Source organism: Streptomyces sp. B3I8 (genome assembly GCF_030816915.1).
GTDB lineage: Bacteria > Actinomycetota > Actinomycetes > Streptomycetales > Streptomycetaceae > Streptomyces.
The window spans coordinates 2,691,175-2,921,860 of sequence record NZ_JAUSYN010000002.1 but is presented as its reverse complement, the minus strand read 5'-3'; the positions used below and the strand labels follow the sequence as shown (position 1 = coordinate 2,921,860).

Annotated in this window: 181 protein-coding genes, 2 tRNA genes, 3 rRNA genes, 2 pseudogenes and 1 riboswitch (2 of these 189 running past the window's edge); of the genes and pseudogenes, 102 read left to right on the top strand and 86 right to left on the bottom strand. The window is 72.1% G+C overall.

The genetic code is table 11. The annotated features are described in order from the left end of the window. A protein-coding gene (locus tag QFZ64_RS14955; RefSeq protein WP_307065920.1) for a Uma2 family endonuclease crosses the window boundary here: on the bottom strand, positions 1 to 505 show its 5' portion. 89 nt of this gene lie to the left of the window's left edge; only the first 505 of its 594 coding nucleotides appear in the window; it begins with the start codon at positions 503 to 505; the stop codon falls past the left edge of the window. 182 nt (positions 506 to 687) lie between these two features. Here QFZ64_RS14955 and QFZ64_RS14950 point away from each other — a divergent pair, with 182 nt between their 5' ends. The 4 genes from QFZ64_RS14950 to QFZ64_RS14935 all read left to right on the top strand — a co-directional run bounded on the left by QFZ64_RS14950 (position 688) and on the right by QFZ64_RS14935 (position 7,848). Beyond that, a complete protein-coding gene (locus QFZ64_RS14950) occupies positions 688 to 2,514 on the top strand; it encodes an ABC-F family ATP-binding cassette domain-containing protein (RefSeq protein WP_307065918.1) in 1,827 nt (608 codons plus the stop codon). 306 nt (positions 2,515 to 2,820) lie between these two features. Further along, the gene (locus QFZ64_RS14945; protein ID WP_307065916.1) at positions 2,821 to 4,695 is read left to right on the top strand and encodes a PQQ-binding-like beta-propeller repeat protein; all 1,875 of its coding nucleotides are present in this window, start codon (positions 2,821 to 2,823) and stop codon (positions 4,693 to 4,695) included. Between the two features lie 124 nt (positions 4,696 to 4,819). Next, a complete protein-coding gene (locus QFZ64_RS14940) occupies positions 4,820 to 6,895 on the top strand; it encodes a PQQ-binding-like beta-propeller repeat protein (protein ID WP_307065914.1) in 2,076 nt (691 codons plus the stop codon). Between the two features lie 278 nt (positions 6,896 to 7,173). Next, on the top strand, positions 7,174 to 7,848 hold the full coding sequence (locus QFZ64_RS14935; RefSeq protein ID WP_307065912.1) for a LuxR C-terminal-related transcriptional regulator: 675 nt from the start codon (positions 7,174 to 7,176) through the stop codon (positions 7,846 to 7,848). A 407-nt stretch (positions 7,849 to 8,255) separates the two neighbouring features. Here the strand turns inward: QFZ64_RS14935 and QFZ64_RS14930 are convergent, their stop codons facing one another. The 7 genes from QFZ64_RS14930 to QFZ64_RS14900 all read right to left on the bottom strand — a co-directional run bounded on the left by QFZ64_RS14930 (position 8,256) and on the right by QFZ64_RS14900 (position 14,786). Further along, positions 8,256 to 9,065 (bottom strand): enoyl-CoA hydratase/isomerase family protein, encoded by an 810-nt coding sequence (locus tag QFZ64_RS14930; protein WP_307065910.1) that lies wholly within the window; start codon positions 9,063 to 9,065, stop codon positions 8,256 to 8,258. A gap of 26 nt (positions 9,066 to 9,091) precedes the next feature. Continuing rightward, positions 9,092 to 10,387: a cytochrome P450 gene (locus tag QFZ64_RS14925; protein WP_307065908.1), complete on the bottom strand. Its 1,296-nt coding sequence runs from the start codon at positions 10,385 to 10,387 to the stop codon at positions 9,092 to 9,094. Between the two features lie 328 nt (positions 10,388 to 10,715). Continuing rightward, a complete protein-coding gene (locus QFZ64_RS14920) occupies positions 10,716 to 12,104 on the bottom strand; it encodes a cytochrome P450 (protein WP_307065906.1) in 1,389 nt (462 codons plus the stop codon). A 40-nt stretch (positions 12,105 to 12,144) separates the two neighbouring features. Further along, positions 12,145 to 12,756, bottom strand: coding sequence for an ATP/GTP-binding protein (locus QFZ64_RS14915; protein ID WP_307065905.1), 612 nt, complete (start codon positions 12,754 to 12,756; stop codon positions 12,145 to 12,147). After that, positions 12,749 to 13,123, bottom strand: a complete 375-nt coding sequence (locus QFZ64_RS14910) for a DUF742 domain-containing protein (protein ID WP_307065903.1) — start codon at positions 13,121 to 13,123, stop codon at positions 12,749 to 12,751. The genes QFZ64_RS14915 and QFZ64_RS14910 overlap by 8 nt, the downstream gene beginning before the upstream one ends. Then, positions 13,120 to 13,521 (bottom strand): roadblock/LC7 domain-containing protein, encoded by a 402-nt coding sequence (locus QFZ64_RS14905; protein ID WP_307065901.1) that lies wholly within the window; start codon positions 13,519 to 13,521, stop codon positions 13,120 to 13,122. The genes QFZ64_RS14910 and QFZ64_RS14905 overlap by 4 nt, the downstream gene beginning before the upstream one ends. Next, positions 13,518 to 14,786, bottom strand: a complete 1,269-nt coding sequence (locus tag QFZ64_RS14900) for an ATP-binding protein (RefSeq protein ID WP_307065899.1) — start codon at positions 14,784 to 14,786, stop codon at positions 13,518 to 13,520. The genes QFZ64_RS14905 and QFZ64_RS14900 overlap by 4 nt, the downstream gene beginning before the upstream one ends. A gap of 371 nt (positions 14,787 to 15,157) precedes the next feature. Here QFZ64_RS14900 and QFZ64_RS14895 point away from each other — a divergent pair, with 371 nt between their 5' ends. Both QFZ64_RS14895 and QFZ64_RS14890 read left to right on the top strand, forming a co-directional pair. Next, positions 15,158 to 15,940, top strand: coding sequence for a hypothetical protein (locus tag QFZ64_RS14895; RefSeq protein WP_307065897.1), 783 nt, complete (start codon positions 15,158 to 15,160; stop codon positions 15,938 to 15,940). A gap of 132 nt (positions 15,941 to 16,072) precedes the next feature. Further along, complete coding sequence (locus tag QFZ64_RS14890) at positions 16,073 to 16,579, top strand: hypothetical protein (RefSeq protein ID WP_307065896.1); 507 nt, start codon at positions 16,073 to 16,075, stop codon at positions 16,577 to 16,579. Here QFZ64_RS14890 and QFZ64_RS14885 read toward each other — a convergent pair. Together QFZ64_RS14885 and QFZ64_RS14880 are read right to left on the bottom strand one after the other, a co-directional pair. Further along, a complete protein-coding gene (locus QFZ64_RS14885; protein ID WP_307065894.1) occupies positions 16,557 to 16,763 on the bottom strand; it encodes a DUF397 domain-containing protein in 207 nt (68 codons plus the stop codon). The two genes, QFZ64_RS14890 and QFZ64_RS14885, sit on opposite strands and share 23 nt — an antisense overlap. Positions 16,764 to 16,770: 7 nt before the next feature. Then, positions 16,771 to 17,622 (bottom strand): helix-turn-helix transcriptional regulator, encoded by an 852-nt coding sequence (locus tag QFZ64_RS14880; RefSeq protein WP_307065892.1) that lies wholly within the window; start codon positions 17,620 to 17,622, stop codon positions 16,771 to 16,773. Positions 17,623 to 17,856: 234 nt separating this feature from the next. Here QFZ64_RS14880 and QFZ64_RS14875 point away from each other — a divergent pair, with 234 nt between their 5' ends. Genes QFZ64_RS14875 through QFZ64_RS14865 form a run of 3 tightly spaced genes read left to right on the top strand, consistent with a single transcriptional unit; the run spans position 17,857 to position 19,527 of the window. Continuing rightward, positions 17,857 to 18,291 carry an ATP-binding protein gene (locus QFZ64_RS14875; RefSeq protein ID WP_307065890.1) on the top strand — a complete coding sequence of 145 codons (435 nt, stop codon included), beginning with the start codon at positions 17,857 to 17,859 and terminating at the stop codon, positions 18,289 to 18,291. Positions 18,292 to 18,323: 32 nt separating this feature from the next. Further along, complete coding sequence (locus QFZ64_RS14870; protein ID WP_307065889.1) at positions 18,324 to 19,220, top strand: hypothetical protein; 897 nt, start codon at positions 18,324 to 18,326, stop codon at positions 19,218 to 19,220. A gap of 40 nt (positions 19,221 to 19,260) precedes the next feature. Then, positions 19,261 to 19,527, top strand: coding sequence for a hypothetical protein (locus tag QFZ64_RS14865; protein WP_307065886.1), 267 nt, complete (start codon positions 19,261 to 19,263; stop codon positions 19,525 to 19,527). A 61-nt stretch (positions 19,528 to 19,588) separates the two neighbouring features. Here QFZ64_RS14865 and QFZ64_RS14860 read toward each other — a convergent pair whose 3' ends face one another. Together QFZ64_RS14860 and QFZ64_RS14855 are read right to left on the bottom strand one after the other, a co-directional pair. After that, a complete protein-coding gene (locus QFZ64_RS14860) occupies positions 19,589 to 19,933 on the bottom strand; it encodes a hypothetical protein (RefSeq protein ID WP_307065885.1) in 345 nt (114 codons plus the stop codon). Positions 19,934 to 19,954: 21 nt separating this feature from the next. After that, the gene (locus QFZ64_RS14855; RefSeq protein ID WP_307065882.1) at positions 19,955 to 21,634 is read right to left on the bottom strand and encodes a sodium:solute symporter family protein; all 1,680 of its coding nucleotides are present in this window, start codon (positions 21,632 to 21,634) and stop codon (positions 19,955 to 19,957) included. 164 nt (positions 21,635 to 21,798) lie between these two features. On the opposite strand from QFZ64_RS14855, the gene galT reads away from it, so the two are divergent. The 3 genes from galT to galK all read left to right on the top strand — a co-directional run bounded on the left by galT (position 21,799) and on the right by galK (position 25,057). After that, a complete protein-coding gene (galT, locus tag QFZ64_RS14850) occupies positions 21,799 to 22,860 on the top strand; it encodes a galactose-1-phosphate uridylyltransferase (RefSeq protein WP_307065880.1) in 1,062 nt (353 codons plus the stop codon). Beyond that, positions 22,857 to 23,822: a UDP-glucose 4-epimerase GalE gene (galE, locus tag QFZ64_RS14845; protein ID WP_307065878.1), complete on the top strand. Its 966-nt coding sequence runs from the start codon at positions 22,857 to 22,859 to the stop codon at positions 23,820 to 23,822. Before galT ends, galE begins: the two co-directional genes overlap by 4 nt. A gap of 62 nt (positions 23,823 to 23,884) precedes the next feature. Further along, on the top strand, positions 23,885 to 25,057 hold the full coding sequence (galK, locus tag QFZ64_RS14840) for a galactokinase (protein ID WP_307065876.1): 1,173 nt from the start codon (positions 23,885 to 23,887) through the stop codon (positions 25,055 to 25,057). Positions 25,058 to 25,221: 164 nt separating this feature from the next. Here galK and QFZ64_RS14835 read toward each other — a convergent pair whose 3' ends face one another. From QFZ64_RS14835 to QFZ64_RS14820, 4 genes and pseudogenes are all read right to left on the bottom strand, one after another. Beyond that, a complete protein-coding gene (locus tag QFZ64_RS14835; RefSeq protein WP_307065874.1) occupies positions 25,222 to 25,830 on the bottom strand; it encodes an ALF repeat-containing protein in 609 nt (202 codons plus the stop codon). 191 nt (positions 25,831 to 26,021) lie between these two features. Beyond that, positions 26,022 to 28,097 (bottom strand): glycosyltransferase family 4 protein, encoded by a 2,076-nt coding sequence (locus tag QFZ64_RS14830; protein ID WP_307065872.1) that lies wholly within the window; start codon positions 28,095 to 28,097, stop codon positions 26,022 to 26,024. 364 nt (positions 28,098 to 28,461) lie between these two features. Continuing rightward, positions 28,462 to 28,815 (bottom strand): annotated as a pseudogene (locus QFZ64_RS14825) (VOC family protein); the annotation flags it as partial. A gap of 32 nt (positions 28,816 to 28,847) precedes the next feature. Beyond that, on the bottom strand, positions 28,848 to 29,681 hold the full coding sequence (locus tag QFZ64_RS14820; RefSeq protein WP_307065870.1) for a trans-aconitate 2-methyltransferase: 834 nt from the start codon (positions 29,679 to 29,681) through the stop codon (positions 28,848 to 28,850). 173 nt (positions 29,682 to 29,854) lie between these two features. Here QFZ64_RS14820 and QFZ64_RS14815 point away from each other — a divergent pair, with 173 nt between their 5' ends. Next, entirely contained in the window at positions 29,855 to 30,352 is a 498-nt protein-coding gene (locus QFZ64_RS14815) for a MarR family winged helix-turn-helix transcriptional regulator (protein WP_307065868.1), read from the top strand. Here the strand turns inward: QFZ64_RS14815 and QFZ64_RS14810 are convergent. Beyond that, positions 30,311 to 31,087 (bottom strand): response regulator transcription factor, encoded by a 777-nt coding sequence (locus QFZ64_RS14810; RefSeq protein ID WP_307065866.1) that lies wholly within the window; start codon positions 31,085 to 31,087, stop codon positions 30,311 to 30,313. The genes QFZ64_RS14815 and QFZ64_RS14810 overlap by 42 nt on opposite strands. A gap of 264 nt (positions 31,088 to 31,351) precedes the next feature. On the opposite strand from QFZ64_RS14810, the gene QFZ64_RS14805 reads away from it, so the two are divergent. Further along, positions 31,352 to 31,795 carry an N-acetyltransferase gene (locus QFZ64_RS14805; protein WP_307065863.1) on the top strand — a complete coding sequence of 148 codons (444 nt, stop codon included), beginning with the start codon at positions 31,352 to 31,354 and terminating at the stop codon, positions 31,793 to 31,795. A gap of 9 nt (positions 31,796 to 31,804) precedes the next feature. Here the strand turns inward: QFZ64_RS14805 and QFZ64_RS14800 are convergent, their stop codons facing one another. Continuing rightward, positions 31,805 to 32,311 carry a MarR family winged helix-turn-helix transcriptional regulator gene (locus QFZ64_RS14800; RefSeq protein ID WP_307065861.1) on the bottom strand — a complete coding sequence of 169 codons (507 nt, stop codon included), beginning with the start codon at positions 32,309 to 32,311 and terminating at the stop codon, positions 31,805 to 31,807. A 71-nt stretch (positions 32,312 to 32,382) separates the two neighbouring features. Between QFZ64_RS14800 and QFZ64_RS14795 the strand changes: the two genes are divergently transcribed. Then, positions 32,383 to 32,751 carry a VOC family protein gene (locus QFZ64_RS14795; RefSeq protein ID WP_307065859.1) on the top strand — a complete coding sequence of 123 codons (369 nt, stop codon included), beginning with the start codon at positions 32,383 to 32,385 and terminating at the stop codon, positions 32,749 to 32,751. A gap of 14 nt (positions 32,752 to 32,765) precedes the next feature. Here the strand turns inward: QFZ64_RS14795 and QFZ64_RS14790 are convergent, their stop codons facing one another. Next, positions 32,766 to 33,518, bottom strand: a complete 753-nt coding sequence (locus QFZ64_RS14790) for an ATP-binding protein (protein WP_307065858.1) — start codon at positions 33,516 to 33,518, stop codon at positions 32,766 to 32,768. Positions 33,519 to 33,840: 322 nt separating this feature from the next. Next, the gene (locus QFZ64_RS14785; RefSeq protein ID WP_307065857.1) at positions 33,841 to 34,110 is read right to left on the bottom strand and encodes a hypothetical protein; all 270 of its coding nucleotides are present in this window, start codon (positions 34,108 to 34,110) and stop codon (positions 33,841 to 33,843) included. 144 nt (positions 34,111 to 34,254) lie between these two features. Here QFZ64_RS14785 and QFZ64_RS14780 point away from each other — a divergent pair, with 144 nt between their 5' ends. Further along, positions 34,255 to 35,013 carry a GntR family transcriptional regulator gene (locus QFZ64_RS14780; protein WP_307065855.1) on the top strand — a complete coding sequence of 253 codons (759 nt, stop codon included), beginning with the start codon at positions 34,255 to 34,257 and terminating at the stop codon, positions 35,011 to 35,013. Positions 35,014 to 35,061: 48 nt separating this feature from the next. Here the strand turns inward: QFZ64_RS14780 and QFZ64_RS14775 are convergent, their stop codons facing one another. Together QFZ64_RS14775 and QFZ64_RS14770 are read right to left on the bottom strand one after the other, a co-directional pair. Then, positions 35,062 to 35,739, bottom strand: a complete 678-nt coding sequence (locus QFZ64_RS14775; protein ID WP_307065853.1) for a TetR/AcrR family transcriptional regulator — start codon at positions 35,737 to 35,739, stop codon at positions 35,062 to 35,064. Next, positions 35,736 to 36,746, bottom strand: a complete 1,011-nt coding sequence (locus QFZ64_RS14770; RefSeq protein WP_307065851.1) for a fatty acid desaturase — start codon at positions 36,744 to 36,746, stop codon at positions 35,736 to 35,738. Before QFZ64_RS14770 ends, QFZ64_RS14775 begins: the two co-directional genes overlap by 4 nt. Positions 36,747 to 37,035: 289 nt before the next feature. Between QFZ64_RS14770 and ppc the strand changes: the two genes are divergently transcribed. Beyond that, positions 37,036 to 39,771, top strand: a complete 2,736-nt coding sequence (gene ppc / locus QFZ64_RS14765; RefSeq protein WP_307065849.1) for a phosphoenolpyruvate carboxylase — start codon at positions 37,036 to 37,038, stop codon at positions 39,769 to 39,771. A 109-nt stretch (positions 39,772 to 39,880) separates the two neighbouring features. Here the strand turns inward: ppc and QFZ64_RS14760 are convergent, their stop codons facing one another. From QFZ64_RS14760 to QFZ64_RS14730, 7 genes are all read right to left on the bottom strand, one after another. After that, on the bottom strand, positions 39,881 to 40,366 hold the full coding sequence (locus tag QFZ64_RS14760) for a hypothetical protein (protein WP_307065847.1): 486 nt from the start codon (positions 40,364 to 40,366) through the stop codon (positions 39,881 to 39,883). A gap of 54 nt (positions 40,367 to 40,420) precedes the next feature. Beyond that, positions 40,421 to 41,020: an aminoacyl-tRNA hydrolase gene (pth, locus tag QFZ64_RS14755; protein WP_307065845.1), complete on the bottom strand. Its 600-nt coding sequence runs from the start codon at positions 41,018 to 41,020 to the stop codon at positions 40,421 to 40,423. Between the two features lie 120 nt (positions 41,021 to 41,140). After that, positions 41,141 to 41,734 (bottom strand): 50S ribosomal protein L25/general stress protein Ctc, encoded by a 594-nt coding sequence (locus tag QFZ64_RS14750; RefSeq protein WP_307065843.1) that lies wholly within the window; start codon positions 41,732 to 41,734, stop codon positions 41,141 to 41,143. Between the two features lie 256 nt (positions 41,735 to 41,990). Beyond that, a complete protein-coding gene (locus QFZ64_RS14745) occupies positions 41,991 to 42,971 on the bottom strand; it encodes a ribose-phosphate diphosphokinase (RefSeq protein WP_307065841.1) in 981 nt (326 codons plus the stop codon). Between the two features lie 111 nt (positions 42,972 to 43,082). Next, positions 43,083 to 44,570, bottom strand: a complete 1,488-nt coding sequence (glmU, locus tag QFZ64_RS14740) for a bifunctional UDP-N-acetylglucosamine diphosphorylase/glucosamine-1-phosphate N-acetyltransferase GlmU (protein WP_307065839.1) — start codon at positions 44,568 to 44,570, stop codon at positions 43,083 to 43,085. Between the two features lie 110 nt (positions 44,571 to 44,680). Next, a tRNA-Gln gene (locus QFZ64_RS14735) sits at positions 44,681 to 44,757 on the bottom strand. A gap of 26 nt (positions 44,758 to 44,783) precedes the next feature. Continuing rightward, a complete protein-coding gene (locus tag QFZ64_RS14730; protein ID WP_307065837.1) occupies positions 44,784 to 45,644 on the bottom strand; it encodes a hypothetical protein in 861 nt (286 codons plus the stop codon). A 166-nt stretch (positions 45,645 to 45,810) separates the two neighbouring features. Between QFZ64_RS14730 and QFZ64_RS14725 the strand changes: the two genes are divergently transcribed. Further along, positions 45,811 to 47,190 (top strand): sensor histidine kinase, encoded by a 1,380-nt coding sequence (locus QFZ64_RS14725; RefSeq protein ID WP_307065835.1) that lies wholly within the window; start codon positions 45,811 to 45,813, stop codon positions 47,188 to 47,190. Positions 47,191 to 47,338: 148 nt separating this feature from the next. On the opposite strand, the gene QFZ64_RS14720 is transcribed toward QFZ64_RS14725, so the two are convergent. After that, a complete protein-coding gene (locus QFZ64_RS14720; RefSeq protein WP_307065834.1) occupies positions 47,339 to 47,833 on the bottom strand; it encodes an SUKH-3 domain-containing protein in 495 nt (164 codons plus the stop codon). An 83-nt stretch (positions 47,834 to 47,916) separates the two neighbouring features. Further along, positions 47,917 to 48,429 (bottom strand): YwqJ-related putative deaminase, encoded by a 513-nt coding sequence (locus QFZ64_RS14715; RefSeq protein ID WP_307065832.1) that lies wholly within the window; start codon positions 48,427 to 48,429, stop codon positions 47,917 to 47,919. Between the two features lie 372 nt (positions 48,430 to 48,801). On the opposite strand from QFZ64_RS14715, the gene QFZ64_RS14710 reads away from it, so the two are divergent. The 6 genes from QFZ64_RS14710 (at position 48,802) to mfd (ending at position 61,603) form a co-directional block, all read left to right on the top strand. Continuing rightward, entirely contained in the window at positions 48,802 to 49,818 is a 1,017-nt protein-coding gene (locus QFZ64_RS14710) for an SMI1/KNR4 family protein (protein ID WP_307065829.1), read from the top strand. A gap of 9 nt (positions 49,819 to 49,827) precedes the next feature. Further along, positions 49,828 to 52,551 (top strand): SUKH-4 family immunity protein, encoded by a 2,724-nt coding sequence (locus tag QFZ64_RS14705; protein ID WP_307065827.1) that lies wholly within the window; start codon positions 49,828 to 49,830, stop codon positions 52,549 to 52,551. A 260-nt stretch (positions 52,552 to 52,811) separates the two neighbouring features. Continuing rightward, complete coding sequence (locus QFZ64_RS14700; RefSeq protein ID WP_373430743.1) at positions 52,812 to 53,684, top strand: cellulose-binding protein; 873 nt, start codon at positions 52,812 to 52,814, stop codon at positions 53,682 to 53,684. A gap of 407 nt (positions 53,685 to 54,091) precedes the next feature. After that, on the top strand, positions 54,092 to 54,880 hold the full coding sequence (locus QFZ64_RS14695; protein WP_307065823.1) for an ABC transporter ATP-binding protein: 789 nt from the start codon (positions 54,092 to 54,094) through the stop codon (positions 54,878 to 54,880). Then, entirely contained in the window at positions 54,877 to 57,456 is a 2,580-nt protein-coding gene (locus tag QFZ64_RS14690; RefSeq protein ID WP_307065821.1) for an ABC transporter permease, read from the top strand. Before QFZ64_RS14695 ends, QFZ64_RS14690 begins: the two co-directional genes overlap by 4 nt. 616 nt (positions 57,457 to 58,072) lie before the next feature. Beyond that, positions 58,073 to 61,603 (top strand): transcription-repair coupling factor, encoded by a 3,531-nt coding sequence (mfd, locus tag QFZ64_RS14685; protein ID WP_307065819.1) that lies wholly within the window; start codon positions 58,073 to 58,075, stop codon positions 61,601 to 61,603. Positions 61,604 to 61,745: 142 nt separating this feature from the next. On the opposite strand, the gene QFZ64_RS14680 is transcribed toward mfd, so the two are convergent. Further along, complete coding sequence (locus QFZ64_RS14680) at positions 61,746 to 61,931, bottom strand: antitoxin (RefSeq protein ID WP_307065816.1); 186 nt, start codon at positions 61,929 to 61,931, stop codon at positions 61,746 to 61,748. A 166-nt stretch (positions 61,932 to 62,097) separates the two neighbouring features. On the opposite strand from QFZ64_RS14680, the gene QFZ64_RS14675 reads away from it, so the two are divergent. Further along, positions 62,098 to 62,868, top strand: a complete 771-nt coding sequence (locus tag QFZ64_RS14675; RefSeq protein ID WP_307065814.1) for an HNH endonuclease family protein — start codon at positions 62,098 to 62,100, stop codon at positions 62,866 to 62,868. Positions 62,869 to 63,085: 217 nt separating this feature from the next. Here the strand turns inward: QFZ64_RS14675 and QFZ64_RS14670 are convergent, their stop codons facing one another. Further along, the gene (locus QFZ64_RS14670; RefSeq protein WP_307065812.1) at positions 63,086 to 63,784 is read right to left on the bottom strand and encodes a hypothetical protein; all 699 of its coding nucleotides are present in this window, start codon (positions 63,782 to 63,784) and stop codon (positions 63,086 to 63,088) included. Positions 63,785 to 63,995: 211 nt separating this feature from the next. Between QFZ64_RS14670 and QFZ64_RS14665 the strand changes: the two genes are divergently transcribed. From QFZ64_RS14665 to QFZ64_RS14595, 15 genes are all read left to right on the top strand, one after another. Beyond that, positions 63,996 to 66,038: an N-6 DNA methylase gene (locus QFZ64_RS14665; RefSeq protein ID WP_307065810.1), complete on the top strand. Its 2,043-nt coding sequence runs from the start codon at positions 63,996 to 63,998 to the stop codon at positions 66,036 to 66,038. A gap of 149 nt (positions 66,039 to 66,187) precedes the next feature. Beyond that, positions 66,188 to 66,874, top strand: coding sequence for a hypothetical protein (locus QFZ64_RS14660; RefSeq protein WP_307065809.1), 687 nt, complete (start codon positions 66,188 to 66,190; stop codon positions 66,872 to 66,874). Between the two features lie 53 nt (positions 66,875 to 66,927). After that, positions 66,928 to 68,421, top strand: a complete 1,494-nt coding sequence (locus QFZ64_RS14655; RefSeq protein WP_307071709.1) for a serine/threonine-protein kinase — start codon at positions 66,928 to 66,930, stop codon at positions 68,419 to 68,421. A 153-nt stretch (positions 68,422 to 68,574) separates the two neighbouring features. Then, complete coding sequence (locus QFZ64_RS14650; protein ID WP_373430609.1) at positions 68,575 to 69,387, top strand: glycoside hydrolase domain-containing protein; 813 nt, start codon at positions 68,575 to 68,577, stop codon at positions 69,385 to 69,387. 205 nt (positions 69,388 to 69,592) lie between these two features. Further along, positions 69,593 to 70,234, top strand: coding sequence for a SurA N-terminal domain-containing protein (locus QFZ64_RS14645; protein WP_307065805.1), 642 nt, complete (start codon positions 69,593 to 69,595; stop codon positions 70,232 to 70,234). A gap of 17 nt (positions 70,235 to 70,251) precedes the next feature. Beyond that, entirely contained in the window at positions 70,252 to 71,241 is a 990-nt protein-coding gene (locus QFZ64_RS14640; protein WP_307065803.1) for a nucleoside triphosphate pyrophosphohydrolase, read from the top strand. A gap of 211 nt (positions 71,242 to 71,452) precedes the next feature. Continuing rightward, on the top strand, positions 71,453 to 72,739 hold the full coding sequence (locus QFZ64_RS14635) for a cytochrome P450 (RefSeq protein WP_307065801.1): 1,287 nt from the start codon (positions 71,453 to 71,455) through the stop codon (positions 72,737 to 72,739). Between the two features lie 189 nt (positions 72,740 to 72,928). Continuing rightward, positions 72,929 to 73,963, top strand: coding sequence for a transglycosylase family protein (locus tag QFZ64_RS14630; protein ID WP_307065799.1), 1,035 nt, complete (start codon positions 72,929 to 72,931; stop codon positions 73,961 to 73,963). 257 nt (positions 73,964 to 74,220) lie between these two features. Continuing rightward, a riboswitch (cyclic di-AMP (ydaO/yuaA leader) is annotated at positions 74,221 to 74,410 on the top strand. Positions 74,411 to 74,414: 4 nt separating this feature from the next. Continuing rightward, the gene (locus QFZ64_RS14625) at positions 74,415 to 75,155 is read left to right on the top strand and encodes a transglycosylase family protein (RefSeq protein WP_307065797.1); all 741 of its coding nucleotides are present in this window, start codon (positions 74,415 to 74,417) and stop codon (positions 75,153 to 75,155) included. Between the two features lie 378 nt (positions 75,156 to 75,533). Then, positions 75,534 to 76,823: a phosphopyruvate hydratase gene (gene eno, locus QFZ64_RS14620; RefSeq protein ID WP_307065795.1), complete on the top strand. Its 1,290-nt coding sequence runs from the start codon at positions 75,534 to 75,536 to the stop codon at positions 76,821 to 76,823. Between the two features lie 251 nt (positions 76,824 to 77,074). Then, entirely contained in the window at positions 77,075 to 77,554 is a 480-nt protein-coding gene (locus QFZ64_RS14615; protein ID WP_307065793.1) for a septum formation initiator family protein, read from the top strand. An 85-nt stretch (positions 77,555 to 77,639) separates the two neighbouring features. Then, a complete protein-coding gene (locus tag QFZ64_RS14610) occupies positions 77,640 to 78,212 on the top strand; it encodes a DUF501 domain-containing protein (protein WP_307065791.1) in 573 nt (190 codons plus the stop codon). Next, positions 78,209 to 79,162 carry a Ppx/GppA phosphatase family protein gene (locus tag QFZ64_RS14605; protein WP_307065790.1) on the top strand — a complete coding sequence of 318 codons (954 nt, stop codon included), beginning with the start codon at positions 78,209 to 78,211 and terminating at the stop codon, positions 79,160 to 79,162. Before QFZ64_RS14610 ends, QFZ64_RS14605 begins: the two co-directional genes overlap by 4 nt. Positions 79,163 to 79,364: 202 nt before the next feature. Continuing rightward, positions 79,365 to 80,381 carry a PRC and DUF2382 domain-containing protein gene (locus QFZ64_RS14600; protein ID WP_307065788.1) on the top strand — a complete coding sequence of 339 codons (1,017 nt, stop codon included), beginning with the start codon at positions 79,365 to 79,367 and terminating at the stop codon, positions 80,379 to 80,381. A gap of 467 nt (positions 80,382 to 80,848) precedes the next feature. Continuing rightward, positions 80,849 to 82,234, top strand: a complete 1,386-nt coding sequence (locus tag QFZ64_RS14595; RefSeq protein WP_307065786.1) for an NAD(P)/FAD-dependent oxidoreductase — start codon at positions 80,849 to 80,851, stop codon at positions 82,232 to 82,234. Between the two features lie 242 nt (positions 82,235 to 82,476). On the opposite strand, the gene QFZ64_RS14590 is transcribed toward QFZ64_RS14595, so the two are convergent. Further along, positions 82,477 to 82,563, bottom strand: a tRNA-Leu gene (locus QFZ64_RS14590). A gap of 412 nt (positions 82,564 to 82,975) precedes the next feature. On the opposite strand from QFZ64_RS14590, the gene QFZ64_RS14585 reads away from it, so the two are divergent. Continuing rightward, positions 82,976 to 83,746 (top strand): ABC transporter ATP-binding protein, encoded by a 771-nt coding sequence (locus QFZ64_RS14585; RefSeq protein WP_307065784.1) that lies wholly within the window; start codon positions 82,976 to 82,978, stop codon positions 83,744 to 83,746. A 163-nt stretch (positions 83,747 to 83,909) separates the two neighbouring features. Continuing rightward, positions 83,910 to 86,438, top strand: coding sequence for an ABC transporter permease (locus QFZ64_RS14580; protein WP_307065783.1), 2,529 nt, complete (start codon positions 83,910 to 83,912; stop codon positions 86,436 to 86,438). A gap of 80 nt (positions 86,439 to 86,518) precedes the next feature. On the opposite strand, the gene QFZ64_RS14575 is transcribed toward QFZ64_RS14580, so the two are convergent. From QFZ64_RS14575 to QFZ64_RS14565, 3 genes are all read right to left on the bottom strand, one after another. Further along, the gene (locus tag QFZ64_RS14575) at positions 86,519 to 87,811 is read right to left on the bottom strand and encodes a class I SAM-dependent methyltransferase (RefSeq protein WP_307065781.1); all 1,293 of its coding nucleotides are present in this window, start codon (positions 87,809 to 87,811) and stop codon (positions 86,519 to 86,521) included. A 334-nt stretch (positions 87,812 to 88,145) separates the two neighbouring features. Further along, complete coding sequence (locus tag QFZ64_RS14570) at positions 88,146 to 89,492, bottom strand: hypothetical protein (protein WP_307065779.1); 1,347 nt, start codon at positions 89,490 to 89,492, stop codon at positions 88,146 to 88,148. A gap of 375 nt (positions 89,493 to 89,867) precedes the next feature. Beyond that, positions 89,868 to 90,332 carry a hypothetical protein gene (locus QFZ64_RS14565; RefSeq protein WP_307065777.1) on the bottom strand — a complete coding sequence of 155 codons (465 nt, stop codon included), beginning with the start codon at positions 90,330 to 90,332 and terminating at the stop codon, positions 89,868 to 89,870. Between the two features lie 394 nt (positions 90,333 to 90,726). Between QFZ64_RS14565 and QFZ64_RS14560 the strand changes: the two genes are divergently transcribed. Beyond that, positions 90,727 to 91,599: a Bax inhibitor-1/YccA family protein gene (locus QFZ64_RS14560; RefSeq protein ID WP_307065775.1), complete on the top strand. Its 873-nt coding sequence runs from the start codon at positions 90,727 to 90,729 to the stop codon at positions 91,597 to 91,599. A gap of 119 nt (positions 91,600 to 91,718) precedes the next feature. Here the strand turns inward: QFZ64_RS14560 and QFZ64_RS14555 are convergent, their stop codons facing one another. Next, positions 91,719 to 91,949 carry a DUF4287 domain-containing protein gene (locus tag QFZ64_RS14555; protein ID WP_307065773.1) on the bottom strand — a complete coding sequence of 77 codons (231 nt, stop codon included), beginning with the start codon at positions 91,947 to 91,949 and terminating at the stop codon, positions 91,719 to 91,721. A 101-nt stretch (positions 91,950 to 92,050) separates the two neighbouring features. On the opposite strand from QFZ64_RS14555, the gene QFZ64_RS14550 reads away from it, so the two are divergent. Beyond that, positions 92,051 to 92,362, top strand: coding sequence for a hypothetical protein (locus QFZ64_RS14550; RefSeq protein WP_307065771.1), 312 nt, complete (start codon positions 92,051 to 92,053; stop codon positions 92,360 to 92,362). Positions 92,363 to 92,384: 22 nt separating this feature from the next. Here the strand turns inward: QFZ64_RS14550 and QFZ64_RS14545 are convergent, their stop codons facing one another. From QFZ64_RS14545 to QFZ64_RS14535, 3 genes are all read right to left on the bottom strand, one after another. Next, positions 92,385 to 93,200: a hypothetical protein gene (locus tag QFZ64_RS14545; RefSeq protein WP_307071708.1), complete on the bottom strand. Its 816-nt coding sequence runs from the start codon at positions 93,198 to 93,200 to the stop codon at positions 92,385 to 92,387. A gap of 349 nt (positions 93,201 to 93,549) precedes the next feature. Continuing rightward, on the bottom strand, positions 93,550 to 94,770 hold the full coding sequence (locus tag QFZ64_RS14540) for an acetyl-CoA C-acetyltransferase (RefSeq protein ID WP_307065769.1): 1,221 nt from the start codon (positions 94,768 to 94,770) through the stop codon (positions 93,550 to 93,552). A gap of 340 nt (positions 94,771 to 95,110) precedes the next feature. Continuing rightward, on the bottom strand, positions 95,111 to 96,139 hold the full coding sequence (locus tag QFZ64_RS14535) for an SGNH/GDSL hydrolase family protein (protein WP_307065767.1): 1,029 nt from the start codon (positions 96,137 to 96,139) through the stop codon (positions 95,111 to 95,113). Positions 96,140 to 96,385: 246 nt separating this feature from the next. On the opposite strand from QFZ64_RS14535, the gene QFZ64_RS14530 reads away from it, so the two are divergent. Beyond that, positions 96,386 to 97,777 carry a cystathionine beta-synthase gene (locus tag QFZ64_RS14530; RefSeq protein ID WP_307065765.1) on the top strand — a complete coding sequence of 464 codons (1,392 nt, stop codon included), beginning with the start codon at positions 96,386 to 96,388 and terminating at the stop codon, positions 97,775 to 97,777. Positions 97,778 to 98,242: 465 nt separating this feature from the next. On the opposite strand, the gene QFZ64_RS14525 is transcribed toward QFZ64_RS14530, so the two are convergent. Further along, positions 98,243 to 98,662, bottom strand: a complete 420-nt coding sequence (locus QFZ64_RS14525) for a hypothetical protein (RefSeq protein WP_307065764.1) — start codon at positions 98,660 to 98,662, stop codon at positions 98,243 to 98,245. Positions 98,663 to 98,879: 217 nt separating this feature from the next. On the opposite strand from QFZ64_RS14525, the gene QFZ64_RS14520 reads away from it, so the two are divergent. Next, complete coding sequence (locus QFZ64_RS14520) at positions 98,880 to 99,722, top strand: MurR/RpiR family transcriptional regulator (protein WP_307065762.1); 843 nt, start codon at positions 98,880 to 98,882, stop codon at positions 99,720 to 99,722. Positions 99,723 to 99,993: 271 nt separating this feature from the next. Next, positions 99,994 to 100,515 carry a hypothetical protein gene (locus QFZ64_RS14515; protein ID WP_373430742.1) on the top strand — a complete coding sequence of 174 codons (522 nt, stop codon included), beginning with the start codon at positions 99,994 to 99,996 and terminating at the stop codon, positions 100,513 to 100,515. Positions 100,516 to 100,600: 85 nt separating this feature from the next. Here the strand turns inward: QFZ64_RS14515 and QFZ64_RS14510 are convergent, their stop codons facing one another. The 5 genes from QFZ64_RS14510 to QFZ64_RS14490 all read right to left on the bottom strand — a co-directional run bounded on the left by QFZ64_RS14510 (position 100,601) and on the right by QFZ64_RS14490 (position 104,961). Next, positions 100,601 to 100,975 carry a hypothetical protein gene (locus QFZ64_RS14510; RefSeq protein ID WP_307065757.1) on the bottom strand — a complete coding sequence of 125 codons (375 nt, stop codon included), beginning with the start codon at positions 100,973 to 100,975 and terminating at the stop codon, positions 100,601 to 100,603. Positions 100,976 to 101,163: 188 nt separating this feature from the next. Then, entirely contained in the window at positions 101,164 to 101,703 is a 540-nt protein-coding gene (locus QFZ64_RS14505) for a roadblock/LC7 domain-containing protein (protein WP_307071707.1), read from the bottom strand. Positions 101,704 to 101,741: 38 nt separating this feature from the next. Then, positions 101,742 to 102,761 carry a hypothetical protein gene (locus QFZ64_RS14500; RefSeq protein ID WP_307065755.1) on the bottom strand — a complete coding sequence of 340 codons (1,020 nt, stop codon included), beginning with the start codon at positions 102,759 to 102,761 and terminating at the stop codon, positions 101,742 to 101,744. Next, entirely contained in the window at positions 102,758 to 103,156 is a 399-nt protein-coding gene (locus tag QFZ64_RS14495) for a hypothetical protein (RefSeq protein WP_307065753.1), read from the bottom strand. Before QFZ64_RS14495 ends, QFZ64_RS14500 begins: the two co-directional genes overlap by 4 nt. Before the next feature lie 305 nt (positions 103,157 to 103,461). Continuing rightward, positions 103,462 to 104,961, bottom strand: coding sequence for a diaminopimelate decarboxylase (locus tag QFZ64_RS14490; protein WP_307065751.1), 1,500 nt, complete (start codon positions 104,959 to 104,961; stop codon positions 103,462 to 103,464). Positions 104,962 to 105,246: 285 nt separating this feature from the next. On the opposite strand from QFZ64_RS14490, the gene hutU reads away from it, so the two are divergent. The 4 genes from hutU to hutI all read left to right on the top strand — a co-directional run bounded on the left by hutU (position 105,247) and on the right by hutI (position 110,919). Beyond that, positions 105,247 to 106,965, top strand: coding sequence for a urocanate hydratase (gene hutU / locus QFZ64_RS14485; protein WP_307065748.1), 1,719 nt, complete (start codon positions 105,247 to 105,249; stop codon positions 106,963 to 106,965). Beyond that, positions 106,962 to 108,185, top strand: a complete 1,224-nt coding sequence (locus tag QFZ64_RS14480) for an allantoate amidohydrolase (RefSeq protein WP_307065746.1) — start codon at positions 106,962 to 106,964, stop codon at positions 108,183 to 108,185. Before hutU ends, QFZ64_RS14480 begins: the two co-directional genes overlap by 4 nt. 110 nt (positions 108,186 to 108,295) lie before the next feature. Then, positions 108,296 to 109,612 (top strand): formimidoylglutamate deiminase, encoded by a 1,317-nt coding sequence (locus QFZ64_RS14475; RefSeq protein WP_307071706.1) that lies wholly within the window; start codon positions 108,296 to 108,298, stop codon positions 109,610 to 109,612. A gap of 131 nt (positions 109,613 to 109,743) precedes the next feature. Beyond that, positions 109,744 to 110,919, top strand: coding sequence for an imidazolonepropionase (gene hutI, locus QFZ64_RS14470; protein ID WP_307065744.1), 1,176 nt, complete (start codon positions 109,744 to 109,746; stop codon positions 110,917 to 110,919). A 67-nt stretch (positions 110,920 to 110,986) separates the two neighbouring features. Here the strand turns inward: hutI and QFZ64_RS14465 are convergent, their stop codons facing one another. After that, positions 110,987 to 111,946 (bottom strand): RNA polymerase sigma factor SigF, encoded by a 960-nt coding sequence (locus QFZ64_RS14465; protein ID WP_307071705.1) that lies wholly within the window; start codon positions 111,944 to 111,946, stop codon positions 110,987 to 110,989. A gap of 238 nt (positions 111,947 to 112,184) precedes the next feature. Between QFZ64_RS14465 and QFZ64_RS14460 the strand changes: the two genes are divergently transcribed. Continuing rightward, positions 112,185 to 112,556 carry an STAS domain-containing protein gene (locus QFZ64_RS14460; RefSeq protein WP_307065742.1) on the top strand — a complete coding sequence of 124 codons (372 nt, stop codon included), beginning with the start codon at positions 112,185 to 112,187 and terminating at the stop codon, positions 112,554 to 112,556. A 363-nt stretch (positions 112,557 to 112,919) separates the two neighbouring features. Further along, positions 112,920 to 113,537, top strand: a complete 618-nt coding sequence (locus tag QFZ64_RS14455) for an ATP-binding protein (protein ID WP_307065740.1) — start codon at positions 112,920 to 112,922, stop codon at positions 113,535 to 113,537. Between the two features lie 143 nt (positions 113,538 to 113,680). Here QFZ64_RS14455 and QFZ64_RS14450 read toward each other — a convergent pair whose 3' ends face one another. Next, positions 113,681 to 115,183 carry an oligopeptide:H+ symporter gene (locus QFZ64_RS14450; RefSeq protein WP_307065737.1) on the bottom strand — a complete coding sequence of 501 codons (1,503 nt, stop codon included), beginning with the start codon at positions 115,181 to 115,183 and terminating at the stop codon, positions 113,681 to 113,683. Positions 115,184 to 115,869: 686 nt separating this feature from the next. On the opposite strand from QFZ64_RS14450, the gene QFZ64_RS14445 reads away from it, so the two are divergent. Together QFZ64_RS14445 and QFZ64_RS14440 are read left to right on the top strand one after the other, a co-directional pair. Next, positions 115,870 to 116,547, top strand: a complete 678-nt coding sequence (locus tag QFZ64_RS14445) for a response regulator transcription factor (RefSeq protein WP_307065735.1) — start codon at positions 115,870 to 115,872, stop codon at positions 116,545 to 116,547. 16 nt (positions 116,548 to 116,563) lie between these two features. Continuing rightward, the gene (locus QFZ64_RS14440) at positions 116,564 to 117,853 is read left to right on the top strand and encodes an ATP-binding protein (protein WP_307065733.1); all 1,290 of its coding nucleotides are present in this window, start codon (positions 116,564 to 116,566) and stop codon (positions 117,851 to 117,853) included. A gap of 33 nt (positions 117,854 to 117,886) precedes the next feature. Here QFZ64_RS14440 and QFZ64_RS14435 read toward each other — a convergent pair whose 3' ends face one another. Continuing rightward, positions 117,887 to 118,423, bottom strand: coding sequence for a GtrA family protein (locus QFZ64_RS14435; RefSeq protein ID WP_307065730.1), 537 nt, complete (start codon positions 118,421 to 118,423; stop codon positions 117,887 to 117,889). Between the two features lie 183 nt (positions 118,424 to 118,606). On the opposite strand from QFZ64_RS14435, the gene QFZ64_RS14430 reads away from it, so the two are divergent. Genes QFZ64_RS14430 through QFZ64_RS14420 form a run of 3 tightly spaced genes read left to right on the top strand, consistent with a single transcriptional unit; the run spans position 118,607 to position 121,511 of the window. Further along, complete coding sequence (locus tag QFZ64_RS14430) at positions 118,607 to 119,767, top strand: 5-(carboxyamino)imidazole ribonucleotide synthase (RefSeq protein ID WP_307065728.1); 1,161 nt, start codon at positions 118,607 to 118,609, stop codon at positions 119,765 to 119,767. Further along, positions 119,764 to 120,312 carry a 5-(carboxyamino)imidazole ribonucleotide mutase gene (gene purE / locus QFZ64_RS14425; RefSeq protein WP_307065726.1) on the top strand — a complete coding sequence of 183 codons (549 nt, stop codon included), beginning with the start codon at positions 119,764 to 119,766 and terminating at the stop codon, positions 120,310 to 120,312. The genes QFZ64_RS14430 and purE overlap by 4 nt, the downstream gene beginning before the upstream one ends. A 5-nt stretch (positions 120,313 to 120,317) precedes the next feature. After that, entirely contained in the window at positions 120,318 to 121,511 is a 1,194-nt protein-coding gene (locus QFZ64_RS14420; protein WP_307065725.1) for a dipeptidase, read from the top strand. Positions 121,512 to 121,531: 20 nt separating this feature from the next. On the opposite strand, the gene QFZ64_RS14415 is transcribed toward QFZ64_RS14420, so the two are convergent. After that, positions 121,532 to 122,083 (bottom strand): acyl-CoA thioesterase, encoded by a 552-nt coding sequence (locus QFZ64_RS14415; protein ID WP_307065723.1) that lies wholly within the window; start codon positions 122,081 to 122,083, stop codon positions 121,532 to 121,534. 118 nt (positions 122,084 to 122,201) lie between these two features. On the opposite strand from QFZ64_RS14415, the pseudogene QFZ64_RS14410 reads away from it, so the two are divergent. After that, positions 122,202 to 123,492: pseudogene (locus tag QFZ64_RS14410) on the top strand (LCP family protein). Between the two features lie 114 nt (positions 123,493 to 123,606). Further along, positions 123,607 to 124,866, top strand: a complete 1,260-nt coding sequence (locus QFZ64_RS14405; RefSeq protein ID WP_307065722.1) for a dipeptidase — start codon at positions 123,607 to 123,609, stop codon at positions 124,864 to 124,866. A gap of 72 nt (positions 124,867 to 124,938) precedes the next feature. On the opposite strand, the gene QFZ64_RS14400 is transcribed toward QFZ64_RS14405, so the two are convergent. Both QFZ64_RS14400 and QFZ64_RS14395 read right to left on the bottom strand, forming a co-directional pair. Further along, positions 124,939 to 125,337 (bottom strand): VOC family protein, encoded by a 399-nt coding sequence (locus QFZ64_RS14400; RefSeq protein WP_307065720.1) that lies wholly within the window; start codon positions 125,335 to 125,337, stop codon positions 124,939 to 124,941. Positions 125,338 to 125,363: 26 nt separating this feature from the next. Continuing rightward, positions 125,364 to 125,726 carry a VOC family protein gene (locus tag QFZ64_RS14395; RefSeq protein WP_307065718.1) on the bottom strand — a complete coding sequence of 121 codons (363 nt, stop codon included), beginning with the start codon at positions 125,724 to 125,726 and terminating at the stop codon, positions 125,364 to 125,366. Positions 125,727 to 125,855: 129 nt separating this feature from the next. On the opposite strand from QFZ64_RS14395, the gene QFZ64_RS14390 reads away from it, so the two are divergent. Next, positions 125,856 to 126,356, top strand: a complete 501-nt coding sequence (locus QFZ64_RS14390) for a CGNR zinc finger domain-containing protein (RefSeq protein WP_307065716.1) — start codon at positions 125,856 to 125,858, stop codon at positions 126,354 to 126,356. A 112-nt stretch (positions 126,357 to 126,468) separates the two neighbouring features. On the opposite strand, the gene QFZ64_RS14385 is transcribed toward QFZ64_RS14390, so the two are convergent. After that, positions 126,469 to 127,626 (bottom strand): acyl-CoA dehydrogenase family protein, encoded by a 1,158-nt coding sequence (locus QFZ64_RS14385; RefSeq protein WP_307065714.1) that lies wholly within the window; start codon positions 127,624 to 127,626, stop codon positions 126,469 to 126,471. A 226-nt stretch (positions 127,627 to 127,852) separates the two neighbouring features. Between QFZ64_RS14385 and QFZ64_RS14380 the strand changes: the two genes are divergently transcribed. Then, on the top strand, positions 127,853 to 129,196 hold the full coding sequence (locus tag QFZ64_RS14380) for a UDP-glucose/GDP-mannose dehydrogenase family protein (protein ID WP_307065713.1): 1,344 nt from the start codon (positions 127,853 to 127,855) through the stop codon (positions 129,194 to 129,196). A gap of 33 nt (positions 129,197 to 129,229) precedes the next feature. On the opposite strand, the gene QFZ64_RS14375 is transcribed toward QFZ64_RS14380, so the two are convergent. The 3 genes from QFZ64_RS14375 to QFZ64_RS14365 form a co-directional block, all read right to left on the bottom strand. Further along, positions 129,230 to 129,493, bottom strand: coding sequence for a Txe/YoeB family addiction module toxin (locus QFZ64_RS14375; RefSeq protein ID WP_307065711.1), 264 nt, complete (start codon positions 129,491 to 129,493; stop codon positions 129,230 to 129,232). Next, entirely contained in the window at positions 129,490 to 129,762 is a 273-nt protein-coding gene (locus tag QFZ64_RS14370; protein WP_307065708.1) for a type II toxin-antitoxin system Phd/YefM family antitoxin, read from the bottom strand. Before QFZ64_RS14370 ends, QFZ64_RS14375 begins: the two co-directional genes overlap by 4 nt. Before the next feature lie 99 nt (positions 129,763 to 129,861). Further along, positions 129,862 to 131,229: an LCP family protein gene (locus tag QFZ64_RS14365; protein WP_307065707.1), complete on the bottom strand. Its 1,368-nt coding sequence runs from the start codon at positions 131,227 to 131,229 to the stop codon at positions 129,862 to 129,864. A 528-nt stretch (positions 131,230 to 131,757) separates the two neighbouring features. On the opposite strand from QFZ64_RS14365, the gene QFZ64_RS14360 reads away from it, so the two are divergent. Further along, positions 131,758 to 132,846 carry a glycosyltransferase family 2 protein gene (locus QFZ64_RS14360; RefSeq protein ID WP_307065705.1) on the top strand — a complete coding sequence of 363 codons (1,089 nt, stop codon included), beginning with the start codon at positions 131,758 to 131,760 and terminating at the stop codon, positions 132,844 to 132,846. Positions 132,847 to 132,960: 114 nt separating this feature from the next. On the opposite strand, the gene QFZ64_RS14355 is transcribed toward QFZ64_RS14360, so the two are convergent. The 3 genes from QFZ64_RS14355 to QFZ64_RS14345 form a co-directional block, all read right to left on the bottom strand. Beyond that, a complete protein-coding gene (locus QFZ64_RS14355) occupies positions 132,961 to 134,754 on the bottom strand; it encodes an LCP family protein (protein WP_307065703.1) in 1,794 nt (597 codons plus the stop codon). 293 nt (positions 134,755 to 135,047) lie between these two features. After that, positions 135,048 to 136,775 (bottom strand): LCP family protein, encoded by a 1,728-nt coding sequence (locus tag QFZ64_RS14350; protein ID WP_307065701.1) that lies wholly within the window; start codon positions 136,773 to 136,775, stop codon positions 135,048 to 135,050. Positions 136,776 to 137,063: 288 nt separating this feature from the next. Next, positions 137,064 to 137,819 (bottom strand): TIGR03089 family protein, encoded by a 756-nt coding sequence (locus QFZ64_RS14345; RefSeq protein WP_307065699.1) that lies wholly within the window; start codon positions 137,817 to 137,819, stop codon positions 137,064 to 137,066. A 139-nt stretch (positions 137,820 to 137,958) separates the two neighbouring features. Here QFZ64_RS14345 and QFZ64_RS14340 point away from each other — a divergent pair, with 139 nt between their 5' ends. Both QFZ64_RS14340 and QFZ64_RS14335 read left to right on the top strand, forming a co-directional pair. Then, positions 137,959 to 139,455, top strand: coding sequence for a peptidoglycan recognition protein (locus tag QFZ64_RS14340; RefSeq protein WP_307065697.1), 1,497 nt, complete (start codon positions 137,959 to 137,961; stop codon positions 139,453 to 139,455). Positions 139,456 to 139,719: 264 nt separating this feature from the next. Next, positions 139,720 to 140,802 (top strand): NDP-sugar synthase, encoded by a 1,083-nt coding sequence (locus tag QFZ64_RS14335; protein ID WP_307065695.1) that lies wholly within the window; start codon positions 139,720 to 139,722, stop codon positions 140,800 to 140,802. Between the two features lie 191 nt (positions 140,803 to 140,993). Here the strand turns inward: QFZ64_RS14335 and QFZ64_RS14330 are convergent, their stop codons facing one another. The 4 genes from QFZ64_RS14330 to QFZ64_RS14315 form a co-directional block, all read right to left on the bottom strand. After that, the gene (locus QFZ64_RS14330; protein ID WP_307065693.1) at positions 140,994 to 142,007 is read right to left on the bottom strand and encodes a DNA-3-methyladenine glycosylase; all 1,014 of its coding nucleotides are present in this window, start codon (positions 142,005 to 142,007) and stop codon (positions 140,994 to 140,996) included. A 150-nt stretch (positions 142,008 to 142,157) separates the two neighbouring features. Further along, on the bottom strand, positions 142,158 to 143,474 hold the full coding sequence (locus tag QFZ64_RS14325) for a coenzyme F420-0:L-glutamate ligase (RefSeq protein WP_307065691.1): 1,317 nt from the start codon (positions 143,472 to 143,474) through the stop codon (positions 142,158 to 142,160). Then, positions 143,471 to 144,430: a 2-phospho-L-lactate transferase gene (gene cofD, locus QFZ64_RS14320; RefSeq protein ID WP_307065689.1), complete on the bottom strand. Its 960-nt coding sequence runs from the start codon at positions 144,428 to 144,430 to the stop codon at positions 143,471 to 143,473. Before cofD ends, QFZ64_RS14325 begins: the two co-directional genes overlap by 4 nt. 12 nt (positions 144,431 to 144,442) lie before the next feature. Continuing rightward, on the bottom strand, positions 144,443 to 144,982 hold the full coding sequence (locus QFZ64_RS14315) for a cysteine dioxygenase family protein (protein ID WP_307065687.1): 540 nt from the start codon (positions 144,980 to 144,982) through the stop codon (positions 144,443 to 144,445). Between the two features lie 801 nt (positions 144,983 to 145,783). Here QFZ64_RS14315 and QFZ64_RS14310 point away from each other — a divergent pair. The 3 genes from QFZ64_RS14310 to QFZ64_RS14300 all read left to right on the top strand — a co-directional run bounded on the left by QFZ64_RS14310 (position 145,784) and on the right by QFZ64_RS14300 (position 151,947). Continuing rightward, positions 145,784 to 146,047: a WhiB family transcriptional regulator gene (locus QFZ64_RS14310; protein ID WP_003975777.1), complete on the top strand. Its 264-nt coding sequence runs from the start codon at positions 145,784 to 145,786 to the stop codon at positions 146,045 to 146,047. A gap of 450 nt (positions 146,048 to 146,497) precedes the next feature. Next, positions 146,498 to 150,421 (top strand): glycosyltransferase family 2 protein, encoded by a 3,924-nt coding sequence (locus QFZ64_RS14305; RefSeq protein ID WP_307065685.1) that lies wholly within the window; start codon positions 146,498 to 146,500, stop codon positions 150,419 to 150,421. Next, positions 150,418 to 151,947: a DUF5719 family protein gene (locus QFZ64_RS14300; protein WP_307065683.1), complete on the top strand. Its 1,530-nt coding sequence runs from the start codon at positions 150,418 to 150,420 to the stop codon at positions 151,945 to 151,947. Before QFZ64_RS14305 ends, QFZ64_RS14300 begins: the two co-directional genes overlap by 4 nt. Positions 151,948 to 152,043: 96 nt before the next feature. Here the strand turns inward: QFZ64_RS14300 and QFZ64_RS14295 are convergent, their stop codons facing one another. Next, the gene (locus tag QFZ64_RS14295) at positions 152,044 to 152,496 is read right to left on the bottom strand and encodes a metallopeptidase family protein (RefSeq protein ID WP_307071704.1); all 453 of its coding nucleotides are present in this window, start codon (positions 152,494 to 152,496) and stop codon (positions 152,044 to 152,046) included. A 394-nt stretch (positions 152,497 to 152,890) separates the two neighbouring features. Between QFZ64_RS14295 and QFZ64_RS14290 the strand changes: the two genes are divergently transcribed. From QFZ64_RS14290 to QFZ64_RS14255, 8 genes are all read left to right on the top strand, one after another. Then, positions 152,891 to 153,262 carry a DUF3499 domain-containing protein gene (locus QFZ64_RS14290; RefSeq protein ID WP_006143699.1) on the top strand — a complete coding sequence of 124 codons (372 nt, stop codon included), beginning with the start codon at positions 152,891 to 152,893 and terminating at the stop codon, positions 153,260 to 153,262. 172 nt (positions 153,263 to 153,434) lie between these two features. Further along, positions 153,435 to 154,799 carry a phosphomannomutase/phosphoglucomutase gene (locus tag QFZ64_RS14285; protein WP_307065680.1) on the top strand — a complete coding sequence of 455 codons (1,365 nt, stop codon included), beginning with the start codon at positions 153,435 to 153,437 and terminating at the stop codon, positions 154,797 to 154,799. Positions 154,800 to 155,325: 526 nt separating this feature from the next. Then, entirely contained in the window at positions 155,326 to 155,502 is a 177-nt protein-coding gene (locus tag QFZ64_RS14280; RefSeq protein WP_307065678.1) for a Trm112 family protein, read from the top strand. 84 nt (positions 155,503 to 155,586) lie between these two features. After that, positions 155,587 to 156,777: an SIS domain-containing protein gene (locus QFZ64_RS14275; protein ID WP_307065676.1), complete on the top strand. Its 1,191-nt coding sequence runs from the start codon at positions 155,587 to 155,589 to the stop codon at positions 156,775 to 156,777. Positions 156,778 to 156,892: 115 nt separating this feature from the next. Beyond that, a complete protein-coding gene (gene manA / locus QFZ64_RS14270) occupies positions 156,893 to 158,044 on the top strand; it encodes a mannose-6-phosphate isomerase, class I (RefSeq protein ID WP_307065674.1) in 1,152 nt (383 codons plus the stop codon). A 171-nt stretch (positions 158,045 to 158,215) separates the two neighbouring features. Further along, the gene (locus tag QFZ64_RS14265; RefSeq protein ID WP_307065671.1) at positions 158,216 to 159,199 is read left to right on the top strand and encodes a cation diffusion facilitator family transporter; all 984 of its coding nucleotides are present in this window, start codon (positions 158,216 to 158,218) and stop codon (positions 159,197 to 159,199) included. A 300-nt stretch (positions 159,200 to 159,499) separates the two neighbouring features. Next, positions 159,500 to 160,957 (top strand): adenosylhomocysteinase, encoded by a 1,458-nt coding sequence (ahcY, locus tag QFZ64_RS14260; protein WP_307065670.1) that lies wholly within the window; start codon positions 159,500 to 159,502, stop codon positions 160,955 to 160,957. 147 nt (positions 160,958 to 161,104) lie between these two features. Then, positions 161,105 to 161,719, top strand: coding sequence for a hypothetical protein (locus QFZ64_RS14255; protein ID WP_307065667.1), 615 nt, complete (start codon positions 161,105 to 161,107; stop codon positions 161,717 to 161,719). Positions 161,720 to 161,765: 46 nt separating this feature from the next. On the opposite strand, the gene QFZ64_RS14250 is transcribed toward QFZ64_RS14255, so the two are convergent. Next, positions 161,766 to 162,704 (bottom strand): RDD family protein, encoded by a 939-nt coding sequence (locus QFZ64_RS14250; protein WP_307065665.1) that lies wholly within the window; start codon positions 162,702 to 162,704, stop codon positions 161,766 to 161,768. 139 nt (positions 162,705 to 162,843) lie between these two features. Between QFZ64_RS14250 and QFZ64_RS14245 the strand changes: the two genes are divergently transcribed. The 4 genes from QFZ64_RS14245 to rrf all read left to right on the top strand — a co-directional run bounded on the left by QFZ64_RS14245 (position 162,844) and on the right by rrf (position 169,614). Next, entirely contained in the window at positions 162,844 to 163,851 is a 1,008-nt protein-coding gene (locus QFZ64_RS14245) for a stage II sporulation protein M (protein ID WP_307065663.1), read from the top strand. 590 nt (positions 163,852 to 164,441) lie between these two features. Next, positions 164,442 to 165,966, top strand: a 16S ribosomal RNA gene (locus QFZ64_RS14240). 315 nt (positions 165,967 to 166,281) lie between these two features. After that, a 23S ribosomal RNA gene (locus QFZ64_RS14235) occupies positions 166,282 to 169,408 on the top strand. Between the two features lie 89 nt (positions 169,409 to 169,497). Further along, positions 169,498 to 169,614: ribosomal RNA gene (rrf, locus tag QFZ64_RS14230) — 5S ribosomal RNA — on the top strand. The 16S, 23S and 5S rRNA genes sit together here, the layout of an rRNA operon. A gap of 94 nt (positions 169,615 to 169,708) precedes the next feature. Here the strand turns inward: rrf and QFZ64_RS14225 are convergent. The 5 genes from QFZ64_RS14225 to QFZ64_RS14205 are packed head-to-tail and all read right to left on the bottom strand — an operon-like array spanning position 169,709 to position 175,388. Beyond that, positions 169,709 to 171,019 (bottom strand): DUF58 domain-containing protein, encoded by a 1,311-nt coding sequence (locus QFZ64_RS14225; RefSeq protein WP_307071703.1) that lies wholly within the window; start codon positions 171,017 to 171,019, stop codon positions 169,709 to 169,711. After that, on the bottom strand, positions 171,019 to 172,017 hold the full coding sequence (locus QFZ64_RS14220; RefSeq protein WP_307065662.1) for a MoxR family ATPase: 999 nt from the start codon (positions 172,015 to 172,017) through the stop codon (positions 171,019 to 171,021). The genes QFZ64_RS14225 and QFZ64_RS14220 overlap by 1 nt, the downstream gene beginning before the upstream one ends. Beyond that, a complete protein-coding gene (locus QFZ64_RS14215; RefSeq protein ID WP_307065660.1) occupies positions 172,017 to 173,252 on the bottom strand; it encodes a DUF4350 domain-containing protein in 1,236 nt (411 codons plus the stop codon). The genes QFZ64_RS14220 and QFZ64_RS14215 overlap by 1 nt, the downstream gene beginning before the upstream one ends. Beyond that, positions 173,249 to 173,941: a DUF4129 domain-containing protein gene (locus QFZ64_RS14210; RefSeq protein ID WP_307071702.1), complete on the bottom strand. Its 693-nt coding sequence runs from the start codon at positions 173,939 to 173,941 to the stop codon at positions 173,249 to 173,251. The genes QFZ64_RS14215 and QFZ64_RS14210 overlap by 4 nt, the downstream gene beginning before the upstream one ends. 43 nt (positions 173,942 to 173,984) lie before the next feature. Further along, on the bottom strand, positions 173,985 to 175,388 hold the full coding sequence (locus tag QFZ64_RS14205; RefSeq protein WP_307065659.1) for a hypothetical protein: 1,404 nt from the start codon (positions 175,386 to 175,388) through the stop codon (positions 173,985 to 173,987). 140 nt (positions 175,389 to 175,528) lie between these two features. On the opposite strand from QFZ64_RS14205, the gene mtnA reads away from it, so the two are divergent. From mtnA to QFZ64_RS14170, 7 genes are all read left to right on the top strand, one after another. After that, a complete protein-coding gene (gene mtnA, locus QFZ64_RS14200) occupies positions 175,529 to 176,704 on the top strand; it encodes an S-methyl-5-thioribose-1-phosphate isomerase (RefSeq protein WP_307065658.1) in 1,176 nt (391 codons plus the stop codon). 4 nt (positions 176,705 to 176,708) lie between these two features. Continuing rightward, a complete protein-coding gene (gene mtrA / locus QFZ64_RS14195; RefSeq protein ID WP_307065656.1) occupies positions 176,709 to 177,398 on the top strand; it encodes a two-component system response regulator MtrA in 690 nt (229 codons plus the stop codon). Position 177,399: 1 nt separating this feature from the next. Then, the gene (gene mtrB / locus QFZ64_RS14190) at positions 177,400 to 179,622 is read left to right on the top strand and encodes an MtrAB system histidine kinase MtrB (protein ID WP_307065654.1); all 2,223 of its coding nucleotides are present in this window, start codon (positions 177,400 to 177,402) and stop codon (positions 179,620 to 179,622) included. Positions 179,623 to 179,722: 100 nt separating this feature from the next. Next, a complete protein-coding gene (locus QFZ64_RS14185; RefSeq protein ID WP_307071701.1) occupies positions 179,723 to 181,573 on the top strand; it encodes an LpqB family beta-propeller domain-containing protein in 1,851 nt (616 codons plus the stop codon). Between the two features lie 101 nt (positions 181,574 to 181,674). Next, positions 181,675 to 182,448 (top strand): ComF family protein, encoded by a 774-nt coding sequence (locus tag QFZ64_RS14180; RefSeq protein ID WP_307065652.1) that lies wholly within the window; start codon positions 181,675 to 181,677, stop codon positions 182,446 to 182,448. Positions 182,449 to 182,760: 312 nt separating this feature from the next. Next, on the top strand, positions 182,761 to 183,453 hold the full coding sequence (gene hpf / locus QFZ64_RS14175; RefSeq protein WP_373430608.1) for a ribosome hibernation-promoting factor, HPF/YfiA family: 693 nt from the start codon (positions 182,761 to 182,763) through the stop codon (positions 183,451 to 183,453). A gap of 255 nt (positions 183,454 to 183,708) precedes the next feature. Continuing rightward, positions 183,709 to 184,491, top strand: coding sequence for a response regulator transcription factor (locus tag QFZ64_RS14170; protein WP_307065649.1), 783 nt, complete (start codon positions 183,709 to 183,711; stop codon positions 184,489 to 184,491). 12 nt (positions 184,492 to 184,503) lie between these two features. Here QFZ64_RS14170 and QFZ64_RS14165 read toward each other — a convergent pair whose 3' ends face one another. Together QFZ64_RS14165 and QFZ64_RS14160 are read right to left on the bottom strand one after the other, a co-directional pair. Then, positions 184,504 to 185,706 carry a winged helix-turn-helix domain-containing protein gene (locus tag QFZ64_RS14165; RefSeq protein ID WP_307065646.1) on the bottom strand — a complete coding sequence of 401 codons (1,203 nt, stop codon included), beginning with the start codon at positions 185,704 to 185,706 and terminating at the stop codon, positions 184,504 to 184,506. Positions 185,707 to 185,804: 98 nt separating this feature from the next. After that, the gene (locus tag QFZ64_RS14160) at positions 185,805 to 186,404 is read right to left on the bottom strand and encodes a GNAT family N-acetyltransferase (protein ID WP_307065643.1); all 600 of its coding nucleotides are present in this window, start codon (positions 186,402 to 186,404) and stop codon (positions 185,805 to 185,807) included. Positions 186,405 to 186,794: 390 nt separating this feature from the next. Between QFZ64_RS14160 and secA the strand changes: the two genes are divergently transcribed. Further along, a complete protein-coding gene (gene secA, locus QFZ64_RS14155; RefSeq protein WP_307065642.1) occupies positions 186,795 to 189,674 on the top strand; it encodes a preprotein translocase subunit SecA in 2,880 nt (959 codons plus the stop codon). A gap of 522 nt (positions 189,675 to 190,196) precedes the next feature. Here the strand turns inward: secA and QFZ64_RS14150 are convergent. Next, positions 190,197 to 190,625 carry an Rv3235 family protein gene (locus QFZ64_RS14150; RefSeq protein ID WP_307065640.1) on the bottom strand — a complete coding sequence of 143 codons (429 nt, stop codon included), beginning with the start codon at positions 190,623 to 190,625 and terminating at the stop codon, positions 190,197 to 190,199. 325 nt (positions 190,626 to 190,950) lie between these two features. Here QFZ64_RS14150 and QFZ64_RS14145 point away from each other — a divergent pair, with 325 nt between their 5' ends. The 4 genes from QFZ64_RS14145 to QFZ64_RS14130 all read left to right on the top strand — a co-directional run bounded on the left by QFZ64_RS14145 (position 190,951) and on the right by QFZ64_RS14130 (position 199,901). Continuing rightward, entirely contained in the window at positions 190,951 to 191,466 is a 516-nt protein-coding gene (locus QFZ64_RS14145) for a hypothetical protein (protein ID WP_307065638.1), read from the top strand. An 87-nt stretch (positions 191,467 to 191,553) separates the two neighbouring features. Continuing rightward, positions 191,554 to 192,222, top strand: a complete 669-nt coding sequence (locus QFZ64_RS14140) for an HAD family hydrolase (protein ID WP_307071700.1) — start codon at positions 191,554 to 191,556, stop codon at positions 192,220 to 192,222. A gap of 689 nt (positions 192,223 to 192,911) precedes the next feature. Then, a complete protein-coding gene (locus QFZ64_RS14135; RefSeq protein WP_307065635.1) occupies positions 192,912 to 198,029 on the top strand; it encodes an NAD-glutamate dehydrogenase in 5,118 nt (1,705 codons plus the stop codon). 219 nt (positions 198,030 to 198,248) lie between these two features. Next, on the top strand, positions 198,249 to 199,901 hold the full coding sequence (locus tag QFZ64_RS14130) for a hypothetical protein (protein WP_373430741.1): 1,653 nt from the start codon (positions 198,249 to 198,251) through the stop codon (positions 199,899 to 199,901). Here QFZ64_RS14130 and QFZ64_RS14125 read toward each other — a convergent pair. Beyond that, positions 199,858 to 200,697 carry an alpha/beta fold hydrolase gene (locus QFZ64_RS14125; protein ID WP_307065633.1) on the bottom strand — a complete coding sequence of 280 codons (840 nt, stop codon included), beginning with the start codon at positions 200,695 to 200,697 and terminating at the stop codon, positions 199,858 to 199,860. The two genes, QFZ64_RS14130 and QFZ64_RS14125, sit on opposite strands and share 44 nt — an antisense overlap. A gap of 97 nt (positions 200,698 to 200,794) precedes the next feature. Here QFZ64_RS14125 and QFZ64_RS14120 point away from each other — a divergent pair, with 97 nt between their 5' ends. Continuing rightward, positions 200,795 to 201,667 carry an AraC family transcriptional regulator gene (locus QFZ64_RS14120; RefSeq protein WP_307065632.1) on the top strand — a complete coding sequence of 291 codons (873 nt, stop codon included), beginning with the start codon at positions 200,795 to 200,797 and terminating at the stop codon, positions 201,665 to 201,667. A gap of 46 nt (positions 201,668 to 201,713) precedes the next feature. Here the strand turns inward: QFZ64_RS14120 and QFZ64_RS14115 are convergent, their stop codons facing one another. Next, a complete protein-coding gene (locus QFZ64_RS14115; RefSeq protein WP_307065630.1) occupies positions 201,714 to 202,424 on the bottom strand; it encodes a TetR/AcrR family transcriptional regulator in 711 nt (236 codons plus the stop codon). A gap of 170 nt (positions 202,425 to 202,594) precedes the next feature. On the opposite strand from QFZ64_RS14115, the gene QFZ64_RS14110 reads away from it, so the two are divergent. From QFZ64_RS14110 to QFZ64_RS14095, 4 genes are all read left to right on the top strand, one after another. Next, on the top strand, positions 202,595 to 203,533 hold the full coding sequence (locus tag QFZ64_RS14110) for an ABC transporter permease (protein ID WP_307065629.1): 939 nt from the start codon (positions 202,595 to 202,597) through the stop codon (positions 203,531 to 203,533). Further along, entirely contained in the window at positions 203,526 to 204,452 is a 927-nt protein-coding gene (locus QFZ64_RS14105; RefSeq protein WP_307065628.1) for an ABC transporter ATP-binding protein, read from the top strand. Before QFZ64_RS14110 ends, QFZ64_RS14105 begins: the two co-directional genes overlap by 8 nt. 238 nt (positions 204,453 to 204,690) lie before the next feature. After that, positions 204,691 to 206,964: a CDP-glycerol glycerophosphotransferase family protein gene (locus tag QFZ64_RS14100; RefSeq protein ID WP_307065626.1), complete on the top strand. Its 2,274-nt coding sequence runs from the start codon at positions 204,691 to 204,693 to the stop codon at positions 206,962 to 206,964. Then, positions 206,961 to 208,652 (top strand): glycosyltransferase family 2 protein, encoded by a 1,692-nt coding sequence (locus QFZ64_RS14095; RefSeq protein ID WP_307065624.1) that lies wholly within the window; start codon positions 206,961 to 206,963, stop codon positions 208,650 to 208,652. The genes QFZ64_RS14100 and QFZ64_RS14095 overlap by 4 nt, the downstream gene beginning before the upstream one ends. Before the next feature lie 99 nt (positions 208,653 to 208,751). Here the strand turns inward: QFZ64_RS14095 and QFZ64_RS14090 are convergent, their stop codons facing one another. The 5 genes from QFZ64_RS14090 to QFZ64_RS14070 all read right to left on the bottom strand — a co-directional run bounded on the left by QFZ64_RS14090 (position 208,752) and on the right by QFZ64_RS14070 (position 213,978). Beyond that, complete coding sequence (locus tag QFZ64_RS14090; protein ID WP_307065622.1) at positions 208,752 to 209,552, bottom strand: MBL fold metallo-hydrolase; 801 nt, start codon at positions 209,550 to 209,552, stop codon at positions 208,752 to 208,754. 13 nt (positions 209,553 to 209,565) lie between these two features. Then, complete coding sequence (locus QFZ64_RS14085) at positions 209,566 to 210,150, bottom strand: ester cyclase (protein ID WP_307065619.1); 585 nt, start codon at positions 210,148 to 210,150, stop codon at positions 209,566 to 209,568. A 135-nt stretch (positions 210,151 to 210,285) separates the two neighbouring features. Then, on the bottom strand, positions 210,286 to 211,926 hold the full coding sequence (locus QFZ64_RS14080) for a glycosyltransferase family 2 protein (protein ID WP_307071698.1): 1,641 nt from the start codon (positions 211,924 to 211,926) through the stop codon (positions 210,286 to 210,288). Positions 211,927 to 212,000: 74 nt separating this feature from the next. Next, on the bottom strand, positions 212,001 to 213,287 hold the full coding sequence (locus QFZ64_RS14075; protein ID WP_307065618.1) for a glycosyltransferase family 87 protein: 1,287 nt from the start codon (positions 213,285 to 213,287) through the stop codon (positions 212,001 to 212,003). A gap of 187 nt (positions 213,288 to 213,474) precedes the next feature. Next, the gene (locus QFZ64_RS14070; RefSeq protein WP_307065615.1) at positions 213,475 to 213,978 is read right to left on the bottom strand and encodes a MarR family winged helix-turn-helix transcriptional regulator; all 504 of its coding nucleotides are present in this window, start codon (positions 213,976 to 213,978) and stop codon (positions 213,475 to 213,477) included. 135 nt (positions 213,979 to 214,113) lie between these two features. On the opposite strand from QFZ64_RS14070, the gene QFZ64_RS14065 reads away from it, so the two are divergent. Next, a complete protein-coding gene (locus QFZ64_RS14065) occupies positions 214,114 to 214,527 on the top strand; it encodes an organic hydroperoxide resistance protein (protein WP_307065613.1) in 414 nt (137 codons plus the stop codon). A gap of 46 nt (positions 214,528 to 214,573) precedes the next feature. On the opposite strand, the gene QFZ64_RS14060 is transcribed toward QFZ64_RS14065, so the two are convergent. The 4 genes from QFZ64_RS14060 to QFZ64_RS14045 all read right to left on the bottom strand — a co-directional run bounded on the left by QFZ64_RS14060 (position 214,574) and on the right by QFZ64_RS14045 (position 221,211). After that, positions 214,574 to 216,943, bottom strand: a complete 2,370-nt coding sequence (locus QFZ64_RS14060) for a bifunctional glycosyltransferase family 2 protein/CDP-glycerol:glycerophosphate glycerophosphotransferase (RefSeq protein WP_307065612.1) — start codon at positions 216,941 to 216,943, stop codon at positions 214,574 to 214,576. A gap of 185 nt (positions 216,944 to 217,128) precedes the next feature. Beyond that, the gene (locus tag QFZ64_RS14055; protein WP_307065610.1) at positions 217,129 to 218,055 is read right to left on the bottom strand and encodes a carbohydrate ABC transporter permease; all 927 of its coding nucleotides are present in this window, start codon (positions 218,053 to 218,055) and stop codon (positions 217,129 to 217,131) included. A 272-nt stretch (positions 218,056 to 218,327) separates the two neighbouring features. Beyond that, positions 218,328 to 219,683: a carbohydrate ABC transporter permease gene (locus tag QFZ64_RS14050; protein WP_307065608.1), complete on the bottom strand. Its 1,356-nt coding sequence runs from the start codon at positions 219,681 to 219,683 to the stop codon at positions 218,328 to 218,330. Positions 219,684 to 219,717: 34 nt separating this feature from the next. Beyond that, positions 219,718 to 221,211 (bottom strand): ABC transporter substrate-binding protein, encoded by a 1,494-nt coding sequence (locus QFZ64_RS14045; protein ID WP_373430607.1) that lies wholly within the window; start codon positions 221,209 to 221,211, stop codon positions 219,718 to 219,720. On the opposite strand from QFZ64_RS14045, the gene QFZ64_RS14040 reads away from it, so the two are divergent. Next, the gene (locus QFZ64_RS14040) at positions 221,165 to 221,350 is read left to right on the top strand and encodes a hypothetical protein (protein WP_307065604.1); all 186 of its coding nucleotides are present in this window, start codon (positions 221,165 to 221,167) and stop codon (positions 221,348 to 221,350) included. The two genes, QFZ64_RS14045 and QFZ64_RS14040, sit on opposite strands and share 47 nt — an antisense overlap. Positions 221,351 to 221,468: 118 nt before the next feature. On the opposite strand, the gene QFZ64_RS14035 is transcribed toward QFZ64_RS14040, so the two are convergent. Beyond that, entirely contained in the window at positions 221,469 to 225,422 is a 3,954-nt protein-coding gene (locus QFZ64_RS14035) for an FHA domain-containing protein (RefSeq protein ID WP_307065601.1), read from the bottom strand. Positions 225,423 to 226,112: 690 nt separating this feature from the next. Here QFZ64_RS14035 and QFZ64_RS14030 point away from each other — a divergent pair. The 3 genes from QFZ64_RS14030 to prfB form a co-directional block, all read left to right on the top strand. After that, complete coding sequence (locus QFZ64_RS14030) at positions 226,113 to 227,882, top strand: serine/threonine-protein kinase (RefSeq protein WP_307065599.1); 1,770 nt, start codon at positions 226,113 to 226,115, stop codon at positions 227,880 to 227,882. A 192-nt stretch (positions 227,883 to 228,074) separates the two neighbouring features. Continuing rightward, positions 228,075 to 229,343 carry a serine/threonine-protein kinase gene (locus tag QFZ64_RS14025; protein ID WP_307065596.1) on the top strand — a complete coding sequence of 423 codons (1,269 nt, stop codon included), beginning with the start codon at positions 228,075 to 228,077 and terminating at the stop codon, positions 229,341 to 229,343. 336 nt (positions 229,344 to 229,679) lie between these two features. Next, positions 229,680 to 230,686: the 5' portion of a peptide chain release factor 2 gene (prfB, locus tag QFZ64_RS14020; protein ID WP_307065594.1), read on the top strand. Its footprint extends 100 nt past the window's final position; the window shows 1,007 of its 1,107 coding nt (coding positions 1–1,007); the start codon lies at positions 229,680 to 229,682; the stop codon falls past the right edge of the window.

Sequence of the window (230,686 nt, the reverse complement as noted above, 5' to 3'; positions counted from 1 at the left end):
AGGTTCCGGTCGCCCCACCGCGTTCGTAGACCTGGACGACGGGGTGGTCCGTCTCACCCGCCATCTCCACCAGCCAGAAGTGCGGAATGCCCGCGGCGGCGTACTTGAACGGCTTGGTGTCCCGGTCGCGGGCCTCGGAGTCCGGCGAGACGACCTCGACGGCGAGCAGCACGTCGGCGGCCTCGAAACGGGTCTGGCTCCTGCCCTTCACGGCGTCGGCCCGCAGCACACAGATGTCCGGCTCGAAACCGTTGCGGCTGTCGAGTACGACGGTCATCTCGCGGCGGACCTTCAGGTCCGGCGGCAACGTGCGGCGCAACCCGTTCACCAGCAGATCGATGGCGATGGTGTGGAAATCTCGCTGCGGACTCACGAAGACCAGGCTCCCGTCGATCAACTCGGTGTGCGGCGGGAGATCAGGCAGCGTGAACAGGTCGTCCACGGTGTAGCCGTCCATCGGGGGCATCGGCCAGTGGCAACGCTGCTCTACGGGCTCGGCGGTCATGGTTCCTCCCATGGACGGGATCCTGCTGCCTGACTTCCACGGTAGCGGTCCTTTCGCGCCCGTGTCCTCACAAAGAGTGACGTGGACCGCACGCCCCGCCACCAGCACCGCAGGGCCTACGCTTGAAGGCTGATCGAGTTCACCTGTCGATCACGTCCCCCGGGTCCCCGATCAGGAGTGAAATGGCCGTCAACCTCGTCAATGTCGAGTCCGTCAGCAAGGTGTACGGCACCCGTGCCCTGCTCGACGGGGTCTCCCTGGGGGTGTCAGAGGGGGACAGGATCGGGGTCGTCGGACGCAACGGCGACGGCAAGACCACCCTGATCCGGATGCTCGCCAAGCTGGAGGAGGCCGACACCGGGCGGGTCACGCACTCCGGCGGGCTGCGGCTCGGCGTACTGACCCAGCACGACTCGCTCGACCCCGCCGCCACCGTCCGGCACGAGGTCATCGGCGACATGGCCGACCACGAGTGGGCGGGCGACGCCAAGGTCCGCGACGTGCTGACCGGGCTGTTCGGCGGGCTCGACCTGCCCGGCTTCCCGCAGGGCCTGGACACCGTCATCGGCCCGCTCTCCGGCGGGGAGCGCCGCCGCATCGCGCTCGCCAAGCTGCTCATCGAGGAGCAGGACCTCGTCGTCCTCGACGAGCCCACCAACCACCTCGACGTCGAGGGCATCGCCTGGCTCGCCCGCCACCTGGCGGCCCGCCGCTCCGCGCTCGTCTGCGTCACCCACGACCGCTGGTTCCTCGACCAGGTCTGCACCCGCATGTGGGACGTGCAGAAGGGGACGGTCTACGAGTACGAGGGCGGCTACTCCGACTACGTCTTCGCCCGCGCCGAACGCGAGCGCATCGCCGCCACCGAGGAGACCAAGCGGCAGAACCTGGTCCGCAAGGAGCTGGCCTGGCTGCGGCGCGGCGCCCCCGCCCGTACGTCGAAGCCGCGGTTCCGCGTCGAGGCGGCCAACGAGCTGATCGCGGACGTGCCGCCGCCGCGCGACACCTCCGAGCTGATGCGGTTCGCCTCCTCCCGGCTCGGCAAGACCGTCGTCGACCTCGAGGACGTCACCGTGCAGGCGGGTCCCAAGGTGCTGCTCCGGCACGTCACCTGGCAGCTCGGCCCCGGCGACCGGATCGGCCTGGTCGGCGTCAACGGCGCGGGCAAGACCTCCCTGCTGCGCGCCATGGCCGACGCTGCCGTGACCGAGGGGGAGACGCAGCCGGTGGGCGGGAAGATCCGCGTCGGCAGGACGGTGAAACTGGCCTACCTCTCCCAGGAGGTCGCCGAACTCGACCCCGAACTGCGCGTCCTGGAGGCCGTACAGCAGGTGCGCGAGCGGGTCGAGCTGGGCAAGGGGCGCGAGATGACCGCCGGTCAGCTCTGCGAGACGTTCGGCTTCGGCAAGGAGAAGCAGTGGACGCCCGTCGGCGACCTGTCCGGCGGTGAGCGGCGCCGGCTGCAGGTGCTGCGGCTGCTGATGGACGAGCCCAACGTGCTGTTCCTCGACGAGCCCACCAACGACCTCGACATCGAGACCCTCACGCAGCTCGAGGACGTGCTCGACGGGTGGCCCGGCTCGATGGTCGTCATCTCCCACGACCGGTTCTTCGTGGAGCGCACCACCGACCGGGTGTTCGCCCTCCTCGGCGACGGGGCGCTGCGGATGCTGCCGCGCGGGATCGACGAGTACCTTGAGCGGCGCGAACGGATGGAGAAGGCGGCGGAGGCGGCCGCCCCGGCGCCCGCGTCCGCACCCGCCGCCCCGGCGGGCGGCGCGACCAGGACCGTCTCCTCGGCCGACGCCCGCGCCGCGAAGAAGGAGCTGCAGAAGGTCGAACGGCAGCTCGACCGCGTCTCCGACAAGGAGAAGGCCCTGCACGCGGCGATCGCCGAGAACGCGACGGACTTCGCCAAGGTCGCCGAACTCGACGCGGAACTGCGCGCTCTCGGCGCTCAGCGCGAGGAGTTGGAGATGCGGTGGCTGGAACTGGCGGAGGACGCCTGACCCCGACGGCCCTCCACCGGCCCTCCACCGGCCGGGCCCTTCAACGGCCCTTCCACGGCGCTTCGGCGGTCCCGTCGCCGTCTGCAGGGTGCGCGGTGCACGCTCTGTGCCCGAGCGGTGAAGGCGAGTAACGACCCCATCACGGACCGGTCCTCCCTTGGGAACAGGGGGTGACCGGCCGGTCGGGTTGCCTCGGGGCGGTGATAGAAAGGGCCGGAGTGAGAATCGTCTGAGAAGCACTGCTGTGGCGGGAAACGATCGCTGTCGAGTACGGCGCCACGCGGTGAAAAAGGGGGGAAGGCGCTGATGACTCAGCCGAGCGAGCCGTCGCCGCAGGGCGGCGACGGAACACCGCGGGGACAGCAACCGCAGCCACCGCAGGGCGGCTTCGGCGCCCCGCAGGATCCACGGCAGCCCTCCGCGCCCCAGCCCCCGCAGGTACCCCAGCCCCCGCAGGCACCGCCCGCCCCGCCGCAGCCCGGGTACGGCTACCCGCAGCAGCCGGCCGGACCCTACGCGCCCCAGGCCCAACCGCAGCCGCAGCCGGGCCCGTACGGTGCCACCCCGCCCCAGCAGCCGGGACCGTACGCCCAGCCCGGTCCGTACGCCCAGCCGGGCCCGTACCAGCAGACCCCGGCCCAGCCGGGGCCGTACGGCGCCCCGCCGCAGCCCGGTTACGGCTATCCGCAGCAGCCGCCGCACTTCCCCGGCGCGCCCACACCCCCGCCGGCCGGCGGGGGTGGCCGGAACCCGTTCAAGGGGAAGCCCGCGCTGCTCGTCGGCGCCGCCGTGGCGCTGCTGCTGGTCGTCGGCGGCACGGTGTGGGCCGTGAGTGGCGGTGGCGGCGGCGATGACGACGACAAGAAGCCCGTCGCGCACAGGAGCGGCACGGCGACCGCCTCCGCGAGCGAGTCCCCGGTCGACAAGGGCGACGGCGGCGGAGGCGGCGGCGCGGATCCGGAGAACCTCAACGAGGGCCGCAAGGACGGCGAGGCGAAGGTCCTCTGGTACAAGCAGGCCCCCAAGGCCCCCGGCGACGGCGCGGACGCGCCCGGCATGTGGATCACGGGGAAGACGGCCGTGAAGGCGGTCTACAAGGAGGTCGAGGCCTACGACGTCGCCACCGGCGAGGCCGCCTGGGACCCGGTCACCTTCCCGCAGAAGATCTGCGCGGTGACCCACCAGAAGACCGACGACAACAAGGTCGTCGTCGCCTACATGAACGGCGTCAGTGACAACGCCACGTGCAACCAGCTCCAGCAGATCGACCTCGTCACCGGCAAGAAGGGCTGGAGCACGAAGGTCTCCGAGGGCGAGCTGTTCGACAGCACGCGCTCCCTGGAGGTGTCCCTCACCGGGGACACGCTGATGGTCGGCCGCTCCCAGTCCGGTACGGCGTACGACGTGCGGTCCGGCAAGAAGCTGTGGGACAAGAAGAAGTACGGCGCCGCCTGCTTCCCCTCGGCGTTCGCCGGCGGTGCGAAGCTGATCGCCGTCTCCTCCTGCGCCGCGTCCACCTCCAAGGAGCACGACGAGGTGCAGGAGCTGGACCCGAAGACCGGCAAGGCCCGGTGGACGAGGAAGATCCCCAAGGGCTGGTCGGTCGCGCGGACGTACTCCGTCGCCCCGTTGGTCCTGTACCTCACCGACGAGGACAACAAGAAGTGGAACATCTCCACGCTGAAGAACGACGGCTCGGTCCGCTCCCAGGTGGACGTGAACGAGTCCTTCGCCCCCGAGTGCGGCTGGGCCATCCTGGAGCGCGACCTCCAGGGCTGCACCGGCGTCACGGCCGACGCCGGCACCCTCTACCTGCCGACCGAGGCCAAGACCGGCGCCAACGAGATCGTCGCGATCAGCCTGGACACCGGCAAGGAGAAGTGGCGGACGAAGTCCCCGGCCGACTCCTCGATGCTGCCGATGCGGACCGAGGGCGCCGCGCTGTACGCCTACGTCGAGCCGACGTACGAGGCCGGCGGCCGGGTGGTGTCCGTGCCGACGGGCGGCGGCAGCCACCGGCCGAGCACCCTGCTGCGGAACCCGCAGGGCACCGCCGAGATCGAGAACGGCTTCTACTCCCGTGACATCGCGTACGTGGACGGCCGTTTCTACCTCTCCACGGGCCGGCTGAACGGCAACTCCGAGACCAAGCAGAAGCTGATGCTCGCCTACGGCAAGTGACCGGCGGCCGCGGGCCCTCGGGTCCCCGCGGCTGCCGTCGCCGTCCTCTGTTGCCCTTGTCGTAGCCGTCGTTCCCGTCGCCTTCGTCGTCCCCGTCGTCCGTACCCACGAGGAAACCCACGCCATGAGCCAGCCGCCGCCCCCGCCTCCGCACCAGCCGCCTTCGGGGGACTCCGGTGCCCCGCAGGACCCGCTGAAGAAGAAGGCCCCCGACGCCCCGGAGACCCCGGGTACTCCGGAGACCCCGCAGGCGCCGGGAACCCCGGCCGCCGCCCCGGCCCCGCAGGACCCGCCGCCCGCACCGCCGGGCTTCGGCGCGCCCCCGGCACCCCAAGGACCGCCGCAGGGACCGCCCCAGGGCACTCCGCAGCCCCCGCCCCCGCAGGGCTTCGGTGCCCCGCAGCCCCCGCCCGCGGGTGGCTTCGGCGCGCCCCCGGCCCCGCCGGCCGCTCCGCCCGGCGCGCCCCCGGTCACCCCGCCGGGCCAGACACCGCCGCCCCCGCCCACGCCCCCGCAGGGCCCCGGTTACGGCTACCCGCAGCCGGCACCCGGGTACGGCTACCCGCAGCCCGCCCCGCCGCAGCAGCCCGGCTACGGCTACCCGGTTCAGCAGCCCCCGCCGTACGGACAGCAGCAGGGCTACGGGCAGCAGGGTTACGGCCAGCCGCAGCCCGGGTACGGCTTCCCCGGTCCGCAGCCGGGGTACGGCGGTTACCAGCCGCCCACCGTGCCGATGCAGCCGCAGGCCGGCGGCGGACGGAACCGGAAGGTGCTGTGGATCGTCGTCGCGGCGGTCGCCGCGATCGCGCTGATCGTCGGCGGCGGCGTCATCTACGCCACCTCCGGCGGGAGCGACGACCACGAGAAGACCGCCTCCGACTCCGGCGGCAAGGGTGGCGACAAGGGCGGCAAGGGCGACAACGGCTCCACCGGCGGGAGCAACGGCGGCGAGAAGGCGCCCGCGAACCCGTCCGCCAAGGTCCTCTTCCAGCTTCCGGCGCCGAAGATCACGGACAAGAACGAGATCGACAGCGTCGCCGGCTCCTGGCTGAGCGGTTCCGTCTACGCCAAGGCCGCCGTCAACAGAATCGTCGGCTACGACGCGGACTCCGGTACCACCAAGTGGACGCTGGACCTGCCCGGCCAGACCTGTGCCGGCACCCGTACGACCGGCTCGGACGGCGTCGCCGCGGTGATCAGCGAGTCGGCGAGGCGGAAGAACGCCAAGGACTACCACCCGTGCACCGAGATCACGGCGTTCGAGGTGGCCACCGGCAAGAAGCTGTGGAGCAAGAGCGTCGCCGTGAGCGGCGCGAAGGTGCAGTTCAAGGAGGCCACGATCTCCGGCACCACCCTCGCCGTCGGCGGCGGGTACAACGGCGGCGCGGCCTTCGACCTGAGCTCCGGCAAGGTGCTGTGGCAGCCCAAGGTGGCCGACTGCCAGGACGAGGGCTACGCCGGCGGCGAGCAGCTCGTGGCCGTGCGCAAGTGCGGCGACTTCGGCAACGAGCGCTACTCGGTGCAGCTCCTGGACTCCACGTCGGGCGCCGTGAAGTGGGAGTACAAGCTGCCCGCCGGCATCGACAACGCCAAGGTCATCTCCACCAGGCCGGTCGTCTTCGGCGTGGACTCCGGTGAGATCACCGCGAGCGGTGTCACGGACGTCTTCTCGCTGGACGACAAGGGCGGACTGCGTACGAAGATCACGCTCGAGGACGGCAAGTACGAGCACGACTGCGGCGTGAACCTGGTCGAGGACTGCCACGCCATCACGGTCGGCAACGACAAGCTGTATGTGCCGACCAAGGAGCACGACGGCTCGGGAGACTTCAGCCGGACCAACGAGATCATCGCGTTCTCGCTGGCCACGGGGAAGACCACCGGCGACAAGATCGACGCCGGTGACGGCTACGACATCTTCCCGATCCGCATGGACGGCGACAGCATCCTCGCCTACAAGGACGGCCCGTACGACAAGGGCGCCCAGGTGGTGTCGGTCGACGGCACGTCCCTGAAGTCGACCAAGCTGCTGGAGACCCCGGACTCGCAGTCGGTGATCCGCGCCGTCAGCAGCATGGTCCCGAAGACCTCGGAGCTGCTCTACGGCGACGGCCGGCTGTTCTTCGGCAAGGACCTGATCAGCAAGCCGTACTCGGCCGGCGAGAAGGAGTACACCGCGCTCGGCTTCGGCGCGAAGTAGTCCGCGAGGCGCGCGCGGGAGTGCGCGCGCCCGGCCCCGCCCCAGTTGGGGGCGGGGCCTTTTCGCGTGATCGCTTACCGTGCCGCGCCCGCCCGGGGAGGGCTTTTCGGCAATCCGGGCAGTTCTGGGCGCCAGGGGGAGCGCAACGTCGAACAAGCGTGTAGCTTCCGGGAGCAGACAGAACGGGGTTGCCGAGCGGGGTCTTTCCGACCGCGGGGATCGATGGGCATCCACAGTGGGCATCCGTTGGGGGACTGGGGTGACTGGGGGGTTGCTCAATGGGAGTGCGGCTGATGGTGGTCGATGACCACCGGCTGCTGGCCGAGGCGCTGGCCTCGGCGCTGAAGCTGCGCGGGCACCGGGTGCTCGCCGCGGCGGCGCCCGCCGCGGGGGCGGCGGAACTGGTGATCACGCGCGCACCGGAGGTGTGCCTGCTGGGCACGGCCGCGCCGGCCGCGCCGGGCGCGTTCGACCCGGTGGCGCGGATCAAGCGGGAACGTCCGCAGGTGGCGGTGGTGGTGCTCGGCCCGGTACCCAACCCCCGCGGCATCGCGGCGGCGTTCGCGGCGGGCGCGTCAGGCTACGTACGGCACGACGAGCGGATCGAGGGCGTCGAGCGGGCGATCATGAAGGCGCGGGCGGGCGAGGCGGCGGTGGCACCGCTGCTGCTGCAGGGGGCGTTCGCCGAACTCCTCAACCCCGCCGCCCAGCCGGACGACGAGGGCCAGCGGCTCCTCGCGATGCTGACGCCCCGCGAGGTGGAGGTACTGGTCCGGGTCGCCGACGGCGAGGACACCCGGCTGATCGCGGCGGGCATGGGCATAGCCCCGAGCACGGCGCGCACGCACGTGCAGCGGGTGCTGATGAAACTCGGCGTCGGCAGCCGGCTGGAGGCGGCGGCCCTGGCCGCCCGCACGGGCCTGCTGGACAGGGCGAGCCCTGTCGACGGGTGAGGGCGCGTCACAGCTCGGGGGTGCGGGTCCGTCGGCGGGTGCGGGTGCGTCACAGCTCGGGGGTGCGGGTCCGTCGGCGGGTGCGGGCGTGTCACAGCTCGGGGGTGCGGGTCCGTCGGCGGGTGCGGGTGCGTCACAGCTCGGGGGTGCGGGTCCGTCGGCGGGTGCGGGCGTGTCGTGGCTTGTCGCGCAGTTCCCCGCGCCCCTCGAAAGCCAGGGGGCGCCCCCCGGCTTTTGCTTCACGGGCGCGGGGTACCGCGCGAGCAACCACCCACGAACCGCACCCGCCGACGAACCCGCACCCCCCACCCCACCAGGCGCCCGGGGGAGAAGGGGCGAAGCCGCTCGAGGGGACGGGAAGGGCAGGGGCGGCGGCGGGGGCGAAAAAACCCCGTGCGCACCCCCCGTCACAGAAGATGCCCCGTACGGCGGCCCGAGCCGTGCTGGTCGTTGGCGAGCACCGCCGCCAGCAACTCCGCATCCAACCCGGTGGCATCCGCCAACCGCGCCCCCACCCCGTACGCGTTGAGCAACGCCTTGGTCACCCGCAACGCACCCTCCGGCCTCCGCACCACCGGCCGCGTCCACGCGGCCACCGCCGCGTCCAGCTCCGCCCACGGCACGACCCGTTGCAGCAGCGACAGCTCCAGCGCCTCCGCCGCTCCGAACTCCCGCCCCGTCAGCACCAGTTCCCGCGCCCGCGCGGGCCCCACCTCGCTGAGCAGCCGCGGCAGCAGCCCGCCCCACGCGGCCGGCACCCCGAGCGCGAGCTCCGGGAGCCGGAAGGTCGCGGTGTCCGCCCCGGCCCGCAGATCGCAGGCGAGGGCGAGCGCGAACCCCGCTCCGATCACCCGGCCGTGCACCGCCGCGACGGTGACCGCCGGGTTCTGGGTCAGCGCCTCGCAGACCCGCCGCGCCCGGTTGCCGTAGGCACGCACCCCGGCGCCGCCCGGGTCCTCGGCCAGGTGCCCGGCGAGCTCGGCGCGGTCCCCGCCGAGGCAGAAGTCCTCGCCCGCACCGGACAGGACGACCACCCGCACGCCGGGCTCCTGGCCGTCGAGCACGGTCAGCAGGTCGTCGAGCATCTGGTCGGTGACGAGGTTGCCGTCCTCGGGCGTGTTCAGCTCGATCGAGAGCACCGCACCGCTCCGCTGGACCCGCAGGGTCTTCAACAGCACGGTCTCGGGCGTGGGATGCGCGGGAGGTACCGAGGGCATCGGGGGCACGGGCGGCGTCGGGGAGGTCATGCGGTCGCCCCCAGGGCGTTCACGGCGTTCACGGCGGTCACTTTCAGGGAGGTCACGCGCCGGAACACCATCCGGGGCGCGTAGGCGGGGGCGGAGACCGGCCGCAGGGTGGGGAACCGTTCCAGCAGCCTGGTCAGCAGGGTGCGGATCTCCAGCCGGGCGAGCGCCGCCCCCAGGCAGTAGTGCGCGCCCCCGCCGAAGCTGAGGTGCGCCCCGGCCCGGGTCGGGTCGAAGGCCCCGGGGTCGGGGTTGCGGCGCGGGTCGTGCGCGGCGGCGCCGTAGAGGACGTGGACCATCGTGTCGCGGGGCATGGGCACCCCGGCCAGTTCGGTGTCCTCGGCGGCGTAGCGAGAGGTGATGTGCACCGGCGGGTCGTAGCGCAGGGTCTCCTCCATCGCCCCGTCGACGAACTCCGGGTGCTTCCGCAACCAGGCCCACCGTCCGGGGTCCCGGCCCAGCAGCCACACCGCGTTGGACATCGTCGTCGCGGTGGTCTCCATGGAGGCGATGGTGATGAACATGGTCAGGTGGTAGAGGACGTGGTCGGCGGCGGCCGGGTCGTCCGGGTGGGCGGCGTCCCAGTGGCGGATCCAGCCGGAGAGCGCGTCGTCGCCCGGTGCGGCGCGACGGCGGGCGATCAGCTCGGTGAAGTACTCCCGCATCTCGGCGGTGGCCTCGGCCGAGATTTCCAACTGGCTCTTGGTGGGGGTGAGTTCCTGGGCGAAGACCTGGCGGTGCGCGAAGTCCACGATGCGCGCGTGGTCCTCGGGGGGCAGGCCGAGCCAGTGGCCGACGGTCCGGATGGGCAGCGGCTCGGCGACGGTGGCGAGGAAGTCGGCCTCGCCGTCGGCCTTCAGCCGGGCGGCCAGGTCGTCGAGGAGGGTGTCGACGTGCCCGGTCACGACCGGGGCCAGGCCCTGCAGGGTGGTCCGGTCGAAGGGGTTTCCCAGGGCCCGCCGCTGACAGGTGTGCTCGGGGGCGTTGAGGCGGGAGAGGGTGCCGCCCATCTCGCGGGTGGCGGCGGCCCCCCAGCGCCCCGGTTCGGGCTGCCGGTCCTGCCAGGCGAAGTCGGGGACGTGCCAGGTGCGGTCGCGCAGTACCTGGTTGCAGACGTCGTACCCGGTGACGAAGTAGCCGCCCCAGGGAGCGGGGACGACGTCGCCCAGTGCGCGGAACTCCTCCCAGAGCGGGAGGGGGTTGCCCTGGCCCTCGGGCGAGCGGAGCCGCCGGAGGACGGAGAGGACGGTACGGCGGTCGACGGTGGTGCGGGGTATGTCACCGACGGCGGACACGGGGAGCTCCTTCGGGTGGGCAGCGCGTTACCCGTACCGGCGGAACCTACCCCTCCCCCTACCGTGTGCATGCGCCACTGCGTGTTGCTCCTGTCACATTCCGTGGCACATTGTGGATTTTTGGCGGTCGCCATCGCTCGCAAATGATCAAAAATTGTTCACAGGAGCACACGTACGCTCACGCGGCGGGGGGTGCGGGCCTGTCCCGGCCCGCACCCCCCGCCACCTGCGTCACACCCGTCACTCCGTCAGGCCTGCCGGACCCGTCTCACCCGGCACACCCGGCACACCGTCACGCCGGACACACCGGTCGCGACGGCCGCACCCGTCACACCCGGAACAGGTCCAGGAACGTGCTCCAGAAGCCGCCCTTGCGGCCCGACCGCTGCGGCTCCGCCGAGCGCGGGGCCGCCGGCGCGGCGGACCGCATCGGCTGCTCGGCGGGGGCCGGCCGGGACGCCGGCATGGCACCGTGGCCGAGGGCCGCGGCCACCCGGGTCGCGGGCGTCGGGCTGAACCGGACCGGCAGCGCCACCAGCGCCCGGTGGAAGAGGCCCGGACGCCACTGCAACTGCGCGGCGGGCACGGCGAGCTGGAGATCGGGCAGGGCGTTGAGGATCGCCTCGACCGCCGCCACCGCGATCACCTGCGCCGGCGACTTCGCGGGGCAGGCGTGCGGCCCGGCACCCCAGGCCAGGTGGGCGCCCGCGCTGCGCGCCTGCCGGGCCTCCTTCAGCGCCGGGTCCGTGTTGGCACCCGCGAAGCTGATCATGACCGGTGAGCCCGCCTCCACGACCGTGCCGCCGAGATCCACGTCCTGCACGGGGAAGTGGGTGGCGTAGTTGGCGATCGGCGGGTCGTTCCACAGGACCTGGTCGAGCGCCTCCTCGATCAGCATGCCGGTGCCGCGGCCGGAGGAGTCCTCGGTCAGCAGCGTCAGCAGGGTGTTGGAGATGAGGTTGCGCTCCGGCTCGATGCCGGCGCCCATCAGCATCACCAACTGGTCCTTGAGCTCCTCGTCCGTCAGACCCGCCCCGTGCTGGATCAGCCACGAGGTCATGTCGTCGCCGGGCTCGCGCCGCTTGAGCGCGATCAGCTCCATCAAGGAGGCGTTGAGCTCCTCGTTGGCGCGCAGCGCCTCGCTCGCCTCCTGCGCCTCGAACAGCGCGGCCATGGCGCCGGTCAGCCGGTCGCCGATGTCGGCCGGGCAGCCGAACAGCTTGTTGAACAGCAGCAGCGGCAGCAGTTTGGCGTAGTCGTGCAGCAGGTCGGCCCGGCCGCGCTCGCTGAACTGGTCGATGAGGTACGCGGCGATCGGCTCGACGTCCCGGCGGATCCGGGTGATGTTCAGCCGGTCCAGGCTCTCGGTGACCGCCTTGCGCAGCCGCAGGTGCACGGCTCCGTCGGTGAACAGGCAGTTGGGCCGGTACGCCATCATCGGCAGGACGGGGCTGTCCAGGGAGATGCGGCCCTCGTTCAGGTCCCTCCAGCGCCGCGAGTCCCGCACGAAGAGCTGCGGGCTCTGCAGGACGCGCAGGGCGGTCTCGTATCCGGTGACCAGGGTGGCGTTCACACCGGGCGCGATCTCGACGGGCGCCGCCGGGCCCTGGGCGCGCAGCTGGTCGTAGACCAGGTGCGGGTCGGCCGCGAAGTCGGCGCCGTGCATCGGGCATCTCGAGGCGGCGCCGGGGCTGCCGGCCGGTTGCTGGTGGTCCATGAGGGAGTTCCTTCGGGGGCGGAAGTGGTACGGGGGGTGTTCAGGACACCCGGGTGAGCAGGTGCCGCACGAGGGCGATCAGCGCGTGGCCGGAGGAGCGCTGGTCCCGTGCGTCGCAGTACTCGACGGGGGTGTCCGGCAGCAGGTCCAGCGCCTCGCGGATCTCCTCCTTGCCGAACCGCGCGGACGGGTCGAAGGAGTTGACGGCGATGGCGTACTCCAGGCCGTACTTCTCCACCAGGTCGATCACCGGGAAGGAGTCGGCGAGCCGCGAGGGGTCCACCAGGATCAGCGCGCCCAGCGCGCCGCGCGCCATGTCCTCCCAGAGCTGCATGAACCGCTGCTGCCCGGGGGTGCCGAACAGGTACAGCACCAGCTCGTCGCTGAGGGTGAGCCGGCCGAAGTCCAGCGCCACGGTGGTGGTCACCTTGTCCGGCACCCCGCGCAGGTCGTCCACCTGGCTGGACGCCTCCGTCATCTTCTCCTCGGTGCGCAGCGGGGTGATCTCCGACAGCGATCCGATGAGCGTGGTCTTGCCCACGGCGAAGTGGCCCACGACGAGGATCTTCGCGGTGGTGGTCACCGCGTCGGAGACATACATCCCCGGGTTGCGGCCGGCAGGGGTGCTGCGGGTGTCCACGCGCTCATCCATAACGGGTTTGGAGTCCATGCAGCACCTTCTCGATGGTTTCTCGGTCGACGAGCTGCGCGCGCGGCGGTGCGGCGCGGCGCAGCAGATGGCCCTGTTCGTATAAATCGGTCAGCAGCAGCCGGGCCACCCCCACGGGCAGCCCGAGGTGGGCGGAGACCTCCGCTACGGCCAGGTAGCCGCCCGCGCACAGCTCCCAGATCTCGCGCACCTCCGGGGACGCCCCGAGCGGCAGCTCGGCGTCGGGGGCGAGCGTCACCAGGGTGTGCAGGGACAGCTCGTCCGCCTCCGGCAGACGCCGGCCGCCGGTGATGACGTAGGAGCGTACGAAGTGACCGGTGACCGCGGCTTCCTCGTCCGGCCTGGTCATACGTCCGCACCCGCGCTCTGGCGGGGCGGTGTGGTCATCGCCTTGCCCAGCGCGCTCACCTGCTGCTGCATCCGGAACGACATCGACTCCATGTCGACGTCGAGGGCCGCCGACACCGCCAGGTAGGCGCCCTGGCCCGCGGCGATCAGGAAGATCCAGCCGCCGTCGTACTCGATCAGCGTCTGCTTCCAGACGCCGTTCCCGCCGGACACGAACGGGGCCACGGCCCGGCTCAGCGACTGCATGGAGCTCATGGCGGCGGCGTTGGTCTCCGCCTCGTCGCGGCCGATGTCGCTGGAGCGCTCCAGCAGCAGGCCGTCGGCCGATACGAGGATCGCGTGCCGGGCGCCGCGCACCTGGAGCACGTCGTTCAGCACCCACGACAGGTCGGGATTCACTGGTCTTCGGGTCCTTCCGTGGAGGGGGTGTTCCGACCGAGCTGCGTGCCGCGGGCGAACGCCGAGATGCGCGCCGCGGTGACCTGGCCGCCGTGGTCCGGCTCCGGTTCCCGCTCCGTCTCCTCGACGGGGAACGGGACCACGGAGACCGAACTGATGCGACGCCGTTTGGGCAGACCGCCGACCGTGGTGCCCAGCGGCCGGGCGGGTGCCGCGTGGTGGGCCGGGGTCGCCATCGACGTCAGCCGCTGCGGCGGCGCCATCGGCTCCGGGTCCGGTACGGGCGTCGGCCCCGGCGTCGTGGACTGCCCGTCCGGGTAACCGTGACCCGCCGCACCGGACTCCTCCGGCTCGGGCACATTGGTGGTCAGCAGGTTCTCGGGCAGAAGAATCACCGCACGTACGCCGCCGTAGGGGGACACGGAGTCGACAGACACCTTGAAGCCGTAGCGGGCGGCGAGCATCCCCGAGACGGCGAAACCGAACTTGGGGGGGTTGCCGAGGCCGGTGATGGCGACAGGCCCCTTGGGGTCGAGCAGCTCGGCGGCCCGGTCCTTCTCCTCCTGGCTCATGCCGAGGCCCGCGTCGTCGACAATCACGCAGACGCCGGTCGACACGGACTGGATGTTGATCTCGACGGGCGTGCCGGGCGCGCTGTAGTTGGTGGCGTTGGCCAGCAGCTCGGCCAGGACCACCGCCACGGGCTCCACGGCCCTGGGCGCGACCGAGACGTTCACCTGCGAGTTGATGCGGACCCGGTCGAAGTGCTTGATCCGCCCCTGCGCGCTGCGGGCCACGTCGTAGACCGAGGCGATGGTCTCGCGCCGGCCGAGCCAACCGCCGCACAGCACCGCGATGCCCTGGGCGCGGCGGCTGAACTGGCTGTTGGTGTGGTCCACGAGCATCAGGTCGGCGAGGATCTCGGAGTCGTCGCCGTACTTGCGCTGTGCCTTGTCGATGACGTGCTGCTGCTCGTCCGCGAGCACCTGAAGGGTGCGCATCGCGGACTTCAGCACGTCCTTGGTCTCCGCCTCGGCGTCCTGGCGCACCTCCGCGAGGGCGTCGGAGTGCTGGGTACGCAGGGCGGCGTAGTCGGTGTAGAGCTGGTTGCGTTCTCCCTGGAGGCCGTCCCGGGCGCCGCGCAGGTTCTCGTTCTGTCTGCGGAGTGCCATGTTGGTGCGGCGGGCCTTCAACACCGCGAAGACCGCAGCGAGAAGTACCGCCAGCAAGACCCACAGGAGTGGGTCCTGGATCAAAGACGTCATGAGACTCTCTTCAAGTCGCCTCGCGACAGGGGCGACCGTGAGCCCGGGCCTGGGCCGGCAGGCCACGGTCGCTGCCCCTCGCGATGGGGCCCTAGAGACTGTCCCCCGTGCGCGGTCAACACGTGACGCGCCGTCAGCCTACTGAACGTGCGATGATCTTAGCAGTCTGTGAGCTGTCAACCCCTTGGTTCGGCCCACTGTTTGAGACCTTCACAGGGCCTTCGCGTGAGGATTCCCCGGAGTGCCCCCCAGGGCCCCGACGAGGGACGACGGGACACCCGGGTGTGTTTTCTGTGAAGCCGCAAGTAAAGTCCTGACCATCACTTGTTGAACTTCGCTCAAAAGCGCTGCCCGAAAGGTGAGGCATCCCCTTGCCCAGACACATCCTGCCCGCCACCGTCCCCTTCGTCGCCCTCGCGGCCGTCCTGCTCACCGCCTGCGGCGGTACGGACTCCGACTCCTCCGACTCCTCCACGTCCGACGGGGCCAAGGCCCCCGCCTCCGCCGCGGCGGCCGCGCCGCTGAGCGCCGCCGGGCTGACGTCGAAGGCGCTGACGAAGACCGACGTCAAGGGCTTCCTGGTCAGCGAGCCGACCAAGGAGGAGACGGTCACCGCGGACAAGGTCGCCTCCAAGCGCGAGGACTGCGCACCGCTCAGCCTCTCCCTGTCCGGCGTCGCCCTCGACGACCCGAAGGCGACCGTGCAGCGCCGGGCCACCGGCAAGAAGAAGGCACCGGCCGGCGCCGAGAAGGACGTCGACGCCGCCGTGGACGCGGCGTTCGACACGACGACGTCCGTCATCACCCTCGCCTCCTACGCCGACGAGGCCGCCGCGAAGAAGGCGCTGGCGTCGATCGGCAAGAGCGTCACCGCCTGCGCGGGCGGCTACACCTTCACCGCGATGGGCGCCGAGCAGAAGCTCACCAAGGTCGCCGCCGACACCGCCCCCGAGGCGGGCGACGAGGCCGTCGCCTTCACCGCGGCGGTCCAGCAGGACGGCATGCCCAAGCCCGGCCCGATGAAGGTGACCGCCTTCCGCACGGGCACGACGGTCGCGTACGTGAGCAGCGTCAACCCCGCGGCCCTGCTGAAGGGCGGGGACTTCGAGTTCCCGACGGTCCTGGTGGAGACCCAAGCGAAGAAGCTGGGCTGAGCGGCCGGACGGCCGGGCGGGGGCGGGACCGGGGGCACGCCGGTCCCGCCCCCGCCTGTGTACAATTCCGCCACTTCTGGCCGGACTTGGGGCCGGTCGGCTCGGTGGTGCGTGGGGCGGGGGGCTGGTGCCGTGAGCAGCGACAGCGGTAAGTGGGAGTGGAAGCATCACCTGGTGCTCGCGGCGTGGATCACCGGCGGCTGCGGCGTGGTGGCGGCGGTCCTGTACAACCCCGACTCCATACCCGACCTGGTGGACCGCGTACGCGGGAACGTCCCGTCCAAGGTGACCTACACCCTCGACTACCACGACGTCGGGGCGGTCAAGCAGCCCACGACGACGGTCAAGGCCGTACTGACGGACGACGTCGAGTACATCAAGGGGAGCACGTACTACTACGACGTGGGCGGCAAGACCTGGCGACTGGTCGAGGGCGACAGCATCGTCACCAAAGGGCTCGATCTGCACGGTGACACCAAGGTGCGGTTCTCCGCGCACGTCTCCCACACGAAGCACTACGTCTGTGGACCCGACGGGGTGTCCATCAGCCTGAACGCCAAGACGGCCAAGGGCGCCATGGTGAAGAAGGACGAGCAGGCCTGGTCGTCACTGCACATCACGACGGAGTGCCAGTCATGACGACGCCGTGACGTATGCGGTGCAGGAGGTGGGCCAGGGCGACGGGCGTGGTGGTGAGGCGCACGTCCGGGTCGTCGCTCTCGCGGAGGTGGAGGGTGGCGGGACCGGCGGCTAGCTCGACGCAGGCGTTGCCGTCGCCGCCACCGGAGTAGGACGACTTCTGCCAGTTCCACTGGGTGCCCATGTGCGCTTCACAGCTCCTTCGCCAGCTTGTGGATGAGGTCCCGCGAGGGGCCTTGTGCGAGAGACCGTGCTTCTACCCTATGGAAGTGAGCGCGAAAGGTCCCCAGTTGCGCCTCGGCATCGATGAAGACCGTGCCGTGGGGTGCGTCGCGCACGACGGTGTCCAGCTTGGAGACGGCTCCGCCCGCATACACCATGGTGGCCCCGGCGCTGGCGAAGCTGTCCAGGTCCAGGGGAACGACTCGGACGGTGATGTGGTCCGCTTCCGACAGGTCGAGCACGTGGGCGAGTTGTCTGCGTGAGGCGACTCGATCACATGCTCTGATGCGGAGTGCCGCCTCGTGGATGATGGCGACATAGGGAATCGGGGTCGGGCCTTCGATGACCGCTCTGCGTTGCACTCGGTGGCGTACGCGCAGGTCGAGATCTCTCTCGGGCAGGGCGGGAACTCTGTCCGCGAAGAGAGCGCGGGAGTAGTCCTCGATCTGCAGCAGACCGGGGATGAACAAGAAGTCCATGTCCCACCGGTACGTGGCATGGTGCTCCAACTCGGACAGGTCGAGAAACGAATCCGGCAGCGCACCCCGGTACTCCTCCCACCAGCCGCGCGTCCGGTCCGTCGCCATCGCGACCAAGGCGTTGACCAATTCCACGTCCACACAGCCGTAATGTGCGGCGAGACGTCGTACGCGCTCCTCACTCACGCCTGCGATGCCCGCCTCGATCTGGCTCATCTGTACGGAGTCGGCGCCGAGCAGCGCCGCGGCCTCGCGCGCTTTCAGCCCCGCCGCCTCGCGGAGTTTCCGCAGCTCGATGCCCAATCGCACCTGGCGCGCGGTCGGCTGACGTCGACGCGGCATGACGCTCCCCCTTGCCCTCAAGCTCCTGCGGCGGTTACTCGTTCAGGGGGAGATTACGGCAGCGACTTGCGGAGTCCTAAATTTAGGTCATACCGTCAGTGACGCGACGCACACGCTGCGGAACCGCCGGAACATCCGGAAGCGCACCGATCCGTCCTGCCACGACGGCTGAGGCATGCCACCGTCCGGGAGCCGCGCGCATCTCACCCCCGCTCCACCGAACGGAGTTCACGCATGCCCGAGAACGGGACCGGAACAGGATTCACCGCACCCTGGGAGTACTCCCTGTACATCCCCAACGACCCGCGCGCCGTCACCGTCAGCCGTCGCACCCTGCGGCTCATCCTCACCCTGCACGGACTGATCCGCGTCGTCGACGTCGCCGAACTGCTCGCGGCGGAACTGGTCGCCAACGCCGTACGGCACACCGAGGGGCCGGCGGCGTTGCGGGTGCGGTGGTCGGCGGGGGTGCTGCGGATCGGGACATGGGACACGGACCCCAGGTCGCCCGAGCCGGTGGACCCGACGGCGGCGGACTGTGCGGCCGACCTGGAGGAGGGCCGAGGCCTCACCCTCGTCCGCGCCTGCGCGGACCTGTGGGGCTGGCACCCCCTGTCCACGGAGGGCAACCGGGGCAAGTACGTGTGGTGTGACCTGGCGACGGTGTGATCGTTGAGCAAGTCGGAAAGAAAGGAGGTTCGATGGTCAGCTCTTCGCACGAAGGACTGCATCGGGTCTTCCAGAAGGACCCCGCACTGCTCACGCGGGCCTGCCAGAACCTGCTGCACGTCCCGTTCCCCAAGCCGCGCGAGTTCGCGGTGCTCAACGCGGACCTCACGGAGATCGAACCGATCGAGAGACGCGTGGACACCCTGCTGAGGGTGGACACCGACGAGGGTAACTTCCTGCTGGTCGTCGAGGCGCAGGGGCGCAAGGACGAGAGTAAGCGCAGCAGTTGGCCGTATTACCTCTCCTATCTGCACGCGAAGTTCGGTCTGCAGCCCGTGCTGATCGTCGTGACTCAGAGCCGCTCCACGGCGAGGTGGGCGGCGCAGCACATCCGGTACGGGCTTCCGGGGTGGCCTTCGGTCATCATCAGGCCGATGGTCCTCAGCCCGGAGAACGTGCCGCTGATCACCGACGAGAAGGAGATCGCGAAGGACATCACCCTCGCGGCCTTCTCGGCCATGACACACGGGCGCGGCCCGGACGCCGCCGCCATACTGGAACCCCTGGCCGAGGCGCTGGAGACTTTCGACTCCGAGAACGCCACGGTGTTCGCACACCTTGTCGAGTCGTGCCTGGTGGACGACCAGGCGAGGAAGATCTGGAGTGGTCTGATGGCACCAGTGAAGTACTTCTTCAACAGCCCGGTCGCCCAGGAGGTCCGAGAGGAGGGCCGAGTGGAGGGCCGAGTGGAGGGCCGAGTGGAGACGCAGGCTCGTATGACGCTCAATGCCCTGGAGTGCCGTGACATCGAGGTGCCCGAGTCCGTTCGCGCGCGGGTCATGTCCTGCACCAACACGGACCAGCTCGATCTCTGGTTCCGGCGCGCCATGCACGCGACCACGGCGGAGGACCTGTTCGTCGGCGAGTGATCGTGCGAGCGGCAAGGCAACCGTAGAACAGGGGGACGCCGTGGCTCGGCGGCAGATCAACTACTTCTTCAACAGTCCCGTGGCCCAGCAGGTGCGGGAGGAAGGCAGGGTGGAGGGCCGCGAGGAGGAAAGGGCGCGGATGCTCGTGGCCATCCTCGAATGGCGCGGCATCGAGGTGCCCGCCGTCGTCCGGGAAATGGTGGACATGGCCGACATGGACATCCTCGACTGCTGGGCCGAGCGTGCGGTGAGCGCCACCTGTCTTGACGACGTGATGCACAGCGTGCCCCGGCGCGCCCAGCCGTAATGGGGCCGGTGTCCGTCTCTGTGGACACCGGCCCCGTACCGCCGAGCTGGAGCCGTCCCGCCTACTTCTGCTCGAGTACGTCCTCCTCCGTCACTTCCGGCGGCTCCGTGGGGCGGAGCCAGAGCCAGGCGAGGAAGAAGAGGCCCAGGAGCAGCATGCCGATGCCGGTCCACAGGTTGATGTTGACGCCGACCGCCTTGTCGATGTCCGCGTCGGAGGCCGTGATGCCGGCGATCGTCACGATGATCCCGTAGAGCACGAACAGGCCGCCGATGATGCGGCGGATGTCGAACAGGCGGGCGGCCGTCGCGGACTTCGTCTGGAGTTCGGCGACCTCGCGCTGGAGGTCCTTCTCGGACGACGCCCGACGGTGCTGGTCGTCGTCCCGGGGGAATTGCTCAGCCATGGTGTGTCAGCCCCTCGGCCGTCAGATCGAGAACGGGATGTAGCACGCGGCGGCCAGGACGACCGCGCCCCAGCCGAGCAGCGCCGGACGCCGGTACCACGCGTCGTCACCCTTGGCGGGCGGCTCCTCCATGCCGGGCGAGCGCGTGCCGTAGACCAGGCCCTGGAGCTCGTCCGCCGGCTTCGGCGCGGTGAACAGGGTGACCACGACCATCACCACCGCACCGGCGACGAAGCCGGCGATCGCGGAGACGAAGTTGGCGCCCTGGTCGGTGGGGATGTCGACGATGCCCTGCTTGTAGAAGACGAAGTAGTTGACCATCGCCGCCGTCGTACCGGCCAGCAGCCCCCAGAACCCGGACTTCATGGACGCCCGCTTCCAGAACATGCCGACGATGAAGACGACGAACATCGGCACGTTGAAGAAGGAGAACAGCGTCTGCAGGTAGCTCATGATGTTCGAGAACGACGAGGCCAGGAACGCCGTGCCGACGGACACCGCGACACCGATGACGGTGATCAGCCGGCCGAACCGCACGTAGTAGCCGTCCTCGCGGTCGCGCACCACGTAGCGCGCCCAGATGTCGGTGGTGAACACCGTGTTGAACGACGACACGTTGGCCGCCATGCCCGCCATGAACGCGGCCAGCAGACCGGTGACCGCGATGCCGAGCATGCCGTTGGGGAGCAGCTCCTGCATCAGGTAGGGGATCGCGTCGTTGTACTGCAGCTTCGAGTGGGGTGTGCCGATGTTGGGCACGAGGACGGCGGCGACCAGGCCCGGGATCATGACCAGGAAGACGATGAAGATCTTCGGGAACGCCGCGATCAGCGGGGTGCGCTGCCCGGCCGAGAGGTTCCTCGCGGACAGCGCGCGCTGCACCTCGGCGAAGTTGGTCGTCCAGTAGCCGAACGACAGTACGAAGCCGAGGCCCAGTACGATGGTCAGCCAGTTCGCGCCGAGCGGGTTGGCGCTGCCGATCCCGGTGCCGCCCCACGCGGTGACGAAGTTGTCCCCGTGGGACTTGGTGAGCGAGTCGGTCAGACCGTCCCAGCCGCCGACCCGCTTCAGGCCGAGCGCGGCGAGCGGGATGAGGGCCGCGAGGATCACGAAGAACTGCAGCACCTCGTTGTAGATCGCGGAGGACAGACCGCCCAGGGTGATGTACCCCAGGACGAAGGCGCCGGCGACCAGGATCGCCACCCACTTCGGCCAGCCCAGCAGCGCCTCGACGACGATCGACAGGGCGTAGAGGTTGACGCCCGCGATCAGCAGTGCGGCGAAGGCGAACAGGGCCGAACTGAGCAGGTGGGCCCACTTGTCGAAGCGGAGCAGCAGGAACTCGGGGACCGAGCGGACCTTGGAGCCGTAGTAGAAGGGCATCATCACCAGGCCGAGGAAGACCATGGCGGGGATGGCGCCGATCCAGTACCAGTGCACGGTGTAGACGCCGTACTGGGCGCTGTTGGCGGCCATGCCGAGGATCTCGGTGGCGGCCAGGTTGGCCGAGATGAACGCCAGGCCGGTGATCCAGGCGGGCAGCGAACGCCCGGAGAGGAAGAAGTCGAGGCTGGTCTTCACCGAGCGGCGGGCCGCGAAGCCGATGCCCAGGACGACCACGAAGTAGATGCCGAGGATCGTGTAATCGAGCCAGTTGGTGGGGAGCCGTAGCTCGGCTGCCAGATATGTGGGGGTCTGCATGCGTACTCGCTTCGTCGCGTGAACGGATCAGGGCGGAATTTACGCCTCCGTGTTCAGAAAATGAACACCCCTGTTGGTTGTTTTTGTGGGATTGTGATGTTGACCTTCGAGAGGTGGCATGGTTTGTTATGTTGGGTTCTGTTGGAAGATTGGGGTAAGGCGCCGTGAAGAAGACCTCGACCCGGTTGGCCGACGGGCGTGAGCTGATCTATTACGACCTGCGTGACGACACCGTGCGCGACGCCGTGGACCGGCGTCCGCTGGAGCGCACCGTCACCACGTCCGAGATCCGCCGCGACGTGCTGCTCGGCGACGCGGTCGCCGTCGCCTCCCACCGGCAGGGCCGCACCTACCACCCGCCGGCCGACGAGTGCCCGCTGTGCCCCTCCCGGGGCGAGCGGCTCAGCGAGATCCCCGACTCCTCCTACGACGTCGTCGTCTTCGAGAACCGCTTCCCCTCGCTGGCCGGCGACTCCGGCCGCTGCGAGGTCGTCTGCTTCACCTCCGACCACGACGCGGCCTTCGCCGACCTCACCGAGGAACAGGCGCGACTGGTCCTGGACGCGTGGACCGACCGCACGGCCGAGCTGTCCCATCTGCCCTCCGTCCAGCAGGTCTTCTGCTTCGAGAACCGCGGCGCCGAGATCGGCGTGACACTGGGTCACCCGCACGGGCAGATCTACGCCTACCCCTTCACCACCCCCCGCACCGCACTGATGCTCCGTTCACTCGCGGAACACCGGCGGACGAGCGGCGGGGAGAACCTCTTCGACGCCGTCGTGGAGCGGGAGAGCACGGGTGATCGGCTGGTCCTGGAGACCGCCCACTGGGTGGCCTTCGTGCCCTACGCCGCCCACTGGCCCTACGAGGTCCACCTCTACCCGCGTCGCCGGGTGCCCGACCTGCTCGCGCTCGACGAGGCGGCGCGCACAGAGTTCCCCCAGGTCTATCTGGAACTCTTGAGGCGCTTCGACCGGATCTTCGGCGACGACGAGCCCGCGACGCCCTACATCTCGGCCTGGCACCAGGCCCCGTTCGGCGCGCTGGAGGAGTTCGACGGCGTGAGCCGGGACGACTTCGCGCTCCACCTCGAACTCTTCACCATCCGCCGCACCGCCGGAAAGCTGAAGTTCCTCGCGGGTTCCGAATCCGGCATGAATGTGTTCATCAATGACGTGCCGCCGGAGACCGCGGCCCGGCGACTGCGAGAGGTAGCGAGTTCATGAGTGGCAAGTACCTGGTCACCGGCGGCGCCGGTTACGTCGGAAGTGTCGTGGCCCAGCACCTGCTGGAGGCCGGCCACGAGGTGGTCGTCCTGGACAACCTCTCCACCGGCTTCCGCGAGGGCGTCCCGGCGGGTGCGGCCTTCGTCGAGGGCGACATCCGCGACGCCGCCAAATGGCTGGACCCCTCCTTCGACGCCGTCCTGCACTTCGCCGCGTTCTCACAGGTCGGCGAGTCGGTGGTGAAGCCGGAGAAGTACTGGGAGAACAACGTCGGCGGCACGATGGCGCTGCTCGCCGCGATGCGCGAGACGGGCGTGCGCACGCTCGTCTTCTCCTCGACGGCCGCCACGTACGGCGAGCCCGAGCAGGTCCCCATCCTGGAGACCGCGCCGACGAAGCCCACCAACCCCTACGGCGCCTCCAAGCTCGCGGTCGACCACATGATCAGCGGCGAGGCGGCCGCCCACGGCCTGGGCGCGGTGTCGCTGCGCTACTTCAACGTGGCCGGTGCGTACGGGGAGTTCGGCGAACGGCACGACCCCGAGTCGCACCTCATCCCGCTCGTCCTCCAGGTCGCCCAGGGCCGCCGCGAGGCGATCTCCGTCTTCGGCGACGACTACCCGACACCGGACGGCACCTGCGTGCGCGACTACATCCACGTCGCCGACCTGGCCGAGGCCCACCTCCTCGCCCTCACCGCGGCCGTGCCCGGCGAGCACCTGATCTGCAACCTGGGCAACGGCAACGGCTTCTCCGTCCGCGAGGTCGTCGAGACCGTCCGCCGGGTCACCGGCCACCCGATCCCCGAGGCCGTGGCCCCGCGCCGCGGCGGCGACCCGGCCGTCCTGGTCGCCGCGGCGGACACGGCCCGCGAGAAGCTCGGCTGGAACCCGTCCCGCGCGGACCTCGCGGGGATCGTCGCCGACGCCTGGCGGTTCGCCCAGGCGCGCGAAGCCGAATGACACGCACGTACAGTCAGCGCGTACGCTCGCAACGAGTGGTAGCGAAGGGTCAGGAACAGGGCATGAGTGAGGCTGTCGCCAGAGCCGCCGACGAGGTGGCCGACCGGTTCCAGGAGCTGTACGGGACCGGACCCGAGGGGGTGTGGGCCGCGCCGGGACGGGTGAACCTCATCGGCGAGCACACCGACTACAACGACGGCTTCGTCATGCCGTTCGCCCTGCCGCACACCACCGTCGCGGCGGTCGCCCGGCGCGAGGACGGCCGCCTAAGGCTGCACTCCGCCGACATCGACGCCGGCCCCGTCGAACTCTCCCTCGACGACCTCGCCCCCGAGACCGACAAGAGCTGGACCGCCTACCCGGCCGGCGTGGTCTGGGCACTGCGCGAGGCCGGCCACGAGATCGACGGCGCCGACATCCACCTGGCCTCCACCGTCCCCTCCGGCGCCGGCCTGTCCTCCTCGGCGGCCCTTGAGGTCGTGGTCGCCCTCGCCCTGAACGACCTGTACCGACTGGGCCTGCGCGGCTGGCAGTTGGCCCGTCTGTGCCAGCGTGCCGAGAACGTCTACGTCGGCGCCCCCACCGGCATCATGGACCAGACCGCCTCCGCCTGCTGCGAGGACGGCCACGCCCTCTTCCTCGACACCCGGGACCTCTCCCAGAAGCAGATCCCCTTCGACCTGGCGGCCGAGGGCATGCGGCTCCTTGTCGTCGACACCCAGGTCAAGCACGCCCACAGCGACGGCGAGTACGGCAAGCGCCGCGCCGGCTGCGAGAAGGGCGCGGCACTGCTGGGCGTCGACGCCCTGCGTGACGTCGCCTACGACGACCTCGACGCGGCACTGGACCGGCTCGGCGACGAGGACGAGGTCCGCCGCCTGGTCCGCCACGTGGTCACGGAGGACCAGCGCGTGGAACGCGTGGTGTCGTTGCTGGAATCGGGCGACACCCGCGGCATCGGCCCCGTCCTCACCGAGGGCCACGCCTCCCTGCGCGACGACTTCCGCATCTCCTGCCCCGAACTCGACCTCGCCGTCGACACGGCCCTCGCCACCGGCGCCCTGGGCGCCCGCATGACAGGCGGCGGCTTCGGCGGCTCCGCCATCGTCCTGACGGAGGAAGCGGCCGTCGACCCGATCACGAAGGCGGTGGAAGCGGCCTTCGCCAAGGCCGGCTTCACCACCCCCCGCACCTTCACCGCGGTTCCGGCGGCAGGGGCACACCGGGTGCGGTAGCGGAGCATGGCAGTGGGGGCGCCCGATGGTCTTTGGGCGCCCCCACTCGCACGCTGTCTCCAGGGTCTTCCGTTCGGATCAGGCCGGCTGGGAGGCGCGGTGCGTCTTCGACCGACCCGTGCCGGACCCCGCGACGCCGGAATGATCCGAACGAGAGGCCCTAGCTAGCCGTCGACCTCGTACTGGCCGACCTCCAGGAAGTGACGGAGGGCCTCGGGGGTGCCGTCGTCCAGGACCGCGTTGATCGCGGCGCGCATGGCGGGGGTGATCTCGGGGTCGGCGAGCATCTGGAAGAGGGTGAAGCGGTCGTCCTCGGCCTGGGCGAGGCGGTAGCCGGTCTCCAGGAACGCGCGGGCGGCCTCGGGGGTGCCCGCGTCGAGGGCCTCGGCAGCCTCGCGGTAGACGGCCCTGCCGGACGCCGGCTTGCCGATGATGGTGAAGATCGCGACCTGGTCGTCCTCGAACTGCGCGAGGCGGTAGCCGGTCTTCAGCCAGGCGCGCATCTCCTCCACCGTGCCGTCGTCGAGGAGGGCGTTCGCCTCCTTGGTGACCCGCTTGCCGCTGTCCGGGTTCGCCAGGATGCGCAGGACGGCGATGCGGAGGTCGTTGATGTCCATGTCGTCGTAAGGGGACCCGGCGCCCGGGTCCGTGTCCGACACGGCGGCGGCCGGGACGGCGGTCGTCGCGCCGGCGGCGAAGGACGGGGTGGAGAACAGCAGCGCCGGGGCGAGGGCACCGGCGGCCACGGCGAGCGTCACACGGGTCAGTCTCACGAAGTCGAACCACCTTGAGGTCGAGGGGCGTCGGGGCCGCGAGTCCGGGGCCCGGGGCCGTGCCGCCCGGTCGGACGGGGCGGGAACAGCATGGCAACCGGGCGTGGTCCGGGGCACTGCCCGGACCACGCAGTCTTCACCGGTTGTTCGTTGCCGACGGCTGCCGGGTCCGCGTGACGTCCTACGTCGTCCTACGCGGTCTCCGGGCGCACGCTCAGCGCCAGTGCGTTGCTCGCCGTGAAGTACGGCTTCACCCGGTGGCCGGCCACCGCGGTGTCCGGCAGGACGTCCGTCTTCTTCCGGTCGGCCAGGTCCCCGCCGATCCGTCCCAGCGGCACCGGCGGCTCCAGTCCGGGACCCGTCAGCCGCAGGTCCCACGGCTCGTCCTCGCCGGTGCTCCGGCGGACCAGCTCCTCGTAGGGGAGGTCGAAGGCGAACCCGTCGCCGGCCGTCGGCCGCACGGGCACCACGACCTCCGGCGCCTCCTTCGACCGCGTGGACGCGGTGACCCGCGCGCCCTCCGGCAGCGCGGTCCCGTACAGCGTCGCGGTCACCGTCAGCGCTCCCTCGCCGTCGTTGTCGACGCGGATCTGCCCGACCTCGGCGTGCGTGGGGCGCAGCCAGGCGCGCAGGGCGAGGAAGCCGTCGGTGGTGGTGTACGGGATCACGGAGCTCACGCCGTGCGGGCCGACGGCGGGCTCCAGCCCGACCAGCGCGGCCTGTTCGACGATCCGGGCGGTGATCCGCCGCCGCTTCGTCGCCGTGCCGCCCGCCGGCACCAGGTAGCAGTCCCAGCGGCCGTCCGGCAGCACGTGCTCGGCACGGGACAGCAGGACGCCCCGCTTCCTGCCGTCCTCCGGCACCGGCACCCGGACCTCCCGGCCCTCCGGGTCGCGGCGCAGCCGCAGCAGCAGTTCGCGGGGCCCGCCCGGCAGCCGCCCGCCCCGGCCGGGCCGCACGAGGATCCCGCCGTCGGCGGTCGACGTGGCGCACAGGGCGAGGGGCGGCGGGGACGGGACGGCGGTGGTGGCCACGGGCGTGGGCGCGGGGGCCGGGGTGTCGCGCTCCCGGCTCAGCCGCCCCCGTACCCGCGCGGCGGTCCCGGCGAGCGTCCGCCGGCGGGCCTGCGCCAGTTCCTCGAAGAGCGTCTCGTACCGCGCGGCGATGGCGTCCGGCGCGTACGCGCGGGCCTTGTCCCGGGCCGCCTCGCCGAGCCGACGGCGCAGCGGCTCGTCCGCGATGAGCCGCTTCAGCGCGTCGGCGAGCGCGTCCGCGTCACCGGACAGCGGGGTGAGCAGGCCGTCCCGCTCGTGGCCGATGATCTCGGCGGGCCCGTGCGGGCAGTCGGTGGCGACGACCGGGACCCCGCAGTGCATGGCCTCGACGATGGTCATGCCGAACGACTCCATGTCGGAGGAGACGGCGGCGACGGCGCCCTTGGCCCACTCGGTCTCGATCGGTGAGACCGCCCCCATCAGGAACGCCCGGTCGTACAGGCCGAGTTCGTCGATCTGCCGGCGCAGGGCCGCCTTCTGGACGCCCCGTCCGTACAGCCGCAGCGTCCAGTCGGGGTGCTCGGCGGTGACCTTGGCGAAGGCCGTGATGAGCCGGTCGTAGCGCTTGACGGAGATGAGGCGCCCGGCGGCGACGATCGTGCGGGAGTCGAGGGTGGAGGGGGCCACGTCCGGGGCGGGCACGCTGTTGGGGATGCACATGATCCGCGTACGGACGCGGCGCAGGGCGGCGCGGTAGGCGGCGGCATCGGCCTCGGAGACGGTGAGGAAGGCGTCGAGACCGGGGACGGCCGCGTTCTGGTCCGCACGCACCTGTTCGTCGTGGGCGCCGAGGCTGAGGTGTTCCTGACCGAGGCGGAGGTAGCGGCTGCGCCGGCCGTCGCGGGCGAGGTGGCCGTTGAGGTCGGGGCGGGTGGCGATGACCACGTCGGCGTCGGTGTCGGTGAGGTACTGGGTGATGCGTCGGTCCTCCAGCGCGGTGTACGGACCGGCGGGCGGATAGGTGAACATGGTGCTCGGCCGGCGGGTGAGCTCGTGGTCGCCCTCGTACTCCGGGGAGCCGGGGCGGAGATCGACGAGCGGGGTGATCGTCACCCGTGGGTCGAAGGCGAGCCGCGGGGCGTCCTGGGACCGCTGGACGCTGACGACCTCGACCTTGTGGCACCGCTCGGCCAGGGCGCCGGAGAGGTTGGCCGTGGCACGGATGGTGCCGCCGATGCCGTAGGCGTTGTGGAGCAGGAACGCGATCTTCATGGAATTCCCCGAGCCGTGCGCCACGTCCGACCGCGTCCCCCGCACGCTGCTCGAACGTGGCGAGGTCAGTGCAGAAGCGATGGGTGAGCTGTGAACAGGATCGGATGATTATATGAGGTAGGTGAGGGGCGAACGGTCAGGGATCATGTGGGTGTCACCTCATTCCGACGGAATCCGCCATTCCGGCGGGATTCGGTCCGTCCCGCATTTGTTCCGCCGGGGTTCCGTCCGCCCCGGATCCGTTGTTCCGGCGGGTCCCGGACCGTCTCAGGCCGGTTCCCCCCGTCCGCGGGTGCGGAGTGACGGGCGTCGTCCGTGTGCCCCCCCGCGTGCTGTCGCCCGGCGGCGTACCGTCCGCGACCGTCGGCTCCAGGAACTCCAGCCGGTTGCCGACCGGGTCCTCGGAGTAGAAGCGGCGGTGGCCGGGGAGGGTGTCGTCCCAGGTGACCCGGGCCCCGCGGGCGGTGAGGAGGGCCGCGTACGCCTCGATGCCGGTGACGCGCAGCCCGGGGTGCGCCTTGCGGGCGGGGCGGAAGTCCTCCTCGATGCCCAGGTGGAGCCGGACGGCACCGGCCTCGAACCAGCAGCCGCCGCGTGCGGCGAGCACCGGCGGCTTTGGCGCCTCCGTCATGCCGAGCACCCCGGCGTAGTACGCGCGCAGCCGGTCCTCGGAGCCGGGCGGCGCGGCCAGCTGCACATGGTCGACGGCGGCGAGCATGCCGCCCTCCCGGCGGGTGACGGGCGTGGGCATCACGCCTCACCACCCTTGCGGGCGACGGCGAAGACGCGGCGGAACGGGAACACAGTGCCGTGCGCGGTGGCCGGGTAGGCCTCGCGCAGGGCGGCGCGGTATTCGTCGACGAAGGCGTCCCGGGCCCCGGGGTCGTCGCCGAGAGCGGTGAGCACCGGGCGCAGACCGGTGCCCTTGACCCAGTCGAGGACCGGGTCCTCGCCGGTCAGCAGGTGCAGATACGTCGTCTCCCACACGTCCGCCGCGCAGCCGAGGCCGGTCAGGGCCTCCAGGTAGACGGCGGGGGAGTGCACGGCGTCGTCGTGCCGCAGGGTGTCCGTGAGCCGGCTCCGCCAGCGCGGGGAGCCGGCCAGTTCGCGCATCAGCCGGTGGCTGGGCGCGTCGAAGTTGCCGGGCACCTGGAAGGCGAACGTGCCGCCGGCGGCGAGCGCCCCGATCCAGCGCGGGAAGGCGTGCAGATGGTCCGGCACCCACTGCAGCGTGGCGTTGCTCAGGAGGAGGTCGTACGGCTCGGGTGGCGTCCAGGTGCGCGCGTCGGCGACGGCGAAGTCGAGCCGGCCGCCGCCGGGGGTGGGGCCGGCGTGGGCGACGGTGGCCGCGTCCAGCATCTCGGCCGAGTTGTCGTAACCGGTGATGCGCGCGGTGGGCCAGCGGTCGGCGAGCAGCACGGTGACGTTGCCCGGGCCGCAGCCGAGATCGGCGATGCGCGGCGGACTGCCGGGGAGATCGGGGAGATCGGGGACGCGGGCGAGCAGGTCGACGAACGGGCGGGCGCGGTGCCCGGCGTGCCGCAGGTACTGGCCCGGGTCCCAGACGGGGGTGGTGAGTGCCATGACGGCTCCTCCGAATCGGTGCGGTGCGGTGCGGTGAGGTGCCCGAGGTGACACCGATGCCGATCGCTGTTGCTGTTCATCTCAACGAGGATTTATCTCGACGTCAAGATAGTGAACATCAAGAGGGTGTACGTCAAGAGACTTCACGTCGACACAACCACTACACTGATCGTATGGAGGACGAGGTCGATCGGCTGGTCGCAGCATGGCGTCGGGAACGCCCGGACCTCGACGTGGAGCCGCTGGAGGTACTCAGCCGGGTGAGCAGACTCGCCCGGCACCTCGACCGTGCCCGCCGGCTGGCGTTCGCGGAACACAGCCTGGAACCGTGGGAGTTCGACGTGCTCACCGCGCTGCGTCGGGCCGGCGTCCCCTACCAGCTCTCCCCGGGACAACTGCTGACCCAGACCCTGGTCACCTCCGGCACGATGACCAACCGCATCGACCGCCTGGCCAAGAAGGGACTGGTGGAGCGGCTGCCCGACCCCACCGACCGGCGCGGCGTGCTGGTCCGGCTCACCGAGGTGGGCCGGGACCAGGCCGACCGCGCGCTGGCCGGGCTGCTCGACCAGGAGCGGGCCCTCCTCGCCGAGCTGAGCAGCGCCCAGCGCGCCGAACTGGCTGGACTGCTACGCCAGTTGACCGCCCCGTTCGACAACATCCCCGGTTAGCTTCAGGTCGACGGGCCCCACGCCGGCCCGTCGCGCGAGGGCGACGGCGGCCAGCGTGGAGTGCACGCCGAGCTTGCCCAGCACGTTCTGCATGTGCGTGCGGACGGTGTGCGGGGAGAGGAACAGCCGTTCGGCGACGGCCTTGCGCCCCAGCCCGGCGACCATGCAGCGCAGCACCTCGCGCTCGCGCGGGGTCAGCGACTCCACCAGCCGCTCGCTCTCCGTGCGGTGCTTGCGCGCGGCGGTCAGCTCGCGCAGCACGCCGGTGAGCAGGGCGGGCGGCAGATGCGTCTCGTCGCGCAGCACGCCGCGGATGACGGTGAGCAGCCGGACCAGCGAGCAGTCCTTGGCGACCCAGCCGCACGCCCCCGCCTGCAGCGCGAGCGCGGCACGGCGCGGGTCGTCCTTCTCGGCGAGTACGACGGTCCGCACCCCGGGGTGGACGCTGCGGACGCCGGTGACCAGGGAGATCCCGTCGACGACGCCGTCCTCACCCACCGGCTGCACGGGAACGGCGGCGGGCCGGGCCGGGGGCGCTGCGCACCCCAGATCGGCGTCGACGAGCATGACGTCGAATCTGCGGCCCTCCGCCACCGCCCGCTCCAGGCAGCGCAGCGCCGCCGGGCCGCTGCCGGCCGCGGAGACCTCGACGTCCGGCTCGGCGGCCAGGGCCGCGGCGAGCGACTCGGCGAAGATGCGGTGGTCGTCGACGACCAGGACTCGGATGCGCACCACTGAATTACCCCCACAGGTCGGGGGACGGCCGGAGCGGGTACGCCGCCCGGAGCCCCCGAGCGGCCGGCTCGGGACACAGGGCGTCGCAGCCGCACGGCCGCCGCCGTGCTGACACTGCTACCCCCACTCCGGGTGTCGTACCCGACTGTTTCGCCCCCTGATCGGCACCGGCCCCCACCGGCACCGTTCTCAGAGTAGGGCGGCGTGCGCGGAGCGGAAGCGAATTCGCGGAACTGCCCGTCCGGCGCGTTTATGGTGAGCCGTATGTTTCGTATCGAGACAGAAGTCGACAACGAGCGGCGCGATCTGCTGCGGAGGCGACTGCGCGACACGAACACGGCGGCCTCCCCCGTCCTGCGCGCCCTGCGCGGCACGCCCGGCGCCCGCGAGTCCCCGCTGCACGTGTGGGCCCTCGGCGACTCCGGTTCACTGGCCGGCGGCCTGGTCGGCCACACCTGGGCGACGTGGCTGCACGTCACCTACCTCTGGGTCGACGAACCGTTCCGGGGTACGGGCCTGGGCGCCCACCTCCTGGCCCGGGCCGAACACCTCGGCCGCACGGAGCGCGCGTGCACCGCGTCCCGCGTGGAGACGTGGGACTTCCAGGCCCCGAAGTTCTATGCGAAACAGGGCTACGAGGAGGTCTGCGTGATCCCCGACTACCCGCCGGGGATCACGGAGTACACGCTGGTGAAGAGGTGGAGGTAGGTCGGCCGGTCACGCCGTCACGCCGCCCCCGCGCTCGTCCCCGCCCTCGCCCTCGTCCCCGCTCTCGCCCCCGCGCAGGGAACGGACCATGCTCCGCAGCAGCCGGAACGCCTCCGCCTGCTCGTCCCCGCTCAGGCCGGAGACCATCCTGACCTCGACGGACCGGACCGCCGCCGTCGCCGCCTCCAGACTCCGTCGGCCACGGGGCGTGAGCCGCGCGGGCAGCACCTTCCCGACGGGCGCCTCCGCGGGCCGGGTCACATAGCCGTCCCGTTCCAGGTTCTTGAGCAGAGTGTTCATCGACTGCCGGGTCACGAACGCGCCCCGCGCGAGCTCGGAGTTCGACAACCCCGGCCGCTGGGCCAGCAGTTCGAGGCAGGAGTAGTGCGTCACGCTCATCCCGAGCGGTCGCAGCACCTCCTCCATGGCCACGCGCAGCGCGCTCGAAGCCTCTTTCAGCAGGTACCCCAGTGATCTGTCCAGGTCGACGCCGGGCCCGATCTCGCCTTGCCTCATGTCAGTATTCTGACATACATTGGCTGTGTCAGGAATCTGACACGGATGCCACGGACAGAAGGAGCACCACCATGCCCGCCACCGGCCCCGACTTCATCTCCCTCCAGGTACGCGACCTCGACGCCTCGCAGGCGTTCTACGAGCAGTACCTCGGCCTCGTCCGCTCCCAGGCCGGCCCCCCGCACGCCGTCGTCTTCGAGACGAAGCCGATCGCGTTCGCACTGCGCGACATCGTCCCCGGCACCGACCTCGCCTCCGCCGACCGGCCCGGCATCGGTGCCGCGCTCTGGTTCCACGCCACCGACGTCCAGGCCGTCCACGACGCCCTCGCCGCCGACGGCCACACCATCGTCTCCGCGCCGATCGACGGCCCCTTCGGCCGCACCTTCACCTTCGCCGACCCCGACGGCTACCACGTCACGCTCCACGACCGCGTCTGAACGAAGGTCCGAGGTCATGACGTTCCTCGCGTCCGCCGGGGGTGCGAGGCGTACGTCGGCCGGACGGCGACCTCCGCCCACACCGTCAGGCCGCCGTCGGCTGCCCGATGGGTGCCCCAGCGGGCGGACAGCGCGGCGGTGAGGAGCAGGCCGCGCCCGTCCTCCCGCTCCGGATCGGGTTCCGGTACCGCCGTGACGGACGTGCCGCCCCGCCCCTCGTCACCGACCCCGAGGGTGACCCTGTCGGGGGTGAGCGCGCAGGCCACGGTGATGCGGTGACTGCCGCTGTGCTCCAGGGCGTTGGCGACGAGCTCGCCGGTGATCGTCTCCACGTCCTCCGCCACGGAGACCGGCAGCTCCCATCCTTCGACCACGTCGCGCACCCGGTGCCGGGCGGCGGGTGCGGAGGCGAGGTCGTCGCCGGGGAGGGAGAACCGGACGCAGGCGAACTGCGGCGGGGCGAGCTCGCGGCCCGGGCCCGGCACGGTTCCGGGGGGCCCGCCCGCACGGTTCCCGCGCGCCCGCGCGATGAGCAGCGCGTCCGCGAGGGCGTCGGCCAACTGCCCGATCAGTGTGGGGGTGTTGTGCGCCTCGTCCTCGGCGGCCAGTGCCTCCCTCGTCCGACCGAGCAGCAGCTCACCGAGGCGGAGCTGCATGTCCTCGACCCGGTCGGCGAGCCGGGACACGGTCCCGTCGCCGTCGGCCAGAAGAAGACAGGGCTGCCCGTGCGCCCCGACCCAGGGCAACAACCGCACACCGCCGGTCACGCGACGGCTCCCGCGCGCACCCGGAGCCCCCGGCTCGCGCCGCCACCCTCGTACACCGCGACGTAGGGCCGGACCAGCAGGTTGGCGGCCCCGTCGAGAGGCTCGTACCAGCGGCGGACGGTCGGGGCGAGGGTGAGCCCGGTGACGCCTGGACCGGGCGCCGGGCGCTTCGGGGGCCGGGGCGGAGCCCCGCAGCGAGAACTCTTCTGTGCCGTGGTGGCGCGGTGTCTTCCTCTCGGGGCGCGCAGGGTGAGGACGGTGCGGAGAAGACCGCCTGCACCGCGTACGTGTGTGGTCGTGCGGAGTATGTGATGACCTCTCATCAGGAGCAGGAGTTCACGTCTCGTGTCGACGCCCGGCCACAGTCGATCTCGGCCCAGACGACCGCACCGCGAGCCGTCACGTCGTGGCCGTAACGGTCGGCGTCGGCGAGAACGGTGAGCAATGACCGCCGGGCGGCTTCCGTCAGCCGCTCGGGCAGTGCGGCCGTCACCCGTACACGGCCGGGCAGTTCCTCGGTGCGGGCCTCACGACCGGTCACTGCGGTGAGCCCGGCGGCCAGGGCGACCGCCCGCACCTTCCCAGCACGCAAAGAAGCCCCCCGTAGTGGTGCAAGCACTCAACGTATTGCTACTTCAGTAGCTTTCACCTGATGCAGTAACTTGTCAACGTCGCTGGAACTCCCGGAATCGGGAACGAACACCCGTCCACGGCAGCGGAAACGGAGAGCCCGCCCATGCCCCGAGAGGCGCCGTACCTCGAAGTGGCCGACTCGCTGCGTGCCCGCGTCCTCGCGGGGGAATGGGACGTCGGAACGCGGCTGCCGTCCCGTGCCCAGCTCGCCCAGGAGTACGGCGTCGGCCGCAACGTCACCCAACGGGCCATGGACCGGCTGATCGTGGAGGGGCTCCTCGAAGGGCGGGCGGGTTCGGGAACCTATGTACGCAGGCCACGCGAGCGGCTGCGCATGGTCCGCTCCCGGCATCGCGAACGCCGGGGCGGATCGCCCTTCCGTGCCGACATGAGGGAGCAGGGCCGCAGCGGGACGTGGGAGTCGCACAGTCAGGCGCGGGTGCCCGCACCGGAATCCGTCGCGGAGCGACTCGCCATCGATCCCGGAGATCTCTGCGTGACCACGCGCTACGAGTTCCTGGCCGACGGGCAGCCCGTCCAGCTCTCCCAGTCCTGGGAACCGATGGCCATCACGGACGGAACCCCGGTCGTGCTGCCGGAGATGGGACCGCTCGCGGGAGCCGGAGTGGTCGAGCGGATGCGCGCGATCGGCGTGGAGGTCGACACCGCGGTCGAGGTGCCACGCGCCGCCCGTGCCACCCAGGCGCAGGCGAACCTGCTCGGCATCAGCGTGGGCGATCTGGTGCTCCAGATCGAGAGGACCTACTACGACACCGACGGACGCCCGGTGGAAACCGCGGACATCACGGTCCCGGACGTGCGCTGGGAAGTGGCCTACGAGTTCGGGGTGGAGTCACCGTGACTCCGCGGGACCGGCCCGCTCCGGCCCCGCCCGCTCCGCGTGCCCCCGTCAGCTCTTGCGGTGCCCTATCAGACGCGGCTTCGGTTCCAGGCCGTCCAGGCCGTGCCAGGCCAGGTTGACCAGATGGGCGGCGACCTCGGCCTTCTTCGGGCGGCGGACGTCCAGCCACCACTGGCCGGTCAGCGCGACCATGCCGACCAGGGCCTGCGCGTACAGCGGGGCCAGCTTCGGGTCGAAGCCGCGGCTCTTGAACTCGCGGCCCAGGATGTCCTCCACCTTCGTGGCGATGTCCGAGATCAGCGAGGCGAACGAGCCCGTCGACTGGGGGATGGGGGAGTCCCGGACGAGGATGCGGAAACCGTCCGTGAACTCCTCGATGTAGTCCAGCAGGGCGAACGCGGCCTGTTCGAGGAGCTCGCGCGGGTGGCCGGCGGTCAGCGAACCGGTGACCATGTCCAGCAGCCGCCGCATCTCGCGGTCGACGACCACCGCGTACAGGCCCTCCTTGCCGCCGAAATGCTCGTACACCACGGGTTTGGACACGCCGGCCCTGGCCGCGATCTCCTCCACCGACGTGCCCTCGAACCCCTTGGTGGCGAACAGGGTGCGGCCGATCTCGAGCAGCTGCTGGCGGCGCTCCGCTCCGGTCATCCGGGTGCGGCGGGGCCGCCGCGGCTTGTCATTGCTCGGGGTGCTGCTCGAGTCGGTCGCCACAGCGACCATCATGCCGCCTGCGCGGTCTCCTCCTCGCGCCGGGCGCGGCCCCCACCGGCGTTCCGCTTGGAATCGATACGCGAGCGTGACGGCCAGCGCACGTCGTAGGCCCAGCCGAGCCGCTCGCACCAGCGGATGATCCGCGCCGAGGAGTCCAGCTGCCCGCGCATCACACCGTGCCGCGCGGACGTCGGGTCGGCATGGTGCAGGTTGTGCCAGGACTCGCCGCAGGACAGCACCGCCAGCCACCACACATTGCCCGAACGGTCGCGCGACTTGAAGGGCCGCTTGCCCACCGCGTGACAGATCGAGTTGATCGACCACGTCACATGGTGCAGCAGCGCCACCCGGACGAGTGAACCCCAGAAGAACGCGGTGAACGCGCCCCACCAGGACATCGTCACCAGACCGCCGATCAGCGCCGGCAACGCCAGCGACAGCACCGTCCACAGCACGAACTGGCGGGAGATCGCCCGCATCGCCGGGTCCTTCACCAGGTCCGGCGCGTACTTGTCCTGCGGGGTCTGCTCCTCGTCGAACATCCAGCCGATGTGCGCCCAGACCAGGCCCTTCATCAGCGCCGGAAGCGTCTCCCCGTACCGCCACGGAGAATGCGGGTCGCCCTCCGCGTCGGAGAACCTGTGGTGCCGGCGATGGTCGGCCACCCACCGCACCAGCGGGCCCTCCACCGCCATCGACCCGGCGATCGCCAGCGCGATCTTCAGCGGACGTTTCGCCTTGAACGAGCCGTGCGTGAAGTGCCGGTGGAACCCGATGGTGATGCCGTGGCACCCGAGGTAGTAGAAGAAGACCAGCAGACCGATGTCGAGCCAGCTCACGCCCCAGCCCCAGGCCAGCGGCACCGCCGCCACCAGCGCCAGGAACGGAACGGTGATGAAGAGAAGCAGCGTGATCTGCTCGATCGAACGCTTCTGCTCGCCACCCAGGGTGGCGGACGGGAGGGAAGAATCGGACGGCGGCTGCGGGGCGTCGCCGATCACGTCGGAACTTGTGGTCATGAAGCGTCCCCTGGGGGGTCGAGGATCGTGGAACGTGCCGGGCAACGGGCCGCAGAGCTGCTTCCTACGGTTCCGTAACCTACGGCAACGTAAGTATGGCAGCGCGTCACCCTGCGGCAAGAGCCCAAAAGTCTGCGCGTCCGCATGGCCACCTATCCTTGGAGTCGGTCGGACAGCGTGGTCCGCTCTGAATCCCTGCCCGGATGCCCGGCCGCCGAAGCGGTCCAGCCGCCCGGCCGCGCCCGGGTTCCCTCCAGACGAGCTTCAACACTTGCAAGGAGCCGCACCTGTGAGCAGTGCCGACGACCAGACGACCACGGCCACGAACAACGAACTCCGCGCCGACATCCGGCGACTGGGTGATCTCCTCGGCGAGACCCTCGTCCGCCAGGAAGGCCCCGAACTCCTGGAGCTCGTCGAACGGGTCCGCAGACTGACCCGCGAGGACGGCGAGGCCGCCGCCGAACTGCTCCGCGGAACCGAACTGGAGACCGCCGCCAAGCTGGTCCGCGCCTTCTCCACCTACTTCCACCTCGCCAACGTCACCGAGCAGGTCCACCGCGGCCGCGAACTGCGCGCCCGGCGTGCCGCCGAGGGCGGACTCCTCTCCCGCACCGCCGACCGGCTCAAGGACGTCGACCCCGAACACGTGCGCGAGACCGTGCGCAACCTCAACGTGCGCCCCGTCTTCACCGCGCACCCCACCGAGGCCGCCCGCCGCTCCGTCCTCAACAAGCTCCGGCGCATCGCCGCGCTCCTGGAGACCCCGGTCATCGAGTCCGACCGCCGCCGGCACGACACCCGACTGGCCGAGAACATCGACCTCGTCTGGCAGACCGACGAACTCCGCGTCGTCCACCCCGAGCCCACCGACGAGGCCCGCAACGCCATCTACTACCTCGACGAACTCCACGCCGGCGCCGTCGGCGACGTCCTGGAGGACCTCACCGCCGAACTCGACCGCGTCGGCTTCAAGCTCCCCGAAGGCAGCCGCCCCCTCACCTTCGGCACCTGGATCGGCGGCGACCGCGACGGCAACCCCAACGTCACCCCCGCCGTGACCTGGGACGTCCTCATCCTCCAGCACGAACACGGCATCAACGACGCCCTGGAGACCATCGACGAACTCCGCGGCTTCCTCTCCAACTCCATCCGCTACACCGGCGCCACCGAAGAACTCCTCGACTCCCTCAAGGCCGACCTCGACCGCCTCCCCGAGATCAGCCCCCGCTACAAGCGCCTCAACGCCGAGGAGCCCTACCGCCTCAAGGCCACCTGCATCCGCCAGAAGCTCGAGAAAACCAAGCAGCGCCTCGCCAAGGGCACCCCCCACCAGGACGGCCACGACTACCTCGGCACCACCGAACTCCTGCACGACCTCACCGTCATCCAGGAATCCCTCCGCGCCCACCGCGGCGCCCTCTTCGCCGACGGCCGGATGAACCGCACCATCCGCACCCTCGCCGCCTTCGGCCTCCAACTCGCCACCATGGACGTCCGGGAACACGCCGACGCCCACCACCACGCCCTCGGCCAGATGTTCGACCGACTCGGCGAGGAATCCTGGCGCTACGCCGACATGCCCCGCGACTACCGCACCAAGCTCCTCGCCAAGGAACTCCGCTCCCGCCGCCCCCTCGGCCCCACACCCGCCCCCCTCGACGCCGCCGGCGAGAAGACCCTCGGAGTCTTCCTCACCGTCAAGCGCGCCCTGGAGATCTTCGGCCCCGAGGTCATCGAGTCCTACATCATCTCCATGTGCCAGGGCGCCGACGACGTCTTCGCCGCCGCCGTCCTCGCCCGCGAGGCCGGCCTCATGGACCTCCACGCCGGCTGGGCCAAGATCGGCATCGTGCCGCTCCTGGAGACCACCGACGAACTCAAGGCCGCCGACACCATCCTCGAAGACATGCTCTCCGACCCGTCCTACCGGCGCCTCGTCGCGCTCAGGGGCGACGTCCAGGAAGTCATGCTCGGCTACTCCGACTCCTCCAAGTTCGGCGGCATCACCACCAGCCAGTGGGAGATCCACCGCGCCCAGCGCCGACTGCGCGACGTCGCCCACCGCTACGGCGTACGACTGCGCCTCTTCCACGGCCGCGGCGGCACCGTCGGCCGCGGCGGCGGCCCCACCCACGACGCCATCCTCGCCCAGCCCTGGGGCACCCTCGAAGGCGAGATCAAGGTCACCGAACAGGGCGAGGTCATCTCCGACAAGTACCTCATCCCCTCCCTGGCCAGGGAAAACCTGGAACTCACCGTCGCCGCCACCCTCCAGGCCTCCGCCCTGCACACCGCACCCCGCCAGTCCAGTGACGCCCTCGCCCGCTGGGACGCCGCCATGGACGTCGTCTCCGACGCCGCCCACGCCTCCTACCGCGCCTTCGTCGAGGACCCCGACCTGCCGACGTACTTCCTCGCCTCCACCCCCGTCGACCAGCTCGCCGACCTGCACCTGGGCTCCCGGCCCTCCCGCCGCCCCGGCTCGGGCGTCTCGCTCGACGGACTGCGCGCCATCCCCTGGGTGTTCGGCTGGACCCAGTCCCGCCAGATCGTCCCCGGCTGGTTCGGCGTCGGATCAGGCCTGAAGGCACTGCGCGAAGCCGGCCTGGACACCGTCCTCGCCGAAATGCACGAACAGTGGCACTTCTTCCGCAACTTCATCTCCAACGTCGAGATGACCCTCGCCAAGACCGACCTGCGCATCGCCCAGCACTACGTCGACACCCTCGTGCCCGACAACCTCAAGCACGTCTTCGACACCATCAAGGCCGAACACGAACTCACCGTCGCCGAAGTCCTGAAGATCACCGGCGGACAGGAACTCCTCGACGCCCAGCCCGTCCTCAAGCAGACCTTCGCCATCCGCGACGCCTACCTCGACCCGATCTCCTACCTCCAGGTCGCGCTCCTCAAGCGCCAGCGCGACGCCGCCGAGGCCGGCCAGGAACCCGACCCGCTCCTCGGCCGCGCCCTCCTCCTCACCGTCAACGGAGTCGCCGCCGGCCTGCGCAACACCGGCTGAACCCGGAGCCGCACGCAGACACATACACACACGGCGGTGCCCCGGCATGGACGTCATGCCGGGGCACCGCCGTATTCACGTATCGCTGCCGGGCCGCCGCCGCTTCCGTCTACTGCAACGCCACGAACGCCGCCGTCACCAGCGCCAGCCCCGCCCCGCCCATCACCCACGCCGTACGCCGCATGCTCAACCCGCCCGCCACCACCACACCCGCCAGCACCAGCGCACCCCCCAACGGAAGCCACGCGAACAGCACCCCGGCCGGCCCCGAACGCACCACCTCGTCCGAATCCGGCTTCACCACCACGGTCAGCACCTCACCCGTGCGCACACCCACCGACGTGTCCAGCCGCACCCGCGCACGCGCCACCGACCCCGCCGACACCGGCCGGTACGGCCCCGTACAGGCATCCCGCGAACAGTCCGTCACCGCGACCGTGCCCCGCTCACGCCCCTTGGTGAGCATCACGTACTGCGCGGTCCCCCACGACCCCCACACCCCGCCGACCAGAATCAAGCCGGTCACCACCGTCATCAGCGCACGCTGCCCGAAACGCAGTACGACGGTGCCCTGGGGAGAGACGGCGGAAGGCATGGCCGTGATCCTTGGCCATGCCCGCACACCCGGTCAACTCGCGAAGGGGACAAGTCACGAGTTGTACGTGTTCTGCGCCCGCTCCAGGCCCTCCGCCACCAGACACTCCACCGCGTCCGCCGCCCGGTCCACGAACCAGTCCAGCTCCTTGCGCTCCGCCGACGAGAAATCCTTCAGCACGAAATCCGCCACCTGCATCCGCCCCGGCGGCCGCCCGATCCCGCACCGCACCCGGTGGTACTCCGCCCCCATCGCCTTCGTCATCGACTTCAGCCCGTTGTGCCCGTTGTCCCCGCCGCCCCGCTTCAGCCGCAGCACCCCGTAATCGATGTCCAGCTCGTCATGCACCGCCACCACATGCGACAGCGGCACCTTGTAGAACTCCCGCAGCGCGTTCACCGGACCGCCCGACAGGTTCATGTACGACATCGGCTTCACCAGCACCACCCGCCGGCTCCCCGGACCCGGCGGACCCATCCGCCCCTCCACCACCTGCGCCTGCGCCCGCGCGGCCCGCTTGAACCGGCCCCCCGTCCGCCCGGCCAGCAGATCCGCCACCATGAACCCCACGTTGTGCCGGTTCATGGCGTACTCGGGCCCCGGATTGCCCAGGCCCACGATCAGCCACGGTGCGGCGGCCTCGTCGGTCGTCACGTCCCTCTCCCCTCAGCGCCGCGCGTGCGGACACGCGTACGGATACGAACACACGCCGGCCGCTGCCCCCCGACGGGAACAGCGGCCGGCGCACACCAGACGTCAGGCTGGAGCGGGAACTCAGGCCTCGGCGGCCTCGTCGCCCTCGCCCTCGCCCTCCGCGGACTCCTCGGCCTGCGCGGCCAGGACCTGCAGCACCACGGTGTCCTCGTCCACGGCCAGCGTGGTGCCGGACGGGAGCGGGATGTCCTTGGCCAGGACGGAGGCACCGGCCGCCAGACCCTCGATGGACACGGTGACCGACTCGGGGATGTGCGTGGCCTCGGCCTCGACCGGCAGCGTGTTCAGCACGTGCTCCAGCAGGTTGCCGCCCGGAGCCAGCTCACCCTCGGTGTGCACGTAGATCTCGACGTTGACCTTCTCGCCGCGCTGCACGAGCTGCAGGTCGACGTGGACCAGGTAACCCTTGATCGGGTCGCGCTGCACCGACTTCGGGATGGCCAGCTCCTGGCCCTCGCCCTCGATGTCCAGCGCGATCAGGACGTTCGGCGTACGCAGCGCCAGCAGCAGCTCGTGACCCGGGAGGGTCAGGTGGATCGGGTCGGAACCGTGCCCGTACAGCACACCCGGAACCTTGTCCTCGCGGCGGACGCGGCGGGCGGCACCCTTGCCGAACTCGGTGCGCTTGGCGGCGGCGAGCTTCACCTCGGACATGACGATCACTCCTCGTAGAAGTAGACGGTGACGGAAAGAAGTCGGTCACCCGGCCAACGAACGGCCTGCTACGAAGAGCGCGTCGATAACGGACCGCCGCACACACGTGCGATGCACACGCGTACGGCCTCCCTCGCCGAGCAACGCGGGCAGTCTACTCGGCGGGGGAGGCCGCACCCAAAACGATCTCCTACGGCTCACGGCTCACGGAGCACGCGGCTCACGCACTACCGCGCACGCGACAGCCCGGGAAACCTCACTGCTCGTCGAACAGGCTCGTCACCGAACCGTCCTCGAACACCTCACGCACCGCACTCGCGATCGTCGGCGCGATCGACAACACCGTGATCTTGTCCAGGTCCTCGTGCAGCTCACCCGGCGTCGGCAACGTGTCCGTGAACACGAACTCACTCACCCGCGAGTTCTTCAACCGGTCCGCCGCCGGACCCGACAGCACACCGTGCGTCGCCGTCACGATCACGTCCTCCGCACCGTGCGCGAACAACGCGTCCGCCGCGGCACAGATCGTCCCACCCGTGTCGATCATGTCGTCCACCAGGACGCAGATGCGCCCCTCCACATCGCCGACCACCTCGTGCACCGTGACCTGATTGGCCACATCCTTGTCACGCCGCTTGTGCACGATCGCCAACGGCGCACCCAGCCGGTCGCACCACCGGTCCGCCACCCGCACCCGGCCCGCGTCCGGCGACACCACCGTCAGCTTCGCCCGGTCCACCTTCCGGCCCACGTAGTCCGCCAGCAGCGGCAACGCGAACAGATGATCCACCGGACCGTCGAAGAAGCCCTGGATCTGGTCCGTGTGCAGATCCACGGTCAGAATCCGGTCCGCACCCGCCGTCTTCATCAGATCCGCGATCAGCCGCGCCGAGATCGGCTCACGCCCGCGGTGCTTCTTGTCCTGCCGCGCGTAACCGTAGAACGGCACGATCACCGTGATCGAACGCGCCGACGCCCGCTTCAACGCGTCGATCATGATCAACTGCTCCATGATCCACTTGTTGATCGGCGCCGTGTGGCTCTGGATCAGGAAACAGTCCGCGCCACGCGCCGACTCCTGATAACGGACATAGATCTCGCCATTGGCGAAGTCGAAGGCCTTCGTCGGGACGACCCCGACCCCCAACTGCTGGGCGATCTCCTCGGCAAGCTCGGGGTGGGCGCGGCCGGAGAAGAACATCATCTTCTTCTCGCCGGTCGTCTTGATCCCGGTCACAGCACAGTCTCCTCAGAGGTGTCACAGCTGGCGACAGCGAAAAGCCGCAGCTGGGTGGGGTGCGGATGTGCACCTATCACGGTACGCCCACGCAGACGCACCTGTTTCCGGTCAGCCTTCGCCTTCCGGCCCCCGGGACGCCGCCTCCGCCGCCTTCGCGGCCGCACTCCCGGGACGCTTACGGGCCACCCAGCCCTCGATGTTCCGCTGCTGGCCCCGCGCCACCGCCAGCGAACCGGGCGGCACATCCTTCGTGATCACCGAACCCGCGGCGGTGTAGGCACCGTCCCCGACCGTGACAGGCGCCACGAACATGTTGTCCGAACCCGTCTTGCAGTGCGACCCGACCGTCGTGTGGTGCTTGTGCTCTCCGTCGTAGTTCACGAACACACTCGCCGCACCGATGTTCGAATACTCGCCGATCGTGGCATCCCCCACATACGACAGATGCGGCACCTTCGTACCCTCACCGATCGACGAGTTCTTCGTCTCCACGAACGTGCCGACCTTCGACCTCAGGCCGAGTCGCGACCCCGGACGCAGATACGCGTACGGACCCACCGACGCACCCGGCCCCACCTCGGCCTCCACCGCCACCGCGTTGTCCACCCGCGCGCCCGCACCCACCCGCGTGTCCGTCAACCGCGAGTTCGGACCCACCTCGGCACCCTCACCGATGTGCGTGGCACCCACGAGCTGCGTACCCGGCAGCACCACCGCGTCCCGCTCGAACGTGACCGTCACGTCCACCCACGTCGTCGCCGGGTCCACCACCGTCACGCCCGCCAGCATCGCCCGCGTCAGCAGCCGGTCGTTCAGGATCCGCCGCGCCTCGGCGAGCTGCACCCGGTTGTTGATCCCCGCGATCTCCCGGTGGTCACCGGCCACACACGCACCCACCCGGTGCCCCGCCGCACGCAGGATCCCGAGGACGTCCGTCAGGTACTCCTCGCCCTGGCTGTTGTCCGTCCGCACCTGCTTCAGCGCACCCGCCAGCAACTGCCCGTCGAACGCGAACACCCCGGAGTTGATCTCCCGGATCGCCCGCTGGGAGTCGGAGGCGTCCTTGTGCTCCACGATCTCCGTGACGGCACCCGAGACCCCGTCCCGCACGATCCGCCCGTACCCCGTCGCATCCGGCACCTGCGCGGTCAGCACGGTCACCGCGTTGCCGTCGGCCGCGTGCGTGCCGGCCAGGTCGCGCAGCGTCTCGCCGGTCAGCAGCGGGGTGTCGCCGCAGACCACGACCACCGTGCCGTCGACCGCGCCGCCGAGCTCCTCCAGCGCGATGCGGACGGCGTGCCCGGTGCCGTTCTGCTCCGCCTGCACGGCGGTACGGACCTCGGCGTCGACGCCGGCGAGGTGCGCGGTCACCTGCTCGCGGGCGTGGCCCACGACCACGACGAGGTTCTCCGGCTCCAACTCCCGCGCGGCGGCCAGGACGTGGCCCACGAGGGAACGGCCGCAGAGGTCGTGCAGGACCTTGGGTGTGGCCGACTTCATACGGGTGCCCTCACCCGCTGCGAGAACGACGACGGCTGCGAGTGGGGTCTCCCCTGCTCGAGCGGAGCCGAGAGCTTGGGGACGGTTGGCGCTCACGGAATGCCCTTCGGCTTATGGGGTGAGATGGACATCCGCAGGATACCGGGGGGATATGGGGCGGGCATGAGAGCGGGCCCCGGCTTGACAGCCGGGGCCCGAACCTACGGCTCCCGGGGCAGGAGTCGAACCTGCGTCTTACCTGGATTCAAAGTCCAGTCGCCCCTACCGACAGAGCAACCCGGGAATGCCGAGGCCAGCCTACGTGGTTCGCTAGTCCGTTGCTACCACGATCCCGGACCACCACCCTTCGATGCGGCGGTAGAGGTCAGCGCTCCGAACGACGCTGACCACCAGGCAACCGCGGTAGTTGTCGCCGACGTTCTTGCGCACGGTTTTCGGGTTGTGCTTCTTGAGCGTCGTCTTGTCGAAGCGGGACGTGTCTGTGCCCACGAGGTCCGCCCAGTGCTTCTCTGCGCCCTGCACATCGGCCGACTCGTGGATCATCACGCGGAAGCGCAGTCGTTCCTCCTTGACATCCAGCAGTTTGAGCCAGGCGAGGAACAGGCGGATCATGCCGGGGTCGCTGTTCACGAACAGGACGTACTCGCGGCGTGCGTACGCCTTGTCCTTCGCTCCCTCGGCCCAGTAGAGCCCGACCCCGATGAGGAACAGCTCTCGCTCGGTCAGGGAGCCGATCTCCTGCCTGGATGCCTCCTTGACCTTGACGCGTTCGATGTCACGAATTGCGAGTTCGTGCTCCCAGCGCTTCTGTGAGGCCAGTTTGGCCTGCTCCGAGGGGTCACGTCGTTCCGGCTTCGGCAGGTCCCGTACCCAGAGTGAGATCGAGCTCTTGGAGCAGCCGAGCTCCACCTGAATGCGGTCGTAAGTCAAGCCTTGGAGTCGCAGTTCCCTTGCTTTGTCCCGCAGGTCGTCCTTGGCGTTGGGGCGTTTGGTCCACTCCGGCGCGGGCTCGCCCTGCAGGAGCCGGTTCAGGATGTCGTTGTTGTCGACGTGCATCCGATCGCGGATCTGTCGTCGGCTGAGGCCGGACCGCCTCAGGGTCACCGCCTGTTCCCGTAGTTCCTCGAAGTCCGCGTACTTGCCCCTCGGGGCGTTGCTGGGATGTGCCATGGGCATACCGTCCGGCCGGAACGGGGGATTCCGGGGTCGAACGGGTGTGATTCAGCAGTTCGAGGGATAGGGGGACGTTTCGTTTACGGTCGGTGACCGAACGTTGTTGGTCGCGGTAGGGGAAACTCGCCGGAAAACCCGGTGCGGGCGCCCGTAGGCTGGGGGTATGACCACGACGGGGGAAGAGCGCACCGGGCCGCCACCGCCGGGGGGTGGGCCCTGGTGGTGGGACAGGTGGCGTGCGGCGGTGCTGGACGTCGGGCTGGCGGCGGTGTCCGCGGTGGAGTGCGCGGCGGAGGGGTGGCCGTTCGCGCAGGACGCGGGGCTGCCGGTGTCCGTGGGGATGGTGTTCGGTTTCCTGGCCGGTGTCTCGCTGGTGCTGCGGCGGAAGTGGCCGATCGCGGTCGTGCTGGTGGCCATCGCGATCACGCCGGCGCAGATGGGTTTCGTGCTGGGCGTGGTGGGGCTGTACACGCTGGCCGCCGCCGAGCTGCCGCGGCGGATCATCGGGGCGTTGTCGGGGATGTCGTTCGTCGCGATGCTGATCGTGACGTATGTGCGGGCGCATCAGGGTGTGATGCACGGGGACCTGGCGATCAGTGACTGGTTCGTGCCGTTCCTGTCGCTGACGACGGCGCTCGGGATGACGACTCCGCCGGTGTTGCTGGGTCTGTACGTGGGCGCGCGGCGGCGGTTGATGGAAAGTCTGCGGGAGCGGGCGGATTCGCTGGAGCGGGAGTTGGTGCTGCTGGCGGAGCGGGCCGAGGAGCGTGCGGAGTGGGCGCGCAACGAGGAGCGGACGCGGATCGCGCGGGAGATGCACGACGTGGTGGCGCACCGGGTGAGTCTGATGGTGGTGCATGCGGCGGCGTTGCAGGCGGTGGCGCGGAAGGACCCGGAGAAGGCGGTGCGGAACGCGGCGCTGGTGGGGGACATGGGGCGGCAGGCGTTGACCGAGTTGCGGGAGATGCTCGGGGTGCTGCGCAGTGGCGACGGTATGCCGGCGCGGGAGCGTGGGGTGTGGGGCGGGTCCGACGGTGTGGCGGAGCCGGTGCCGTTGGCGGCGGTGGGGGTGGCGGCTGCCGCGGCGGCTTCGCGGGTGGAGGAGGCGTCGCCCGGCGGGGGTGAGGGGGTGCCGGAGGGGCCGACGCTGGCGGAGCTGGAGGAGTTGGTGGGGCAGTCGGCGGCGGCGGGGATGGTGGTCGACTTGTCGGTGGAGGGGGAGGCGCGGGGGTATGCGCCGGAGGTGGAGTCGACGGCGTACCGGGTGGTGCAGGAGGCGTTGACGAACGTGCACAAGCATGCGGCGGGTGCGAAGACGTATGTGCGGTTGGCGCATCGGGCGGCGGAGATCGCGATGCAGGTGGAGAACGAGCCGGCGCCGGAGTCGGAGCCGGGTGCGGAGGGTGCCCGGTTGCCGAGTGGGGGGAACGGGCTGGTGGGGATGAAGGAGCGGGTGAGTGCGCTGGGGGGCGTGTTCGTGTCCGGTCCGACGGATGCGGGGGGTTTTCGGGTGTCGGCGGTGATTCCGGCCGGGGCGGCGTAGGACGGCGTACGGCGGCGGGGTCTGCCGGGTGTGGCGTGTGGTCGTCCGTCGCGCCTGTCGGGTCCGTGGCGTGTGCCGGTCCGTGGTGCCTGCCGGGTTCGTGGTCTGTGCGCGCCCGTCGGGTCCGTGGCGTGCGGTGCGTTGTCGCTCAGGCTGTGGTGAGGCGTGCCGGTGTCATTCCGGTGAGCAGGGTGGTGAGGCCCTGGTCGATGGTGGCGCCGAGGTACCAGTCGCCGGTGTGGTCGAGGGCGTAGGTGCGGCCTTCGGCGTCGATGGCGAGGAGGGCGCGGCTGTCGGTCTCTTCGCCGAGAGGGCTGAGTTCGGTGCCCAGCGCGCGGCCGAGGTCGCCGAGGGTGCGGGCGAGGTGGAGGCCGTGGAGGGGGTCGAGGTGGAGGGGTGCGGCGGCGAGTTGGCGGCCGGGTTCCTGTGCGGTGAGGTGGAGGCCGCCGAATTCGGCCCAGGCCTCGACGGCGGCGGGGAAGACGGCGTGTTGGTGTCCGCCGGGTGTGGTGTGGTCGCGGAGGGTGTCGGCCCAGATCTCGGCCTGTTGTATGTCCCAGCGTCCGGGTGTCCAGCCGGCGGTGCGCAGTGCGGCGTCGACGGGGACGGCGAAGCGGGTGGTCGAGGTGCGGTCGGTGTGCATCTGCCTCTCGTTCGTTGAGGACCGGGGAGTGGTGGGCGGGCGGTAGGTGTCCGGTGCGTGGTGGGTGCGTGGTGGGTGTGCCGTCAGTCGCGTTGTGTGGAGTCGACGATGCGGACGCCGAAGTGGGCGCTGAGTGCGGTGCAGGCGTGACAGGGGGCGGCGAAGCTGCCGTGGAGTGGGTCGCCGTCCTCGCGGATGCGGCGGGCGGTGAGTTTGGCGTGTTTGAGCGCTTTGCGTGCTTCACCGTTGGTCATGGGTTTGCGGGCGGCGCGTTTGCTGCGGGTTTCGTCGGCGGCGGTGAGGTGTCGGGAGATGAGGAGGGTTTCGGCGCAGCGGCCGGTGCCGCGGTCGCGTTGTGCGCTGGTGAGGGTGTCGAGGAAGTCCTGTACGAGTGGGTGGAGGGTGGGGGGTTGGTCGCCGCGGGCGGCGGTGCCGGTGAGGGTGGTGCCGCGTACGGAGAGGGCGGCGGCGACGGTGGGGAGGATGCCGTCGCGGCGGTGGTGGAGGGTGGGGGCTTGTGGTGCCTCGTTGGCGCTCCAGCCGATTCGGGGGTCTCCGGACGGGTTGGTCCGGTGTTCCGTCTGTGTCGCGTTCATGGTGGTGTACCCCTCCCTTGCATCCCCCCGGTGTGGGACAGATTGCCAAACGGTGGGGCCGCTGTGGAAGCTGGGGCGGTGTGACACGCGGGTGTCTCGTCGTAGCGTCACGGCGGGGTGACGGCTGGTCACGGTGGGGGCCAGGGGTTGGCGGGGTGGTGCGGGCGGGGTGCCGGGAGGGCGCCGGTGGGGGGTCGGGGCGGAGCGCCGGTGACCGGTGTCGTCGTACCGCATAGGCTGTCGCAGCAAGCCGGTGCAGGCCGGAAGATGTCGGGACGCGGGAGCGGATGACGTCGGAAGGCATCGGAAGGTGTCAGAACACGTCAGAACTCGCTGTACGTGTCATACGGATCGCCGCAGGGGGCTATCGCCATGACGACAGGTCGGCTCGGGCTGGGGGTTCCACCCGGCTCCCAGGGCCAGGGATCCGTGCCGCCGAACGTGGCCTATGCCGGTCAGGTCGTGCGTTTCCCGGATCCGGTCCGGGCCGCGCGTCATCCCGGTGGGGTGCGGATGGACGAGCACGGTTACCCCGTCTTCTCGCCGTACGCGCGGGCGGCCGCGGAGATCGCGGAGCCGCCGGAGGGTTTCGGGGTCGACGAGCTGCGGTTGACGGATTATGTGTCGGCGAACGCGGCGCTGGCGGCGTCGGGGCACGAGTTGTGGGACACGGTGCCGCATGTGGCGACGCCGCACGGCTGGACGTGGCATCACGTGCGAGGTGGTCGTCGTCTGGAGTTGGTGCCGGTCGAGGTGAAGGCGTTGTTGCGGCACCACGGTGGGATCGCGACGGCGCGGGTGGAGCAGGACAAGCGTGGCACGCGGCCGTTGCAGGAGACGCGGCCGGCGCATTTCGGGCTGCCGAAGTCGGCGGTGGCGGTGACGGAGCAGCAGGTTCTGGGGGTCGAGGAGGACCTGGGGTACCGGCTGCCGGGTGCGTACCGTTCGTTCCTGAAGGCGGCGGGCGGGTGTGCGCCGGTGGGTACCGCGTTGGACGCGGAGTTGGGGCTGCTGATCGACCAGCCGTTCTTCACGGTGCGGGACGAGGCGGCGGTGAACGACCTCGTGTATGTCAACAAGTGCCTGCGGGACCATCTGACCAAGGACTACCTGGGGGTGGCGTTCGTGCAGGGTGGTCTGTTGGCGGTGAAGGTGAAGGGCGAGCGGCTGGGTTCGGTGTGGTTCTGCGCGTACGACGATGCGCGGGACGTGGATCCGTCGTGGTCGCCGGCGGAGCGGGTGGAGCGGTTGCTGCTGCCGTGCGGGGACGATTTCGACGTGTTCCTGGGGCGGTTGGCGGGTTCTCCGCCGGAGCTGGAGACGGTGGCGAATCTGATGGTGGACGGCGGGTTCGCGCGTGCCGTTCCGGTTTCTTCCGCGGGGGAGTGAGGTCGGACGATGGTGACCTACGCGCAGGCGCAGGAGCGTGCCGAGGAGTGGATCAACGGCGATGTGCCGGCGTACCAGCATCGTGAGGTGCGGGTGCGGGAGTTCGAGCTCGGGTTCGTGGTGTGGGGAGAGGACCGGGCGGACGGGCCGCGGTCGGACGGGGGCGCCCAGCGGTTGGTGCTCGCGCGGGACAGCGGGGAGGTGACGTTGTGGCCGTCGTTGCCGGTGGGTGAGGTGATTCGCCGGTACGAGGAGGAGTACGGCCGCCCGGACCCGGTTCCGCAGGACGCGCCGCCGCCGTCGCCGGCCCGGATGGATCTGAATCAGACGTCGTTCCTGCTGACTCCGCCGGAGTGGTTGCAGGAGGCCGCGGACCGTCTCGGCATCCCGGATCAGCGGCGGGACCGGACGTCGGGCGGGGCCGCGGGGGTTGCGGGTGCGTCGCCGGAGGCCGCCGGGGCCGGGGCGTCGGGTGTGTCGGGCGCTTCCAGTGCGTCGGGTGCGTCGGACGTCCAGGGCGCTCCGGGTGCTCCGGGTGCTCCGGGCGCCGGTGTGGGCGCCGGGCGTGCGGTGGCGGCGGGGGCGTCCGCGGGGTCGGACGCGCCGGGGGTGCCGGAGGGGGGCGCGCGCTGGCCCGCTCCCACTGCCGGTGAGGTGCGGGACGCGCAGCCGCAGGACCGGCTGCCGGGAGCGCCTCCCGGGGCGACGCCCTGGACCGGTACGGACATCACGACGGACGGGGACGACGACCGTTCGGTCGCGCTGCCGGCGACGGTATTCGCGCCGCCGCTGAGCGGCTCGGACGACGACGCCGCACCCGGGCCGGCGGCGGACGCCAGGACCGCGCTGTTGGCGGGGGGCAGCGCCCTTCCGCCGACGACGGTCGCCCCGGCCCTGGACACCCCGGGCGGCCCGGCGGCTCCGCCGTCGGCGGCCGCACCGTCGTACGGGTACCCGGCACCGGACGCGCCCGGCGGTCCGGGCACCCCGCAGTACGGGTACCCGCCGCAGGCCCCGCCGCCCGGTGCGCCGGGTGCTCCGGCCGTGCCGCAGCCGCCGGGTGTTCCTGGTGCCGGTGCCCCGCAGGCGTCGGGTGGTACGCCTGCCGGTGGTGTGCACCATGCGGCGACGATGCTCGCGGGTCCGTCCGTCGGTGGTCCGGGGGTTCCGCCTCCGCCCGGTGCTCCGGGTGCGCCGGGTGCTCCGGCCGTGCCGCAGCCGCCGGGTGTTCCTGGTGCCGGTGCCCCGCAGGCGTCGGGTGGTACGCCTGCCGGTGGTGTGCACCATGCGGCGACGATGCTCGCGGGTCCGTCCGTCGGTGGTCCGGGGGTTCCGCCTCCGCCCGGTGCTCCGGGCGCTCCGGGTGCGCCGGGTGCTCCGGCCGTGCCGCAGCCGCCGGGTGTTCCCGGTGCCGGTGCCCCGCAGGCGCCGGGTGGTACGCCTGCCGGTGGTGTGCACCATGCGGCGACGATGCTCGCCGGTCCGTCCGTCGGTGGTCCGGGGGCTCCGATGCCGCCGGGTGCGCCCGGTGCTCCCCAGGCGCCCGGTGTACCGGGTGCTGTCGGTGGGGTGCACCATGCCGAGACGGTGCTGGCCGGTCCGGCCATGGGGGGTCCGCCCATGGCCGGACCCGGCGTGCCGCCGCCGCCGAGCGCTCCCGGGGTGCCTTCGGGCGCCGTTCCGCCCCCGCCCCCGCCTCCGCCGGCCGCACCGGGTATGCCGGGCGCGCCCGGCGGTGCGTACGGTTATCCGCCGGCCGGGCAGCCCACCGTCGGTCCCGGTTACCAGGCGGTGCTGCGCTATCGCGCGCAGGACGGGTCCGAGCAGCAGATCATCCGCCGGTCGGCGCCGGGTACCCCGCATCCGGAGTGGCAGATCTTCCACGAGCTGCGGGGTCTGAACGTGCCTCCGGACCAGGTGCTGGAGCTGCACACCGAGTTGGAGTCCTGCCATCTGCCGGGTGCGTACTGCGCCCGGATGATCGGTGAGCAGTGGCCCAACGCCCGGATCACCTCCATCGCCCCGTACGGCACGGATCACGCCTCCCGTCAGCAGGGTATGCGGCAACTCCTCGCGCATCAGGGGGAGTTGCATCAAGTGGCGGACGGTCCCGCGCGTCCCGCGCCGGTGCGGGCGCCGATCCCGCCGGTGCCGCCGGCGCCGCCGATCCCCCCGGAGGGGATCGCGCAGGAGCTGGCCGCGGCCTTCGGTCCGGGTGTCTTCCGTTTCGACCAGGCGGCGGTCTCCCGTCAGGGCGTCCCGCCGGTCGTGGCGCACACGTTGGTCGTGGCCGGTCTGCCGGTGGACATGGGTCCGTTCTTCTGGGCGCAGGCGCAGCCGGGGCGCCCGGTGCCGACGCTGGCGGAGCTGGCGCAGGAGCGCGGGGTACGGGCGGCCGTGGACGCGGGCTCGTATCTGGTGATGGGCAGCGACTTCGGCAGGGCGCTGTGCGTGCAGTACGGCACGGCGAACATCGTCGCGGTGCCGGTGGAGGCGGATGCGAACGGGGCGTCCGCGCCGCAGTTCGTCAACACGGGGCTGCCGGAGTTCGCGCGCTGTCTGGCGTTGCTGGGGCGGATGTGGCGGCTGCGTTACGGCCTGAACCAGGAGCAGGCGGGGCGTTGGACCGTCGACTTCCAGGCGCAGCTCGCCGCGCTGGACCCCGCGGCGTTGCATTCGCCGGAGAGCTGGTGGTCGGTGCTGCTCGAACAGATGTGGGACGGCCTGTTGTGAGATGACGGCGGGGTTGCCCGTGCCGCGTGGTTGACGCCGTGTCAGGGCCGGGTGGGGGCGTACGAGTCGTACGCCCCCACCCGGCCCTTTGCCGTGCTGTCGTGTGCCCCTTTGCGACCCTTGTCCCCGGAGTGTCGCGTTGTCCGCTGCTCCGTCCGATCCACCAAGATATGCGCCAGATACGTGCGGAATCATTACTGATTTACCGTTCGTCATCTTGTCAGGTGGGTCGGGTGGAGAGGAGTTCCCCAGTGAGCAGCCTGAGCGGCCCGTCGGCGGCGCAGTACGAGTTCGACGTCGTGCGGCGCGGCTACCGTCCCGACCGGGTAGACGCCTTCGTCGAGGCGCTCTCGCGGGACCGCGACGCCGCCTGGGAGCGGGCGGCGCGGCTGACCGTGCTGGCCAGGGAGATGGACGAGGAGCTGGGGCCGCTGCGGGAGGCGGTGGCCGCTCTCGCCCCGCAGACGTACGAGAGCCTCGGCGAGGGCGCGCGGCGGCTGTTCGCGTCGGTGCGCGAGGAGGCCGAGGCGGTACGGGAGTCCGGGCGCCGGGAGGCGGAGCGGCTGGCCGCGGAGGCGGAGGCGGGGGCCCGGTGTCTCGCGGAGGCCGCGCGGGCGTACGCCGACGGGGTGGTGGCCGAGGCCGAGGAGCGGGCCGGGGAGCGGCTGCGGGCGGCCCGGGAGGAGGCCGACGAGGTGCGGATCGCCGCCCGGCGCGAGGTGAAGGCGGGGCGCGGCGAGGCGCTGGCGGCGATGCGGGACGCCCGGGAGCGCGGCCGGCGGTTGCTGGAGGACCGTGAGCGCGAGCGGGCGGAGCGGTACGCGGAGGTGGACCGGGAGGCCGCCGCTCGGGCGGCGGAACTGGACGCGGGGTTCGCCGAGCGGACCGCGCGGGCCGAGGCGGGCCTGGCGGAGGCGGAGCGGGCACTGGCTCGAGCGGCACAGGACGCGGAGCGCGAGGAGGCGGAGGCGCGGACGCGCGCGGAGGAACTGGTGGCCGAGGCCAGGGCCCGCGAGGAGCGCATCGCGCGCGACACGGAGCGGGTGCTGCGGGAGCACGGGGAGCGGTGGGACGACGTGCGGGCGCGCATCGACCAGGTGCGGGCCAGTCTGCTCGCCCTCAGGGGAGCGTGAACGGCGCCGGTTCCGCGGGAGGGGGGGTGGAGAGGGGGCTCCACCGGCGGGTGGAGAGCCCCTAGGGGATTCTCCGTAGAGAGGGTGGGGGCACAGTCGTCCCGGCGGAGGACGAGGAGCGGGGCGGAACTCCTTAGGCTGGCTTTACGCCGCTGGGGAGTGGTCGGGACGCACGGGGGTCGTACGGACCGCAGGTGAAGGGGTGGGGATTTCCCCAGCGGAAGAGGGGGCCGGGCACCAGCGCGTCCGAGGGGCGCCGGCGCCAGACTCGTGGTCGTACCGCTTCGGGCACCGCACCGCACCGACTCGCGGGCTCGGGCTCGCCCTGCCCCGCTCTTCGCTCTTCGCTCTTCGCTCCGCGCGCCGTACGGGTGTGCGCACTCGCAGACTTGCATAGGAGACATAACGTGACATCGGCTGTGACCACTCCCAGGCACGGGGGTACTGGAGGGCGTACGGCCGTTGCCGCGCGAGCACGGCAGGTCGTGAAGGCGTACGGCTCCGGGGAGACCCGGGTCGTCGCGCTCGACCACGTCGACGTGGACATCGCCCGGAGCCAGTTCACCGCGATCATGGGCCCCTCGGGGTCCGGCAAGTCCACCCTGATGCACTGCCTCGCCGGGCTCGACACCGTGACCGAGGGCCAGATCCACCTGGACGAGACCGAGATAACCGGTCTGAAGGACAAGAAGCTCACGCAGTTGCGCCGGGACCGGATCGGGTTCATCTTCCAGGCGTACAACCTGCTGCCGACGCTGAACGCGCTGGAGAACATCACGCTGCCCATGGACATCGCGGGCCGCCGGCCGGACAAGGAGTGGCTGGACCGCGTGGTGCGGACCGTCGGTCTCGCCGAGCGGCTCAAGCACCGGCCCACCCAGCTCTCCGGCGGTCAGCAGCAGCGTGTCGCGGTGGCCCGGGCGCTGGCCGCGCGACCCGAGATCATCTTCGGTGACGAGCCGACCGGAAACCTGGACTCCCGGGCCGGCGCCGAGGTCCTCGGCTTCCTGCGTACCTCCGTCGACGAGCTGGGCCAGACCATCGTGATGGTCACGCACGACCCGGTCGCGGCCTCGTACGCGGACCGGGTGCTGTACCTGGCCGACGGCAGGATCGTCGACGAGATGCGGCAGCCCACCGCCGAGCAGGTGCTGGACCGGATGAAGGACTTCGACGCCCGGGGGCGCACGTCATGACGGTCCTGAAGACCTCGATGCGCAACTTCTTCGCGCACAAGGGACGCATGGCGCTGTCGGCCGTGGCGGTCCTGCTGTCGGTGGCGTTCGTGTGCGGCACGCTCGTCTTCACCGACACGATGAACACGACGTTCGACAAGCTGTTCGCCGCGACGTCCTCCGATGTGACGGTGTCCCCGAAGGACGTCTCCGACAGCGGTGACTCCACCTCCGACACCGGACGGCCGCCGGTCCTGCCCGGCTCCGTGATCGGCAGGCTGCGCGGCGTGGACGGGGTGAAGTCGGCCGAGGGCACGGTGTCCTCGTCGTCCGTGACCGTCGTCGACGCCGACAAGGACAACCTGTCGCCCACCAGCGGCGCGCCGACCATCGTCGGGAGCTGGGACAGCAACGACGCCCGCACCATGAAGATCACCGACGGGGCCGCGCCCAGGAGCGCGGACCAGGTCATGGTGGACGCCGACACCGCTGACAAGCATCACCTGAAGCTCGGCGACGAGATCGCCGTGATCAGCGCGCTGGGCACGCACCCGGCGAAGATCAGCGGCATCGCCACGTTCACCGTCACCAACCCCGGTGCCGCGATCTTCTACCTCGACACGGCGACCGCGCAGCGGACCCTCGTCGGCGAGAGCGACGTCTTCACCGGCGTCAACGTGACGGCCGCCGCCGGGGTCAGCGACGCGGCCCTGAAGAAGGACGTGGTGAGCGCGCTCGGCACCGGCTACAAGGTGCAGACCGCCAAGGAGGTCTCCGACGCCAACCAGAACGAGATCGGCGGCTTCCTCGACGTGATGAGGTACGCCATGCTCGGCTTCGCCGGGGTCGCCTTCCTCGTCGGGATCTTCCTGATCATCAACACGTTCTCCATGCTGGTCGCCCAGCGCACCCGGGAGATCGGCCTGATGCGGGCCATCGGCTCCTCGCGCAAGCAGGTCAACCGGTCGGTCCTGATCGAGGCGCTGCTGCTCGGCGTGCTGGGCTCCGTGCTCGGCGTCGCGGCGGGCGTCGGCATCGCGGTCGGGCTGATGAAGGTCATGAGTTCGGTGGGCATGAAGCTGTCCACCGACGACCTGACGGTCGCCTGGACCACCCCGGTGGCCGGCATCGCCCTCGGCGTGATCGTCACCGTGCTCGCCGCGTACCTGCCCGCCCGCCGGGCCGGGAAGATCTCGCCGATGGCCGCGCTGCGCGACGCCGGCGCCCCGGCGGACGCCCGCGCCGGACGCGTCCGGGCCGTCCTCGGCGTCCTGCTCACCGCCGGCGGTGTGGCCTCGCTGTACGCGGCCTCCCAGGCCGCCAAGGCGACCGAGGGTTCCCTGTGGCTGGGGCTCGGCGTGGTCCTCTCGCTCATCGGCTTCGTCGTCATCGGGCCGCTGCTGGCGAGCGGTGTGGTGCGGATCCTGGGCGCGGTGGTGCTGCGGGTCTTCGGGCCGGTCGGCCGGATGGCCGAGCGCAACGCGCTGCGCAACCCGCGCCGCACCGGCGCCACCGGCGCCGCCCTGATGATCGGGCTCGCCCTGGTGGCCTGCCTGTCCGTGGTCGGCTCCTCCATGGTCGCCTCGGCCACGGACCAGCTCGACAAGACCGTCGGCACCGACTTCATCATCCAGTCCGACAGCGGGCAGCGGATCACGCCCGAGGCGGTCGGGGCCGTCAAGTCGGTGCCGGAGCTGGAGCGGGTCACCGAGTACCGGGTGACCGAGGGGGACTACACCACGCCCGACGGCAGGACGCTCAAGGACACCGCGATCACGGCGGCCGACCCGACGTACGCGCAGGACCTGCGCACCAAGACGGTGGCCGGCGACATCGCGGACGCGTACAAGCCCGACTCGATGTCGGTCCATGAGAAGTTCGCGAAGGACCACGGCATCCGGCTCGGCTCGAAGATCAAGGTCGACTTCAAGGACGGCTCCGCGGCGCGGCTGACCGTGCGGGCGATCACCAGTGACGACGTGGTGATCGACAAGGGCGCGATGTACACATCCATCGACACCCTGAAGAAGTACGTCCCCGCCAAGCGGATGCCGCTGGACGTGCTGCTCTTCGGCACGGCCAAGGACGGGCAGCAGGACGCCGCGTACAAGGCGCTCAAGGCCGGGCTGCACGACTACCCGCAGTACACGGTGCGCGACCAGACCGACTACAAGCAGGAGCTGAAGGACCAGATCGGGCAGCTGCTCAACCTGATCTACGGGCTGCTGGCACTGGCGATCATCGTGGCGGTGCTGGGTGTGGTGAACACGCTGGCGCTGTCGGTGGTCGAGCGCACGCGGGAGATCGGCCTGATGCGGGCGATCGGTCTGTCGCGGCGGCAGCTGCGGCGGATGATCCGCCTGGAGTCGGTGGTGATCGCCCTGTTCGGCGCGCTGCTCGGCCTGGGGCTCGGCATGGGCTGGGGCGCGACGGCGCAGAAGCTGCTGGCGCTGGAGGGCCTGAAGGTGCTGGACATCCCGTGGCCGACGATCATCGGGGTGTTCGTCGGCTCGGCGTTCGTGGGCCTCTTCGCGGCGCTGGTGCCGGCGTTCCGGGCGGGGCGGATGAACGTACTGAACGCCATCGCGACGGAGTGACTGCCGTCGGCTGTACGGGGGTGCGGTGAGCCCGGGCCGGAGAGGTTGCCCCTCTCCGGCCCGGGCTCACCGCGTCGGCTCCACCGGGGGTACGTGCCGGCTCCGCCGGGTTGCGGGTCGGCTGCGGGCTCGTCGTGGCTGGTCGCGCGGTTCCCCGCGCTCCTCAGGAGGCGCGCCGTTCGGCGCGGTCCGGTAGGGGGTCGGCGCCCACCGCACAAGGGGCGCGGGGAACCGCGCGAAACGGGGCGGAGCCCGGTGCGGGGGCGCAGGGGGCTCAGCCCCCGCCGGGGTCGAAGGGGCGGAGCCCCTGGAGGACGGGAAGGGCAGGGGCGGCGGGGGCGAGGAAACCGGGCGGTGCGGCGCTCGTGGTCCGGCGGGGGGACCGGGTGGTGCGGCACCCGTGGCCCGGTCGGGGACCGGGGCGTCGGCGCCCGGTGGTCCGGTCCAAGGACCGGACGGTGGGGCGCCCGTGGCCCGTGGGGAAACCGGGCGGTGCCCCCCGCAGGGGCGACGTACCCTGGGAAGGACCCCCGGCCCGCCTCGCGTGTCGGGTCGTCCGCGTTGCACACCGCCCCCGCGGCGGCCCCCCTCAGCCGGGATGGATGGAAAGCCCTTCATGAGCCTGCACGGTCTGCTCGACGCCGTCGTCAAGGACCCCGCCCTCGCGGAGGCGGTCACCGCCGCCACGGACGGCAACCGCATGCACGTCGACCTCGTCGGCCCGCCCGCCGCCCGCCCCTTCACCGTGGCCGCCCTCGCCCGGGAGACCGGCCGCCCCGTCCTCGCCGTCACCGCCACCGGCCGCGAGGCCGAGGACCTCGCCGCCGCGCTGCGCACCCTGCTGCCCGAGCAGCAGGTCGTGGAGTACCCCTCCTGGGAGACGCTCCCGCACGAGCGCCTCAGCCCGCGCAGCGACACCGTCGGCCGCCGCCTCGCCGTCCTGCGCCGGCTCGCCCACCCCCGCGCCGACGACCCGGAGACCGGCCCGGTCTCCGTCGTCGTCGCCCCCGTGCGCTCGGTGCTGCAACCGCAGGTCAAGGGGCTCGGCGACCTCGTCCCCGTGGCGCTGCGCAGCGGCCAGAACGCGGACCTCGGCGACGTCGTCGCCGCGCTGTCCGCGGCCGCGTACTCCCGCGTCGAACTGGTCGAGAAGCGCGGCGAGTTCGCCGTGCGCGGCGGCATCCTGGACGTCTTCCCGCCCACCGAGGAACACCCCCTGCGCGTGGAGTTCTGGGGGGACGACGTCGAGGAGGTCCGCTACTTCAAGGTCGCCGACCAGCGCTCGCTGGAGGTCGCCGAGCACGGCCTGTGGGCTCCCCCCTGCCGCGAACTGCTGCTGACCGACGACGTACGGCAGCGGGCCGCCGCGCTCGCCGAGGACCACCCGGAGCTGGGCGAACTGCTGGGGAAGATCGCCGAGGGCATCGCCGTGGAGGGCATGGAGTCCCTCGCCCCCGTCCTCGTCGACGACATGGAACTCCTGCTCGACGTGCTGCCCAAGGGCGCGATGACCGTCGTCTGCGACCCCGAGCGGGTGCGCACGCGCTCCGCGGACCTCGTGGCGACCTCGCAGGAGTTCCTCCAGGCGTCCTGGGCCGCCACGGCCGGCGGCGGCGAGGCGCCGATCGACGTGGACGCCGCCTCCCTGTGGTCGCTGGCCGACGTCCGCGACCGGGCGCGCGAGCTGGACATGATGTGGTGGTCGGTCTCCCCGTTCGCCGCCGGCCTCGACCTGGGCGCCGACACCCTCAAGCTCGGCATGCATGCCCCCGAGGCCTACCGCGGCGACACCGCGAAGGCGCTCGCCGACACCAAGGGCTGGCTCGCCGACGGCTGGCGCACGGTCTTCGTCACCGAGGGCCAGGGTCCCGCCGCCCGGACCGTCGAGGTGCTCGGCGGCGAGGGCGTCGCGGCCCGGCTCGACGTCGACCTCGGCGACATCGCGCCGTCGGTCGTCCATGTGGCGTGCGGTTGCATCGAACACGGCTTCGTCGACCCCGCGCTCCGCCTCGCCGTCCTCACCGAGACCGACCTGACGGGACAGCGGGCGGCCGGCCGTGAGGGCGCCCGGATGCCCGCCCGCCGCCGCAAGACCATCGACCCGCTCACCCTGGAGGCGGGCGACTACATCGTCCACGAGCAGCACGGCGTGGGCCGCTACATCGAGATGGTGCAGCGCACCGTGCAGGGCGCGACCCGTGAGTACCTCGTCGTCGAGTACGCCCCCGCCAAACGCGGCCAGCCCGGTGACCGCCTCTACATCCCCACCGACCAGCTCGAACAGATCACCAAGTACGTCGGCGGCGAGGCCCCCACCCTGCACCGGCTCGGCGGCGCGGACTGGACCAAGACCAAGGCGCGCGCGAAGAAGGCGGTCAAGGAGATCGCCGCGGACCTCATCAGGCTGTACAGCGCGCGCATGGCCGCGCCCGGACACGCGTTCGGCGCCGACACGCCCTGGCAGCGCGAGCTGGAGGACGCCTTCCCGTACGCGGAGACCCCGGACCAGCTCACCACGATCGCCGAGGTCAAGGACGACATGGAGAAGTCGGTCCCGATGGACCGGCTGATCTGCGGCGACGTCGGCTACGGCAAGACGGAGATCGCGGTGCGGGCCGCGTTCAAGGCCGTCCAGGACGGCAAGCAGGTCGCCGTCCTCGTGCCCACGACGCTGCTGGTGCAGCAGCACTTCGGCACGTTCTCCGAGCGTTACGCCCAGTTCCCCGTCAACGTCCGGGCGCTCTCCCGGTTCCAGACCGACACGGAGGCGAAGGCGGTCCTGGAGGGTCTGCGGGAGGGCTCGGTGGACGTCGTCATCGGCACCCACCGGCTGTTCTCCTCCGAGACCAAGTTCAAGGACCTGGGCCTGGTCGTCGTCGACGAGGAGCAGCGCTTCGGCGTCGAGCACAAGGAGCAGCTCAAGAAGCTCCGCGCCAACGTCGACGTGCTGACGATGTCGGCGACGCCGATCCCCAGGACCCTGGAGATGGCGGTCACCGGCATCCGCGAGATGTCCACGATCACCACGCCCCCGGAGGAGCGCCACCCGGTGCTCACCTTCGTCGGGCCGTACGAGGAGAAGCAGATCGGCGCGGCCGTCCGCCGCGAGCTGCTGCGTGAGGGTCAGGTCTTCTACATCCACAACCGGGTGGAGTCCATCGACCGCGCGGCCGCCCGGCTGCGCGAGATCGTGCCCGAGGCGCGCATCGCCACCGCGCACGGTCAGATGTCGGAGCAGGCGCTCGAACAGGTGGTCGTCGACTTCTGGGAGAAGCGGTTCGACGTCCTGGTCTCGACGACGATCGTCGAGTCCGGCATCGACATCTCCAACGCCAACACGCTCATCGTGGAGCGCGGCGACAACTTCGGCCTCAGCCAGCTCCACCAGCTCCGCGGCCGGGTGGGCCGGGGCCGCGAGCGCGGCTACGCGTACTTCCTGTACCCGCCGGAGAAGCCGCTCACGGAGACCGCGCACGAGCGGCTGGCGACGATCGCCCAGCACACGGAGATGGGCGCGGGCATGTACGTCGCGATGAAGGACCTGGAGATCCGCGGCGCGGGCAACCTGCTCGGCGGCGAGCAGTCCGGGCACATCGCGGGCGTCGGCTTCGACCTGTACGTGCGCATGGTCGGCGAGGCGGTCGCGGACTACCGGGCCTCGATGGAGGGCGGCGAGCGGGAGGAGGCGCCCCTGGAGGTCAAGATCGAGCTCCCGGTCGACGCGCACGTCCCGCACGACTACGCCCCCGGCGAGCGGCTGCGGCTGCAGGCGTATCGGTCGATCGCCTCCGTCGACACGGAGGAGGACGTCGCGTCCGTGCGCGAGGAACTGGTCGACCGCTACGGCAAGCTGCCGGAGCCGGTGGAGAACCTGCTGCTGGTGGCGGGGCTGCGGATGCTCGCCCGCGCGTGCGGCGTCGGCGAGGTCGTCCTGCAGGGCAACAACATCCGCTTCGCCCCGGTGGAGCTGCGCGAGTCCCAGGAACTGCGCGTCAAGCGCCTCTACCCGGGGGCCGTCCTCAAGCCGGCCACCCGCCAGGTCCTGATCCCCCGCCCCAAGACGGCCAGGGTCGGCGGCAAGCCGCTGGTGGGACGGGAACTGCTGGCGTGGGTGGGCGAGTTCCTGACGTCGGTACTGGACTCGTAGGGCGCGCGGGAGCGGATACGCCGGGCACGGGAAAGAGGGGAGCCGGAGCCGGCCCGCGACATGCGAAGGGCCCGTCCGCCGAGGAGTGCTTGTGCTCCCCGGGGGACGGGCCCGTTCGGCCGGGACCGTCGTGGCCGGCGGACTACGGCTCGTCCCGCTTCATGCCCAGCCGGTCCTCCATCTGCTGCTGAGCCTGGTCGACCTGGTCGGTGTACTTGTCGCCGGTCTTGTCGTTGATCCGGCGCTCGGCCTGATCCGACATCTTCCCGGCCATCTTGCGGCCCTTGCTGCTCTGCGCCGCGCTCTTCAGTCGGTCGAGGATTCCCATCCAGAGGCTCCTTCCGGAGGAGGGACATGCAGGTGCCTCACCACCGACGATACGCCCGGCGTGCACCTGTTGCCCGTTGAGTGATGGTATGCGCATGACATCCGGCTCGCTACGGTGGAGGCGCACGGCTGAACGTGCGCACATCAAGGCAAGGGGAGGTCGTCGCGTGAGGCGATGGAGGGGTCTACTCGCGGGAGCCGCACTGCTCGGACTGCCGCTGCTGGTGACCGGGTGCAAGAGTTCCGACCTGCCGGTGGACGGCGCGCCCCCCGGTTCCGCCGTGCCGACGTCCCAGGACGGTCGTGCCGTCAGCCCGCTGGACAACCCGGACGGGACGAAGCCCGGCCTCGCCGCCGTCACCTCGGCGGCGGACAGGGCGAAGGCCCGGGCTCTGATCCAGAAGGTGGCCACGAAGGGCCGGGGCCCCAGGACGGGATACGACCGGGACGACTTCGGTTACGCGTGGATGGATTCGGCCCCCGGCGATGTCCCGTTCGCGCACAACGGGTGCGACTCGCGGAACGATCTGCTCAAGCGCGACGGGGAGAGAGTCCGGTTCCGTGGCGGGTCGGACTGTGTCGTCACGTCGATGACGCTGCACGACCCGTACACCGGCAGGACCATCGAGTGGCGGAAGACGCAGGCGACGAAGGTCCAGATCGACCACGTCATGCCGCTGTCCTACGACTGGCAGATGGGCGCCTCGCGCTGGACGAAGGGCAAGCGCGAGGACATCGCCAACGACCCGCTCAACCTCATCCCGGTGGACGGCCCGACCAACGGTTCGAAGAGCGACTCCGGCCCGGCCGCCTGGCTGCCGCCGAACAAGCGGATCCGCTGCTCCTACGCGGTGCGTGTGGCCCAGGTCTCCCTGAAGTACGACCTCCCCGTCACCCCTCCCGACAAGGCGACGATGCTCGAGCAGTGCGCCGGCTGACCGCGCCGTGACGGTTCGGGACGCCGTCGGCCGGCGGTGCCGGCCGCGGCGGACACCGATCGACGGCGCCGGCCGACCACTGGGGGTGCCGGCCGGCGCCGGGTCGGCGGGGCTGGGGCGGCCCTGTTCGCGGGGAGCCTCGTCGTCGGGCCTGCCGCAAGGGTGCCGTGTCGGGCCGCCGTGACGTCGCCGTCGGCCCGTCTTCGGCGGCGCGGCGTCAGCCCGCGTGCTTCCAGTCCTTGCAGCCCGCCGTCTTGAAGTACGCGTCGTGCGCGCCGATCGTCACCACCGCGGTGCCGGTGACGTTGTCGTTGGCGAGGATGGACTCCATGCCGTGCAGGGCGTCCTTGTCGCGCTCCCAGTAGCACTGGTCGTCGGTGTTGCCGGCCGAGCGGTAGGTGCCCGGGGCGATGTCGACGCCCACCCGGAGCATGCCGCCGTCGCCCTTGAAGCCGGCCGCGGAGGGCTTGCCCTCGGCCTTCGGGTCGACCGTCTCCCAGTCGTGGCAGCCCTCGGACTTGAACAGCTTGTCGCTCGCCTTGACGGTCACGTATCCCGACCCCGTGACGTTGTCGTTGGCCAGGAGCGAGTCCATGTCGCCGGAGGCGTTCTTGGCGCGCTCCCAGTAGCACATGCCGTCCGAGTTGCCCCTCGTGCGATAGGTGCCCGGCTTGACGTCCTTGCCGACCTGGTAGGAGCCGTCGCCGCCGAACGCGGCCCTGCTCCTGGCGGCTGCCTTCTCGGTGTCGCCGGTCCTGGCGCCCCGGTCGCTCCCCTTGTCGCCGAAGTCGTGCTCCGCCGACGCGGACGTGCCCTTGCCGCCGTCGCCTTCGTCGCTCCCGCTGTTGGCCGAGACGACGCCGATGACGACGACTCCGACGACCGCGCTCAGCGCGATCCTGCCCTTCATGCCCATGGTGGTCTTCCTCCCCCTCGGTTGCCTGAGCACGGGCGACCGCCCCCCTCCGGCGGTCGCCCGTGGCGGGGTCAATCACAGCAGAGCTTGTGAACCGAGTCAACCAGACGAGCGTCAGAAGGTATGTACACGGCCGTGAATCCTCGCGGCGTAGAGGCGTCGGTATCATCGGCGCCACGGACGGCCCGGAGGCCGAGAGGAGTGGGGTCTGGTGCAGGACAACGCCACAGAAGTGACCGCCGCCGGGATCGCCCGGCTCGCGGGGGTCGGCCGGGCCGCCGTCAGCAACTGGCGCCGTCGGCACGCGGACTTCCCCAAGCCGGTCGGCGGCACGGAGACCAGCCCCGCCTTCGCCCTCGCCGAGGTCGAGGAATGGCTGCGCGCGCAGGGCAAACTCGCCGAGGTCCCGCTGCGCGAGCGGGTCCGGCAGCAGCTCGCCGGCCACCCGGAGGGCCCCGTCACCGGCCTGCTGCACGCCGGCTGCGTCCTGCTGCTCCTCCACGCTCGGCCCACCGTCTGGCTGGAGATCTCCGCCGGCTCCGACGACCGGCTCGCCCGCCTCCTGCCCGGTCACCTCGAACAGGTGCTCACCGCCCGCTTCGGCGCGCGGCGCACCCCTGCCGTGCGCGTCCCCGACCCCGCCGCCCTGCGCCCGTCCGCCCCGCTGCTGCGCGGCGCCGTCGACCTCGCCGCCGAACTGGGCGCCCGGCAGACGTACGAGTACCTGCTCGGCCGCCACCTGGACGCCAACCCGCGCCAGTACACGCTCACCCCGGCCGGCCTCGCCGCCCTGATGGCCGAGCTGGCCGGCCCCGCCCGCACCGCCCTGGACCCCGCCTGCGGCACCGGTGCCCTGCTGCGCGCCGTCGCCCCCGCGCCCGAGCAGACCCTGTACGGCCAGGACGGCGCCCCCGAACTCGCGGCCCTCACCGCGCTGCGGCTCGCCCTGCACAGCCCCGCGGTCATCCGCGTCGCCGTCGGCGACAGCCTCCGGGCGGACGCGCACGACAGCCTCCGGGCCGACGTCGTGCTGTGCCACCCGCCGTTCAACGAGCGCAACTGGGGCCACGAGGAACTCGCCTACGACCCGCGCTGGGAGTACGGCCTCCCGGCCCGCACCGAGTCCGAACTGGCCTGGGTGCAGCACGCGTTGGCCCGTCTGAAGGACGGCGGCACCGCCGTGCTGCTGATGCCGCCCGCCGCCGCCTCCCGCCGCTCCGGCCGCCGTATCCGCGCCGACCTGCTGCGCCGCGGCACCCTGCGCGCGGTGGTCGCACTGCCCGTCGGCGCGGCCCCGCCGCACGGCATCCCGCTGCACCTGTGGGTGCTGCGCCGCCCCGACCGGACGCCCGCCCAGCCACGGGTGCTGCTCGTGGACACCGGCGCGGCCGCCGCCGAGGGACGCGGCGGACCCGACTGGCAGGCGGTGCGCGAGGCCGTCCTGGACACCTGGCGCGACTTCGAGCGCACCGGCACCGCCGAGGAACGGCCCGGTGTCAGCCGCGCCCTGCCCGTCGTCGAACTCCTCGACGACGACGTCGACCTGGCCCCCGCCCGCCATCTGCCGCCGCCCGCCCCGGACGGCGGCGCCGACCGGCTCATCGAGGTCCGCGCCCGCCTGGGCGAGACCCTGCGGCTCACCGCCGACCTCGCCCCGCCCGCCGCCGCCCTCACCCCGCAGCCCGCCGTCGACCTCGCGCGCCCGCCGGTCACCACCGTCGGCGAACTCGCCCGCGGCGGCGCCCTGGTGCTGCGCACCGGCGGCACCGGCGGCCCGCACGGACGCGTGCTCACCGACCACGACGTGCTCTGCGGCGACGCCCCCTCGGGCACCCTGCCGGACGCCGGCGAGGAACCGGTGCTGCTTCAGGCCGGGGACGTCGTCCTCCCCGTGCTCGGCGGCGGTCCGGCGGCCCGTGTCGTCGACGGGGCGACCGCGGGTGCCGCGCTCGGCCGCCACCTCACCCTGCTGCGGCCCGACCCCGCCGCCCTCGACCCCTGGTTCCTCGCCGGGTTCCTGCGCGGCAGCGCCAACCACCGCCGGGCCAGCAGCTACGCCTCCACCTCCGCCCGGCTCGACGTGCGCCGGCTGCGACTGCCCCGGCTGCCGCTGGAACAGCAGCGCCGCTACGGCCGGCGGTTCCGTGAACTGGCCAGGTTCGAGGAGGAGTTGCGGCTCGCGGGCCGACTCGGCGCCCAGTTCGTGCGCGGGATGTACGACGGACTGACCGACGGGAGCCTGCCGCCGGAGTGACGGTCCGCCACAGGCGGCGGGGAGGACCGACGCCCATCGGTGGCACAACGGTTACCCACAACCATGACCGGTTGTCCGACCCGGGTTATACGCTCTGAGTCCAAAACCCGTACCGTCCGTCCGTTTCCCACCCGGTCCCAGGAGCAGCCATGTACGGCCACGGCACGCCGCCGCCCGCCCGCACCCGGGGCTCGGTCATAGCCATTCGCGTGCTGGTCTTCCTCGGCAGCTTCTTCTCCATCGGGCTGCTCTCCTGCGTGCCGCTGTTCCGCATCGCCGTGCTGAGCCGCCGGTCGTTCGACTGGCTGCTCGCGGTGGTGAGCGTGCCGCTGATCATCACCTGCTTCGGCGTCGTCGGCTCGCTCCCCGAGGCGGACCACCGCACCGACGTCGCGATGATCGTCCTGCTGGTCCTCGGCGCGGGCAGCGGCATCTACTACATCCTCTTCGACATGCGGCGCCGCCCGTTCACGCCGTACGGGCCGGTCCCGCCGGCCGGCGCGGTGTACCCGCCCGGGCCCCGGCAGGGCTACGGCTACCCGGCGGCCCCGCCGCAGCAGCCGTACGCGAACCGGCAGGCCCCGGTGCCGCCGCAGCCGTACGCCGCCGCCCAGGCCGCCCCCGGCCCCGCGCCGACGCCCGCTCCGGCGCCCGTGCCGCCGCACCCGTACGGCCCCGGCCCCGCCGCCACGCCGATACCCCACTCCGCCGCCACGCCGATCCCGCACCCCGCCGAGGGCACCGGGAACCGGCCCGGTCCGGCCCGTATCGACCAGGTCCGCGCCGAACTGGACGAGCTCAGCGACTACCTGCGCAAGCAGGAGGGCGACAGGTGAGTGGGGCGACCACCGGCACCGGCACCGGACGGATCGTCGCCGGCCGGTACGAGCTGTCCACGCTCATCGGGCAGGGCGGCATGGGCCAGGTCTGGACGGCGTACGACCGCCGCCTGGACCGGCGCGTGGCGGTCAAGCTGCTGAGGCCCGACAAGGTCGCGGGCCAGGAGGCCGACGAACTGCGCCGCCGGTTCGTCCGCGAGTGCCGCGTCACCGCCCAGGTCGACCACCCCGGCCTGGTCACCGTGCACGATGCCGGCAGCGAGGGCGAGGAACTGTTCCTCGTCATGCAGTACGTCGACGGCGCCGACCTCGCCGACCACCTCGCCGAGCACGACCCCTACCCCTGGCAGTGGGTGGCCGCCGTCGCCGCGCAACTGTGCGCCGTGCTCTCCGCGGTGCACGCCGTGCCGATCGTGCACCGCGACCTCAAGCCGCGGAACGTGATGGTCAAGCAGGACGGCACGGTCACCGTGCTCGACCTCGGCGTCGCACACGTCATGGACACCGACACCACCCGCCTCACCCACACCGGTTCGCCCATCGGCAGCCCCGCCTACATGGCGCCCGAGCAGGCCATGGGCGGCGCCGTCGGCCCGTACACCGACCTGTACGCGCTCGGCGTGCTGATGCACGAACTGCTCAGCGGCAACGTGCCGTTCACCGGCACCACCGCCCTCGGCGTGCTCCACCGCCACCTCTACGAACCGCCGCTGCCCGTGCGCCGGCTGCGCCCCGAGGTCCCCGAGGCGATGGAGGCACTGGTGCTGCGGCTGCTCGCCAAGGACCCCCAGCACCGGCCCGGCTCCGCGCAGGAGACGCACGAGGCGCTGCTGCCCCTGCTGCCGGCGCGCGGCCTGCCCACCGGCGCCCCGCTCGACCCCACGCGCCCCTTCCTGCGTCCGCACGCCCCCTGGCCGGACCGGGCGCGCACCCCCGCGCCCCAGCCGCAGCCCGCCACGCCCGTCGTGGGACACGTCGAGAAGCCCGATGTCGCGGGCGCCGTCGACGAGGTCAAGCGGCTGCTCGGCGAGGGCCGCATCACCCAGGCCGTCGACATCCTCGGCCAGATCCTCCCGGCCGCCGCCGCCCAGCACGGCGAGCACTCGCCCGTCGTCCGCACCCTGCGCAAGCAGTACGCGGCCACCCTCATGGACGACGGGCAGTACCGCCGCGCCCTGCCCGAACTGCGCCGCCTCGCCGACGAGCGCGCGGCCGAGGCCGGGCAGGCCGACACCCAGTCGCTGCGCTTCCGCTACGAGGCCGCCCAGTGCCTCGAACAGCTCGGCGAACCGGCCGCCGCGCTCGCCGAGTACCGCGCGCTGCTGCCGTACTACGAGAACCGGTACGTCGGCGGCGACCCCGCCACCGCGCTCGAACTGCGCCGCCGCATCGGACACCTGCTGCTCGCGCTCGGCGACCGCGGCGCCGCGCACGACATCCTGGGCCGCCTCCTGGCCGACGTCGAACGGCTGCACGGCCCCGGCCACCCGCTGGCCGGCGAGGTCCGCCGGACGCTGCAGTGGCTGGGGCAGGTCCGGGGCTGACACGGGTCCCGGGCGTCCTTGCCCGGGGCTGACCGCGGCCAGGAGGCGGCCGACGCGGGTCCGGGGAGTACCGGCCGGAATGCGCCTGGTACTTTCTCGCTGTTCTGTCACTCAGGGGTGGGGTACGTCATGTTCGGCAGGAACCGTCACCGGATGTCCAAGAAGCGCAGATACGCCGCCTGGGGCGTGGCCGGCGCCGTCGTCGTCGCGGGGGCGGGGATCGCCGCCCAGACCTCGACGGCCGCCACCACCTGGCCCGCGCAGAAGACCTTCACCGGACGCGCGTTCGACACCTGTGCCGCGCCCTCCACGTCCGCGATGAAGGCCTGGCACACCGGTTTCTACGGCGCCGCCGCCGTGTACGTCGGCGGCAGGAACCGCGGCTGCGCGCAGCCCGACCTCACCGCCTCCTGGGTCAAGTCGGTCACCGCGACCGGCTGGAAGCTCATCCCGCTGTACGTCGGCGCCCAGCCGCCCTGCCAGAGCGGTTCCAGCCCGGAGAAGCTCACCCCCTCCACCGCCACGTCCCTCGGCGCCAAGGACGGGGCCGACGCCGTCGCCAGGGCCGCCGCGCTCGGCATGAAGAAGGGCAGCCCGGTCTACCTCGACATGGAGCCGTACGACACGACGAACACCTCGTGCAACGACGCCGTGCTGAAGTACGTCCGCTCCTTCGGCAAGACCCTGCACGCCAAGACCTACCGCACCGGTTACTACGGGTTCACCAGCTCCAGCGCCAAGGCCGTCGCCACCGCCAAGGACCGCACGGACCTGCCGGGCAACCTCTGGTACGCGCTGTGGGACAAGAAGAACACCACCACCTCGGACTGGCCCTGGGGCAAGACCCAGTACACCCCGCACAGCCGGGCCCACCAGTACATGGTGAACAGCAAGGAGAAGCGCGGCAGCTACACCATCACGGTGGACCGCGACGCGTGGGACGCGCCGGTGGCGATCACGGGCTGATCGGCCACGAGCCCTTCGCGCGGGACGGGCGGTGCCCGAAGCCGGCGTGAATCGTTGGTCCAATGCCTTGGCCGCAGCCTGGCCACTGCCTACCATCGATCACCGCAAGACCTTGTGCGCCCGCCCGTCGCCCGGTCAGCACCCTTCCCAAGGGAGACGTCGCGAGGCGCACCTCGTCTGCACACACTCTCCTCGGGAGGCAACCTTGCACCGCCGTCGCACCGCGATCGCCCTCAGCGCCGCCCTTCTCGCGGCCCCCGTGCTCACCGCCTGCGGAAGCGACTCCCATCCCGGGGCCGCGGCCGTCGTCGGCGGGCAGCGGATCACGGTCGCACAGCTCCAGGACAGGGTGCGGGAGGTGCGCACCGCGCAGCGGGCCGCCACCGGGGACGGGACCCAGTACGCCCAGGAGGTCTCCCGCACCAGCAGCCTCACCCGGGACACCCTGCACTCGCTCGTCCTCGACCAGGTCCTGGACCGCGCCGCCCGGGACGCGGGTGTCAAGGTCACCGACCGGGACGTGCAGTCGATGCGCGGCTCCCTGGAGCAGCAGGCAGGCGGCGCCCAGGAACTGCGCACCGCCTGGCTGCGGCAGTACGGGGTGGCGCCCGCGCGGCTCGACGACAGCCTGCGCACGGAGGTACGGGCCCAGAAGCTGGCCGCGGCCCTCGGCGCCGACATGAGCACCAGCACCGGCAAGGCCACCTTCTGGAAGTCGCTGTCCGACGCCTCCAAGGCGCTCCACGTCGACGTCAACCCGCGATACGGGAGCTGGGACGTGCAGAAGAGCAGCCGCGTGGACACCGAGGCACCCTGGGTGAAGGACGTGAGCAGGGCCGGCGCCTGAGGGTTTACGTTCGGAGGGTGAACGAAACCGGCACCGAAGCCTCCGCCGACGCCCCCGGGCGCATAGTCCTGCTCACCACCAGCCACCGGGTCGCCCCCGGACTGCTGTCCTGGCCCGCCTGGCAGCTCCTGCGCACGGCCGACCGGGTGCTGTGCGCGGACGGCGCCCATCCGCAGTTGCCGTATCTCCGGGAAGCCGGCGTCGCGGTGGAGGAGGCCGCGCCCGACGCGGGTGAACTGGTCGACGCGTGCGCCGGCGGGCGCACGGTGGTCGTCGTCGCCACCGGCGAGGGGGAGCCGCGGCTGACCGACGGACTGTCCCGGCTGGCCGGCTCCGGCCGCGTCCGGATGCCGGACCTCGAACTCCTGCCCGCCTCCTACGACCTCCCCGGCGCCCGCCTCCTCGACCTCGTCCAGGTCATGGACCGTATCCGCCGCGAGTGCCCCTGGTCCTCGGGGCAGACCCACGAGGGGCTGGCCAAGTACGCGATCGAGGAGGCGTACGAGCTCGTCGAGGCGATCGAGGACGGGGACCGGGAGGAGCTGCGGGAGGAACTCGGGGACGTACTGCTCCAGGTCGTCTTCCACGCGCGGATCGCGGAGGAGGACGCGGAGGAGCCGTTCTCCGTCGACGACGTCGCCGGCGGCATCGTGGCCAAGCTGATCCACCGGCATCCGCACGTCTTCGGCGAGGAGAGCGCGAGCACGCCGGAGGAGGTCAAGGCGCACTGGCTGCGGACGAAGGCGGAGGAGAAGCGGCGGTCGTCGGTGACGGAGGGGGTGCCGGTGGGGCAGCCGGGGCTGGCGCTGGCGGCGAAGCTGGCGTCGCGGGTGCGGGCGGCGGGGCTGGTGGTGCCGTTGCCGGTGGGGGAAGGGGTCGGGTACGAGTTGCTCGCGCTGGCGGCGCGGTCGGAGGCGGACGGGGTGGATCCCGAGGCGGCGTTGCGGGTGGCCGCACGGGCGTACCGGGACGCGATCCGCGTGGTGGAGGGGGCAGGCACGACCTGACGCCGGGTGCGCCCGGGGAGGGTCTACGACAGGGGCGCGGGGAACTGCGCAATCGTCTCGGGGGTCCGGGGGTCCGGGGGTCCGGGGGTCCGGGGGTCCGTGAGTCCGGGAGTCCGTGAGTCCGGGGGGCGGAGCCCTCCGGGGACGGGAAGGGTCGGGGCGGCGGGGGCGGAGAAAACCGCGCAGGCCCCCCGGCCGTTAGGGTCGCCGTATGCATGGCGAGCCGAGCCCCACCCCGTCCCCACCCCCCGCGGGCCCCGCCCTGTTCACCTGGGAGTTCGCCACCGACCCCTACCCCGCCTACGCCTGGCTCCGCGGCCACGATCCCGTCCACCGCACCCGCCTCCCCAGCGGCGTCGAGGCCTGGCTCGTCACCCGTTACGCCGACGCCCGCCGCGCCCTCGCCGATCCCCGGCTGTCCAAGAACCCGGCCCACCACGACGAGCCCGCCCACGCCCGGGGCAGAACCGGCATCCCCGGCGAGCGCAAGGCCGAGCTGATGACGCATCTGCTCAACATCGACCCGCCGGACCACACCCGCCTGCGCCGCCTGGTCAGCACCGCGTTCACCCCCCGCCGCGTCGCCGAGTTCGCCCCGCGCGTGCAGGAGCTGACGGACCACCTCATCGACGGCTTCGCCGCCCGCGGCGAGGCCGACCTGATCCACGAGTTCGCCTTCCCGCTCCCCATCTACGCCATCTGCGACCTCCTCGGCGTCCCGCGCGAGGACCAGGACGACTTCCGCGACTGGGCGGGCATGATGATCCGTCACCAGGGCGGCCCCCGCGGCGGGGTCGCCCGCTCCGTCAAGAAGATGCGCGGCTATCTCGCCGACCTCATCCACCGCAAGCGCGAGGCACTGCCCGCCGAGGCCGCCCCCGGCGAGGATCTCGTCTCCGGTCTCATCCGCGCCTCCGACGAGGGCGAGCACCTCACGGAGAACGAGGTCGCCGCGATGGCGTTCATCCTTCTCTTCGCGGGCTTCGAGACCACCGTCAATCTCATCGGCAACGGCATCCACGCCCTGCTCGCCCACCCCGGGCAGCGGACCCGGCTGCAGGACTCCCTCGCCGCGGGGGAGACGGGCCTGCTGGAGAGCGGGGTCGAGGAACTCCTGCGCTTCGACGGCCCGGTGGAGCTGGCCACCTGGCGGTTCGCCACCCGGCCGCTGACCCTCGGCGGCCAGGACATCGCCCCCGGCGACCCCGTCCTCGTCGTCCTGGCGGCCGCCGACCGCGACCCGGAACGGTTCACCGACCCGGACGTGCTCGATCTCACTCGCCGTGACAATCAACACCTCGGATACGGGCACGGCATCCACTACTGTCTCGGTGCCCCGCTCGCCCGTCTGGAGGGCCGGACCGCGCTCGCGGCCCTCCTGACCCGCCTTCCGGACCTCCGACTCGCGGTGGATTCCACCGAATTGCGGTGGCGTGGAGGCCTCATCATGCGCGGATTGCGCACGCTGCCCGTGGAGTTCGCACCCGTCCCGAAATGAGACGGCATCGGTTCCGCGTAAACACGCTCAGCCACGCAAAAGTGACAGGTTTTCAGCTTTGTGATCTTCACGTGATCTGCGCTGCATTAACTTGTAACCGGTGTTCTACTGGCTATACGTTCACGCATCAACAAGGCGGTCCCCCGGATCGCCGCGTTGGGTCACCGCTGTCGTGTGAAAGGCATCCGCATGCTCTCCGGGAACGGTCGTCACCGTCGCCCCCGCCAGGCTCCGGCTCTCCTCGTCGCGGCCGGCGTGACCGGCTCCGCCATCGCCATCCCCCTGCTCGGCGCCACCGGTGCGAGCGCCGCCAGCGGCACCACCTGGGACCACGTGGCGGAGTGTGAGAGCGGCGGCTCCTGGAGCGCCGACACGGGCAACAACCTGTACGGCGGACTGCAGTTGTCGCAGGACGACTGGGACCACTACGGCGGCCTCGACTACGCGCCGAGCCCCGACCAGGCCAGCCGCTCGCAGCAGATCGCCGTCGCCGAGAAGATCCTCGACGCCGAGGGCGTCGCCGCCTGGCCCACCTGCGGCCCGCTCTCCGGACTCTCCAAGGACTCCGGTTCCGCGGACGTGGACACGGGCCTGGGCGGCGGTTCCTCCTCGGACGAGTCCGGGGACTCCGACTCCGGACTCGACCTCGGACTGGACAACTCGTCCGGTTCGGCCGATTCGTCCGGCTCGGCGTCCTCCTCCTCGGGTTCCTCCGGCTCCTCGAATTCACCGGGCTCCTCCGGCAAGTCCACCGGGGATTCCGGCAGCACGTCCGACCGCGCCTCCGGAAAGGCGAGCGCGAGCCCGAGCAAGAAGGGCGAGGATTCCTCCCGCGATTCCGGCGATTCGCGCTCCGGCGGCGAATCCACCCGGTCTCCGGAATCCGGTGACAAGTCCGGCGGTTCGTCGGCCGGGCGGTCGTCGGGGAGCGCGTCGGACGACCACTACCGGCAGAGCCCGGGCGCCTCGGCCCTCGTCGACACGGGCGCCGTCGACGGGACGAAGGGTGCCAACACCCTCATCGCCGACGGAACCGGCCGGCACCGCGGCAGCAGCGCCGAGACGGGCTCCACCTACACGGTCCGCGACGGCGACACCCTCGGCTCCATCGCCGACTCCCTTGGCGTCGACGGCGGGTGGGAGGCCCTCTACCGCCAGAACAAGGACGCCATCGGCAGCGACCCGAGCGTCATCCGCGCCGGTCAGAGCCTCGACGTGGAGTAGGCGAACAGGGGTCCGGGACTGCTGGGACGCCAGGGGAACAATCGGACGTACGGGGTCGAAGTGCACCCGAAATCAGGGGAGTTTGGTCCGTGGATCACCCTTGATGTCCGATTCGGTGAAAGTGTGGGATGAGTCTCATAAGCCTTGATCGTCTTTGAAATCCGCCGGATCCCGTGTCTACGGTCGTCACCGCTCGCCATCGCGGGCCCCGACGGTCGCAACGCCGAATCCTGCCAGCGGCCGTACGGGAACAGTCGTCGCGTCAAGCGCCGTAGGCAGGAGCGGGGGACCCAGGTAAGTGCCGGGTCCGGCAGCCGGGCCATCTCGTGGCCCCGGACGGCCGGACACGGCTTGGGGTGAAGTCGTGTGCCGGAAGCGGCACACGACCGGGCAACTCAACCGGCCCGAACCCGACAGCTCACCTCGCAGGCGTCGGTGAGGGGATCTCTCCATGCTGTTTTCCGGCAAGGGCAAGCACCGTCGTCCGTCCAAGGCCACCCGGGTCGTCGCACTCGCCGGCGTCACCGGTGCCGCCGTCGCCGCCCCGCTGATGGCGGCCGGTAACGCCTCCGCCGCCACCGCCTCCCAGTGGGACGCCGTCGCCCAGTGCGAGTCCGGCGGCAACTGGTCCATCAACACCGGCAACGGTTTCTACGGTGGCCTGCAGTTCACCAACTCCACCTGGGCCGCGTACGGCGGTACCGCGTACGCCGCGCGTGCCGACCTGGCCTCCAAGTCGGCGCAGATAGCCGTCGCCGAGAAGGTCCTCGCGGGCCAGGGCAAGGGCGCCTGGCCGGTGTGCGGCAAGGGGCTGACCGGCGCCGCGTACAACGGTGCGGCCGCCACGTCCAACGGCTCGTCGTCCAACGGCTCGTCGTCGAGCGGGTCGAGCGGCTCCGGCAGCTCCGGCAGCTCCGGCAGCGCGGGCTCCACCAGCGGTTCCTCGTCCGCCGGGCAGCACGCCTCCCGCTCGCAGGAGCGTCCGGCCGTGAAGAAGACGGTCACCACGCCGACCGGCAAGAAGGTCGAGAAGGGTGACGGCGAGTACAAGGTCGTCAAGGGTGACACCCTGAGCGAGATCGCCGCGGACCACGACGTCAAGGGCGGCTGGCAGAAGCTGTTCAAGCTGAACAAGGACATCGTGGACGACGCGGACGTCATCTACCCGGGCCAGCAGCTCCACCTGAGCTGACCCCCCGGCCCCCGCGGGGCCACCCCGGCCCCTCCCACGGGCCACCCCGGCCCTCCCGCGGGGCCACCCCCGTCCCCACGGGCCCCCACCCCCGGCGCGTCTCCCCCGTGCGCGCCGGGGGTGGGGCATGTCCGGGCAGGGGGGAGCCGTGAAAGGGTCTGCGGCCGCCGGGTGTCGCCGCGCTCTCCTGATGCCCACCCCCGCTCATTTTGTTCCGTCAGGAAACAATTCACCCACACTTCTGCCCGCGGAGTGGGCCGCACACCGGTGCCGCCGCCCGGGACGGCTAGGCTCGGACCGCGGGCCGTCCCGGCTCCGCGCCCCACGTCGGGCCCGAGGGTCCGGCGTACCCGCGTCACATCCCAGAAGGAGATGCTCGTGCCGTCCATCGACGTCGTCGTAGCCCGGGAAATCCTGGACTCCCGAGGCAACCCCACGGTCGAGGTCGAGGTCGGCCTCGACGACGGCAGCACGGGTCGTGCCGCCGTTCCCTCCGGTGCCAGCACCGGTGCCTTCGAGGCCATCGAACTCCGTGACGGCGACCCGAGCCGCTACCTGGGCAAGGGTGTCGAGAAGGCCGTCCTCGCCGTCATCGAGCAGATCGGCCCGGAGCTGGTCGGCTACGACGCCACCGAGCAGCGCCTGATCGACCAGGCCATGTTCGACCTGGACGCCACCGACAATAAGGGCTCGCTGGGCGCCAACGCCATCCTCGGCGTCTCCCTCGCCGTGGCCCACGCCGCCTCCGAGGCCAGCGACCTCCCGCTCTTCCGTTACCTCGGCGGCCCCAACGCGCACCTGCTGCCGGTGCCGATGATGAACATCCTGAACGGCGGCTCGCACGCCGACTCCAACGTGGACATCCAGGAGTTCATGATCGCCCCGATCGGCGCGGAGTCCTTCTCCGAGGCCCTGCGCTGGGGCGCCGAGGTCTACCACACGCTGAAGAAGGTCCTGAAGAACAAGGGCCTGGCCACCGGCCTCGGCGACGAGGGCGGCTTCGCCCCCAACCTCGGCTCCAACCGCGAGGCCCTGGACCTCATCCTCGAGGCGATCAAGGAGGCCGGCTACACCCCCGGCGACCAGATCGCCCTCGCCCTCGATGTCGCCGCCTCCGAGTTCTACAAGGACGGCGTCTACACCTTCGAGGGCAAGGAGCGCTCGGCGGCCGAGATGACCGAGTACTACGCGGAGCTCGTCGACGCGTACCCGCTCGTCTCCATCGAGGACCCGCTGTTCGAGGACGACTGGGCCGGCTGGCAGACCATCACCGCCAAGCTCGGCGACAAGGTGCAGCTCGTCGGCGACGACCTGTTCGTCACCAACCCCGAGCGCCTGGCCCGCGGCATCGAGGAGAACTCCGCCAACGCCCTGCTGGTCAAGGTCAACCAGATCGGCTCGCTGACCGAGACCCTGGACGCCGTCGAGCTCGCCCAGCGCAACGGCTTCAAGTGCATGATGTCCCACCGCTCCGGTGAGACCGAGGACGTCACCATCGCCGACCTGGCCGTCGCCACCAACTGCGGCCAGATCAAGACCGGCGCCCCGGCCCGCTCCGAGCGCGTCGCCAAGTACAACCAGCTGCTGCGCATCGAGGAGATCCTCGACGACGCCGCGGTGTACGCCGGCCGCTCGGCGTTCCCCCGGTTCCGCTCCGCCGGCCAGTAGGCACGGCACGGGCCGAGCAGGCCTGAGCACCGCCCGTAGGCAGCGTCGTACGTACGTCCCCGCACCCGGTCCCGTACCGTGTGCGGGGACGTACGCGTGAGACGGGCACGTACGACCACCTACGACCGCGTACGACACGGACGTGTACGACCATGTACGGCGGCGAGCACGTACGGCACGGGTACGTACGGCACGGGGCGCGCGTGACCACGTAGGACACGGGCGCGCGATCGCGACGGGAGGCGGAGGACATGGCCGCGAAGGACCGGGACCGGTTCTCGACCGCCACCAGGCTGCGGCTGCTCGGCGAGCAGACGGCCGCCCGGGTCTACCGTTCGCAGACCCGGCGTCAGGCCCGCCGCTCCCGGCTCACCGGCCGCGCGGCACTGCTCGCCCTGGTGCTGTGCACGATGATCGTGGCGCTCGCCTACCCGATGCGGCAGTACGTCTCCCAGCGGGCCCGTATCGCCGAGGAGGAGCGCAAGCAGGAGCAGGCCCGTGAGCGGGTGGAGCAGCTGCGCGACCTCAAGGCCCGCTGGCAGGACGACGCCTACGCGGAGCAGCAGATCAGGCTGCGGCTGCACTACGTGATGCCGGGGGAGACCGGCTTCGTCGTGGCGGACCCCAGCGCCGTCACACGCACCCGCTCCGCCGGCGGCGCGGCGACGCGCCCCTGGTACGCCAACCTGTGGGACGGCGTCGACCGGGCGGACGCGGCCGTCCGCCGTTGAGACAGTACGGTTCTCGTACGGCAGCAAGCGGGCACCGGACCCCTCGGGCCCGTGTCGACACGGACAGAGAGACTCTTCGACGCGCATGGAAACCCCTCCGCCGACCACCCCGCGCACCGCACCCACCGACGCCGACGTGGAGGCGTTCCGGCAGCAGCTCGGCCGGCCGCCGCGCGGGTTGCGCGCGATCGCGCACCGGTGCCCGTGCGGGCAGCCCGATGTGGTCGAGACGGCACCGCGGCTGCCCGACGGCACGCCGTTCCCGACGCTGTACTACCTGACGTGCCCGCGCGCGAACTCCGCGATCGGCACGCTGGAGGCCGATGGCGTCATGAAGGAGATGACCGAACGCCTGGCCGAGGACCCGGAGCTGGCCGCGGCATACCGCGCCGCCCACGAGGACTATCTGCGGCGCCGGGACGAGATCGAGGAGCTGAAGGGCTTCCCGTCCGCGGGCGGGATGCCCGACCGAGTGAAGTGCCTGCATGTCCTCGTGGCGCACGCGCTGGCCGCCGGTCCGGGCGTCAACCCGCTGGGCGACGAGGCGCTCGCGATGCTGCCGGAGTGGTGGCGCAAGGGGGCGTGCGTGACGGTACCGGCCACGGCCACGGTCCCGGTCCCGGATTCCCGCGATGAGCACGAGGAGAACGACAAGTGACGCGAGTCGCCGCCGTCGACTGCGGTACCAACTCCATCCGTCTGCTGGTCGCCGACGCGGACCCGGAGACCGGTGAACTCACCGACCTGGACCGGCGCATGACGATCGTGCGGCTCGGGCAGGGCGTCGACCGCACCGGCCGGCTCGCCCCCGAGGCGCTGGAGCGCACGTTCGCCGCCTGCCGCGAGTACGCGGCGGTGATCGAGAAGCACGGCGCCGAGCGGGTGCACTTCGTGGCCACTTCCGCCTCGAGGGACGCCGAGAACCGCGAGGAGTTCGTGCGCGGGGTGGTGGACATCCTCGGCGTGGAGCCGGAGGTCATCTCCGGCGACCAGGAGGCCGAGTTCTCCTTCACCGGCGCCACCGGGGAACTCACCGGCCGCACCGACCTGGACCGCCCCTACCTGGTGGTGGACATCGGCGGCGGCTCGACCGAGTTCGTCCTCGGCGGGGACACGGTGAGCGCCGCCCGGTCCGTGGACGTCGGCTGCGTACGGATGACGGAGCGGCACCTCACGGTGGACGGCGCCGTCACCGATCCGCCCACCGAGGAGCAGATCCGGGCCATGCGGGCCGACATCGAGGCCGCGCTGGACCTCGCCGAGCGGACGGTCCCGCTGCGCGAGGCCCGCACCCTCGTCGGCCTCGCGGGCTCGGTCACGTCCGTCTCGGCGATCGCCCAGGAACTGCCCGCGTACGACTCGGCCGTCATCCACCACTCCCGGATCGCCCGGGAACGGGTACGGGAGATCACCGACCGCCTCCTGCGCTCCACCCACGCCGAGCGGGCGAAGATCCCCTCTCTGCACCCCGGCCGCGTGGACGTCATCGGCGCCGGCGCGCTGGTCCTTCTGGCGATCATGGAACGCGTCGACGCCCGGGAGGTCGTCGTCAGCGAGCACGACATCCTGGACGGCATCGCCCACTTCGCGGCGAGCGAGGCGCGCTGAGGGGCAGCGCCCGTCGGTATCGGTGTCGGATCCCGTTCCGGGTGCCGGTGCCGGTGCCGGTGCCGGTGCGGGGGGCTTCCCGTACATGGTGGCGGCGTGGCCCATGAGTAAAAATGCGTTGCTTGTGCCTTTTGTGTCGTTTGGTGTCCTCCAAGGTGGTGAACTCGGCAGGGGAATCACTCCGAAAGGAGGGTGACCAAACATGATCACCAGAGAACAGATCCCGACCGTCCTGGACCATCCGGTCTTCGACGACGGTGGTAACAAGATCGGCGAGGCCGCGCACGTCTTCCTCGACGACACCACCGGGCGCCCGGAGTGGGTGACGGTGAAGACGGGCTGGTTCGGCAGCAGCGAGTCCTTCGTGCCCATCCGCGACGCCTCCATGGTCGCCGACCACATCGAGGTGCCGTTCGCCAAGGGCAAGGTCAAGGGCGCGCCGCACGTGGACGTGGACGCCGGTGGTCATCTGTCCGTGGACGAGGAGCACCGGCTGTACGACTACTACGGGGTCCCGTGGAACGAGCCCACGTCCCGCACCGGTCGGACACCGGGCGGCACAGCGGGTACGGCGGGTACCACCGGGGCTGCGGGTACCACCGGAACAGCGGGGGCCGCCGGAACAGCGGGTACGGCGGGTACCGCGGGCGCGGCGGCCGGCGGGGCCGCAGGTGGCGCGGCCGGAGGTGCGGCGGCCGGTCGTTCCGCGATGCCGGGACGTGCCGGGGCTCCCGGGCGTGCCGAGTCTCCTGGGCGCACGCCCGTGGCCGGGCGGCGGGCCGGGGCCGACGACCGGTTCCGGCAGGACGACGTCGTCATGACGCGCTCCGAGGAGCGCATGCGCGTCGGCGTCGAGCGTCGTGAGACCGGCAGGGCACGGCTGCGCAAGTACGTGGTCACCGAGGACGTGGAGCAGACCGTGCCACTGCGCCACGAGGAGGTGCGGGTCGAGCGGGAGCCGATCACGGAGGCCAACCGCGGTGACGCGCTCAAGGGTTCGGAGATCGGTGAGGCCGAGCGCGAGGTGGTGCTGCACGAGGAGCGGCCGGTCGTGGAGACCGAGGCCGTGCCCGTCGAACGGGTCCGGCTGACCACCGAGGAACACACCGAACAGGAGGTCGTCCACGGGCGCGTACGCAAGGAGCGGATCGAGGGCGACGCGGAGCGGATCGACACCCCCGAGGACCGCGACGACAAGGGTGGAGGCCGCCGCCGCTGACCCGAGGCCCACGGCATCCCCGCGCGTCCCGGGAAGGGCGCGCGGGGAGGGCGCGGCGGGCGCGCGGAGGCGCTCCCGCACCCCTTGCGTCCCGCCTCCGGGCCCCTCGCCGGGCGTGTCGGCGACGCACCGTCGACAAAGTTCGTGAAGTTCTTCACAAGGATTTCGGCCCTGGTGGGGGGTGCCGGGGCGTCCCGGGGCCGTCCGGGTGGCTCACCGGGCCGGAGGTCCCGCTCGGGCGAGCGCTCGCGAGGATGCGTGCCGACCTCCCACACCCACCCTGCCCGCACCCTGTGGAGGCGCAAGTGGCTGCTCACGGGCCCTTGACAACGTCTGCCGGTACCCCATGGTTCCCGTTCCGGGTCAAGGCTTGGGCAACGCGGGCCGCGCAGTGTAGCAGAGACCCCGGGCAAGCTTGTGAAGGGGCGCACGAGCGACCCCCCTGGGACGGGTGGATACTCGATGGCATGAGCACCACGGAGCGTCCCAGGATCCTCGTAGTAGGCGGTGGGTACGTAGGCCTGTACGCAGCTCGGCGCATTCTCAAGAAGATGCGCTACGGCGAGGCGACCGTCACGGTCGTCGACCCCCGGTCGTACATGACCTACCAGCCCTTTCTCCCCGAAGCCGCCGCCGGCAGCATCTCCCCCCGGCACGTCGTCGTCCCGTTGCGGCGCGAACTGCCGAAGGAAGCGGAGGTGCTCACCGGTCGGGTCACGTCCATCGACCAGGACCGCAAGGTCGCCGCGATCTCGCCGCTCGTCGGCGAGGCGTACGAGCTGCCCTTCGACTACCTGGTCATCGCGCTCGGCGCGGTCTCCCGCACCTTCCCGATCCCCGGCCTCGCCGAGCAGGGCATCGGCATGAAGGGCATCGAGGAGGCCATCGGTCTGCGCAACCACGTCCTCGAGCAGCTCGACAAGGCCGACTCGACCACCGACGAGGAGGTCCGCCGCAAGGCGCTCACCTTCGTCTTCGTCGGCGGTGGCTTCGCCGGCGCGGAGACCATCGGTGAGGTCGAGGACATGGCCCGGGACGCGGCCAAGTACTACCGCAACGTCACCCGCGAGGACATGCGGTTCATCCTCGTCGACGCCGCGGACAAGATCCTCCCCGAGGTCGGCCCCAAGCTCGGCCAGTACGGCAAGGAGCACCTGGAGGGCCGCGGGGTCGAGGTCTACCTCTCGACGTCGATGGACTCCTGCGTCGACGGCCACGTGGTGCTGAAGAACGGGCTGGAGGTCGACTCGAACACCATCGTGTGGACCGCGGGCGTCAAGCCCAACCCGGCGCTGTCCCGCTTCGGTCTGCCGCTGGGCCCGCGCGGTCACGTCGACTGCGAGACCACGCTGCAGGTCAAGGGCACCGACTACATCTGGGCCGCGGGCGACAACGCCCAGGTGCCGGACCTCGTCGGCCGCAAGGCCGGCAACGAGAACGCCTGGTGCCCGCCGAACGCGCAGCACGCGCTGCGGCAGGCCAAGGTCCTCGGCGACAACGTGATCTCCGGCGTGCGGGGCTTCCCGCAGAAGGACTACGAGCACGCCAACAAGGGCGCGGTCGCGGGCCTGGGCCTCCACAAGGGCGTCGCGATGATCGTCATGGGCAAGATGAAGATCAAGCTCCGCGGCCGCCTGGCCTGGTACATGCACCGTGGCTACCACGGCATGGCGATGCCGACGTGGAACCGTAAGATCCGCGTCTTCGCCGACTGGACCCTCGGCATGTTCCTCAAGCGCGAGGTCGTGTCCCTGGGCGCCATGGAGACACCGCGCGAGGAGTTCTACGAGGCCGCGAAGCCGGCTCCGGTGACCGCCGCCGTGAAGACGGAGGAGAAGGCCAAGGCGTCCTGACGCCACGGCACCTCCGACACGTCGCAGTACCCCCGAAGGGGCCGTCCGCCATCCGTGGTGCGGACGGCCCCTTCGCCGTGCCCGGGACCCGCCGTGCCGACGGGGCGGAGGGGGTACCGGAGGGGTGCGTGAGAGGGATGTACCGGAAGGGAAGGGGGAGGACGGCCGGAGAGGGGAGCCTCGGGCGGGGCGGGGTCGCCGGCCGCGTCCGAGGGCGTGCCGTGGTGCTCTGCGGCCTCGGATGGTGCCCGGAGCCGGACTTGAACCGGCACGCCCGCGTAGGGGCAGCGAGGTTTAAGCTCGCCGTGTCTGCATTCCACCATCCGGGCAGGCCATGGGCTCCGCATCGAGCACTCCGAGCCTATCGGGACGCGTCACTCGGACAGCGGCCGGGCAAGCCCATGTTGTCTTATTTTATTGGCGCCTGAGGGTGCATCAGCACTCGGTACGCGCCATCCGCACTTGCCACCAGCCTTGTCGGCGAGCGTCAGCGACGTATGCGGAATGACGTAATTTCACCGCCGCGAGGGACGGGTGCACGGAGTCCCGTCACCCTCCATCGACAGGGTGAACGACCGCTTTCCCGGAGTGGGGTGGGTCATTCTGAGGTATGACACCGGGGCGTCGGGTCAGACCCAGGGGGGCCACGAGAACCGGACGGGCGGGGGACTCCAAGGGCCCGTGCGGCACGGAGCATGGAGTACGTACCCCTCGCCCCCGTCCCGACAGGAGCACCCTTCCGTGACCACCTTCCCCCTCGCCGACCGGGCCACCGGTGTGGCCGCCCGCGCCACGGAACTGTCGAAGGTCTACGGGCAGGGCGAGACCCAGGTGGTCGCCCTGGACCGGGTCACCGTCGACTTCGACAAGGCACGGTTCACCGCGATCATGGGTCCCTCCGGGTCCGGCAAGTCGACGCTCATGCACTGCGTGGCCGGGCTGGACTCGTTCAGCAGCGGCTCCGTGCGGATCGGCGAGACCGAACTGGGCTCGCTCAAGGACAAGCAGCTCACCAAGTTGCGCCGGGACAAGATCGGCTTCATCTTCCAGGCGTACAACCTGCTGCCCACGCTGAGCGCGCTGGAGAACATCACGCTGCCGATGGACATAGCGGGCCGCAAGCCCGACAAGGAGTGGCTGGACCGGGTCATCGACATGATCGGGCTGTCCGACCGGCTCTCGCACCGTCCCAGTCAGCTCTCCGGAGGCCAGCAGCAGCGCGTCGCGGTGGCCCGGGCGCTGGCCTCCAGGCCGGAGATCATCTTCGGCGACGAGCCCACCGGCAACCTCGACTCCCGCTCGGGCGCCGAGGTCCTCGGCTTCCTGCGCAACTCCGTGCGCGAGCTGGGGCAGACGGTGGTCATGGTGACGCACGACCCGGTGGCGGCGGCGTACGCGGACCGGGTGGTCTTCCTCGCCGACGGACGCATCGTCGACGAGATGCGGGAGCCGAGCGCGGACGCGGTGCTCGACCGTATGAAGCGGTTCGACGCCAAGGGGCGTACGAGCTGAGTCCGTCGGACCGTGCCCCGGCGGGTTGTGCGTTCGCCGGCCGTGCCGCCGTCGGACCGTGCGTCCGCCTCGTGCGGTGAGCTCCCGCCGCTCCGTGCGGTGACCTCCCCCGCCCTGCTCCGCCCTGCCCCGCCTCGCCCCCTCCATTGGACTGAGTAGCCTCATGTTCCGTACCGCCCTGCGCAATGTGTTCGCGCACAAGGCCCGGTTGCTGATGACCGTGCTCGCCGTGATGCTCGGCGTCGCCTTCGTCTCCGGCACCCTCGTCTTCACCGACACCATCTCGGACGCCTATCAGAAGAGCTCCGCCAAGGGCTTCGACCACGTCGACGTCGCCGTCCGCGCCGAGGGCCGCGAGGACCGCGGCGACACCCTCACCAAGCAGCCCGAGCTGACGGAAGGGCTGCTGAAGAAGGCCGCGGGCGTGGCGGGCGCGCGTTCCGCGATCGGCGTCGTCAGCGGCTTCACCGCCCTCGCCGACAAGGACGGCGACCTGATCGGCAACGGTTTCCAGTCCCAGGGCGGCAACTACTGGGGCACCGACGACCCCCGCTACCCGCTGACCCAGGGGCACGCCCCGCACGGCGGGCACGAGATCCTCATCGACTCCGAGACCGCCCGCCGGGCCGGCTACCACGTCGGCGACACCGTGCGGATGTCGGTCGACGGGCCCGTGCTCACGCCGCGCGTCACCGGCATCTTCACCACCGACGACGGCAACGTCGCCGCGGGCGGCAGCCTCACCCTCTTCGACACCGCCACCGCCCAGACCCTCTTCGGCAAGCCCGGCACGTACGACGAGATCGACGTGCGGGCCGCCGCCGGCACCAGCCAGACCGCGCTGCGCGCCGCCCTCGACAAGGCGCTGCCCGCCAAGACCGTCGACACCACCACCGGGCAGAAGCTCGCCGACGACCAGGCGGAGGCGATCGCCTCCTCCATGAGCGGGCTCAAGCAGGGTCTGCTGGTCTTCGCCGGCATCGCCCTGTTCGTCGGCACGTTCATCATCGCCAACACCTTCACCATGCTGGTCGCCCAGCGCACCAGGGAGCTGGCGCTGCTGCGCGCGGTCGGCGCCTCCCGTCGGCAGGTCACCCGCTCGGTGCTGATCGAGGCGCTCGTCGTCGGGCTGACCGCCGCCGTCACCGGGCTGCTCGTCGGTGTCGGCATCGGGGCCGGACTGCGCTCCCTGATCGGCACGTTCGGCGCCGCCGTGCCGGACGGCCCACTGGTGGTCGCCCCCGGCACGGTCGGGGCCGCGCTCGCCGTCGGCGTCCTCGTCACGATGGTCGCCGCCTGGCTGCCCGGCCGTCGCGCCGCGAAGATCCCGCCGGTGGCCGCGATGAGCAGCCTGCACGCCAAGGCCACCACCAAATCCCTCGTCGTCCGCAACACCCTCGGCTCGCTGCTCGCCGGTGCCGGCATCGCGACCGTGCTCTACGCGACCACCCTGAGCGGCTCCGACGGCCAGGCCCCCATGGGTATCGGCGCCGTCCTGCTGGTCATCGGAGTCTTCGTGCTCACCCCGCTGCTGTCCCGCCCGCTGATCGCCGCCTCGGCCCCGGTGCTGCGCGTCTTCGGGATGTCCGGCAAGCTCGCCCGCCAGAACTCCGTGCGCAACCCGCGCCGCACCGCCGCCACCGCCTCCGCGCTGATGATCGGACTGACCCTGATCACCGGTCTGACCGTGATGGCGGGGAGCCTGCAGCACGCGATCGACAAGATGGCCTCCTCCGCGCTCCGCGCGGACTACATCGTCTCCATGGCCAACGGCAGCGAGCTCTCGCCGGAGGTCGCGAAGAAGCTTCGGTCGACGGACGGCGTCACCGCCCTCAGCCCCCTGCGCGACGCCCCCGCCCGCATCGACGGCGACACCGAGTACGTCACCGGCGTCAACGGCGCCACCATCGGCAGGCTCACCGACCTGGCCGTGGAAAGCGGCACCTTCGAGGTGGACGGCACCCGGGTCGTCGTCGACGACGACACCGCGAAGGAGCAGGGCTGGAGGGCCGGCTCCCGCTTCACCGCCGGCTTCGAGGACGGAACCAGGCAGACCCTGACGGTGGCCGGGGTCTACCAGGGCAACGAGATGATCCGCGGCATCATGGTGGACGACACCACCCTCACCCCGCACCTGGACGACGTGGCCGACATGCAGGTCATGGTCAGCACCTCGGGCGGCGCCTCGGACCAGGTCAAGGACCGGCTGGAGAGGGCGCTCGGCGACAACCCCGGCATCTCCGTCCAGGACAAGAAGGACATCTCCGACGGTATCGCGCAGATGTTCACGCTGATGCTGAACATGCTCTACGGGCTGCTCGCCATGGCCGTGATCGTCGCCGTCCTCGGCGTCATCAACACCCTGGCCATGTCCGTCTTCGAACGTGCCCAGGAGATCGGCATGCTGCGCGCGATCGGCCTCGACCGCCGCGGCGTCAAGCGCATGGTCCGGCTGGAGTCGCTGGTCATCGCGCTCTTCGGCGGGGTGCTCGGCATCGGGCTCGGCGTGTTCTTCGGCTGGGCGGCCGGCGAGCTGTTCAGCACCAGCATGCCGACGTACGAGCTGGTCCTGCCCTGGGCCAGGATGGCGCTCTTCCTGCTGCTGGCGGGGACGGTCGGCATACTCGCCGCGTTGTGGCCGGCCCGCCGGGCGGCCCGGCTGAACATGCTGGCGGCGATCAAGTCGGAGTAGCGGCGGAGTGCTCCGCGTGCGCGGCGAAGGCCGCCCCACAGATCCTGTGGGGCGGCCTTCGCCGTACGGGGCCGTGCCGCTCAGTTCCAGGTGCGGGCCCGCAGCGGCATCTCCGAGGCACCGGACTCGGGGGTGCGAACGGCGAGAACCTGGTTGACGCCGATGCGGTTGCGTTCGAAGGCCAGCGCGGAGGCGGCCATGTACAGCCGCCAGACGCGGGCCCGGCCGGGGCTGGTGAGCCCCTTGGCGCGCACCCACTGCGCCTCCAGATTGGCCACCCAGCGGCGCAGCGTGAGGGCGTAGTGCTCGCGCAGCGACTCCACGTCGCGGACCTCGAAGCCGGCCCGCTCCAGCTGCGTCACCGTGGTGCCGATCGGGGCGAGTTCGCCGTCGGGGAAGACGTAGGAGTCGATGAACTCGTCGATGTCGTACGCCGACTCGTCGCGCAGCGGCCGCCGGGCGATCTGGTGGTTCAGCAGCCGTCCGCCCGGCTTGAGCAGGGCGTGCAGCTCCGTGGCGTACGTCAGGTACTGCTGGGAGCCGACGTGTTCGGCCATGCCGATGGAGGAGATGGCGTCGTAGGGGCCGTCGTCGACGTCCCGGTAGTCCTGGACGCGGATCTCGACCCGGTCGGTGAGCCCCTCGTCGGCGACGCGCTTGCGGGCGTAGGCGGCCTGCTCCTGGGAGAGGGTGATGCCGACGACGTGCGCGCCGTGCTCACGGGCGGCGTGGATGGCCATCGAGCCCCAGCCGCAGCCGACGTCCAGCAGCCGCTGGCCGGGCTTCAGGGCGAGCTTGCGGCTGACCAGTTCCAGCTTGTCGCGCTGGGCGAGTTCCAGGGTGGAGTCGGCGGACTCCCAGTAGGCGCAGGAGTAGACCATGGACGGGCCGAGGACGAGTGCGTAGAAGTCGTTCCCGACGTCGTAGTGGTGGCTGATGGCACGGCGGTCGCTGCGCCTGGTGTGCAGGTGCCCGCGGGCTCTGCGGATCTCCTCGCGGGGCGGCGCGGGCGGCGGCAGCGGCCCGGCGAGCGCGAACAGCCCGCGGGCTGCCGCGCGGAACTCCGGGTCGCGCAGCGCCTGGGCGAGCGTACGGGCGTCCTCACCGCGTTCCCAGATGAGACCGGAGAGCAGGCCGAGGGCGGTGTAGAGGTCGCCGTCGATGCCGAGGTCGCCGGAGACCCAGGCGCGGGCGAGGCCCAGTTCGCCGGGCTTCCACAGCAGCCGGCGCAGGGCGCGGCGGTTGCGGACGAGGAGGGTGGGGGCGTCGGGCGGGCCGGCCTCCGAGCCGTCCCAGGCACGGATACGGATGGGGAGCGGGGTGGCGAGCAGTTGTTCGAGCAGGCCCTTCAGCCGCGACGCGGCGTCTGCCATGGCGTGCACCTCCGTGAGTCCGGTCCCGTAACGACGAACACCACGTAAACACCGCGCGGGGCCGAGCACACTCCCGCGTGGGAGTTACGGCTCGGCAAAATACATGTACGGACCATGATTTGTTGGCCGACGGGTTCGAGGGTGGCGGGCTTTCGGGATCTTTCGGCCGTGTTGGCTGATTCGCTCGATTCGCCCCTTTAAGGCGATTCAACTCTTTCAGACGATTCGGGTGATTCGGCAAGTTTGGATTACCCGGTCGTTATGGCCTTACGGGTATTCGGCCTTTACAGGCCTCCTGGTGCCTGGTGCCCGGTGCCTGGTGCCCGGGGTGGCGTCAGCTCTCGGCGGCCGGTAGGCGGGCCGCGGCCGCGGTGGCGAGCGCGGTCGCCGTCCGGCGCATGGTCTCCTCGTCGGCCTCGCCCCCGACCAGCACGTCCAGCGTCTCGATCCGCGTCCGTCCCCGGCCGACGCGGTAGGTGCGCTGGACCACCTTCACCTGCCACGCGTTCTCGTCCGGCCCGTCGGGCCGCACGAGGGCGCTGCGGCCCGCGATGCGGGTGATCGTGCCGTACGTGGCGCGCAGCGGGCTGCCCCGGTCGAAGCTCACGGTGACCTCGAGGCCGCTGGCCGCGCTTCGCCAGTCGCACGACCAGCGGCCGAAGTCCGGGTCCGGGACGGTGGCCCCGGCCCCCGGCACCACCTCGAGCGCCTTGGCCGTGAGCAGCGCGCAGGCGTCCTGGTGGAAGAGCGAACCGGGCGGGAACGTGGCTCGGCGGGGCCGTGCCCGCCCCTCGTCGAGGACGGTGGCCGCCCGGTCGGCGCCCGCGTCGGCGAGGGCGCACAGAGGTGCGTGCGCGTGCCCCTCGCCCTCCGTCCGCGCGGTGACCGCGACGGTGACGTCGGTGCCGGAGGGCAGCAGCAGCCGGGTGCACCGCCCGCTGTCCGTCGGCTCCTCGCTCACCCGTACCGAGCCCCGGACGGTGCTCGTCGGGAGGTCCGAGGGCTGCCCGGGGTCGAAGTCGACGCCCACGTCCACGTCGGTGCCGTCGGCGCGATGCACGAGGACGTCGCACCGGTCGAAACCGCCGTACGCCGTGTCGAGTTCCGTGGCGCCGAACCGGGCGAGGGCGGCGGGGGAGAGCAGGGAGCAGGGGTCGGTGCCGCGGGTCAGGGCCGGGTGCGGCTGGGAGTGGGAGGCCGGGGGAGTCTGGAGGAAGGGCGACAGCGCGAAGCCGCCGACCGTCGCCACGGCCGCCACCCTCCCCAGCAGGCGCGTGCCGCGCCGTGCCCACCAGGGAGGCCGGAGGGGCTCGGGCGGCCGTGCGTGACCGGCGTGATTGCGCACGAGCGCGATGTCGTCGTTGATCGAGAGCCGTTGCGGCGGCGGCATGCCCCTTTCGTGGACGAGTTCCGACACTCGCCGGAACACGTGCCCCATCGGCAGCGGGTCGGGCGCGTCCGGGACACCCCGCTCCAGGGTGTCGAGCAGCGCCCCGGTGAACACGGGGCGGGTCTCGCCCGGCGGTGCGTACGACCTGCGGTGCATGGGGCACGACGTCATGACGAACGTGCTGTCGACGACCGCAGGGACCCGGGTGCCGGTGTCCGCCGGGCCCATCGCGCCGGCGACGGCCGCCCCGCTGAAGCAGCAGTCCAGTAAGACGACCTGATTGCGTGCCATTCGCTCCGACTGCAGGATCTTGCGCAGGCGGGTCGTACCGCACGGTCTGGGAGGGCCGGTTCTCGGCACACCTCGACAGTTGGAGCCCCAGCCCGCCGTCCGCCAGCGAGCCGTGGCCCGCGAAGTACACGAGCAGCGTGTCGCGGGCGGCGACGGCCGCCGCGTGCACGGCGTCCTCGACCTCGCCGGCATCCCTCGGGTTGTGCAGTACGCGGCAGTTGGCCGCGGGCAGCCCCCACCAGCGTGCGTCGGTCAGCAGCCGGCGGAGTCCCTCCGTGCCCGCGGCCACCGGGGGCAGGTCGGCGAGGTCCGAACCCCTGTACGTGTCCACGCCGATGAGGACCGCCCGGGAGGCGGCCGGATCGCGGACGGGCATCAGACCGTCTCCGGGTCGCCCGCCGGCGGGGTGCTTGCCGACGGGGTGCTCGCCTCCGGCTCTGCCAGTACGGCCAGGACGATACGGAGGGTCTCCTCGTCGGACTCGCCCCGCACCGTGACCGACGTGCCGCCGCGGGTGAAGGTGACGGGCCCGGCGCAACGGCGTGCCGCGCGGTGGGCGAGGCAGGACAGGACGAGGTTGAGGACGGCGACGGTGTCCACGACCACGGCGTCGACCACGTCGACCACGCCCATGGCGCCCTCGTCCGGGGCCGGGGCCGGGGCCGGGGCCGGGATCGAGGTCGGATCCGGGATCGAGGTCGGATCCTGTTCGTCGCCGGCGTCCCGGCCCGGTGCGCCCCGGCGCAGCGTCACCCGGTGCCGCAGCTCAGGGTCCGCCCGCAGCCAGTGATAGAGATCGAGCGTCGCCGGTCCGTCGCCGGCCCGGATGTCGGTGCGCATGCTGCCCCCGTACGGTTCCCTCGTGCCCCGTGGCCCCGTCCGTGCCCTTCGGGGTCGGCGCTCACCGTAGGAGGAGCGGGCGCCCTTCATGCGGGAGCCGGTCGCTTTTCACCCGATCGTGCGGGGAAGAGACCGTCAGCAGGGAAACGAAGCGACGTCACGGTCCCACGACCCCCCGCCCCCCGAACCGGGCCGTCCCGCCGCGGGAGGGGCGGGGTTGTCGCGGCGGTCGTACGGTCCTGTCACGGCTGCGTACCGGTCCGCGCGGGATGTCACACCCGGCGCGTACGGTGGCATCGCGGGGGAAAGATCCTCCCCAAGCAGTAGAGTCAATGTTTTGCGAAGCCATTACTCTTGAGGCCAAGGCCGCGCACGGTGGCCATGGAGGAGTGAAATGAGGAGCAGCAACCCGGTCTTCTCGCGACGGGGGTTCAGCCGCGACAACGGCTACGCCGGCTTCAACACCGCGCCGCAGGCCGGGGGCCCCGCTGTCGGCACGCAGGCCAACCCCTACGCGCAGGGAAACCCGTACGCCCAGAACCCCTACGCGCAGCAGTACGGCCAGGCGGCGCCGCCGCAGGCCCCGGCCGCCCCCGGCCGGATGACGATGGACGACGTCGTCTCGCGCTCCGCCCTGACGCTCGGCACGGTCGCCGTCGGCGCCGCGCTCGCCTGGGCCCTGTTGCCGGTCTCCACCACCAGCTACGGCCTGGCGATCGGCTCCGCGCTCATCGCCTTCGTCCTGGCGATGGTGCAGTCCTTCAAGCGCAAAGCCTCGCCCGCGCTGATCCTCGGGTACGCCGCCTTCGAGGGCGTCTTCCTCGGGGTCATCAGCGAGATGTTCAACTCGCGCTGGAGCGGTGCCCCGTTCCAGGCGGTGCTCGGCACCATGGCGGTCTCCGGCGCGACCCTGCTCGTCTACAAGGCGGGCTGGATCCGGGTGACCGCGCGGTACGCCCGGATCGGTATGGCCATCGCCTTCGCCTTCATCGCGGTGCTGGCGGTCAACCTGCTGCTGGTCGCCTTCGGTGTCGCCGAGGACGGCGGGCTGCGCAGCTTCGGCCCGCTCGGCGCGATCGTCGGCATCATCGCGATCCTGCTTGGCGCGTTCTTCCTGACGCTGGACTTCAAGCAGATCGAGGACGGCATCGCCTACGGCGCCCCGCGCGAGGAGTCCTGGCTGGCCGCGTTCGGCCTGACCATGACCCTGGTGTGGATCTACATCGAGATGCTGCGGCTGGTGGCGATCTTCAGCAGCAGCGACTGACGCACACCGCGGGGCCGGCGCGCGGACGCCGCCGCCACCCGCACCGAGGGGCCCCGTACGGACGACCGTACGGGGCCCCTCGGCGTTCGGCGGTGGATGGAGGGGAGCCGACGACCAGGTCAGAGCAGTCTGCGCGCGGCCCGGCGCAGGTCGTACTCGTGGACGATCGCCTTGGCGTGGCCGTAGGCGAGGTTGTGCTCGCTGCGGAGCCAGCTGACCTTTTCCTCGAAGCGGACGAGGGCGGGGCCTTCTTCGACGGTGCGCAACCAGTCGGTGACCTCACGACCGGTGCAGTGGGGGATGCGGGCGAGCAGATTGCGATGGGTCTCCGCGGAGAAGACTTGGGACATCGGCGCCTCCGGACGCGAGCGATGAATCCGGTCCTTCAGGTCACCGTGCCTGAGCGTTCGCCCGTTGGCAACAGTCCCGTCCGGACGCGTACGCTCGCGCCGTGCTTGATACGACGCCTTTGACGCGGGCCGTGGGCCACTTCGCCGACCGGCTGCGGGCCGCCCCGCAGAGCCGGCTGCAACGCGGGGCCGCGGCCGAGGCACTGGGGCTGGCCAGGGAACTGGCACGGCGTGCCCAGCTCCTGGAGGAACCGTCGCGGTCGCCCCGGGAGATGCCGGACGCGGGCATGTTCGCGGCGGCCGACCAGATCACCGTCGCCGCGCAGGATCTCGCCCTCGTACTGGAGAACGAGGGGGCACTGGCCGAGGCGGTGACCCTCGTGGCGGAGGCCCAGCAGCGCGCGGGGGTGTGAGGGGCGGGGCTCCCGGTGGCGGTCAGAGAGAGGCGATGACCCGGTCGGCCAGGATGTACACGTTCTCCTCGCCGCACTCGAACGTCAGGCTGTACGCGCCCGAGACGCCCGAACCGCCGAGCAGTACCGGGGTCCCGCCCGCCCGCAGGACGGCGGCCAGGCGTTCCGCGGTCTCGCGGTGGCCCGGGGTCATGCACAGCGTCGTTCCGTCGGCGAAGACGTAGACGTCGAGGGTGCCCAGCGGGCCGGGGCGCACGTCGGCCAGCGCGGTGCGGGAGGCGGCGAGTTCCTCCAGGCACGTGACGGTGCGCTCGTGGTCGCCGACGACGGGCGACGGGCCCGGCACGAAGTCGGGGTGCGAGGGGTGGCGGCGGCGGGCGGCGGCCAGCTCGGCCGGGTCGACGGCCGGCTCGCCCTCCTCCAGCGTGGGCTCGGTCACCGGCTCCAGGGCATCGTGCTCCAGGCCGGCGAAGTCCGCCTGGCGGGGCAGGAACAGCTCGCCGCCGGGCAGCCCGCCGAACACGGACGGTGCATCGAGCCCGCCGAACACGGACGGAGCATCGATGTCCCGGATCTCCTGGGCGGCCCAGAAGGCGCGGGCCTCGGCCAGCTCCCGCTCCCGTTCCTCGGCCAGGGCCTCGGCCACGGCGGCGCGTATCCCGTCGGTGTCCGCGGCGGTGCGGGCGGCAGGCACGGCGGCGTCCGGGCGCGCCGCGCGGTGCTCGGCGAGTTCGGTGCGCAGATCCGCGACCTGCCGGCGCAGCGCTTTGAGGCTGCGCAGGGCGGCGACACCCACGGCCGCGGTGGTGGCGGTGGTGAGCAGCAGAGCAATCGGCATGGCGCTCACGGACGTACTCCCGGTTCGGTCGACCCCCGACTTCCTACATCAGCTTGAAGGGCGGACTATCGAGCTGTCAGTGCGTAACGTCACGAACTGGACAACTCGTGGGGCGCCAGAGGGCTCTGTGGCGGTGCGCCGATCGCCGTGACCTGGGGATATCCCTCGCGGGAGGGAGATAGGTCACATCATGGGGGCGATTGGATCACAAAACGGCCCGGAGCCGTGTGGGAGCGGAACTCCGGGCCGTACGTGCGCGGGCGCGTGGCGGAGGACGCGGCGCGTTCCGGCGTGCGAGGGGGCGCGGAGGCGGGCCTGCGCGACGGGCCCGCCGCCGGGTTCTCGGTTCTCAGCTGAGGCGTTCGATCACCATGGCCATGCCCTGGCCGCCGCCCACGCACATCGTCTCCAGGCCGAACTGCTTGTCGTGGAACTGGAGCGAGTTGATGAGCGTGCCGGTGATGCGGGCGCCGGTCATGCCGAACGGGTGGCCGACGGCGATGGCGCCGCCGTTGACGTTCAGCTTGTCCAGGTCGATGCCGAGGTCGCGGTAGGAGGGGATCACCTGGGCGGCGAAGGCCTCGTTGATCTCGACCAGGTCGATGTCGTCGATGCCCAGGCCCGCCCGCTTGAGCGCCTGGTTGCTCGCGTCGACCGGGCCGTAGCCCATGATCTCGGGGGAGAGGCCGGAGACGCCGGTCGAGACGATCCGGGCCAGCGGGGTCAGACCCAGCTCGCGGGCCTTGGTGTCGCTCATGATGACGACCGCGGCGGCGCCGTCGTTGAGCGGGCAGCAGTTGCCGGCGGTGACCAGGCCGTCGGGGCGGAAGACCGGCTTGAGGCCGGCGACGCCCTCCATGGTGACGCCGGGACGGGGACCGTCGTCCTTGCTGACGACCGTGCCGTCCGGAAGCGTCACCGGGGTGATCTCCCGCTCCCAGAAGCCGTTCGCGAGGGCCTGCTCGGCCAGGTTCTGCGAGCGGACGCCGAACTCGTCCATCTCCTCGCGGGTGATGCCCTTGAGGCGGGCGAGGTTCTCGGCGGTCTGGCCCATCGCGATGTACGGGTCGGGGAGCAGGTCGTCCTCGCGCGGGTCGTGCCAGGCCGCGCCCTCCTGCCCGGCGGTGGCGGCGGTGCGGGCCTCGGCCTCGGCGAACAGCGGGTTGTGCGTGTCCGGGAGGCTGTCGGAGTTGCCCTTGGTGAAGCGCGAGACCATCTCGACGCCGGCCGAGATGAAGACATCGCCCTCGCCGGCCTTGATGGCGTGCAGGGCCATGCGGGAGGTCTGGAGGGAGGACGAGCAGTAGCGGGTGACGGTGCAGCCGGGCAGGTGGTCCATGCCCATCTGTACGGCGACGATGCGGCCGAGGTTGTTGCCCTGCTCGCCGCCGGGGAGGCCGCAGCCGAGCATCAGGTCGTCGATGTCCTTCGGGTCGAGACCCGGGACCTTGGCGAGGGCGGCCTGGATGATCGTGGCGGTGAGGTCGTCGGGGCGGAGGTCCTTGAGGGAGCCCTTGAAGGCGCGGCCGATGGGGGAGCGGGCGGTCGAGACGATGACGGCTTCGGGCATCACGGCTCCATTGGCGTAAGGGTGGGCGGGCAGGGGCTGCCTGCTTGGGAAGCTACCTGTCCGTAGGGCTGAGGTCACGGTCGGCGGCATGTGACACGGGCCGCACTTTCCAAGCGCTTGCTTTCCTCTCAGGGTACGTTTTTTCCGCCCCCGCCGCCCCTACCCTCCCCCTCCTCAACCCGGGGGGCTCTTTCCCCGGGGCCCCGGCAGGGGTGGGTGGGGTTGCCGGCCGTCAGCCGACGGCGTACCCCCCGAGGTCGAAGGGGCAGAGCCCCTTGAAGGGACGGGAAGGGCAGGGGCGGCGGGGGCGAAAAACCCTCCCGCACCCCGGGCGGAGGCCCTAGTGGGAGGCCTCCGCCCGGGCCGGGCCGGGGGCCGGTTCCGGGACCCGGCGCCGCCGCCGGCGTTTGAGGAGCGCCCACGGCCCCCGCGGCCCGACCGGCATCGCCGCCGCCACCTCCGTACCCCCCTCCGCCGCCGCCTCCGCGGCCGCCCGCGCCACCGGCAGGAAGCCCTCCCGGCGGGACGCGTCCGGCCGCTCCTCCTCCGGCCACACGCCCAGCGCCGCGCACACCGTCGGCAGCACCGCCATCGCCGCGGTCGCGTACCCCTCCACCGAGGGGTGGTAGTTGTCCGGACCGAACAGCTCCCGCGGATTCGCCTCGAACTCCGGGCCGAGCAGGTCACCCAGTGACACCGTGCGGCCGCCCTGTTCCACCGCCCCGATCGTCTGGGCCGCCGCGAGCTGCCGCGAGGTGCGCCGGGCCAGCCACCGCAGCGGCTGCTGCACCGGCTCGATGGTGCCGAGGTCGGGACACGTGCCGACGACGACCTCCGCGCCCGCCGTCCGCAACCGCCGCACCGCCGCCGCGAGATACCGCACCGAACGGGTCGGCGGCATCCGGTGGGTGACGTCGTTCGCGCCGATCATGATCACGCACACGTCGGGGACCCGCCGCGGATCGCCCAGCGCCAGCCCCACCTGTCGCTCCAGGTCGTCCGACCGTGCCCCTGTCAGCGCCACGTTGCGCAGCTCCACCGGCCGTTCCGCCACCGCCGCCAGCCCGGCGGCGAGCAGCGAGCCCGGCGTCTGCCCCGCCCGGTGCACCCCCTGCCCCGCCGCCGTGGAGTCGCCGAGCATGGTGAGCCGCAGCGGGGGCTCGTCCGGCGTCGCGTAACCCCGTCCGTAGACTCCGTCCGCGCTCGGCGGGCGCGGGCTCTGCCCGTTGCCCACATGACGCCTGGCGAGCCGCATCTCCGCCACCACAAGCCCCACCGCGGCCGCGCCGACGAGGCCGACGCCGCCACCGCCGTACGCCGCGCCGGCCGCGATCCGCCGGGCCACCCGCGCCCTCGACATGCTCGTCATGCTCCGCCGCCACCTCCTCATAGCCGTACACCCACTGCTTGCCCAGTACAGCGGGTCGGCCAATCTCGACGAGGCGCGGCGAGGCACGCCCGTCCGGTGGGCGTCCACCGCGGCCGTCCGGTGGCCGTCCGACGGGCGTCCACCGCGTGCGTCCGCCGTGGGCGACCGTCTGACCAGCGGAGCGCTTACTCTGGCGGGACCATCACGGCCATTTCCCCATCCCCATCGCTGCGACCGGAGACAACGGTGCGATACCACGACTCGATGATCAGCCTCGTCGGCAACACCCCCCTGGTGAGGCTCAACAGCGTCACCGCCGGCATCGAGGCGACCGTGCTCGCCAAGGTCGAGTACTTCAACCCGGGCGGCTCCGTGAAGGACCGCATCGCGCTGCGCATGATCGAGGCGGCCGAGCAGAGCGGGGAGCTGCGGCCGGGCGGCACGATCGTCGAGCCGACCAGCGGCAACACCGGCGTCGGGCTCGCCATCGTGGCGCAGCGGAAGGGGTACAAGTGCATCTTCGTGTGCCCCGACAAGGTGAGCACCGACAAGATCAACGTGCTGCGCGCGTACGGCGCCGAGGTCGTCGTCTGCCCGACCGCCGTAGACCCCGAGCACCCGGACTCGTACTACAACGTCTCCGACCGGCTGGTGCGCGAGACCCCCGGCGCCTGGAAGCCGGACCAGTACTCCAACCCGCACAACCCGCTCTCGCACTATCACTCGACCGGCCCCGAGCTGTGGGAGCAGACGGACGGGCGGATCACCCACTTCGTGGCCGGCGTCGGCACCGGCGGCACCATCTCCGGCACCGGCCGCTACCTCAAGGAGGCGAGCGAGGGCCGGGTGCGGGTGATCGGCGCCGACCCCGAGGGCTCGGTCTACTCCGGCGGTTCCGGGCGGCCGTACCTCGTCGAGGGCGTCGGTGAGGACTTCTGGCCCGAGGCGTACGACCGCGGCATCGCCGACGAGATCGTCGCCGTCTCCGACAAGGACTCCTTCCAGATGACCCGGCGGCTCGCCAAGGAGGAGGGCCTGCTGGTGGGCGGCTCCTGCGGCATGGCGGTCGCGGCGGCCCTGAAGGTCGCCGAGCGGCTCGGTCCGGACGACGTGGTGGTCGTACTGCTGCCCGACGGCGGCCGCGGTTACCTCAGCAAGATCTTCAACGACGAGTGGATGGCGGACTACGGCTTCCTGGACGACTCCGGCCCCAGCGCGCGCGTCGGCGACGTACTGAACTACAAGGAGGGCGACCACATCCCCTCCCTCGTCCACATGCACCCGGACGAGACCGTCGGCGAGGCCATCGACGTGCTGCGCGAATACGGCGTCTCGCAGATGCCGATCGTGAAGCCGGGCGCCGGGCACCCGGACGTCATGGCCGCCGAGGTCGTCGGTTCGGTCGTCGAACGGGAGCTGCTGGACGCGCTGTTCACCAAGCGGGCCTCGCTGGAGGACCCGCTGGAGAAGCACATGTCCGCGCCGCTGCCGCAGGTCGGCTCCGGTGAGCCGGTGGCCGACCTGATGACCGTGCTCGGCACGGCGGACGCGGCGATCGTGCTGGTGGAGGGCAAGCCCACCGGAGTCGTCAGCCGGCAGGACCTGCTGGCGTTCCTGGCCACGTCCGGCAAGCAGTAGCGCGACCGTCGTCGGCCGCCCGCGGACTTCGCGGAAGTGGTACGCGGGCGACACGTCCGCGCAGCACCCGCTTAACACACGACCGGCACAGTGGTGGATGTCGGCAAGGGGGCGGGAGCGGCTCCCCGCCCGGGCCGGCACCGTACGGCGTCCAGAGCTTCCGGAGCGGCTCCCGGACCTCCGCGACGCCACGGACGCGCGGCCCGTTCTGACCGGAGCCCGCCGTCCCTCGCGGGGACCGCTGTCGTCCCGCCCCCCGGTCCGCCCGGGGGTGTCGGCGGTCCCCGCGCAAGCCTTCCCCGCCGGTTCTCGCCGGGTTCCCGGTGGATTCCCGCCGCACAGGCGGGGCTTCCGCTGCCGGCCTCCCGCGCAGCCGAGGCAGGCCTCGCGCGCATCCGCGACCGGCCTCACGCGCATCCGGGCCGTGCCTCCCGCGCAGCCGAGGCAGGCCTCGCGCGACGGGCCTCAGTCGTCCCGGGCGGACCTGCGACGGGCGAAGAGGTTCGGCTGCGTGCGCAGCACCTGCGCCGCGTTGACGCCCACGATGCCGAGCCACGTCGTGATCAGCCCCGGCAGATGGCCGACCCCGCCGCCGATGGCCGACAGCGGGACCGCCAGCACCAGCGAGACCACGCCGAAGCCGAACCGCTCTCCCCAGGAGTCGGTGGGCTGCGGCCGGTGCGCCCCGCGTGCCACCACGAGCTGCTGCTCGCCCAGATGGCGCCGCACCCGGCGGTCGACCGTGCTGTCGATGCGCTGGTCGACCTTCTCCAGGAACGATTCGACCAGCGCGGAGTCGTACTCCTCGCCCAGCTCCCTGCGTGCGCGCAGGGTGGCGTCGAGATCCTTCTTCAGTTCCGTTTCGCCCGCGTCCATACCGCTCATGGACACCACGGTAGGGAGCGCGGACCGCCGTGACACTGGGGAGAACCCCCCAGTGCGGGATCAGGGACGCCCCAGGCGCCGCTCCCGTAGCTGCCCGCGTCGTCCGCCTTGCCGCTCCTGCATACGTTCATGCAGAATTCCACAGGGTTGAATAGGACGGCGTCGGCGGTGAGCGGCCACGACCGCGTACGGCTGCACACGGCGAGGGGACCACGGCATGAGCGCGACCGACAGCCCCGCCGCGCGGCTGCAGACGCTCTTCGAGGGGCACCGGCTGACGCCGACCCAGCGGCGCATCGCCCACAGCATGGTCCGCCGCGCCGCCGACGTGCCGTTCCTGTCCAGCGTGGAACTGGCCGAGCTCGCCGGGGTCAGCCAGCCCTCCGTCACCCGCTTCGCCGTCGCCCTCGGCTTCGACGGCTACCCGGCGCTCCGCCGTCACCTGCGCGAGGTCGCCCCGGCCGAGGCGCCCGCCGGGACCGCTCCGTACAACGAGTACCAGCAGGCCGTCGAGGCCGAGATCGAGAACCTGCGCCACCTCGCCGAGGCGCTCGCCGACCCCGGGCCGGTGCGCGAGGCGGGCCGCCTGCTCGCCGCGAGCCGGCCGCTGCCGGTGCTCGGGCTGCGGGCCGCGGCGGCGCAGGCGTACGGCTTCGCGTACTTCGCCGCCAAGGTCCATCCGGACGTACGGCTGCTCGACGAGGGCGGCACGATGATCCACGACCGCGTCGACGCCGCCGTCCGGGCCGGCGCCACCACCCTGCTGTGCTTCGCGCTGCCCCGGCACCCGCGCGAGGTCGTCGACACCCTCACGTACGCGAAGCAGGCCGGGCTGACCGTCGTCACCGTCGCCGACTCGGCGTTCGCGCCGGTCGCCAAGGTGTCCGACCTGCTGCTGCCCGCCGCCGTCGGCACCGGGCTCGCCTTCGACACCGCGTGCGCGCCGATGCTGCTCGGCCGGGTCCTGCTGGAGGCCATGTGCGACGGGCTGCCGGACGCCCAGGCCCGCCTGGAGGAGTTCGACGTGCGGGCGGCGCGGCGGGGCCTGTTCGTCGAGTAGGGCCCGGGCAGCGCTCGGGCAGGGCCCGAACGGCGCTCGAGTAAAGGTTTTTCAGGTCGTTCTCACGTTGCCCCACTAGCCTGCGGTGCCGTGAATCCGCGAATCGCAGACGTGACGGGAGGACGGCGTGGCGCGCGCAGGACGGGACGGCCGGGAGAAGCGGGACGTGCGTGACGGGCGGGACGTGCGGGACGGACAGGTAAGGCGCGGCGGGCGTGGAGGGCACGGGTTGGCGCGGGTGGCCGTCGTCGTGCGGGCCGGAGCCGCGCCGATGTGGTGGCTCGGGGTGTGCGCGGCCGGCATCGGCCTCCTGGTGCCGGGGCCGACCGGACGCCGGATCGGACTCCTGGCCGGGGCCGCGCTGTATCTCGTGAGCCTCGCCGTCGTCGCCCTGCGCGGCCGCAAGCGGTACCGGGCGCTCGCGCGCGGCGCCGCCCGGGCCGGCAAGTACGACGTGCTCCAGGACCGTGCGGTCACCGTGCGCAACTGGCGCCGCGGACACCGGTGGTGGCTGCTGCTCGCCTTCCTCCTCGCGCTCGGCGCGTCCTTCGCCGTGCCCGCCGCCGGTGGCATGCTGCTCGCCGGACTCGGCACCGGGCTGCGGCTGAAGGCCGCCTGGCTCGGCCGCCTCGAACGCACCGGCGACGGACTGCTGTGGGTGCGCGTGGACTGGCTCGGCCGGGGCGCCGGCGCCCCGGCCGGCCGGACCGTCAAGGGCTACCGCCGCACCGGCATCGCGGCGGGCGACGCGGCCCCCGGAGGGGCTCGCCGCCGTACCGCCGCGCTGGTCTGACGGCCGCCGCCGCGCTGGTCCGACGGCCTGTCCGGGCGTCCCGGCGGCCGGGGCGCCCGGTGGCTGTTCGGACCTCCGTGGCTGCTCAGACCTCCAGCGACTCCTCGATCCGCTTGAGCTGGTGCCGGGCCATCGCCAGGTTGGAGCGCTTGGCGTCGAGGACCAGGTAGAGGAAGAGACCGTTGCCGCCGCGCCCGCTCAGCAGCCGGATCATGTGGTACTGGTCGGACAGGGTGATCAGGATGTCCTCGATCTCGCCCTTGAGACCGAGGTGTTCCATGGTGCGCAGCTTGGCGCGCACGACGTCGGTGTTGCCGGCGGCGGCCACGGTGAGGTCGAAGGACTTGCTGCCGCCGATCGTGCCGAGCGCCATGCCGCTGGTGTAGTCGACGAGCGCCGCTCCGGTGGAGCCCTCGATGGAGGCCAGGATTTCCTTCAGCGCGGTTTCGGTGTTCGCCATGACGGGGTGATCCCTTTCGGTTCGTGGTGTCGTTCCGTGCGAGGGGTGCGGCTCGTGCCGGCCTGGTGGGCCCGTGCGGTCGGAGCCGGGCGTGGTTCGTTGCCTGTGCGGTTCTCGATCTTGTTCTTGTTCTTGATCTTGATGTGACTTGTGCGGTTTTCCGTGCGGCTTGTGCGGTGTCCGGTCGGTCAGTCCTCCTTGGTGCGCGCGTTCGCCGTGGGGTGTGGCGCGTCCGCCGGCGTGCGTGCCGTGCGCGCCCGCGCGGTGGCGGGCTTGGCGGGGGTTCTCATGGGGGGCTTGGCGGGGAGCGTGCGAGGAGGCTCGGCCGGGGGTGGCGATGCCGCCTCGGCCCGGGCCGCGGCGGAGTCGACCAGCTCACCGATGCGGGTACTGGCCCGGCGGCCCTCCAGGTGCAGCCGGCCGACGTTGACCCGGTCCTGGGCGAGCAGCGTCACCACGGCGGAGCGCCCGGCGGCATAGGTGGCGACATAGCCGTACACCCCGCGCACCAGCAGCTCGCGGAAGTCGCCCTGCGCGGTGGCGTCCGTCATGCGTACGGCAACGCCGAGCGAGGCCGCCGTCAGCGCGGCCACCCCCTCGGGTTCGACGCCGGGGGTGTCGTGGGCGAGGACGAGTCCGTCGACGCTCGCCGCGAGCGCGCCGGTCAACTGGGGTACGCGGGCCCTCAACCGGCGAAGTTCGTCGAGGACTTCGGCCTCGGCGGCCATGAGCAGTCTCCTCTCGGCGCGCTGGCGCAGCGTGCGGATCACAGTGCCTCCAGGGCGTCGCGCAGCCGGCGCAGCAGGGTGATGTGCGGGTCGGCGTGAGCCGTGTCCTGCGACGGCTCCCCGAGACGCGCGGGGGGCCACTCGCCCGCAGTGGACGGGGACGGCGGGACGGGGGCGGGCGGGGAAGGTGAGACAGGGGCGGACGGGAAAAGGGAGACGGGGGTGGTTCCGCCGAATTCGGCGGGGTCGTGGGGGTCGCCGAAGCCTCCGGGATCGCCGAGGTCGCCGGGGACCGGGGGCGGTGCCGGTGGACGCGGTGGCGTGTACGCCGGTGGGCGGACGTCCGGGGCGAGAAGGCCGGCGGCGGCCAGCCGGTGCACGTCGACCAGCGTGTGGAAGGCCGGCCGGCCCAGCGCGCGGGAGATGTCCGACGCCGTCCGACGGCCGTCGACCAGGTGCAGCACCGCGGCCTGCCGGGGCGGGACCGACGGTCCGGCCGGCCGCGCGGTGCGGGCGAGCGGAGCCTCGTCGGCCGCCGGGTCGGGCCAGATGCGGTGCAGCAGCTCGCGGCGGCGCAGCGTCTCGCGTTCCACGGCCGCGACGGACACCGGGCGCACGGGGCCGAGCCAGTGCGCGTCCCCGAACCGGAAGCGGGCCGGGGCGCTGCTCGGTTCCAGTACGAAGTACGCGGCGTCGTACAGCGCTCCGAGATGGCACAACTCCAGCGCGCCCGTGGTCAGCCGCCCCCGGTCCACCAGGTAGCGCCCCACCCGGCCGCGTTCCCCGGCGCGGGCGAACGCCTCGTGCCAGCCCTCCGCGTCCAGCACACCGTGCGCGGTGAGCAGGAGGTCGAGGCCGGGGGTGTCGGGGCTCTCGGCGTGCACCACCTGACCGTCGGCCAGGTAGAGCGCGCCGCGCTCCCGGATCAGCACACCCGTGGCCCGCTCGGCGGCCAGTCGGACCAGCATCGGGGAGAGCGCGCCGGCGGGTATGCGCGTGCGGTCCCGCACCGGCAGCGAGGGCGGCGGGGGTGGTGTGGGTGTCGTGACCATGGTCATCCCAGCACCAGCCGGCCCGCCATCTCACCCAGGCGTATCCGCGCCAGCGCGAGGTTGCCCTCGACGCGGGACAGCCACAGGTGCAGGAAGACACTGCTGTCGAACGTCGTCGGGACGAAGCGCAGCAGGTGGTAGCTGTCGCTGTTGCTGAGGATCAGGTCCTCGACGGGGATGCCGGGGCCCGACCAGTCGGAGCCGCCCTCCGGGGCGAAACAACGGTGTTCGGCGGCGAGCCGGGCGAGTTCGGCGGCCTCCGCGGCGGTCGTCTCGTGGTCGCCGCCGGGGGATTCCCCGACGACGCCCAACGTCAGACCGCTGGTCCAGTCGACCACCGCGGCGCCTCTCGCGCCGGGCAGTCGCATGGCTTCCAGCAGGCACTCGTCGATTCCGGGCACCCTGGCTCCCCTCCCGCCTCGGGTTCGGATGAGTGACGTGGACGCTACGCAACGTGTGCGCGAGGGGTGAGTCTTCCGGCATTTTCCGGTGGAACATGCGAAGAGATGACTAATGTGGGTCGGCTGCTTCCCCGCGCCCCGTCAGTGGCGCGGGGAACCGCGCGAGAAGCCCCACTCGCCCGCGCTCCCTCACGCGCCTCGTCCACCCGAGCTCTCCCGGGGTCGAAGGGGCGGAGCCCCTTGTGGGGACGGGAAGGGCAGGGGCGGCGGGGACGAGGAAACCGGCCCCGCACGCACCCCCGCGGCTACAAGCCCGTCAGCGCGCCGGCGTGCGCGCCGCCCGACTCCGTGACGATCTCCCGCACTGTCTGCGGGTCCCGTACCGTCGCGAAGCGCACTCCGTCCGGTCCTTCGTGGGCGGCGTACCCGTACACCCCCACCCGCGGCAGCGAGTTGTAGGCGTAGTGGTGGGCGAAGGAGTACGCGCCCGTGTCCAGCGCCGCCACCACGTCCCCCGGCGCCAGCTCGGGCAGCCGCCGTCCCTCGGCCAGCAGATCGCCGGCGAAGCAGGCCGGCCCGGCCACGTCCTGCACCACTCGCGGCCCCTCCTTGGGTCGCCCCTTCGCGTCGTACGCCGCGATCCGCAGCGGCCACGCCCGCGGCGCGTACACCGTCCGGGCCGCGACCTGCACCCCCGCGTGGGTGACGGCCACCGCCCGCCCGCCCGCGCTCTTGGTGTACTCCACCCGCGCCACCACCGTCCCGTGCTTCGCCAGCAGTGACCGCCCGAACTCGGTGACCAGTCCGTACCGCCCGTCCATCAGCCCCGGCACGGTCTCGGCGAGCAGCCGTGCGTACCGCGCGTACGTCGGCGTCGACGCGTCCGAGCCGAAGTCCACCGGGAGCCCGCCGCCGATGTCCAGCGTGTCGACCTGCCGTCGGCCCGAACGCCGGTTGATCTCCTCGGCCAGCGCGTACATCTCGCCGACGCCCCGCACCATCAGCGCCGGCGGCATCCCTTGCGAGCCCACGTGCGCGTGCAGCCGCGTCAGCCACGGCCGCTCGGCGTACGCGCGCAGCAGCCACTCCCGCGCCCCCTCGTCCCGCAGCGCCACCCCGAACTTCGAGGTCGTGGTCGCGGTCGACAGCGCACCGATCGAACCGCCCCCGACCTGCGGGTTGACCCGGATGCCCAGGGGCGAGCGGGTGGGCGCGGAGCGGACCAGAGCGTCGATCCTGGCCAGCTCCTGCGGGTTGTCGGCGTTGACCGCGATGCCCAGCGCCAGCGCCTCGCGCAGCTCCGCCGGGGTCTTCGCGGGTGAGTCCAGAACCGTCCGCTCCGGCGGCACCCCGGCCGCGCGCGCCAGGGCCAGCTCACCAGGGCTCGCCACCTCCGCCCCGATCCCGGCCGCCCGCAGCAGCCGCACCACCGGTACCAGCGGACTCGCCTTCACCGCGAACGCGTGCAGTACCGGCGTGCCGGCCGGGAGGACCGCCTCGAACGCCGCCCGCAGCTCCGCCGCCGCGTTCCGGATGCCGGTCACGTCCAGCAGTGCGATCACGGGCGTCCCGGGCCCGAGCATCCCCTGCTCGACGGCGGCCCGTACCGCCTCGTCCCGCCGCGCCACCCGCTCCCGGTCGGCGGCGGACAGCGGTCCGGCCGCCGCCGTGCCCCACGCGTTCCCCGCCACCTCCGGGGCCCGAGCGGCCCCGCCCTCGTCGGCCAGTTCCATCGGTGTCCCCGTCGCCTCGTCCTCGCCGCCGGTCGCGTTCTCGCCGGTGCCCGTGCCTGTGCCGGTGTCCATGTACCTGGCCACGCCTCCGCGTCACCGCCCGGTTCCCGTCCGCACGGGGGCGCAGCGGCACGACCGCCGTCCGCAGTGTCCCTGCCGGGCGGGTACCCACTCGGGCTGCCATGCCCGGGGCGGGGCCGGCGTGTCCGGGGCGGGGCCGGCGTGTCCGGGGCGGGTTCGGCGTGTCCGGGGCGGGCCGGAGGGGGGAGACCGTATTGACTAGCTCTATTCAGCGCGCGACGATGTGAATATCCGCAGACCCGACCCCAGATCCAGACCCAGGCCCGGGAGGCACCCATGTCAGGACCCCGTCCAGTCCGAGCCCCGCGCGGCACGGAGTTGAGTGCCCTGGGGTGGCAGCAGGAGGCCGCCCTGCGGATGCTGCAGAACAACCTCGACCCCGAGGTCGCCGAGCACCCCGACAAGCTCGTCGTCTACGGCGGCACCGGCAAGGCCGCCCGCGACTGGCGCTCCTTCGACGCCATGGTCCGCACCCTGCGCACCCTCAAGCAGGACGAGACCATGCTCGTCCAGTCCGGCCGCCCGGTCGGCGTCATGCAGACCCACGAGTGGGCGCCGCGCGTCCTGCTCGCCAACTCCAACCTCGTCGGCGACTGGGCCAACTGGGAGGAGTTCCGCCGCCTGGAGGCCCTCGGCCTGACCATGTACGGGCAGATGACCGCCGGCTCCTGGATCTACATCGGCACCCAGGGCATCCTCCAGGGCACCTACGAGACCTTCGCCGCCGTCGCCGCCAAGCGCTTCGGCGGCACCCTCGCCGGGACCATCACCCTGACCGCCGGACTCGGCGGCATGGGCGGTGCCCAGCCCCTCGCCGTGACCATGAACGACGGCGTCGTGATCTGCGTCGACTGCGACCCGCGCGCCATCGACCGCCGCATCGAGCACCGCTACCTCGACGTGAAGGCCGACAGCCTGGAGCACGCCCTGCGGCTGGCCACCGAGGCCCGCGACGCCCGCCGCCCGCTGTCCATCGGCGTCCTCGGCAACGCCGCCGAGGCGGTGCCGCGGTTCCTCGCCATGGGCGCCCCGATCGACATCGTCACCGACCAGACCTCCGCCCACGACCCCCTGGCCTACCTGCCCACCGGGATCGCCTTCGAGGACATGGCCGACGCCGCCGCCAAGGACCCGGCCGGCTTCACCACCCGCGCCCGCGAGTCCATGGCCCGGCACGTCGAGGCCATGGTCGGCTTCCAGGACGCCGGTGCCGAGGTCTTCGACTACGGCAACTCGATCCGCGGCGAGGCCCGACTCGCCGGTTACGAGCGGGCGTTCGCCTTCCCCGGCTTCGTCCCCGCCTACATCCGCCCGCTGTTCTGCGAGGGCAAGGGCCCCTTCCGCTGGGCCGCCCTGTCCGGCGACCCCGCCGACATCGCGAAGACCGACCGGGCGATCCTCGACCTCTTCCCCGAGAACGAGTCCCTGGCCCGCTGGATCAAGATGGCGGGGGAGCGGGTCCACTTCCAGGGCCTGCCCGCCCGCATCTGCTGGCTCGGCTACGGCGAGCGCGACAAGGCCGGCGAGCGGTTCAACGACATGGTCGCGAGCGGCGAGCTGAGCGCCCCCGTCGTCATCGGCCGCGACCACCTCGACTGCGGCTCCGTCGCCTCCCCCTACCGCGAGACCGAGGCGATGCGTGACGGTTCCGACGCCATCGCCGACTGGCCCCTGCTCAACGCCATGGTCAACGTGGCCTCCGGCGCCTCCTGGGTCTCCCTCCACCACGGCGGCGGCGTCGGCATGGGACGCTCGATCCACGCCGGACAGGTCACCGTCGCCGACGGCACCCCGCTGGCCGGCGAGAAGATCCGTCGCGTCCTGACCAACGACCCCGGCATGGGCGTCATCCGGCACGTCGACGCCGGATACGACATCGCCGAGGAGGTGGCCGGGGAGCGGGGCGTACGGGTCCCGATGCGCGAGGGCGACGAGACGCCCGAAGGCGACGGCACGCGTCAGGGCGGCGGCGCGCGTGAGGGCGGCGCCGCGTGAGTTTCCACAGCATGTGGACGGAGCTGCTGCCCGTCGGCCGCAGCTCCGCCTCCGGCGGCTACCGCCGCTTCGCCTGGACCCCCGCCGACGCCGACTGCCGGACCTGGTTCCGCGAGCAGGCCGAGGCCCGCGGGCTCACCTACGAGACCGACCGCAACGGCAACCAGTGGGCCTGGCTCGGCGAGCCCGCCGCCGGGAACGCCGTCGTCACCGGCTCCCACCTCGACTCGGTGCCCGACGGCGGCGCCTTCGACGGCCCCCTCGGCGTCGTCTCCGCCTTCGCCGCGCTCGACGAACTCCGCGCCCGCGAGACGCCGTTCACCAGGCCCTTCGGCATCGTCAACTTCGGCGACGAGGAGGGCGCCCGCTTCGGCCTGGCCTGCGTCGGCTCCCGGCTGGCGACCGGCGCGCTCACCGTCGAGGCCGCCCACCGCCTCACCGACGCAGACGGCATCACGCTCCCGCGCGCCATGGAGGCCGCCGGGTACGACCCCGACACCCTCGGCCCCGACCCCGAACGGCTCGCCCGCATCGGCGCCTTCGTCGAACTCCACGTCGAACAGGGCCGCGCCCTCGACCTCACCGGGGACGCCGTCGGCGTGGCGAGCGCCATCTGGCCGCACGGCCGCTGGCGTTACGACTTCCGCGGCGAGGCCAACCACGCCGGCACCACCCGCCTCGCCGACCGTCGCGACCCCATGCCCGCCTACGCCGAGACGGTCCTCGCCGCCCGCCGCGAGGCCGCACGCGCCGGTGCCGTCGCCACCTTCGGAAAGGTCGCCGTCGAACCCAACGGCGTCAACGCCATCCCCTCCCTCGTCCGCGGCTGGCTCGACTCCCGCGCCGCCGACCAGCCGACCCTCGACACCGTCACCGGCGCCCTGGAGAAGGCGGCCCGCGAGTACGCCGACGCGCACGGGGTCGAACTGGACGTCGTCCGCGAGTCGTTCACCCCCGTCGTGGAGTTCGACCACGCCCTGCGCGACGAACTCGCCCGCCTCCTCGGCACCGGTACCGGCACCGGCCTCACCGTGCCCGTCCTCGGCACCGGCGCCGGACACGACGCCGGGATCCTCTCCGGCGCCGTCCCGACCGCCATGCTGTTCGTGCGCAACCCCACCGGCGTCTCGCACTCCCCGGCCGAGCACGCCACCGAGGACGACTGCACGGCCGGCGTGACCGCGCTCGCCGACGCACTGGAAGGGCTGATCCGCACGTGACACGGCCGAGGTCCGCGCCACCCGCCCCCGCGCCACAGCCGGCGCACACGCCGTCGGCGGCACCCACGACACCGGACGCCCCGCCCCCGTCGGCGGGCCGCACGTACTGGCTGGAACACGCCTGGCTCGGCGACCGCACCGAGCCGGGCGTCGCCGTCGAGACGGCGGGCGGAAGGATCACCGCCGTCCGCACGGACGTCCCCGCCCCGCCGCCCGGCGCGGAGGTGCTGCGCGGGCTCACCCTCCCCGGGCTGGCCAACGCCCACTCGCACGCCTTCCACCGTGCCCTGCGCGGCACCGTGCAGGTCGGCTCCGGCACCTTCTGGACCTGGCGCGAGGTCATGTACGCCACCGCCGGCCGGCTCACCCCGGACAGCTACCACGCGCTCGCCCGCGCGGTGTACGCCGAGATGGCGCTGGCCGGCATCACCGCCGTCGGCGAGTTCCACTACCTGCACCACGCCCCCGGCGGCACCCCCTACGCCGACCCCAACGCCATGGGCGAGGCACTGATCGCGGCCGCCGCCGCGGCCGGCATCCGGATCACCCTCCTCGACACCTGCTACCTCTCCGCCGGCTTCGGCCGGCCGCCCACCTCCCCTCAGCTCCGCTTCTCCGACGGCACCGCGGATGCCTGGGCCGAACGCTGTTCAGATCTCAAGGAACGGGATCACGCGCGGATCGGTGCGGCCGTCCACTCCGTACGGGCCGTGCCCGCGGACCAGTTGGCCACCGTGGCCGGGTGGGCCGAGCGACGGCGGGCCCCGCTGCACGTGCACCTGTCGGAACAGACGGCGGAGAACGACGCCTGCCGCGAGGCCCACGGCCGCACCCCCGCCCAGCTGCTCGCCGACCACGGAGTGCTGGGCCCGCGCACCACCGGCGTGCACAACACCCACCTCACGGACGAGGACATCGCGCTCCTCGGCGGCTCGGGCACCGGCACCTGCATGTGCCCCACCACGGAACGGGACCTCGCCGACGGCATCGGACCCGCCGCCGCCCTCCAGCGGGCCGGCTCCCCGCTCAGCCTCGGCTCCGACAGCCACGCCGTCATCGACCTGCTGGAGGAGGCGCGCGCGATGGAACTCGACGAGCGCCTGCGCACCCGCACCCGCGGTCACTGGACGGCGGCCGCCCTGCTGCGCGCCGCCTCCACCGACGGACACGCCGCCCTCGGCTGGGACGAGGCGGGCCGCATCGGGCCGGGCGCGCTCGCCGACCTCACGACCGTCGCCCTGGACTCCGTCAGAACCGCGGGACCGCTGCCCCGGCTGGGCGCGGAGACCGCGGTATTCGCCGCGACGGCAGCGGACGTGCGCCACACGGTCGTCGCAGGACGGCACGTCGTACGGGACGGCGCCCACGCCCTCGTACCGGACGTCCCGGCGGCGCTGGCACAGGCCGTCGACGCGCTGCGCGACTGAGACCGCCCCCGCCCCCGACACCGGCCCCGCCCCCGACACCGGCCGCACCCCGGCCGACCGCCACCGCCATCCCCGTCGTCCCCGCCACCGTCACCGCCAGGCGCACCGCCACCGCCCCGACCGAGGACACCATGAGCAGCAGCACGGTCATCACCAACATCGCCACGCTGATCACCAACGCCCCCTCCCCCGGCGACACGGACCCCCTCGGCACCGTCCGGAACGCGGCCGTCGTCATCGAGGGCGACCGCGTCGTGTGGACCGGTGAAGCAAGCAAAGCACCCGCCACTGACAATCGGGTCGACGCCGCCGGCCGGGCGGTGATCCCCGGCTTCGTGGACTCCCACTCCCACCTCGTCTTCGCGGGCGACCGCACCGAGGAGTTCCACGCCCGCATGTCCGGCCGCCCCTACGGCGCGGGCGGCATCCGCACCACCGTCGCGGCCACCCGCGCCGCCACCGACGCGGAACTGGAGGCGAACCTCACCCGTTATCTGCGCGAGGCACTGCGCCAGGGCACGACCACGTTCGAGACCAAGTCGGGCTACGGGTTGACCGTCGAGGACGAGGCCCGCGCCCTGCGCATCGCGGCCGCGCACACCGACGAGGTGACGTTCCTCGGCGCCCACGTCGTACCGCCCGAACTCGCCGACGATCCTGCGGCCTACGTCGCGCTGGTCACCGGCGAGATGCTCGACGCCTGCGCCCCGCACGCCCGTTGGATCGACGTGTTCTGCGAGAAGGGGGCGTTCGACGGCGACCAGGCCCGCGCGATCCTCACCGCCGGCCGGGCCAAGGGGCTGCACCCGCGCGTGCACGCCAACCAGCTCACGCACGGTCCCGGCGTGCAGCTCGCGGTCGAGCTGGACGCGGCCAGCGCCGACCACTGCACCCACCTCACCGACGCGGACGTCGACGCCCTCGCGCACGGCGAGACCGTCGCCACCCTGCTGCCCGGCGCCGAGTTCTCCACCCGCGCCCAATGGCCCGACGCCCGCAGGCTGCTGGACGCCGGGGCCACGGTCGCGCTCTCCACGGACTGCAACCCCGGCTCGTCCTTCACCAGTTCGATGCCGTTCTGCGTCGCCCTCGCCGTGCGGGACATGGGCATGACCCCCGACGAGGCCCTCTGGTCGGCCACCGCGGGGGGCGCCCGCGCCCTGCGCCGGGAGGACGTGGGCCGGCTCGCCCCGGGGGCGTACGCCGACCTCGCCGTCCTGGACGCCCCCAGCCATGTCCACCTGGCCTACCGCCCCGGCGTCCCCCTCGTCACCGAGGTCTGGCGCCGCGGCGTACGCGTGGTCTGACCGGAACGGGAAAGCAGGACTGGAATCAGGGCCTCCGGGAGCTCTCTCTTCCAACAGGGAGCACGGGTCAGTCCTCGAGCGCCAGGCCCTTGCGCAGCCGGACCAGCGTGCGGGACAGCAGCCGGGAGACGTGCATCTGGGAGATGCCGAGTTCCTCGCCGATCTCCGACTGCGTCATGTTGGCCACGAACCGCAGCGAGAGGATCTTCCGGTCGCGCTGCGGCAGACCGGCGATCAGCGGCTTCAGCGACTCGATGTACTCGACGCCCTCGAGGTCGTGGTCCTCGTAGCCGATGCGGTCCGCGAGCGCGCCCTCCGAGTCGTCCTCCTCGGGCTGCGCGTCCAGGGAGGAGGCGGTGTACGCGTTGGAGGCGACCATGCCCTCGACGACCTCTTCGTTGGACAGCCCGAGGCGGTCCGCCAGTTCGGTCACGGTGGGCGCCCGGTCGAGCTGCTGGGCCAGCTCGTCGCCGGCCTTGGCCAGGTCCAGGCGGAGTTCCTGCAGCCGGCGCGGTACGCGCACGGACCACGAGGTGTCGCGGAAGAACCGTTTGATCTCGCCGATGATGGTCGGCATCGCGAACGTGGGGAACTCCACACCGCGGCTCAGCTCGAACCGGTCGATCGCCTTGATCAGGCCGATCGTGCCGACCTGGATGATGTCCTCCATCGGTTCACTGCGGGTGCGGAACCGGGCGGCGGCGAACTTCACCAGGGCGAGGTTCAGCTCGACGAGCGTGTGGCGGACGTAGGCGTGGTCGTAGGTGCCCTCTTCGAGGGACTCCAGGCGCTGGAACAGGGTCTTGGACAGCGCCCGCGCGTCCACCGGTCCCACCTCGTGGTACGGGGGGATCTCGGGGAGTCCGGCCAGACCGTCGGGTTCGGTGAGGGTCTCGAAGTCCTCCAGCGCCTCGAGTCCTTCGAGGGACTCGACAGCGGGTTCGAACTCCGGTCGTTCCGGGGAGCGTGTCGACGTCGCCCTCTGGGTATGCGATTCGTCGAGCCGGGGTGACATGATGTCCTCCATCGTTCTCGGCATGTGGCAGCCGAAGCCATACGTGCACTGCGGTGTGCGGCGCCTCCAAAGCCGGCCGTGTCGGTTGGGTGTCCCTACTAGCCCTACCCGGTTCCACAAGCCGGTTGCAAGTGCGCTTAGCTGCGCGTTGTCCCGGTTTGTGCGTTTGTTCGGGTGTTCAAGACTTGTGGGGAAGGCGTAGTGTTCGAGGGCGTCAAGCAAGAGCCACGACGGTCGGGAGAGGGACGGCATGGACCGCGGGACGGTCGGCAGCGCACAGTCGGGCCGGCTTCTGGTCGAGGTGCGTGAAGAAGGTACGAGCGCTGTCGTGACACCGGCGGGTGAGCTGGATCACCACACCGCCGATCTGTTGCGCGAGCCGCTCGAAGACTGCCTGGAGAAGGGTTTCTCGCGCCTGGTGGTGGACTGCTCCCGGTTGGAGTTCTGCGACTCCACCGGGCTGAACGTGCTGCTCGGTGCCCGGTTGAAGGCCGAGGCCGCGGGTGGCGAGGTGCATCTCGTGGGGATGCAGCCGGTGGTGGCCCGGGTCTTCGAGATCACCGGCGCCGATTCGGTGTTCGTCCTCCACGACACGCTCGACCAGGCTCTCGCCTCCGAGTAGGCGAGGGGAGTGGAGCACGCGCCGACGAGGGGGGCACACGCCTGCGGACGGCATACGCGGTCCGCCGGGTGGGCGACGACTCGTCCGGTGCCTTGTGTGGCGGGTGTGACGAACGCGTTGCGATCGTTACCGGTTCCGTCCGAATCCGTGGGTGTTCCGCCGGTCGGCCCGGGCAGGAGACATCTGAACGTGCCGGTGGCACGGGAGGGCAGGCATCCCCGGCGGCGCGAGCCGCGTCCTGTCCGTACGGGGCCGCGAGATGCGTGCCGCTCGGAACAGGGCGGGTACACCCTTTTGTGCGGGTGCAGAGTCTTCCATCGTGAAAAAAATCGTGAACTGGTGAATCGGTGAGGTGAAGCGCTGATGAGCACCACCCGGCCTTACTCGCCGGGCGACCGCGGCCCCGAGCCCAGCGGCGCTTCCGGGGCGGCCGCGGACGGGGCGGCATCCTCGGAGGGTCCGTCGTCCGTGCCGTCTGCGTCTTCCGCGTCCGCCGAGCCGCCGGGGGCGGGGGTGTCCGCCGTGGCGGCCCCCACGTCCGTCGGGGGGTCCCCGCCGTCCGGAGGGCGGCAGGTACGGCGGTTGAACTTCGACGGAGCGAGCGGCGTGGTGCCGCTCGCCCGCGACTTCACCCGGCAGGCGCTCTACGCCTGGGGCTGGCTGCCGGCCGACTCCGCCGACCGGCGGGCCGCGGCGGAGGACGTCCTGCTGGTCGTCTCCGAGCTGGTCACCAATGCGTGCCTGCATGCCGAGGGGCCCGAGGAACTGGGAATCACCTGCGACAACAAGGTGCTGCGGATCGAGGTCTCCGACCGGGGTGAGGGCCAGCCGGCGCCGCGCAACCCCCACCGGGCGGGACGGCCCGGCGGCCACGGCATGTTCATTGTCGAGCGGTTGTGTCTGGACTGGGGAGTCGTCCGGTCCGACAGCGCCGACGGTGCCGCGGGCAAGACGGTGTGGGCGGAGCTGGGGGCGCCTTAGACCCGTAAGAGGGACCGCGTTCGCGGCGCTCCCCTCCCCCTCCCAGACACATCGCACGTGCGAAGGGCGGCGGCATCCTCGGATGCCGCCGCCCTTCGCCGTGTCACTCGCGAGGACACTCGCCGTGTGTCACCCGCCGCGCGTCAGCGCACGTCGCCCATCAGTCGCTTGACCTTGCCGCGGTAGAGCCAGACCGCCGCGCCCGCGACGACCGCGAGCGTGGCCTCCAGGGCGACGATGCCGTTCTTGTTGAGGTCGACGCCCGCGATGGACAGCAGACCCGTCGTCGCGTCGCCCGCGGTGACCGCGAGGAACCAGACGCCCATGAGCTGCGAGGCGTACTTGGCCGGTGCCATCTTCGTCGTCACCGACAGGCCCACCGGCGACAGCAGCAGCTCGCCCATCGTCTGGACGAAGTAGATCGCCACCAGCCACAGCGCGGCCGCCTTGTGTCCGTCGCCGGCGATCGACAGGGGCGCCAGGAAGACGAAGAAGGAGACGCCGACCAGCATCAGACCGGAGGCGAACTTCACCACCGTGCTCGGCTCCTTGCCGCGCCGGTTCAGCGCCAGCCAGACCGCGGCGAACACGGGTGCGAACGCCATGATCAGCACGGGGTTGACCGACTGGTACCAGGAGACCGGGAAGCCCCAGCCGAGGACGGTGTTCTTGGCGGAGCCGTCCGCGAACAGCGACAGCGTCGAGCCGCCCTGGTCGTAGATCATCCAGAACACGGCCGCGGCCACGAAGAACCAGATGTACGCGGTCATCCGGGACTGCTCGGCGCGGTCCAGGGAGCGGTCCCGCTTGATGCGCGCGATCACGAAGACCGGAATGATCAGGCCGGCCACGGTGATCGGCACCATCAGCCAGTTCAGCGTGTAGACGCCGGTCAGGCCGATGACCGCGTAGAAGATCACGGCCGCGGCCGCCCACGCGCCGGTCTTGCGCAGCGTGGAGGACTTCTCGGGCGCCGACAGCGGCATGGGGACGACGTCCGAGCGCGGGCTGAGGTGACGCGTGCCGAGCAGGAACTGGGCCAGGCCGAGGCCCATGCCGACCGCCGCGAGCGCGAAGCCGAGGTGCCAGTTGACGTTCTCGCCGACGGTGCCGATCGCGAGCGGCGCGGCGAAGGCGCCGACGTTGATGCCGACGTAGAAGAGGGTGAAGCCGCCGTCCCGGCGCGGGTCGTCCGGGCCGTTGTACAGGTGGCCGACCATCGTCGAGATGTTGGCCTTCAGCAGACCCGAGCCGATCGCCACCAGTCCGAGGCCGGCGAAGAACGTGCCGGCCGACGGCAGCGCCAGCGTCAGGTGGCCCAGCATGATGACCGCACCGGCGACGGCGACGGTCTTGCGGGGGCCGAGGATCCGGTCGGCGACCCACCCGCCCGGCATGGCGAGCAGGTAGACGAGCGAGAGGTAGACCGAGTAGATCGCGGTCGCGGTGGTGGCGCTCATGTGCAGGCCGCCCGGGGCCACCAGGTACAGCGGGAGCAGAGCCCTCATGCCGTAGTAGGAGAACCGCTCCCACATCTCGGTCATGAAGAGAGTGGCCAGTCCGCGGGGGTGGCCGAAGAAGGACTTCTCGGAACCGGAGCCGGGGGTGCCCGGGCGGACCGAGTCCTTCGTCAGGCTGGACGCCATGGTCGTTCCTTGCTGGTCGGGACGCAGTGCTTGGCGTTGCGCCCGGTGGGGGAGGCCGGCACCGGTGGTTGACGTCGTCCACCCCACGCTCACGGGGGTATCCGCTCCGAAGCACGGAATCCGGATCACGGAATCCGGATCACGGAATCCGGATCACGGAATCCGGATCACGGAGTCCGCGTGACGGAGTCCGCGTCACGGAACGGGGACGGCGACCACCGGGATCCACGCCCCTCGCGGCGAGTGCGCGTCGGCGCGCACGTGCTCGGGGCCCGGCCACAGGTCATTTCACTTCCGGCCGGCGGGGAACCGGCCTCGGGACGGACGGTGAGAACCGGCCGGTCCGGACCGGTCGGTGACCGGCCCGCCGCCCGCAGACAAGGGACCCGGCGGGCGAGCCCGCCGCCGGTCCGCTCCCGGTTGTCCGGGTTGTCATCACAGGCGTGTCAGCTCACGATACGACACGGTCCCACCCCATATGGAAGGACTTGAGACGCGAATCACAGGCTCGGACGGAACCGCACATCTGTTTCGAAGCTCCACGCCCGATTCTCCCCCATGGTCGCAGGCGGCGCCTCCGGGCGCGAACCGGCGGCGGGCGACCGGACACCCTCCCGGATCAAGGTAAGAGAACCGGGTGTCGATCACCCCCTCGTCTCTTGCACCGGTCGGACTACCATCAGTCCATGACCCGTGTACTGCTCGCAGAGGACGACGCGTCCATCTCGGAGCCTCTGGCCCGCGCCCTGCGCCGGGAGGGCTACGAGGTCGAGGTGCGCGAGGACGGACCGACCGCGCTCGACGCGGGGATGCAGGGCGGCGTCGACCTGGTGGTACTCGACCTCGGGCTGCCCGGCATGGACGGGCTGGAAGTGGCCCGCCGACTGCGCTCCGACGGGCACACCGTCCCGATCCTCATCCTGACCGCGCGCGCCGACGAGGTGGACACCGTCGTCGGACTCGACGCGGGCGCCGACGACTACGTCACCAAGCCGTTCCGCCTCGCCGAACTGCTCGCCCGTGTCCGGGCCCTGCTGCGCCGCGGGGCGACCGAGCCGCAGCAGCCGCCCGCCACGCACGGCGTGCGCATCGACGTCGAGTCGCACCGGGCGTGGATGGGCGAAGAGGAACTGCAGCTCACGGCGAAGGAGTTCGACCTGCTGCGGGTGCTGGTGCGGGACGCGGGCCGGGTCGTCACCCGCGACCAGCTCATGCGCGAGGTCTGGGACACCACATGGTGGTCGTCCACCAAGACGCTGGACATGCACATCTCCTGGCTGCGCAAGAAGCTCGGCGACGACGCGGCGAACCCCCGCTACATCGCGACCGTCCGAGGCGTCGGTTTCCGCTTCGAGAAGAGCTGACGAGGCCCCGGCAACCGTGCGCCGCCGTCTCATCCAGTCCACCCTCGCCGTCGTCCTCGTGGTGATCGCGGTCTTCGGCGTCTCCCTCGTCCTCGTCGAGACCCGCACCATCAGCAACAGCGCCCAGGAGCGGGTCGACTCCGAGGCGCTGCGCCTGGCCAGCATCGTCGACGGCCGTGTCATGGACGACGAGAAGGTCACCGCCGAGGTGCTCAGGGAGCAGCTCAAGGGCCAGGTCACCGAGGACAGGTACGCCGTCGTCACCCTGCCGGGCAAGGACTCCGTCGAGGTCGGCTCCCGGCCCTCCGGCGACGTCATCCACGCCACCGCCAAGGGCGAGGAGGGCGAGACGGTCCGCGTCGAGGAGCCCCGGTCGACGGTGACCCGCGAGGTCGGCCGCACGCTGCTGATCATCGGCCTGGTCGCGCTGCTCGCGATCGTCGCCGCCGTCCTGCTCGCCGTGCGCCAGGCCAACCGGCTCGCCTCCCCGCTCACCGACCTCGCCTCCACCGCCGAGCGCCTCGGTTCCGGGGACCCGCGCCCGCGGCACAAGCGGTACGGGGTGCCCGAGCTGGACCGGGTCGCCGACGTGCTGGACTCCTCCGCCGAGCGCATCGCCCGGATGCTCACCGCCGAGCGACGGCTGGCCGCCGACGCCTCCCACCAGCTCCGCACCCCGCTCACCGCGCTGTCCATGCGCCTGGAGGAGATCACCCTCACCGACGACCCCGACACGGTGAAGGAGGAGGCGACGATCGCGCTGACCCAGGTCGAGCGGCTCACGGACGTCGTGGAGCGGCTGCTCACCAACGCCCGGGACCCGCGCACCGGCTCCGCCGTCTCCTTCGACCTCGACGAGGTCATCCAGCAGCAGGTCGCCGAGTGGCGCCCCGCCTACCGCAGCGAGGGGCGCGCCATCGTCAGCTCCGGCAAACGGCATCTGCAGGCCGTGGGCACGCCGGGGGCGGTGGCGCAGGTGCTGGCCGCGCTGATCGAGAACTCCCTGATGCACGGCGGCGGCACGGTCGCGCTGCGTACGCGCGTCACCGGCAACCAGGCGGTCATCGAGGTGACCGACGAGGGCCCCGGCGTCCCGTCCGACCTGGGTGCCCGTATCTTCGAGCGCACGATCAGCGGGCGGAACTCCACGGGTATCGGCCTCGCCGTCGCCCGTGACCTCGCCGAGGCGGACGGCGGCCGGCTGGAGATGCTCCAGGCGAAACCGCCGGTCTTCGGCCTGTTCCTGTCGCGTACGCCGCTGAAGAAGGCACCGGTGGGCGAGGACCACGGGCCGACGGTGCGATGAGCGGGGCGGCCCGGGGTCCCGGGGGGCGGCTTCTCAGCGGCGCAGGCGCCCGGGCGGTGTGGCGTCCGCGTCCTCCAGGAACGATTCCGCGCTCGCCACCGCCTCCTTGGCGGGCAGTGCGCGGAACACCCAGGTGCGGTACGACCAGAACCGGAACAGGGTGGCGATGCCGATGCCGAGGAACTTGAAGATGTTGCTCTGCAACGGGCTGTCCCAGCCGAAGCCGTACGTCGCCACGAACAGCACGCCGTTCTCGATCACCAGGCCGGCCGCGCTGAACAGCAGGAACAGCGTGAGTTCCTTGGTACGGCCGCTCTTGTCGCGGTCCCGGTAGGCGAAGTACCGGAAGCCGACGTAGTTGAACGCGATCGCGACGATCGTGGCGACCACACTGGCGCGCACCACCTGCAGATCGGTGGTGTGCCGCACCAGGTTGAAGACGAGCAGATTGACGAGGAGGCCGGCCCCGCCGACCGCGCCGAACTTCATGATCTCGCGGCCGAACCGCTGGACCTGACGGCGCAGGCCGCGGCGAGAGGTGCCCCGCACCCCCGTGGAACCATTGCCCATCGTGTCGCCAGCCCCCGTCGGGTCGCGTCCGACGGCCGCCACCGGAGAGCGACCGCGATCCCCCCATGCTAACCAGCACGCCCGCACGAGGGCGCGAGCGACGACCGTCCGCGCCGTCCCCCACGCCCGGTCCCGCCCCACCCGGGGGACGGCGGGCCCCGCTCGCCGCATAACCTAGAGAACGTGACGTTTCCGGTAGTCGGCATGGTCGGCGGAGGCCAGCTCGCTCGTATGACACACGAGGCGGGCATCCCGTTGGGCATCAGGTTCAAGCTCCTCAGTGACACACTCCAGGAATCCGCGGCGCAGGTCGTGAACGAAGTCGTCGTCGGCGACTACCGCGACCTGGACACGCTCCGCGAGTTCGCGCGCGGCTGTGACGTGATCACCTTCGATCACGAACATGTGCCGACCGAGCATTTGCGGGCTCTGGAGGCGGACGGCATCCCCGTCCGCCCCGGGCCCGACGCGCTCGTGCACGCCCAGGACAAGGGCGTGATGCGCGCGCGGCTCGACGCACTCGGCGTCCCCTGCCCCCGGCACCGGATCGTGAGCGATCCCGCGGACGTGGCGGCCTTCGCGGCGGAGGGCGTCCCCGAGGGCGCCGAGGGCGACGGCTTCCCCGTCGTCCTCAAGACCGTCCGCGGCGGCTACGACGGCAAGGGCGTGTGGGTCGTCGACTCCGCCGAGGAGGCCGCCGACCCGTTCCGCGCCGGTGTCCCCGTCCTCGCCGAGGAGAAGGTCGACTTCGTACGCGAGCTGGCCGCCAACGTGGTCCGCTCCCCGCACGGCCAGGCGGTGGCCTACCCCGTCGTCGAGTCCCGGCAGGTCGGCGGCGTCTGCGACACGGTGATCGCCCCGGCCCCCGGCCTGGACGAGTCCCTCGCCCTGCGCGCCGAGGAGATGGCGCTGAACATCGCCAAGGAACTCGGCGTCGTCGGCCACCTCGCCGTCGAGCTGTTCCAGACCCGTGACGGACGCATTCTCGTCAACGAGCTCGCGATGCGCCCGCACAACTCCGGCCACTGGTCGATGGACGGCGCGATCACCAGCCAGTTCGCCAACCACGTCCGCGCCGTCCTGGACCTCCCGCTCGGCGACCCGCGCCCGCGCGCGAAGTGGACCGTCATGGTCAACGTCCTCGGCGGCGACTACCCGGACATGTACTCCGCGTACCTGCACTGCATGGCCCGCGACCCCCAGCTCAAGATCCACATGTACGGCAAGGACGTGAAGCCCGGCCGCAAGGTGGGGCACGTCAACACCTACGGCGACGACCTCGACGACGTGCTGGAGCGCGCCCGTCACGCAGCCGGTTACCTGAGAGGGACGATCACCGAATGAGCTCCGCCGCACAACCCGCCGTCGGCATCGTGATGGGGTCGGACTCCGACTGGCCCGTCATGGAGGCCGCCGCCCAGGCCCTCGACGAGTTCGAGATCGCCCACGAGGTCGACGTCGTCTCCGCGCACCGCATGCCGCGCGAGATGATCACGTACGGCGAGCAGGCCGCGGACCGGGGGCTGAAGGTGATCATCGCGGGCGCGGGCGGCGCCGCCCACCTGCCCGGCATGCTCGCCTCCGTCACCCCGCTGCCCGTCATCGGCGTGCCCGTGCCGCTGAAGTACCTGGACGGCATGGACAGCCTGCTCTCCATCGTGCAGATGCCGGCCGGGGTGCCCGTCGCCACCGTCTCCGTCGCCGGCGCGCGCAACGCCGGGCTGCTCGCGGCCCGCATCCTCGCCGCCCACGACGAGGACCTGCGCACCCGCATGCGGGAGTTCCAGCAGGAGCTGAACGACCAGGCCACCGAGAAGGGCAAGCGGCTGCGCGCCAAGGTCCAGGGCGCGAGCGCCGGCTTCGGCTTCGGTCCGGGCGCGGGGAAGTGACGGCGATGACCTCGACCCCCTCCGCGTCCCTCGACGCCGCCCGCGAGCTGCTGCGCGAGTTCCCCGTCGTCGACGGCCACAACGACCTGCCCTGGGCGCTGCGCGAGCAGGTCCGGTACGACCTCGACGCCCGCGACATCGCCGGCGACCGGCACGAGCACCTGCACACCGACATCCCCCGGCTGCGCGCCGGAGGCGTCGGCGCCCAGTTCTGGTCGGTGTACGTCCGCTCCGACCTGCCCGGCGCGGTCACCGCGACGCTCGAACAGATCGACTGCGTACGGCAGTTGATCGACCGACACCCCGACGCGCTGCGCGCCGCGTACACCGCCGCCGACATGGAGGCGGCCCGCGCCGAGGGCCGGATCGCCTCGCTGATGGGCGCCGAGGGCGGCCACTCCATCGACAACTCCCTCGGCACACTCCGGGCGCTGCACGCGCTCGGGGTGCGCTACATGACGCTCACCCACAACGACAACGTGGCGTGGGCCGACTCGGCCACGGACGAGCCGGCCGTCGGCGGGCTGTCGGCCTTCGGCCGCGAGGTCGTGCGTGAGATGAACCGGCTCGGCATGCTCGTGGACCTCTCCCACGTGGCCCCCGCCACCATGCGGGCCGCGCTGGACACCACCTCGGCGCCGGTGGTCTTCTCGCACTCCTCCGCCCGCGCGGTCTGCGACCACCCGCGCAACATCCCCGACGACGTGCTGGAGCGGCTGCCGGGCAACGGCGGTGTGGCGATGGTGACGTTCGTCCCCAAGTTCGTCCTCCAGGCCGCCGTCGACTGGACGGCCGCCGCCGACGAGAACCTGCGGGCGCACGGCTTCCACCACCTGGAGACGAACGACGAGGCGATGAAGGCGCACCGCGCCTTCGAGGAGACGCATCCGCGCCCGGTCGCCACGGCGGCCACCGTCGCCGACCACCTCGACCACATGCGCGAGGTCGCCGGCGTCGACCACCTCGGCATCGGCGGCGACTACGACGGCACGGCCTTCACCCCGGCCGGGCTCGACGACGTCTCGGGCTACCCGAACCTGATCGCCGAGCTGCTCGACCGGGGCTGGTCACGGGCCGACCTGGCCAAGCTGACCTGGCAGAACGCGGTCCGGGTGCTCGGCGCCGCGGAGGACGTGGCCCGCGCGGAGCAGGCCGCCCGGCCGCCGTCCAACGCCACGCTGGAGCAGCTCGACGGGTGACGCGGGGCGGGCGGCGGACCTCAGTGCTCGTATCCCTCCGCCGCCCGCTTCTCCCGCAGCTCCATGATGGCGCGGCGGCGGGCCAGCCGGTGGGTGCGGCGGATCTGTGCCTCCTGCCACCGGCGCCGGTCCCGGTCGGTCTCCGGGATCACCGGCGGCACCGGGCGCGGCCTGCCGTCGGCGTCCACGGCAGCGAACACCAGGTACGCCGAGCCGACGTGGGTGGCCGGCGCCGATTCGTTCCAGCGCTCCGCCAGGACCCGCACGCCCACCTCCATGGAGCTGCGCCCGGTCCAGTTGACCTGCGCCTTCACATGGACCAGGTCGCCGACCCGGACCGGCTCCAGGAACACCATCTCGTCCATGGACGCCGTCACCGCGGGCCCGCCGCAGTGCCGCCCGGCCACGGCGCCGGCCGCGTCGTCGACGAGCTTCATGATCACTCCGCCGTGCACCGTGCCCAGAAGGTTCGTGTCGTTGTGGGTCATGATGTGGCTGAGCGTGGTGCGGGAGGCGGAGACGGGCTTCCCGGGAAGCCCCTCCGCCGTCGCCGACGAGGCGTGGTCTGTCATGAACTCCACCCTATGCGGCGTGGCCGTCGGGAGACTTTGTGTCGGCTTCGCAACAGCACTGACCCAAATCTCCGGGACCCCTGTCTGGCGCACAGCCCGGCACTGCACACTGGGCGGCATGAACGAGTGGCCGGACGGGTGGTCCGACAACAACGGCAATGGGTACGGACGCGGTGGCGCCGGTGCCCGGTCCGAGGGCGCCCGGGTGGCGCGGCAGGCCGGGCGCGGCCCGGCGGACGCCGGGCAGGGCTACGGCCCCGGCTCCGTCGGCCCCGCCGTACGGAAGGGTGCCGCAGCAGCCGTCGTACACCGACGGCGGTGCCGGCGGCGGACAGGGCGGGTACGACGACGGTTCCGGGTACAACACCGGCCAGGTCTACGGCGGTGGCGGCGCGGGCGGCCCGGCCGGGACCGGCGGCGGCCGTCCCGCCCCGAACTGGCGGCGGCGCATCAAGTGGACGGCGATCACCGTCGTCACCGCGCTGGTGGTGACCACCATCGGCACGTACTTCTGGGCCGACTCCAAGCTCAACCGCGACGTCGACCTGTCCAAGGTCATCGACCGGCCGGCCGAGGGCGACGGCACCAACTACCTGATCGTCGGCTCCGACAGCCGCGAGGGCCTGTCCGCCGACCAGAAGAAGGACCTGCACACCGGCTCCGCCGAGGGCAAGCGCACCGACTCGATGATGATCCTGCACGTCGGCGACAGCGGCGACACCCTCATCTCGCTGCCCCGCGACTCGGACGTCGAGATTCCGACGTTCAAGGGCTCGGAGTCCGGCAAGACCTTCCAGGGCACCGGCAAGCACACCAAGCTCAACGCGGCCTACGCCACCGACGGCCCGACGCTGCTGGTGCGGACCATCGAGTACAACACGGGTCTGCACATCGACCACTACGTCGAGATCGGCTTCGCCGGGTTCGCCAACATCGTGGACGCGGTCGGCGGCGTCGACATCACCATCGACAAGGCGTTCAAGGACAAGTACTCCGGCGCCGACTTCAAGGCGGGCAAGCAGACGCTGAACGGCGAGGAGGCCCTGGCCTTCGTCCGCACCCGGCACGCCTTCGCCGCCAGCGACCTGGAGCGCACCAAGAACCAGCAGAAGTTCCTGTCCGCCCTCGCCCACCAGGTCGCCACCCCGTCCACGGTGCTCAACCCGTTCAAGCTGTACCCGACGCTCGGGTCCGGCCTGGACTCGCTGACCGTCGACAAGGACATGTCGCTGTGGAGCCTGGCGTCCATGTTCTGGGCGATGAAGGGCGTCAGCGGCGGTGACGGCACCTCGATGAACATGCCGATCTCGGGGTCCACCGGCGGCAACCTCGTCTGGGACAAGACGAAGGTGAAGACGCTGGTGAACGAGCTGAACAACGACGAGAAGGTGACGGTCTCGGGCAACTGAGCCCGTCGTCGGGCGCCCGCGGGCGCCCGTACCCCGAACGCTCCTCCCACCAGGAAGCGGCCCGGCCTCCGTGCGACCGTGAATCGAACCCGTTCACGACACAGGGAGCCCGCCATGGCCGACCTGCAGGACGAGCTGCACAGCACCACCGGTCTCGGCGGGTTCGGCGAGCCGCTGCCCGGCCCGGAACGGCGCGCGGCCCGCTTCCCGCAGGACGCCGGGGGCATGGTCGGGGATGCGGCCGGGAGTCCGCCCGGGGACCTGCTCCGCGAGGAGGCCGACGGCACCGGGGAGAGGGACCCCCTGGGGCGGGCCCGCGCCCTCCTCGCCGCCCACCCCGTGGCCGACGGCCACAACGGGCTGCCGCGGGTGCTGCGGAACCTGCCCTGGTACGACCTCGAACTCGGCGAGAGCGCCCTCGGCACCGATCTGCCCCGGCTGCGCGCCGGCCACGTCGGCGCCCAGTTCTGGTCGCTGCACCTGCCCGAGTCGCTCGACGGCGACCGGGCCGTGGGCGCCACCCTGGAACAGCTCGACCTGGTCCGTGCGGTGGTGGGCGCCCACCCGGAGGGACTGCGGCTCGCCCATGACGCCGGGCAGCTCGCCGACGCCCGCAACTGCGGCCGTACCGCAGTGGTCCCCGGGCCCGCCGCGGCCGCCGCGATCGACGACTCCCTCGGTATCCTGCGCTCCCTGCACGCCCTCGGACTGCGGCTGCTCACCCTCGCCCGGACGTCCTGGACGGGTGGGGCGGGGGAGGCGGGCGGTACGAGGGGGAGCAGCGAGGCGGGGGACACGAAGGCCGCGGGCGGCGCGGGGCTCACCCGCTTCGGCGAGGAGGTGGTCCGCGAGATGAACCGCCTCGGTGTGCTCGCCGACCTGTCCGGCGCATCGGACGCCACCGCCCGCCGCTGCCTCGCCCTGTCCAAGGCACCGGTCGTCTTCACCCGCTCCGCCGCCCGCGCGCTGCGCCCCCACCCGGCCAACCTCCCCGACGACCTGCTCACCGAGGTGGGCACCGCGCACGGGCTGTGCCTCGTCCCGCTCACCGCCGAGCAGACCGGCCCCTCGCTGCGGGACGTCGCCGACCACCTCGACCACGTCCACCGGCTCGCCGGGGCGCACTGCGTGGGCCTGTCCGGCACCTACGACACCGGGACCGCGCACCCCGGCGGCCTGGCCGACGCCTCCCGCTACCCGTACCTGGTCGCCGAGCTCCTCGACCGCGGCTGGACCGACGCGGACGTGGCCCTGCTCACCTGGGGGAACGTGCAACGGGTGGTGCGGTGCGCGGACTTCACCGCCCGCGCGGCCCAGCAGCGCCGGGGGCCGTCGGCGGCACGGATCGAGGACCTGGACGGCCGAGACGGCTGAGACCGCCGAGACCGCCGTGACGGCAGTGGGCCCGGGCGGATGTCCGCCCGGGCCCTCGCACGCCTCGCGCCGTCAGCCGTGCTCGATGCGGCAGAGGCAGAACGGGTGCCCGGCCGGGTCCGCGTAGACCCGGAAGTCCTCGCCCTCGGGCGCCTCCAGCCGCCGGGCGCCCAGCGCCAGCACCTTCTCCTCGGCCGCGTCGATCTGGGCCCAGGTGCTCCCGCCGTCCAGATCCAGGTGCGCCTGCTGCGAGTTGCGGTCGGAGCGCGGCCACTCCGGCGGGGTGTAGTCCTCCCCGGCCCGCTGGAAGGCGAGCCGGGGACCGCCGGGCACCCGGACGACGACCCAGTCCTCGCTCCCGTCCTCGGCATCCGGGGTGCCGCCGACGACCCCGGCGTAGAACTCGGCGAGCGCGAACGGGTCGGGGCAGTCGAGCACGACGGAACGGAACCGGGCGACGGTCTCGGTCATGGAACGGTCCTCTCTGGGGGTCTGGTTCAGCCGGCGCAGAGGCAGAACGGGTGCCCCGCCGGGTCCGCGTACACGCGGAAGGTGCGTGTGCGGTCGTCGGTCTCCAGCGGAGTGGCGCCGAGCGCGAGCACCCTCTTCTCCGCGGCGTCCAGGTCCTCGACGCTCAGGTCGAGGTGGAACTGCTGCGAGGCGTCGGGCGCGGGCCACTTCGGCGGGACGAAGCCGGGGGCGGCCTGGAAGGCCAGCGCCGTCGCGCCGCCGGGCGGCTTCAGGTCGACCCAGTCGCCCTGGTCCTCCACCGTGCCGCCGAGCACCTCGGCGTAGAACCCGGCGAGGGCGTGCGGGTCGGGGCAGTCCAGGACGACGGTGCCGAGCTCGGCGAGAGCCATGACGTTCTCCTCGGGGTCCGCAACGGAGCCGGTTACCGGTTGCCATGCTTTACCGGTAACCGACGGGTGACCCCATGCTGCCGTTCATCCGGTAACCCCGCAAGGGGGCGCAGCGGTACCGTCACTGACATGAGTGAGCGAGTGCCCGCGCCGGGAGACCTGGCCCTGGTGCAGGACCTGGTGAACACGCTGGACCTGGAGTCGGGCGACGATGCGCTGGACACCGCCGGGGGGCGGGCGCGCTTCGGGCTGACCGGGGAGGGCGAGACGGCGGCGGCCCGCGAACTGCGGGAGGCGCTGCGGGTGGCGCTGCTGGCCCATGCCGGCCACCCCGCGCACCGGGAGGTGACGCCGCTGGAGGCGCTGCTGGCCGGGGCGCCGCTGGTGGTGACCGTCGGCGCGGACGGCACGGCGGGGCTGACCCCGGCGGACGGCCGGCCGCTCGCCTCCCGCGTGGCGGCGGCGATCGCGGAGGGGCTGGTGGCAGGCACCTGGTCCCGCCTCAAGGCCTGCGAGGCGACCGACTGCCACTGGGCGTACTACGACCGCAGCCCGGCGGGCCGGGGCCGCTGGTGCTCGATGTCGGTGTGCGGGGCCCGCGCGAAGATGCGGCGCTACCGGGCGAAGTGAGAGAACGCCCGAGGGGCGCCCCGGAGTACGGGACGCCCCTCGGCGGCGGGCGGCGGGCGCCAGGTGGGAGGCGCCGGGCGGCAGGACGGAGCCGTGGCGCCGGCGCCGGCCGTCACGGCAGGTTGCGGGCCATGACGATGCGCTGGACCTGGTTCGTGCCCTCGTAGATCTGGGTTATCTTCGCGTCGCGCATCATCCGCTCGACCGGGTAGTCGCGCGTGTAGCCGTAGCCGCCGAGGAGCTGGACGGCGTCCGTGGTGACCTCCATGGCGACGTCCGAGGCGAAGCACTTGGCGGCGGCGCCCTGGAAGGTGAGGTCCTTGTCGCCACGCTCGGAGGCGGCCGCAGCCTGGTACGTCAGGGCGCGGGCGGCCTCGATCTTCATGGCCATGTCGGCGAGCATGAACTGGATGCCCTGGAAGTCGGCGATCGGCTTGCCGAACTGCTTGCGCTCCTTGACGTAGCCCTTGGCGTAGTCGAGGGCACCCTGGGCGATGCCGAGGGCCTGCGCGGCGATGGTGATGCGGGTGTGGTCCAGCGTCTTCATCGCGGTGGCGAAGCCGGTGCCCTCCGCGCCGATCATGCGGTCGGCGGGGATGCGGACGTGGTCGAGGTAGACCTCGCGGGTGGGGGAGCCCTTGATGCCGAGCTTCCGCTCCGGGGCGCCGAAGGAGACACCCTCGTCGGACTTCTCCACGACGAAGGCGGAGATGCCCTTGGAGCGCTTGGTGGGGTCGGTGACCGCCATGACCGTGTAGTACTCGCTGACGCCGGCGTTGGTGATCCAGCGCTTGACGCCGTCGAGGACGTAGGTGTCGCCGTCGCGGACGGCCTTCGTCTTCATGCCGGCCGCGTCGGAGCCCGCGTCCGGCTCGGACAGGCAGTACGAGAACATCGCGTCGCCCTTGGCGAGCGGGCCCAGGTACTTCTTCTTCAGCTCCTCGGAGCCGGCCAGGATCACCGGCAGCGAGCCGAGCTTGTTGACGGCCGGGATGAGGGAGGAGGAGGCGCAGACGCGGGCCACCTCCTCGATCACGATGACCGTGGCGAGCGCGTCGGCGCCCGCGCCGCCGTAGCTCTCGGGCACGTGCACGGCGTGCAGGTCGTTCGCGACCAGGGCGTCCAGCGCCTCCTGCGGGAAGCGGGCCTCCTCGTCCACCGCGGCGGCGTGGGGCGCGATCTTCGCCTCGGCCAGTGAGCGGATCGCGTCGCGGAGCATGTCGTGCTCCTCCGACGGGCGGTACAGGTCGAAGTCAGCCGATCCGGCCAAGGTCTCTCACGCTCCCAGATTGCTGCGACGGTGATGCTCACTGCCGTGATGCTAACTACCGTTAAGTAACCAGAATTTTAGAGCCCTGCCGGAGTCCTGGATAGGTGAGTTCGACAACAACGGGCAGGCGGCCCCGACACCGACGGGCAGGCGGCCCGCGAACTCGACCGGCGCCGCCCCGGATATGCTCGGGCGCGCACCATCGCCGTAGACCTCTGGAGCAGCCATGGCCCTGAAGATCACCGTGATCGGCACCGGTTATCTCGGCGCGACACACGCCGCGGCCATGGCCGAGCTCGGGTTCGAGGTGCTGGGGCTCGACGTGGTGCCGGAGAAGATCGCCCTGCTGGAGCGCGGCGAGACGCCGATGTACGAGCCGGGCCTGGACGAGCTGCTGCGCCGGCACGTCGCGGGCATCGAGGGCTCGACCGGCCGGCTCCGCTTCACCCTGGACTGGGCCGAGGCCGCGGAGTTCGGCGACATCCACTTCGTGTGCGTGAACACCCCGCAGAAGCACGGCGAGTACGCGTGCGACATGTCCTACGTCGACTCCGCCGTCGAGTCGCTCGCCCCGCACCTGAAGCGGCCCGCGCTGGTGGTCGGCAAGTCCACCGTGCCGGTCGGCTCCGCGGACCGGCTCGCGGCCCGCCTCGCCGAGCTGGCGCCGGTCGGCGAGCAGGCGGAGCTGGCCTGGAACCCGGAGTTCCTGCGCGAGGGGTTCGCCGTCGAGGACACACTGCACCCCGACCGCGTCGTCATCGGTGTGCGCAGCGAACGCGCGGAGGCGCTGCTGCGCGAGGTCTACGCGACGCCGGTCGGAGAGGGCTCGCCGTTCGTGGTGACCGACTTCCCGACCGCCGAGCTGGTGAAGACCTCCGCCAACTCCTTCCTCGCCACGAAGATCTCCTTCATCAACGCCATGGCCGAGGTGTGCGAGGCCGCCGACGGCGACGTGGCCAAGCTGGCCGAGGCGATCGGGTACGACGACCGGATCGGCCGCAAGTTCCTGCGGGCCGGCATCGGCTTCGGCGGCGGCTGCCTGCCCAAGGACATCCGCGCGTTCATGGCCCGTGCCGGCGAGCTCGGCGCCGACCAGGCGCTGACCTTCCTGCGCGAGATCGACTCCATCAACATGCGCCAGCGCGGCCGGATGGTCGAGCTGGCCCGGCAGGCGCTCGGCGGCGGCCCGTTCCTCGGCAAGCGGGTCGCGGTTCTTGGCGCGACGTTCAAGCCGGACTCCGACGACGTACGGGACTCGCCGGCGCTCAACGTGGCCGGCCAGATCCACCTCCAGGGCGGCCAGGTCACGGTCTACGACCCCAAGGGCATGGACAACGCCGCCCGTCTCTTCCCCACCCTGGCCTACGCCCCCTCCGCCCTGGAGGCGGTGCGCGGCGCCGACGTCGTCCTGCACCTGACGGAATGGCGCGAGTTCCGCGAACTGGACCCCGCGGTCCTCGGCGAGGTCGCCGCGGCCCGGATCCTCCTGGACGGTCGCAACGCCCTGGACGCCGACCTCTGGCGCAAGTCCGGCTGGACCTACCGGGCGATGGGCCGCCCGACGGCTTGAGAGGCGCCGGACGGCCTCGCCGGTGCCACTGCCTCAGTCGTGGTAGTGGTAGCGGGCCTTGAGGATCTTCACTTCCTTGTCGTCCGCCCTGTACACGAGCCGGTGTTCGTCGTCGATGCGCCGGGACCAGTAACCGGACAGGTCGCCCTTGAGCGGCTCGGGTTTGCCGATGCCGGTGAAGGGGGCGCGCCGGATCTCGCCGATGAGGCGGGTGACCCGGCGGGCCGTCTTCCGGTCCGAGCCGAGCCGGAAGAGGAAGTCTTCCCAGCCGTCGGGGTCGAAGTGGACGCTCCTCACTCGTCGCCCGCCAGGTCTTCCAGTTCCTCCATGGTCTTGACGACCGTGGCCGCTCCCGCCCTGTCACGGGCCACCGCTTCCATGAGGCGGCGGGCGTTCGCCGGGGAACGCAGCAGGTGGACGGTCTCCTGCCAGGACTCGTAGTCCTCCGCGGACATGAGGACGGCGTCGCCGCCCCTGGAGCTGATGCGGACGGGCGTGTGGTCGTCGTTGACCTTCTTGAGCAGCGGGAAAAGGTCCCGGCGTGCCTCGCTGGCGCTTATGGTCATGTCCCGCCGCCTCTCTTGTCCGGTACCGGAAAACAGTACCGGTCTCGTACTGAGGAGTGGTACCAGGGCGTGGGAGGGGCGCCCGGCGGTCGCGGCGCCCTACGGGCACACCACCTCGTCCCCCTTCACCACCTCCGGGGCGTCCGAGGACGGCGGGGTGGCCACCTTCACCTTCCGTACGTCCTTGAAGTCCGCGCCCACCGTGACCTTCAGGGCCGGGCCCTGGCCCGGGACCGGGCGCAGTTCGCTGTCCGGCAGCGCCGTGGACAGCGATCTGGCCGACCGGTCCCAGCGGGGGTCGTACTCGACGACCGTCCGCCGCGCGTCGTGCACCGGCGCGTCCGCCGGCCGGCCCGTCACCGCGAAGCCCAGCCCGGCCAGCGCGCGGTCCACCCGCGCGGCCAGCCCCTTCGTCGTCGTGCCGTTCAGCACCTGCACCCGGATCTCGCGCGGCGCCACCTCCACCGCCGGCGTACGGTCGACGGGCGCCCGCCGGTGCGGCGGAGCCAGCGGGCGGTCCGCGCGCAGCGCCTCGAACAGCCCCCGGGCCTTCTCCTCGTCCCACTTCAGCGTCGAGCCGATCCCCTTCACCTGGAACGCCATCTGCGCGATCGGCACGGTCGTGAACTCCGAGGACGACGGCGAGAAGTTCCGCATCGCCCGCCCCAGGTCGAGCAGTTCGTCCGCGCCGAACCCCTTGTCCGCGCGCACCGAGCCGAGCACCGCCCGCGTCACGTCCCGGAACCGCATGGGGTTGAGCAGCACCCCGGAGGACGTGGTCCGCTCCAGCAGTGCCGCCAGGAACCGCTGCTGACGCCGCATCCGGCCGAGGTCGGAGGCCCCGTCGGCGTGCCGGGAGCGCACGTACTGCAGTGCCTGCCCTCCGGTCAGCCGGTGGGTGCCGGCGGGCAGGTCGAGCCCGGTGTACGCGTCCTTCAGCGGCTCCGGCGTGCACACCCGCACCCCGTCGAGGACGTCGACCGTGCGCATGAAGCTGGTGAAGTCGACCTCGACGTAGTGGTCGATCTTCAGGTCGGTCATGTGCTCGACGGTGCTCACCGTCAGGTTCGGTCCGCCCTCGGCGTAGGCGGCGTTGAGCCGGACCGGGTGCGCGGCCTGCTGCGCGCCGGTCCTCGGGTCGGTGCGCGCGGGCACCTCGGCGTAGGAGTCGCGGGGGAGGCTGACCACGGTGGCCCGCTCCCGGTCGGCCGAGAGGTGCACGATCATCATGGTGTCGGTGCAGTGGCAGGGCGCCCCGCCCAGATGGAAGTCGCGCCGCTCGGCGGCGGTCAGCCGCTCGCGGCCGTCCGTGCCGACCAGCAGCACGTTCGTGCCGTGGCCCGCAGCGGGGCGGTTCTTCATGTCGCGGAACGCGTCGACCCGGGCGATGTCCGACTCGATGCTGCTGACCACCGCGTGCCCGATCCCGGCGGAGGCGAGCACGACCACGGAGAGCGTGGCCGCCATTCGCGTCGCCCACCGCGGCCCGCCCCGCCGCGGCCGTCCGCCGCCGCCCGGTCCTCGGCGCCCCGGTCCGCGGCGGCCGGTCACGCGCGACAGCCCGGCGACGCCCGCACGCGGCGGCGGCGCGGCGCCCGGCCGGGACGGCACCGGGGTGTCCCGGCCGCCGGGCGCCTGCATCCGCGTACGGGACGACGCGGGCGGCCGGTACGACGCGGGCGGTCGATGCGGCGGGGGTTGCCGGTGCGGCGGGGGCACGGGGGGGTCGGACGGTGCGGGCACGGGGGACACCTCCGTGACGAGGGGGCCTGAACCGTGAGCACGGTATGCCCATACGATCTGAGGCCCGCCGCGGCAACCCGGCGGCGCGCACCGGTGTCCCCCGATCGCGGTAACGTGAGCATCGATTCTTCATGAACCGGAGGCGATCCCCGGCCCGTACGGAGGGAAGCCCCCGGCACGTCCGGACGAGAACTGCCGGACGAGACCTTCCGGATGAGAACTCTCCGGGCGAAACCCGGACGAAAAGACGAGATGGGATCCCACCACGTGAGTCAGGTGCGCTCCGACGGGCAGCTCCCCGCCGTGTCCGTGATCATGCCCGTCCTCAACGAGGAGCGGCACCTGCGCGGAGCCGTAACCGCGATCCTGGCCCAGGAGTACGCCGGCGAGATGGAGGTCGTCATCGCCCTCGGTCCCTCCGGCGACCGTACGGACGAGATAGCCGCCGAACTGGTGCGCGAGGACGCGCGGGTGCACACCGTGCCCAACCCGACCGGCCGCACCCCCGCCGCGCTCAACGCCGCCATCAAGGCCTCCCGGCACCCGATCGTGGTCCGCGTCGACGGCCACGGCATGCTCTCCCCGAACTACATCGCCACCGCCGTACGGCTCCTTGAGGAGACCGGCGCGCAGAACGTCGGCGGTGTCATGCACGCCGAGGGCGAGAACGACTGGGAGCACGCCGTCGCCGCCGCCATGACCTCGAAGATCGGCGTCGGCAACGCGGCCTTCCACACCGGCGGCGAGGCCGGCCCCGCCGAGACGGTCTACCTCGGCGTCTTCCGCCGCGAGGCGCTGGAGCGGCAGGGCGGCTACAACGAGGAGTTCATCCGCGCCCAGGACTGGGAGCTGAACTTCCGCATCCGGGAGGCGGGCGGCCTCATCTGGTTCTCGCCCGAGCTGAGGGTCTCCTACCGGCCGCGGCCCACCGTGCGGGCGCTGGCCAAGCAGTACAAGGACTACGGCCGCTGGCGGCACGTGGTCGCCCGCTACCACGAGGGCTCGATCAACCTGCGCTACCTCGCCCCGCCGACCGCCGTGTGCGCGATCGCGGCGGGCATCGTGGTCGGCGCCGCCCTGACCCCGTGGGCCTACGCCGTCCCCGCCGGCTACCTGGTGGCGATCGCCGCCGGGTCGCTGCCCGCGGGCAAGGGGCTGCCGCTCAAGGCCCGGCTGCGGATTCCCGTCGCGCTGGCCACCATGCACATGTCGTGGGGCTGGGGCTTCCTGACCAGCCCGCGCGCACTGGCCCGCAAGGTGATCGCCTCCCGCCGCCCCGCCGTGACCGCCGAGGCTGTCAATGCCGCCGACGCCGCCACGGACACCACCGCCGCGGGCTGACGGCGTACCGGCCCGCTTCGTCGGGCCCCTCGGACCTTCTCAGACCTCCTCGGGCCCCTCCCCCGACGGCGACCGCCACGGCGGCCGTGCCGGGGGAGGGGCCCGAGGCGAGTCTCACCAGGAGTAGTCCGGGTCCACCTTCATGCACGCCTTGGTGTCCGAGCCCTTGTCGAGCTTGGCCGACGAGGGCACCTTGTCGTCGTCCGCCGGCGCCTTGTAGGCGGTGCCCGTGCGCCAGTCGCCGCCCACGACCAGGGTGACGCCGGAGACGTCGGTGGACTTCTCCACCGCGTTCCTCGGTATGCCGAGCCGCTTGGCGATGCGCCAGGCGTCGCCCTCCAGATCCGCGCTCGGGTACCGGACGACCGTGGTCTCCTCGACGGGCAGCGCCGAGCCGTCCGCGGAGGCCTGGGTGAACCCGTCGCCCTTCAGCAGCTGCGTCACCTCGGTGGCCCGGCCGCCGACCGGCTCCTGCGTGTCGCTGCGGGTGCCGTTCACCACCTGCACGGCGATCTTGTCGTCGGCGGCGGCCGGGTCCGAGGGCTCCTTGTCCTTCGGGGCCTTCTTCTTGCCCTTGCCGTCCAGCGCCACGTCCTCGCGCACCAGACGGAACAGCTTGTCCGCGTCGTCCGGCTTGGGCAGCACCCGGTTGCCGTCGGAGGAGTACACCCACGGCATGGTCGTCATGGTGATCCGGTTCGTGGGGACCTTCCGCAGGTCCATGCTGAGGTCGTACAGCTTCTTCACCGTGCCGAGGCCGTCGTCGACGGTGAGCGACTTGGTGGCCGTCTCGGCGAGCTTGCGCATCTTGTTCGGGTTGCCGAGCGTGGCGTTCTCGCGGAGCTGACGGACCATCGAGTTCATGTACTGGTGCTGTGCCTTGGTGCGGGCGATGTCACTGCCGTCCTCGAACCCGTACCGGGTGCGCAGCCACGCCAGGGCCTGCTTGCCCTTGACGGACGTGGTGCCCTTCTCCAGCTTCAGGCCGGAGCCGTGGCCGGTGGAGGTGTGCGAGTAGACGTTCCTGTCGACGCAGACGGGGACGCCGCCGATGGCGTCGGCCATCGAGACCACACCCGCGAAGTCGACCATCATGAAGTGGTCGATGTGGATGCCGGTCAGCTTCTCCCAGGTGGCGACGGTGCAGCCGGGACCGCCGTGGTTCAGGGAGTCGTTCGTCATGGCCAGCGACGTGGTCGCCTGGTAGACCTGCTTGGTCTTGGGGTCGGTGCACTTGGGCAGGTGCAGCAGCGTGTCGCGGGGCATGCTCACCACCGACATGTTGCTGCGGTCCGCCGAGACGTGCAGCAGCATCTGCACGTCCGCACGGGCGTCCCCGCCGAAGGTGTCCTTCGCGCCGCCGAGCTTCTGGTTCTCCTTGCTGTCGCGCGCGTCGGAGCCGATCAGCAGGATGTTCAACGGGGTCTGCCCGGCCGCGTTGGGGGTGGGCGCGGCGGCGCGGTCCTTGGAGTCGCCGAGGTTGAGGTCGTCCTTCTTTATGTTCCCGTTCAGGTGCTGGTAGTAGAGGTACCCGGCACCCGCGGTGCCGAGTATCACCACCGCCAGAACCGTCGCGGACCAGCGCAGCACCCGGCGTCTGCGGCGCGGCCGGCCCGCGGCGCCGCCGGACCCGTCACCGTTCCCGGAGCCGCCGCCGCGCCGGTGGCCGCCGCCGGGCGCGGCCCGGCCGCCCGGCTCCTCGCCGTCACCGCCGGGGGAGCCGGTGCCCGTGGCACCGGCCCCGGCGGCGGTGGCCTGTGCGGCACCGCCCCGGGCCTTCGGCCCCCGGACGGTGCCGGGCGGGTCCGCGTCCGCGTCCCCCTCGTACAGGTCCGCGTCCCGACCGAGCCGGCCGGCGTCCCGGGCGCGTGGTCGCGCTCCCTCTCCCCGCACCTCGCTAGGCACCATCGCCGCCCTGCCTCCCCACCCTGTGCCCGTCACACGGGTCCGTTCACGGCCCGGCCGGGCGCCCCGTCGCGCCCGGTCCGGACCATCGCCGTTCGGTTGGACGCCTCTCGCGCCCGACCGGATGTATGCGCGCGGGCATTCCTTCGTGTCCGCCGCTCCTCGCGGCGGTACGACTGTCCGCGCCCGATGTCCTCGCGTCCCGTTGGACGCCGCACCGCCGCCGTACCGGAAACGTTCCGGCGGCGGGCGGTGCGTCTGCGCCCTGTTAGACGCGCAACGGCCCCGTCAGGTCATCACGTGGAGCAGATTTGCTTGTCCGCGGTCTGTTTCCCCTGGACGTCCGGCGCCTTCGACGCCGCCTTCACCGGTACTCCGGCGCCCTTGAAGTCCTTGCCGAGGGTCAGCACGATCGCGGGCAGCCCCTGGGCGTTCTTCTCGCTCTCGCCGGGCTTCAACGCGCTCGCGGGCAGCCCCATGAGGTCGGCCAGCTTGCGGGCCTGGTCGGCCTGGTCGGGGGAGTACTCCAGCGTCGTCCTGTCGAGCGGTGCGTCGGCGTTGCCGAGCTGGCTCGCCTTGGTGACCCCCTGCTGGTTCTGCAGCCAGGACAGGGTCTCCTGGGCGCTGCCGGCGGCGGCGCCGCCGTTGTAGATGTCGACGCGGATGTCGGCGGCGGAGGAGCGGGAGCCCTTCAGCCGGGCGGCGACGGCCGCCTTCTCCTTCTTCTCCTTCTGCTTCACCGCGGAGAAGGAGACGTCGTCCTTGATCGCCTGGAACACGGCGGGGGCCTGCGACTGGTTGACGACGACCGTCGCCTTGACCTTCTCGGCCGGGTTGTCGAGGACCGGGACGGTGAGGAAGGTGATGTTCTTCGGCGGCACCTTCTTCAGCTCCAGCGCCATGTCCTTCAGCGTGCTCGCCTTGCCGATGCCGGTGTCGACGGTGAGCGCCTTGGTGGCGGCCTCGGCGAGCTTGTAGAGCTTGGTGGGGCTGGTCAGCGTGTCGCTGGAGGACATCTTGCGGGCCAGCGAGCCCAGGAACTGCTGCTGCACCTTGATCCGGTCCAGGTCGCCCTCGTTGCCGAAGCTGTGGCGGGTGCGCAGGAAGGCGAGGGCCTGCTCGCCCTCGATCGTGTGCTTGCCCTTGGTCAGCTTCAGGTGCGAGTCCGGGTCGTTGACGTCCTTGCCCACGCACACCTCGACACCGCCGACCGCCGAGGTCAGCGTCTTGACGGCGTTGAAGTCGGCCATCATGAAGTGGTCGGGTTCGATCCCGGTGACTTCCTTGACCGTGCGCATGGTGCAGCCCGGGTCGCGGTCGTCCTGGCCGAGGCTGGTGTTGAACCGGACGTTCGGCGTGCCCCTGATGACCTTGGTAGTGCCGTCCTCCTGCTTGGTCGGGCAGTCCGGGATGTTCGCGATCAGGTCGCGCGGAATGCTCAGCGCGGTGGCGTTGGACCGGTCCTTGGCGACGTGCAGCAGGATGTTGGTGTCGGCGTGGCCGACGCTGTTCTTGTCGCCGTAGCCCTCGTTGCCCGCACCGGTGCGCTTGTCGGTGCCGATGATCAGCAGGTTGAAGGCCTCGTCCTTGCTGAAGCCGCTCTTGGCCGCGTCACCGACGTCCGTCGTGGTGATGTTTCCTTCGAGGTGCTTGAGGTACAGGTAACCCCCGCCCGCCGCCACGACGAGCACGAAGGCCATGCTGCCGCCGGTCCACAGCAGTATTTTCTTGGCCTTGCCCTTCTTGGGCCTGCCACCGCCGTGGCCGCGCCGGCGTCCGGGCGGCGGCTCCTCCGGGGCACCGCGCCGACGGCGCTGCCCGGGCAGCGCGTCGGGCGCCGGAGCCTCGCGGCCCGGCGCACTGCGGGACCGCCCGGTGGGGGCGGCGGCGCCGCGGGGTCTGGGTACCGAAGACTGCGGAGAGGAAGGGGGCAGTCGCAGTTCGTATTCGCCGGTGTCCGGGTTGAGTACCCACTGGTCTGCGGGGTCGATGTCGTCCGCCCGCCCACGGCCTTGCGCGTCCACGGTTTTTCAAATCCTCCGTCGGGGCCACGCGGCGCCTTTCCCCTCAAAGGCGCTCGGGTCACTTCGTGCGATGCGTGAGCCCGGGACGGACCTCGGGGCAGTGCACCGGGTCGCTCACACTATCCGCCCGGTTGGGACTTGAGCGACGGCAGTGCGCTTATTCACGTGCCTACAACCGGTCAATCCGACCATTTCTCACAGAGTTCTTAGCTCTGATGTTCCCTCTCTTGGCCCGCCTTTTACTCGGGACGTGCGCGGAGAGCGCCGGAATCGGGCATTCCGGAGCCCTCAGCGTGCCGTCGCCGTGACGCGTTCCGCCTCGACGCGCTGGGTCAGCCGCTCCTCGGGCAGTGCCTCCAGGTTCCGGCACAGCACCACCGAGGATCCCGTCGCGAGCGGGGCGTAGAGGCCCGCCGCGAGCCCGTCCCAGGTGTCGTACGGGAGCCCGGACAGCAACCGCGACCCCGGTCCCGTCAGGCCGAGCCCCGGTGCGTCGGCGCGGGCCCGCTCCACCACCTCCGCCCCGCTGAACTCCCGGCCCGCCACGATCAGTGCCGGTTCCTCCGGGTCGACCGGCGCGTACGGACGGAACAGGTCGCCCTGGCCGGGGACCTCCACCGCGTAGTCGAGGAAGCCCTCCGGCGGCTGCGGAAACCGCCCGCCCAGGGGGCGCAGGGCGAGCGCGACACGCTCCCCGGAGCACGCGCGCGCCGCTTCGAGCGACTCCGGCCCGCTGACGACGACATCGGCGGCGCCCGGCGTGCCCGCCACGTCGGCGACCGCCCCCACCGACGCGCACGCCAGCAGCCACACCGCCGTCTGCCAGTGCGCGGGCAGCAGCACCGCCACCCGGTCGCCGGGCTCCACGGACAGTTCGCCCTGGAGCAGGTTGGCGGTCTTGGCCACCCAATTGGCGAAGGTGGCGACGGAGAGTTCGACGCGTTCGCCCGTGGCGTCGTCGTAGAAGGTCACCAGGGGGCGCGCGGGGTCCGCGGCGAGCGCGGATCGCAGCAGGTCGGCAGGGGTGCGGTCGGTGGCGTTCACGCGCGTCAGCCTACGCGGGCGGCGCGGCCGGAACCCACCGTACGGGCCACCCGGGACCACCGGTTCGGCGCAACGACGGCCGACGCCCCGTCAATTCCCCGATCGACAGATATGTATGACTATGTCCAGGATCGAGGGCATGCGTGGATACCTTGCTTCCTCGATCGGCGTCACCTGCGCGGCGGCACTCACCCTGCCGCTCGCCCCGACCGCGGCGACCGCGGCCGTCTCGCCCTCGCAGACCGTCTCCACCGCCGCGCGCGGAGCCGCCACCGGAACCCTCTCCCGAGCCGTCCCCGGCAGCACCCAGTCCCTCGCGCTCGCCCCCCTGCCCCGCACCCGGGCCGGGAGGGGCGCGGGCGCCGGCGCCGGCGCCGGCGTCGGGGCCCAGGGGCTGACCCGGCGTGAGGTCCGGCCGTTCTCCCTCGTCGGAGTGGTCTGGGACGATCCCGGTGCCGCCCTGCACGGCACGGTCCAGGTCCGCACCAGAGCCACCGCCACTCACGAGTGGTCGGGCTGGCAGGAGGTGGACACCCACAACGACGACCACGCGGCCGACCCCGGCACTGCCGAGAGCCGCTCCGGCCGGGTCCGCGGCTCCACCGCCCCGCTGTGGGTGGGCGATTCGGACGGCGTCGAGGTCCGGGTACGCCCGGCCGCGGAGCCCGGTGCCGCCGCCCCGGCGAGAGAGCCGGCCGAGCCCGGGACGGACAGCCGTACGGCGGCCGAGGGGTCCGCCGGCGCGACGGACCCCCGCCCCGTGGCGTGGGAACTCCCCGGCGGCCTCCGCCTGGAACTCGTCGACCCCGGCGAGCGGCCCGACGCCGCCCCGGCCCCCGTCCCCGCGCTCGGTCCCGCCTCCGCCGGCCGCGCCTTTGCCCCGGACGCCCGTACGGCGGAGGCCGCCGCCGCCAACGCGGACCTCGCGCCCGCGGACGCCACCGTCATCCCGGCACTGTCGAAGGAGGAGACCGAGGAGGCGTTCGCCGCCACGCTCCCCGACTCCGCCGACGGCACCCGCGCCAAGCCGTACATCGGCCCCCGCCCGAGCATCACCACGCGCCGCGGCTGGGGCGCCGACGAGGGGATCCGCAAGGGCGGTTTCCTGTACACCAAGAAGGTCAAGGCCGCGTTCGTGCACCACACCGCGACCGGCAACAAGTACACCTGCGCCCAGGCGCCTTCGGTCATCCGCGGCATCTACCGCTACCACGTGCTGAGCAGCGGCTGGCGGGACATCGGCTACAACTTCCTCGTCGACAAGTGCGGAAAGATCTACGAGGGCCGCGCGGGCGGCGTCGCCAAGGCCGTCATGGGCGCCCACACCCTCGGGTTCAACACCGACAGCACCGGCATCGCCGTGCTCGGCACCTACAGCTCCAAGAAGCCGTCCGCCGCCGCGGTGAAGGCCGTCGCGCGCCTGACGGCGTGGAAGCTCGGCCTCTACGGCGTCAATCCCAAGGGCACGACACATCTGACGTCCGGGGGCGGCAACCTCTACGCCAAGGGCAGGAAGGTGCGGCTGCACACCATCTCCGGCCACCGGGACGGCTTCGCCACGAGCTGCCCGGGCAAGCGCCTCTACGCCAAGCTCGGCTCCGCCAGGTCCGCCGCGGCGGGCTACCAGGGCCGCTGACGGCACGTCCACATCCGCGTCCGTCGCAAAACGCCCTAAAGTGCCCGGGGTGGGTCGCGGTGAACGTCACAACGTCGGAATGCCGCCACGCTCGTCGAACCCGTGCGCGAACCGTCCTGGATCCGACCGCCGCCCGTCCCCTGAGCCGCCGGCGCCGACGGCCCCGGGACGCATCCAAGGCGCCTCGAAAGCGCGTCGAACGGACTGCATACACTGACCGGCCGAGGGGCCTCGGCCGGTCCCGGCAGGAAGCGGAGACGACAGGTGACAGAAGCGATCCTCCTGGTCGGGGGCAGAGGCACCCGCCTGCGCCCGCTCACGGTGCACACCCCCAAGCCGATGCTCCCGGCGGCCGGCGTCCCCTTCCTCACCCACCAGCTCGCCCGGGCCCGGGCGGCGGGCGTGGACCACATCGTGCTCGCCACCTCCTACCTGGCCGAGGTGTTCGAGCCGTACTTCGGCGACGGCTCCGCCCTCGGCCTCCACTTGGAGTACGTCACCGAGGAGGAACCGCTCGGCACCGGCGGCGCCCTCCGCAACGTGGCCGGACGCCTCCACTCCGGCCCCGACCAGCCGGTCCTCGTCTTCAACGGCGACATCCTCACCGGCCTGGACATCCGCGCCCTCGTCCGCACCCACGAGTCGACGGGGGCGGACGTCTCCCTGCACCTGACGAGGGTGACCGACCCGCGGGCGTACGGGCTGGTCCCGACGGACGCGACGGGGCGGGTCACGGCGTTCCTGGAGAAGCCGCAGACCCCCGAGGAGATCGTCACCGACCAGATCAACGCCGGCGCGTACGTCTTCCGCCGCTCCGTCATCGACACCATCCCGGCCGGCCGCCCGGTCTCCGTCGAACGCGAGACCTTCCCCGGACTGCTGGCCGCCGGTGCCCATCTGCAGGGCATGGTCGACTCCACCTACTGGCTCGACCTCGGCACCCCCGCCGCGTTCGTGCGCGGCTCGGCCGACCTGGTCCTCGGCCGCGCCCCGTCCCCGGCGGTCCCCGGCCGCTGCGGCGACCGTCTGGTCCTGCCGACGGCGGAGGTCGCCACGGACGCCAAACTGACCGGCGGCACGGTGGTCGGCGAGGGCGCGTGCGTGGGGGAGGGCGCCCGGATCACCGGCAGCACCCTGCTGTCCGGCGCGGTCGTGGAACCCGGCGCGGTCATCACCGACTCCATGATCGGCGCCCACTCCCGCGTGGGCCGCCGCACCGTCCTCACCGGAGCGGTGATCGGCGACGGCGCGACGGTGGGCCCCGACAACGAACTCCGCGAGGGCACCAGAATCTGGTGCGACGCCCACATCCCGGCGGGCGCGGTCCGCTTCTCCCCGGACGAGTGACGGGGTCCGCACCGATCGGGGCGCGGGGCTGTACGGGATCTGCGGCTACCGCCGCGCGGGCGCGAGAAGTCCCCGCCGGCCGACAGCCGCCAACGCACCCCCGGGGTCAAAGGGGCGGAACCCCTTGAGGGGATGGGAAAGGTAGGGGCGGCGGGGGCGAAAAGACACCCCGGGCGAACCCCGCGCCCGCACTACAACCGCCCGATGTCCCCCCGCCGCATCCGCGGCGCCCGCCGCGGCGGCACCCGCCCGCTCAGCAACACCAACCGAGCCGCCCGATGCCGCTGCCCCTGCCCCGCATACGGCTCCAGCAACGACAGCATCACCGCGTCGTCCGCCCCCCGGTCCCCCGCGAGCGCGTACCCCACGATCCCCGGCAGATGCAGATCCCCCACCGTCACCGCATCCGCCGCCCCATGACTTCGCTGCACGGTCTCCGCCGACGTCCACACCCCGATCCCCGGCACCACTTCCAACCGCGCCCGCGCCTCCGCCGCCCCCATCCCCACCGTCTGCTCCAGCCGCGCGGCCACCCGCACCGCCCGCAGAATCGCCGACGCCCGCTTGTCGTCGACCCCGGCCCGGTGCCACTCCCACGACGGGATCAGCGCCCACGTCCGCGGCTCCGGCATGACCCGCATCCGCCCCGCCGCCGGCCCCGGCGCCTCGTCCCCGAACTTCCCGACGAGCATCCGCCACGCCCGGTACGCCTCGTCCGTGGTCACCTTCTGCTCCAGCACGGACGGGATCAGCGACTCCAGCACCAGCCCGGTCCGCGTCAGCCGCAGCCCCGGCCGCCGGTGCCGCACCATCGCCAGCAGCCGGTGCCGCGGCGTGAAGGCGTCGGGATCGTCCAGCGCGCCCAGCATCTCGGGCAGCTTCTCCAGCAGCCACGCCGCACCCGGCCCCCAGGCCTCCGCCTCGGCGGCCCCACCGCGCACCGCGACCCGCAGCGTTCCCGGCCCGAGCGGCGTGCGGCTGGCCCGCCACACCGACCCGTCCGGCGTCGTACGGAAGGTCGGGTCACCGGGCCCGCGCCGCAACGGCCCGAGCACCAGCCCGAGATCGAGCGGCCAGGGCAGCGCCCAGGTCCGCCGCAGCCCGGAGACGGGACGGGAGGCCTGCGCGGGCACGCCCGGGGGCACGACGACCTCCCCGCCGCGCACGGTCGTACGCGTGGGCCGAGGAGCGAAACGTCCAGCCACGGAGGGGGTCCCTGGGAAGGAGGGGGCGAAAGGTCCCTACGAGGGTAGGCGCCGCCCCGCACCCGGGTGCACGGAACCGGTGTGCCGCCCGTCACCGCAGCCGCCGTACGGAGCCCGGCACCGCGCCGCACCGACGCGACGCCCCACCCGTCAGCGCACCGCGACGAAGTCCTCAGGGTCCCGCTCGGCCCGCGTCCGCGGCTCCTCCGCCGGATGCCCGACCGCCACCGCCCCCATCGGCTCCCACGTCTGCGGCAGTTCCAGCACCTCGCGCACGACGTCCCGGCAGAACATCGTCGAGGACACCCACGCCGAGCCCAGCCGCTCCCCGGCGAGCGCGACCAGGAGGTTCTGCACCCCGGCGCCCGTGGCGACCACGAACATCTCCCGCTCGGCCGCGTCCCGCCGCGCGTCGCCGTAGGTGTGCGAGCCGTCCATGACCATGCAGGGCACCACCAGGTACGGCGCGTCGCGCAGTACGTCCCCGCGGCGGACCCGCTTGGCGATGGACTCCTCGCTCTTGCCGTCGCGGCGCAGGTCGGCGATCCAGGCGTCCCGCATGGCGTCCAGCAGTCGGGTGCGCGCCCCGGGCGACTCCAGCAGCACGAACCGCCACGGCGTGGTGTGGTGCGGCGCCGGCGCGGTGAGGGCCGCGGCCACCGCCCGCCGTACGGCACCGGCGTCGACGGGCTCGTCGGTGAACGCCCGGACCGTGCGGCGCCGCGTCACCGCCTCCCGTACCGCCTCCGACGTACCGAGCCGGAACATGTCGTCGCGCGCCCCGCGCACCATCGCCCGCGCCCCGGCGCCCCCGTCGGCGTCCTCGCCGACGAGGTGGGCCAGTCCGCGCACCACCGCGACGGGCAGCCCGGCGGCCTTGCCCTTGACCAGGTCACCGGCGGCGGCCAGTTCGTCGGCGGTGGCGACGACCGTCGCGCTCAGCGGATTGCCGTGCGCGTCCGTGCCGCCGCGCAGATCGTCCAGGACCCGTACGCCCGCGGCGCCGATCGCCACGTCCGTCAGCCCCGTGCGCCAAGGTCGCCCGAACGTGTCGGTGACCAGCACCCCGATCTCGACCCCGAGGGCGTCCCGCAGCCCGTCCCTGAGCGCCCGCGCGGAGGCGTCGGGGTCCTCGGGCAGCAGCAGTACGGTCCCCTCGGGCGTGTTGGACGCGTCGACCCCGGCGGCGGCCATCACCAGGCCCTGCCGGTTCTCGACGATCCGCAGCGGCCCGCGCCGCGCCACCACCCGGACGGTCTCGGCGTCGATCGCGGCCTCACGGTCGGCGGCCCGCAGCACCCGCCCCTCCGCCTTGGAGACGATCTTGGAGGTGACGAGCAGCACGTCACCGTCGGCCAGGTCCGGCGAGGCGGCGGCGATCAGCTTGACGAGGTCCTCCCCCGGCCGCACCTCGGGCAGCCCGGGCACGGCCCACACCCGGAACCCGGCACCGGCGTTCCCGCTCACGCGACCCGCACCTCCTCCGCCAGCGCGAGTGCCTCCCGGGCCATCTGCGCCGCCGCCTCCAGGTCGGTCATCATCAGCGGTACGGCACGGCAGCGGATGCCGGCCGCCTCCACCCGTTCCACCGCGCCCGCGTCGACCGTGTCGACCAGCCAGCCGTCCAGCAGCCCCGAGCCGTAGTGCTCGGCGACCGCCGCGGCCGTCGACTCCACACCGACCGCCGCGAGCACCTTGTCGGCCATCCCGCGCACGGGCGCGTCACCGACGATGGGGGAGAGTCCGACGACCGGCACCCCGGCGTCGGCGATGGCCTCACGGATGCCGGGCACGGCGAGGATCGTGCCGACGGACACCACCGGGTTGGACGGCGGGAAGAGGATGACGTCCGCCTCGGCGATCGCCTCCAGCACCCCCGGCGCGGGCTTCGCCTGCTCGGCGCCGACCGGGACGACGGCCTCGGCGGGCACGGAGGCGCGCAGCCGCACCCAGTACTCCTGGAAGTGCACCGCCTTGCGCTCGCCGTCCAGTTCGACGGCGACATGCGTCTCGACGCGGTCGTCCGACATCGGGATGAGCCGTACCCCGGGCCGCCACCGGTCGCACAGCGCCTCGGTCACCGCGCTGAGCGGGTAGCCCGCGCCGAGCATCTGCGTCCGCACGATGTGCGTGGCGAAGTCCCGGTCGCCGAGCCCGAACCACTCGGGTCCGACGCCGTAGGCCGCGAGCTCCTCCTTGAGGCGGAAGGTCTCGTCGGCCCGCCCCCACCCCTGCTCCTCGTCGATGCCGCCGCCGAGCGTGTACATCACCGTGTCGAGGTCGGGGCAGACCTTCAGCCCGAAGAGGTGGATGTCGTCCCCGGTGTTCCCGATGACGGTGACCTCCGCGTCGGGCACGGCGGCACGCAGTCCGCGCAGAAACCGAGCCCCGCCGATACCGCCGGCCAAAACCACAATCCGCATGGGCACAGTCTGTCAGCCGCCACTGACAAAGCGCACCGAAGGGGGGCGCACCGGCAGCCCCGGCCGCTCGTGCGGCTCCCGCTCCGTGAGCCCCGGCCGCTCCTGCATCTCCGTCAGCCCCGGCCAGTACACGTGCAGACTCACCGCGGGCGACAACGCGTCGTTGACCACCTCGTGCGCGTACCCGGCACCGAAGACCCGCTGGGCTCCCGCCCCGAGCGCCCGTACCCCTCTCTCGCTCCGCTCGGTCAGCACCCCGCCCAGCACCGTCAGCACCCCGGACGACGGTCCGTGCCCGTGCGGTCCGGTGCCCTGCCCCGGCACCCACGACAGCAGCCACACCTCGTAGCCGGGGCCGGTGCGCAGCCGGTGGTACCAGCGTGACGTCGCGTCGTACTGGACGAGCGGCTCCCACTGCGCGCGGTCGGCCGCGAGGGTCCGCGCCAGACCGGCGAACTCGGCCACGGTGGACGGGTGCGCGCGCGGCGGCTGCAGCAGGTGGGGCACTTCGAGGATGTCGCCGGCGATCTGGAGGTCGCTGTCGCTGTTCATGGGTGCGGTGGTTCCTCGGCGGAGAGGGAGGCGGAAGCGGTACGGGAGAACGCGGGTGGCGGAGCCCGGCACGCGGACGCGGGAACCGGAGCACAAGGGACCGGATCAACGCGTCGAGCGCGACGAGGAGGACACCCCCGCGGGGGCCGATGAGAGACCAGGCCGGACGACCACGCCCGGAACGATCATGCCCGGGACGACTGCGTCCGGGCCCGGAAACGACCGGAGCGGCGCGTGACGCTCAACAGCCGATACGGCGAGAACCGCGACAACAGCTACAGCGGGACCGGGCAGCACCGTGGGACCCGGTGAGCCGGGTCGAGGCGATGGCCAAGTTCGCGAGCATGCCCCCAAGGACACCGGTTCACACGTGCGCTGTCAACTCGCTCCCCGGCGCGTGGGGGTGATTCACACCATCCGGTCGAACCGCCAGGCGAAAGGTTTGCTCTCCCGGATCCCGGGACACATGGCCCACACCTGGGCGCACGGCCGTCGTTGTGATCCTGTGATACGAACGTGATCAAGTTCGCTTCGTCGGCCGGGACGCAACGAGATCGAACGTCTGGGCGTCCTCCCCTTCGAAGGGGAGGAGACCCGCCGGGGCCCCTGTCGGCTGTCATGATTTAGGCCGATTTGAACACTTACTGCGCCGCCTTGGTTCCGCAGAGTGAATAAGGGGCTCAATAGCAGATCTCGGCTTGACTCGCCCGGAGCCGCACACTTGTAATTTCACTCGTGTCGTTCAGCCGGAATCGGTAACGGCCGCATCACGGGGACGCGAAAGACAGACGAGGGGCGCACATGACCGAGCTGGTGCAGCAACTGCTGGTCGACGACGCGGACGAGGAGCTCGGCTGGCAGGAGCGCGCGCTGTGCGCCCAGACCGACCCCGAATCCTTCTTCCCCGAGAAGGGCGGCTCCACGAGGGAGGCCAAGAAGGTCTGCCTCGCGTGCGAGGTCCGCTCCGAATGCCTGGAGTACGCGCTCGCCAACGACGAGCGGTTCGGCATCTGGGGCGGCCTGTCCGAGCGTGAGCGCCGCCGCCTGAAGAAGGCCGCGGTCTGAGGGAAGCCGCGGTACGGCGGAAGTCTCGGTCCGACCGGAGCTTCCGGCCCGTACGGAAGTCGAGACCTGAGTAAGTCCACGGTCCGGACGGAAGCCGAGACCCGAGACAGGAAGACCGCGGCCGACGAAAGCCGCAGCACGCACCGCGTCGCGCGCCGCCCGTGCGCGCGGATCTGCACACCGCGCGCACGCCCCGCGCGCAACTCCCCGCAACTCCCGTACGCCGCACGCCGCGTCACCCCGGAGCACCCGGGGTCACCCGCCCCGCGTCGGGCCCCCGGATGCCGCGAAACACCACGAACGGCCCGCCGTCGCGGGGTTGTCCACAGGCGGCGGGCCGTGATCTTGCGCAGCCGTTAGTGTGGGCCTCCGTCCGAGACACCCCGCCGTTCCCCAGAGGTTCGGGTGCGGGTGTCCACCGCAGTCCATCGAACCGGGGCCCGTACCTCGATGTCCGTGCACAGCCACACGGCGGTTCCTCACGACACCGCCCTCCCAGAGTTCCCGCGTCACGTGGTGACCGCGGTGCTCGTCTCCCACGACGGCGCCCGCTGGCTGCCCGACGCGCTCGCCGGCCTGCTCGGCCAGGAGCGCCCGGTGCAGCAGGCCTGGGCGGCCGACACCGGCAGCGCGGACGACTCCGCACGGCTGCTCGCCGAGTCCCTCGGCGACGACCGGGTGCTGCACCTGGCCCGCCGCACGGGCTTCGGCCAGGCCGTCGAAGAGGCCCACCGCGCCGCCCCCGCGCCCACCGTCGAGGACCTGCCGTACCTCAAGCGCCCCAGCGGCTGGGACCCCGTCACCCGCACCTGGCGCGACGACACGTACGACCTGCCCGAACTGCCGTACGGCGAACCGGAACACTGGCTCTGGCTGCTGCACGACGACAGCGCCCCCGAACCCGACGCCCTGGCCCAGCTGCTGCGCGTCGTGGAGATGGAACGCGAGGCCGGCCGGGAGGACGTGGCCGTCGTCGGCCCCAAGCTCCGCGGCTGGTACGACCGCCGGCAGCTCCTCGAGGTCGGCGTCACCATCGCCAACTCCGGCCGCCGCTGGACCGGCCTGGACCGCCGTGAGCAGGACCAGGGCCAGCACGACTACGTGCGCCCCGTGTTGTCCGTCTCCACCGCCGGCATGCTGATCCGGCGCGATGTCTTCGAGGAACTCGGCGGCTTCGACCGCCACCTGCCCCTGATGCGGGACGACGTCGACCTGTGCTGGCGCGTCCAGGCCGCCGGCCACCGCGTCCTGATCGCCCCCGACGCCGTCGTACGGCACGCCGAGGCGGCCTCCCGCGAACGCCGCGCCGTCGACTGCGTGGGCCGCACCGCCGCCTCCCCGCACAAGGTGGACAAAGCGGGCGCCGTCTACACCCTCCTCGTCAACGCCCGCGGGGCTCAGCTTCCCTGGATGGCCGTCAGGATCGTCGTCGGCACCCTGCTGCGCACGCTCGCCTATCTCGTCGGCAAGGTCCCCGGGCAGGCGCTCGACGAGATCCGCGGACTGCTCGGCGTCCTGCTGCGGCCAGAGCGGATCCTCGCCGGCCGCCGCGAGCGCCGGGGCGGTCTCGACAAGGACGAGTCGAAAGCCCTGTTCCCGCCGCCCGGCGCCACTCTGCGAGCCACCGTCGAACAGGTCGCGGGCAACCTCGTGGGCCGCTCCGAACCCGAGGCGTCCTCGGCCGGCCGGCACGGCGGCGCGGTCGAGTCCGGCCCCGGCGGCGACGACGCCGACTTCCTGGAGATCGAGCAGTTCGCCCGCCTCAAGCGCATCGCCCGCCGCCCGGGCCCGGTTCTCTTCGTGGTGCTGCTCCTGGTCTCGCTCGCCGCCTGCCGCAACCTGCTCGGCGGCGGCGCCCTGGCCGGCGGCGCCCTGCTGCCGGCCCCCGTGGACGCCTCCGAGCTGTGGTCGCGCTACCTGGACGCCTGGCATCCGGTCGGCGCCGGCGGCACCCCGTCCGCGCCGCCCTACCTCGCACTCGTCGCCCTCCTCGCGAGCGTGCTGCTCGGCTCCACCGGGCTCGCGGTCACCCTGCTGCTCGTCTTCTCGGTACCGCTGGCCGGAGTCACCGCGTACTTCGCCTCGCGCCCGCTGGTCCCCTCCCGCCTGCTGCGCGCCTGGGCCTCCGTCGCCTACGCCTTCCTGCCCGCCGCCACCGGCGCGCTGGCCGGCGGCCGCCTCGGCACCGCAGTCCTCGCCGTGCTGCTGCCGCTCATCGCCCGCGCGGGCATCGCCGCCGCCGGCCTCGCCCGTGCCCCGGGCACCCGGGGGAGCTGGCGGGCCACCTGGGCGTACGCCCTGCTGCTCACCTTCACCACCGCGTTCACGCCGATCGTGTGGCCGATCGCGGCCGTGCTCGGCCTCGCCGTCCTCGCCGTGGGGCGCCGTGACATGCTCGCCCTGCTCCCGCGCTATCTCGTCCAGCTCGGTGTGCCGCTGCTCGTGCTCGCCCCCTGGTCGCTGACGCTGCTGCCGACCGGCTTCTTCCAGGAGGCCGGACTGGACTTCGGCGCGGGCGCCGCCTCGGCCACCGACCTGCTCGGCGCGAGCCCCGGCGGCCCGGGCACTGTCAGCGGCCTGATGCTGATCGGCATCGTGCTCGCCGCGCTCGCCGCCCTGCTCCGCTCCGAGCGCGGCCTCGGCATCCGCACCGCCTGGGTGATCGCCCTGGTGGCCCTCGTCTTCGCCGTCCTGTCCAACGACTCCACCTGGGCCGGGCCCGCGACCCTGGTGTACGGGATCGCGCTGCTCGCCGCCGCAGCGCTCGGCGCCGACGGGGCCCGCGCGCGGGTGGCCGAACAGAGCTTCGGCTGGCGCCAGCCCGTGGCCGCGCTCATCGCGTTCGCCTCCGCGGCGGGCCCGCTGCTGGTCGCCGCCGGCTGGATGATCGGCGGCGCCGACGGCCCCCTGGAACGCCGCGACCCGGCCCAGGTGCCGGCCTTCGTCGCCGAGGAGAGCGCCGGCTCCGACCAGCCGCGCACCCTCGTGCTCGACAGCCCCTCCGCCGCCGACGTCCGCTACACCCTGGTGCGCGGCTCCGGGGTCCGCCTCGGGGACGCCGAACTGGCGGCTGCCGACGGCGAGAACGCGCGGCTCGACAAGGTCGTCGCCAACCTGGTCGCCGGTTCCGGCGCCGACCAGGCCGACGAGCTCGGCGGCTTCGCGGTGCGGTACGTGCAGGTCCGCAAGGGCGCGCCCCGCGAGGTGAGCCGCGTCCTCGACGCCACGCCCGGGCTGAGCCGGCTCAGCCAGCGGGACGGCAGCGCGCTGTGGCGGGTGGACCGCCAGGTCTCCCGCGCGGCCATCGTCACCGGCTCGGGCTCGGACACGGGTCCCGGCGCGGGTTCGGGTGCGGATTCCGGCTCCGGCGGGCCGGAGGCCGTCGCCGCCGGACCCGTCGAGATCCACACCAAGATCCCCGCGGCCTCCGGTTCCGGCGACCGGATCCTGCGGATCGCCGACACCGCCGATGCCCACTGGACGGCCACGCTGGAAGGCAAGCCGCTCACCCGCACCACCGTCGACGGCTGGGCCCAGGGCTTCGAGCTCCCCGCGACCGGCGGCCGCCTGGACGTCACGTACGAGACGCCGCTGGCGCACAGCGCCTGGCTGTGGGCGCAGGGACTGCTCGCTCTCGTCCTGGTGGTGCTCGCCCTGCCGGGCCGCCGCCGCGTCGTCGACGACGACATGCCCGACGAGCCGCTCGTGCCCGCCCAGGACATCACCGGCGACGGCCGCCGCGCCCGTCGCCTGCGCGAACGCGCCGAGGCGGCCGAGGGAACCGGAGAGTTCGAGGCGCCCGGCGGGACCGAGGCGTCCGCTGAGCCCGGGGCGTTCGGGGCGTTCGGGGCGTTCGGGGCGTTCGGGGACGGCGCCGACGGGCCCGTACCCGGGACGCCCGACGACGAGTTCGCCCGGCCGGCCGGGCAGGGTGCGGACGACGCGGCCCCGGCCACCGCCACCGTCCCGCAGCAGGGGTACGACACCTGGGACACAGCCGGCGCCGACGCCGACGGCTACCAGGACGCCGAGTACGCGGGCTACCAGGCCGACCCCTACCAGGGCGGCCAGTACCCGCAGGAAACGTACGAGGCGCAGCGGCAGCCCTATCAGGGCGACCCCTACCAGGACGCCGGGGCCCCGCAGAACGGCCAGTACGATCCGTACGCCTACGGCGGCGGCACCCCGTACGACCAGGGGTACGCCCCGAGCTACGACCCGCAGGCCCCGTACGACCCGCAGGCCCCGTACGAACAAGGAGCCCAGTACGGCCAGGGCGATCCGTACGACGAGAACGACCCGTACGGCCAGGGCACGCCGTACGACCCCGCGCCCGACACCGACCGCGAGCGCCCCCACGGGAGCCAGCAGTGAAGCGCACCACCCTGTCCCTGATCGCCGGCACGGCCGCGCTCGCCGCCGTCACCGGGTTCGCCACGATGAACGCCCCGGCCGACTCGAGAGGGAACACCGCCCGTGCGGCGGCCCAACTGCCCGTGGAGCGCACCAGCCTGCTGTGCCCCGCACCGAGCAACTCCGACCTGGCCGACACGGTGTACACGTCCTTCACCCCAGTCACCAAGGGCACCGAGGGCGACGGCAAGGCGCAACTGGCGGCGGCGGACGGACAGTCCCCCGACGCGAAGGGCGGCGGCACGAAGGGCGGCGGTTCCAAGGGCGGCGGGAAGTCCGGTGAGCAGAGCGCCGGCGCGCCCGCGCTGAACCCCAAGGAGCCCGGCACCCCGGTCGCCGACGACACCTCGGGCGCCGGGGCCCCCGCCCTGACCGGCATCGCCACCGGCCGGTTCGCGCCCGGCTGGACGGTGCAGCAGACCACCGAGGTCGCCGCCGGCGCCGGCCGCGGACTGCTCGGCACCGCGTGCGGCCTCCCTGACACCGAGTTCTGGTTCCCGGGCGCCAGCACCGCCGCCTCCCGCACGGACTACGTGCACCTGACCAACCCGGACGACTCCGCCGCCGTCGTCGACGTCGAGCTCTACGGCAAGGACGGCGCCCTGAAGTCCACCGTCGGCGACGGCATCACCGTCAAGCCGCACGCGAGCGAGCCGATCCTGCTGTCGACGCTCACGGAGGCCGACGAGAAGGACCTCACCGTCCATGTGAGCGTCCGCAGCGGCCGGGTCGCCGCCACCGTCCAGGCTCTCGACGACCAACTGGGCGGCGACTGGCTGCCCGCCACCACCGACCCGGCCACCCGGCTCGTGCTGCCCGGCATCCCCGAGGACGCCACCGACGTGACGCTGGTCGCGTTCGCGCCGGGCGATTCCGACGCCGACCTGAAGGTGCGGCTCGCCTCCCCCTCCGGTCTGATCACCCCGGCGGGCCACGAGTCGGTGCACGTCAAGGCCGGCATGACGACCGCCGTCGACCTCGGCGACCTCACCCGTGGTGAAGCCGGTTCGCTGGTCCTGACCTCGGGCGACGGTTCGGTGCCGGTGGTGGCCGCCGTGCGCGTGCTGCGCGGCAAGAGCGGCAAGCAGGAGACCGCCTTCATCCCGGCCACCGCACCGGTGGACACCAGGGCCTCGGCCGCCGGGAACGGCGCCAAGGGCACGGTGCTGTCCCTGACCGCGCCCGGTGCCTCGGCGAAGGTGCGGGTCACGGCGTCGGCGGGCAGCGAGGGCGGCACGGCGGCGACGAAGGAGTACAGCATCAAGGGCGGCGCCACCGAGAACGTCACCGCGCCCGTGCCGGACGGACTGAAGGGCACCTACGCCCTTACGGTCGAACGTCTGTCGGGCGGTGCGGTGTACGCCTCGCGCACCCTGGAGCGGACCTACGAGGGCGTCCCGGCCTTCACCGTCCAGACGCTCCCCGACGACCGGGGCACCGTCGCGGTCCCGAAGGCGGACCAGGACCTGTCGGTTCTGCAGAACTGATGACGGCCGGAGGCGGACGCTCCCGGCACCGGGGGCGGACACCGTCCCACCCGGCACCGGTGGGCGACGACCGCCCTCCCCGTCCCGGCGGAACGGTCAGTCCTCGTCCTCCCCGTACCGGGGATCGACCGTCTCCGGGGTGAGCCCGAGCACCTCGGCGACCTGCTCCACGACCACCTCGTGGACCAGCGCCGCCCGCTCGTCCCGTCCCTTGGTGCGGATCTCCACCGGGCGCCGGTAGACCACGACCCGTGCGGGCCGGCCGTCCCGGGCCGCGACGGTGCCGCCCAGCGGCACGGTCTCGTCGCTCCAGCCGGCCGTGCCGTCGAGGCGGGGCACGTCCAGGACCAGGAAGTCGACGTCCGACAGTTGGGGCCAGCGTCGTTCGAGACGCTCCACCGAGTCCTGCACCAGGTCCGCGAAGGCCTCGCCGCGGCTCGCGGCGAGCGGCACCTGCGGTGGTGCGATGGGGCCGCGCATACCCCTGCCGTGCCGGTCGCGGCGGCGGGGCCCGGGGGCGGCGCTGCGGTGCGGTACGAGGTTGTCCATCACTTACGAAGCGTAGCCCCGCCGTCGCCCGCGCGCCCCGCACCGGCGCGACGGGAGCCCGGGAGGCGCCGGGACAGGGTTGGAGGAGAAGCGGAGGGAGCCCACGGCACGGGCCGTGGGCCGACACGGCCGGAGGGGGGCATTCCAGCCAAGCTCGGCTTGATCACGTATGTTTCAGGAGTCGCCCGAGGTCGGCCGACTCATGCGATTTGATCATTTCTGGGCGGTCTTCTGACCGGATTCATACCCGTTCGGTATTTCGTCATCTCCTGTCCTCGCACGTCAGGGAGGTGGAACGAACAGTGCGTGTGGGGCGCCTCACAGCCCGACACGGGGGAGTGACCTGGGAGACAGTCGTCGCGGCCCGCTCAAGAGTGCGGTACCGTCCAACGTCGTGAGCCCTGTACGTCGCTGTTCGCGCACCGCTTGCGGCCGTCCCGCCGTAGCGACGCTGACGTACGTCTACGCCGACTCGACCGCGGTCCTCGGCCCGCTCGCCACCTATGCCGAGCCCCACTGCTACGACCTGTGCGCCGAGCACTCCGAGCGCCTCACCGCCCCCCGAGGCTGGGAAGTCGTACGGCTGCTGGACGGCTCCGCCCCCGCGCGCCCCAGCGGCGACGACCTGGAGGCGCTCGCCAACGCGGTCCGCGAGGCGGCCCGCCCGCAGCAGCGCGCCGCGGAGGCGGGCGGCGGCCGCACCGCGGACCCGATGGAGGTGGCCCGCCGCGGTCATCTGAGGGTGCTCCGCTCGCCGGACAACTGACGGCCCACGCCGCCGACCAGGCCGGGCCGCCACGGCTCACGGGCGTCCCCGGGTACTTTGGGCCAGTCGTCGGACTCCGATCCGCACCGGACATGCCGGTTCCTCCCGGACGCCCGGACGGCAGGACTCCTCGACATCCCACACCCCCAAATGACCTCAGGGAAGGCCGGCCGTGGCTGCTGATCTGTCGCAGATCGTGAAAGCGTACGACGTACGCGGTGTCGTACCGGACCAGTGGGACGAGTCGCTGGCCGCGCTCTTCGGCGCGGCCTTCGTCCAGGTGACCGGCGCGCGGGCGATCGCGGTCGGGCACGACATGCGGCCCTCGTCCCCCGGGCTGTCCGACGCCTTCGCGCGCGGGGCGGCGGCCCGGGGCGCCGACGTCACCCACATCGGCCTGTGCTCCACCGACCAGCTCTACTACGCCTCGGGCGCGCTCGACCTGCCGGGCGCGATGTTCACCGCCTCGCACAACCCGGCGCGGTACAACGGCATCAAGCTGTGCCGCGCCGGCGCGGCCCCGGTCGGCCAGGACACCGGCCTCACGGAGATCCGGTCCCTGGTCGAACAGTGGAGCGAGGGCGACGCCCCGGAACCGACGGAACGTCAGGGGACGTTCACCCGGCGCGACACGTTGAACGACTACGCGGCGCACCTGCTCTCCCTCGTCGACCTGACCTCGGTCCGCCCGCTGAAGGTCGTCGTCGACGCGGGCAACGGCATGGGCGGGCACACGGTGCCGACCGTCTTCGCCGATCTGCCCGTCACCCTCGTCCCGATGTACTTCGAACTGGACGGCACGTTCCCGAACCACGAGGCGAACCCGCTCGACCCGGCGAATCTCGTGGACCTGCAACGGCGCGTCCGCGAGGAGGGCGCCGACCTCGGACTCGCGTTCGACGGCGACGCCGACCGCTGCTTCGTCGTCGACGAGCGGGGCGAGCCGGTCTCCCCGTCCGCGATCACCGCACTGGTCGCCGCCCGCGAACTGGCCCGGTACGGCGGCCGGGGCACGGTCATCCACAACCTGATCACCTCGCGGTCGGTCGCGGAGGTGGTGCGCGAGAACGGCGGCACCCCGGTCCGCACCCGGGTGGGCCACTCCTTCATCAAGGCCGAGATGGCGCGCTCCGGCGCGATCTTCGGCGGCGAGCACTCCGCGCACTACTACTTCCGCGACTTCTGGAACGCGGACACGGGCATGCTGGCCGCCCTCCACGTCCTCGCCGCCCTTGGCGGCCAGGAGGCCCCACTGTCCCGCCTCGTCGCCGCGTACGACCGCTACGCCGCGTCGGGCGAGATCAACTCCACGGTCGACGACCGGACCGCCCGCCTGACGGCGATCCGCACGGCGTTCGAGAACCGCGCCGGCGTGGAGCTGGACACCCTGGACGGCCTGACCGTGTCCGCCGAGGACTGGTGGTTCAACGTCCGCCCCTCCAACACGGAACCGCTCCTCCGCCTCAACGCCGAAGCGAAGGACGAACCGACGATGACAAAAATCCGCGACGAGGCCCTGACCCTCATCAGATCCTGACCCCCAACCGTCCCCCTTGACGCCGGCCTCCTTTCACCTCTGCCGGGGTACGGGGCGGGTCCTTGTGTCTCCCGGGCGCGAGGGCGAGCCCTTCCCGCCCGCCGGGTGCGGGGGCGAGTCGTGGCGCCCGCGGGTTTGTCGGGTGAGCTCCCACGCCTCCCGGGTGGGGGAGCGAGCCCTGCTCACGCCTGCCGGGTGAAGGGGGCGCAGCCCCCGCCCCTCGGGGGTCCAGGGGGGCAGAGCCCCCCGGGGGCCGGGGCGGGGCCCTCAACCCGGCTCCCGGGGCGGAGCCCCTTACGTCTCGACGGGGTGCAGGGGCGCAGCCCCGCGGGGACAGCGCGGGTGCGGCCCGGGGCCGGGGGTGCAGGGGGCGCGGCCCCGCCGGGGCCGAAGGGGCGGAGCCCCTGGTGGCCGGGAAGGGCAGGGGCGGCGGGGGCGAAGACCCCCCGGCCCGACCCCCACCCGCAGCCCCCACGGCGGTACCCTGACCAGGCCACGCGCCCGCCCCACCCCGAAGGGACCCTCCATGCCGCTCGAAGCCGGCCTCCTCGAGATTCTCGCCTGCCCGGCCTGCCACGCCCCCCTCAAGGAGAACGAGGCGGACAACGAGCTGCTCTGCACCGCGGAGGACTGCGCCCTGGCCTACCCCATCCGCGACGGCATCCCCGTCCTCCTCGTGGACGAGGCCCGCCGCCCGGCGTAGGGCGCCCGGCCGGGCCACCCCGGCCCCAGCGGCACAAGTCCCCCGGCCCCACCCCCTTCGCCCCGCGCCCGGAGGCCCCGCACCATGCTCGACGAATCGTTGCTCGACACCCCCGACGCACTCGCCGAAGCCGACCGTCGCGGCCTCCTCCGCGGCGCCGCCGAGGCCGGCGCCCGCGTCCGCACCGCCCTCCGTCACGCCACCGAGGCCGGCATCCCCCGGCTGCAGCCCGACGGCCGCCCCCGCGCCGTCCTGATCGCGGGCCCCGGCACGGCTTCCGCGGGCGTCGCGGAGCTGCTCACCACGCTCGCCGGCTCGGCCTGTCCGGTCACCCGCGTGCATCCCACCGGCGTGGCCCCCGCCCCCGGCGCCCTGCGCTGGGAACTCCCCGGCTGGGCCGGCCCCGTGGACCTCCTCCTGGTGCCGACCCCCGACGGCTCCGAACCCGGCCTCGCGCTCCTCGTCGAACAGGCATACCGCCGCGGCTGCACGGTCGTCGCCGTGGCCCCCTCCCGGACACCGCTCGCGGACGCCGTCGACCGCGCCCACGGCCTCTTCGTCCCGATGGCGTCCGCTCCGAACCAAGCCGCCGCCCCGAACGAACCCGCCGCCCCGGAACCCCCGCAGGAGCCCGTAGCCTCCGTCGCCACCCCCGAGCCCCCCACCGCCTCCGCCCCCGGCATCCTGTGGGCCCTGCTCACCCCCCTTCTCGCCCTCCTGGACCGCACCGGCGTGCTGACCGCGCCACCCGAAGCGCTGGAAAAGGTCGCCGACCGCCTCGACCGGGTCGCCGAACGCTGTGGCCCGGCCATCGCCACGTACGGCAACCCGGCCAAGACCCTCGCCGCCGAACTCGCCGACAGCCTCCCGGTGATCTGGACGGAGGGCACCTCGGCGGGCCCCGCCGGCCGCCGTTTCACCGCCGCGCTCGCCGAACTGGCCGGCCGCCCCGCCGTCACCGCACAACTGCCCGAGGCGCTCGCCGCGCACAGCGTGCTGCTGTCCGGGCCGCTCGCCGCCGGCGCCGACCCCGAGGACTTCTTCCGCGACCGCGTCGAGGAACCCGCCGCCCTCCGCGCGCGCGTGGTGCTGCTCCGCGACCGCCCGATCGGCGGCCTCAGCGCGGCCCCCGCCGCCCGCGACCTGGCCTACGGCCACGACACACCGATCAGCGAACTCGAACCGGAGGAAGGCGGCGAACTGGAGACCCTCGCGGAACTCATCGCCGTCACGGACTTCGCCGCCGTCTACCTGGCCCTCGCCACGAACAACTGACCACGCCGCCCGCACCCGGCCCACACACCCGCACCCGCACCGAGCCACCCACACCGAGCCACCCACTCCCGCCGCCGACGGGGCCCCGGGGCCCCACCCGTCCCGGAGACACCACATGGACCGCCTCACCAACACCGTCCGCCCCTACGCCTGGGGCTCCGTCACCGCCCTCCCCGCCCTGCTCGGCGAGGAGCCGACCGGCGAACCGCAGGCGGAGCTGTGGATGGGAGCCCACCCGGGAGCCCCGTCCCGCACCCCCCGCGGCCCCCTCGACCGGGTGATCGCCGAGGCCCCGGAGCGCGAACTGGGCGGGCGGGCGGTCGCGGCGTTCGGCCCCCGGCTGCCGTTCCTGCTGAAAATCCTCGCCGCCGGCGCCCCCCTCTCCCTCCAGGTGCACCCCAACCTCGACCAGGCCAGGGAGGGCTACCAGGACGAGGAACGCCGCGGCGTCCCGATCGACGCGGCCCACCGCAACTACAAGGACGCCAACCACAAGCCCGAACTGATCTGCGCCCTCACCGAGTTCGACGGCCTGTGCGGCTTCCGCGACCCCGCCGAGGCCGCCGCCCTGCTCGAGGGCCTCGGCGTCGATTCCCTCAAGCCGTACGCCGACCTGCTGCGCGCCCGCCCCGAGGACGCCGCCCTGCGCGAGGTCCTCACCGCCGTGCTGACCGCGGACCCCGACGACATGCACCGCACGGTCACCGAGACCGCCGCCGCCTGCGCCCGCCTGGGCGGCCCCTACGCCCCGTACGCCGGCCTCGCCCACCACTACCCGGGCGACCCCGGCGTCATCGCCGCACTGCTGCTCCACCACGTGCGGCTGCAGCCCGGCGAGGCGCTCTTCCTCGGCGCCGGCGTCCCGCACGCCTACCTCGACGGTCTCGGCGTCGAGATCATGGCCAACTCCGACAACGTGCTGCGCTGCGGACTGACCCCCAAGCACGTCGACGTGCCCGAACTGCTGCGCATCGTCCGCTTCGAGGCAGGCGACCCCGGCGTGCTGCGCCCGGAGGCCGGACCCGACGGCGAGGAGCTCTACGACACCCCCATCGACGAGTTCCGCCTCTCCCGCCACGTCCTGGCCGACGGCGCCACCCCGCGCGACCTCACCCGCCCCGCACCCCAGATCCTGCTCTGCACGGCGGGCACGGTGCGCGTGGGCGACGAGGACCTGACGCCGGGCCACTCCGTGTACGTCCCGGCCGGTGAAACGGTCCGGGCGAGTGGCCCCGGCACCCTCTTCCGCGCCACGGTCGCCGTCTGAACCACCGCTCGGCCGTCGCTGAAGCACGGTCGAACCACCGCCGGGCCGCGGACCGTTCAGGCGGCCCGGCGCACCCCGGCAGCACCGGGCTGCAAGAATGACCCACCGGCAAAGGACGGGCAAAGCCCGGCACGAGCGACCACGACGGCAACGAAGGGACCACGCGAACACATGAGCGCGTCAGGCGGCACCAGGGCGATCGTGGCGGCACTCGGCGCCAACCTCGCCATCGCGGCATCGAAGTTCGTGGCGTTCGCCTTCAGCGGCTCGTCTTCGATGCTCGCCGAGGGCGTCCACTCGGTCGCCGACTCCGGCAACCAGTTCCTCCTCCTCGTCGGCGGCAAGCGCGCCCAGCGCGAGGCGACCCCGCAGCACCCCTTCGGCTACGGCCGCGAGCGGTACGTCTACGCCTTCCTCGTCTCCATCGTCCTCTTCTCCGTCGGCGGCATGTTCGCCATCTACGAGGGCTACGAGAAGATCAGCCACCCGCACGACGTCGAACACTGGTACTGGCCGGTCGGCGTCCTCGTCTTCGCGATCCTCGCCGAGGGCTACTCCTTCCGCACCGCCATCAAGGAGTCCAACCAGACCCGCGGCGACCTCTCCTGGGTCGAGTACGTCCGTCGCGCCAAGGCCCCCGAGCTGCCCGTCGTCCTCCTGGAGGACTTCGGCGCCCTCATCGGTCTGGTCCTCGCCCTCGGCGGCGTCGGCCTGGCCCTGCTCACCGGCGACGGCGTCTGGGACGGCGTCGGCACCGTCTGCATCGGCGTCCTCCTCGTCGTGATCGCCCTCGTCCTGGCCGCCGAGACCAAGTCCCTGCTCCTCGGCGAGTCCGCGGGCACCGAACAGGTCAAGGCGATCGAGACGGCGATCGTCGACGGCGAGACGGTCACCCGCGTCATCCACATGCGCACCCTCCACCTCGGCCCCGAGGAACTCCTGGTCGCCGCCAAGATCGCCGTCCAGCACGACGACACGGCCGCCCAGGTGGCAACGGCCATCGACGCCGCCGAGACCCGCATCCGCGCCGCCGTCCCCATCGCCCGCGTCATCTACCTCGAACCGGACATCTACAGCGAGGCCGAGGCCACCAGGGGCGCCGACCGCGAGGCCACCCCCGGCGGCCCCACCCCCACCGAAACCCCCGGCCACTGACCCCACCCGCGCGCCGCGCACCCGGCCGGAACCGGCCCCCACCGCCCACCGGCCCCCTGGGGCCCACCCGGCCGCCCGGTGTAGCTTGGAGGCGAGCCAGACGTCGCTGCTGATGGCGGTCGGGCGGTCCGGCAACGGACCGGCCGAGGGAGAGAGGGCCTCCGACGGACTGCGCTGCGCGCACTCGGGCACGCGTACGCCCCGGGGCACACCCGTGCCCTTCCGGGCACCGTCGTGCCGCCCGACTGCCGCGCAGACCAGCCGTACCCACCTCGCACCGACCCCGAGGAGCAGCACACCATGACGACTGTCGACAACCGACAGGACTTCAAGGTCGCCGATCTCTCCCTGGCCGAATTCGGCCGCAAGGAGATCACCCTCGCCGAGCACGAGATGCCCGGCCTGATGTCCATCCGCAAGGAGTACGCCGAGGCCCAGCCGCTGGCCGGCGCCCGCGTCACCGGCTCCCTGCACATGACCGTGCAGACCGCCGTTCTCATCGAGACCCTCGTCGCCCTGGGCGCCCGGGTCCGCTGGGCCTCCTGCAACATCTTCTCCACCCAGGACCATGCCGCGGCCGCCATCGCCGTCGGCCCCGACGGCACCCCCGACAACCCCCGCGGCATCCCCGTCTTCGCCTGGAAGGGCGAGACGCTGGACGAGTACTGGTGGTGCACCGAGCAGGCGCTGACCTGGCCGGACAGCCCCACCGGCGGCCCCAACATGATCCTCGACGACGGCGGCGACGCCACCCTCCTCGTGCACCAGGGCGTCGAGTACGAGAAGGCCGGCAAGGTCCCTGCCCTGGACACCGCCGAGTCCGACGAGCACCGCGTCATCCTCGAACTCCTGCACCGCACCATCACGGACGGCTCGCAGAAGTGGACCCAGCTCGCCTCGGAGATCCGCGGCGTCACCGAGGAGACCACCACCGGCGTCCACCGCCTGTACGAGATGCAGCGCGACGGCACCCTCCTCTTCCCGGCGATCAACGTCAACGACGCCGTGACCAAGTCGAAGTTCGACAACAAGTACGGCTGCCGCCACTCCCTGATCGACGGCATCAACCGCGCCACCGACGTTCTCATCGGCGGCAAGACCGCGGTCGTCTGCGGTTACGGCGACGTGGGCAAGGGCTGCGCGGAGTCCCTGCGCGGACAGGGCGCACGCGTGATCATCACCGAGATCGACCCGATCTGCGCCCTCCAGGCGGCGATGGACGGCTACCAGGTCACCACGCTCGACGATGTGATCGACAAGGCCGACATCTTCGTCACCACCACGGGCAACAAGGACATCATCATGGCCTCGGACATGGCCAAGATGAAGCACCAGGCCATCGTCGGCAACATCGGCCACTTCGACAACGAGATCGACATGGCCGGCCTCGCCAAGATCCCCGGCATCGTCAAGGACGAGGTCAAGCCGCAGGTCCACACCTGGACCTTCCCGGACGGCAAGAAGATCATCGTCCTCTCCGAGGGCCGCCTGCTGAACCTGGGCAATGCCACCGGCCACCCGTCGTTCGTGATGTCCAACTCCTTCGCGGACCAGACCCTGGCCCAGATCGAGCTGTTCACCAAGCCCGACGAGTACCCGACCGGCGTCTACGTGCTGCCCAAGCACCTCGACGAGAAGGTCGCCCGGCTCCACCTGGACGCGCTCGGCGTCAAGCTCACCAAGCTCCGCCCCGAGCAGGCCGCGTACATCGGCGTCGAGGTCGACGGCCCCTTCAAGTCGGACCACTACCGCTACTGAGCCCCGCCGCCGGCCGGCTGCCGTGCATGCCCGGCAGCCGGCCGGTGACGTCGCCCAGGTGCTCGCGCAGGCCCCCGCACCCCCGTGACGGGGGCCTGCCCGTCCGGCCCTCCGGCCGCGTCCGCCCGTTCACGACCCAGGAACCCCATGCCCCGCGGCCGGTATTCGCTCCACGATCCGCACGATCACACCTCCCTCGGCGAAGAACACTTCCAGTGCGCGCCAGGCCCGTCCGGCTGGCGCTACGTCGCCCGACGCACCACTCCCTCCGGCGACCCCGCAGGCTCCGTCGACCTCGCCCTCGACGAACGGGGCCGCCCCATCCGGCTCGAACTCAGTGCTGCGGACTGGCAGGTCCGCGGCGCCGCCCTGGACGGCGTCACCTGGGTCCGCACCGACCCCACCGGAACCCACGCCACCGAAGGCAATGTGCGCGCCCACGCCTTCACCGGCACGTCCCCGGCGTTCCTCGTCGCCACCGCCCGTCTCCTGCGCCTCACCCCCTCCTCCGCCGCGACGCGCGTACGCCTCGTCGCACTCACGGATCCGGTTCTCGCCCCCCGCACCGTGGACCAGTCCTGGGCCTTGGTCCGAAGACAAGCACACGCCACTGACAACGGCCCTCTGACCGTGGAGACATACCAGGTCACAGCCCTGGACACGGGCGAGCAGCACACCGTCCACCTCACCGGCGACGTGGTACTCGAAGCCCCCGGCATCGAGCTGGAGGACCTGGAATCGCCCCCGTCCACCTTCACCTGACCCGGGACCTGCCGGCCCGGCCCGACCCCGGCTGTCCGCGCCGGACTCAGGCAGGCGGCACGAACCCGGTGGCGGGACGGCCCGGCCCCGCCTCCCGCACGGTGCCCGCGGACGGCGCCGCCGGCGGAGAAGCGGGAGCACCCATCGACGGGGACGGGGGAACGGACGGCGCCACCGGGTAGGGCTGCGGATGAGCGCCCGGAACGTATCCGTCGCCCGGCACGCCCGGCCCCACCCCTGCGCCGGCCGCCCGGCGGATCTCCCGCGCCCGACGTTCGTGCATCACCGCCGCCAGGAACACGGCCGGCGGCAGGTCCGGCGGCGCCTGCGTCCCCGTACGGGCGGCGAGATCACCCGCGAGCCGCTCCGCCATGCCCCAGCCCACCCGCGGATCCAGCTGCGGCATGCGCGTCAGGTACTGCCGCACCGCCAGCCACAGCCCGTCCGGCACCGCCGACAGATCCAGCCCGGAGAACCGCCCCGCCAGCCATGGCGGAGGAGGAGGCACGAAACCCGTCCCCCCGGCCGGGATCCGCTCCCGCACGACCAGCGTCCCGGCGAACACGTCACCGAGCCGGCGCCCCCGCGCCGACACGAGGGAGGCGATACAGGCCACGACGCCGAACGTCATGAGGATCTCCACCATCCCGATCGCCCCCCGCACCAGCGCGTGCCGGAACCGGATCGGCCCGCCGTCGTCCCGGACCACCCGCAGCCCGCACGCGAGCTTCCCGAGCGACCGCCCGTGGCTCAGGGTCTCCACCGCGATGGGCCCACCCACCAGCACCAGGAGGAACGCGGCGATCGACAGGGCGACCTGCGCCGCCTCGTCGAGCCCCGAAGCGGCCAGCACCACCACGACCATCACGACGATGTACGCCACCACCGCCACGACCAGGTCCAACGCCACCGCCAGTACCCGGCTGGGCAGCCTCGCGGGCCGCAGCTCCAACGCCACGGCCTCACCCGTCACCAGCTCGCTCACACCGCGTTCCTTCCCTGGCCCACCCCACCTCCGGCCAGTCTGCCAAGCTGACAGCGGAGAACATCGCAGTACGACTACCTGACGTACGGCGCGGGCGTCGGCCGCCCCGTGGGACGAGCGGACGAGGAGGGGCACATCCATGGACCTCGACGTCTTCACGTCCACGCACCGCGCCGAATGGGACCGTCTCGACGCACTGCTGCGCCGTAGGCGTCGTCTGACCGGAGCAGAGGCCGACGAACTCGTCGCCCTCTACCAGCGTGCCGCCACGCATCTGTCACTGATCCAGTCCAGCGCCCCCGATCCGCAGCTCACCGGCCGTCTCAGCCGACTCGTCGCCCGTGCGCGAGCGACGGTCACCGGCACCCGCCGTGCCTCCTGGCGCGACGTCGCCCGCTTCCTGACGGCGGGATTCCCCGCCGCCGTCTATCGCTCACGTCACTGGTGGGTGCCCACCGCGCTGCTCTCCACCACGGTGGCCGTGCTCCTGGGGTGGTGGATCGGCACCCACCCCGAGGTGCGGTCCACGATCGCCGCCCCCAGCGAACTGCGCGAACTCACCCGTCCCGGGGGCGAGTACGAGAGCTACTACTCGAGCCATCCGGCGGCGTCCTTCGCCGCCCAGGTGTGGACGAACAACGCGGAGGCCGCCGCCCTCTGCCTGATCCTGGGCATCTTCCTGGGCCTGCCGGTCCTCTGGATCCTCTTCCAGAACATGCTCAACCTGGGAGTGGGCTTCGGACTCATGTCATCCGCGGGCCGGCTCGACACCTTCCTCGGACTCGTCCTCCCGCACGGTCTGCTCGAACTGACCGCGGTCTTCGTAGCCGCCGGTACCGGACTCCGGCTCGGCTGGACAGTCATCGACCCCGGCCCGCGGTCCCGTCGCGCCGCGCTCGCGGAGGAAGGCCGCGCGGCCCTCGGGATGGCGTTGGGACTCGCCCTCGTCCTGTTCGTCTCCGGGGCCGTCGAGGGTTTTGTGACCCCGTCCGGTCTGCCCACCTGGGCCCGCACCGGCATCGGCATCCTGGTCGAGCTCGCGTTCCTGGCGTACGTCTTCGTCCTGGGTGGACGTGCGGAGCGCGCCGGCGACACGGGAGATCTCGAGGAGACCGGGCGGAGCGCAGCAGTTCCCACCGCTGCCTGATGTGCGGGCACGTGCGATGAGCTGCTACTGTCTTCCCCGCCCCACCGACTCCGTTGACACAGAGCGGACGGGGAGGTAGATTCGAACAGTTGCCTGGAGCTGGATCGACAGAGTCGATCCCGATCGGCGACCAGCTGGAAACTATCTGCTTCTCGAGACAGTCGATAATTCGACTTCGATGAAGCCACCCTCCGAATGATTCAGAACGAACGGCCGGTCATTACGGCCTGAAACCTCTGATAAAGTCGGAACCGCCGGAAAGGGAAACGCGGAAGCGGGAACCTGGAAAGCACCGAGGAAATCGGACAGCGAAAACGTCTGATAGAGTCGGAAACGCAAGACCGAAGGGAAGCGCCCGGAGGAAAGCCTGAGAGAGTCTCTCGGGTGAGTACAAAGGAAGCGTCCGTTCCTTGAGAACTCAACAGCGTGCCAAAAGTCAACGCCAGATATGTTGATACCCCGACCTGGTCGGTTTCCGATCGGGTTGAGGTTCCTTTGAAGAAGAACACAGCGAGGACGCTGTGAACGGCTGGGCTTATTCCGCCCGGCTGTTCCGCTCTCGTGTGTGTTACCGGGATGACCCGGAAGCATTCACGGAGAGTTTGATCCTGGCTCAGGACGAACGCTGGCGGCGTGCTTAACACATGCAAGTCGAACGATGAACCACTTCGGTGGGGATTAGTGGCGAACGGGTGAGTAACACGTGGGCAATCTGCCCTTCACTCTGGGACAAGCCCTGGAAACGGGGTCTAATACCGGATAACACTTCCACTCTCCTGAGTGGTGGTTAAAAGCTCCGGCGGTGAAGGATGAGCCCGCGGCCTATCAGCTTGTTGGTGAGGTAATGGCTCACCAAGGCGACGACGGGTAGCCGGCCTGAGAGGGCGACCGGCCACACTGGGACTGAGACACGGCCCAGACTCCTACGGGAGGCAGCAGTGGGGAATATTGCACAATGGGCGAAAGCCTGATGCAGCGACGCCGCGTGAGGGATGACGGCCTTCGGGTTGTAAACCTCTTTCAGCAGGGAAGAAGCGAAAGTGACGGTACCTGCAGAAGAAGCGCCGGCTAACTACGTGCCAGCAGCCGCGGTAATACGTAGGGCGCAAGCGTTGTCCGGAATTATTGGGCGTAAAGAGCTCGTAGGCGGCTTGTCACGTCGGGTGTGAAAGCCCGGGGCTTAACCCCGGGTCTGCATTCGATACGGGCTAGCTAGAGTGTGGTAGGGGAGATCGGAATTCCTGGTGTAGCGGTGAAATGCGCAGATATCAGGAGGAACACCGGTGGCGAAGGCGGATCTCTGGGCCATTACTGACGCTGAGGAGCGAAAGCGTGGGGAGCGAACAGGATTAGATACCCTGGTAGTCCACGCCGTAAACGGTGGGAACTAGGTGTTGGCGACATTCCACGTCGTCGGTGCCGCAGCTAACGCATTAAGTTCCCCGCCTGGGGAGTACGGCCGCAAGGCTAAAACTCAAAGGAATTGACGGGGGCCCGCACAAGCAGCGGAGCATGTGGCTTAATTCGACGCAACGCGAAGAACCTTACCAAGGCTTGACATACACCGGAAAGCATTAGAGATAGTGCCCCCCTTGTGGTCGGTGTACAGGTGGTGCATGGCTGTCGTCAGCTCGTGTCGTGAGATGTTGGGTTAAGTCCCGCAACGAGCGCAACCCTTGTCCCGTGTTGCCAGCAAGCCCTTCGGGGTGTTGGGGACTCACGGGAGACCGCCGGGGTCAACTCGGAGGAAGGTGGGGACGACGTCAAGTCATCATGCCCCTTATGTCTTGGGCTGCACACGTGCTACAATGGCCGGTACAATGAGCTGCGATACCGTGAGGTGGAGCGAATCTCAAAAAGCCGGTCTCAGTTCGGATTGGGGTCTGCAACTCGACCCCATGAAGTCGGAGTTGCTAGTAATCGCAGATCAGCATTGCTGCGGTGAATACGTTCCCGGGCCTTGTACACACCGCCCGTCACGTCACGAAAGTCGGTAACACCCGAAGCCCGTGGCCCAACCCGCAAGGGAGGGAGCGGTCGAAGGTGGGACTGGCGATTGGGACGAAGTCGTAACAAGGTAGCCGTACCGGAAGGTGCGGCTGGATCACCTCCTTTCTAAGGAGCACTTCTTGGCTGCTTCGGCAGTCCAGAGGCCAGTACATCGGCGTACGTCCGGTGCTGGTTGCTCATGGGTGGAACGTTGACTATTCGGCCGGGTTTCCGGGTCGGAGGCTGCTAGTACTGCTCTTCGGAGTGTGGAACGCGTGATCTCCGGGCGGGGTCTGGTCGGGCATGCTGTTGGGTGTCTGAGGGCACGGCCGTGAGGCTGGGTCTTCGGGTTGCCGGCCCCAGTGCACTCGGGATGTTGTTCCCGGGGTGATGGGTGGTTGGTCGTTGTTTGAGAACTGCACAGTGGACGCGAGCATCTGTGGCCAAGTTTTTAAGGGCGCACGGTGGATGCCTTGGCACCAGGAACCGATGAAGGACGTGGGAGGCCACGATAGGCCCCGGGGAGTCGTCAACCAGGCTTTGATCCGGGGGTGTCCGAATGGGGAAACCCGGCAGTCGTCATGGGCTGTCACCCTTGCCTGAACACATAGGGCAAGTGGAGGGAACGCGGGGAAGTGAAACATCTCAGTACCCGCAGGAAGAGAAAACAACCGTGATTCCGGGAGTAGTGGCGAGCGAAACCGGATGAGGCCAAACCTATGGCGTGTGAGACCCGGCAGGGGTTGCGTTGTGGGGGTTGTGGGATCTCTCTTCTGTCGTCTGCCGGCGACAGGACGAGTCAGAAACCGTTGATGTAGGCGAAGGACATGCGAAAGGTCCGGCGTAGAGGGTAAGACCCCCGTAGTCGAAACATTAGCGGCTCGTTTGAGAGACACCCAAGTAGCACGGGGCCCGAGAAATCCCGTGTGAATCTGGCGGGACCACCCGCTAAGCCTAAATATTCCCTGGTGACCGATAGCGGATAGTACCGTGAGGGAATGGTGAAAAGTACCGCGGGAGCGGAGTGAAATAGTACCTGAAACCGTGTGCCTACAAGCCGTGGGAGCGTCGCGTTGAGTGCTTGCACTCAACGTCGTGACTGCGTGCCTTTTGAAGAATGAGCCTGCGAGTTTGCGGTGTGTTGCGAGGTTAACCCGTTGTGGGGTAGCCGTAGCGAAAGCGAGTCCGAACAGGGCGGTTGAGTAGCACGCTCAAGACCCGAAGCGGAGTGATCTAGCCATGGGCAGGTTGAAGCGGCTGTAAGAGGTCGTGGAGGACCGAACCCACCAGGGTTGAAAACCTGGGGGATGACCTGTGGTTAGGGGTGAAAGGCCAATCAAACTCCGTGATAGCTGGTTCTCCCCGAAATGCATTTAGGTGCAGCGTCGTGTGTTTCTTGCCGGAGGTAGAGCACTGGATAGGCGATGGGCCCTACCGGGTTACTGACCTTAGCCAAACTCCGAATGCCGGTAAGTGAGAGCGCGGCAGTGAGACTGTGGGGGATAAGCTCCATGGTCGAGAGGGAAACAGCCCAGAGCATCGACTAAGGCCCCTAAGCGTACGCTAAGTGGGAAAGGATGTGGAGTCGCAGAGACAACCAGGAGGTTGGCTTAGAAGCAGCCACCCTTGAAAGAGTGCGTAATAGCTCACTGGTCTAGTGATTCCGCGCCGACAATGTAGCGGGGCTCAAGCGTACCGCCGAAGTCGTGTCATTGCAGCATGTACTCCCAACGGAGGCTGTGATGGGTAGGGGAGCGTCGTCTGCCGGGTGAAGCAGCCGTGGAAGCGAGTTGTGGACGGTTGACGAGTGAGAATGCAGGCATGAGTAGCGATTCACACGTGGGAAACGTGTGCGCCGATTGACTAAGGGTTCCTGGGTCAAGCTGATCTGCCCAGGGTAAGTCGGGACCTAAGGCGAGGCCGACAGGCGTAGTCGATGGATAACCGGTTGATATTCCGGTACCCGCTGTGAAGCGTCAAACATCGAGCATCGTGATGCTAAGGCCGTGAAACCGCCGGGTGCGTCTTCGGACAATCTCGGAGTGGTGGAGCCGCCGGCCCAAGCGGTTAGTAGGTGAGTGATGGGGTGACGCAGGAAGGTAGTCCATCCCGGGCGGTGGTTGTCCCGGGGTAAGGGTGTAGGCCGGACGGTAGGTAAATCCGCCGTTCATGGAGGCTGAGACCTGATGCCGAGCCGATTGTGGTGAAGTGGATGATCCTATGCTGTCGAGAAAAGCCTCTAGCGAGTTTCATGGCGGCCCGTACCCTAAACCGACTCAGGTGGTCTGGTAGAGAATACCGAGGCGTTCGGGTGAACTATGGTTAAGGAACTCGGCAAAATGCCCCCGTAACTTCGGGAGAAGGGGGGCCATGTCTGGTGAGGGGACTTGCTCCTTGAGCTGGGTGTGGCCGCAGAGACCAGCGAGAAGCGACTGTTTACTAAAAACACAGGTCCGTGCGAAGCCGTAAGGCGATGTATACGGACTGACGCCTGCCCGGTGCTGGAACGTTAAGGGGACCGGTTAGTCATCTTTCGGGGTGGCGAAGCTGAGAACTTAAGCGCCAGTAAACGGCGGTGGTAACTATAACCATCCTAAGGTAGCGAAATTCCTTGTCGGGTAAGTTCCGACCTGCACGAATGGCGTAACGACTTCTCGACTGTCTCAACCATAGGCCCGGTGAAATTGCACTACGAGTAAAGATGCTCGTTTCGCGCAGCAGGACGGAAAGACCCCGGGACCTTTACTACAGTTTGATATTGGTGTTCGGTTCGGCTTGTGTAGGATAGCTGGGAGACTGTGAAGCTCGGACGCCAGTTCGGGTGGAGTCGTCGTTGAAATACCAGTCTGGTCGTGCTGGATGTCTAACCTGGGTCCGTGATCCGGATCAGGGACAGTGTCTGATGGGTAGTTTAACTGGGGCGGTTGCCTCCTAAAGGGTAACGGAGGCGCCCAAAGGTTCCCTCAGCCTGGTTGGTAATCAGGTGGTGAGTGTAAGTGCACAAGGGAGCTTGACTGTGAGACCGACGGGTCGAGCAGGGACGAAAGTCGGGACTAGTGATCCGGCGGTGGCTTGTGGAAGCGCCGTCGCTCAACGGATAAAAGGTACCCCGGGGATAACAGGCTGATCTTCCCCAAGAGTCCATATCGACGGGATGGTTTGGCACCTCGATGTCGGCTCGTCGCATCCTGGGGCTGGAGTCGGTCCCAAGGGTTGGGCTGTTCGCCCATTAAAGCGGTACGCGAGCTGGGTTTAGAACGTCGTGAGACAGTTCGGTCCCTATCCGCTGCGCGCGTAGGAGTCTTGAGAAGGGCTGTCCCTAGTACGAGAGGACCGGGACGGACGAACCTCTGGTGTGCCAGTTGTTCTGCCAAGGGCATGGCTGGTTGGCTACGTTCGGGAGGGATAACCGCTGAAAGCATCTAAGCGGGAAGCCTGCTTCGAGATGAGGACTCCCACCCACTTGATGGGGTAAGGCTCCCAGTAGACGACTGGGTTGATAGGCCGGATCTGGAAGCACCGTGAGGTGTGGAGGTGACCGGTACTAATAGGCCGAGGGCTTGTCCTCAGTTGCTCGCGTCCACTGTGTTGGTTCTGAAACCACGAACGATCAGGCCGTGTTTGGTCACCGGTTGCTGGTTGTGTGTTTCATAGTGTTTCGGTGGTCATAGCGTAGGGGAAACGCCCGGTTACATTCCGAACCCGGAAGCTAAGCCTTACAGCGCCGATGGTACTGCAGGGGGGACCCTGTGGGAGAGTAGGACACCGCCGAACAAATAGTGAAGAAAGCCCCCGTGCCGATCGGCACGGGGGCTTTTTTGTGTTTACGGCAGGATGGATTCCTGGGGTGGCCGGCTGTCTATGGAATTCACAGTCGTCCGGCTGCTTTGAGGGTCAGGTAGGCGTCCGCGAGTGCCGGTGCCAAGGCGTCCGGTGTCGTGTCGACGACCGTGACACCGTGGCGGCGCAGTTGTTCCGCCGTTCGTTCGCGTTCCGCCTGGGCTCTGGATGCCGCCGCTGCCTCGTACACCGCGTCGACGCCGCCCCGGCCTTTCGCCATTGCCGTGATGTGGGGGTCGGAGACTGCGGCCAGCAGGACGGTGTGGCGTTGGGTCAGGCGGGCCAGGACAGGCAGGATGCCTTCTTCCACGGGGGCGGCGTCCAGGCTTGTCAGAAGGACGATCATGGAGCGGCGCGGCGCGGTACGCAGAGCCGTGGCGGCCAGGCCCCGGGCGTCCAGTTCTACGAGTTCGGGTTCCAGCGTCGCCATCGCGTCGACCAAGGACGGGAGGACGTCACGGGCGGCACGTCCCTGTACCAGGGCGCGGATGCGCCGGTCGTAGGCGAGCAGGTCGACGCGGTCGCCCGCGCGGGAGGCGAGGGCGGCGAGCAGGAGTGCCGCGTCCATGGAGGCGTCCAGGCGCGGGATGTCGCCGACGCGGCCGGCCGAGGTGCGGCCGGTGTCGAGGACCAGGAGGATGTGGCGGTCGCGTTCGGGGCGCCAGGTACGTACGGCGACCGTCGTGCCGCGGGCGGTGGCGCGCCAGTCGATGGAGCGGGTGTCGTCGCCGGGGACGTAGTCGCGCAGGCTGTCGAATTCGGTGCCCTCGCCGCGGGTGAGGACGCTGGTGCGGCCGTCGAGTTCGCGCAGGCGGGCCAGCTTCGAGGGCAGGTGCTTGCGGCTGGTGAACGGAGGCAGCACGCGGACGGTCCACGGAACCTTGTGCGTGCCCTGCCGGGCGAACAGGCCGAGGGGGCCGTAGGAGCGGAGGGTGACGCGGTCCGCGTGGCGGTCGCCGCGGCGGGTGGGGCGCAGCCGGGTGGTCAGCCTGCGGCGCTCGCCCGGTGGGACGGTGAGGCGGTGACGGGACGCGTCGGTCTCGGTGCCCGGCTGCCAGCTGCTGGGCGGCCAGGCGTCGCGAAGGCGTGCGCGCAGGGGGCGGCCGGTGGGGTTGGTGACGGTGAGGGCCACGTCGGCCGGCTCGCCGAGGCGTACGGAGGTGTCGCCGGAGCGGGTCAGGACCAGGCGTCGGACGGGTGCCGCGAGGGCGTAGTCGCAGGCGCAGGCCAGAGCGAGGGTGCCGTCGACGGCGAGGATGCCCGTCCAGTTGGGCTCCCAGAGTCCGACCGGGAGGGTGCCGAGGGCCGCGAGCAGCGCGGCGCGTCCGGTGAGCGCCATCATCGGGGGACGGGCACGTGGGCCAGGATGGCGGTGATGACCGCGTCCGTCGTCACGCCCTCCATCTCGGCCTCGGGGCGGAGCTGGACGCGGTGACGCAGGGTGGGCAGGGCCAGTGCCTTGACGTCGTCGGGGATGACGTAGTCGCGACCGGTCAGCCAGGCCCAGGCGCGGGCGGTGGAGAGCAGGGCGGTGGCGCCGCGGGGGGAGACGCCGAGGGCGAGGGAGGGCGACTCGCGGGTGGCGCGGCAGAGGTCCACGACGTAGGCGGTGATCTCGGGGGAGAGGGTCGTTCCGGCGACGGCGGCGCGGGCGGCCTCGAGGTCGGCGGCGGTCGCGACGGGGCGTACGCCGGCGGCGCGCAGGTCGCGCGGGTCGAAGCCCCGGGCGTGGCGGGTGAGGATGTCGATCTCGTCCTGGCGGGAGGGCAGCGGGATCGTCAGTTTGAGGAGGAAGCGGTCCAGTTGGGCTTCCGGCAGGGGGTAGGTGCCCTCGTGTTCGACCGGGTTCTGGGTGGCGGCTACGAGGAAGGGCTCCGGGAGCGGGCGGGGTGTGCCGTCGACGGTGACCTGCCGTTCCTCCATGGCCTCCAGCAGGGAGGACTGGGTCTTCGGTGGGGTGCGGTTGATCTCGTCGGCGAGGAGGAGGTGGGTGAAGACGGGGCCCGGCTGGAAGGAGAACTCGGCGGTGCGGGCGTCGTAGACGAGGGAGCCGGTGACATCGCTCGGCATCAGGTCGGGGGTGAACTGGACGCGTTTGGTGTCGAGTTCCAGTGCGGCGGCCAGCGCGCGGACGAGCAGTGTCTTGGCGACGCCGGGGACGCCTTCGAGGAGGACGTGGCCGCGGCAGAGCAGGGCGACGACGAGGCCGGTCACGGCGGGATCCTGGCCGACCACGGCCTTGGCGATCTCGGCGCGCAGGGCTTCGAGGGAGGCCCGGGCGGCGTCCGAGTGTCCGGCGTACCCGGCTTGCCCGGCGTTGTCAGTGGTCGGGTCCATCATGGACGGCGTACCTCACTTTCGAGGGCGTCGAGTCGGTCGGCGAGGGCGATGAGGCTTGCGTCGTCGCCGGGTGCGGGGCCGAAGAGGAGGGTGTGCAGGGCATGTCCGTCGCCGTGCAGGCGGGCGGAGAGGGCGGGGAGCAGGGCCTCGGGCGTGTGTGCCCGGGCCGGGGGGACGCCGACGAGGGGGGCGAGGCGGGTGCGGGTGGTGGAGCGGAGAGCGTCGGCCGCGCGGTCGCGGGCGTCGGTGCGGCGGTAGAGGCGGGCGCGGCCTTCGGCAGTCTCGGAGGCGCGGATCGCGACGGGGAGTTTCTCGGGCACCAGGGGGCCGAGCCGGCGTGCCCGCCACAGGGCCGCCAGCGCGGCGGCGACGAACAGTTGCAGCGTGCCCCAGAGCCAGCCCGGGGGGATGAGGTCGAAGAAGGTGCGGTCGCCCGTGTCGGTGGCCGAGCCGTCGGAGAGCGAGGGGAGGTACCAGACCAGATGGGGGCGGGAGCCGAGGAGTTGCAGGGCGAGGGAGGCGTTGCCCTCGTCGTCGAGGCGGTCGTTGTAGAGGATGTCGGGCGCGCCGAGGACCACGGTGTCGCCCGGGCGGGCGGTGCCCCTGGCATCGGCGCGGGCCGGGAGGCGGACGAGGGTGGCCAGGCCGTCGCTGGGGTAGCACAGGTCGGCGCGGGTGCCGTCGGTGGTGTAGCGGAGGCCGCCGGTGTCGGCGGGGCCCGCGCGCCGGGCGGCCGGCAGGGCGCAGCCGGGGGCGAGCGTGGAGTCGAAGCTGGTGGCGGCGTCGGCGTGGACGCCGGGGGCGAGGATGCCGAGGGACGGTGTCCCGGGGGCGACCAGGAGTGTACGGCCGCCGGAGTCGCGGATCGCTTCGCGCAGGGTGCGCTGCTGAGGCTCGGTCAGCAGGTCGGGGGAGGCGACGAGGAGGGTGGTGTCGGGGCCGGTGGCGGCGCGGGCCGCGGCGAGGGTGGTCACCACGCGCGTGGACACGCCACGGTCGTGCAGGAGTTCGGCGACGGCGCGGCTGCCGGAGCGGTCGGCGGAGCGCGGGTCCAGCCGACCGTGGTCGGCGCCGGAGCGGATCACGGCGATGGCGGCGCCTGCGGCGAGCAGGATCAGCAGCGCGAGCAGGATGCCCCGCGTGCGGGTCCACACCTGGCGGGCGGTGGGCGACACGGAGGTGCCCGTCGGGGAGGCCGGGTGCGCGTCCGTGGCAGGGGGCGCGGTGGTCATCCGGTGGCACCCCCGGGAGTGTTCCGGTCCGTGGTGCCCGTGGTGTGCGGGGTGTTCGAGGCGAGGTGGGGGCGGGCGTGCCCGAGGTCGTCGTCGAGGGTGGACAGCCGGCGGTACGTGGCCTCGTCCGCGGTGCGGCCGCCGTACGTGACGTCGTCGAAGTCGCGGGCCGCGGTGTGGAGTCGGGTCGCGTGGTCGGGGAGGGGGCGGGCGGCCTCCGAGGCCGCCTCGTCGGCGGTCCGGCCGGGGCGCGGGTCGAGCAGTGCCCGTTCCTCCAGGGCGCGGACGAGGGCGCGCATGCGTTCCTGGACGGCCGTGTTCCAGTGGCCCCGGGCGGCATGCGCCGCGGCGGCCGCGCGGTGTTCGGCGGCGCTGCGGGGGTGGTCGTCGAACAGCGCGGGGGCGGAGGAGGGGGCCCGGCGGGGGGAGCCGAGGCGCCACCACAGGGCGGCGAGCAGGGCGACGACCGCGAGGAGGATGACGACCAGGCCGACGGTGCCGCCCGGGGCGGCGGACGAGGCGGCGCCCAGGAGGCGGTCGAGCCGGTCCCAGAAGGCGTCGAGGGCGCGCTGGAACAGGCTGGGATCGTCCTGGTGGTACAGGGGCCTGGACAGTTCGCGGCGGGCGGCGCCCCGCGCGGGGTCGCGCGGGACCGTCAGCGGCGGTGCGTCGTCGCCCGCCCGCCACATGGCGGGCGGCAGAGCCGGCACTCCCCCCGCCCGGCCCACCGGATCAGTTCCCCGGGGTGGGACCGGAGCCGCGGCCCTCGACGCCGGCGGCGCGGGCGAGTTCGAGGTCGAGGGCCTCGCGCCGGATGCGCAGGTCGATGTAGAGGAGCGAGGTCACACCGGCCGTGAGAGGCAGGGTCAGGGTGGAGCCGATCACGCCTCCGATGCCGCTGATCACGAGGAAGGACCAGCCCAGGTCGGCCGTGCCGTCCAGGAAGTTGCCGATGCCGTTGTCGGTGAGCACGCCGGCCAGGACGGTGAAAGGCACGGCGATGACCGACCCGATGATGCCGGCGATGACCCGGGCCAGCAGCTGGATCCCGAAGACCCGCCACCACGAGCCGTTCACCAGTTTGGCGGAGCGGCCGAGGGCCTTGCGGATGCTCTGCTTCTCCAGCATCAGCGCGGACGGAGCGAGCGAGAACCGCACGACGACCCAGGTGGCCAGGACGCTCGCGGCCATCCCACCGAGCACGGCCAGTGCGGCGCCTCCCGCGGTCGCGCCGCCCACGGCGACGAGGATGCCGGGCAGGGTGCCGACACCGATGATCGCGGCGCCGATGAGCGGCAGCAGCAGCGTCAGCCCGCACAGCCGGGGCAGTTGCGGCCGGACGTCCCGGGCGACCTCGCCGCCGGTGACCGGTCGGCCGAGGACCGAGCGGCTCATCACGGGCGTCAGCAGCGCCGTCGCGGCGATCGCGGCGATCGCGGTGACGAGGAGGACGACGCCGGAGTTCAGCATGGAGCCGCCGGCGGCGCGCAGCGTCTCCTCGGGGGTGGCGCTGGGGTCGTCCAGGACGGCGGTGTTGTCGATCCACAGACCCTGGAGCAGGACGACGACGATCTCGGTGACGACGGCGACGGCCAGGGAGATGCCGAGAACGGTGCGCCAGTGGGCGCGCATGGTGGAGACGGCGCCGTCGAGGATCTCGCCGATGCCGAGCGGGCGCAGCGGGATGACCCCGGGCCTGGCCGCGGGCGGCGGTCCGCCCCACGGGCCGCCCCAGCCGCTAGGCGTTCCGTAACCCGGATGGCCGTATCCGGGGCCGCCGGTGGGGCCGGGGGCACCCCAGCCGCCGGGGCCGTCGCCGTACGGTCCGGGGCCGGGCGGCGGGGGTGGTGTCCCCCAGTCGGGGTAGCCGGGGCCGGCCTGCGGGGCCCGGGGCGGCGTCTGCGGGTCCTGGGGCTGCGCCTGTGGGGTCGCCGGGGGCAGGGGAGCGGTCCATTGACCGGCCGGGGGCTGCTCCTCGGACCACTTGGCAGGGGGCTGCGCCCGGTCGGCGCCGTCCTGGTCGCCCTGGTCGGGGCTCCGGTCCGAGGGCTGCTCCGGCGGCTGAGGGGTGCCGGGGGTGTCCGGACCGTCGGAGGGGGCAGATCCGGGCGAGGCCCAGCCCGGAGTGTCGGTCATCGTCGCTCCTTCTCGGTGCCCGTCCGCGGTCGCGGCGGCCCATTGGCTGCCATCGTGTCATGGGGTGCGCGGGGGGTGACCGGGGGCCGTCCGGGCCGCACGCCTTCAATTGTCCGGCGGATCCGGGGCAGACTGGACAGATGGCTGATCAGTACGCGCACAGCGGCGACGACAACGGGCCGGCCGAACCCGCACGGGCCCCGGGCACCCCGGCCACTCCGGTGCTCCGCTGGGAGGAACCGCCCGAGGGCCCGGTCCTGGTCCTGCTCGACCAGACCCGGCTGCCCGCCGAGGAGGTCGAGCTGGTGTGCACGGACCCGCCCGCACTCGTGGAGGCGATCCGCGGCCTTGCCGTGCGGGGGGCGCCGCTGCTCGGGATCGCGGGGGCGTACGGGGTCGCGCTCGCCGCCGCGCGCGGGTTCGACGTGGCGGACGCCGCACAGGCGCTGGCGGGCGCCCGGCCCACCGCGGTGAACCTGTCCCTGGGCGTGCGCCGGGCCAGGGCCGCCCATCAGGAGGCGCTGGCAGGCGGTGGAGACGAGGCGGCGGCCGCACGGGCGGCGCTGGCGGCGGCGCGGGCACTGCACCGGCAGGATGCCGAGGCCAGCGTCCGGATGGCGGAGCACGGCCTGGCGCTGCTCGACGAGCTGCTGCCCGGCGGCGGCCACCGGGTGCTCACCCACTGCAACACCGGCGCGCTCGTCTCGGGCGGGGAGGGCACGGCGTTCGCGGTCGCGCTCGCGGCTCACCGGGCGGGGCGGCTGCGCCGGCTGTGGGTGGACGAGACCCGTCCGCTGCTGCAGGGCGCCCGGCTGACGGCGTACGAGGCGGCGCGCAACGGGATGGCGTACACGTTGCTGACCGACAGCGCGGCCGGTTCGCTGTTCGCGGCGGGCGAGGTGGACGCGGTGCTGGTGGGGGCCGACCGGATCACCGCCGACGGATCGGTGGCGAACAAGATCGGCACCTATCCGCTGGCGGTGCTCGCCCGTTACCATCACGTGCCGTTCGTCGTCGTGGCACCGGTGACGACGGTGGATCCGGACACCCCCGACGGAGCCTCCGTGGAGGTGGAGCAGCGCGGCGGCCACGAGGTCACCGAGCTGTCCGGACCTCAGGTGCCGGTGGTGGGCGTGGAGGCGGCCGGCGGGATCCCCGTGGCGCCGTTGGGGACCCAGGCGTACAACCCGGCGTTCGACGTGACGCCGCCCGAGCTGGTGACGGCCATCGTCACCGAGGAGGGCGCCGTCTCACCCGTGACGGCCGAGGCGCTGGCCGAGCTGTGTGCCAGGTCACGCCAGGCCACGATGAGCTAATGGGATGATGGCCTTTATGAAGGGACGAGTCCTTGTCGTCGACGACGACACCGCACTGGCCGAGATGCTCGGCATTGTGCTGCGTGGTGAAGGTTTTGAGCCGTCTTTCGTAGCCGACGGCGACAAGGCGCTGGCCGCATTCCGCGAGACCAAGCCGGATCTGGTCCTCCTCGATCTGATGCTTCCCGGACGGGACGGCATCGAGGTGTGCCGGCTCATCCGGGCGGAGTCCGGTGTGCCCATCGTGATGCTGACCGCCAAGAGCGACACGGTCGACGTGGTGGTGGGCCTGGAATCGGGGGCGGACGACTACATCGTCAAGCCCTTCAAACCGAAGGAGTTGGTGGCCCGGATACGGGCGCGGCTGCGCAGGTCGGAGGAGCCGGCACCGGAGCAGCTCGCGATAGGCGACCTCGTCATCGACGTGGCCGGGCACTCCGTGAAGCGGGAGGGGCAGTCCATCGCGCTGACCCCGCTGGAGTTCGACCTGCTGGTGGCGCTGGCCCGCAAGCCGTGGCAGGTGTTCACCCGCGAGGTGCTCCTCGAACAGGTCTGGGGCTACCGCCACGCGGCGGACACCCGGCTGGTCAACGTGCACGTCCAGCGGCTGCGCTCCAAGGTCGAGAAGGACCCGGAGAAGCCCGAGATCGTGGTGACCGTCCGTGGTGTCGGATACAAGGCAGGACCGAGCTGACATGCCCGAGGACAGTGCCGCTTCGGCGCCCGGCCGGTCCGGGGCCCGCCCGGAGCGGCCTGTCGGCGGCGTGAAAGCGAAACGATCCCGCTGGGCCCGGCTGTTCGCGGGCGGCCTGCTGCAGGGCGGCGTGCAGGGCAGCCCCGTGCTGCGGCTCGTGATGCGCTGGGTGCGGCGTCCGCTGCTGCCGGTGATGCGGTTGTGGCGACGCAACATCCAGTTGAAGATCGTCGCCACGACGCTGCTGATGTCGCTCGGCGTGGTGCTGCTGCTCGGCTTCGTCGTCATCGGCCAGGTGCGCAACGGGCTCCTGGACGCGAAGGTGAAGGCCTCGCAGAGCCAGGCGACCGGCGGGTTCACCGTGGCCGGACAGCGGGCCGACAGCGCGGCGAGCGGCGGCGGGGACGACAGTTCCACCACGGCCGGCGACGGCGACACCGTGCAGAACATCAGCGGGTGGCTCAGCGATCTCGTGGAGTCGCTGTCCAGCGGCGGCCAGGGCGCCTTCGACGTCGTCACGCTGAGCACCACCGCCGCGGACAACGAGGGGCGGGGCTTCGGTCCGCGTGCCTCCGGCGGCGTCGACTGGAGTCTGAGCGTTCCCGAACAGCTGCGCGAGCGGGTCGACGCGGGCACCGGGGCGGTGCAGAGCTACACCCGCATCGTCTACACCGGGGGCAAGAGCGAGCCGCAGCCGGGACTGATCATCGGCAGGCAGGTCAACGACCCCAACGGCAACCCCTACCAGCTGTACTACCTCTTCCCGCTCACGCAGGAGGAGAAGTCGCTGAGTCTGGTCAAGGGCACGCTGGCGACGGCGGGACTGTTCGTCGTCGTCCTGCTCGGGGCGATCGCGTGGCTCGTGGTGCGTCAGGTCGTCACGCCCGTGCGGATGGCGGCCGGGATCGCCGAGCGGCTGTCCGCGGGGCGCCTGCAGGAACGCATGAAGGTCACCGGCGAGGACGACATCGCCCGCCTGGGCGAGGCCTTCAACAAGATGGCGCAGAACCTGCAGCTCAAGATCCAGCAGCTGGAGGATCTGTCGCGGATGCAGCGCCGGTTCGTGTCGGACGTCTCGCACGAGCTGCGCACCCCGCTGACGACCGTACGGATGGCGGCGGACGTCATCCATGACGCGCGGGTGGACTTCGACCCGGTGACCGCCCGGTCGGCGGAGCTCCTCGCCGACCAGCTGGACCGGTTCGAGACGCTGCTGGCCGACCTCCTGGAGATCAGCCGGTTCGACGCGGGCGCGGCGGCACTGGAGGCCGAGCCGATCGACCTGCGCGAGGTCGTACGGCGGGTGGTCAGCGGGGCCGAGCCGCTCGCCGAGCGCAAGGGCACCCGAGTACGGGTCGTGGGCGACCAGCAGCCCGTCGTGGCCGAGGCCGACGCCCGGCGTGTGGAGCGGGTGCTGCGCAACCTCGTCGTCAACGCCGTGGAGCACGGTGAGGGCCGGGACGTCGTCGTCAAGCTGGCCGCCGCGGGCGGCGCGGTGGCGGTGGCGGTGCGCGACTACGGGGTGGGTCTGAAGCCCGGGGAGGCCACCCGGGTGTTCAGCCGCTTCTGGCGGGCGGACCCGGCACGCGCGCGCACCACCGGAGGCACCGGTCTGGGGCTGTCGATCGCCCTGGAGGACGCCCGGCTGCACGGCGGCTGGCTGCAGGCGTGGGGCGAACCGGGCGGCGGATCGCAGTTTCGGCTGACGCTGCCGCGCACCGCGGACGAGCCGCTGCGGGGGTCCCCGATACCGCTGGAACCGGCGGACTCGCGGCGCAAGCGCGGACGCAAGGGCACCGGACGGCGCGACGACGGCGGACCGGGCGCCGAGGCGGGAGCCGACAGGCGGACCGGTTCCGTTCGCGCGCCGGAAGCGGCGGCGAGCAATGTCTCCTCGGTGCCCTTGCAGCCCACCACCGGCGACCGGGGGCCGCTGCCGCCGCGCACCCCGCGGCTGGCCTCGGTGAGCCCGGCGGCCGACCCGACCGCGCTGCCCGGCAACGGTGCCCGCGTCGTACCGCGCACCTCGGGTGGCGTGCGGCGGCAGGACGCCCCTGCGGGAGGCGGCGGGCCGGGCGGACCGGACGGCACGGCAGAGGCGGCGAGTGCGGCGGGCGCAGTGGGTGCGACGCGTACCGCGAGTAACGGCAGTGCGGCAGGCAGGGCGACGCAGGGGCCGTCAGAGGGCGGCAGTGGGCCAGGGGAGGCCATCGGTGAGGGCTGAGGGGGGCGGCCGGCGTCGTGGGACGTCCGGCGGGGCCGGGGAACCGGCGCGGCGCGTGAGCGACGTGGCCGGCGGCCGGCCGAGCCGGGTGCGCGCCGCGATGTACCTCGGGTGCGCCGGTGTGCTGCTGGCGGGATGCGCGTCGATGCCGGACGGCGGTGATCTGCGCGGGGTCGAGTCGACGCCGCGACAGGACCCGCAGGTCCGGGTCTTCGCGCTGCCGCCGCGCGAGAACGCCTCGCCCGCGGAGATCGTCCAGGGCTTCCTCGAGGCGCTGACCAGCGACGACCCGCAGTACGAGACCGCGCGCAAATACCTGACCGGCAAGGCCTCGCACCAGTGGCGGCCGGAGCGGTCGATCACGGTGCTCGACGACGGTCCGAACCCGGTGGCCGAACACACCGGCAACCGGGAGAGCGGCGACGACTACGCGTTCGACCTGGCCGGCCGACGGGTCGCCCGCGTGGACGGACAGCACGTGTACTCGTCCGACGCCGGGTCGTACGCGAAGACGATCCACCTCGTGCAGGACAAGGGCAGCAAGCAGTGGCGCATCGACGCGTTGCCCCAAGGGGTGGTGATCGGCGCCTCCGACTTCCAGCGCAACTACGAGTCGGTCAACAAGTACTACTTCGCCTCCAACGGGCCGACGACGGCGGCCGGCCGGCTGAGCACCGTCGCCGACCCGGTGTACGTGCGCAAGCAGGTCGACCCGGTGACCCAGGTGATCCAGGCCCTGCTGAAGGGGCCCACACGCTGGCTGGCGCCGGTCGCGCGGTCCGGGTTTCCCTCGGGGGTCGCGCTGCGCCGGGGAGCCGGTGCGCTGACGCCCAACGACCAGAACCGGCTCACCGTGCCCCTGAACAAGGCGGCGGACCGGGTCGGTTCCGGGCAGTGCGCCAGGATGGCGGCGCAGCTGCTGTTCACGCTCCAGGACCTCACGCCGACCGGGGTGACCTCGGTGGAGCTGCAGAAGTCCGACGGTACGCAGCTGTGCGCGCTCGACGAGGACCACGCCCAGGACATCGCCTCGCACGGCACCGCGAAGCGGCCCGAGTACGAGTACTTCATCGACGACAAGCACCGGCTGGTGCGGATGACCGCCGGCGGGACGGACGCCGAGCAGGTGCCGGGGGCGCTCGGCGAGGGAACCGCGCCGCTGCGGGCCGCCGCCGTCTCGCGCGACGAGAGGACCGCGGCGGGGGTCTCGGCCGACGGGCGTTCGCTGTACGTGGGGTCGCTGGTGCCGGACGCGCCGTTGGGGAGCGCGGTGCTGCGGAGCCAGGGTGCGTCACCGGACGACCGGCTGACCACGCCCAGCTGGGACAGCCGGGGTGACCTGTGGGTGGCCGACCGCAATCCGCAGGACCCCCGGCTGCTGCTGTTCGAGAAGGGCGCGGGCGAGCCGGTGGAGGTCGCCACGCCCGGACTGGACGGGCGGATCGACGCGGTGCGGGTCGCGGGGGACGGTGTGCGGGTCGCGCTGATCGTGGAGAAGGGCGGCAAGACGTCGCTGCAGATCGGGCGGATCGAGCGGGAGAAGTCCGCGGGGGACGGGAACGGGAACGGGACCGGGAACGACGGTGGCGGGGCCGGTGGTGCCGACAGTGGTGGCGCCAGGGCGCGGACCGTCGTCTCGATTCTGGAGCTGCGGTCGCTCATGCCTCAGTTCGAGGCGGTGACGGCGATGTCGTGGGCGGGGGACAGCCGGCTCGTGGTGGTCGGGCGTGAGTCGGGCGGTGTGCAGCAGATCCGGTACGTGCAGGTCGACGGGTCCACACCGGCGGGGTCGGCGCCGGCATCCCTGACGGGCGTGAAGCAGATCGCGGCGTCGGAGGACGAGCGGTTGCCGTTGGTGGCGTTCTCGGAGGACGGGATCGTGCGCCTGTCCTCCGGGGCGCAGTGGCAAAAGGTGATCAAGGACGGGACGGCGCCGGTCTACCCGGGGTAGCAGTGCGCCCCTCCTCGTCGAGGCCCCGCTCCCGCACCAGCCCCCGGGGGTTGTCCACAGGCTCCCCCGCTCCGCGGGGACATGGGGGAGAGTGCGGGGGTATGTGGTGGTGGCGGGAAGTGGTGGGGCTGGTTCTGGCGGGGGAGTGCGAGGGGTGCGGTCGCGGGCGGGTCGTGTTGTGCGAGGGGTGCCGGGCGGCGCTCTGCGGGGGCGTGCCGGGGCGGGTGCGGCCGGGGGCGGAGGCGGTGGGGCTGCCGCCGGTGCATGCGGCGGCGGCGTACCGGGACGTGGTGCGCGCCGTGCTGCTCGCGCACAAGGAACGTGGTGCGCTCGCGCTCGCCGGGCCGCTCGGGGTGGCGCTGGCCGGCGCTGTGAGGGACGCGGTGGGTGGGCGGGACGCGGTGCTCGTACCGGTGCCGTCGGCGCGCGGGACCGTGCGCGCGCGGGGACACGACGCGATGCGCCGGATCGCGCTCGCCGCCGCCGGCGAGCTGCGGCGGACGGGAACGGCCGCCCGCGTGGCGGCCGTACTGCGGCAGCGGCGCCCTGTGGCCGACCAGGCGGGGCTGAGCTCCCCGCAGCGGCTGGCCAACCTCGCCGGCGCCCTAGAGGTCGTGCCCGGCGGTGAGCGGCTGCTGGCGCACGGAAGCGGCCGCGTCGTGCTCGTCGACGACCTGATGACCACCGGCGCCACACTCACGGAGGCCGCCCGCGCCGTGCGCACGTCCTTCACGGGCGCACGGGTGTACGGCGTTGCTGCCGGGGAAGCTACGGAGGAACGACCGGCGACGGGTGCTCACGGTCCCGGCGTGCCGCCGCTCCGCGCGGCCGTGGTCGCGGCGCCGTCCGATTCTTTCGAAACCAACCGGAACTGACTGAGAACGTCTGTCGTTGCAGGTAATAGAAGGGTAATTCCCCTGAACGGAGGTACCCCACAGTAGAGGGTGACGACATCCGTCCGGGCGAGATATGTTCGGTTGTGAGGGAATGGCCCAGCCGGTACCTCGTCGATCCGAACGCGGTGCCGCGGTGAGGCGTATTCACTCGCAGCGGTGGGATGGAGTTCCCGCCCACGGGGGAGGAGGAGGTGGACGTCACCGAGTCCGAGGTTCCGGTGCCCACCGGAACCTGGTGCAACAGGGAGATGCTCCGCCGGGATGCGGAGTGATCCGGGAACGGAGTTCTGCGTGGACATCGTCGTCAAGGGCCGCAAGACCGAGGTGCCCGAGCGGTTCCGGAAGCACGTGGCCGAGAAGCTGAAGCTGGAGAAGATCCAGAAGCTCGACGGCAAGGTGATGAGCCTGGACGTCGAGGTGTCCAAGGAGCCCAACCCCCGTCAGGCGGACAGGTCCGACCGGGTGGAGATCACGCTCCGCTCCCGCGGTCCGGTGATCCGGGCGGAGGCGGCGGCCAGCGACCCCTACGCGGCACTGGACCTGGCCACCGACAAGCTCGAGGCCCGGCTGCGCAAGCAGCACGACAAGCGGTGCGCACGGCGTGGCACCAAGCGGCTCTCGGCCGCCGACGTCCCCGACCACGTCCCGGACGCGGCCACCCTGGCCGGCAACGGCGGTGGCGTCGTCGCGACGGAACCGGAGGCGGTGCCGACGAAGAGGATCGGCTCCCTGGAGGTGACGGGCGACGGCCCGCTCGTCGTCCGCGAGAAGACCCACGTCGCGTCCCCGATGACACTCGACCAGGCCCTCTACGAGATGGAACTGGTCGGGCACGACTTCTACCTGTTCATCGATTCCGAGACCAAGGAACCCAGCGTCGTCTACCGGCGCCACGCGTACGACTACGGCGTCATCCACCTCAACACCGACCCCATGGTCGCCCGGTCGCAGACCGGTGACGCGGGCAGCGCGCTCGGCGGCTGACCGCCCGGCCGACGCCCCGGCAGGTCCCCTCGGCGGAACACGTCGGCAGCGTCGGCGCAGTCGGTCCCAGTCGGTGCCCCTGGTGAGCCTGTGCGCCCCCCAGGGGCACCGGCGTGCCACCCCTTCGTACCGCGCTCCGTCACCTCGCGGTCGTCGCGGCATGGAATCATGGCCGCACCGGCCCAACCGGTGGGCCGTTGCCTTGGGTTGGCGATGGCACAGGACCACAGGCCACAGCCTTCAGGGGGAGGAACGATGGCGGACAGCTTCGGACCGGCGCGGGACGAGGACGCCGACGGCCGCGACACGGGCGACACGGGCGCGGGCGGTACAGGTGGGGCGAGCGGTACGGGCCCGGAGGCGGGCGCGGCGCGCAAGGAGCCCATCCGTGTCCTGGTCGTCGACGACCACGCCCTCTTCCGTCGCGGCCTGGAGATCGTGCTGGCGGCCGAGGAGGACATCCAGGTCGTCGGAGAGGCCGGGGACGGCGCGGAGGCCGTGGACAAGGCCGCCGATCTGCTGCCCGACATCGTGCTGATGGATGTGCGAATGCCCCGGCGCGGCGGCATCGAGGCGTGCACGTCGATCAAGGAAGTGGCGCCCAGCGCGAAAATCATCATGCTGACGATCAGCGACGAAGAGGCCGATCTGTACGACGCGATCAAGGCCGGTGCGACCGGATACCTCCTCAAGGAGATCTCCACGGACGAGGTTGCCACGGCCATTCGCGCGGTCGCCGACGGACAGTCGCAGATCAGTCCCTCGATGGCGTCGAAACTGCTCACCGAGTTCAAATCGATGATCCAGCGCACGGATGAACGCCGACTGGTGCCGGCGCCGCGCCTCACCGACCGGGAACTCGAAGTGCTCAAGCTCGTCGCCACCGGAATGAACAACCGGGACATCGCCAAGGAGCTGTTCATCTCCGAGAACACCGTGAAGAACCACGTGCGCAACATCCTGGAGAAACTTCAGCTGCATTCCAGGATGGAGGCCGTGGTGTACGCGATGCGGGAGAAGATCCTCGAGATCCGTTGATCGGTCCGTCGTTCAGCCAAGGGCGCGGGCCAGTTCCGTGAGGAGGGGCGCGCGCAGTTCGGGTGCGTCCACCCGTTCGACGCGCACGTTCGTGCAGTTCACCCAGGTCGCCGCCTCCAGCAGGGCCTGTGCCAGGGCCGGGACCGCCTTGGCGCCGTCCAGCGTGACCTGACGGGCCACCAGGGTGCGGCCCTCGCGTGCCGGATCCACCCGGCCGACCAGCCGCCCGCCCGCCAGCACCGGCATCGCGAAGTAGCCGTGCACGCGCTTCGGCTTGGGGACGTACGCCTCCAGGCGGTGGACGAAGCCGAAGATCCGTTCCGTGCGTGCCCGTTCCCATATGAGCGAGTCGAACGGCGACAGCAGCGTCGTGCGGTGGCGGCCGCGCGGGGGCGTCTCCAGGGCGGCGGGATCCGCCCAGGCCGGGCGGCCCCAGCCCTCGACGGTCACCGGGACCAGTCCCGAGTCCGCGATCACCACGTCTACCTGCTCGGTCTTCAGCCGGTGGTAGTCGGCGATGTCCGCGCGCGTGCCCACGCCCAGGGACCGGCCGGCCAGCCGGACCAGGCGGCGCAGGCACTCCGCGTCGTCCAGGTCGTCATGGAGCAGCTCGGTGGGGACGGCGCGCTCGGCGAGGTCGTAGACCCGCTTCCAGCCCCGGCGCTCGACGCAGACCACCTCGCCGTACATCAGGGCGCGTTCGACGGCCACCTTCGTGCCCGACCAGTCCCACCACTCGCTGGTCTTCTTGGCGCCGCCCAGGTCCGTGGCGGTCAGCGGGCCCTCCGTGCGGAGCTGTTTGATCACCTGGTCGTAGGCGCCGTCGGGGAGCGCGTGGTTCCAGTGCGGGCGCGCACGGTAGGCGCGGCGGCGGAAGGCGAAGTGCGGCCACTCCTCGATGGGCAGGAGACAGGCGGCGTGGGACCAGTACTCGAAGGCGTGCGGGGACGCGGGGGCGCCGGGGGTGCTCCTCGTCCAGTACGCGTCCTCGACCGTGGTGCGGCCCACGGCGCCCAGGCGGGCGTACGGGACGAGTTCGTGGGAGCGGGCGAGGACCGAGATGGTGTCGAGCTGGACGGCGCCGAGGTGGCGGAGGACGCCTCGCACGCCGGAGCGGCGGTCGGGGGCGCCCAGGAATCCCTGGGCCCTCAGGGCGATGCGGCGGGCGTCCGCGGCGGTGAGGGTGGCGACGGGCGGCGGTGTCGGGGTGGGCATGAGGTCACGGTAGGGGGTGGGTCTGACAACGGGGGAGCGGGCCGACCGGACCTTCTCCCGGGCCCGCGCTCGCGTCTGCCTGCGGCCTTGCCGCGCCCCTACCGCACGTCGGGCGGCGCGGAACGGTTCCTGTCGGGTGCCGGGAGGTACGGCGTCTTCGAGGGGAGGCCCAGGTCCGAGGGGAGCAGGGAGGCCGTCCAGCAGTCCCTGCGCACTCCCTGGTTGAGGATGCCCGCGCGCGAAGTGCCCTCCAGGGTGAAGCCGGCCCTGCGCGCCACCGCGAGCGAGGCCGCGTTGCCCACCTCCGCGCGCCATTCCACGCGGTCCACGGACAGGCGCAGGAACGCCCAGCGGCACGCGGCGAGCACGGCCTCCGTGAGGTAGCCGCGGCCACGGTGCTCCTTGGCCGCCCAGAAGCCGACCTCGGCGACGCCCGGCCCGCGCATCGTCTGGCTGAGGACCCCGACCAGATCGCCGGAGGGCAGGAAGACGCCGAAGGTGAACATCGTGTCGTCGGCCCAGCCGCCGGGGGCCAGGCCGCCGACGAAGCCCTCGGCGTGCTCGCGCAGGTACGGCGACGGGACCGTGGTCCAGCGCTGGATGTCCGGGTCCTGGGCCGCCTCGTACACCGCGTCGGTGTCCTCGGGGCCCACCGGGCGCAGGACGAGGCGTTCGGTGGTGAGCGTGACGGGTTCCACCGGGTCCCACCTTCCTTTCCGCCGCCTTGCTGGGCTTGTAACGGCTCGTGCGGCTCGTACGGCTCGTACGACTTGTTCGGCTGGTCGGGCTTCTTCGGCCGGCCCGCCCGATTCTGCTCGGACGGGGGTGGGGGCGCCATCCCTTTCCGGGGCGCCCGGTCCGGGCGCCCCGAGTCCCCCGCCCTCTCCCGGAGATGATCACAGTGTGCCGGTGGTGTCACTATTCGTGGTGTCGGGGCGGCACCTTCCGCCGGGCCCGTCCGTTGTTCTAGTGGCTGTCGGTGACAGACCTCCCGGCGCGGTGGGGTCCTCGCTTACCATGGCCGTTGCTCAAACTGTCATGTGGTGACCGACCGTCCCAGGCCCGATCGGCTAAGGAGACAAACCCCCGTGTCCGTCCTCTCGAAGATCATGCGTGCAGGCGAAGGCAAGATCCTGCGCAAACTGCACCGCATCGCGGACCAGGTCAACTCCATCGAAGAGGACTTCATCGACCTCTCCGACGCCGAGCTGCGCGCCCTCACCGACGAGTACAAGCAGCGCTACGCCGACGGAGAGAGCCTCGACGACCTGCTCCCCGAGGCGTACGCCACCGTCCGCGAGGCCGCCAAGCGAGTGCTGGGCCAGCGCCACTACGACGTGCAGATCATGGGCGGCGCCGCCCTGCACCTCGGCTACGTCGCGGAGATGAAGACCGGTGAGGGCAAGACCCTGGTCGGCACGCTGCCCGCCTATCTCAACGCCCTGTCCGGCGAGGGCGTCCACATCGTCACGGTCAACGACTACCTGGCCGAGCGCGACTCCGAGATGATGGGCCGCGTCCACAAGTTCCTCGGACTCGAGGTCGGCTGCATCCTCGCCAACCAGACCCCGGCCCAGCGCCGCGAGATGTACCGGTGCGACATCACCTACGGCACGAACAACGAGTTCGGCTTCGACTACCTCCGCGACAACATGGCCTGGTCCCAGGACGAGCTCGTCCAGCGCGGCCACAACTACGCCATCGTCGACGAGGTCGACTCCATCCTCGTCGACGAGGCCCGTACGCCGCTGATCATCTCCGGCCCGGCCGACCAGGCCACCAAGTGGTACGGCGACTTCGCCAAGCTGGTCACGCGTCTGAAGCGCGGCGAGGCGGGCAACCCCCTCAAGGGCATCGAGGAGACCGGCGACTACGAGGTCGACGAGAAGAAGCGCACGGTCGCCATCCACGAGTCCGGCGTCAGCAAGGTCGAGGACTGGCTGGGCATCGACAACCTCTACGAGTCGGTGAACACCCCGCTGGTCGGCTACCTGAACAACGCCATCAAGGCCAAGGAACTGTTCAAGAAGGACAAGGACTACGTCGTCCTCGACGGCGAGGTCATGATCGTCGACGAGCACACCGGCCGTATCCTCGCCGGCCGCCGCTACAACGAGGGCATGCACCAGGCGATCGAGGCGAAGGAAGGGGTGGACATCAAGGACGAGAACCAGACGCTCGCCACGATCACCCTGCAGAACTTCTTCCGCCTCTACAAGCGCCACGACCACAACGGCAAGGAGCTTCCGGGCCTGTCCGGCATGACCGGTACGGCGATGACCGAGGCCGCCGAGTTCCACCAGATCTACAAGCTCGGCGTGGTGCCCATCCCGACCAACCGGCCCATGGTCCGCAAGGACCAGTCGGACCTGATCTACCGCACCGAGGTGGCCAAGTTCGAGGCGGTCGTCGACGACATCGCCGAGAAGCACGAGAAGGGCCAGCCGATCCTCGTCGGCACGACGTCCGTGGAGAAGTCGGAGTACCTCTCGCAGCAGCTCAGCAAGCGCGGCGTCCAGCACGAGGTACTGAACGCCAAGCACCACGAGCGTGAGGCGTCGATCGTCGCCCAGGCCGGCCGCAAGGGCGCCGTCACCGTGGCCACCAACATGGCCGGCCGCGGTACCGACATCAAGCTCGGCGGCAACCCCGAGGACCTCGCGGAGGCCGAGCTGCGCCAGCGCGGTCTGGACCCCGAGGAGCACATCGAGGAGTGGGCCGCGGCCCTGCCCGCCGCTCTGGAGCGCGCCGCGAAGGCCGTCCAGGCGGAGAAGGAAGAGGTCGAGTCGGTCGGTGGCCTCTACGTGCTGGGCACCGAGCGCCACGAGTCGCGGCGCATCGACAACCAGCTCCGCGGCCGCTCCGGCCGTCAGGGCGACCCGGGCGAGTCCCGCTTCTACCTCTCCCTCGGCGACGACCTGATGCGGCTGTTCAAGGCCCAGATGGTCGAGCGCGTGATGTCGATGGCGAACGTCCCCGACGACGTGCCGATCGAGAACAAGATGGTCACCCGCGCGATCGCCTCCGCCCAGTCGCAGGTGGAGACGCAGAACTTCGAGACCCGTAAGAACGTCCTGAAGTACGACGAGGTGCTCAACCGGCAGCGCGAGGTCATCTACGGCGAGCGCCGCCGCGTCCTGGAGGGCGAGGACCTGCAGGAGCAGATCCACCACTTCATGGACGACACGATCGACGCGTACGTCGCCGCCGAGACCGCCGAGGGCTTCCCGGAGGACTGGGACCTGGACCGGCTGTGGGGCGCCTTCAAGCAGCTCTACCCGGTGCGTGTCACCGTCGAGGAGCTGGAGGAGGCCGCCGGCGACCGCGCCGGTCTGACCGCCGAGTACATCGCCGAGTCGATCAAGGACGACATCCGCGAGCAGTACGAGTCGCGGGAGAGCCAGCTCGGCTCCGAGATCATGCGTGAGCTGGAGCGCCGGGTCGTGCTTTCGGTGCTGGACCGCAAGTGGCGCGAGCACCTCTACGAGATGGACTACCTCCAGGAGGGCATCGGCCTGCGCGCCATGGCGCAGAAGGACCCGCTGGTGGAGTACCAGCGCGAGGGCTTCGACATGTTCACCGCGATGATGGACGGCATCAAGGAGGAGTCCGTCGGCTACCTGTTCAACCTGGAGGTCCAGGTCGAGCAGCAGGTCGAGGAGGTGCCGGTCGAGGACGAGGCGGCCGCCCCGTCGCTGGAGAAGGCGCCGCAGGACGCGGTGCCGGCGCAGGCGGGTGCGGGTGCGGGTGCCATGGCCGGGGCCGCCCGGCCGGAGATCCGGGCGAAGGGGCTCGACGCGCCGCAGCGCCGGGAGCTGCACTTCTCCGCGCCGACGGTGGACGGCGAGGGTGGCGTCGTCGAGGGCGAGTTCTCCAGCGACGGGGAGCCGGTGCGGTCCGAGGCGGACGGGCTGACGCGGGCCGAGCGCCGCAAGCAGGCCAAGGGCGGGCGGCGCCGCAAGAAGTGACGGTGCGCTCCGCGGGGGGCGCGTGACTGGGGCCGGCCTCGCTCGGGAGGCCGGCCCTCTGCGTGGGGCGCGTGGGGTGCGGGTGCGTCGGTGGGTGCGGGTCGGTCGTGGTTGCTCGCGCAGTTCCCCGCGCCCCTGAGACAGCGCGGTGGAGCCGCAGGGAACAGTCACGCACCAGTTCCGTGCCTCTGGCAGGGGCACGCTCCGCGCCCCCTGCGCAACGCTCCTGGGCGCCTCCCGTGTGACGTTCCTGCGGCTTTCCTGGGTGACGCTCCCGCGTCCCTTGTGGGGCGCGTTCTGCGTCCCTCGCGCGGCGCGCTCTGCGTCCTTGCGGGACACGCTCTGCGCCTCCTGCGCGACATGCTCTGCGTCCCTCGCGCGGCGCGTTCTGCGTTCTCGCGGGAGACGTTCTGCGTCCCTTGCGCGACATGCTCTGCGTCCCTCGCGGCGCGCTACGCGCCGCTCAGGGGACGCTCCCGCGTTCCGGGTGGGCCGAGAGAGCCCCGGATGGGGCCCCCGGGCTCAGTCGGGGTCTGTGGGCATCCTGGGGCCTTCCAGTTCCACCGCCGCGCAGCGCCAGCGGTGGTCCGGGGTGTGTTCCAGGCGGAAGGCCATGGCGCGCAGGCGGTCGCCCGTGGCGATGCGGGCGAAGGCCTCGATGGCGCCCGGGCGCGGCATGAAGTAGCCGATGTCGTGGACGACGGGGCGTGCGCCGCGCGTGCGCAGGGCGCCCCGCTCGGCGAGCCAGGCCAGCTCGTCGTAGGCGCGGCCCACGGTGTGGCGCAGCATCGAGTGGACCGGGCGGTGGCCGCTGAGGACCGCCAGGAGCCGGTCGGCGAAGACGTCGGTGGGGCGGGGCGGGGGTGCCGTGCGGCGCGGGGCGCTGCCGGGGCGGCGGGTGTCGTGGCGGACGGGCGGGCGGCTGCCCGGCAGGCGCCTCGTCCTGGTCATCACCTTGTTCATGTGCGGTCCCCGTCTCGTGCCAGGTGCGGGCGGCGCCGGAGCGCCGGCGCATACCGGTCGGTAACTTCTTGGTGGGGATCTTGTACGGGGCGGGACGGCCACGTCGCAACGGGCGGGTGGGGCCGGCCGGGCGCCCGGCGGGTTCACTCATCAGAGTGAGCGACGGCCCCGGCGGGGCCGGGAACGCCGGTACGGACGGGGTGAGACACGGGTCGCCGGGTGGACGGTGCAGAGCGCGGGGACCGGAACCCGAAGGGGGACACCCGCACGTATCCTGGGGTGACGCCCTGTCCGACTAAGAAAGCGGCACGTCATGCGCGTCTACGTCCCCCTGACCCTGCACGGCCTCGCCGAGGCGCACCGGGCGGGCGAGCTGGGGGCGGGAGCGTTCACCGCGTACGCGGTCACGCCGGCCCTGCGGGAGTGGTACCTCTCCGACGACCTGGAGGAGCTGGAGTACGCGGCGCTCAGCCGGGCCGCCCTGGCCTCGCTGCGGCTGCTCGCCGCCGAGCCGGGGGCGACGCCGCGCCGCGTGGTCGTGGCGGCTGACGTGCCCGACGCCTGGACGTCCGTGGACCCCGACCGCGGGCTCGACCCGGCGGCGCTGGGCGAGGTGCGGATCGCCGAGGCGGTGCCGCTGGCGCGAGCGGCGGCGGTGCACGTGGACGCGGAGGACGCGGAGAAGGACGTCACGGCGGCCGCGGAGGCGCTCGCGGCGGCGGACCGGGGGGACGACGACGCGCAGTTCGTCGTCGACGGCGCGGAGGACCACGAGCTGCTGTGGTTCGCCACGCAGGAGATCCCCCACCTGGTGGGCTCCGACGGCTGAGGCGGTCGGCCGGGACACCGGCGGCGTACGGCTCGGCGGCGGTCCGGTCCGCTGTCAGCGGGGGTGGGTACCTTCTTCCGTATGCGTATGGGGATGCGTGGGGTGCACATCGTCTGGGACTGGAACGGCACGCTGTTCCACGACAACGACGCGATCATCGGAGCGACGAACGCGGCCTTCGCCGAGCTGGGGCTGGAGCCGATCACTCTGGAGCGGTACCGGGAGCTGTACTGCGTGCCGGTGCCGAAGTTCTACGAGCGGCTGATGGGGCGGTTGCCGACCGCGGCCGAGTGGGAACTCATGGACTCGCTGTTCCGCCGGCACTACGCGGAGCGCCGGGCGGCGTGCGGGCTGGCCTCGGGGGCGGTGGAGCTGCTGGACGGCTGGCGGGCGGCGGGGCGCAGCCAGTCGATCATGAGCATGTACGAGCACGAGGAACTGGTTCCGCTGGTGCGGGGGTTCGGCATCGGGGAGCACTTCCTGCGGATCGACGGGCGGACGGGGCCGTCGGGCGGCAGCAAGGCGGAGCACATGGTGCGGCATGTGGCGGCGCTCGCGGGGGAGGGGGTGGATCCGGCGCGAGTGGTGGTGATCGGGGACGCGGTGGACGACGCGGTGGCGGCGGAGCGGGCGGGGGCGCGGGCGGTGCTGTACACCGGGGGGTCGCACGGGAGGGGGAGTCTGGAGGGGGCGGGGGTGCCGGTGGTGGATTCGTTGGGGGAGGCGGTCGTGGTGGCGGAGCGGTTGGCGGGCTGAGGCGGCCGGGGGAGGGGTTTCCCGCCGCCCTTGCCCTTCCCGTCCCCCGAGGGGCTCCGCCCCTCGGGGCCCGGGGGCGCGTTGTCGGCCGGCCGCCGGTGAGGGCCTCTCGCGCCTGCGCGGCGGTAGCCGCACGGTGATACCGTCCCGCGCCCGTTGTCGGGGGCGTGGCTCCCGTCCGTTACGTGAAGGAATCGTTTCTCTCTCTGTGCGAAACGTCAAAGTTCCGGGGGTTGTTTTGTACACAAGCGGCTCATGACGGGGGGCCGGGAAGGGGAGATAGCCTTGTGGCGTGATCAGCGCGATAGTTCGCGGGGGCGTCGTCGTCCCTGCCCTGCGCCCGGTGAGCACGGCCGCGAGCCGTGTCCGGGCGGCGGCCGCTGATCCGTCGGGGCCGCGTCACGCGGTCCCAGGGCGGGGCCCGGCAGAGAGGGCGCCGCAGGCGCCCGCCGGGGTGTCCGGGACACACCGGCCGGCGTGGGCGCGGGCGGCACACGAGGTGCCGAGAGCAGCGTCACAGTCCTCCGGGGTGCCGACATTGACGGATAACCCCTCGCCCGTCCCACCGTGCGGCATAGCGTCGGAGCAGACCGGACACCCCGCGTCGTGGCGTTGTGGCGGTTACGGCGGAGCAGAGACCGTACTTCCTTCTACGTCACGCAACGGCGCGCGACAGGAGCCAGAGGACAATGCAGACCAAGCTGGACGAAGCCAAGGCCGAGTTGCTCGAAAGGGCGGCTCGCGTAGCTGAGAACAGCCCGGTCGGGGGGCACCTACCGACCGGGCCGACGGGCGAGGACTCCCCGGACGGCCCGTCGAGCCCGGGCACCCCGGCGACGACCTCGAAGAAGACCGCTGCCAGGACCACCGCCTCCAAGACCACCGCTGCCAAGAAGACCGCCTCCAGGAAGACCGCTGCCCGCAAGCCCGCGGCCGCCGCCAAGACCCCCGCGACCGCCGAGGCCCCCACGGCGCCCGGCGCTCCGGACACCTCCGACAGCGAGTCCGTGCTGTCGTTCCTGCAGCGCTACTACCTGCACACCGCCCCCGAGGACCTCGCCGACCGCGACCCCGTCGACGTGTTCGGCGCCGCCGTCTCGCACTACCGGCTGGCCGAGACGCGTCCGCAGGGCACCGCCAACGTGCGGGTGCACACGCCCACCGTCGAGGAGAACGGCTGGACCTGCAGCCACTCCGTCGTCGAGGTGGTCACGGACGACATGCCCTTCCTCGTCGACTCCGTCACCAACGACCTCTCCCGCCAGGGCCGCGGCATCCACGTCGTCGTCCACCCGCAGTTCGTCGTGCGGCGCGACGTCACCGGCAAGCTGCTCGAGGTGCTGTCCACTCCGCCCACCGGCGACCTGCCGCACGACGCGGCGGTCGAGTCGTGGATCCACGTGGAGATCGACCGCGAGACCGACCGCGCCGACCTCAAGCAGATCACCGCCGACCTGCTGCGCGTCCTGTCCGACGTCCGCGAGGCCGTCGAGGACTGGGAGAAGATGCGGGACACGGCCTCCCGCATCGCCGACGAACTGCCCGGCGAGCCGGTCCCCGGCGACCTGCCCGGGCCGCAGGTCGAGGAGGCCCGCGAGCTGCTGCACTGGCTGGCCGACGACCACTTCACCTTCCTCGGCTACCGGGAGTACGAGCTGCGCGGCGACGACGCGCTGAGCGCCGTCCCCGGCACCGGGCTCGGCATACTGCGCGCGGACCCGCACCACTCCGACGACGAGGGCCACCCGGTCAGCCCGTCCTTCGAACGCCTGCCCGCCGACGCCCGCGCCAAGGCCCGCGAGCACAAGCTGCTCGTCCTCACCAAGGCCAACAGCCGCGCCACCGTGCACCGGCCGTCCTACCTGGACTACGTCGGCGTCAAGAAGTTCGACGCCGACGGCAACGTCACCGGCGAGCGCCGCTTCCTCGGCCTGTTCTCCTCCGCCGCCTACACCGAGTCGGTGCGCCGGGTGCCGGTCATCCGCCGCAAGGTCGAGGAGGTGCTCCGGGGCGCCGGGTTCTCGCCCAACAGCCACGACGGGCGCGACCTGACGCAGATCCTGGAGACCTACCCGCGCGACGAGCTGTTCCAGACCCCGGCCGACGAGCTGCGGTCCATCGCCACCTCGGTGCTCTACCTCCAGGAACGCCGTCGGCTGCGGCTGTACCTGCGGCAGGACGAGTACGGGCGCTACTACTCCGCCCTGGTCTACCTCCCGCGCGACCGCTACACCACCGGCGTACGGCTGCGGATCATCGACATCCTCAAGGAGGAGCTCGGCGGTATCAGCGTCGACTTCACCGCCTGGAACACCGAGTCGATCCTCTCCCGGCTGCACTTCGTGGTCCGCGTCCCGCAGGGCACCGAACTGCCCGAGCTGTCCGACGCCGACAAGGACCGCATCGAGTCCCGCCTCGCCGAGGCCGCCCGCTCCTGGGCCGACGGCTTCTCCGAGGCGCTCGACGCCGAGCTCGGCGAGGAGCGTGCCGCCGCCCTGCTGCGCCGGTACGGGAGCGCCTTCCCCGAGGGCTACAAGGCCGACCACAGCCCCCGGGCCGCCGTCGCCGACCTCGTCCACCTCGAACAGCTCGACGACGACGAGAAGGACTTCGCGCTCAGCCTCTACGAACCGGTGGGCGCCGGCGCCGCCGAGCGCCGCTTCAAGATCTACCGCCGGGGCGGCTCGGTCTCCCTCTCCCGGGTGCTGCCGGTGCTGAGCATGCTCGGCGTCGAGGTCACCGACGAACGCCCGTACGAGCTGCGCTGCGCCGACCGCACCACCGCCTGGATCTACGACTTCGGGCTGCGCATGCCCGCCCAGAGCGGCGGCGAACACCTGGGCGACGACGCCCGCGAGCGGTTCCAGGACGCCTTCGCCGCGACCTGGACCGGCCGCGCCGAGAACGACGGCTTCAACGCCCTCGTCCTCAGCGCCGGGCTGAGCTGGCGACAGGCGATGGTGCTGCGCGCGTACGCCAAGTACCTGCGCCAGGCCGGGTCCACGTTCAGCCAGGACTACATGGAGACCACCCTCCGCAACAACGTCCACACCACCCGGCTGCTCGTCTCCCTGTTCGAGGCGCGGATGTCACCGGAGCACCAGCGCGCCGGACTGGAGATCACCGACGCCCTCCTCGAGGAGGTCGACGCGGCGCTCGACAAGGTCGCCTCGCTCGACGAGGACCGCATCCTGCGCTCCTTCCTCACCCTCATCAAGGCGACGCTGCGCACCAACTTCTTCCAGCACGCCGAGGACGGCACGCCGCACGCGTACGTCTCCATGAAGTTCGACCCGCAGGCCATCCCCGACCTGCCCGCGCCCCGCCCGGCGTACGAGATCTGGGTCTACTCGCCGCGCGTCGAGGGCGTGCACCTGCGCTTCGGCAAGGTCGCGCGCGGCGGACTGCGCTGGTCCGACCGGCGCGAGGACTTCCGCACCGAGATCCTCGGCCTGGTCAAGGCACAGATGGTCAAGAACACGGTGATCGTGCCGGTCGGCGCCAAGGGCGGCTTCGTCGCCAAGCAGCTCCCCGACCCTGCCGTCGACCGCGACGCCTGGCTGGCCGAGGGCATCGCCAGCTACAGGACGTTCATCTCGGCGCTGCTCGACATCACCGACAACATGGTGGCCGGCGAGGTCGTGCACCCGGCGGACGTCGTCCGGCACGACGAGGACGACACCTACCTCGTGGTCGCCGCCGACAAGGGCACCGCGACCTTCTCCGACATCGCCAACGAGGTCGCCGAGTCGTACAACTTCTGGCTCGGCGACGCCTTCGCCTCCGGTGGCTCGGCCGGCTACGACCACAAGGGCATGGGCATCACCGCCCGCGGCGCCTGGGAGTCCGTCAAGCGGCACTTCCGGGAGCTGGGCGTGGACACCCAGAGCGAGGACTTCACGGTCGTCGGCGTCGGCGACATGTCCGGCGACGTGTTCGGCAACGGCATGCTGCTCAGCGAGCACATCCGCCTGGTCGCCGCCTTCGACCACCGGCACATCTTCCTCGACCCCACCCCGGACGCGGCCACCTCCTACGCCGAGCGCCGCCGCGTGTTCGACCTGCCCCGCTCCTCCTGGGCCGACTACAACACCGACCTGCTGTCGGCCGGCGGCGGGATCTTCCCGCGCAGCGCCAAGTCGATCCCGGTCAACGCGCAGATCCGCGAGGCCCTCGGCATCGAGGGCAAGGTCACCAAGATGACCCCCGCCGACCTGATGAAGGCGATCCTCCAGGCCCCCGTCGACCTGCTGTGGAACGGCGGCATCGGCACCTACGTCAAGGCCTCCACCGAGTCGCACGCCGACGTCGGCGACAAGGCCAACGACGCCATCCGTGTGGACGGCGGCGACCTGCGTGTCCAGGTCGTCGGCGAGGGCGGCAACCTGGGCTGCACCCAGCTCGGCCGGATCGAGTTCGCCATGCGGGGCGGCCGGATCAACACCGACGCCATCGACAACAGCGCCGGTGTGGACACCTCCGACCACGAGGTGAACATCAAGATCCTGCTCAACGGCCTGGTCCGCGAGGGCGACCTCACCGTCAAGCAGCGCAACAAGGTCCTCGCCGGCATGACCGACGAGGTCGGCCACCTGGTCCTGCGCAACAACTACGCGCAGAACCTGGCCATCGCCAACGCGCTCGCCCAGTCCAAGGACATGCTCCACGCCCAGCAGCGGTTCATCCGCCACCTGGTGCGCGCCGGTCACCTCGACCGGGCCCTGGAGTTCCTGCCCACGGACCGCCAGATCCGCGAGCGCCTGAGCGCCGGCAACGGCCTGACCGGCCCCGAGACGGCCGTCCTGCTGGCGTACACGAAGATCACGGTCGCCGAGGAGCTGCTGGCCACCACGCTGCCCGACGACCCGTACCTGCGCGGTCTGCTGCACGCGTACTTCCCGACCGCGCTGCGCGAAGAGTTCGCCGAGGTGATCGACAGTCACCCGCTGCGCCGCGAGATCATCACGACCGTCCTGGTCAACGACACCGTCAACACCGGCGGTACGACGTATCTGCACCGGCTGCGCGAGGAGACGGGCGCCTCGCTGGAGGAGATCGTGCGGGCGCAGACCGCCGCACGCGCCATCTTCCGCTCCGCACCGGTGTGGGACGCGGTCGAGGAACTCGACAACAAGGTCGAGGCCGACGTCCAGACCCGGATCCGGCTGCACTCCCGGCGCCTGGTCGAACGCGGCACGCGCTGGCTGCTCAACAACCGGCCGCAGCCGCTCCAGCTCGGCGAGACCATCGAGTTCTTCCAGGAGCGCGTCGACCAGGTCTGGTCCCAGCTGCCCAAGCTGCTGCACGGCGTGGACGCCGAGTGGTACCAGAAGATCTACGACGAGCTGGTGGGCGCCGGCGTGCCGGACGAGCTGGCCACGCGGGTGGCCGGGTTCTCCTCCGCCTTCCCGACGCTCGACATCGTCTCCGTCGCCGACCGCACCGGCAAGGAGCCGATGGCCGTCGCCGAGGTGTACTACGACCTCGCCGACCGGCTGAACATCACCCGGCTGATGGACCGCATCATCGAACTGCCGCGTGCGGACCGCTGGCAGTCGATGGCCCGCGCGGCGATCCGCGAGGACCTCTACGCGGCCCACGCGGCGCTCACCTCGGACGTCCTGACCGTCGGCAACGGCACCTCCACGCCGGAGCAGCGGTTCGAGACGTGGCAGGAGAAGAACGCGGCGCTGCTCGGCCGGGCCCGCACCACGCTGGAGGAGATCCAGAGCTCGGACTCCTTCGACCTGGCGAACCTGTCGGTGGCGATGCGGACGATGCGGACGTTGCTGCGGTCGCACAGCTGACGGTTGTGGCCTGACGGTTGTCGGCGGACGGCTGAGTGTTTCGGGGCGCCCTCCTCGGGGGGCGCCCCTTCGCGTTCTTCGTCGGTTCTTCGTCGGTTCTTGGGGAACTTCGGGGGGATATCTACCATCTGCGGCTAAAGGGGACATTCCCTTGGCTCTTCCCTGGAGGTTCCGGCCGTGACTGTCAGCGTTTCCCGGGGAAGAGCCCGCCGTGGTGCGGTGGTGGCGCGGCCGTCCCGGGGGGTGGGGGTGCTGCGGGCGGCGGTCGCGTTGGTCGTGGTGCTGATGGTGCTCGTGATCCTGCGGCTGCCGTGGATCGGGGACCTCGGGATGCACGCGGCGACCGTGGAGCGGTTGCGGCACGATCTGGTGCGCCCCGGGGATCCGCTCGTGCGGGCGGACGCGCCCAGTCCGTACTACTCGCCCTGGACCGTGCTGCTCGGGTGCCTGGCGCGGGTGAGCGGGCTGTCCGTGTGGAACGTGCTGCGGGTGGGGGCGGTGGTCGCGCTCGGGCTGCTGGTGTCCGGGGTGTGGCGGTACGCGCGGGTGCTGAGCGCGTCCCGGGCGGCGGGGCCGTTGGCCGTGTTGTGCGTGGTGCTGCTGTGGGGGGTGCGGGACTTCGCGTGGAGCGGGTTCCTCGGGCTGGACTCGCTGGCGCTGACGGTCGCGTATCCGAGTGTGCTGGCAGCGGGGTTGTCGTTCCATCTGTGGTCGGCGTCGACGCGGGCGTTGCGGGTGGGGGCGGGGTGGGGGGTGTTCCTGGGGCTGGGGGCGCTGTGGGCCGTGATCGCGTTGGTGCACCAGTTCACGGGGGTGGTGGCGTCGTTGGGGGTGATGGGGGTGGTCGTGGAGCGGTTCCTCGCTCCCGCCGCACTTGCCCTTCCCCTCCCCGAGGGGCTCCGCCCCCGGGACCCCGGGGTGCGTTGCCGTCCGGCCGCCGGTGGGGACTTCTCGCGCCCGCGCGGCGGTAGCCGCGGATCCCGTACGGCCCCGCACCCCTGTCGGCGCACGGGGCTGCGGGTTGTCGGCGGGGCTGTACTCGGCATGGTGGTGCTCCGGGTGTGGCCGTACTACGACTTCTTCTCCCTGTCGCGTGCGGGGGAGGGCCTGGAGGCCATCCATCGGCCGTTGTACGACGCGCTGCCGGCGCGCTACGGGCTTGCCTCGCTCGGGGTGGTCGCCCTCGCCGTACGGGCCCGGCGGGTGCGGTGGGATGCGTTGGTCGTGTTCTTCCTGCTGGGCGTGGCCGTGTTCGCCCTGGGCGGGGTGAGCGGGCACTGGTCCTGGGGGCGGGTGCTGCCCGCCGTGCTGATTCCCGCGCAGCTCGCGCTGGCGGTGGAGGCGTGTGCGGCCTGGGGCGTGTCGCAGGGGTGGTGGCGGGCCGGGCTCGCCGTGGTCGTGGGGGGCGCGCTCGCTGTGGGGGCGTGGGCGCAGGTGGGGGTCGTGGGGTATGCCGTGCCGCGCCGGGTGCTGCCGCACGTGGTCGCCGAGCGGAGCGCGGTGCCGTGGCGGGGGTACGGCTGGATCACGCCCCGGGTGCGGTACGGCGACGTGGTGCTGGCGCGGACGGGACCGGCCCGGCGCATCCCGGCGTACGGGGCGTACACCGTCGCGCCCGGTTACCCGGACGTCTTCCTGGCGGACGAGACGGAGCGCACCGACGCCGTGCGCCGGTACTACACGCCGGGGGCCGCCACCGCCGTACGGCACGCGATCGTACGGCGGTACGGGGTGCGGTGGGTCGTGTGGGGGCGGGGCGACGGGGCGCCGCCGGGTGGGTTGCGACGGGTGGCCTCCGGGCCGGGCGGGGCGGTGCTGTACGAGGTCGTCAGCGTGCGGGCAGGTGCGGGAGCCGCTCCAGGAAGTCCGTGAGCGCCGTCGCCACGGCGGCGGGGGACTCCAGGGGGAGCAGGTGCCCGGCGCCCGGAAGCGTGACCAGTGTGGCGTGCGGGACGTGCGGCAGGAGGTGCGCGCTCAGCACCCGCGGCGGTTCGACGACGTCGTGCTCCGCCGCCAGCACGGTCACGGGGACGTCGATGCCGCGCACCGCGCCGGTGATGTCCTGCGCGATGCCGTGCAGGGGCCACTCCCGCCGGGCCTCGTTCCCGGCGGCGAGGCTGTCGCGCACGGCGGTGGCGCGCACCTCGGCGGACAGCGGAGCGGCGGTCAGGACGTGGTCGAGGGCGTGCTCCACCGTTTCCGGTGAGTCGTACGCGTGCGACAGGCCCCGCCGGTACTCCTCGGTCACCGCGGCGGGCGGCCGGGGCGGGGCGGGCGCGACGAGGACGAGACCGGCCAGCCGGGCGGGCCGGCGGGCCGCGAGGAGCTGGCTCGCCTTGCCGCCCATCGAGTGGCCGACGAGCACGTAGGGCCCCGGCACGCACGCCTCCACCACACGGGCCAGGTCGTCCGCGAGCTGTTCGAGGCCGTACGGTCCCGGCAGCGCGTGTGCGGCGCCCCAGCCGCGCTGGTCGAAGCGGACGGTCGCCCGGCCGGGCGGAAGCCGGCGCAGGACGCCGTTCCAGGTGTCGGCGGAGCCGCCCCAGTAGTGGGCGAACACCAGTGCGGGTCCGGCGCCGGCGGCCACCCGCACGTCCAGGGTGCCGCCGGGCACGGGCACGGCCGTCGTCGTCTCGGCCGTGGGTACCGGACTTGTGGTTTCCGTCATCGCGCTCCCACTTCCTGTCTCTCGCGGAGTTCCTCGGGACACGTCCGACCGTACGGGGCCTGTCGTACGCTCCTCGGTGGAAAGGAGCCGGGTGGTTGTGGAAAACGGACACAGTGGAGTGCGGCAGCTCCGGTACCTGCCCGCGGTGGGGTCGCCGTACGGCGTGGAGGTCCTGGACTTCGCCGCGCTGCGGGCCATGGATCCGCAGCGTCGCCGGGTGCTTCCGCAGCGCCCCGACTTCCACGTGCTCGCCCTGGTCGCCTCGGGCGCGGGCGGTCACGAGGCCGACTTCCGCGGCTACCGGCTGGGGGAGGGCGGCGTCGTGTGGATCCGGCCGGGAACGGTGCACCGCTGGAGCGACGTCGACGCGTGCGACGGACCCCTGGTGCTCTTCCGGCCCGCGTTCCTGGCCGGCTTCACCACCGCGGAGGTCTCCGCCCCGGTGTGCTGGGAGCTCGATCAGCCGCGCCGGGAGCTCGCCCTGCTCGCGGCCGAGCACCTCCGCCGCGAGCACGAGGCGGCGGTGACGGCGCCCGCACCGGCGTCCGGGGAGCTGCTGTCCCACCTGCTGGCGGCCCTGCTGCTGCGGGTGCTGCCGACCGGGCCGGGCGACGGATCGGGCACCGAGGGGACGGCGCCGTCAGGCGGACGGCACGGGGAGGTCTTCCGCGCGTACCGGGCCGCCGTCGAGGAGCACTTCGCCGACCGGCACCGCGTCGCCGACTACGCGCGAGCGCTCGGCTACGACGCGCGGACGCTCACGCGGGCGACGCGGGCGGTGACCGGGGAGGGGGCGAAGGCGTTCCTCGACCGGCGACTGCTGCTGGAGGCGCAGCGGATGCTCGCCCACACCGATGTGCCGGTGGGCACCTGCGCGCGGCGGCTCGGGTTCGGGGACGTCGGGAATTTCACGGTCTTCTTCCGGAGGCAGGTGGGGGTCCCTCCGGGGGAGTGGCGGGGCGCCCAATAGCTCGGGTGGGGGGCGATCTCGGCGGCGCATCCTCGGAGCGGCCTCCTCACAACGCCCCCAGCGCCCCCGCCGTCGCCCTCGCCAGGCCGGCCAGGTAGCCCTTCGGCAGTTTCGGTTCGCGGGCCACGACCGCGCGCCAGTACAGCGGGCCCGAGATGAGGTCCAGGGCCAGGCCCTCGTCGGCGGAGGCGCGGATCTCGCCGCGCGCCGTCGCCGCCGCGACAATGCCGCGGGTCACCGACTGCTGGCCCTCCCGCAGAGCCTTCTGCAGCGCCTCCGCGATCTCCGGGTTGCGGGCCGCCTCCGCCTGGAGGTCGGGCAGGATCTGGCCGGCCACCGGATGGCGCAGGGCGCGCGAGGTCACCTCGTACAGCAGCCGGAGATCGGCCTCCAGGGAGCCGGTGTCCGGGGCGGGCATCCCCTGCACCGCGAGCGCCGAGACCAGGTCGAGCACGAGGTGCAGTTTGGAGCGCCAGCGCCGGTACACCGCGGTCTTGCCGACGCCGGCCCGGCGGGCGATGCCCTCGATGGACATGCGGGCGTAGCCGACGGCCGCGAGTTCCTCGAAGACGGCCGCGCGGATCGCCTCCGTGACCTCGGGCCGCAGCACGGCGGCCCCGGCCGGTGCCCGGCGTCGCCGGGTCTGCCCGCCGGCGGGGCGGGACGGCCGCGGGGGCGTGGCCGGCTTCCCGTGGGTCGCGCCGTTTCCCGCGCTTCCGTCGGGACGCCCGCTGTCGGCCTCGGCTCTGCTCGTCATGCGGCCCAAGCATAGGGCGTGACGACGAAACGGTTGCGTTGCGGCGTGCGTTCGGCCTACGCTGACGCAGCGACGATACGGTCCCGTTCCGACGTAGCCGAGCGACACGGCAAGCGGCCGCGCGGCGTCGGCGGCGTCTACGGGTCCGCCCTCCTCCGAAAGCAGCGGACGTGAGCCAGGTCCTGCAACCCCCGCCCCCACCGGCCGCCGGCCCCTCGGAGCCGGCCGCCGCGCCCCCCGTCGAGACGCCCGCGCAGCTCGCGGCGCGGTACGGGCTGTCCGTCAGCGGCGCCCGCCCCTCCCTCTCCGAGTACGGCAGTCAGCTCTGGGCCCGCCGGCACTTCATCCGTGCCTTCGCCACCGCCAAACTGACCGCTCAGTACAGCCAGGCGAAGCTCGGCCAGCTCTGGCAGGTGGCCAACCCACTGCTCAACGCCGCCGTCTACTTCCTGATCTTCGGCCTCCTGCTCGGCACCAAGAAGGGCGTCCCGGACTACGTCCCGTTCCTGGTCACGGGCGTGTTCGTGTGGACGTTCACGCAGAGCTCGATCATGGCCGGCACCCGCGCGATCTCCGGCAACCTCGGCCTCGTCCGGGCACTGCACTTCCCGCGTGCCGCGCTGCCCGTGTCGTTCGCGCTCCAGCAGCTCCAGCAGCTGCTGTTCTCGATGTGCGCGCTGGTGGTGATCCTGCTCGCGTTCGGCGTGCCGGTCGCCGCTTCCTGGCTGCTGGCGCTGCCCGCGCTCGTGCTCCAGTTCTGTTTCAACGCCGGCGTCGCCATGGTGATGGCCCGCTGGGGCGCCAAGACCCCGGACATCGCGCAGCTCATGCCGTTCGTGCTGCGGACGTGGATGTACGTCTCCGGCGTGATGTGGAGCATCGACCACGTCACGCACAACCGGGACCTGCCGCACGTCGTGCTGCTCGCCCTGCGCTGCAACCCGGCCGCCGTCTACATCGACCTGATGCGCTTCGCGCTGATCGACAGCTTCCACGCGAGCCAGCTCCCGCCGCACGTGTGGGCCGTCGCGACCGGCTGGGCGCTGCTCGCCGGAATCGGCGGATTCACCTACTTCTGGAAGGCCGAGGAGACGTACGGCCGTGGCTGACACCGACCTCATGACGACCGACCTCATGACGACCGACCGCGCGAGTACCGACCCCGCGAGTACCGACCTCGGGAAGACCGGCCGCGCGGCATCCGCGGGCCCCGCGGCGTCCGCCGCGCCCGCCCCCACCGTGGTCTGCGACGCCGTCGACATCGTCTACCGCGTCAACGGCACCGGCGCCGGCCGGGGCACCGCCACCGCCGCGCTCAACCGCATGCTGCGCCGCGAGCAGACCGGGAGGGCGGCCGGCGTACGCACGGTGCACGCCGTGCGGAACGTGTCCTTCACCGCCTACCGGGGCGAGGCCATCGGCCTGATCGGCACCAACGGCTCGGGCAAGTCCACGCTGCTCAAAGCGGTCGCCGGGCTGCTCCCCGTGGAGCGGGGCCGCATCTACACCGACGGCCAGCCCTCCCTCCTCGGTGTCAACGCGGCCCTGATGGCGGACCTCACGGGCGAGCGCAACGTGTACCTCGGCGGGCTCGCCATGGGCATGTCGCGCGAGCAGGTCAGGGAGCGCTACCAGGAGATCGTCGACTTCTCCGGCATCAACGAGAAGGGCGACTTCATCACGCTCCCCATGCGCACGTACTCCTCCGGCATGGCCGCCCGGCTGCGGTTCTCCATCGCGGCCGCCAAGGACCACGACGTCCTCCTCGTCGACGAGGCCCTGGCCACCGGCGACCGCTCCTTCCAGAAGCGCTCCGAGCGGCGCATCCGCGAGCTGCGCGCCCACGCCGGTACCGTCTTCCTGGTCAGCCACAGCAACAAGTCGATCCGCGACACCTGCGACCGCGTGCTGTGGCTGGAGCGCGGTGAACTGCGCATGGACGGGCCGACGGCCGAGGTCCTCGCGGCCTACGAGGAGTTCACCGGCGGCCCCGACAAGGCGAGGAAGGCGCCCCCGCGGCGGAAGTAGCTCCCCGTGACCCGAGTGCGGCTCCGCGGCACAAGCGCCTTCACTTCCCCCCTGAGGCGCAACCGCACCCGCCCCTTTTGCCCCTTTGGTGCAACGATGGCCTGGTGTCGTCCCCGTCGGCGTCCACCAGGGGCGCGGGGCGTGGCGGAGCGAAGGAGGCCGTGTGCGATCAGGTCAGGTGCGACCAGGTCATCCGCAGCCGGGTCAGGTGCGGGCGGCGCAGGTGCGACCGGGGCAAGTGCCGCCGGTTCTGAGCGTCGTCGTCCACGGCCCCGAAGTGCAGGGACACCTCGCCGAACTGCTCGACTCGCTCGCCGCCCGGCCGTTCACCGGCGTCCCGGACGCCGGTGGCGGTGACGGCACCGCCCCCGCGAGTGTCGAGATCGTCGTCGCGGCCGTCGGCGACCGGGCCCGCCGGGAGGCGGAGCGGGTGGCGACGGGCGACGGCCGGGTGCGCGTACTCGCGCTGCCCGGCGGCGCGGACGACACCGCCGCCCGCGCGGCCGGCGCCGACCGTGCGACCGGGGCATGGCTGCACTTCGTCCGTGCCAAGGACGGACTGCCCCCGGGCACGCCGCGCGTCCTCGCCGCCCGCACCGCCGAACTCCCGCCCGACGTACAGGTCCTGGCGGTCGACCACACCCGTTCCGCCTGGAACACGGCCGGCGCCCGCAGCGGCGACGGCTGGATCTTCGCCCGCACCGGCCGCCGCGCCCTGGCCCTGACCGACTTCCCCAACCTGCTCCGGCTGACCCCGCTGCTCGGCGCCCGCGTCGTCCGCGCCGAGTTCTGGCGGGCGCACGAGGCGCTGCCCGCCACCCGGGAGGCGGCAGGCGACGAGGCGTACCTGGCGTACAGCCTGCTGCTGCACGCCGACCGGATCGCCTGCCTGCACCAGCCGGCCTACGAGCACCGCGTGCTGCGCCCCGAGAGCCTGCCGCCGCCCACGCCCGAGGAGCGGTACGCGCTGATCGAGCGGTACGAGCGGCTGCGGCGGCTGATGGCCGAGCGGGAGGTCCCCGAGCGGCCGCGGGCGGTGCTGTACGACGTGATGGTCCGCGACTGTCTGCGCACCTTCGCCCGCAGCGGCATGCCCGAGCCGGTGGCGCGCGAGTTCTTCGCGCGCGCCTCCCGCGCCGCCCTCACGCTGCGGCCGCGGACGTACCGCCGCCCCGGAGGCTTCGAGGGCGTCCGCCGGTCCCTCCTGGAGGAGAACGCGTATACCAAGTACCGCGCCCTCCAGGCCGCCAACCAGCGGCGCCGCACGGTCAGGAAGGCCGTCGTCACCGGCCGCCGCGCGGTCGCCGGCCGGCTCGACGACCACCGCTACCGCAAGGCGCTGAACGGCCCGGTCGACCCGCACCTCGCGGTGTTCTCCGCGTACTGGGACCGCGGCGTCGCCTGCAACCCGGCCGCGGTCGCCCGCCGGCTCGCCGCCCTGGCCCCGCACATCCACCAGGTGTGGGTGGTCTCCCGCGACCGCGTCGCCCTGCTGCCGCCCGGCACGGACCACGTGGTGCCCGGCACCCGCCGCTACTGGGAGGTCATGGCCCGGGCGAAGTACCTGGTCAACAACGTCAACTTCGCCAACGCCGTGGTCAAGCGGCCCGACGCGGTCCACCTCCAGACCCACCACGGCACCCCGCTCAAACGGATGGGCCTGGACCAGCTCGACTTCCCCGCCGCCGCCAAGGGCCTCGACTTCGAGGCGCTGCTGGCCCGCGTCGACAAGTGGGACTACAGCGTCTCCGCGAACAGCCACTCCACCCGCATGTGGGAGCGCGCCTACCCCTCCCGCTACATCCCCCTCGACCACGGCTATCCGCGCAACGACATCTTCTACCGCGCCACCGCCGCCGACATCCGCGCGATCCGCGACCGGCTCGGCATCGCGCCCGGCCGCCGCGCGATCCTCTACGCCCCCACCCACCGCGACTACGAGTCCGGCTGGCACCCCCGCCTGGACCTGGCCGCCCTCGCCGACCGGCTCGGCGGGAACACCGTGCTCCTGGTGCGCGGCCACTACTTGTACGGCAACGCCGCCTCCCCGCTCGCCGGGCTGCGCCGCACCGGCCGGGTGATCGACGTGTCCTCCTACGATCCGGTGGAGGAACTCGCCCTGGCCGCCGACGCGCTGGTCACGGACTACTCGTCGATCATGTTCGACTACGCCAACCTCGACCGGCCCGTCGTCATCCACGCCGACGACTGGGAGACCTACGCCTCCACCCGCGGCGTCTACTTCGACCTCACGGCCGAGCCACCCGGCCCGGTCGCGCGCAGCCAGGACGAACTGACCGAGATCCTCGCCGGTGACGCCTGGCGTGACGAGAGCGCCCGCAAGGCGCTCGCCGCGTTCCGCCGCCGGTTCTGCGAGTACGACGACGGGCAGGCCGCCGAGCGCGTGGTGCGCCGGGTGTTCCTGGACGCGCCCGAGGACACGCTGCCCCCGGTCGTCCCCGTCGACGAACGCATCCCCGCCCCCACCCCCGAGGAGGCGACCGCACTGTGACCGCCCCGGACGCCGTACCCCTGACCGTCCCCGAGATCACCAGCCCGGACGTCACCATCACCGTGATCGTCTACGACGACGCCGCCCGGCTCCCGCGCGCCGTCGCCTCCGTGCTGCGCCAGACCCACAGCAACATCGAGGTGATCATCAGCGACGACCACTCCACGGACGACACCCCCGCCGTCGCCCGCGCCCTGGCCGCTCAGGACTCCCGGGTGCTGCACCTGAGGCTGCCGGAGAACAGCGGCGGCTGCGGCGTCCCGCGCAACCGCGCGCTCGAAGTGGCCCGCGCCCCGTACCTGATGTTCCTCGACAGCGACGACGAACTCCCCGAGAACGCGGTGGAGGTGCTGCTCGCCGCGCACCGGGAGCGGGACGTCGACTTCGTGATGGGCGCGGTGGAGCGGATCCGTGTGGACACCGGGCGCCGCTCCCGCTGGATGGCCCACCTCGTCGCCGAGCGCCGTACGGTCGACGGCATCGAGGCCGAACCCGGACTGCTGTTCGAGCACCTGTCGACCAGCAAGATGTACGCCCGCTCCTTCCTCGACCGGCACGAGCTGCGCTTCCCCGAGGGCATCCACTACGAGGACCAGCTCTTCTCCGCGCAGGCGTACTGCCTGGCCAAGTCGTTCACGATCGTGCCCGAGCCGGTCTACCGCTGGTACATCGCCCCGTACGTCGCCGCCGACGCCGCCTCCATCTCCAACCAGCGGCACAAGCTGACCAACGTGCGCGACCGGGTGCACGTGCAGCGGCTGATCGACGCGTTCCTCGCCGAGAGCGGGCACCAGGCGCTGCGCGAGGACAAGGACTACAAGTTCCTCAAGCACGACTTCCGCATGTACGAGGGCGACCTGCCCTACCGGGACGAGGAGTGGCTGCGCGCCTTCGCCGCCGAGGTGACGCCCTATCTGGACACCCTGGCGCCCGCCGCGTTCGCCCGGCTGCCGCGCCCGGAGCGGGTGGTCGTCCAGCTCGTGCGGGACGGCAGGTTCGCCGAGGCCCGGTGGGCGGCGCGCGGGCTGGGTCACGCGGTCGCCCCCCGCGAGACCACTGCGGACGGCACCGGCCTCTACTGGGGCGCGGTCCCCCCCGACTCCGACGCCGCCCGGCGCGAACTGGACGTCACCGACCTGGAACTGGACTCCCGCCCCTTCACCGGCGCCCTGTTCCGGCACGAGATCCGCTCGGTCGCCCCCGGCCCCGGCCTCACCCTCGACCTGGCGGTGCGGACCTACGACCCCGGGCTGCGGCTGCCGGTGGGACCACAGAGGGCGAGCGTGCTCGTCACTCCCGGACGGCGCCGGCTCACCGCCCCGTTCCGGCTCGACCCGGTGCGCCCCGGCGTGTTCGAGGGCAAGGTCCGTCTCGACCTGGCGGCCGCGCGACTGCCGCCGCACGGATTCAGCGGGGTCCGCCACCCGCTGTTGCGCCTGCATCAGCAGGACCTGACGAACACGGGCGTGCTGCTGGCCCCGCTGTCGTTCCCGGCGCTGCGGGCGACGGTCCACGGCGCCCTCCCGCACGCCCTGACCGTCGAACCCGAGGGCAAGGGCGCGGGGCGTCTGCAACTGCGCTGGACCCCGGTGGGCCCGGCCGCCCGCCTGCTGCCCCCGCTGGCCCGCCGCCTGTCCTCCCCGCGAATCCGCAGGGCAGCCCGCATGCTGCGCGGCGCGCTGCGCTGATCCGCCGCCGCGGCCGGGTACGGCGCCGGGGCACCGGTCCCCGCCGGTCATGCGTCCGCGCCGGTCACGCGTCCGCGCCGGTCACGACGCCGGTCCGGTCTACGACGCCGGTCCGGTGAGGCCCTCCCGGGCCCGTTCGAGGAGCACCGGGTCGTGGGCGCAGAGGATCGCCGGGCCGTCCGCCCGGCGGTGCAGCTCGGCCAGGCGGGCGTGGTTGGCGCGGACCCGGGCGAGGTCGTGGGCGACCAGGGTCTCCGTCGCGCGCAGGGCGAGCGGCATGCGGGTGCGGCCGGTCAGCGTGGTGTGGTCGAAGAAGGCGTCCCCCGCGTGCAGCAGTACGCCGCCGTCCGCCTCGACGGCGACCCCGGCGTGGCCGCGCGTGTGGCCCGGCAGCGGGACGAGGACGATGCCCGGGGCCACGTCGTCCAGTTCCCGTGCCGCGGCGAAGCCGTGCCACGCCTCGCCACCGGGCCCGTGCTCGACGAACAGGGGCCCGTGGGACCACTGGGCCGGCCGGAAGCGGAGCCGCTCCCTCGGGCCGGGCGCGTGCAGCGCGCCCCGCGCCTCGGCCGAGGTGACGTGCACCCGCGCCCCGGGGAAGTCCGCGATGCCTCCCACATGGTCGGGATCGAGATGGGTGAGCACGATGTGGCGCACGTCCTCCCGCCGGAAGCCGAGGCGCTCGATCTGGCGGGCGGCGGTCTCCTCCGGGTCCAGGAGCGGCCGCATGGCCAGGCGGAGGGGGCCCACCCGGCGTGCGGGTTCGGCCACGTCCCGCAGGCCGTAGCCGGAGTCGACGAGGACCAGGCCCCGCCGGTCCGTCTCGATCAGCAGCACATGGCACACGAGGGTGGCGCCCGGCGGGCGCATGGTGCCGCAGTTGAGGTGATGCACCTTCATGACCGGCACCCCCTCAGGACACGTCCGGCTTCGAGGCGTCCGGGGCGGTCGGCGGGAGGTCCAGGTCCGCCTTCGGGGTGTCGACGAGGGAGGGGTGCGGCTCGTCCCCCGCCATCTTCAGCAGTCCACGCAGACAGCGCAGGGCGAGCAGCCAGTTCCGCGGGTGGCGCATGTTCAGCCCGCCGATGAGCTGTTTGAGCATCGACAGGCTGTCGAAGTAGACACGCTCGCACACCAGGTTCTCGTCGGCGTCGAACAGGAAGTACGCGGTCATCCGGACCCGGAAGCGGTTGCCGGTCGGCGGAATGGCGCCGAGGGGGCCGAGGTGGGTGCCCAGCAGCCAGAACTCGGCGATCACCGCGTCGTCGCTGTGCCGCAGGGCGATGATCTCGTGGTCCTGGTCCGGGAAGGCGACCCGGGTGTCGTGGTAGTAGCCACGGACGGCACCGTCCCCGTCGTGGACCGTCATGGTCGGTATGAGCTCGTAGTGCGGGTGCGGGAACGTGGCCAGGACGTCGTCCCACTCCTGGCGGACCTCGTCGTGGAAGTGGTCCAGGACCAGCTTCTGCCGGGCCGCGCGCACATCGTCGGTGATCAAGGGGGCAGGCTCCGTCCCGGACGGGCGGGAGGATGTCAACTCCCCGCCCGTAGGCGTCGGTTGGGGTACGAGTTGTCAAGCGGGGACGCTATGCGCGCGCCCCGCGCGATGTCAATGAAGGAGTGGCGCGGCGGCTCACCGGGCCGGGGCCGCCGTGCGGGGAAGCAGCCGGGACAGACGTCGGCGGAGCACCGCCGCCGCGCCCCGGGGGCCGGGGGCGACCCGCAGGGCCAGGGAGCCGGAGTGGGTGGCGTAGGGGTGCAGGAGCAGCACACCGTGGCGGAGGCTCGGGAGGGCCGTACGGGTCAGCAGGCCGGGGCCCGCCATGGCGTGGGCCGTGGTGTCGCGGGCCGAGCCATCGGCGAAGCGCAGGCGCAGGCGCAGGTCCCAGGTGGCCGCGCCGGCCGCGGCGAGGGCGCGCGTGCCCAGCGGGAGTACGGCCGTCCAGGTGCCGGAACCGGGGGAGGACGGTCGCAGCACGGCCGTGCCGACGACCGTGCGCGTCCGGGCGTTCTCGCGGTGGACGAACGCGGCCTCCACCGTGCGGGGACCGGCTTCGGCGACCCTGCCGTACAGCTCGTGCAGGACCAGCCGCAGCCGGGTGCCGCGCGCCCGGGGGCGCAGCTCGGCGTCGACGGCGAGCGGGAGCAGCCGCAGCGGGCGGGTCAGGACGTGGTCCAGCGGCACCTGCGGGAGGTCCGCCGACCAGACGGGCGCCCCGCCCGGGGCCCGCGCGTACGGCGGGCACAGCCGTGACGGGCGCGCCGCCAGCTCCCGCAGCCGGGGCAGGTCCCGGGGCTCCTCGGAGGCCAGCACCACGCGGGCGATCACCCGCCCCGGCGCGGGCGCCCGCGCGAAGTCCGCCTCGTCGTACGCCGCCAGATGCGCCCGGGTGAGCGTCCACCACGCACGCCGGTGACTGGCGTCGCGCAACTCCAGCTCCCGCGCGTACATCCGCACCTCGTGCTCCAGGAACTTGGCGCGCGCCTCCCGCGCGAGCCGTTTCTCCCCGGCGCCCAGCAGGATGTCGTACGCCTGCCGGGCGGCCTCCGTGCGTGCCCGCCAGTTGTCGACGCCGGCCCGGTCCAGGGAGATCGACAGCCGGTCGGCGGTGCGGCGCACGTGCCAGACGTAGACCCGGTCCGGGACGAGCGCGAGGCGCGGCCCGGCCGCCAGGACGCGCGCGGTGAAGACGAAGTCCTCGTAGGGGAAGCGGCCTTCGGGGAAGCGGATGCGGTGCGCGCGCAGGAAGTCGGTCCGGTACAGCTTGTTGACGCACAGGGTGTCGTGCACCAGCCGGCGGCGCCCGGCGGGATGCTCGGCCACCGCCGGGCGCGCGTACAGCCCGGGCTGCCAGGGGGTCTCGCGCCCCGAGGGCAGTTCGCGGCGCACGCACAGCCCCGCCGCGACCTGTGCGTCGTGGCGCCCGGCCGCGCGGAGCAGTGCGTCGACGGCACCGGGCGGCAGGACGTCGTCGCTGTCCAGGAACATCAGGTACGGGGCGGTCGCGGCGTCGATGCCGTCGTTGCGCGGGGTGCCGCAGCCGCCGCTGTTGACCGTGCGGCGGACCACCCGCAGCCGCGGCTCCCCGGCGGCGAGTGCCTCCAGCAGGCCGGCGCTGCCGTCCGTGGAGCAGTCGTCGACCGCGATCACCTCGCGCACGGCCGGCCCCTGTGCCAGCGCGGACCGTACGGCGGCGGTGACGTGGGCGGCGTCGTCGTACCCGATGACCACGACGGTGACGGTGCCGGTGCTGGTGCCGGTGTCTTCTTCCATGGGAACCACACGCCGATTCGTATCGAATTACAGGTGATTCTCCGTTATAGAGAGTTATGTGATGATACGAGTTATTAAGAGATGCTCAGTGTGTCGTCCGGAAGGCGGGACGCATCGGGCCGCGGGTCCCGGGGCGGGACGACCGACTCGGGGCGATGCGCGGTGGCCCGCCACAGCCGTACCAGCGACAGCACGGCCGCGCAGGCCAGCAGCCCGTTGCGCGCCAGCATCAGCAGGCACCCGGTCCAGCTCGACGTCATCACCTCGCCGTAGAACGCCGGGTACACCACCGTGCTCGTCGCGGTCGCCGCCAGGATCAGCCAGGCCACCGGGCGCTGCGTGGTGTGCCGGGAGGTCAGGCAGACGGCGGCCAGGCCCACCAGCCACACCATGTACTGCGGGCTGATCACCCTGCTGGTCACGGTGAACAGCAGCACCGCCGCGAGCGCCGCGTCGCACGGTGTCGCCGTCGTCCAGTGCCGGGCCCGCAGCCGCCACACCAGCAGCAGGCAGAAGGCGGCGACGGTGAGCGCCAGCGACACCGTGGCCACCTGGTGCACGTACGGGCCCACGAACTCCCGCGCCCCGAACTGGTACCGGGTGTGCCCCGGCCAGCCGGCGCGGCGGGCGAAGCCGAGGACCGTGCCGCCGAGCGACTCGATCTGCACGCCCCGCTCGCCCTGCTGGCGCAGGAAGTCGAACGGGGTGCGGAACAGGGTGGCGAGGAGCACGAGCAGCGCGCCCCCTGCGACGGTCGCCGAGACCCAGGCCCGCCGGGAGTCACGGCCGCGCGGCGTGCCGATGAGCACCAGCGCGGGCCAGACCTTCACCAGGGCACCCAGGCCCGCCAGTGCGCCGGCGGTGCGCGGGGAGCGGGTCAGCGCCAGCAGGGAGAGCACGGCGAACGCGGTGACCTGCACGTCGTAGCGGGCCAGCGGAAGGTGCAGCAGCAGTGGCAGCCCGCCGACCCACAGGGCGGCGCCGCTCAGGCTGCGGCCGGTGCGCAGTCCCGTGCGGGCCAGGGCGAGCAGCACCGCCAGGTCCGTGAGGAGGGTGAGCGCGACGAAGCCCTGGAAGTAGGTCGCCCCCGGCAGCAGCGCGGGCGACAGCAGGACGAGACCGGCGCCGGGCGGGTACTGCCACATGGGGTCGCCGACCGGGAAGGCGCCGTGGACGAGGATGCCGTACCAGTGGAAGTACAGGTGGTGCACCTCGCGCGAGACGCCGCCCAGGCCGAGCAGCCGGGTGTCGTCGTGGACGAGCAGCCACAGCATCAGGGCGCGGGTGGCGAACCACGCGGCGGCGAGGCCGAGCAGCGGGCGCGGGCGGCGGCGGGCGGCGGCCGTGATCGAGGTGCTCATCAAGCTCGGATCGTAGGCCGATCAGAAGCCGCATGCCGGGTGATACGCCGTCAAACGGGTGCGAAGGGATGTGAGGGGTGAGAGCCCGGGCGATACGGTCACTCGCCTGCGCGTTCCACGTGCGTCTCGGGCGCGCCTGGCGCACGCCGCGCGCACGTCGCGCGCGCCCCGTCGGGTCGTCACGGCGTCACGGGGTCATGGGGTCGCCGTTCAGCGCCTCGGGGCGGGCGACCGCCGCGTCCAGGGCCGCCGTCAGGACGTCCAGGCGTTCCCGCAGGTCACGGATCTCGTCCGCGCCGAATCCGGTCGCCGCGCCGATCCGGCGCGGCACCTCCAGCGCCCGGGCGCGCAGTTCCGTGCCCTGCTCGGTGAGGTGCACCTGGACCGAGCGCTCGTCCAGGGCGCTGCGCTCCCGGCGCACCAGCCCCGCCGCCTCCAGCCGCTTGAGCAGCGGCGACAGTGTGCCGGAGTCGAGCCGCAGGTGCTCGCCGAGCCGCTTCACCGGCAGTTCGCCGTGCTCCCACAGCACCAGCATCACCAGGTACTGCGGGTAGGTCAGCCCGAGGTCCCGCAGGACGAGCCGGTAGACGCCGTTGAACGCGCGGGCGGCGGCGTGCAGGGAGAAGCAGATCTGGCGGTCGAGGCGGAGGATCTCCGCCTCCTGCGTCGTGGAGCGCTGCGGCCTGGTCATGACACCAGGATAGCTCCGCACCATTGCGGGCCATTCAGTTGCGCACAATTAAATTGAGTGCTTCACTTGTGGTCGTACAGCAGCGGCAGCCCGAATACGGGCCGCAGCCCGAACCAAGGAACGGATGGTTCTCCCATGGACCCGCTCTACACCGCCGTCGCCACCGCCACCCACGGCCGTGACGGACGCACCGTCTCCTCCGACGGCAAGCTCGACTTCGACCTCTCCGTCCCGGTGGAGATGGGCGGCGACGGCAAGGGCACCAACCCCGAGCAGCTCTTCGCCGCCGGGTACGCCGCGTGCTTCGCCGGCGCGCTCGGGCTCGTCGGCCGCAAGGCCAAGGTCGACGTGAGCGACGCGGCCGTGACCGGCGAGGTCACCATCGGCAAGGAGGGCGAGGGCTTCGCCCTGGCGGTCACCCTCCGCGTCGAACTCCCGGAGAACATCGACCGGGAGACCGGCCGCGAGCTCGTCGAGCAGGCCCACCAGGTGTGCCCCTACTCCAACGCCACGCGGGGCAACGTGCCGGTGGAGCTGGTCGTCGAGTAGGGCGAACGAGCGAGCCGGTGAGCGGTGCGTCGGGGCGCCCCGCCCTTCACAGCCCCGCCCCACCCGGCGGGCGCCCCGCCGCGAGCCCCCGCTCGCCGAACACCACGTGCCGTACGACGCGCTCCGCCGCCCGTCCGTCGTCGTACGGGCAGAACCGCTCACGGAACGCGGCCCGCCGTCGAGCCGCCCGCACCCCGCCGTAGCGCCCGGAGAGGAAGGCGTCGACCACCTCGTCCTCGCTGTGCGCCACCTCGCCCGGCGGGAACGTCCGCAGGTCGAAGTAGGTCCCTCGGGCCGCCTCGTAGGCCTCTCGGTCCTCCGTGTGGATCACGACGGGGCGGTCGAGGCCCGCGTAGTCGAACATCAGCGACGAGTAGTCCGTGAGGAGCGCGTCCGAGGCGAGGCAGAGCGCCTCCACGCTCAGGTGGCCGCCGGTGCCATCGGTGCCATCGGTGCCGCCGACGTCGCTGACGTCGATGAGTCCCGGCACGTCACCGGCGCGCACCATCGGCTCGCCGTACGCCGGGTGCGCCCGGGTCAGCAGGACGAAGCCCGGGCCGAGCCGGCGCAGCAGCCGCTCCGGGTCGAGCGGCCGGTACGGGGTGCGCCGGTAGTCGCGGAACGTCGGCGCGTACAGCACGGCCACCGTGTGCGCGGGGATGCCCAGGGCGGCGCGCAGCCGGGCCGTGTCCTCGGCGCTCGCCCGGTGGAAGCGGTCGGTGCGCGGCAGCCCGTACTCCAGGATGGTGAACGCGGCGGGGAAGGCGCGCTCCCACACCAGGGTGGAGTGACGGTTGCCGGAGAGCACGTAGTCCCACCGGTCCGCGTCGCGCAGCAACCGCTCCACCTCGCCCTCCCGGACGACGGCCGGACGGTCCCGGACGTCCAGGCCCACGCGCTTGAGCGGGGTGCCCGCCTGCGTCTGGACCACGATCTGGCCGGGCCGCTTGCGCAGCCGCGCGTCGAAGGGCGCGTTGCCGACGAGGTAGTGCGAGCGGGCGAGCGCCGTCCAGTACGCGAACGAGCCGGGGCGCACGCCCCGCGTGTCCGGCGGGACGGTGTGCCGGTACTCGGGGCGCGCGATCCACGTCGTACGGATGTGCGGCGCGAGCTCCCGGAACGCGGCCTCCAGCGCGCCCGGACTGCAGCCGTAGGCGTGCCCGCCGTGGCTGGCGAACACCGCGCGGTCGGCCCGCACGGGCAGCAGCCGCTGAGTGCGGTAGTGCAGCCGCCGCACCGCCTCGGCCAGCCCGCGGCCCACCGACGCGGCCGCGTGCCGGGTCCGCCGCCCGTGGTGGGCGGCGAGCGACACCAGCCGGTACGTCCGGCGGCTCCCGAGTCGCACCAGCAGCCGCCGCACCCGCAGACCGGCACCGGGCAGCGCGGGTGCGGGGAGTGTGGGACCGGGGAGGGCCGGTCCGGGGAGCGAGCCGATTCCCGCCCGCCGCGGACCTCCGCGGCGCACCCGGTGGCGTCGGCAGTGGGCGCGCGCCCGGCGCAGGAACTCCGCGCGCGCCCCGCGTGGAAGCTGCCGTCCGCACCCGTCGAACAGTGCCGTCAGGTGGTCGACCATGCGGTGGAACACCACCGGGTGCCAGCGCGCCAGATCGGGGCGGTCGGCGAGCCGCGCGAAGACCCGGTCGTACTGCGCGAACACGTCGAACGGCCGCGCGCCTCCCGTGCCGGGGAAGTGGGCACCGGGGTACGACGCCCCGGCGCCCGCCCGGTCGCCCGCCCCGTGGTGGCGTCCCTGCCGGCGGTGGACGCACACCCGGTCCAGCGGGGCGATCGTCTTCGCCGTCAGGAGCACCGGGTACGTCCACGCCGGGTCGCCGTGCCCGCCGGGCGGGAAGAGCAGCAGTTCCCGTTCGAGGAAGTCCCGCCGGTACGCCTTGTTCCACACCACCGGCGGTAGTTCCAGCAGGTCGGGACGGTCCTCCAGACGGAACGACGGCACCGGCCCGGGACCGGATCCGGGTTCGGGCCCGGTTCCTGCGGCGGAGAGCCGGGCGCCGAACGGGTCGGGTGCCTCCTCGCCCGTCCACAGGGCGTAGGCGTGGCCGTAGAGCAGGACGTCCGGCTCCTCCGTCTCCTTCAGCCGTACGGCGATGGCCTCCAGCGCGCCCGGCGTCAGGCTGTCGTCGCCGTCCAGCAGGACGACGTAGTCGCCGCACGCCCGCGCCAGCCCGGCGTTGCGCGCCGGGCCTGAACCGGCGTTGCGCGGGAGGTGGAGGGGCACGATCCGGGCGTCGCGGGCCGCGAACTCGTCGATGATCGCGCCGCACGAGTCCGGCGAGCAGTCGTCGACCGCGAGCAGTTCGAGGTCCGGGTAGGACTGCTCCAGCACGGACCGCAGGCAGGCGTGCAGGTGGGCCTGCACCTTGTACGCGGGGACGATGACACTGAACCTGGGCACGAAGACATCCATATGGTCGGTATGGGCATATGCCCGGGAACGGCCGAAGGGGTGATCCGGTTACGCCGTTTGTGGCATTTGGGGGACATCCCGGCGTGTCGGCACACGGAGGGGGCGGACCCGTGCTCGGGCCCGCCCCCTGCCTGGTCGCTCCTCGCCGTTCCTCGCCGCTCCTTCGGCGGTGGCTACTTCACCGCCCCCGCCATCACCCCGGACACGAACTGCCGCTGGAACGCGAAGAACACGGCCAGTGGGATCACCATCGAGATGAAGGCGCCGGGCGCCAGGACGTCGATGTTGCTGCCGAACTGCCGCACCTGCGTCTGCAGGGCGACCGTGATCGGCTGCGTGCCCGCCTTGGTGAACACCAGCGCGACCAGCATGTCGTTCCACACCCACAGGAACTGGAAGATGCCCAGGCTGGCGATGGCCGGCCCGCCCAGCGGCATCACCACCCGCAGGAACAGCCGCAGTTCACCCGCCCCGTCGAGGCGGGCCGCCTCCAGCAGTTCGCGCGGGATCTCCGCGAAGAAGTTCCGCAGCAGGAACACCGCGAACGGCAGCCCGAAGCCGACGTGGAACAGCACCACCCCGGTGATCGTGCCGAAGAGCCCGATCTTGCCGAACAGTTCGGCGATCGGGATGAGCGCCACCTGCACCGGCACCACGAGCAGCCCGACCACGCCGAGGAACCACCAGTCGCGGCCCGGGAACTCCATCCACGCGAAGGCGTACCCGGCCAGCGAACCGATCAGCACGACCAGGACCGTCGCCGGCACCGTGATCAGCACCGTGTTCCACAGGGAGTCGGTGATGTCACCGTTCTCCAGGAGCTTCTGGTAGCTGTCGAACGTCAGTTGGGAGGGCTGGCTGAACACCTTCCACCACCCGGAGGCGCTCATGTCCTCCGGCTTGCGCAGCGAGGCGAGCAGCAGACCGATCGTCGGCACCAGCCAGAACAGGCCGACGACGAGCAGGAAGGCCCGCAGCAGTCCGCCGCTGACCCCTTCGGTGAGCCGCGCCGCCCAGGACCGCCGGGCCCCGACGACGCCGGCGGGCGGCGGCGCGGACGCGGGTGCCGCCGTACCGATTCCTCCGGCCTCGGCCGTCATCGCCGCACCTCCCGCCGCAGCCGCCGCACATTGCTGTGTCTTCCCGGGGGACGACCCCCGGACCCCCGGCCGGGAAGCGGTCGTGCCGTCATCGCCGTACCTCCCGCCGCAGCCGCCGCACATTGCTGTGTCTTCCCGGGGGACGACCCCCGGACCCCCGGCCGGGAAGCGGTCGTGCCGTCATCGCCGCACCTCCCGCCGCAGCCGCCGCACATTGCTGTGTCTTCCCGGGGGACGACCCCCGGACCCCCGGCCGGGAAGCGGTCGTGCCGTCATCGCCGCACCTCCCGCCGCAGCCGCCGCACATTGAAGAGCATCACCGGAATCACCAGCAGCAGCAGGAACACCGCGATCGCGCTCGCGACGCCCGGCTGGTCCTCGGCGAAGCCCTTCCGGTACAGCTCCAGGGCGAGCACGTCGGCGTCGTCCTGCGAGGAGCCCGGCGGGATGATGAACACCAGGTCGAAGACCTTCAGCACGTTGATCATCAGCGTGACCACGACGACCCCGAGCACCGGCGCGAGCAGCGGCACCGTGACCCGGCGGAAGACCTGCCACTCGTTGGCCCCGTCCACCCGCGCCGCCTCCAGGAGTTCGCGGGGCATGCCGGCCAGCCCCGCCGCGATCAGCACCATCGCGAACCCGGCCCACATCCACACGTACGACCCGATGACCGCGGGGGTGACGAGGGACGGGCCGAGCCAGTCGACGCCGTTGTACGGCTCCTTGAAGTTGCTCGCCGGGAGCCTCAGCCGCGCCCCGTCCGCCTTCGCGGAGAGCGCGAACGTGCCGTCGCCGGCGGCCTTCGTGGAGTCGACGACCTTGCCGGCGTCGTCGACCGCCTCGATCCGCATGCCGGCGTACCCCTGCTCGGCGGCATCGACCCCGCCGAGTGTGCCGACGCCCTTGCCGCGCGTGAAGTCCTGCCAGGTCGTCCCGGTGATCTTCCCCGGGTCGGCCTTCGGGGCGACCGCCCGCTTCACGTCGTCGGGCATCTTGTCGGGGGCGACGCCGACGAGCGGCAGGGTCACCGTGTCGCCCGTGTGCACCGTCGTCCTCGTCACGAACCCGCCGTCCCGCGCGACGAGCGGCGACTGACGTCCCGGGTGCGCCCTCGGGAACGCCGACGACTGCGCGAAGGTGTCGTGCACGCCCACCCAGACCGCGTTGGCGACCCCCTTGTCCGGGTCCTGGTCGTACACCAGCCGGAAGATGATCCCCGCCGCGAGCATCGAGATCGCCATCGGCATGAAGACGACCAGCTTGAACGCCGTGCCCCAGCGCACCCGTTCGGTCAGCACCGCGAACACCAGGCCGAGCGCGGTGGCCACCGTCGGCGCGAACACCACCCAAATGATGTTGTTCTTCAGCGCCGTGCGGATGCCGTCGTCGGTGAACAGGTCCTGGTAGTTGTCGAAGCCCGCGAAGGAGTCGCCGGAGGAGTCGTAGAAACTGCGGACGACCGAGTACCCGATCGGGTAGACCACGAGCGCGCCGAGCAGCACCAGCGCGGGCAGCAGGAACAGCGCTGCCACCGTGCGCCGGGTGCCCGTCACGCTCCCGCGCCTCGGGGGGACGGGGGGTTTCGCCGGGGTCCCGGCGACGCGCTCCGCGGCGGCCGACGTCATCGCCGGTCACCCGCCCCTCGTGCGCGGCGCGGGCTCAACGCCCGCTCCCGTACGCCTTGGCCGCAGCGGCCTCCAGCTTCTGCTGCGCGCCGGCCACGTCCTTCGGGTTCGTCAGGAAGTCCTGCAACTCCTTCCATTCGCCCTTGCCGGGCGTGCCGCCGAACGCCTGCGGGGCCTGGTCGGACATGTCGAACCGGAAGTCGTCACCGGCCGCGACCAGCGCCTTGGCGATCTTCCGCTGCACAGCGTTCGGATACGCCGACTCGGGCACGTTCTTGTTGGGGGAGAGGTAACCGCCCAGCTCGGCCTGGATCGTGGCCGCGTCCGGCGAGGCCAGGAACGTCACCAGGGCCTGCGCGGCCTTGGAGTCCTTGAGGATGACGGCCGCGTCGCCGCCGCTGACCACGGGCGCGGTGTCGCCCACGGCCGGGAACGGGAACACCTTGGCGTCCGTGCCGATCCTCGCCTTGGTCTCACCGATGTTGACCTGCGCGAAGTCGCCCTCGTAGACCATGCCGGCCTTCGGCTGGTCGCCGCCGGTGAAGGTCTGGGTGACCGACTCGGGGAACGCCGTGCCCAACGCGCCCTTCGCGCCGCCCGCGACGTAGTCCTTCTTGCCCCAGATCTGCGCGAGCGTGGTCAGCGCCTGCTTGACCGAGGGGTCGGTCCACTTGATCTTGTGCTGGGCGAGCTGGTCGTACTGCTCCGGGCCGGCCTGGGAGAGATAGACGTTCTCGAACCAGTCGGTGAGTGTCCAGCCGTCCGCGCCGCCCACGGAGAAGGGGGTGACACCGGAGTCGTAGACGGTCCGCGCGGTGCTCAGCAGGTCCTTCCACGACTTCGGCTCGTTCGCCCCCGCGTTCTCGAAGACCTTGGCGTTGTACCAGATCAGGGACTTGTTGGCGGCCTTGTAGTAGGCGCCGTACTGCTTGCCGCCGACCTTGCCGATGTCCTGCCAGCCCTGCGAGTAGTTCTCGGCGAGCTCCTTCGTCGCCTCCGCGCCGAGCGGCTTGGCCCAGCCCTTGTCCACGGCCTGCTTGATCGCGCCGGGCTGCGGCAGCAGCGCGACGTCCGGTGGTTGGCCGCCGGCCACCTTCGAGCCCAGGAAGTTGATGATCGGGTCCTGGGCGGGCACGAACGTGACCTTGGCGCCGGTGCGCTTCTCGAACTCGGCGAGGACCTTCTTGAAGTTCTTCTGCTCGCCGCCGGTCCACACGGCGGCGACCTCCAGGCTCTGCCCGTCCAGCTTGGGCAACTGGACGGTGGACCCGCCGTTGCCGTCACCGGAGGCGCTGGGCTTGGTGCTCCCGCCGCTGTCGTCGTCCCCGCCGCAGCCGGTGACGGCGAGCGCGAGGGCGGTGGCGAGGAGGACGGCGGCGACCCTGGTGGTCCGCCCGCCGGACCTGACCGAGGCGCTTGGTCTCACGGTGCGTGAGGTTCTTCCGGTACGGAAGGTGCGGTCGCTGTGGAGGGTGCTGTCGATGTCGGTATGGACGGTGCCGAACCTGCTGCTCCTGGTGCTGCGCATCACTGCCCCGTTCTTCGTTCCTCGTCGAACGTCGTTCCGGCGCTGTTCCGTGCGCTCTGGTGTACGCCGGGCCACGCGGGTCGGCAAGAGCGCCTACGGTGTCAAGCGGGCCATCGTGACCACGTCGTTGTCTCGCTGACGGATCGGCGGCGGGGCAGCGGCGGGCCGTCGGCGGGGCAGCGGGGCGGGTCCGGGTGCGCTCCGGGAGGCGGGGGCGGGGCGCGGGGGTCCGCGCCGCGCGGTGGGGCGGAGCCCTCTCAGAGCAGTGGGGGGACCCCCGTCGCGGAGACCGACCGGGCCGCACGCTCGAGCGCGCTGGCGAGCAGCGCGAGATCCGTGGGCCCGTTGCCCAACTCCCGTACCGTGCGCCGGACCGGCGGGTCGCCCATGCGCTCCCACTCCACGGGGGCGACCGTGGGGCGCACGGTCGCCGTGCGCGGGATGCGGCCCGTGACGCGGCCGCCCTGGAACTCCGTCGCCCGCATGTCCCGGTCCCGGTCCGGGTTCAGGTCCCGGTCCTCCGTGCCGGGCGTGCCCTGCGCCCCGTGCGCGTACGTCAACCGCCCGCTTCCCGGGGCGGGTTCGTCCGCTCCCTGGGCGGGCGTCCGCAACCGCACCCGCAGACCCGCGGCCCGGCCCGGTTCCGTGCGGAACGTGCGGTCGCCGTCCACCTCCGTCGCGGCCACCAGGTGCACCCCGAGCCGCTCCCCGTCCCGTGCCACCGCCTCCAGCGCCCGTACGACCGAACCGGCGGAGGGCCGGCCGGGGGAGCCGAGGGCGGGCGAGAGCAGTGCGTCCAGGTCGTCCACGACGACCACCAGCCGGGCCAGCGCCGGTCCCGGTTCCGCGGCCCTGCGTGCCGCGGGCGGCCGCAGCCGCAGGGTCGCACTCGGCGGCGACTCCAGGTCGGCGGCGCCCGCCCCGGACGCGGCCGGTTCGGAAGGCGCGCCGCCGGAGGTGGCGCCGGACGTGCCGTCCACCGCCATCGGCCGCCGTCCCGGCCCGCTCGCCGCGCGTTGCGGCACCAGCCGCCGTGACACGGCCTGCTGCGTGTGCCACTCGGCGAAGTCCAGCCGGCCGAGCAGTTCGGCACGCCGCTTCAGCTCCGCGCTCAACGACTGCGCGAACTGCCGCATCCGGACGGGGTCGTTGGCCGCGAGGTGGGTGGTGACATGGGGGAGGTCCGTGCACAGCCGCAGTCCGCCGTCCGCACCGGAGGCGTGCGGTCCGCAGTCGCGGCCGTCTATCAGCACGAGGCCGAGCCGGTCCGGGCGTTCGGCCGCCGCGAGGGACGCGACGACCGCCCGCAGCAACTCCGTACGGCCGCTGCCGGACGGCCCCTCCACCAACAGGTGCGGGCCGTCGGCGGCGAGGTCCACGACGACCGGGCCACGCGGCCCGGCCCCGAGCACCGCCCAGGCGCGGCCGCCCAGCGACTCGGTGTCGTCGGCCGCGGCCGCCCAACGGGCCATCAGCGAGGGCGGGGTGGCCCGGGCCAGCCCCAACTCGTCCAGCAGACGGGCCGTCCGGGGCAGCGGCGCGGAGATGCGCGGATGCGGGAGCGTCCCGGCGGCGGGTCCGTCCGTCCGCAGCGGGGCGAGCGCCCGGGCGAACCGTTCGGCCCAGGCGAGGGACACCGCGTCCACGGCGGCGACCGTGCCCTCGCTCACCGGGCTCCGGCGTATCCGCCCGCCGGACGCCGCGTCCCGAGGATCCCGGCCGGTGCGGTCGTGGTGCGTGGCCTGGGGATCGTACGAGGGGTCGGAGGCACTCGCCGAGCTGTGCCCGCCGTGCCCGCCATGTGCGGTGTGTGCGTCATGTGTGCCATGTGCGCCGTGCGGTTCGTGCGCGCCGCGGGGCCGCGGAACGGCGGACGGGTCCGCCACGCGGCCCTCGGCGGCGTGGCCGGGCCGGGGGGCACGGGCACGAGGGGTCGGCGCGCCCGGCCCGTCGCCGGGGTGGGGCGCGGCGGAATCACCGGCGCCCGGCTCCGCGTGCGGCGCCACCCGCAGGATGCGCACCGCCGTGGCCACGTCACCGCTGAGCAGGGCGACCGCCCCGCACTCCCGGAACGTCGGAGACTCCGCGCACACCGCCTGGTACGTCCGTGCGGCCGGCGTGGTGGGGGAGGCCGCCGCCGTCTCGGCCAGGCAGATCACGTGGATCCCGGCCTGCGGCCCCTCGCGCACCAGCCGCACCACGCCCTCGCGCACGTCCGCGCCGCCGGGGTCGCCGTCCACCACGAGCACGGTGCGGGGACCGGCGTACGGTTCGGCCGGCGCGGCCGCGTCCCGTGCCCAGGAGGGACGCCGCGCCGTCTCGTCCTCGTCCCCGGGGCCGCCCTGGTGCGGCACCCGTGGCGCGGCGCCGGACGAGAACTCCGCGAGCCGGTCGTCGAGGCGGCGCAGCAGCTCTGTCGTACGGGCCGTCGCCTGGTCCCGGTCGTGGGCGAGCAGCAGCCGGCAGTCCTGGCCGTGCGCGGGGACGAGGTGCGGCAGCCAGCCGAGCCAGGACCACTCGGCGGTGCGCTCCTCGACGGGGCGCGCGCGGTCCGCGCTGATCAGGACGATTTCCAGGGTGTCGGGGGAGTGCAGCGCGGCGAGCTGGGCCAGTACGGCACGGGCGAGCCCGCCGAGGCGGGCGCGGGGTCCGGCCAGCCCGAGGGAGCCGACCTCGCGCAGCCCGGTGGTCACCGGTACGGCGAGCAGCGGGCCGGTGCCGTCGGGTACGGCGGGCAGATCGGCGGTGCCGAGCCGCACGGTGAGCGCCTCCGGGTGCAGCGGCCCGCGCTCCCACAGCCGGGGCCCCGGCCGGAGCGCGGTCAGCAGCAGCACGGCGGGATCCGGCCATTTCTCGGGTCCCTGCGGGCGGTGCGGCAGGGTCGGGGCGACGCCCTCGGCGTGACCGGTCGGCCCGCTGCCCGCGGTGGCCTCGTCCCGTCCCCCGGCCAGCCGCCGGGCCCACGCGGCGAGCCCGCCGCGCCGTCGGGTCCCGGCGCCGGGGTCACGGGAGCCCGGCACCTCCGTCGTGTTCGACGCGTCCGGCACGTCGGTGCCGCGGACGGGCGTCCCCGCGCGCCCCCGGGCGTCGCCGCTCCGGCCGCCGACATCGGCTCCCTGGCCGAAACCGTACGGACCGTCATGGCCGTCGGGCCCGCCGAAACCGTTCGCGCGGTCGCCGTCCCGGTCCCGGTCCCGGTCACGGTCGTAGTGGTGATCGGGGTCGAGGTCTCGGGCGCGACCGGCGGCCGTGCCACCCCTCCCGAGGCGCTCCTCGCCGCCCCGGGTGACGGCCCCCGCACCGCCGCCGTACGCATCGGTGTGGCCGGACGCATCGGTGTGGCCGGACGCACCGGACGTGCCCGACGCGCCGGCCGGTTCGCCCGCCGGGTGCCCGTGCGGGCCCGGCGTTCCGGTCCCGTACGCCCCCGGCGCCGCCTGCCCGTCCGCCGTCGGACCGTGCTCCGGGCGGCCGGCGGACGCGCCGGCCGGTCGCGGGGCGGCGGCCCCCGCGTCCCCGGGCGCACCCGCCACCGCACCCGCACCCGCACCGGAAGGGGCGCCGGTGACCCGTATCCGTGTGTGCCCCTCGCCGTCCGGTGTCGTCGGGACCGCCGGCACGCCGCCCGGCGGTGCCAGCCGCAGCGTCGACTCGCCGAGGCGCAGGAGCGCACCCGGGACCAGCCGCACCGGGCGGTCGGTGACGCGGACGCCGTCCAGTGCCGTGCCGTTGGTGGAGCCGAGGTCGGCGACCGTGACCCGGCCGTCGGGCGCGACGGTGACCGCGCAGTGCAGGCGGGAGACGTCGGGATCGTCGAGCGGGACGTCGGCGTCGGCCGAGCGGCCCACCCTGATCTGTCCGCCGTGCAGCAGATGCACCCCGCCCGCGTCCGGACCCGCCACCACGTGCAGCTCCGCCGAGACGTCGTCCGCCGCCTCGGGGCCCGGCTCCACGGGAGCGCCCAGCGACAGCACGGCGCCGTCCGTGAGGGGCGGCTCGCCCAGCGTGCGGCGCTGCGGGTCGAGCCGTTCCGCTCCCGCGTACAGCACCGCCGGGCCGTCCCCGCCGCCCACCGCCGAGACGAGGTCCGCGACCACCGCGGCCAGCGCCGTCCCGGCGGGGGCGGTGACCAGTACGTCGCGGCTCGCGGCGCGCGCTCCCGGCTCCGCGGGCGGGCCCAGCGGGTCAACGACGGTCAGCCGGATCTGCATCGCCGTCAGCGGTCCCTTCTGCGCAAGCGCCCGTACGCGGGGACGAAGGCACCGCCCGCGGTCCCCCGACCGCGGGTCTCCCCCTGACTTCCCCCACCGCTCACGAGCACATCGGCCAGTAACTGGAGGCATCCTCGCACCTGCCACTGACAACGCGCCCGCCCACCGAGGGCAAGTGATCTTGATTGGTCGGCTCTGCCCGCAAAAATGCCCGCCCGACGACCTGCCCCGATCCATGGGCGACCACTCGGAACCCCCTTGTGATCGCCCGGGGTGCGATCGACGACCGGCCGGAGACCGCCCGCGCCAGGCCCGGGAACCGCCCGCGCCAGGCCCGGGAACCGCCCGCGCCAGGCCCGGGAACCCCTCGCGCCGGGCCCGGCACCCTCCCCGGGCAACCAACCGCCCCCGACCGCGCGTCTTCCCGTCGAACATGTGCGACGGGAACCCGTCGAACATGCGTGACGCCCGGCACGTACCCCTGCGGGGGAGCGCGCCGGACCGCGTCCCTGCGACCCGCGTGCGGGCGCAGGGTTTGACAACCCGGTGCGCTCCGGCACCGCACTACAGTGGGTCGGAACACCCGGAACCCGTGGTCCGGAACCCGTGGTGGGGAGCCCGGACAGCACGGTGCGCGAGGTGGACAACGGTGTTCGGACCAGACACCCCGATCAGCAGGGAGCTCATGACGTGCGGCCGGTAGGCAGCAAGTACCTGCTCGAGGAGCCGCTGGGACGCGGTGCCACGGGCACGGTGTGGCGTGCGAGCCAGCGCGAGACCGCGGGCTCCGAGGCGGCCGTCGCCGGCCGGCCGGGCGAGACCGTCGCGATCAAGGTCCTCAAGGAGGAGCTCGCGAGCGACCCGGACATCGTGATGCGCTTCCTGCGGGAGCGCTCCGTCCTGCTCCGGCTGACCCACCCGAACATCGTCCGGGTGCGTGACCTGGTCGTCGAGGGTGATCTGCTGGCCCTCGTCATGGACCTCGTCGACGGCCCCGACCTGCACCGCTACCTGCGGGAGAACGGCCCCCTCACCCCCGTGGCCGCCGCCCTGCTGACCGCCCAGGTCGCCGACGCGCTGGCCGCCAGCCACGCCGACGGTGTGGTGCACCGCGACCTCAAGCCCGCCAACGTCCTGCTGAAGCAGACCGGCGGCGAGATGCACCCGATGCTCACCGACTTCGGGATCGCCCGCCTCGCCGACTCACCGGGCCTCACCCGCACCCAGGAGTTCGTCGGCACCCCCGCGTACATCGCGCCGGAGTCCGCCGAGGGCCGTCCGCAGACCTCCGCCGTGGACATCTACGGCGCCGGGATCATGCTGTACGAGCTGGTCACCGGCCGCCCCCCGTTCGGCGGCGGCAGCGCCCTCGAAGTGCTGCACCAGCACCTGAGCGCCGAGCCGCGCCGCCCCTCCACCGTGCCGGACCCGCTCTGGACGGTGATCGAGCGCTGCCTGCGCAAGAACCCCGACCAGCGTCCCAGCGCCGAGAACCTCGCGCGCGCCCTGCGGGTCGTCGCCGACGGCGTCGGCGTGCACGCCAACTCCGCGGCGATCGCCGCCGCCGAGGGCGTCGGCGCACTGCTCGGCCCCGACCTCGCCCCGGCCCCCGTGCCGGGCACCCCGGGAGCCGCCGACCCGACCCAGGTCCTCCCGCACACCTCCGGCGCCGGCGCCTACGGCCCGAACGGCCCGCACAACCCCACCCTCCCCAACGGCGTCGACCCCAACGGCGCCACCAGCGTCCTCCCGCACACCTCCGGCGCCGGCGCCGCCGACCCCACCGCCGTCCTGCCGCAGACCGGCGCCGCCGACCCGACCGCCGTGCTGCCCCCGGTGCCGCCGGGCGGCCCCGGGCAGGGCGACGCGGGCGGCTCCGACCAGCCGCACCCCTGGCAGACCCAGCTCCGCGCGGCCCGCGACCGCAACGACCAGACCCAGGTGCAGTACCTCGACCCGAACGAGGACCCGCTGCGCCGCCGCCCGCAGCGCCAGGTCGCCCGCCCGCAGCAGCAGCCCCACCGGCAGCCGCCCCCGCAGGAGGGCTACGGCTACCCACAGCAACAGCAACAGCAACAGCAGCCGCCCGGGCAGCAGCGGTACGCCCCCCAGCGTGGCGCCCAGCGCCGCCGGGAGACCCCGCAGCCGCAGCAGTACGCCCCGGCACCCCAGCACCAGCCCCAGCGCTACGCCCCCGCCCCGCAGCCCCAGCGGCCCGCCCCGGCCCCGGAGCGCGAGCCGAGGGCGCCGCGGCAGCGCGGTGCCAACCCGATGAAGATCCCGGGCCTCGGCTGCCTCAAGGGCTGCCTGTTCACGCTCGTCATCCTGTTCGTCGCGAGCTGGCTCGTCTGGGAGCTGAGCCCGCTGCAGGACTGGATCGGTACGGGCAGGGGCTACTGGGGCGAGATCAGCCACTGGTTCTCCAAGGTCGGGGACCTGGCCCGAAAACTGGGCAACTAGCAACTAGCAACCAGGGCTCACCGGCTCACCGTTGCCGGACCCCCGGGCGCACCCCGGGATCCGTCCGGCACTCCCGACCTCGGGGATTTGTCGACACCCACCGGGTGATTTCCGTCGCCCGGGTGAAGGCCGGCTCCCACGACGCGTAGTTTTGGCGACAACACGCGGACCGTTGGAGCGAGCGGAGCAGCCTTGGCACGGAAGATCGGCAGTCGGTACACCGCGCACCAGGTCCTGGGACGGGGCAGCGCCGGCACGGTGTGGCTGGGCGAGGGCCCGGACGGGCCCGTGGCCGTCAAGATGCTGCGCGAGGACCTGGCGTCCGACCAGGAACTGGTGGGCCGGTTCGTCCAGGAGCGCACGGCGCTGCTGGGCCTGGACCACCCGCACATCGTCTCGGTGCACGACCTCGTGGTCGACGGCAACGACCTGGCCCTCGTCATGGACCTCGTGCGCGGCACGGACCTGCGCACCCGCCTGGACCGGGAGCACCGGTTGGCGCCCGAGGCGGCGGTGGCGATCGTCGCCGACGTGGCCGACGCGCTGGCCGCGGCGCACGCGGCCGGGGTCGTGCACCGCGACGTCAAGCCGGAGAACATCCTCCTCGACATGCAGGGCCCCCTCGGACCCGGTGGCGCGCACCCCGCGCTGCTGACGGACTTCGGTGTGGCCAAACTCATCGACACCCCGCGCCGGACCCGCGCCACGAAGATCATCGGCACGCCGGACTACCTGGCCCCGGAGATCGTCGAGGGCCTGCCGCCCCGCGCGGCCGTCGACATCTACGCGCTGGCCACGGTTCTGTACGAGCTCCTCGCGGGGTTCACGCCGTTCGGCGGCGGGCACCCCGGTGCGGTGCTGCGGCGGCACGTCACGGAGACGGTGGCACCGCTGCCCGGCATCCCGGACGAGCTGTGGCAGCTCCTCGTGCAGTGCCTGGCCAAGGCGCCGGCCTCCCGGCTGCGGGCCTCCGAGCTGGCGGCACGGCTGCGGGAGCAGCTCCCGTCGCTGGCCGGGATGGGCCCGCTGGACGTGGACGAGCCGGGGTCGGAGCCGGAGGAGGACGACGGGGACGGGAGCGGGAGCGCCGCCGACGGGGCCGACGGCGGGGCGGTGACCGCGCCCCGGGGCGAGCCGCGGGTGCGGCGGGGTGCCGTGCCGCTGGTGCCCGGCGCGAAGCCGGACTCCAACCGGGACACGCACACGTCGATGCGGGTACCGGGCCCGGAGGAGCTTGCGGGCGGTGCCCGGGGCACCGCGCGGGTACCGCGGGCGGCGGGAGCGCCGCGGCCGGGTTCCGCGCGGAACCGGGCGGTGGCGCGCAGACGGCGGCTGACCCTCGGGGCGGTCGCGCTGGTGCTGGCCGTCGCGGCCGGCCTGGGCGCCTGGGCCGCCATGTCGGGCGACGACGGAGACACATCCCCACAGGACTCCAACAACTCCGCCCCGGCGGTTCCGTAGCCTCTTCGCCCCCGCCGCCCCTACCCTTCCCGTCCCTCCAGGGGGCTCCGCCCCCTGACCTCCCGGGGTGCGGTGCCGAGCGCGGGTGGACGGCCTCTTCTCGCGCAGTTCCCCGCGCCCCTTGAAAACGGGGGTGCCCCCTGCCTTCCAGGGGCGCGGGGAACTGCGCGACCAACCCCCACGCACCCGCGCCCGCCACTCCCACCGTCCCCCGGGGCTCTTCCGCCCCTCACCGCGGGCCGAGCCCGGAGCAGAGCCGGGGCCGGGCCGGGGGCCGGGGGCCCACCCCCCCCGCCCCAGCCCTCCCCACCCGGCGGAACCGTTACGCTGGGGAGCGTGGCAGTCGTCGACGTATCCGAAGAGCTCAAGTCCCTCTCCTCCACCATGGAGTCGATCGAGGCCGTCCTGGACCTCGACAAACTGAGGGCAGACATCGCCGTGCTCGAGGAGCAGGCGGCCGTGCCGTCCCTCTGGGACAACCCGGACGAGGCGCAGAAGATCACCAGCAAGCTGTCGCACCTCCAGGCGGAGGTCCGCAAGGCCGAGGCCCTGCGCGGCAGGATCGACGACCTGAGCGTCCTCTTCGAGATGGCCGAGGAGGAGGACGACCCCGACACCCGCGCCGAGGCCGAGTCCGAGCTCACGGCGGTGAGGAAGGCGCTGGACGAGATGGAGGTCCGCACCCTCCTCTCCGGCGAGTACGACTCCCGCGAGGCCCTCGTCAACATCCGCGCCGAGGCCGGCGGCGTCGACGCCGCGGACTTCGCCGAGAAGCTCCAGCGCATGTACCTGCGCTGGGCCGAGCAGCGCGGCTACAAGACCGAGGTCTACGAGACGTCGTACGCGGAGGAGGCCGGCATCAAGTCGACCACCTTCGCCGTCCAGGCCCCGTACGCCTACGGCACCCTCTCCGTCGAGCAGGGCACCCACCGCCTCGTGCGCATCTCGCCCTATGACAACCAGGGCCGGCGCCAGACCAGCTTCGCGGGCGTGGAGATCCTCCCCGTGGTCGAGCAGACCGACCACGTCGAGATCGACGAGTCCGAGCTGCGCGTGGACGTCTACCGGTCCTCCGGCCCCGGCGGCCAGGGCGTCAACACGACCGACTCCGCGGTGCGCCTCACCCACCTCCCCACCGGGATCGTCGTCTCCTGTCAGAACGAGCGGTCGCAGATCCAGAACAAGGCGACCGCGATGAACGTCCTCCAGGCCAAGCTGCTCGAGCGGCGCCGCCAGGAGGACCAGGCCAAGATGGACGCGCTCAAGGGCGACGGCGGCAACTCCTGGGGCAACCAGATGCGTTCGTACGTCCTGCACCCGTACCAGATGGTCAAGGACCTGCG

What these genes read in the sequence shown, in the direction of transcription:
- QFZ64_RS14770 (WP_307065851.1), bottom strand. Translation starts at nt 36,746, where the DNA reads ATGACCACAAGTTCCGACGTGATCGGCGACGCCCCGCAGCCGCCGTCC.
- QFZ64_RS14710 (WP_307065829.1), top strand. Translation starts at nt 48,802, where the DNA reads ATGACGACAGGTCGGCTCGGGCTGGGGGTTCCACCCGGCTCCCAGGGC.
- QFZ64_RS14945 (WP_307065916.1), top strand. Translation starts at nt 2,821, where the DNA reads ATGACTCAGCCGAGCGAGCCGTCGCCGCAGGGCGGCGACGGAACACCG.
- QFZ64_RS14615 (WP_307065793.1), top strand. Translation starts at nt 77,075, where the DNA reads ATGGCCGCGAAGGACCGGGACCGGTTCTCGACCGCCACCAGGCTGCGG.
- QFZ64_RS14650 (WP_373430609.1), top strand. Translation starts at nt 68,575, where the DNA reads ATGTCCAAGAAGCGCAGATACGCCGCCTGGGGCGTGGCCGGCGCCGTC.
- QFZ64_RS14560 (WP_307065775.1), top strand. Translation starts at nt 90,727, where the DNA reads ATGAGGAGCAGCAACCCGGTCTTCTCGCGACGGGGGTTCAGCCGCGAC.
- QFZ64_RS14040 (WP_307065604.1), top strand. Translation starts at nt 221,165, where the DNA reads ATGTCGGTATGGACGGTGCCGAACCTGCTGCTCCTGGTGCTGCGCATC.
- QFZ64_RS14090 (WP_307065622.1), bottom strand. Translation starts at nt 209,552, where the DNA reads ATGAAGGTGCATCACCTCAACTGCGGCACCATGCGCCCGCCGGGCGCC.
- QFZ64_RS14515 (WP_373430742.1), top strand. Translation starts at nt 99,994, where the DNA reads ATGTGGTGGCTCGGGGTGTGCGCGGCCGGCATCGGCCTCCTGGTGCCG.
- QFZ64_RS14855 (WP_307065882.1), bottom strand. Translation starts at nt 21,634, where the DNA reads ATGCAGACCCCCACATATCTGGCAGCCGAGCTACGGCTCCCCACCAAC.
- QFZ64_RS14225 (WP_307071703.1), bottom strand. Translation starts at nt 171,019, where the DNA reads ATGGCGCTCACCGGACGCGCCGCGCTGCTCGCGGCCCTCGGCACCCTC.
- QFZ64_RS14725 (WP_307065835.1), top strand. Translation starts at nt 45,811, where the DNA reads ATGACCACGACGGGGGAAGAGCGCACCGGGCCGCCACCGCCGGGGGGT.
- purE (WP_307065726.1), top strand. Translation starts at nt 119,764, where the DNA reads ATGAGCTCCGCCGCACAACCCGCCGTCGGCATCGTGATGGGGTCGGAC.
- ahcY (WP_307065670.1), top strand. Translation starts at nt 159,500, where the DNA reads ATGACGACTGTCGACAACCGACAGGACTTCAAGGTCGCCGATCTCTCC.
- QFZ64_RS14705 (WP_307065827.1), top strand. Translation starts at nt 49,828, where the DNA reads ATGGTGACCTACGCGCAGGCGCAGGAGCGTGCCGAGGAGTGGATCAAC.
- QFZ64_RS14035 (WP_307065601.1), bottom strand. Translation starts at nt 225,422, where the DNA reads ATGCAGATCCGGCTGACCGTCGTTGACCCGCTGGGCCCGCCCGCGGAG.
- QFZ64_RS14115 (WP_307065630.1), bottom strand. Translation starts at nt 202,424, where the DNA reads ATGACGAGCAGAGCCGAGGCCGACAGCGGGCGTCCCGACGGAAGCGCG.
- QFZ64_RS14185 (WP_307071701.1), top strand. Translation starts at nt 179,723, where the DNA reads ATGTACCTCGGGTGCGCCGGTGTGCTGCTGGCGGGATGCGCGTCGATG.
- QFZ64_RS14580 (WP_307065783.1), top strand. Translation starts at nt 83,910, where the DNA reads ATGTTCCGTACCGCCCTGCGCAATGTGTTCGCGCACAAGGCCCGGTTG.
- QFZ64_RS14795 (WP_307065859.1), top strand. Translation starts at nt 32,383, where the DNA reads ATGCCCGCCACCGGCCCCGACTTCATCTCCCTCCAGGTACGCGACCTC.
- galK (WP_307065876.1), top strand. Translation starts at nt 23,885, where the DNA reads ATGAGTGAGGCTGTCGCCAGAGCCGCCGACGAGGTGGCCGACCGGTTC.
- QFZ64_RS14660 (WP_307065809.1), top strand. Translation starts at nt 66,188, where the DNA reads ATGTACGGCCACGGCACGCCGCCGCCCGCCCGCACCCGGGGCTCGGTC.
- QFZ64_RS14395 (WP_307065718.1), bottom strand. Translation starts at nt 125,726, where the DNA reads ATGGCTCTCGCCGAGCTCGGCACCGTCGTCCTGGACTGCCCCGACCCG.
- QFZ64_RS14780 (WP_307065855.1), top strand. Translation starts at nt 34,255, where the DNA reads ATGCCCCGAGAGGCGCCGTACCTCGAAGTGGCCGACTCGCTGCGTGCC.
- QFZ64_RS14690 (WP_307065821.1), top strand. Translation starts at nt 54,877, where the DNA reads ATGACGGTCCTGAAGACCTCGATGCGCAACTTCTTCGCGCACAAGGGA.
- QFZ64_RS14405 (WP_307065722.1), top strand. Translation starts at nt 123,607, where the DNA reads ATGGCCGACCTGCAGGACGAGCTGCACAGCACCACCGGTCTCGGCGGG.
- QFZ64_RS14625 (WP_307065797.1), top strand. Translation starts at nt 74,415, where the DNA reads ATGCTGTTTTCCGGCAAGGGCAAGCACCGTCGTCCGTCCAAGGCCACC.
- QFZ64_RS14205 (WP_307065659.1), bottom strand. Translation starts at nt 175,388, where the DNA reads ATGACCGACACTCCGGGCTGGGCCTCGCCCGGATCTGCCCCCTCCGAC.
- QFZ64_RS14140 (WP_307071700.1), top strand. Translation starts at nt 191,554, where the DNA reads ATGGGGATGCGTGGGGTGCACATCGTCTGGGACTGGAACGGCACGCTG.
- mtnA (WP_307065658.1), top strand. Translation starts at nt 175,529, where the DNA reads ATGGCTGATCAGTACGCGCACAGCGGCGACGACAACGGGCCGGCCGAA.
- QFZ64_RS14445 (WP_307065735.1), top strand. Translation starts at nt 115,870, where the DNA reads ATGACCCGTGTACTGCTCGCAGAGGACGACGCGTCCATCTCGGAGCCT.
- QFZ64_RS14510 (WP_307065757.1), bottom strand. Translation starts at nt 100,975, where the DNA reads ATGGCGAACACCGAAACCGCGCTGAAGGAAATCCTGGCCTCCATCGAG.
- cofD (WP_307065689.1), bottom strand. Translation starts at nt 144,430, where the DNA reads ATGCGGATTGTGGTTTTGGCCGGCGGTATCGGCGGGGCTCGGTTTCTG.
- QFZ64_RS14885 (WP_307065894.1), bottom strand. Translation starts at nt 16,763, where the DNA reads ATGGGCACCCAGTGGAACTGGCAGAAGTCGTCCTACTCCGGTGGCGGC.
- QFZ64_RS14940 (WP_307065914.1), top strand. Translation starts at nt 4,820, where the DNA reads ATGAGCCAGCCGCCGCCCCCGCCTCCGCACCAGCCGCCTTCGGGGGAC.
- QFZ64_RS14575 (WP_307065781.1), bottom strand. Translation starts at nt 87,811, where the DNA reads ATGGCAGACGCCGCGTCGCGGCTGAAGGGCCTGCTCGAACAACTGCTC.
- QFZ64_RS14220 (WP_307065662.1), bottom strand. Translation starts at nt 172,017, where the DNA reads ATGGACCCGACCACTGACAACGCCGGGCAAGCCGGGTACGCCGGACAC.
- QFZ64_RS14880 (WP_307065892.1), bottom strand. Translation starts at nt 17,622, where the DNA reads ATGCCGCGTCGACGTCAGCCGACCGCGCGCCAGGTGCGATTGGGCATC.
- QFZ64_RS14355 (WP_307065703.1), bottom strand. Translation starts at nt 134,754, where the DNA reads ATGGTGCCTAGCGAGGTGCGGGGAGAGGGAGCGCGACCACGCGCCCGG.
- QFZ64_RS14720 (WP_307065834.1), bottom strand. Translation starts at nt 47,833, where the DNA reads ATGCACACCGACCGCACCTCGACCACCCGCTTCGCCGTCCCCGTCGAC.
- QFZ64_RS14670 (WP_307065812.1), bottom strand. Translation starts at nt 63,784, where the DNA reads ATGGGCATGAAGGGCAGGATCGCGCTGAGCGCGGTCGTCGGAGTCGTC.
- galE (WP_307065878.1), top strand. Translation starts at nt 22,857, where the DNA reads ATGAGTGGCAAGTACCTGGTCACCGGCGGCGCCGGTTACGTCGGAAGT.
- QFZ64_RS14820 (WP_307065870.1), bottom strand. Translation starts at nt 29,681, where the DNA reads ATGGCACTCACCACCCCCGTCTGGGACCCGGGCCAGTACCTGCGGCAC.
- QFZ64_RS14950 (WP_307065918.1), top strand. Translation starts at nt 688, where the DNA reads ATGGCCGTCAACCTCGTCAATGTCGAGTCCGTCAGCAAGGTGTACGGC.
- hutI (WP_307065744.1), top strand. Translation starts at nt 109,744, where the DNA reads ATGAGCAGCAGCACGGTCATCACCAACATCGCCACGCTGATCACCAAC.
- QFZ64_RS14400 (WP_307065720.1), bottom strand. Translation starts at nt 125,337, where the DNA reads ATGACCGAGACCGTCGCCCGGTTCCGTTCCGTCGTGCTCGACTGCCCC.
- QFZ64_RS14815 (WP_307065868.1), top strand. Translation starts at nt 29,855, where the DNA reads ATGGAGGACGAGGTCGATCGGCTGGTCGCAGCATGGCGTCGGGAACGC.
- QFZ64_RS14505 (WP_307071707.1), bottom strand. Translation starts at nt 101,703, where the DNA reads ATGGCCGCCGAGGCCGAAGTCCTCGACGAACTTCGCCGGTTGAGGGCC.
- QFZ64_RS14520 (WP_307065762.1), top strand. Translation starts at nt 98,880, where the DNA reads ATGAGCGCGACCGACAGCCCCGCCGCGCGGCTGCAGACGCTCTTCGAG.
- QFZ64_RS14635 (WP_307065801.1), top strand. Translation starts at nt 71,453, where the DNA reads ATGCATGGCGAGCCGAGCCCCACCCCGTCCCCACCCCCCGCGGGCCCC.
- QFZ64_RS14595 (WP_307065786.1), top strand. Translation starts at nt 80,849, where the DNA reads ATGAGCACCACGGAGCGTCCCAGGATCCTCGTAGTAGGCGGTGGGTAC.
- mfd (WP_307065819.1), top strand. Translation starts at nt 58,073, where the DNA reads ATGAGCCTGCACGGTCTGCTCGACGCCGTCGTCAAGGACCCCGCCCTC.
- QFZ64_RS14565 (WP_307065777.1), bottom strand. Translation starts at nt 90,332, where the DNA reads ATGCGCACCGACATCCGGGCCGGCGACGGACCGGCGACGCTCGATCTC.
- QFZ64_RS14065 (WP_307065613.1), top strand. Translation starts at nt 214,114, where the DNA reads ATGGACCCGCTCTACACCGCCGTCGCCACCGCCACCCACGGCCGTGAC.
- QFZ64_RS14460 (WP_307065742.1), top strand. Translation starts at nt 112,185, where the DNA reads ATGGACCGCGGGACGGTCGGCAGCGCACAGTCGGGCCGGCTTCTGGTC.
- QFZ64_RS14540 (WP_307065769.1), bottom strand. Translation starts at nt 94,770, where the DNA reads ATGCCCGAAGCCGTCATCGTCTCGACCGCCCGCTCCCCCATCGGCCGC.
- QFZ64_RS14490 (WP_307065751.1), bottom strand. Translation starts at nt 104,961, where the DNA reads ATGGACACCGGCACAGGCACGGGCACCGGCGAGAACGCGACCGGCGGC.
- QFZ64_RS14920 (WP_307065906.1), bottom strand. Translation starts at nt 12,104, where the DNA reads ATGGACCACCAGCAACCGGCCGGCAGCCCCGGCGCCGCCTCGAGATGC.
- QFZ64_RS14215 (WP_307065660.1), bottom strand. Translation starts at nt 173,252, where the DNA reads ATGACCACCGCGCCCCCTGCCACGGACGCGCACCCGGCCTCCCCGACG.
- QFZ64_RS14165 (WP_307065646.1), bottom strand. Translation starts at nt 185,706, where the DNA reads ATGCCCACCCCGACACCGCCGCCCGTCGCCACCCTCACCGCCGCGGAC.
- QFZ64_RS14210 (WP_307071702.1), bottom strand. Translation starts at nt 173,941, where the DNA reads ATGTGGCGGGCGGGCGACGACGCACCGCCGCTGACGGTCCCGCGCGAC.
- QFZ64_RS14750 (WP_307065843.1), bottom strand. Translation starts at nt 41,734, where the DNA reads ATGTCCGAGGTGAAGCTCGCCGCCGCCAAGCGCACCGAGTTCGGCAAG.
- QFZ64_RS14760 (WP_307065847.1), bottom strand. Translation starts at nt 40,366, where the DNA reads ATGCCTTCCGCCGTCTCTCCCCAGGGCACCGTCGTACTGCGTTTCGGG.
- manA (WP_307065674.1), top strand. Translation starts at nt 156,893, where the DNA reads ATGGACCGCCTCACCAACACCGTCCGCCCCTACGCCTGGGGCTCCGTC.
- QFZ64_RS14435 (WP_307065730.1), bottom strand. Translation starts at nt 118,423, where the DNA reads ATGGGCAATGGTTCCACGGGGGTGCGGGGCACCTCTCGCCGCGGCCTG.
- QFZ64_RS14545 (WP_307071708.1), bottom strand. Translation starts at nt 93,200, where the DNA reads ATGCCGATTGCTCTGCTGCTCACCACCGCCACCACCGCGGCCGTGGGT.
- QFZ64_RS14830 (WP_307065872.1), bottom strand. Translation starts at nt 28,097, where the DNA reads ATGAAGATCGCGTTCCTGCTCCACAACGCCTACGGCATCGGCGGCACC.
- QFZ64_RS14275 (WP_307065676.1), top strand. Translation starts at nt 155,587, where the DNA reads ATGCTCGACGAATCGTTGCTCGACACCCCCGACGCACTCGCCGAAGCC.
- QFZ64_RS14450 (WP_307065737.1), bottom strand. Translation starts at nt 115,183, where the DNA reads ATGGCGTCCAGCCTGACGAAGGACTCGGTCCGCCCGGGCACCCCCGGC.
- QFZ64_RS14860 (WP_307065885.1), bottom strand. Translation starts at nt 19,933, where the DNA reads ATGGCTGAGCAATTCCCCCGGGACGACGACCAGCACCGTCGGGCGTCG.
- QFZ64_RS14070 (WP_307065615.1), bottom strand. Translation starts at nt 213,978, where the DNA reads ATGACCAGGCCGCAGCGCTCCACGACGCAGGAGGCGGAGATCCTCCGC.
- QFZ64_RS14305 (WP_307065685.1), top strand. Translation starts at nt 146,498, where the DNA reads ATGTCCGTGCACAGCCACACGGCGGTTCCTCACGACACCGCCCTCCCA.
- mtrA (WP_307065656.1), top strand. Translation starts at nt 176,709, where the DNA reads ATGATGGCCTTTATGAAGGGACGAGTCCTTGTCGTCGACGACGACACC.
- QFZ64_RS14935 (WP_307065912.1), top strand. Translation starts at nt 7,174, where the DNA reads ATGGGAGTGCGGCTGATGGTGGTCGATGACCACCGGCTGCTGGCCGAG.
- QFZ64_RS14125 (WP_307065633.1), bottom strand. Translation starts at nt 200,697, where the DNA reads ATGACGGAAACCACAAGTCCGGTACCCACGGCCGAGACGACGACGGCC.
- QFZ64_RS14135 (WP_307065635.1), top strand. Translation starts at nt 192,912, where the DNA reads ATGCAGACCAAGCTGGACGAAGCCAAGGCCGAGTTGCTCGAAAGGGCG.
- QFZ64_RS14420 (WP_307065725.1), top strand. Translation starts at nt 120,318, where the DNA reads ATGACCTCGACCCCCTCCGCGTCCCTCGACGCCGCCCGCGAGCTGCTG.
- mtrB (WP_307065654.1), top strand. Translation starts at nt 177,400, where the DNA reads ATGCCCGAGGACAGTGCCGCTTCGGCGCCCGGCCGGTCCGGGGCCCGC.
- hutU (WP_307065748.1), top strand. Translation starts at nt 105,247, where the DNA reads ATGTCAGGACCCCGTCCAGTCCGAGCCCCGCGCGGCACGGAGTTGAGT.
- QFZ64_RS14715 (WP_307065832.1), bottom strand. Translation starts at nt 48,429, where the DNA reads ATGAACGCGACACAGACGGAACACCGGACCAACCCGTCCGGAGACCCC.
- QFZ64_RS14775 (WP_307065853.1), bottom strand. Translation starts at nt 35,739, where the DNA reads ATGATGGTCGCTGTGGCGACCGACTCGAGCAGCACCCCGAGCAATGAC.
- QFZ64_RS14295 (WP_307071704.1), bottom strand. Translation starts at nt 152,496, where the DNA reads ATGGACAACCTCGTACCGCACCGCAGCGCCGCCCCCGGGCCCCGCCGC.
- QFZ64_RS14915 (WP_307065905.1), bottom strand. Translation starts at nt 12,756, where the DNA reads ATGGATGAGCGCGTGGACACCCGCAGCACCCCTGCCGGCCGCAACCCG.
- QFZ64_RS14870 (WP_307065889.1), top strand. Translation starts at nt 18,324, where the DNA reads ATGGTCAGCTCTTCGCACGAAGGACTGCATCGGGTCTTCCAGAAGGAC.
- QFZ64_RS14465 (WP_307071705.1), bottom strand. Translation starts at nt 111,946, where the DNA reads ATGGAGGACATCATGTCACCCCGGCTCGACGAATCGCATACCCAGAGG.
- QFZ64_RS14535 (WP_307065767.1), bottom strand. Translation starts at nt 96,139, where the DNA reads ATGACGAGCATGTCGAGGGCGCGGGTGGCCCGGCGGATCGCGGCCGGC.
- QFZ64_RS14930 (WP_307065910.1), bottom strand. Translation starts at nt 9,065, where the DNA reads ATGCCCTCGGTACCTCCCGCGCATCCCACGCCCGAGACCGTGCTGTTG.
- QFZ64_RS14280 (WP_307065678.1), top strand. Translation starts at nt 155,326, where the DNA reads ATGCCGCTCGAAGCCGGCCTCCTCGAGATTCTCGCCTGCCCGGCCTGC.
- QFZ64_RS14370 (WP_307065708.1), bottom strand. Translation starts at nt 129,762, where the DNA reads ATGACCATAAGCGCCAGCGAGGCACGCCGGGACCTTTTCCCGCTGCTC.
- QFZ64_RS14045 (WP_373430607.1), bottom strand. Translation starts at nt 221,211, where the DNA reads ATGCGCAGCACCAGGAGCAGCAGGTTCGGCACCGTCCATACCGACATC.
- QFZ64_RS14730 (WP_307065837.1), bottom strand. Translation starts at nt 45,644, where the DNA reads ATGGCACATCCCAGCAACGCCCCGAGGGGCAAGTACGCGGACTTCGAG.
- QFZ64_RS14145 (WP_307065638.1), top strand. Translation starts at nt 190,951, where the DNA reads ATGCGCGTCTACGTCCCCCTGACCCTGCACGGCCTCGCCGAGGCGCAC.
- QFZ64_RS14455 (WP_307065740.1), top strand. Translation starts at nt 112,920, where the DNA reads ATGAGCACCACCCGGCCTTACTCGCCGGGCGACCGCGGCCCCGAGCCC.
- QFZ64_RS14805 (WP_307065863.1), top strand. Translation starts at nt 31,352, where the DNA reads ATGTTTCGTATCGAGACAGAAGTCGACAACGAGCGGCGCGATCTGCTG.
- QFZ64_RS14075 (WP_307065618.1), bottom strand. Translation starts at nt 213,287, where the DNA reads ATGAGCACCTCGATCACGGCCGCCGCCCGCCGCCGCCCGCGCCCGCTG.
- QFZ64_RS14050 (WP_307065608.1), bottom strand. Translation starts at nt 219,683, where the DNA reads ATGACGTCGGCCGCCGCGGAGCGCGTCGCCGGGACCCCGGCGAAACCC.
- QFZ64_RS14570 (WP_307065779.1), bottom strand. Translation starts at nt 89,492, where the DNA reads ATGGCACGCAATCAGGTCGTCTTACTGGACTGCTGCTTCAGCGGGGCG.
- QFZ64_RS14600 (WP_307065788.1), top strand. Translation starts at nt 79,365, where the DNA reads ATGATCACCAGAGAACAGATCCCGACCGTCCTGGACCATCCGGTCTTC.
- QFZ64_RS14315 (WP_307065687.1), bottom strand. Translation starts at nt 144,982, where the DNA reads ATGAACAGCGACAGCGACCTCCAGATCGCCGGCGACATCCTCGAAGTG.
- QFZ64_RS14680 (WP_307065816.1), bottom strand. Translation starts at nt 61,931, where the DNA reads ATGGGAATCCTCGACCGACTGAAGAGCGCGGCGCAGAGCAGCAAGGGC.
- QFZ64_RS14365 (WP_307065707.1), bottom strand. Translation starts at nt 131,229, where the DNA reads ATGGCGGCCACGCTCTCCGTGGTCGTGCTCGCCTCCGCCGGGATCGGG.
- QFZ64_RS14500 (WP_307065755.1), bottom strand. Translation starts at nt 102,761, where the DNA reads ATGACCATGGTCACGACACCCACACCACCCCCGCCGCCCTCGCTGCCG.
- QFZ64_RS14170 (WP_307065649.1), top strand. Translation starts at nt 183,709, where the DNA reads ATGGCGGACAGCTTCGGACCGGCGCGGGACGAGGACGCCGACGGCCGC.
- QFZ64_RS14415 (WP_307065723.1), bottom strand. Translation starts at nt 122,083, where the DNA reads ATGACAGACCACGCCTCGTCGGCGACGGCGGAGGGGCTTCCCGGGAAG.
- QFZ64_RS14630 (WP_307065799.1), top strand. Translation starts at nt 72,929, where the DNA reads ATGCTCTCCGGGAACGGTCGTCACCGTCGCCCCCGCCAGGCTCCGGCT.
- QFZ64_RS14875 (WP_307065890.1), top strand. Translation starts at nt 17,857, where the DNA reads ATGCCCGAGAACGGGACCGGAACAGGATTCACCGCACCCTGGGAGTAC.
- QFZ64_RS14910 (WP_307065903.1), bottom strand. Translation starts at nt 13,123, where the DNA reads ATGACCAGGCCGGACGAGGAAGCCGCGGTCACCGGTCACTTCGTACGC.
- QFZ64_RS14900 (WP_307065899.1), bottom strand. Translation starts at nt 14,786, where the DNA reads ATGACGTCTTTGATCCAGGACCCACTCCTGTGGGTCTTGCTGGCGGTA.
- QFZ64_RS14150 (WP_307065640.1), bottom strand. Translation starts at nt 190,625, where the DNA reads ATGACCAGGACGAGGCGCCTGCCGGGCAGCCGCCCGCCCGTCCGCCAC.
- QFZ64_RS14800 (WP_307065861.1), bottom strand. Translation starts at nt 32,311, where the DNA reads ATGAGGCAAGGCGAGATCGGGCCCGGCGTCGACCTGGACAGATCACTG.
- QFZ64_RS14340 (WP_307065697.1), top strand. Translation starts at nt 137,959, where the DNA reads ATGCGTGGATACCTTGCTTCCTCGATCGGCGTCACCTGCGCGGCGGCA.
- QFZ64_RS14180 (WP_307065652.1), top strand. Translation starts at nt 181,675, where the DNA reads ATGTGGTGGTGGCGGGAAGTGGTGGGGCTGGTTCTGGCGGGGGAGTGC.
- QFZ64_RS14265 (WP_307065671.1), top strand. Translation starts at nt 158,216, where the DNA reads ATGAGCGCGTCAGGCGGCACCAGGGCGATCGTGGCGGCACTCGGCGCC.
- QFZ64_RS14310 (WP_003975777.1), top strand. Translation starts at nt 145,784, where the DNA reads ATGACCGAGCTGGTGCAGCAACTGCTGGTCGACGACGCGGACGAGGAG.
- QFZ64_RS14525 (WP_307065764.1), bottom strand. Translation starts at nt 98,662, where the DNA reads ATGAGCGGTATGGACGCGGGCGAAACGGAACTGAAGAAGGATCTCGAC.
- QFZ64_RS14555 (WP_307065773.1), bottom strand. Translation starts at nt 91,949, where the DNA reads ATGTCCCAAGTCTTCTCCGCGGAGACCCATCGCAATCTGCTCGCCCGC.
- QFZ64_RS14610 (WP_307065791.1), top strand. Translation starts at nt 77,640, where the DNA reads ATGGAAACCCCTCCGCCGACCACCCCGCGCACCGCACCCACCGACGCC.
- QFZ64_RS14390 (WP_307065716.1), top strand. Translation starts at nt 125,856, where the DNA reads ATGAGTGAGCGAGTGCCCGCGCCGGGAGACCTGGCCCTGGTGCAGGAC.
- QFZ64_RS14380 (WP_307065713.1), top strand. Translation starts at nt 127,853, where the DNA reads ATGGCCCTGAAGATCACCGTGATCGGCACCGGTTATCTCGGCGCGACA.
- QFZ64_RS14255 (WP_307065667.1), top strand. Translation starts at nt 161,105, where the DNA reads ATGCCCCGCGGCCGGTATTCGCTCCACGATCCGCACGATCACACCTCC.
- QFZ64_RS14055 (WP_307065610.1), bottom strand. Translation starts at nt 218,055, where the DNA reads ATGACGGCCGAGGCCGGAGGAATCGGTACGGCGGCACCCGCGTCCGCG.
- QFZ64_RS14360 (WP_307065705.1), top strand. Translation starts at nt 131,758, where the DNA reads ATGGGATCCCACCACGTGAGTCAGGTGCGCTCCGACGGGCAGCTCCCC.
- QFZ64_RS14245 (WP_307065663.1), top strand. Translation starts at nt 162,844, where the DNA reads ATGGACCTCGACGTCTTCACGTCCACGCACCGCGCCGAATGGGACCGT.
- QFZ64_RS14080 (WP_307071698.1), bottom strand. Translation starts at nt 211,926, where the DNA reads ATGGAAGAAGACACCGGCACCAGCACCGGCACCGTCACCGTCGTGGTC.